This is a genomic window from Rhizobium sp. 862_C5_N1_2, from assembly GCF_051811205.1.
GTDB lineage: Bacteria > Pseudomonadota > Alphaproteobacteria > Rhizobiales > Rhizobiaceae > Rhizobium > Rhizobium leguminosarum.
In genome coordinates this window covers 3,376,442-3,580,000 of sequence record NZ_JBPWPT010000001.1, presented here as the reverse complement: position 1 = coordinate 3,580,000, position 203,559 = coordinate 3,376,442, and the positions used below count along the sequence as shown (strand labels likewise).

The following is a 203,559-nucleotide window of genomic DNA, read 5'->3' as shown; positions in this document are numbered from 1 at the left end:
GCATTAGACCCGAAACCGAGTGATCTAGCCATGAGCAGGTTGAAGGTTGGGTAACACCAACTGGAGGACCGAACCCGCATCTGTTGCAATAGATTGGGATGACTTGTGGCTAGGGGTGAAAGGCCAATCAAACTCGGAAATAGCTGGTTCTCCGCGAAATCTATTTAGGTAGAGCGTCGAGCGAATACCCCCGGGGGTAGAGCACTGGATGGGCTATGGGGACTCACCGTCTTACTGATCCTAACCAAACTCCGAATACCGGGGAGTACTACTCGGCAGACACACGGCGGGTGCTAACGTCCGTCGTGAAAAGGGCAACAACCCTAACCTCCAGCTAAGGTCCCCAAGTCATGGCTAAGTGGGAAAGGATGTGAGGATCCCAAAACAACCAGGATGTTGGCTTAGAAGCAGCCATCATTTAAAGAAAGCGTAACAGCTCACTGGTCTAAATAAGGGTCTTTGCGCCGAAAATGTAACGGGGCTGAAGCCATGCACCGAAGCTGAGGATTTGCGAGCAATCGCAAGTGGTAGCGGAGCGTTCCGTAAGCTGATGAAGGGAGACCCGTGAGGGCTCCTGGAGGTATCGGAAGTGCGAATGTTGACATGAGTAACGATAAAGAGGGTGAGAGACCCTCTCGCCGAAAGACCAAGGGTTCCTGCTTAAAGTTAATCTGAGCAGGGTTAGCCGGCCCCTAAGGCGAGGCAGAAATGCGTAGTCGATGGGAACCACGTTAATATTCGTGGGCCTGGTGGTAGTGACGGATTGCACAAGTTGTTCATTCTAATTGGATTGGATGGGCAGCGGAGCGGTTCCAGGAAATAGCTCCACCGTATAGACCGTACCCGAAACCGACACAGGTGGTCAGGTAGAGTATACCAAGGCGCTTGAGAGAACTATGTTGAAGGAACTCGGCAAATTGCACGCGTAACTTCGGAAGAAGCGTGACCCCATGCTAGGCAACTATTATGGGGTGGCACAGACCAGGGGGTAGCGACTGTTTATCAAAAACACAGGGCTCTGCGAAGTCGCAAGACGACGTATAGGGTCTGACGCCTGCCCGGTGCTGGAAGGTTAAGAGGAGAGGTGCAAGCTTTGAATCGAAGCCCCAGTAAACGGCGGCCGTAACTATAACGGTCCTAAGGTAGCGAAATTCCTTGTCGGGTAAGTTCCGACCTGCACGAATGGCGTAACGACTTCCCCGCTGTCTCCAACATAGACTCAGTGAAATTGAATTCCCCGTGAAGATGCGGGGTTCCTGCGGTCAGACGGAAAGACCCCGTGCACCTTTACTATAGCTTTACACTGGCATTCGTGTCGGCATGTGTAGGATAGGTGGTAGGCTTTGAAGCGGGGACGCCAGTTTCCGTGGAGCCATCCTTGAAATACCACCCTTATCGTCATGGATGTCTAACCGCGGCCCGTTATCCGGGTCCGGGACAGTGTATGGTGGGTAGTTTGACTGGGGCGGTCGCCTCCGAAAGAGTAACGGAGGCGCGCGATGGTGGGCTCAGACCGGTCGGAAATCGGTCGTCGAGTGCAATGGCATAAGCCCGCCTGACTGCGAGACTGACAAGTCGAGCAGAGACGAAAGTCGGTCATAGTGATCCGGTGGTCCCGCGTGGAAGGGCCATCGCTCAACGGATAAAAGGTACGCCGGGGATAACAGGCTGATGACCCCCAAGAGTCCATATCGACGGGGTTGTTTGGCACCTCGATGTCGGCTCATCGCATCCTGGGGCTGGAGCAGGTCCCAAGGGTTTGGCTGTTCGCCAATTAAAGCGGTACGTGAGCTGGGTTCAGAACGTCGTGAGACAGTTCGGTCCCTATCTGCCGTGGGTGTAGGAATATTGACAGGATCTGTCCCTAGTACGAGAGGACCGGGATGGACATATCTCTGGTGGACCTGTTGTCCTGCCAAGGGCATAGCAGGGTAGCTATATATGGACGGGATAACCGCTGAAGGCATCTAAGCGGGAAACCCACCTGAAAACGAGTATTCCCTATCAGAGCCGTGGAAGACGACCACGTTGATAGGCCGGGTGTGGAAGTGCGGCAACGCATGAAGCTTACCGGTACTAATAGCTCGATCGGCTTGATCGTTCTCATTGACTATGCTCATCTCAAGGCGACCGCAAAGCGGTCGTCCGGATCGATGATGCAAGACCTTTGTCCTGACGCGCCAATGGCGCTGCGGACGGCCCGCGCTACCAAGCGCGACGGCCTCTGGCCTGTATGGGTGCCACAAGCATCCGCAGTCAGAAGAGGTTCCAAAGACGTGTTCAAAAAAAGAAAACAGGCTAATGCCTGCCAGCTTCTCAAAACATATAGTTGCGCTTTGCCGACCTGGTGGTTATGGCGGGGTGGCTGCACCCGTTCCCTTTCCGAACACGGCCGTGAAACGCCCCTGCGCCCATGGTACTTCGTCTTAAGACGCGGGAGAGTAGGTCGCTGCCAGGTCTGCAAAGCGCAACTAATCAATCTTCTCATCACCAAACAAACGGCCCAAAGCCGAAACAAAAGGGCCGCTCACAAAGCGGCCTTTCGTGTTATAATACACCAGCAAATCCCAGCGATTTGCTCATGGCGCGGGGTGGAGCAGCCCGTTCGGCCTGAAATCGATCCACTGGATCGATTCCTTCACGGCCTCACCTCGTCAGGCTACGCCTGACAGCGCTCCCGGGCTCAAACAGCTCGGAATACATTAACGCGGGGTGGAGCAGCCCGGTAGCTCGTCAGGCTCATAACCTGAAGGCCGCAGGTTCAAATCCTGCCCCCGCAACCAGATACACAAAGGCCCGCCTCGTGCGGGCTTTTGTGTATCTCGTAACGGGTCGAGGATTTAACGCCTCCTCAGGGGCCCGCCAAGAAGGCGAAGCCGACGCAGCGGGACAGAAACTTCAAATCCTGCCCCCGCAACCAATCCGTTCCTTCCAAAAATCAAAACGCTCCTCGTGGAGCAGCCCGCTCGGCGGGCAATCGATTCACTGGATCGATTGCTTATCCGCCTCGCCTCGGCAGGCTCATAACCTGAAGGGTCCGAAGGACGGTTCAAATCCTGCCCCCGCAACCAAAATCCCAAATATACGAACATTGACACACAAATGCCCGCCACTCCGGCGGGCTTTTTTGCGTCTAGCCTACGGTACATCTAGGACCCGCTTCGGGACAATCTAACAAATCCGGTCACTCACTCAAAACTCAAGACCAGCGTGCTCTCAAGGGCCCGCTTCTTCTACTCGCCCTGTCGCAAGTTGCGAAGTCTGTCGAAGAGGACGGCGAGCACGATTGCCCCACCGATAAAGCATCCTTGCCAGAATGCGTTGATGCCGAGCAGGCCAAGACTGTTGCGGATGACCTCGATAAGTGCAGCGCCGACCAGGGCTCCAAAGGCGGTGCCGACGCCGCCAGCCAGATTGGCGCCGCCGATAACCGCGGCGGCAATGACCTGAAGTTCCATTCCGGCGCCGATGTTTGTGGTGACGGCGCCGAGCCAGCCGGTTTGAATGATGCCGGCAACCCCCGCGGACAGGGCAGAAATCATATAGACGATGACCTTGATCCTCGGCACGGGAACGCCCGTCAGTGTCGCGGCGTGCTCATTGCCGCCGATGGCAAAGACATAGCGGCCGAACTTGGTCCAGCGCAGCACGAAACCGGTGATGAGTGCCAGCACGACCATGTAAAGCACTGGATTGGCGATGCCGAAAACCCAGGCGCCGCCACCCAGCGCCAGTAGCTTGTCGTGATCAGGTCCGAACTGGAAAACGACTGTGTTGTTGGACGCAACCATCGCAAGGCTGCGCGCAATCGACAACATGCCGAGCGTGACCACGAAAGGTGGGAAGCCGAGATAGGCAATCAATGCACCGTTGAAAGCTCCGACCAAAAGAGCAGTACCGATTGAGGCGGCGATGCCGACTTCAATGCTGTATCCCGCATGCATGACGACCGCCAGCACCATGCTGCACAGGCAAAGCACGGAGCCAACGGACAAATCGATGCCGCCGGTGATGATGACCAGCGTCATGCCTAGCGCGATAATGGCGACGAAAGTGACGTTGCGGGTGATGTTGTAGATGTTCTTCGCCGTTGCAAAGGAGTCCGTCGCCATCGACAGAAAAATGCAGGCGAGAATGACGGCAATCAGCACCCAGAATGTCTGGCCGCCCATGATCGTCGCAAGCCAGCTGCGTTGCTTCTGTCCGATCGTCTGGTCAAGTGTAATCGCCATCGTCGACCTTCTTCCTTCCTGTTGCAACGGATAGCATCGATCACACCTGTTCGATGGCGCCGGTGATCAGTCCCGTCACTTCCTCCGGCGAACTTGCCGCAATCTGCTTGTCGGCTACTTTTCTGCCTCGCCGCATCACGATCACGCGGTCGGCGACCGAAAAGACGTCGGGCATGCGGTGGCTGATCAGGACAACGACAATACCCCGGTCCCGCAATTGGCGGATCAGATTCAGAACTTCAGCCACCTGGCGCACGGAAATGGCTGCTGTCGGCTCGTCCATCAATACGATTTTCGCTTCAGACAGCATCGTGCGGCCGATCGCTACCGCTTGCCGCTGGCCACCCGACATTTGCTTGACGAGATCGCGGGCCCGCGTCTCGGATTTGAGCTCGCGAAATATCTCGCTGGCGCGCTTGTACATGCTCTTGTGGTCGAGGATGCGAAGAGGCCATACCCCGCGGCGCAATTCTCGGCCAAGGAACACGTTGGCTGCCGCCGTCAGATTGTTGCAGAGCGCCAAGTCCTGGTGAACGATCTCAATGCCATGCTGGCGCGCTTCCTTCGGCTGATGAAGCACGAGATCGGCGCCGTCGAGCCGCATGGTTCCATGGCTCGGTCGAAAGTTGCCGGCAATCATCTTCACCAGTGTGGACTTGCCAGCCCCGTTGTCGCCCATGAGGCCGACAACCTGACCCGCTTCGAGCGAAAACGAAACATCGTTGACTGCCTGGATGGCACCGAAATGTTTGGAAATATTGCTGAGCTCAAGAACCGCCACCAGCCTCCGCGCCTCCCAAAACCTGCGGGCTATCCATCGCTCCCAACCCTGCTTGTCTTCGACGCAAGGCTCCGGCGCGTTCGCCTTTCCAATATCCTCCCAGGAAAAACGATTGGGAGCATTTACGCAAAACCCTGCGACAGCGTCAACTCATTGTCCGGGCCATTGACCTTATTGTCGCAAAAATCTGTTTTGTCAGACAAATATCATTTGACGAGAGTGGCGCCCGGATATTAGCTATCAATGGGGGAGAAAGAGCATGCTAATCCTTGTTACCGGTGCGACGGGCAAGGTCGGGCGGCGCTTCATTGCTGGGCTGCTTGACGATCCGAGATTTTCCAAAGCCCGTGTTCGTGCGCTTTGTCATAATCGTTTGTACGAGGCGACCGACCGTGTCGACGTCATCCAGGGCTCGATCGCCGATCGCGATGTCGTGGCAGCGGCGCTGGATGCGGTTACCCATGTCGTGCATCTCGCCACATGCAAGGAAACGCCTGAAGACATCATGGATGTCACGGTCAAAGGTCTCTTTTGGCTGCTCGAGGAGTTCCGTACGAGCGTCACGGCACGCCAGTTCATCCTGATCGGCGGTGATGCGGGGGTGGGACATTTCCACCGTCGCCACGACGGCCCGATCACCGAGAACGCCCGCCATTCTGCCTATCCGGGAAGCTATGCGCTCTCCAAAGTCCTGGAAGAGGTCATGCTGGAGCAGTTTGGCATTCAGTACGGCCTCAATGGGTGTTGTCTGCGCGCGCCCTGGATCATGGAAAAGGACGATTTCAAGTATTCGCTGTCTTTTGGAGACGACGTCTTTGGCGGCCCAGACTGGAAGACGCTCGTTCCGGAGGACGCGGCGCGGCGTTATGCAGCGATGGGTACGGTGCCGCTGCTGCTCGATGCCGACGGGCGTCCGCTGAAACGCAATTTCGTGCATGTCGACGACCTCGTCTCGGCAATACTGGCAGCGATCGATAACCCCCGGGCAGAGCGGCAACTCTTCAATATCTGCATGGATCGACCAGTCGACTATGCTGAAGTCGCCGCCTATCTCCTGCGCACGCGCAATCTCGGCTCCATCGACATACCAAGCCGCTTCCATTCCAATTGGATGGACAACAGCAAAGCGAAATACCTGCTGGATTGGCGGCCAAACTACGATCTCGAAATGCTTATCGACTCAGCCTGGCAATACGAGCGTTCGAAGGAGGAGCCTCGCATCGTCTGGTATCCGGGTTGATTTCGTGTGGCGGGCACGCGGTGTCCGTCTGTTTCAAGGGAGGAAACTATGAGGAAGGCATTACTACTTACAGCCGCAGTCTTAGCACTCACCGCCGGGCAGGCCTTGGCCAAGAAGCAACTCGTCATCGTCGTCAAGGGCCTCGACAATCCGTTCTTCGAAGCAATCAATCAAGGTTGCCAGAAATGGAACAAAGAGAACCCCACGGCGGAATACGAGTGCTTCTACACCGGCCCGGCATCGACATCCGATGAAGCCGGCGAAGCGCAGATCGTTCAGGATATGTTGGGCAAGGCAGACACGGCTGCAATCGCAATATCGCCGTCAAATGCGAAGCTCATCGCCCAAACCCTCAAGACCGCCAATCCAACGGTTCCGGTGATGACGCTCGATGCCGATCTTGCCGCCGAGGATGCAGCCTTGCGCAAGACCTATCTTGGCACCGACAATTATCTGATGGGCGCCCGCATCGGGGAGTACATCAAGAAGGCCAAGCCGAAGGGTGGTAAGATCTGCACGATCGAAGGCAATCCGGGAGCAGACAATATTCTACGCCGCGCACAAGGGATGCGCGACACGCTCACTGGCCAGAAGGGCTTGACCGCGCTGAAAGGCGAGGGTGGTTGGACCGAGGTTGCCGGCTGCCCGGTGTTCACCAATGACAACGGTGCCGCGGGTGTTCAGGCAATGACCGATATTCTCGCGGCCAATCCCGACTTGGACGCATTCGGTATTATGGGTGGCTGGCCATTGTTCGGTGCGCCGCAACCATATCGCGACCTGTTCAAACCGATGGCCGAGAAGATCGCTAGCAATGATTTCGTCATTGGTGCGGCCGACACGATCGGCGACGAGGTTGCCATTGCGAAGGAAGGTCTGGTGACTGCGCTCGTCGGCCAGCGGCCATTCGAGATGGGCTACAAGGCACCTTCGGTGATGATGGATCTGATTGCCGGCAAGCCGGTCGAAGATCCAGTCTTCACCGGGCTCGATGAGTGCACGAAGGATACAGTCGATACCTGCATTCAAAAGTAGGTTCAACGTTTGGCGGCACTCGGTTCACAGGTGCCGCCGACTCTCCGCACGAGACGGATCGAAAGATCCGCAGGCTTGACGTGCCTTGGATTCCGCGCTTTTTGCGCAGGGTCAATCGCAGGCGACTTCCTCGTTATTACGATTGTTTTGATCATACGTGCAGACAGTCGAAAGAATGCTGAGGCAGTAGAAATAAATGCCTGACAAGAAATCGGGAAAGCCGACGGCTCCGGTCGAGGTGGCGGCGGTTGACCGCTCGGCCACCACAAGGCGCCCAAATGCTCCCCGCATGACTGGGGCGAGTGTGCATGTGTCCTTAGCGGGCGAGATCGGTCTGCGAATCGTGCGCGGCGATTATCCGCCGGGCACGATTCTGCCAAATGAAGCAAAATGGTCGGAAGTCTTTGACGTCAGCCGATCGGCGGTTCGCGAAGCTATCAAGATGTTGATGGCAAAGGGCCTGCTTTCCTCTCGTCCGAAAATCGGCAGCTGGGTGGAGCCCAAGGAACGTTGGAACCTGTTGGATAGAGATGTCTTGGGCTGGTATGCCGCATCTCCCGATCGGGAATCCTTTCTGAGGGCCGTGCAAGAACTCAGGCATATGATCGAACCGGAAGCGACTGCGCTTGCTGCGGAACGCCGAACCGAAGAGCAGATGAATGCGATCAGCCAGGCCCTGCATGACATGGATCAGGCGACATCGCTCCAGCAGCGAACGGAATCCGATGCGCGATTTCACATCGCGATCCTGCGCGCCTCCGGAAATGATCTGCTGGTGCCGCTCGGCGTATTGATCGAATCGGCGCTGAACCACCTCTTCGCCCATGTCACGCGGGAGGAAGACAACTTGCGATATGCGCTGAAGCTTCATGAAAATATTGAGAAAAGCATCCGATTGCAACGGCCGAACATGGCGCGCAACGCAGTCCGCAAGGTGCTGGCAAATACCGATCAAATCATAGCACGGTGGTCGCGATAGAAGTCTGCATCCAGCCCGGCTCAGGCTGCTAGGCCCGCGTGGTACCTTCGCCGACTCCGGATGTAACGCAAAGCGGATCCGCGCTTCGGAGGTCGTCTATAAATATTGAAATTACAGGCCTCCGTAGTTTCAGTCCGCCGCAACCAAATCCACAAAAGATGCGCTATCAAGCGGGTTTTTTGCGTCTAATGTCCGGTGATCGCCCGGGTTGAGTTCCCTGAGGCCGGTCTTTCTTCGAGATCGTTCCGCACCTCGGCAAGATTGCGCCAGGTCATCAGATCGAGAACTTCCATGGAGGCCACGATGCTGGCGATGAGGCCACGCACCTGCAACGCCCCCGGCTGATGGCGGGTGTCTCGCCGATCAGGCGTTTCTCGACAAGTTGGAGGACGATCGGAATGGGCATCCGTTTTGCATCCTCTTCGCGCCCGTTGCGGGCTCGGAATCGGCTTGCATCACGCCGGAGACCGGCTCTGGCAACATACCTCAAGGTTATTCCCTGAACCGCAACGTTAGGGATCTTTGCTTCTGCGCTGCAGGCGACCGATGAGGGGGAGGACAGCCGCGGTCGGCAAGAATGCGACAAGAGTGAGCAACTTGGCTGAAATGCCAGGGACAACGCGGCGACGGCCCGAGTTGAATCCTCTCCAGGCCCGCTCAGCGACATATTCAGCGTCCAACTTGGGCAATATCTTGAAGAGAGCCGCCCGGTTCGCGCCAGCCTTTTCGAGGAATTCGGTGGACACCGGTCCGGGCGCGACACATGTCACCGTAACGCCAAAGCGGCGCACTTCCTGATGGAGCGCGTCCGAAAAAGAGTGCACGAAACCCTTGCTTGCGTAGTACAACGCCATATACGGCCCGGGAAACAAACCCGCTATAGAGCCGAGATTGATCACGCCGCCACGTCCGCGCGCAAGCATTCCGGGCAGGAAGCGAAGGGTCAAGTCCGTCAGGGCGCGTATATTGAGATCGACGATCCCAAGCTGATCGTTGAGGGGGAGTAATGTTGCTGCGCCTCGCAGGCCATACCCGGCACTGTTGACCAGCACGCCGCAGACCAAATCATTGGCGGTTAGAAAAGCCTCAAGACGCTCGGACGCGTCGGCTGCAAGCAGATCCAGCTCCAGCGTGAAGGCCTCACCGCCGGCCTGCTGTACCTCGGCCGCCGCAGCGGTGAGGCCTTCAGGCGAGCGCGCGATGAGCACGACGACGTTGCGGTCGCGTGCGGCAACCTTTGCGATTGCTCGTCCAATGCCGCGGGAACCGCCAACCACGACGACAGCCGAACGGAACTCGTTGTGCGGGGTCACTTCGATGTTCCTACCGACGGCATGATGGTCGCGGCTCCCCTGTGGACGAGGCTATTTACTTCGTCGGTGACCTCGCCATTCAAGATCCTTTCGAATCGTTCCAATGCCCGTGCCACATTCGCTCCATCCATAACCCTGTGGTCGTAGTGAATGCGGACAGTAACCGATCCATCCTCGCCGATCGGGCCGTAGTTGAAAAGTGTGGTCAGCGGACTGAGAGGGTTGAGAGACTCCGCTCCGAGACCCGAATAGACAGACAGTTGGAAGGTGCCGAAATAGCGCGCTCGCTTCCGTCCTATATTGAGTCCGAGCCACATGAGCAGCCACCTCACAGGGGCAGGTGCGCGAGCAAGCTCCAGAGAGCGCCGAAACTCCTTGATCTCCAGAACCGGAAGTGACCTCGCTGAACGGATCAGCGTCTCCAGCTCGGGGATTGAGCGTTGCTCGGGACCTTTGATGGTGCTCAGCAGAACGACCCGTTCTCCGTCATGCTCGCGCTCATGGGCAATGGAGGCCACGCTGGCCGGATATTCATAGAGCTGTGGCCACGGAAACTTGATGTAAGCGCGCCGCAATTCAGGAATTTCTTGAGAGAGCAGAGCGTATCCCTTCAAGAAAAGCACCGTCCAGGACGGCCGGGCATCCGCTCCGTCTCTTGCATCCAGGAGGGGCCGAACGTTCATTTGCCGCTGGACCGTCACACGCGGCACCCCGATCGAGAATCTCATCAGATCTCCGACAAGGCGTCGCGATGCCGAGAGCTTGATCGTTCGGCCTCTCATCTTGCCACCTCTAATAAAGATAAGGGATGATGCGCTTGGTCTTCGCCATATACGCTTGATATTGCGGACCGAAAACTTCCAGCATCATACGTTCTTCCTTGTCCACCCTTAGGAAGAATAGAACGGTGAAACCGATCAGGCCCGCCATGCCTGCCACCCAGTTCGGCAGCAGAAACACTTGTGAAAGCCCCATCAAAAGGAACGACGTGTACATGGGGTGGCGGACAAGGGCGTACGGGCCAGCGCATATCAATTCGTGCTGCTGGCGGATCTCCAGCGTAATCGACCAGTTTCGTCCTAATTGCTTGTGGGTTCTTCGAAAGACCCACATCGCGGCGCAGAAGAGTATTGTCCCGATCACGACGGCCCACAAATGGGCGGTATAGTTGGCTGCCTCAGGGATGCCGGTCGCGACGTAAAATCCCGGCACGATCGCAAGTCCTGCGAGGGCTGCCGCAAGTCCGACCGCCTCCGAACCGGTACGGCGTTTACTGACGACCGGCACTCGCTTTGCGCGACGCTCAAATGGGTATCGAATGATGCACCAGGCAACAATTCCGAGAACCCAGACGCCCTCGCCGACGACGGCTGCTGATAAGTTCAAATCAAGTCACCAGAACCTTTCCATGATCTGCCTTCTTGGATGCCCCGGTAATCAACCTGTATTCATCTCCCGAAGGTTTGTAATGAACTGTTGCGGCCTTAGCCAAATGCTGGGCGCCTTATAACCCATGTGCCGTGCGATATCCGCCACAAAGGCATTGCAGTTGTATACCGATGCCTCCCAGAGACGAGAGGTTGCCTGCAGTTTGCGTATATACGCAACTGTGTCGTTATATTCATTATCACTCAGCATCACACGCCAGCTTGCTGATCTGTACTGCTCTTCCAGGTCACCATCCGTTGGTCCGGTCGAGGCCGGAACCGGTATGAAGTGGCCTATTACATACTGCGCGGCATCGGGAGAAGCTGGGGCAAGCCCTGCAACTTCGGGATTGATCATATTTCCGTTTTTATCCGCCTGCCCAAAAACGACGTAGGTGTGGCCGTAGGTCAGCGCATAGCGTGAGCGGAATTCGATGAAATGCCGATTTGATTTGTTTTCAGCCGTATTGGTTGGAGCTACGCCTCTGCCGTTGGATGTATAATGCGGTAAAGGCCTTTTGTCTTCTGTCTGGCATGACGATGCCACGAACGCCAACATAACAACTAGCGACACACCGCCTCTTCCAAGCGCCATCACTAAGCTCCATATGCAGGCCCTGACGAATGCGAGCCCGAAGTCAGCATATAAAAATGCCACTCTTGCGCTGTGAGTTACGAAGGAGCGCAGCTTGGCGGTTTATGTAAGAAGAGGAAGGGTCTATGTGACCCTTCCTAAGAATCAAACCCGATATGCTACTTGTAGACTGCTTCTGCCGGCGGTGGGGCCTTCCCCTTGCCTTTGCCAATCGACCCGCAAGCACTCAGATTGGCCACCGCAAACATCGCAACGATTACAATTAGAATTCTGCTCATCAGGAAGTCCTCTCCTCATCATGGAATAGCCTTTCAGGCTACACCTTAAAGTTTAGCGACAATCAGTACCCTGGATAGGGCAGACATGATGCAACATGCAACGAATCTACATTAGCAGATACATATTGCTATGGCCAACCCCGCGATTTCAAATGGTAAACACCATCAGATGACAACCACGCGCGTGCCTACGCGTGCACGGGAGTAGAGGTCGACGATGTTTGTGTTCGTCAGGCGAATACACCCATTCGAAACGGCACGGCCTATCGACCAGGGGGCATTCGTTCCGTGCAACCGGAACAGGGTATCTTCTCCGCCTTGGTAGAGGTAGAGGGCCGCTGCACCGAGAGGGTTGAGCGGTCCTCCCGGTATCCCATCGGCATACTTGGCCAGCCGGGGCTTGCGCTGAATCATGTCATTGGTGGGCTTCCACGAAGGCCACTCTGCCTTATAGCCGATGGTAGCCTCGCCCTTGAAACTCAGTCCTTCCTCACCGACGGCAACGCCATAGCGAGTCGCCAGTCCGTCTGCCTCCACGAAGTAAAGGTAGCGGCTCGCCGTATCGACGACGATAGTTCCGGGCGGTTCACTCCCCGTATACGCGACCTCCTGTCGTCGATAGCGGGGATCGGCATCCGGATCCCTCGCGAATCGGTAGCCCAGTGGCGGCCCATCGCCCGAAGTACATCCAGAAAGCATCAGAGCCAGGCTCCCCAGCACGAGCCCCCGGCGTGTAATATGCTGTTTGTCCATTTCCACCTGCCAAGTAACTCCGTCGATCCCGTTCATTCCAAATTAGCCCGTTCATTCCAAATTAGATTGCGACATCTTTTGATAAAGACACTCAACTCTGTGGAGGATGAGTTCGCAACACTGGCAACATCTCAAGCTGCGCAATACCATGCCCCTCTATTTTTCCGTGAAACCCCTTGCATCAATAATCGCGCCGATCGAATATTAGCATATCAACAAGGACAGAGACGATGAAGCTTTGCCTGGAAGGAAAAATCGCGATCGTAACGGGCGCAGGTTCCGGAATTGGTGCCGCCGTTTCCCGACACCTCGCTGAGGAGGGTGCCGAGGTTGTTGTCGCCGATATCAATGCTGACGCAGCACACACGATTGCCGCCGCAATCAGATCAGAGGGAGGCCGCGCCCGTGAATTTGTCGTCGATGTCAGTGACAGTGAAAGTGTGCAGAGACTTGTCGATTTTACCGTCGAGACATGTGGCGGCTTGAATCTGGCGGTCAATAATGCGGGAATCGATGGGATGCGCGCAGCGGTCGCAGACTATCCGCTCGATAATTGGCACAAGGTGATGAACGTCAATCTGAACGGCGTCTTCTATTGCATGAAGTCCGAAATTGGCGCGATGCTGAAGCTGGGCGGCGGTGCAATCGTGAATATGTCTTCCACTCTCGGGACCGTTGGATTACCCACCGCGGCGGCATACACCGCGGCCAAGCACGGGGTTGTTGGACTGACGAAAGTCGCAGCGATGGAGTATGCGAGATTGGGTATCCGCATAAATGCCGTCGGTCCCGGCTGGATCGAAACGCCACTTTTGTCAGAGCATCTTGAGGCGGCGAGTACGCGACGCATGGCATCGCTTCAACCAATGGGCAGGCGTGGAAAACCGGAAGAGGTCGCGACTCTTGTGTGTTTCCTCCTGTCCGAGCAGGCCAGCTTCATCACTGGGGTGCACTATTTGGTGGACGGGGCCTATACCGCTCACTGAAGAAAGGCCTTGAGAAGATGCGACGATGTCCAACCTGTCTCCATTTTGCCTGGTGGTGTGGCTGGCCGGGATAGCCCGTGTTTTACACGACATCGCGGTCCTCTCCGGTGATCCTGTCGGCTATCGCCATGTGGGGCCACGTTGGGGGTTCTCACGAACAGCAAGACCGGACATGACGGCCATCGCCACTAACGGGACGAGATGAAGGCGTAGATTGTGTTGGAGAGTTTGCGGCCGGCGTGATGGTGGATGACGGTGTGGAGCGCAACAGACTGAAGCCGAACACACTGTCGTCGTGGCGAACGATGGCGTGCTGTGGCAAATGCATGTACCGGTATCCGAATACGCCGTTCATCTCCGGCTCCGTCGGCAGGTGCGGAGCGCGAGCCGCCAGGGGCAACTTCCACCGGTCTCGTCGCTGCCTTCGGAAGCCGCGATCATCCGCTAGCGGAAGAAGAGCGAGTGGTCACAGGGCGCGAAAGGATAGGTGGAAATAATTGCCGTGCATTCCGTTGGTGACTTCAGCAGCTTCAAATCTCAGCGCAAATCAGGCCCCAGGCAACCAAGTTTCTCCTAGATGACCAAACGAGAGCCCCCTGACAAAGGGGGCGTGTGCCGGACCGTAGCTGAGATTGGAAATAGCGCGCAGCAACCGAATCGAAGTCGGAATACTCAGGATACGCGCTGCTTTCGCGAGGTTTTCGATCCAACCTCTTCCATCATGCAAACCTCTCGCTAATCTCGGCTCTTCAAAGAGAAGGCAAGCACGTAGTCGCCGATATCCTTCGAATAGGGTGCGCCGCCAACCGATATCAGGACATATTGCTTGCCTGTTTTCGGTGAGACATAGGTCATGGGCGTCGCGCTCGAGCCGACTGGCAGGGGATATTTCCAGAGCTCTGTACCGTCCTCGGCGTCATAGGCGCGGATATAATAATCCTGGAAGCCAGCGAAGAAGACGACGCCGCCCGCAGTCGCCGAAGTGCCGGCGTAGCTCGGCAGACCCATCGGCATAGGCAGCTTGGTTTTGATCTTGAACGGCCCGAGTTCTTCGGCGGTGCCGGCCGGAACCTGCCACGCGATCTTGCGGGTGCTCAGATCCACTGCGGTGACGGTACCGAAGGGCGGCTGCGTGCAGGGAACGCGGAGCCTCGATGTCCACATTTCGGTGGCCATTGCGTAAGGTGTGCCTCGTTGTGGTGCCGAGGGCCCGTGCGCCGTCGTGGTGAGGGCAAAGTCGACATACTCCTCGCGCGGAATGAGTGCGAAGAGACTGGGCACGCGGATATCGTTCATGAAGACCCGGTTGTTGGGCAGATCGACCGATACGCTTCCCCAATTGAGGCCGCCCAGATTTCCCGGCTGCTGGATCGCATACTGCGTGCCGATCGGGGTGAAATCGCCGTCGTAGCGCATCTTGCGGAATGCGATGCGGCATGCCAGCTGATCGAACATCGTCAGGCCCCAGGCCGTCTGCTCCGTCACGCGCTCCGCACCGATTGTCGGCATGCCGACGGAGTAGGGCTGTGTCGGGGAGAGTTTCTCTTCCGGCGCGCCACCTTCCTGCGAAACCGGCTTCTCCTCAACTTCGGCAAGCGGTGTGCCGGTCCGGCGGTCGAGGAGAAAAAGCTGCCCGCGTTTGGTGGTCTGCAGGAGAGCAGGCACGGTGGCGCCATTACCGTCAGGCAGGTTGATCAGGACCGGTTGGGCCGGCAGGTCATAGTCCCAGATATCGTGATGCACGGTCTGGAATTTCCATTTCTCGCGACCCGTCGTCACATCGAGCGCCACCAATGTCGCGTTGTACTGATCGGCGAAAGCAGGACGATTGACGCCGTAATAATCCGGCGTGGTATTGCCGAGCGGCGCATAGATGAGGCCGAGCTTGTCGTCGAATGCGGCCGTCGTCCACATGTTGGGCGTGGCCCGGGTATAAGTCTGGCCCTCCGGCGGCAGTTTGGTGATCTCAGGGTTGCCGAGATCCCACGCCCATTCGAGTTCGCCGGTGACCACGTTGAACGCGCGGATGACGCCCGAGGGTTCGCCGACTTCCTGATTGTCCGTGACCCAGCCTCCGACGACGATCAGGTTGCGGGCAATCAGCGGCGCCGATGTCTGGAAATAATAGCCTGTCTTGACTTCGCCCATGCCCTGGGAAAGCTGCACGGTGCCATTGTCTCCGAAGCCCTTGCAGGGAACGCCAGTCTTGCTGTCGATCTCCAGGAGACGGGCATCAATCGTCGTCTGCACCAAACGCTCGTGGCAAAGACCATCGGCGGATTGCGCTTCTTGCGGCATCTTGTAGTAACCGAGGCCGCGGCAGCGCTGCCAGTAAGGCGCCGTCGCCTTGGGGTCGAAGGTCCAGCGGGGTTTGCCTGTATCTGCATCGAGCGCTGCGATCACATCTGTCGGCGTGCAGGTGTAGACCGTATCGCCGATCTGCAGAGGCGTGTTCTGATCGGCGCCATCGCTTTTTCCGGTGCGATATGTCCAGGCAAGATCGAGCTTGGACACGTTGCCGCGGTTGATCTGATCGAATGGGGAATAACGGTCTCCTGCCGTAGTGCGGCCATAGGATGTCCAGTCGGAGGGAGCGTTGTCGCCCGTGGCGGGCTTGTAGGCGGTGATGTCGGCGGATGGGCGGATGACGCCGTGCGGTACGAAGCTGAGACCGAAACCCGCGACAAAGATGAGAGCGGTCACCAAGGCGCCGGCATAAAAGACCTTCCGGTTGGCGCTCGGGGAACGCGACGGCGCAAACAGAAGCGCAAAGCCTGCCAGCGCGATGGGGGACATCAAGCGGGCAAAAAGCGCCCAAAAATTAAGACCCGACTCCCATAACGCCCAGGGAAGGGTGAAGACGGCGACAAGCAGGACGATGAGGCTGCCGGATATCTTCCGGCGCCACAGCAGAAACGCGCCAACCACATAAGAAAGCCCAACGATCGCGTAATAGGGGGAGCCGCCGAGGCTTAGCAGCCAGGCGCCGCCTCCGATCAGCCCCAATCCGATAAAGGCGAGAACAAGACAAAATAGGGTAGCCAGAAATTTCATAGTCTCCTCATCCAATCCGCCGCCCGATCACCTGGATTCCAACTCCGACCGTCGCAGGGCACCTCGGGAAGCACAGGGGGCCATGGGTTGATGGTCAGAGATGCGTCTTCGGGAGAGGGGTGCTCTCTCGTTCAATTTTTACCTGATGTACCTGTGGTCACTGACACGCGGCCCCGATCCGGCAATGATGCCGCCGCTACTCTGCAGCAACGGCTTGCCATTCCAAATCGAGTCAATACTTCTGAAAGGGGCACAGATGTTTCTCGGCGAAAAGCTTGATCAAGCGAACGGGCGACCGACAGGATTCGATTATATGCGATTACTGTTAGCCTTTTCAGTGCTTTGGATACATACGGCCCGCGTTACGTACGGCGATGACCTGTTTCTCTGGGAGTCACCCTTCCGCCCTGTTATTAAGTCAGTGCTGCCCATGTTCTTTGTCCTGAGCGGGTTCCTGGTGGCTGGCAGTCTTGAACGATCGAAGACATTGATCTCCTTCCTCGGTAACCGATTTATCCGGATCTACCCTGCTCTTGCGGTTGAGGTATTGCTGGCTGCCTTTATACTCGGAGCGATCTATACAGAGTATGACCTGCGTGACTATTTCACCGATCCTCAGTTCTTTACATATCTGATGAATGTCACAGGGCACATTCACTTCAATCTTCCCGGGGTATTCCTGGATAATCCTGATGCCGCGATGGTGAACGGGCAGCTCTGGACGGTGCCCTTCGAGCTTGAGTGCTATGCGGTGATCGCCGTCCTCTTTGTGCTCGGTGTCGTCAGGCGGCGGGTGATTGCCCTTATCGCAACGCCGGCCTTGATCATAAGCTTCGGTATCGCAAGATATTGGAAACATGAAAGTGATTGGGCGAATATGCCGACGACTGCGTCAGGCAATCTGCTCATTTGTGCTTTTCTTGTGGGGGTGACCTTCTATCTCTACAAGGACAAGGTTCGTTGGGATGTTAGAATTTTCCTCGCCTCGGTGGCATTCATACTATGGGCCTATTGGTTCACCTCCTTTGGGGACTTCGTTGCGATTCCGGCCATAGGCTATGTCACAATCTTCCTTGGCCTCACCTCGCCCCGCAAGCTTGGCGTCCTGCGTGGAGCCGACTACTCCTACGGCGTCTTCCTCTATGGCTATCCGATCCAACAGGCATTCGTAGCGCTCGGGCCTTGGGCGCATAACTGGTGGCTGAACGGCATTGTCTGCAGCATCATTGCCACTTGCTTTGCCGCCTTCTCGTGGAGATTCATCGAAAAGCCAGCGCTGAAATTGAGGAAGCAAGTCACCTGGCTGGAAAACTTCAGGCTCCAACGCGGCGCAAAACGGCAACTGGCCGGCGCAGTCTCGAAATAGGCTTGTCTGTCGATACCGGACCCAAGGCTGGCAATTCCATCGCTGGCGCTTAACCGACTACAAGGTCAGCAGGGCTCGCCATCGCCGCGAGCCCTGTTTCGTTGTTGCCTGACCCATCACCACTGATGAACACCCGGTCCGTCATAGGGGCCGAGTTTTGCGTAGGCGGTTGCGCAACCCTGAGACCGTCAATGTCACATGCTTGCCGGGTAAGCGTGACCCCGACCGCGGCGAGCGCATATGCGCTGATCCTAGAGCCTTTCCTGGTCAGATTGCAGCATTCTGTTGGCTCAAACGGAGTCGGATGGTCGACCGGCCGGCGCGCGTCGTAGCCCAGCTCTACGGCCAAGCCGGCCGGTCGATCAGCCGGTCCGTTTCAGCCAACCCTCCCGCAGATTTGCCGGGCAAATCTGCAAGACTTTAGAATCGCCGGACGCACCTATTGCTTCGCATGGCGAAGCAGTGCGGCCGGTGGGCCGGGCATCTTTGCGCCAGGATCAGAGGCGATCGGCTCGAACGTACCAAGAGGTATGCCCTTCGCCAATCGTCTCTGCCCTGACGAAAACCTGCTCCGGCAGAATGCTGCAATCTGACCAGGAAAGGCTCTTGGCCTATGACTAAACTTATTTTTTCGGAAAAAATGAATGTTCAGTTCGGCAAGAGAATGCCGTAACCGCATCCCCGGCTTCTGTATAAGCCTTCGATGCCTAAATCTTTCCAGCCGCTATATCCATGAATTTCTTGGTTTTTGACGATGGAGTGGCCGTGGTGGATGAATAGTCGAATATTCTCCGGCGTGGCTCAGCCGAGTTATTGGGCGGGTGTTAGCAATATTTTAACCGTAATGGATAAAATACTTTGATCGGACTTCGTTCTGACTTTGGGTTTTGTCATGTCATTGAGGGCTGACGGTGGCTTGAAGGAGGTGTGAAGAGAGGAACGGAATAATGCTGAACAGCACGCTCATCGTGGTTGCCGTCTCCATCGCCGCCGGAGCGACCATTCGCGCTTGGGCCTTTGCAACCTTCGCATTTCTGGTGGTCGCGGCCTTGGGCGCCGTGACCCTGCTAAAAGGTTCCTCCTTGACGGAAGCGATCGTTTCTTGCCTCGAAGTGCTTGTGTTGATGGAGATATGCTATCTAGCGGGTCTATTCGCCTTCTCATTGTGGGGGCATCAAAAGCGCCGGAAAAAGAACTCCATCGCCGATCGCTCCCATGTCACAGGCAAGCGTCCTCATGGATGATGACTGAGGCGGCAGAATTCCCGGTGTTTGCGCTATGTCAGGATGTCTAAAGCGAGGCGCAATCTTTCAGATTTGTTCTTCACGCTTTAGATCTTTATTTCCAACGCATGTCGCTATCGCAAAACCGCTGCACGCTTTTGCGCGACATGCTTTAGGAGTCCACCCTGGGCAGTAGGGCCTGCCGGGACAGCAAGGCGGAGAGTGTTTTTGCCATGATCGCAAAATCCAGCGCGAGCGTCCATTTGGACAAATACTCGACGTCGAGGGAAACTCTATTCTGATAGCTGACGTCGTTGCGCCCGCTGGTCTGCCAAGGGCCAGTCAGGCCGGGGCGGACGGCCATGTAGGCGTAAGCATGTTCACCGTAACGCGACAGCTCTTCTTTGGTAATGGCGCGAGGCCCGACGAGGCTCATTTGACCCAGCAACACGTTGATCAATTGCGGAAGCTTGTCGAGGCTCGATCGTCTCAAAATACCGCCGACGACAGTGACCTGCGCTTTGGCCGTTGCGTCGGCTCTTATCGTACGAAACTCGAGGCAACCAAACTCTTTTCCCTTATAACCGAGCCGACGATGGGAATTGAATACAAGCCCCCAATCACTTAGCGTTATGATGACTGCCACCGACAGAAAGAGCGGCGACAGAAGGAATAAGACACTTGCCGCAATGATGATGTCCAATGCACGCTTCAGAATTCTGCTGATCCTATGGGATTGTGACGAATTAAATGGACGCCTTTCCTGTCGAGCCCTGGCGAAATCCCGCCAAGGTTTGGTTGGGTTGACGCCCTGATTTTTTCCCGCCATCCGCGTCTCCGTTAGACAAACCCCAGAAATCACAGCCAAAGCTTGTTTTAATGCAAGTTTGATGTCTGTGACCGAGGTCATAATCTTCAATAAATTCTTTATACTCTAAAGAAATTATTTTGACTATTTAAAATATTACCTTTGTTGTTGAAATATATAACGGAGGCGTCATTCAGATTTATTTTATATTCTTATATTGCTCTTGTAGTTGTTAACTTATTCTGCGGGTAAGCAATTGTCATAAATTGTATAAAAACCGTCGCGCAGCTTCAAGGAGTTTCTTGGGATAGAATTCAATATGAATTTTATTATATATAAATGTGAGGAGTCGTCATGATTATGTATAGTTTAAACACGAGATTTTTATTATATTACTGTTTGACTTTATAATTTAACGCATTACGAATGTCGCTCAAGACAGTAAATCAATTAGTCTGCGTGGAGTTACGCGTATGGACGGGGCGATTAGCATCAGAGACAACAGGACTAGAGGAGGCGCGGCGCCGATAGGCGAAGCGGTTACTTGTGGGCCTGTTGGTATTGTTTACGGCGGCCGGGCCGATTTGGATCACGACTTTCCGTTTTGCCGCTCAAGTATTCGAAAGTTTCGCCGCGGTGAGGTTATTGCCAGCGCCGGTGTCCTCATCGACATGTTCGCCCGCGTACAGCGCGGAATGGTGAGCGCAAGCACGCCGCTTGCCGATGGACGAGAGTTCATCGTCGAAATCATTCCTATAGGTGGCTTGATCGGCGAATTGGAGGTGCTGCGCAAGCAGTCTCTCAGCCTGGAATATCGAGCCTCCTCGGACTGCGAACTGCATTATTTCGACGGTCGGTTGCTGCGGGACTTGTGTGCGAACGATCCGCAATTTCAGGTGATGATCTTGTCGAAGGCACTGGCGCGCGTTTCCGAACTCGAGCTGCGGATCATTTCCAACGCCGGATCGAGTCTAAGGCAGAGACTGGCCCGGACGCTGCTGCGTCTTTCTGCCTTGTACAGAATGGATGCGCAGAATAGCGGCGACGAGTTGATCATCTCCCAACATGACCTGGCCGCGACGCTGCCGGCGTCGCGCGAGAAGGTCAACCAATGCCTGCGGCGTTTGCGCGAGAGCAAAGTGGTCGACGGGACACAGGGCAAAATCCGCATTCTCAATCGGAAGGCGCTGGAGGCTTACGCTGAGGGTGTGACGTCCCTCGCTTGAGACGTCGCGGTGATAAAAACAAAAGAGCAGAAAGCCTCAACAGAACCCGCCACCGGCGGGTTCTGTGTTTGAATGGCTGTGGGTGTTGATAGTCGGACGAAGCAGGGCTGAAAGACCAAATTGGCGTTTTTGCCCCCATATCTTAGTGACGTTTTGCCCAAACGGCCGCGCAATTTGCGCGACATGCTCTAGATTTCGCTCTCGGAAGCATTCCTCCAGTATTTCCACCCTTCACCCTGTATGAGCCCGTGATCGGACAGGTCCTTCCAGCTTCTGTAGGTGCCCGTATCGTCATAGACGAAGTCATCCATGTCCTTGCCCGAGGAGTATACGGTGTATTCCTCCGTATGTTGGGACAGGTGTGCCGCGTCGGCAACCTTGTGCACGAAGGTCGACAGGAACTTGAAATGCAGAAGGGCGCCGGATACGCCGAGCGCTCCGCGCATGTCGCCCAAATTCAGGGAGAGTGGCCAGACCTGGTGCGATGATTTGAGAAACAGACGTTCACCCTGGACATAGACGAGAGGTATCTTGTTAAGCGCGGGGCCGTCCCAGAGCCGGTCGTGGAAATAGACCCTCCCGCGAACGCCGCCCTTGATCCATATTGTCCCGTTGCGTTCGTCGAAATGCGCGACATATCCGGATCGGTCGAAGAGATTGCAGACCTCGAGCGGGTTGCGACCGGGTTCGCAGATGTTTTCAAGAACGGGATGCGGGCTGTACATGTCGATCATGACCGAGCGGAGGGAGTGGCCGCCCATGGAATCGATATAGGCGGTCAATTGATCAATCGGCCGGGTGTCGCAATGGGGATAGACCAGAAATTCATCTGCATCAACATACAGGACCCACTTCTCCCGGCAGTGCCGGTTGATGACTTCGTTGATCCAGTCGTTTCCGAATCTCGCCGCCTTGTAGGACCCATGAGCCGAAAGAAGAGAGACATCGTCGAAGCTGGACAGCAACTCAGCCGTGCCGTCGGTGGAGCCGTTATCGATGCAGATGAAGTGCTCGAAGCCGAGATTACGATAATACTGCAGGAAGAAGGCCAGCCGGTGCCCTTCGTCGCGGATGACGCAGATGACGACGTGGCGCGCCTGCTTGAGCCCGCTGCGCAGCAGGTCATAGCGAACCTGCCGAGCCTTGAGCGACCGGCGCAGGCGGGCTTTCACGTAATGCGAGATACTGGCGGCGGAAGCCCTATAACTCATATTCTGTCCTGAACATTATCCATTCCTGGAATGAATGGATGAATACTTGCGCTTCCGTCTGCAAATCCACGGCTCGACCGGCGACGCTGAGTTCAGTCACGCGGACATTCAGGTCGGACCAACCATACATCATCATACTGCGTAATCGCCAACCAGCAGGCTCTGGACCCGAGGATTGGATCCGTCTTTCTCAATTGCGTGTTCGATGCGTGCCCGTATCGACCTGTATTTATACAGCATCTTACGGTCGAAGCTTATTCCGCGATACAGCGAGTTGTAAATCGGATGTGCTTTGCGCAGGTCGACGTAGACCTGGCTTTCCTTATCGGTCCATGGAAAGAAGGTTCCGTGCCATGGCTTCGGATGCGCCATATAATGGACGATCGACAAGGAGGACATGTTCACCAGATGAAGGAACTGTTTGGGAAAGTTCCAGCGGTTCGATACGAGGATGAGCGCTGAACCGCAGACATAATTCAATGCGCCCTGATCATGTTTGCCCTCGCAGGCCTCGGGATTTTTAGCAAAAAGCTCAAGCGCCTCCTGCCCGATCCAGCCGTTGCGATGGAATTTCAGGACTCCCGCGTTGAAATAGTGGCTGCTGCTTCCAGTATCGAGGAAGTCATGGATCGCCGTATAATCTCGCGCCGCGAAAAACCGGCCCTCTGGCACCGTGGCGCTTTCGAACGCACCGAGATCGCTGACGATCTGGGTATCACCGTCGAGGTAGATGATCTGAGTATAATTGTCAGGCAGGATCTCGCAAAGGACCAGTTTGGCCATCGTGCTGACGCTGATGCGTCCCTGGAAATGCGAACTGTCGAGTTTGCCGAGCGAATCCTGCAGCGCTTCGGTCGCATCGATCAGTATGACACTGCTCCTTGCAAGCAAGGCCTTCAGCTCCCCGAAATTATCGAGATGTTCCGACAAGAGGACGCAGACATCGGTCGCGGGGCTTGCGAATTTGCGAGCCTGAAGCGCCGAGAGAATAGTCGGAAATGAATACTCGACATCCGTAACGTAGACGACGCACTGATTGTTCATGTCATCACCCTTCCGATTGTCCGCAATACAAATGAATCGGCATTGTCTTTCCAGTCGAGGGAACAGTTGTGAATTGCGCTGACGGGTCTGTCATATGAAGGCCCTGTTCGGTATATATAGCCGGCGTCCAGACCGGTGGAGCTGAATCGGTGTCTGGCTGCCGGCGGCTTTTGTGTGTTTCATTGTTGAGATATTCGCCATGAAGAGTGCCTTGCCTGTCACAGGGCTGTGTTTCGACTTCTTGTTTCGCGGTACGACGATTGCTGCCGGGACCCTTGTCGGAATGCGGAGGGAAGGGGGATTGTCATGCTGATCACCGCGCTCGTGGCAACCGTGATTTCGATCGCTGCCGGGGCTGCCATCCGGGCCTGGGCTTTCGCAATTTTTGCATTCCTCGTGGCAATCGGCTTCGGCAGCGTGGCTTTTGCCGACGGGTCTTCGGTGACCGTGGGCGCGCTCTCCGGTATCGCCATCCTCGCGCTCATGGAAATCGGCTATCTGGCAGGCGCGTTCCTGTCGGGGCTTTTGCGGCGTAGTGCCAGGCTGCGGGAAAACAATTCCGTCGCAGATAGCGTCGCGACCACCACTGAGCGCCCGCAAGGCTAATGTTGGCATAGAACCTGCAGCATATCCTTGTGCGGATGACCTTGCCGGAGCGCATTCGTCCGACCGGCCACTTTTACACGCGATCCTTGAAAGACGCGGCGCGGCCAGCCGAGGTCGACCCAGTGCCGACATGCCGATGGCTTGACGAGATCGCCATCCCGCGCGGTGGCTGAGCTTCACAGCGGGCCTCATCGTGTTGAAAACATCGGGGCTCTCGGCAGAGATGTCGATGTCTCCAGTGGGGTTCGGTTGGCAAGCGATCGGTTTGCGCGCCGTGGTGCGATATTGGTTGCCGCCAGGCAGCCGGCCGCCAGACCCGCCGTCGTGCTGAACAGCAAGCCGAGATCGGTACCGCTTCCCGATATCGCCGCCGAGGCGACCTGCGCGATGGATGCCATAACCGCAGCGTTTCCGATCGCGCGGATCTCCCGATCGCCTGACATATGCCGGCCGGAGGCTCTCACAAGGCTGTACAGGAAGGCGGCGAAGAGAAGAGTGCCGGTCAATCCGACATTGGAGAGCAATGCAGCGATGAAGCTCGAGGCTCGAACCGTGCCGAGCCCGGCGCCGAAGGTGGCTGTATCGACGAATGCGATCAATGCCAGCGTGTTCCAGGCAGTGCGCTCTTCGCCGGATTGCGATTGAAGCTTGTCCGACAAGGTGGTGTTCACCAGGCCGGCGATGGAATCCCACGCATCGGGGACAAGGCTTAGCGCGACGATCCCGCAGGGAATCAAGAATAGCGTGATCACCAGGAGTGTCACGTGCGGGGTCGCGGCCGGGCCGCTGATCAGTCGTTTCAAGCAATACAGTACGAACATGCAGACAACGAAGATGCCGGCGATATAGGCGGTTGTCGACGTGCAAAGGACGATCGTCGGGCCGATGAAAAGCGTTGCAAGTCCGGCCATACGGCTTTGGATGCGCTCCAGCCAGAGCATGAGCGTGAAGGAAAAATAGGCCAATGCGACCGCGCCATAAGTGCTTGCTTCCGGGAACGGACCGACGATGCGTTTGAAGCCGCTGATCGTCTCGGCCGTATGCATCGTATAATTCGCATTTCTGATGACATCGAGCAGGTAGGACTGGTCGGTCAGAAACGTTCCGATATCGATCAGCGCCAGGGCAAAACATACGATCGAGGCCACGATCAACTGCAGCGCGATGAAACGGGCATAGCCGAGCCTGGTAAGCCCCGAGACGACGGCAAAGCAGGCGAGGTCGCCAAGCAGATAGACGGACTGGCTGAGATTGGACGAACCCGGCGACAGGGGAGCGGCCACCGTCGACATCATGCCCGTGGCGTCTCGTGCAGAGGAGTAGACGAGGGTCGCCCCTGCAAAGATGCGGGGCAAAAAGAAAGACGATGCCACGGAAAACAGGATGTAGGCGGCAAACCAGAAACCGGGACCCGGATAGGCGATGCTGGCCAGCATGGCCTGTGTTTGAGCCGGGCGCAGCAGGGCGGCGGCCACGAGAAAAAGCACCAGAAGATGGCTCGGCTGGATGCTGCTGCCGCCGAGCGCGGGCAATTGGAGAGCCGCCGCCGCCCCCAGCAGCGTCGACAGGCAAAGGGTCGCAATCGCAAATCGCGCGCCGTTGACCATGCCGAGCAGGCCAAGCAGCAGAACGATGAAACCGATCGGTTCTATCGACATGCTTCAAATCCCGATCCGGACGGCGAGCGGCGGAGGCATCGGTTTTGCCGAAGACCGGCATCCGCCTTTCGGGGCGATGCTTGAGGCGCAAGCCGCCAGCTGTCGTCGATGGTCACAACCGCCCCCTAATTCGATCCCGTCTGGGATATCCAGCCGGGAGCCGCCTGATTATCGCCTGCCACCTTCGACAGCGGGACGGTCGAGGTTTGCTGCTGCGGCGCGGACTGCAACTGCAGCGGAGGCGACGGCGTCTGAAGGTCCGTATCGATGCCGATTTCGACGACATCATGCGGCCGCAAGGTGGTCGTCTCGTCCGCCTCGATGTTGCGATAAGTCCCGTCTTCGTTGCGACGCACGATCCTGTAGTTCTTTTGTGCTCTGCCAAGACCCGGCGTTTCCGTATTCATCTGAGCGAGCTGCGCGCTGTAGCCAGCCTGCTCGCCCAGAAGCTGGGCCACCTGGATGTCGATCGCCGCCCTGCCGATCGCGAGATTGACCTGGTTCAGCAGCTCCTGGTTTTCACTGTTCTGCCGATTGACGATATTGATCTTCGAACGATCGGCTTCGCTGAGCCCCTGGCGAGCCGTGGTCAGAGCGACTTCGAGATCGATCAGGGTGCCTTGTGCATCCGCGACCCCGCGGTCGACCGAGACCTGACGGGAATTGCTGACCAGGCCCTTGCTCACCAGGCTGTTGACATTATCCAGTTCCTTTTGCGCGAGGTCGATCTGCCGCTTCTGCGAATTGATCTTGGCCTCGAGCGACTGGACCTGCTGGCCGTAGAGACGGGTGAGGTCGCTCGCCGCATCGATCTGGCTTTCGACATCGACACGTCGCAGCCGCATCAGGTTCAATTCCTGCGCCTTCAGCTTGTCTACATCGGGCGTTCCGGCGAGCTCGGCAGGGATCTCGAAACTCTGTTCGCCGGCGATCTCGGCACGCAACCGCGCCTGACGCATCAGAAGATCGCGCCGGTTGAGAATGGCCGTTCGATAGGCTCCGGCAGCCTGGATCCGGTCGCGCTCGAAGACGGTATTCTCCTCGCGCTCCCGAAGGAAGCCGCCGGCGATGCTGACGGCCTTCATGACCGTCATATCGGCTTCAAAAGCATAACGCCCGGGGGTCTGCACTGTCCCGGTTACGAAGATCGGCGCATGCTGGGCAATTTCCACGGCGATGAACGGCTTTCCCGGCAGTTCCGCCTTTTCGGAGAGCGCAGTGGCGATCGCATCGGAAACCTGTTCCGTCGTCTTGCCAATCGCCTGCACCTGTCCGGCGATCGGGATCGCCAGATTGCCGGCATCATCGACTGTATATGTCCCGCCGAGTGCTTCCCAGCTGGCATACCGGGAATCCGAAGATCGCCATTCGACGACGCGCAGTCTCACCTGATCTTCCGGCACGAGGGTATAGTTTTCCGCATGGGCGACGCTCCAGCCGGTCACGCAGGAAAATACCAGCAAGGCAAGAGCGGCGGAGATGAGGCGATCGGACAAGGATGTGCGCTGCATTGTCTGCTATCTCCGTTTCGTTGCGATCGACGGCGAAGGCATCTCGCGCGGCGAGGGATTGCCGAATTCGAGAATGCGGGACGGCGAGGCGCGGCCGACAAGAAGATCGGACAGCGCCAGCAAATTGCCGTTCAAACGTCCCCAGCGGTCGATCAAGCGATCATTGAACAATAGGCCCCGCGTATTCGCCAGGATGTTACGGCCGATCTGCGCAACGGCACGGCCCTTCGACATCGTGCCCTTCCGGATCAGGTAGACAGGATTGGCAACCTGCGAATAGCCGAGTCTTCGGCCGGGCTGGCGCCCGGATCTGACGCCGAGATGCACCCCGCGGGCGCCTTCGACGCGTACGGACCTGCCGTAGCGGGCGATGGACCGGCTGAAATCGACATCCTCGAGCCAGCCGTAGAGCGGCAGTTGTTCATCAAAGGCCAGTGCGTGCTCGAGAATGGGTGAAAGGCGAACCGCCATATTGCATCCGTAGGCGTTATAGACTTCCGTCACCTGCTCGGCTCCTTCGGCCGCAGTTTCAAGAACCAGCAGGGCGTTTGACATGCTGAGGCCGCCGTCGAGGATGCCATCGGCCAGAACTTCACCGGTGGCGATTGCCACGTCGGGGTTTGCCGCAAAGACAGCCGCCATCCGCGACAGGAAGGTCGCGGCGGGAATGAAGTCGTCATCCAGGAAGATCAGAACATCCGTATCGGCGGCGGCGGCCTGGATGATCCTGTTGCGCTGAGAGGTCAGGCCGCGGCTGCCGACGATGACTTCAACATCGAGGCGCTCGGTGAGCCCGGCGGCGTCGTCGATCGTGGGCACGCAGACGATCAGCCGCTCGGGCTGGTCCGGCAGGGTGGTGAGATAATCGATCGTCTCCCGCAGTATCGAGGGGCGGCCTGCCGAAGCGATCCCCACAGCCATTCGCAACGGGCGGTTCGCGCGCTCAGCCATGGCTTCAGCGCGGCAAAGAACAGGCGCCGGCCCGATCCGGCCGTCCTGCCTGGTTGCTTCTGCCGAAGGCGAGGTCATGAGTGCATTCTTTCCGGTGCATGGTTGATGACTGCGCCGAGGATCTCCGCGCCGACATTGCGCAGGGTGTCGATGACGCGCAGGGTATCGTCGATCGAGGTGCGTCCGTGCGAGGTGACGACGAGGACACCGTCCAGCTCCGGTGCGATCGCATTGGCATCCGGCGAAGCAGAGAATGCGGAAATGTCGATGAATACGGCGTCGAACTCCTTTTTCAGGTCGGCGAAGCTCAACTGCGTGCGGCGGGAACTCAGGCGAATGGCCGGCGTCACTGCTTCGACCTTGCCGAGGGGGAGGAATTTCAGTGTCGAAGTGAGGGGCAATGCCGCCGTCTGGATCAGTTCGCCATTGTCGAGAACATCGACGAGGCCTGTGGAACTATGGGGCGCGATCGATTTGCTGAGTGACGACCTCTGCGCAGCCGCATCGATCAGCAGCGTGTGAGCCCCTGATCTCGACGACAGCACTGCAAGTTCGCATGCTATAGTCGAGGCTCCGCTGCCTGGATCAACGGCGACGATTCCAATGACGACCCGGCGTTTGCGTCGAAGACCGACGACCGTCGCGCTCAGTTCCGCCATGCCCGGAATAACAGGATAGGCGGCTATGCTGCTGCTGCCGGTACCGGCGGGGAGGAAACGCGCAGGGAGATGGGTCTTCCTCGATGTCGCCAGCAAAGTGACAAAGGGCAGCCCACTGGCTTCAGCGATCTGATGAGGGCGGATGATCCGGCGATCGCCGACGTGCCTTATCATGGCGAGTGCCAAGCCGACGCCAAGACCGACCGCCGCCGCAAAGGCGATGATGAGCGTGCTGCGCGGTCTGGCTTTCGAAAGAGGCAGCGTGGCCCGCGAGACGATCGTGGCATCGGACACCGGGTAGGTGATGCGCTGCCGGGCTTCCGTCAGCTGGTTCAAGGTATTTTCATAGAGGCTGCGGCGGGCATCCGTTGCGCTCTGCAGCTCCGCAAGCTTGAACTGATCGCGCGGGTTGCTCGTGAAGCTGGCCAGGGCGCTGGCAGCCTCGGCCAGTCCACGCTGCTGCTCGCTTACGAATCTTTCCAGCCATTCGCTATATTGCCGGGAAGCATTGGCCTTCATGGCGATATTCTTCTGGATATATTGCCTGGCGAGCATATCGGCGATGTCGACGGCCCTCTGAGGGGTCGACGCAGCCGCCGAGATCTCGATGATCGTCGAACTCCCGACCCGGCGTATTCCTATCATGTTCAGCAGCGTGGCGATCGCCCGATCCTGGATCCGCTCGTCCTCCGCGTGCGGTTGTGCTTCACGCGGCCCTGTGCCTGCCGCTTCCTGCGATTCCGTATCCGGTTCAGAAGAAATCCCCATCAACCAGTTCTTTGCCCTATCCTGCAGCGAAGGCGTCTGATCGACAAAGTCAGGATCGGTATCGAGACCAAGTGCCCTTACCGTTCCGCCGACGACATCGCTGGATCTGGCAATCTCCAGCTGTCCCTCTATGAACGCGTCTTCCGCGAAAGCCCTCTGTGCTTCAGAGCCGCTCACCTGTGGGACAATCACAAGTTGCGTGCTGGCAACGAAAGTCGGCTCGGCGGTCAGCACGTAGGTCCCGGCCATTGCGAGGAAGGCAAAAGTTGTCGCCAGAACCCACAGCCAGCGCATTCTGAGAAAGAAAAGCATATCCCGCAAGGTCAGCGGGGAGTTCCCGCCGGGAGCTGCGGCAGCCAGAGGTATCGGCGAAACGCCGCTGAAGATCGTGCTGGAGGTCATATCGTCCTAATCCAAAATGGCGAGATCACGGAGTAACCAGGTAGTGGCAGCTTGGAGGGGACGGAGGGAGTAGCATATCTTCCGATTTCGGGCATGCTCGGCAGCTCTCCCCTTGCATGCTCAGTACGAGCCACGTTGCGAAAACAGAGCGGGAATGGTCTTGGCAATGATGACGAAGTCCCGGCCGAGCGACCAGTTGTCGAGATAGTGAACGTCGAGGGAAACCCGGTACTCGTAACTGACATCGTTGCGCCCGCTGGTCTGCCAGTGACCGGTCAGGCCCGGGCGCACCGCCATGTAGGCCCATACATGCTCGCCGTAGCGCGGCAATTCCTCGGCGGTGATCGGCCGGGGGCCGACAAGGCTCATTTCGCCACGCACGATATTGATCAGTTGGGGCAGCTCGTCGATGCTCGACCGCCGCAGAATCTCGCCGACTGCCGTGATCCTCGGATCGTCCTTCAGCTTGCGTGTCGCTTCCCATTCGCTTCGCGCAATCGGGTTGTTTTGCAGCAATTCGGCAAGCTGAGCACTCGCATCGGTCTTCATCGTGCGAAACTTGAGGCATCCGAACGGTGCTCCGCCGACGCCGATGCGCGTATGGGAATAGAAGACCGGGCCGCGGTCGCTTATCTTCACGATCACCGCGACGATCAACAGAAGCGGGGAAAGCAGGATCAGTGCAATGATCGCGATGAGAAGGTCTATCGCGCGCTTCGACGATCTGCCTGCCGCACGAGGCCGGGACGAATGGAGATCGCCGCCTTTCGCGGACCGTCCGACACGCGACCAGGCCTCGAAACTATGTGCTTCCCATGTCATCAGTGGTCTCCAAAATATTCCGATTAAGAACCATTCAAAGTTTGCTGCGCCGCACTCTTGTTGTCTGTTACCAAGGTCATAATCCTTAATAAATTCTTTATGCTACTAAACGGCATTCGAGAATTCCGACTAGTCCTCGATGGCCTCTTTTCATTGCAAATGCCAATCTAACCTACTTCGAGGTGATAATCCGCAGGTATTCATTTATATTTTTGATATCCACATATCTATTATTGCTTATTTTTAACTCATGAAGACTTTTTAATAAGCACCTGTCTTCAATCGTACAATCTATCTTCGGTTCCGTCGAGATTTTGATTTCGATTGCTGATGTATTTTTGTTTTCAACTAAATGTAGACTTGATCTTTACGCTATCTCTCTGGGATGTTATTTGACACCCATATTAAGACAATATAGATGATGCAGTGCAGCATTTCCTATGGTTATTCGAGTACTCGGAGTTATGCTCATGGATGGGGCGACACACGCATCAGCTCGCAGGGCCGGCATCGGCAAGACGGCGATATCGGCTAACGGCAGCATTCATCTCAACAGCCGCATCGTCATCGACGACGAATTTCTTTCCTGCCGGTCGAGCGTCCGGCGTTTCCGGCGCGGCGAGGTCATCGCCGGGGCCGGCGTCCTCGTCGATACCTTCGCTCGTGTGCATTCGGGGGTGGTCAGCGCCAGCACGATGCTGCCCGACGGCAGGGAATTCATCGTCGAGATCATTCCGAAATCCGGCCTCATCGGCGAGCTCGAGGTTCTGCGCAGGCAGACGTTGAGTCTCGAATACCGAGCCGGTTCCAACTGCGAACTGCATTTCTTCGAAGGCCGGCTGCTGCGCGACATGTACGCCAGCGATCCCTGCTTTCGCGAAAAGGTCTTCTCCAGGGCGCTGGCGCGTATTTCAGAGCTCGAACTCCGGATCATTGCAAATGCGGCGTCGAGCCTGCAATCGAGGCTGGCCAGCACGCTGCTGCGGCTCTCCGCTGTTTACGGAAAAGATGCGGCAAACAGCGGGGACGAACTGATCATCTCGCAAAATGACCTGGCCGCAACGCTGCCGGCGTCTCGCGAGAAGGTCAATCAATGCCTGCGGCGCCTGCGGGAAAGCAAGATCATCGACGGGGGGCAGGGCAAGATCCGCATTCTCAACCGCAAGGCGTTGGAGGCCTGTGCCAACGGCGCGGTTTCGGTGAAGTGATGCGCCCATCGCTTCCCGGGGTTCTCCGATCTGCCACAAGCGTCGGCCGCTTTCCCGGCCCCGGCACGACAAAGATCGATCGCGTGGTCATCATCGACGACTATTCGGTGGCCAGAGGCGGTGCGACGGCGCTGGCGGTGCTGTCCGCCAAGCTTTTTCGGGGGCTCGACATCCCCGTGACCTATATTTGCGGGGATGACGCCGCCAATGCGGAGCTTGTCGCCCTCGGAGTCTCAATGGTCGGGCTGAACAGCCGCGACCTTCTCAGCGCCGAGCGTGCGAAGGCTTTCGTGACCGGCATTCACAATGGCGCCGCCGTTCGTATGGTCGCGAACTGGATTGCCGCAGAGGACACCGCCAATACCGTCTACCATGTCCATGGCTGGCACCAGATCCTGTCTCCCGCGATTTTCAAGGCGCTGGTACCGGTCGCCAGACGATGCGTGGTTCACGCGCATGATTTCTTCACGGCCTGCCCCAACGGCGCCTTCTTCGACTATCAGGCGCAGGAAATCTGCCTTCGACGCCCGCTCGGCGGAAGCTGCATTGCGACGGCCTGCGACAAGAGAAGTTATTCGCACAAATTGTGGCGGGTTGCCCGGGGCTCCAATATCCTCCGGCTGCTGAAGGATCAGGCCGATTTCGGCCGGATCATCCTTCTGCACGAGAAGATGGCCGGCTTTCTCGTCGGCGCCGGATATCGGCCCGAACGGCTGACGACGATCCGCAATCCCGTCGCTCCGCTATCCATCAAACGCATCGAAGCGGAGGCCAATGAGGAGTTCGTCTTCATCGGGCGGTTGGATGAGGAGAAGGGCATTGAGGACGCCGTGGCCGCCACGCGCAAAGCCGGCGTCAAGCTTTGCGTGATCGGGGACGGGCCGCTGATGCCGCTGGTCGCAGCTTCGGGAGATCACGTCAGGGCCGTGGGCTGGCAGTCGCATGCGGAGATCGGCCCGACCATCGGCAAGGCGCGCGCCCTGTTGATGCCGTCGCGCTATCCCGAGCCGTTCGGCCTCGTCGCTATCGAAGCCGCCAGGAGCGGTCTGCCCGTCATCATGTCGCGCAGCGCCTTTCTCGCCGAAGAAATGCAAAGAGCCGGCATGGCGCTTGCCTGCGATACGGCTGACGAAAGCGCCTTTGCCGATACTTTGACGAGATTTAGCCAAATGCCGGGGCATGAGGTCCGCGCCATGAGCGAGCGGGCTTTCCGGCTGTCGCCGGATCTCGCCTCGACACACGAGGAATGGCGCGACGCGCTTCTTGCCGAATACCAAAGCCTGATTTCGACGAATGCGGTTCCCGAGCTGACAGACGGTGTGGCGATACAAGGAGTATTGAGTTGACTCTTAAAGCAACAACCTCTCTTCCCGACGCGAGAGCATTTCTCGGCGATGCGCCGGTGATGGCGAAAAGACGTGTCACGGAGGCCGGAGGCGCGAGCGATACCAAGCAGCTTCGTGTCGCCATCGTGCATTATTGGCTGGTTTCGATGCGCGGCGGCGAGAAAGTCGTCGAAGAGCTGTGCCGCATGTTTCCGCAGGCCGACATCTTCACCCTCGTCTGCAACCGGGATCGCATCAGCGATTTTCTGAAGACGCGGAACATCCGCACGTCCTTCCTGCAGAAGATCCCCGGCGCGCAACGGCATTATACCAAGATGCTGCCGCTGATGCCCTTCGCGCTCGAGCAGTTCGATCTGCAGGACTACGATCTCGTGCTGTCGAGCGAATCCGGACCCGCCAAGGGCATCATCACGCGCGCCGACGCGCTGCATGTCTGCTACTGCCACTCGCCGATGCGCTATATCTGGGATCAGTTCCATGTCTACCGTCATGGCCTGCCCTGGGTGGGTCGCGCCTTGATGTCGATCACGGCACCCATGCTGCGCGCCTGGGACGTGACGACGTCCTCGCGGGTCGATGTGTTCGTCGCCAATTCCGATTATGTCGCAAGCCGCATCCGCCGCTTCTACGATCGGGAATCCATCGTTATCCATCCGCCCGTTGCGACTGACGATTTTGCGGTGGGGAAGGGAAAAGGCGAATTCTATCTCTATGCGGGACAGCTGACCACATACAAGCGGCCGGATATTGCCGTTCGCGCCTGCACCGAGGCCGGGCGGAAGCTGGTCGTGATCGGCGAGGGAGAGCAATTGGCTTATCTGAAGTCGATCGCCGGACCGACCGTTGAGTTTCTCGGCCATCAGCCCTTCAACGTTCTGCGCGACCACCTGTCGCGATGCCGCGCCCTGTTGTTTCCGGGCACGGAGGATTTCGGCATCCTTCCGGTGGAAGCCATGGCGTCAGGGCGGCCGGTCCTGGCTTTCGACGCCGGCGGCGCCAGAGAAACCGTTTCCTCGCCGCAGGTCGGGTTTCGCTTCGGGCAGCAGACCACGGAAGCTCTGTTGGAAACGATGGCGGCGTTCGAAGAGGTGGAGGACGATATCGATCCGCATGCAATCCGTGCGCACTCGCTGAAATTTTCTTCCGCCGTGTTCCGCGACCGTCTGTCCGGTCTCATTGAGCAACAACTGTCCACCCATGGCGACCGATCCGCCGACGTCTTCAGAAGACGGCCGGGCTGATGGGAAGGCCGGAGCTGCCTGTCTTGCCGCTGCGACCGAAACCGCCTCAATCCGCCGACGAGGAATAGAAGATAGATCATGTCAAGCGTATCTCAGAGGACGGCGACGGCGAGTATCTGGACCATCAGCGGAAAGTTCCTGGCGCGACTGCTCGATTTCGTCAGCCTCCTGATCCTCGCAAGGCTTTTGAGCCCAGCGGATTTCGGCCTGGTCGCCATCGCGACCTCGGTTCTGGTCATCGTCGAGACAATTTTGGACCTGCCGCTGACGCAGGCCCTGATGCGTCAGCCGTCGCCTTCGGACGATATGTTTGCCACGGCCCTTACCCTCAGCCTGCTTCGAGGCGTGGCCATCAGCACGCTGATGATGATCATCTCCTGGCCGATGGCTTTGATCTATGACGATTCCCGGCTTTTCTCTCTTGTCGCCGTGCTCTCCATCGCGCCTGCCATGCGCAGTGTGATCAGCCCGCGCATGGTTCTCTTCATGCAGCGGTTCGATTTCAAACGCGAGTTCGCACTCGATCTCATCACCAAGGGGTCGACGCTGCTATTCGGTGTCGGGGTGGCGGTCGCGACCGGCAGCTATTGGGGGTTGGCGATCGGCGCGGTTGCAGGCCCGACCGCCGCGGCGGTCACCTCCTATGTCTTTGCGCCGATGAGACCGAGGTTCAGCCTTTCCGAGTGGAAGCACTTTCAGGACATGATCAGTTGGAACACCGTCTCGCAGGTGCTGAGTTCGATCAACTGGCAACTGGACCGGCTGCTTTTGCCGCGCTTCACCGGCTTGTCGACGTTCGGCGCCTTCAGCGTCGCCGACAATATCGCCGGTATTCCGTACCAGACCTTCGTCGGGCCATTGTTGCGTCCGCTGATGGCGGCATTCTCGACCGTCGATGACCGTCGTAATCTGATCGCTGCCTATCTGAAGGCGACGAACGCGATCACCTTCGTGGCAGCGCCCATCCTCATCGCGCTCGCCCTGCTTGCCGAGCCGGCCGTGCGGATCATCGTCGGCGAGAAATGGGCATCTGCGGCGCCGATTCTGCAATGGCTGTGCATCGTCAGTTTGCTCGGTCTTCCCACGAACATGATGCCGCCATTGGCTATGGTCCTGAACAAAACCCGCTATCTTGCTCTCCGGATGTTTGCCGAGTTCGCTGTCAGGGTTCCGGTCACCATCCTGGGCATTGCCTATTTTCAGGTGGCAGGAGCACTGGGCGCGCGGATCGTGGCGGTGCTTGTCGCCTATGCCGCATCGCTCATCATCACGCGACGGCTGATCGGCGCGACGTTTGCCGCTCAGTTGCACGCCTTTTTACGGCCTCTGGCGGCAAGCTTGCCGATGATCGCTTTCCTGCTGTGGATCGAGCCGATGCTCTCCGCCATGCCTGCCGGCCTCAACCTTGTCGTCAGCCTGGCGCTTTGCGGCGGAGCGGCAGTGGCGATCTTCTGGGCCTTCGCGTTGCTGCTGTGGCAGATTCTGGGAAGGCCCGACGGCATCGAGACCATTGTCGTCCAAAGGCTCATGCCGCGACGAAACGGGGTTCTCACCTTTTGATCGAGACAAGTGTAGTCCAACGATTGGTTTGGCGTTTTCGGAGGAGCAGAATGCGTTACGGGATATCTTCTAAGGCTCTGGGTTTGCTCATCGTTCTCGGTCTGGGGGCGTTGCCCGGCCAGCCCAGCGTGGCTCAGCAACCACTCAATATCAATGCGTATCAGCTAACGTTCGAGGAGAGTTTCGACAGTCTCGACGTCTCTGCCTGGGGAGAGAGAAGCTCCCGCTGGATCGCCCATACGCCCTGGAACGGCGATTTCGGTGACGCCCGTTTCACCGATCCGGCCCCCGGCTTTCCGTTTACCACCGATCAAGGAATTCTGAAGATCGAAGCGCGCAAGGAGGCCGATGGAACCTGGCGCTCGGGCCTGTTGTCGTCGGTGAACCCGAAAGGCGAAGGATTCTCGCAGCAATTCGGTTATTTCGAAGCCCGGATGAAGCTGCCGCCGGGCAAGGGCGTCTGGCCAGCCTTCTGGCTCATCGGGCTCGACCGGTCGAAATACACCTCCGAGATCGACGTGCTGGAATATTATGGGCGCGCGCCCTACGAATTCAGCATGGGCTTCCATATCTGGCGTCAGAGCCAGGGCGGCCAGAACAGCACCGGTGGCCATTGGCAAACCGTCCAGGACGGAATTCTGAACAGCGAATATCACACCTACGGCGTCGATATCCAAGCTGACAAGACGAGCTTCTATCTCGACCGTCAGTTCATCTGGAGCTTCGACACGCCGAAGGAATTCCACATGCCGTTCTATCCGCTGGTGAACCTGGCACTCGGCTCGGGTTGGCCGATCGATGAAACGCCCAATCCTTCCATTCTGCTTGTCGACTATATTCACGTCTACCAGCGCAAGCCCACCGACGCGGCAAATTGAAAAGCCGGGGATAGCCGTTCCGTCGCTAACGGCCGCAGCTGAGGCCGGTTTGCGGGTCGAAGAGATGCATTGCTTCCTCGTCGAAAAAGAGGGTGAGCTTTTCGTTGTCGCGGATTGGCGTGCGTGGCGGCAGGCAGGCCATCAGGCGCTGATTTCCGGCAAGGGCGGTGACGACGAGTTCCGGGCCGGTCAGCTCTGCCACCTCAAGGATTGCCTCGATCGATGGGCCGGTGCCGTCTGTGCGAAGCGCCTCGGGACGAATGCCGAGGATAAGTTCCCGGCCATTGCCGGCCGTCTCGCGGAAGCGAGCGGGCAGGGGCAGGCTGGCATCGGAGCCTGAAAGCGCCAGGCGGCCGTCACGCACCGTTGCCTTCAGCAGGTTCATCGGCGGCGCGCCGACGAAGGTCGCGACATAGAGCGTTGCCGGATGGTTGTAGATCTCCTCCGGCGTGCCCAGCTGCTCGATGCGGCCGTCGCGCATGACGGCGATGCGGCTTGCAAGCGTCATTGCCTCGATCTGGTCATGGGTGACATAGACGACCGTGGTCTTCAGCATCTGATGCAGCCGCTTGATCTCGGTGCGCATCTCCATGCGCAGCTTGGCGTCAAGGTTGGAGAGCGGCTCGTCGAAGAGGAATACCTCAGGCTTGCGCACCAGCGCACGGCCGATCGCGACGCGCTGGCGCTGGCCGCCGGAAAGCTGGCTCGGCTTGCGGTCGAGGAGGTTTTCGATCTGCAGGAGCTTTGCGGCATCGCGCACGGCATTGTCGCGCTCCGGCGCCGGCACCTTGCGCATTTCCAGGCCGAAGCCGATGTTCCGGTGCACCGTCAGATTGGGATAGAGCGCGTAGGATTGAAAGACCATGGCGATATCGCGGTCCTTTGGATGCACGCTGAGCACCGAGCGGCCGCCGATCCTGACATCGCCGCTCGTGGCCTCGGCAAGGCCGGCGATGATGTTCAGCAGGGTGGATTTGCCGCAGCCGGAGGAGCCGAGCAGCACCAGGAACTCGCCGCTTTCCAACGAGATGTCGATACCTTTCAGCGTGTCGACATCGCCATAGGTCTTGCGGATGTTCTGAATTTCGAGCGCGCTCATCGCACAGGCTCCTCGGGAGATGACGGGCCGCCATAGTTGCGGGGAAGGGTGGATATGGCGCGCGAGGCGACTGCGGTTCCCGCCTGCAGGCAAGAAATTAGCGGCTCATCGCTTGCGAGCGCGGCGAGAAAGGCGGCGTTGAAGACATCGCCGGCGCCGATCGTATCGACGACCTCGACAACGGGTGCAGCCACCGAAACCAGCAGGCCGTCCGGCCCGATCGCGAGAGCGCCGTCCGGGCCGCGCTTGACGACGATGATCGCACCCTCCGGCAAATGCGACCTGATGTGACGAGCCGCCTCGACCGGATCGGCAATGTCGGCAAGTGTCGTCGATTCGACCTCGTTCAGCAGCGCGATGCCGCTGCGAGAGAGCCATGCGCGTGTCGCTGCGCAATTCTCGTCTGTCCAGCCGTCGAGCGGCCAGCCGGTATCGAGCGCGACGGTGATGCCATGGCTGTCGGCCCAGTCGAAGAAGGCGTCATAATCCGCTGTCAGGTCATCGGTCAGGAACGAGCCGCAGAGAAGGGCGTAGCCGCCCTGCAGCCTAGCGCCGTCGATGACCGCGAAGACATCTGCCAAGCTGAAGCGCGGCAGGTGGCCTTTTGTCGTGAAGAAGGTGCGCTCGCCGTCCGGGTGGGTGATGCCGACGGAGAGCGTCGTTTTCTCAGGACGTACCGGCCACTTGTCGGAACGGTGGCCGAAGGCTTCGCTCAGCCAGCGGCCAAACTGGTCACTGCCGATATTGGCGGCGATCTCGAATTCGACACCAAGCGCTTGCCAGGCGAGCGCGCTGTTGCCGGCGGCTCCGCCGACCCGTAACTCATCATGATCGACGATGATTTCCGTCCCGGCCTTTGGCCAGGGGGCGGCCGGTCCAAGGATCAGGTCGATGTTGACGTTGCCGATGACTGCAAGCGGCCGCATTCATTCGCTCCGGGTGATCTTGGTGGAGCGGACCGGCGTTCCGGCATTCTCCACGCGGGCGTCGGCAAAGGCGATCATCAGCCGCTGGGCGACCGGCAGCATGGCGAAGATCGCAGCAAGACCGGTTGCCCGGGCGAATCGGATCGTCACCGCGCCGGCGACCGACGCTTCGCCCGAGGCGTCGAAAAGGATGACGGGGGCGCCGGTCTCGACAGCGGATGTCGCCATTGCAGTCACCAGGCCGGCCGTCTCGTCGAAGCCGCGAAACAGCACGACACCGATCTCCGGCCCCAGCATCTCCATCGGTCCGTGGCGCAGCTGGCCGCCTTCGAGCGAGAAGCAGGGACGACGCGACAGTTCCGTCAATCCGAGCGCCAGCGCCTCGGCGATACCCTGCAGCCGGCGGCCTGACGTGACGATGGTCGCGACATTTTCGAGCGCGGTGAGCGCGGCGGCGATGTCATGGTCTTCCGGTGCCTTGAGGGCGGCAATCGCGGCGTCTGGATCTTCGCCGAGGGCAGCGAGGATTGCCAGATGCAGGGCGAAGGTCACCGTCAGGCTCCGGGTCGCGGCGAAGGCAAGCTCGGTGCCGCCGGCGCCAATGAGTGACGGGGCGGTTCTTGCGAGGAAGGAGTTGCCTTCGAGCGTCAGGCCGAAGGTCTCCTCGGTGCCGCCGGTTTCGTTAAACCATCGCAGAACCTCGGCGCTTTCGCCGGATTGCGAGGTGAGGAAGATCGTCCTGCCGGCGATCGGCAACGGCTGGCCGAGCTGCTCGGACAGCGGCAAGGCGAGGGCATCGATGCCGCATGCACGATAGAGCGGCTCGACGGCGCGGTTGACGGCATGCGAACCGCCCATGCCGATGAGCAGCAGCCTGCCGGTCTTCTTCAGCGAGGTGGCGGCCTTCGCCGCCATCGGCTGGGCCGCTTCATAGGAAGCGATCGCATCGGCATGTTGGCGGGCCATTTCGCGATCGATCGCGGCAAGCCCGGCCGGCCGGGTTCTTTCTGCTGTCATGTTCATCCCTTGACGCCGCCGCTGGTGAGCCCCGAAATCAGGGCGCGTTGCATGACGAGACCGATCAGCACCGGGGGCAGGGCGGCGAGCACGCCTGCCGTCGCGATCAGTCCATAATCGGAAACGCGGCCGCCGGCGAGATCGGCGATGGCGACGGTCAGCGTTTTGGCGCGCTGGTCCGAGGTGAAGAGCAGCGCATAGAAGAATTCATCCCAGGCAAGCAGGAAGGCAAAGAGGCTTGACGTCGCCATCACGGGGGCGGCGAGCGGCAGCGTGATGATCCGCAGCGTCTGGAACAGGCCGGCGCCGTCGATCATCGCGGCAGATTCGATCTCGCGCGGGATGGAATCGAAACCCGATTTCATCAGCCAGGTGGTAAAGGGCGCGAGAATTGTCAGATAGACGAGGGCGAGGCCGAAGACGTTGTTCAGCATGCCGAGATGGGAGAGGCCCATATAGAGCGGCACGGCGAGCGCGACCGGCGGCAACATGTAGGTGGCGATCACCATCGACAGCGACCAGCCGACCGAAGGTGTGCGCGACACAGCCCAGCCGGCCGGAATGGCGAGCGCGATGGCGGCGATCGTCGCCATGCCCGCCACTTCGATGCTGTTGCGCAGCGACGAGGTGAAGGCGGCGCCGGCGCTGTTTTCGATCGTCGAAAGCAGTACGCCGTAGCGAGAGAAATCCACCGTCTGCGGCCACCAGCGCAGCGGCTTTGCGGCAAGGTCGGCGGCCGGCGAGATGCTCATGATGAACAGCCACAGGATCGGCGCCAGGATGACGGCGGCAAGCAGCAGCGCACAGAGATGAATGAAAACAGAAAAGAGTGGGCTCTGGCGTTCCATCAGGCCGCACTCCCGGCGGTCTTGCGCACCAGAGCGGCGTAGCCGGCAGCAAGCAGCGTGACCAGCAGCGTGACGATCAATGCCAGTGATGCCCCCGAGCCTGCCCGCTGGAAGGAGAAGGCTTCCTGGTAGACCAGGATCGACAGCGTGCGCGTGCTGTTGGCCGGGCCACCGCGGGTCATGACCCAGATGATATCGAAGACCTTGAAGGCTTCGATCGTGCGCAGCACCAGGGCCACCATCAGCGGGCCGGCGAGATAGGGCAGGATGACGAAGCGGAAGCGGGCGAAAGCGCCGGCGCCGTCGACCAGCGAGGCGGCGGTGATGTCGCGCGGCACGGCCTGGAGTGCGGCCAGTGCGATCAGCGCCACCAGCGGAAAATTCTTCCAGCAGTCGGCGACGATGAGGGCCGCCAGCGCCGTGCCCGGTTCTCCGAGCCAGGAGCGGTAGGCCTCCAGCAGGCCGAGTTGGGTCAGCGCGGCGTTCAGTGCGCCGTATTCCGGATTGTAGATCAACCGCCAGAGCGTGGCGTTGACGACGGTCGGCAGTGCCCAGGGCAGGATCATCAGGGCGCGCAGCGCGGTGCGGCCGCGAAACTGCTGGTTCAGCAGCAGGGCAGCAAGCACGCCGATCACCATTTCGGCGGCGACCGAGACGATCGCGAACCATGCGGTGGTGATCAGGGTGCGCTGGAAATTCGAGCCTGAGATCATCTTCGCGTAATTGTCGATGCCGACGAAGTTTCCTTCCGTGCCGACGAGCTTGGCGTCGGTGAAGGAGAGGCCGACGGTATCGATCAGAGGCCAGCCGATGACTGATATCATGACCACGAGAAGCGGCAGCATCAAAAGCCACGCGCGGGTTGTCAGCCAAGTGCCCGACATCAAGGCGACCCTTCTTCATTCACAGGTTATCGAGATCGAACCGGGCGACGGCGGGCGCCGCCCGGGGTTTCGTGCTTTGCTCAGAGGCCGCTATTGTCGGCGGCTGACTTCAGCGCATCCTCGGGAGAGGACTGGCCGAGCAGCGATTCCTGGATCGCCTGCTGCAGCGCGGTCGAGAGCTCCTGATATTTCGGCGTCGTCGGACGCGGATACATGGCCGCAAGGCCGATCTTGGCGGCGGAGATTAGCTCTTCCTGGCCCTTGGTGACCGCCGGGTCCTCATAGGAGGACGCCCAGATCGGCAGGCTCAGCTTGGCATAGGCATTCTGCGTCGCCTGCGACGTCATGAAGGTGATGTATTTCCAGGCCTCATCCGGATGCTTGCTGGCCGAGGTGATGCCGAGGCCCATCGAGCCGTTGACGGCCGAAGCCTCGCTCTTGCCGGCAACACCCGGCGCCGGCACGACGCCAACCTTGCCTGCGACCTTGCTGTCTTTCGGATCGTTGGCCATGTTGTACATGTAGGTCCAGTTCAGCGCGAAGGCGGCATCGCCGTTTTCGAAGACCTTGCGGACGTCTTCTTCCAGGAATTCCTTGGAATTCGGATTGGTGAGGCCCGAGGAATAGCTGGAGACCATGTATTTCAACGCATCGAGGCCGCCGCCGGTCTGGAAGGCCGGCTTGCCGTCCTTCAGGAAATCGCCGCCAAAGGCGCTGACGAGCGTGGTGTAGTCGCAGATCGCGGCTTCGGCTTGCGACCAGCTCCAGGCGATCGGCGTGGCGAGCAGGCCCTTGTCCTTGATCGTCTTTGCCTGTTCGGTCAGTTCGTCCCAGGTCTTGGGCGGGGTCTTGATGCCGGCCTTTTCGAGGATTTCCTTGTTGTAGAACAGGTATTTGGTGTCGAGGATCCACGGCATGCCGTAATATTTGCTATCATATTGCACAGTGGTCCAGGCGCCCGGCAGCACGCCTTTCTTCATCTCGTCGGTGACGCGCGAGGAGACGTCGACCAGCACCTTGTTGGTGGCGTATTCGGCCGGCCAGATGACGTCGAAAAGGACGACGTCGTAGCCGCCGCCGGAACCTTGCGCCAGCACCGTCTTGTCGTGCAGGCCTTCATAGGGAACGAATTCGAGATTGACCTTGATGTCGGGGTTCGCCTTGGCGAAGGCGTCGGTCATGGCGCGGACATCGGCCTCGCTATAGGCGGCCTGCGCCATGAAAAGCGCGTTCAGCGTGGTTTCGGCGAAAGCGTGCGGCGCAAGGGATGCGCCGATCAAGGCCGCACCCAGAAGCGTCTTGTTAAAGGATTTCAGCATTGCAGCCTCCAGTTTTTGACATTTACGCATTGCCGAGGGCGGTCCTCCGCCATCGGTGTTCGAGAAGGCACGCGCGAAAACGTGCCGGTTTGTCGTCTCGGAGCGTCGTCGGAGCGCCTTGCGGGCTCCTGCGTTCCCTGGAACTCTCCGGTTCCTTATTAAGTCAAGTGTCTTGACTTATTACTTCTTCAACATTCTATTGGAGTCAAGAGGGAATTGCACATGAATGACAGCCGCCCGATCCGGGCCAAGAGCGGCACCAATCACGAAGGCACCAGCGCGCATAATCGGCGCGTGATGATCGATGCCCTGAGGATCAACGGTGCGCTTTCACGCGCTGATCTGGCGCGGGCGACGCGGCTGACCAAACAGACGGTGTCGAATATCATCGAGGAACTCGAGCGCGACGGTCTGGTCAGTTCGCAGGAGGCGGTGAGAAGGGGCAGGGGCCAGCCGTCGACACCCTACGGCCTGGTGCCCGAGGGCGCCTTTGCGATCGGCCTGCAGATCGACCGGCATGTGACGCGGGCGGTCGCCGTCGATCTTGTCGGCAGCGTTCTCGTGCGTGATGAGGCCAGCCTCCCACCAGGCGGTCCGTCGAACGGGACGAAGGTCATCCTCGATCTCGTCGCCAGCGTGCGGTCAAAACTTGCCGGGATCGTCCAGCAGTCGGAAAAGCGGCTGGTTGGTCTCGGCGCCGCCATGCCAGGGCCCTTCGGGGTCGCTGGCAGCGGCGACGATCCGTGGATGATGGAGACCTGGCAGAAATTTCCGTTGTTGGAAACGCTGACTGCCGGCACCGGGCTTGATGTCGGCCTGCAAAACGACGCGGCGGCGGCGGCGACCGCCGAGCGCATGGTGGGAGCCGCCCATGGCCTCGACCATGCCGTCTGCCTCTTCGTCGGTTATGGCATCGGCGCCGGCCTCATTCTGAACGGCGAGCTCTACCGCGGCACCAACGGCAATGCCGGCGAGATCGGCATGGCACTGTTGTTTGCCGACGGCAAATCGACGCCGCTCGAACATCGCGCTTCGCTCGCCTCGCTCTACCAGCATCTGTCGATCGATCCCGCCGATCCGGGCCTTTATGCACGGATCAACGATCTCGCCTTGAGGGGCGATCAAAGCATCCACGCCTGGGTCGAGGCGGCAGCAGTGGATCTGCGCTGGAGCATCCATCTCCTTGAGACGCTGTTCGATCCGCAGACGGTGATCCTCTGCGGCAGCGCGCCGGAAGCGTTGGTGAACAGGTTGATTGCGGCAATCGGCCCGTTGCTGCCCTCGATCGCCGAGCGTCGTGGCCGGACGCTGCCGCGCCTGCAGCCCGGCATGGCCGATCCTTGGTCGGTGGCGCTTGGTGCTGCCGCCGGACCGATCAGCCGTGCATTCGATCCCCGTTTTGCGGCGATCCTGAAGGATTCCCTTCAATCCTGAGGTCTAAATCCTGAGGTTGCACACCAGTGCAACGGCAAAAATGTCAGCGTTTTGCAAGTTTCGTTGCGGCGGAGCAGGCGAATAACGGCGCTTCGTCGTAATATAAATAAATATTAAATATCCCATAAGAATCCATTGTTTCGAATATATGTGTAATTTATTGACTACATGCTGAAGCAATCGGCGATATTTCTCTAAATATTTCCCCGATGTTGGCGAATAACGACTGTACGAAGGTTTTATGACAACTGGAGTTCGCTCATTTCATGTCATGTAATATTCATTGGCCGCGGCAATTTGAACCAGCTAATAGGGCGTGCACTGAAAGTGCGCGTCCCTTTTTACGTTCGAGGTTCTCATGCAAGCCAAGCTTCTCGGCGCCGTTGGCGCCCTTCTCGCTACAGCGTTTCTTGCTGGTCCCGCTGCCGCCGCCGATAAGACCAAGATTGACTTCTGGTTCGGTAATTCCGGTGACATTGCAAAGCGTGTCCAGGAGCAGTGCGATCGCTTCAACCAGTCGCAGGCCGACTACGAAGTCGTCTGCACCAGCCAGGGCAGCTACGACGCTTCCCTGCAGAACACCATCGCTGCCTTCCGCGCCGGCAAGCAGCCGACCATCGCCCAGGTCTCCGACGCCGGCACGCTCGACATCATGCTCTCCGGCGCCTACTACCCGGCCAACAAGCTGATGGCCGACATGGGCTACACGGTCGACTGGAACGACTATTTCTCCGGTATCTCCGGTTACTACGCGACCTCGAAGGGCGAGATGTACTCCTTCCCCTTCAACTCCTCGACCGCTCTGCTCTACTGGAACAAGGACGCCTTCGCCAAGATCGGCAAGGATCATGCTCCGGCAACCTGGAAGGAAGCAGGCGAAGACCTCAAGGCTCTGAAGGATGCAGGCTATGCTTGCCCGCTCGGCTTTGACATCTCCAACAACGAAGTCTGGCAGTATATCGAGCAGTTCGAAGCCGTAAACGGCGAAGCGATCGCCACGAAGAAGAACGGCTTTGAAGGTCTCGACGGCGAGCTGGTGTTCAACAAGAACCCGCTTCTCGTCAGCTACGTCAAGGACCTCAAGTCCTGGTACGACAACAAGCTTGCCGTCATCAAGAACAAGGCTGTCGGCCAGACCTTCGTCGAAGCTTTTGCCGCTGGCGATTGCCAGGTCATCCTGACCTCGGTCGGCGACCACGGCAATGTTGGCCGCACCGCCAAGCAGGGCATGAACTGGGGCGTTGCTATGCTCCCGACCTACGGCGACGCAACCCGCCACAGCTCTTATGTCGGCGGCGCTTCGCTCTGGGTTCTGAAGGGTCACTCGGACGCCGAATACAAGGCTGCCGCTGCCTTCTTCAACTTCATCGCAAAGCCGGAAGAAGCTCTTACCTGGTCGACCGTTACCGGCTACATCCCGGTTCGTAACTCCGGCTTCGAATATCTGAAGAAGCAGGGCTTCTACGACAAGGCTCCTTATGCCGGCCGCGAACTCGCCATTCAGAGCCTGACCGCTTCCCCGGCTGGCGACGCGGCTCCGCACGGCATCCGTCTCGGTGGCCTGCTGCAGGTCCGCACCGAAATCGCCAATGGTCTGCAGGCAATCTTCGTCAACAATGCCGATGTCCAGGCTTCGCTCGACGGCGCTGCCGAACGCGGCAATACGCTGCTGCGTCGCTTCCAGCAGACCTACAAGAACGTTCAGCTCCCCTGATCGCTTGATATGAGCCGCACCCGGCCCGCGTTTCGCGCGCCGGGTGCGTCTTTGTAAGTTCTAGTCGGCCGCGGATGCGAACTCCCCGCCCGCGCCTAAAGCGCGCCGCTCGCGCTTTAGATCATTATTTCGACGCATGTCGTTACCGCAAAACCGCTGCACACTTTTGCTCGACATGCTTTAAACCAAACCAGGACGAAAACGACCACTCATGGAAAAGCGCGTCACTTTCTCCTCAACGACGATCGGACTGCTCTTCGCATTTCCGATGCTGTTGCTGATCTTCGTCTTCTTCTATTGGCCGAGCGCACAGGCGCTCTATTGGGCGTTCACGCTCGAGCAGCCATGGGGCGGCGGCAATGCCTGGGTCGGTTTCGACAATTTTAGACAGCTGCTCACCGATCCGATCTATTGGGACTCGATCACCCGCAGCATGATCTTTGGCTTCAGCTCGACGGCCATTGCCATGGGGCTGGCGCTCATCCTGGCGCTTTTGACAGATCGTGAACTGCGCGGCCACAAGGTCTACCGGTCCGTCTTCATCTGGCCTTACGCAATTGCCGCTCCCGCTCTTGGCCTCGCCTTCCGCTTCATCCTGGCTCCGGAAGCCGGCCTTCTGTCGGTTATCAACCACGTCTGGCCCGGCCTCTGGAACCCCGCACTCGACGGCAAGGATGCGATGATCGCCGTCATCGTCGCCTTCTCCTGGAAATATATCGGCTACAACTTCATCTTCTTCCTCTCGGCGCTGCAAGGCATTCCGCGCTCGCTGATCGAGGCCGCCGCAATGGATGGTTCGGGGCCGATGCGCCGGATCTGGGATATCCAGCTGCCCCTGCTGACGCCGACGCTGTTCTTCCTGCTCGTCATCAACATCACCGAGAGTTTCCAGGATTCCTTCGGTATCGTCGACGTCATGACGCAGGGCGGCCCGGCGCGCGCCACCGAGCTCATGGTCTACAAGATCTATTTCGACGGCTTCAGAGGTCTCGACTATTCGGGCGCCGCAGCGCAATCCATCATCCTCATGGTGCTCGTCGTCCTTCTTACCATCTTCCAGTTCCGCTTCATCGAGCGGCGCGTGCACTACAAGTGAGGTCGCGGACATGATCGAACGCACGCCGATATTCAACTTCATCTGCTATACGCTTCTCGCGCTCGGCATGGTGATCGCGCTTCTGCCTTTCGCCATCGTCATCATCGCGTCGACGCTGGATCTGGAGACGGTCAATCGCGTGCCGCTGCCGCTCACTCCGGGCTCGCATTTCTGGGAAAACGCTGAGACGGCCTGGGTTCGCGCCGATCTCGGCAACAAGCTGTTCCACAGCATCATCTTCGCCGCAACGGTCGGCGCCGGCAAAGTCATGCTGTCTTCCATGGCAGCTTTCTCGATCGTCTACTTCCGCTTCCGTGGCCGGTACGTGATTTTCTGGATCATCTTCATCACGCTGATGCTGCCGCTGGAAGTCCGCATCGTGCCGACCTATTCGATTGCGGCCAACGCGCTGCAGCCTTTCCAGACGATCCTCGACTTTACCGGCATAAGCTGGCTCGTTGCACAGATCACCGGCTTCCAGATCAAGCTCGAGTGGGGCCTGCTGAATTCCTATCCCGGTCTCGTTCTGCCGCTGGTCGCGACCGCGACCGGCACCTTCCTTTACCGGCAGTTCTACCTGACGGTTCCCGACGAACTTGCTGAGGCCTCGAAGATGGACGGATCGGGCCCGGTCCGGTTCTTTTGGGATATTCTGCTGCCGCTTTCGCGGCCAAACATGATCGCGCTCTTCACCATCATGTTCGTCTGGGCCTGGAACCAGTATCTCTGGCCGCTGCTGATCACCACTGATCCGAAATTCGGCATCGCCGTGACGCAGCTCAAGACCCTCATCCCGTCCGAATTCGGTCTGCCCGACTGGAACGTCGCCATGGCCGGAACCCTGATCATCATGTCGCCGCCATTGATCCTCGTCATTTTGATGCAGCGCTGGTTCGTACGCGGCCTTATCTCCACCGAGAAGTGAAGGAGTATTCCCTTGGCACCGATCTCCATTCGTGGCGTGAAGAAAAACTACGGCAAGAATCCCGTCGTTCACGGCGTCGATCTCGACATCCAGTCCGGCGAGTTCATCGTCATCCTCGGCCCGTCCGGCTGCGGCAAGTCCACCCTGCTGCGCATGATCGCCGGCCTCGAGGAAATCACTGGTGGTGAAATCGCCATTGACGGCCGCGTCGTCAACCAGCTGGAACCGCGCGAGCGCGGCTGCGCCATGGTGTTCCAGAACTATGCGCTCTATCCGCATATGAGCGTTGCCGAGAATATCGGCTACGCATTGAAGGTGGCCGGCGTCTCGAAGGCGGAGCGGAGCCGGCGCATCGGCGAGGTCGCCAAGGCGCTCAGCCTCGAACCGTTCCTCGAACGCCGGCCGGCCGCTCTTTCCGGCGGTCAGCGCCAGCGCGTCGCCATGGGCCGCGCGATGATCCGCGAACCGAAGGTGTTTCTTTTCGACGAACCGCTGTCGAACCTCGACGCCAAGCTGCGCATCGCCATGCGCGCCGAAATCCGCCGCTTGCACCGTCGTCTCGGCGCCACTTCGATCTTCGTTACGCATGACCAGACCGAAGCGATGACGCTGGCCGACCGGCTGGTGGTGATGAACGGCGGCAGGGTGGAGCAGGTCGGCACGCCGGAAGAGGTCTATCATCATCCGGTCTCGCGCTTCGTCGCGGGCTTCGTCGGCACGCCGGCGATGAACCTGCTCGAGGGCACGATCAATGACGAGGGCGTCTTCGTCTACGATCAGAGCCGCAAGGTCGTACTGCCGCGCGAACGCGCTGCACCGCTGAAAGGCAAACGCGTCGTACTCGGCATGCGCGCCGAAGCCGCCCGGCTGGTGGCCCCGGATGCGTCCGGCGCCCTCACCGCAACGGCCGATTTCATCGAAGAGCTCGGCGCGAGCCGCGTCGTGCACGCCGATTTCGACGGGCTGCCCTTTGCGGTGGCGCTGACCGAGGCCGTGAAGGTGAAGTCGGGAGATCCGATCGGCATCGCGATCGATTACGACCAGATCCACCTCTATGCCGCCGATACCGGCCGGATCATCGAGAACCCTGTTATGAAAGGCGCAGGCGCCGTCCACGCCTAAAGCGGTCTGCGATGATCCTTGCAGAGCGTTCGGCGGCTGAGGATGTCAGCCGCTTGCTCGAACGTGAATTGCCTATCGGTGGATTGGGTCGATCCACGCGACGTCTTCCGGCTTTTCGACCGGCTCGATGTCGAGATTGACGACGACCGGTTCCTGGCCTGAGCGGACGAGCACGCATTCCAGCGTCTCGTCGCGGCTGGCGTTGATCTCCTGATGCGGCACAAAGGGCGGCACGTAGATGAAGTCGCCGGGGCCGGCCTCGGCAGTATATTCCAGATGCTCGCCCCAGCGCATGCGGGCCCTGCCCTTGACCACGTAGATGATGCTTTCGAGCTCGCCGTGATGATGGGCCCCGGTCTTGGCATTGGCATGGATCGTCACCGTTCCCGCCCAGATCTTCTCGGCGCCGGCGCGCGCATTGTTGATCGCCGTCGCGCGGTTCATGCCCGGCGTCTGCGCGGTGTTCGGATCGAGCGAATTGCCGGGAATGACCTTGACGCCATGTTCCCGCCAGTCGACATGATGCTGCTCGTGGTCGTCGCTCATGCCTTGCCTCCAGCTTCGATTTGGTCAGTCTAGGCCGGCGCCGGGCGGCGGCCAAGCGGATTTGCCGCTGGGCTGTCGCACAATATCTCGGCGCCCCGATAGCTTCTATGCACAAAGGAAAGAACGGACCCGATGAGCCACCTCCCGCAGATCGATTACGACACCGCTTCGGAAGAGGTTCGTGCGGCGCATGACGAGGAAATCAGGCTGCGCGGGCGGATGACCAACATGAAGCGCACGCTGCTGCATTCGCCGGCCGCCCATCGCATCTATGCCGAATGGTTCACGCTGCGCGCCGAACTCGACCCCGCGATCAACGACCGGGCGATCTGGATCTTCTCGCATGCGATCTCGAAGGCGGCGCAATCGAAGATCGCCATCACCTTCTTTCGCCGGGCGCTGATCAACAAGGGTTTCAATCCCGACGCGCTGGAGCTTTCCGACGAAGAGGCGCTGCTCGACGCCTTCGGCAAGGCGATCGTCGCCGATTCCAACGCCGTTCCCGCTGAACTCTGGGTAAAGCTGAAAGAGCGCTACGAGACCAAAGTGCTCGTCGATCTCGTCGCCTTCGCCGGCATCATGCTGGCCACCGCCGTCTTCAACAATGTCGTCGAGGTCGATTTCGATCCCGAGCTTGAAGCCTTCGCCGAAGGCGCCAGCTCAGCCTAACCGCAGAGCGATGCAATCGCGGCCTTGACTGCGCCCACACCGGGCCTGGTCGGCCGGTATTCCAAACCGACGGCGCCGTCATAGCCGTTGGCGAAGATCCAGCCGAGGCGCGGAGCAAGGTCGATGCCGCCGGAACCCGGTTCGTTGCGGCCTGGGTGATCGGCGACATGGACGTGGATGATACGGTCGAGGCGGCCGTTCAGCACCTCTTCGGTACGTTCGTCCATCACTGCGGAATGGTAGATGTCGTAGACGATGCCAATCTCGGGGCGGGCGACGTCATCGATGATATCGAGGCCTTCTCGGGTCGAATCGAGGAAGTAGCCGACATGGTCGATGCGGATATTGAGCGGCTCGACGCCGAGGCGGACACCGCTGCCTTTGAGGATATCGGCGCCGGCTCTCAGCGTTTCGGTGACTGCCCGGCGCTGTTCTTCGCGAGTCAAGCCCGGGAGATCGTCACCCGCCTGTGCGATCAGCACCGGCGCGCCAAGACGTTTCGCGACAGTGACGGATTCAGCCAGGCCTTTCAGCCAGGCCTGCCGGTTGGCGGCGTCGGTCAGCGCGATCATCGGTTCGGCGACGAGGCTGGTGACGGCAAGGCCGGTTTCCTTCAGCGCTGCCTCGATCGCGTCCAGATCCTTGTCGGTCCAGCGCCAGAATTCGATCGCCGTCAGCCCGGCCGCATGGGCGTGGCGGATGCGATCGGGAAAGCTGTCGCCTTCTTCGGCAAACAGCCACTCTATGCAGGCTGAATAACGTCGCATGAAAACTCCTCCCAAGTGTTGATGCAGGCATGCGACAGATCGGCGCCTGCCGCAAGAGGTGTTCAGGGCGCTTGACGCCGGGATTCATTGGCGGAACACTCAGCCCATCAGGCCGGAATCTCCGGCCGTTTGCGGAGGAAGACATGGATCTCGGATTGAAGGGAAAAACTGCCGTCATAACAGGTGCATCGGTCGGCATCGGGCTGGCGATCGCCGAGGGGCTGGCGGCTGAGGGCGCCAACCTCGTGCTGGCAGCGCGCGGCGGCGAACGGCTCGAGGCGGAAGCCGCCCGTATCGCCGAGACATACGGGGTCAGCGCCGCCGCTGTTGTCGCCGATGTGGCGACGGTTGCGGGAACCGAGGCGATCATAGCGGCGGCGGCCGAAAAAGGCGGCGCCGATATCCTCATCAACAATGCCGGCACCGGATCGAACGAGACGGTAATGGAGGCACCCGACGAGAAGTGGCAGACCTATTGGGACTTGCATGTGATGGCCGCCGTGCGGCTGGCGCGCGGCATCGCCCCGCAGATGAAGGAGCGCGGCGGCGGTGTGATCCTGCACAACGCCTCGATCTGTGCCGTTCAGCCGCTCTGGTACGAGCCGATCTACAATGTCAGCAAGTCGGCGCTGATGATGTTTTCGAAGACGCTCTCGACTGAACTCATCAAGGACAATATCCGTGTCAACTGCGTCAATGCCGGCCTGATCCTGACGCCCGACTGGATCAAGACCGCCAAACAATTGACGGCCGAAACCGGCGGGAACTGGGAAGGCTACCTGCAGAGCGTTGCCAATGAGCACGCCGCCTCCAAACGCTTCGGCACACCGCAGGAGCTGGCAAACGTCTTCGTCTTCCTGAGTTCGGAGCGCGCGAGCTATTGCATCGGCTCGACCTATTTCGTCGATGGCGGCATGCTGAAGACGATCTGACCGAGACTGCCGGCAGGGCGCGCGGCCGCCGGTCTTTCTCAGGGCTGCCGGGCGTTTCTGTGGACGTTGCCGATACAAGCTATAAATAATAGCTATTTTGTTGTATGTTCACGCTTTTGACGCTATTTGCCTGCTATTGGCAGGATAAATACTGCGATTTCTACAAGGCGACGACGATGCTGACGAAAAAGGGAAAATACGGGCTGAAGGCGCTGGTCGACCTGGCGCGGCTGGCGCCGGGCGAGACTGCCTTCATCAATGACATCGCCGCCCGCAACAATATCCCGAAGAAGTTTCTCGATACCATTCTGCTCGAACTGCGCAATGTCGGCATCCTGCGCTCGAAGAAGGGACCGGGCGGCGGCTATTCTTTGTCACGGCCGGCCTCCGAAATCCGCATCGGCCATGTCATCCGCACGCTCGACGGGCCGTTGGCGCCGATCCGCTGCGCCAGCCGTACGGCTTACGAGGCCTGCGACGACTGTGCCGATCCCGAGACCTGTCAGGTGCGGCGCTCGATGATCGATGTTCGTGACGCGATCGCCGCCATTCTCGACAATATGACCCTCGAGCAGTTCGTCGCCGACGGCGGCCGCATCGAAGGCGCCAAAGAACAATTCCCGATCTCCGCCGCCAGCTGATTAGGCGCCGCCGGCCTTCGATATATATTCGCCTGCGGTGTGCATCAACTTATCCCGCGGCAGCGATAGCGCGTGAATGCGGGCATTGCGCCAATGGCGGTCGAGATTGAGGCCGATGCCGGCCGAAGTTTCTCCTGCAAGTTCAAACAGCGCGTTTGCGGTGTCGAGCGCCGTTTCCCCGGCAAGGATTGCGGCGGCCGAGGCGGAAAAATGCGCGTCCGCCATCGCTGCCTCCATAGGATTGACCTGGGCAATGTCGAGTTTGCGGCCAGCCCGTTCCAAGGCTGCCGCCGTCGCTTCGATGCGGATGGCGCGCTCGCCGATTCGGGGGAGGATGGTCGCGCTGCGATCGCCAATCGCGGCCATCAGGTCGCTCCATGTGGCCCGCGCGATGCCCAGGCTGACGCCGGCCTTGAGCAGCAGGCCGAGCGAGATGCCGGTCGAATATCCAGAGGAGGGGGCAGGGGCAATCGCATCTGCATTGACGTGAAGCGTGCCGACGATCGCGGTCGCTGATCCATTGGTGCGCTGGCCGAAGCCGTCCCAATCGTCGACCACCTGCACGCCTTCATCATCGCGTGCGAGATAGAGCGTCACCGGGCGGCTGGGCGGGGCGGTGGCAGCAGCGGCGATCCAGTCGGCGAATAGAATACCGGGCGCCTGCCGCGTGCGCCCACTCAGGCGGTAGCCCGGACCTTCGGCGGTAAGCTCGGCCCCATCGGTGAAGGTGGCGGCCGAAAAGCGGTCGCCGAGCAGCACACGGGCAAACAGCGATGCCTTCAAATCCTCGGCAGCCTGGGTGCGGAGCGTTTCCAGTACGCAAAAGTGATTTTCCAGCGCCTCGCCGATCGAGGCATCGCCCTCGGCGATGATTGCAACGATTTCGGCGAGCAGGGCGTTCGACACGTCGAGCCCTTCATGGTCAGGCGGTACGGCGATTGCCGTCAGCCCGGACACCGACAGCGCATCAAGCTCGGCAAAGGGCAGGATGCGGTTGATATCGCGCTCGCTCGCCTGACGCCGGAATGAGGCGGCGAGATCGCGGGCCGTGGATATTGCCTCCTCTTCGCTTTCGATGCGATGCGCGGGAGGCCTCAGGCTCTCATGAAACTGCGATACCGTTCCCATCGGTCACTCTTTTCTCTATGGATATAGGAGTGAGGGATTGCCCCTCGAATGATAAGGCCGGTTTTTCTACAAAACCCGTGTGCTTTGAATTTTCTTACCAGCTTGATTGCCCTGTTCTCCACGCTACTTACGGTGAAGTGGGGCTTCCTTATTCGAGAAATATGATGAGCGACTCTCGTGCTCGCAACAGCGAGGTTTCGAAAATGGCGCGCCAGCCGAGACCGCGTCTGACGCTGGATATTGCCGGTATCCCAACCTATGCGATCGGCGATATTCACGGTCGCTACGATCTGCTTGTGAAAGCCGAGGCGGCGATCCTGCGCGATGGCGGGCAGTTGCCCGGGCGTAAGCTGATCGTCACGCTCGGCGACTATATCGACCGCGGCCCGGAATCGTCACAGGTCATCGACCATCTCATGGAGCCGCCGCCGGATGGATTCGACCGCATCTGCCTTGCCGGCAATCACGAAGTCGCCATGCTCGACTATATCGACGGCTGGATCTCCTATGACGATTGGATGCAGATGGGGTCAGCGGAGCTGCTCAAATCCTATGGCCTCGATCCGGAGCACCTGCCGCTGGTCTTCCCCACTGGCGCGAAGCTCGATGCCTTCATACGGCAGTCGCTGCCGCGTACGCATATCGATTTCATGCGGGCGATGCCTGTCCTGCTGGAAACCCCAAGCGTGATTTTCGTGCATGCCGGCATCAATCCGAAACTGCCGCTCGACAGGCAGACGGACGAGGATCTGGTCCTCATCCGCCAGCGGTTTCTCGAAAGCCGGGTGCCGCTACCAAAACTCGTCGTTCACGGCCACACGCCGAACGACGAACCCGATATACGGCCGAGGCGGCTCAATATCGATACGCGCGCCTACCGCAGCGGCAGACTGACCGTCGCCCGCTTGTGGCAGGGCAAGGTGCATCTGTTTTCGACCTGACTTCCGTTTCCTCAGCCGGGTGGGATCGTCTCAGACGACCCCTTCCTTGACCGGCTCTGTCTTCGCTGGCTCTACAGTGGCCGGCCGCTTGCGGCGCCAGCCGCGCAGCACGACGTAGAAGACTGGCGTCAGGAACAGGCCGAAGATCGTCACACCGAGCATGCCCGAAAAGACGGCGGTACCGAGCGACTGGCGCATTTCGGCGCCGGGGCCGGTGGCGATGGCAAGCGGCAGAACACCGAAGATGAAGGCGAATGCCGTCATCAGGATCGGGCGCAGGCGAAGATGGCTGGCCTCGATAGCCGCCTCCACCGGCGACTTGCCCTCGTCTTCCGCTTGCCTGGCGAATTCGACGATCAGAATGGCGTTCTTGGCCGCAAGGCCGATCAGAACGATCAGGCCGATCTGCGTCAGGACATTGTTGTCCATTCCCCTCAGAGAGACCCCGATCAATGCCGCGAGCACCGCAAGCGGGACGATGAGAATGATCGCCAAGGGCAGAACCCAGCTTTCATATTGTGCCGCCAGCGCCAGGAAGACGAAGACGACGGACAGGGCAAAGATATAAATGGCGGTGTTGCCGGTGTGGGTCTCCTGATAGGCGAGTTCCGTCCATTCGAAGGTGGTCCCCTGCGGCAGGATCTTCGCCGCCAGCGCTTCCATCTTGGCGATGGCATCACCGGTCGACGTGCCCGGCGTTGGATTGCCCTGAAGCGGCACCGAGACGTACATGTTGTAGCGCTGGACAAGCGCCGGGCCGCTGGCATCCTGGATGTCCATCAAGGTTCCAAGCGGAACCAGCGCGCCGGTCGCCGACCGGACCTTCAGGGCGAGGATGTCTTCCCGGTCCATGCGGTATTGCCGATCGGCCTGGGCGCGAACCTGGTAGACGCGGCCGAACGCATTGAAATCGTTCACATAGGCGACGCCGAGATTGATGGAAAGGGCGTTGAAGATATTGGGGATCGGCACATTCAGGAAACGCGCCTTGTCGCGGTCGATCGCCAGGAAATATTGCGGGCTTGCATCGGAGAATGTCGTAAAGACGCCGGTCAGCCCCTCGGTCGTTGCCGCCGCACCCATCATCTGCCGGGCGAGGCCGAGCACGCGCGTCATGTCGGCGTTCTCGAGATCGGAAATCTGCATCTTGAAGCCGCCGGAATTGCCGACGCCACGCACGGATGGCGGCGGGATGGCAATGATGAAGGCTTCCTGGATGCTTTGCAGCTTTCCGTAAAGCTCGCCGATGATCTTGTTGGCATTCTCCCCGCCTTCTTCACGTTCGGCAAAGGATTTGAACGGGACGAAGACGACGCCGGCATTCGAGGCATTGGTGAACGTCGCCCCGCTGAAGCCGGCAAATTGCACGGCATTGCCGACGCCGGGCACGGTGCGGGCGATATCGCCCACCTGTTTGACGACGGCATCGGTACGCGCGAGCGAGGCGCCGTCCGGTAGCTGTATGACGATGATGGCGTAACCCTGGTCCATGGTCGGGATAAAGCCCGCGGGAACTTTCGTGCCCATATACCAGGTCGCTCCGAGCAGGCAGGCGAAGGTGACCATCGCGGCTGTCAACCCAATCCAGCTGCTGACCAGATGCCGAACGGTCCATGAATAGCCGGAACTCAGCCGATCGAATCCATGGTTGAAGCCGTTTGCAAGCCCCCTTCCCACACGGGATGCGACATTCATGCGTTTGGTTTCATGGTCATGGGTTTTCAGCAATATGCCTGCGAGCGCGGGCGACAGTGTGAGCGAATTCAATGCGGAAATTGCAGTGGTGACGGAGATGGTGACCGCGAACTGCCGGTAGAACTGGCCAGAGATGCCTGGAATGAAGGCTGTCGGCACGAACACGGCGATCAGCACCAGCGAGATGGCGACGACGGCGGTTCCGACTTCGTCCATCGTGACGTGAGACGCCTGCTTCGGCGTCATGCCGCGTGCCAGATTGCGCTCGACGTTTTCCACCACCACGATCGCGTCATCGACTACGATACCGATCGCCAGTACGAGACCGAACAGGGTGAGCATGTTGAGCGAGAAGCCAAAGGCGAGCAGGACGGCGAAGGTGCCGATCAGCGATACCGGGATGGCAATGATCGGAATGATCGCGGTTCGCCAGGATTGCAGGAAGACAAGAACGACGATTGCCACCAGGATGGCCGCTTCTGCAATGGTTCTATAGACCTCGGTGATCGAATCCGAGATGAATTCGGTCGTGTCGTAGACGATACGATATTCCAGACCCGGCGGGAAATTCTGGGATATGTCCTTCATGAGCGTCTGGACTTGATGGGCCGTGTCCAGGGCGTTGGTTCCCGGCCGGGCGAAGATGCCGAGAGCAACTGCGGGATCGTTGTTGAGATAACTGTTGGTGACGTAATCCTGTGCGCCGAGTTCGATCCGGGCGACATCCTGCAACTGCACGAGCCGCCCCGATGTCGTCGATTTCACAATGACATATCGGAACTCGCGCACGTCGGAGAAGCGGCCATCCGTTCGCACCGTATATTCGAATGCATTCTTGCCGGTGACGGGTGGGGCACCGATCTTGCCGCCTGATACCTGGACGTTCTGATCTCTCAACGCGGAGACGACGTCATCGGATGTCATCCCGTAAGCGGAGAGCTTTTCCGGATCCAGCCAGATTCGCATCGAATACTGGCGCTCGCCAAAGATCTGCACGTCGCCGACGCCGTCAAGGCGCACGAGAACGTCGCGGATGCGGTTGCGGGCGTAGTTCGAGACGTAAAGCTGGTCATAGCGGTGCGATGGCGAAAGCAGGTGGACCACCATCATCAGATCCGGCGAGCTTTTGTCGGTGGTCACGCCAAGCCGCTGGACTTCCTCGGGAAGACGGGGAAGGGCGATGGAAACGCGGTTCTGGACGAGCACCTGGACCTTGTCCAGATCGGTGCCGAGCTTGAAGGTGATCGTCAGCGACATGGCGCCGTCAGCGCTGGAGTAAGAAGACATATAAAGCATGTCTTCGACGCCGTTGATCTGTTGTTCGAGCGGCGTCGAAACGGTATCGGCGATCGTCTGCGGGTCGGCACCCGGATAGGAGGTGCGCACGACGATGGTCGGCGGCGCTATCTCCGGATACTGCGATACCGGCAATTGCGTATAGGCAATGCCGCCGACGACGAGAAGAAGGATCGAGATCACGGCCGCAAAGATCGGCCGGTCCACGAAAAAATGAGCAAATCTCATTGTCCGCTCTCCGCGCCGGCGGTTTCGGGCGCAGTGTCCTGCCGCTCCTGCGGCAGTTCGGTCATCTGAGGCGTGATCTTTGCACCCGGCCGGGCGCGCATCAGGCCGTTGACGATGATCGTCTCGGTGCCGTCAAGGCCCTCGCGTATGACACGGTAGCCGTAGAGCCGCGGTCCGGGTCTCACCGGCTTGGTCGAAACCGTGCCGTCTGTCCCGACGATATAAACGACGCGCTCATTCTGGTCCGAGCCGATGGCCTCGTCGGGGACGAGGATGGCCTGGTAAGTGTTGGAGGCTTCGACCTGTATGCGACCGAAAAGGCCGGGCTGGAGGACGAGATCTGGGTTGGGGAAGCGGGCACGGAGACGAATGGTGCCACTCTCATTGTCGACCCGGTTCTCGGCGAAATCGAGCTTTCCCTTGAATGGTTTGGCACTGGGATCCGAGATCGTCACGGATACATCCAGTCCGCCGCCGCCCTGCTGGAGATCCTTGCCCAGTTTGCGCGCCGTGTCGGCGAAATTCAGCAGGCGGCGCTCATCGACGTCGAAATAGAAATCGATCGGGTCGAGCGAAACGATCGTCGTCAACACAGTCTGGTCGGTCTGCACGAGGTTGCCGGCCGAGATCAGCCGGCGGTCGATGCGGCCGCTGAGCGGCGCCTTGATCTCGGTATATTCCATGTCGAGAGAGGCGCGATCGGCTGCGGCCTGCGCGCCGCGGACATTGGCCTCGGCCGAATCGAATTCCCGGCGGCGATCATCCAGCGTCTGCGCCGACTGGCTGCCGCTCGCAGCAAGCGACTGCGCGCGTTTATATTGCGCATCGGCAAAGACCAGGGCCGATTGCGACGATTCGAGTGTCGCTTTTGCCTGATTGAGCGCGGTTACGAACGGCCGCTGATCGATAACGAAGAGCAGGTCGCCCTGCTTGACCAATGCGCCGTCCTGGAAATGGATTTCCTGCAGGTAACCACCGACGCGCGAGCGAACGGAGACTTCGTCGACCGGCTCGAAACGGCCGATGAACTCGTCGCTGTCGACGACATCGCGAACGACCGGCTTGGCGACGGTGACGGGCGGGGGCGGTGGGGCGCTCTGGGCCAGCGCGGGGAGAGGCATGAATGCGGCAATATAGCCAAGCACCACCATCTGTCGAAGCGCGTAAGTCATACCGGTCCTCCAATCTCGACGGCCGATTCACTGCCGCCAACCTCAAGATGAAGTGATGCTGTTCAGGTCTTGCTGCTTTGAACGAGGGCCTCTGCCCCCATGATTCCCCCGGCGTTCAATCCCTTGGAAAAGGAAGGCCGGCACGCAATGCACATCAGAAAAATCGTAACCCTATGGAATTGGACTATAAACGGCAGCGGCGAAAAATTGCAAATGCCAATTGGTAACGATTCCGCAATCCATCAAAACGTTACAGGGGGCATCAGCTCTCGACGATCTCGTCTCTGCCGGGTGGCAGAGCGGCGAGTTCGGCCCAGTCGAGCTCCTGAGAAATTCAAAGATATCGATCTCGTCGGCGCGGCGCATCGGACGGCGAAAGGGAGGAGCCACAGGATATGCTTGACCGGTCTGCGGCATTTTAGCCGCTGCCGTTGAATCTGCCGTCCATGCCCTTGTGCGACGCGCATGCTCAATATATCTACCGATATTATAAGTATGCTTATAAATAACGGCACAGGTTTTCATGAACGCCACTCCCACCCTCGGTTTCCTTCTCCACGACGTCGCACGGCTGCTGCGCAAGCGGTTCGAGCAGCGCGCGAAGTGCCTTGGGCTGACCCGGTCGCAATGGCAGACGCTTGCCTATCTCTCGAATAACGAAGGCATCCATCAAGGTGGCCTTGCCGAAATCCTCGAAGTCGAGCCGATCACGCTGGTGCGCATTCTCGACAAGCTCGCCGAACGCGGGCTGATCGAGCGCCGCCAGCACCCGACCGACCGACGCATCTGGCTTCTCTACATGCGCGACGAGGCGCACCCGCTGCTCGCCGAAATGCGCGAGCTCGGCGACACCACCCGTGCGGAAGCGTTGCAAGGCGTCTCGGCCGAGCAGCGCGAGCAGCTTTTCCACATCCTATCCGTAATGAAGACGAACCTGGTTCAGGCATGCCGGAGCCCGGTTGACGAGAATGAGACGAACGATGGCTGATCAATCCCCCCTCCGCGTCGTTGCCGACGCCAGTGCCAAGAACCCTGTCGAAGAAAACCAAGAGAAACAGCAGGAAACGGTAGCCGAAGCGCCTTCATCCAATTCAGCGCCGGCTGCCGCCGTGGCTGCGCCTGGCGGCAACAAGGTCCGCCGCCGGCGCAGTCTCACGCGGCCGATCCTGTTTGCCTTGCTGCCGGTGGCGCTCGTCGTCGGCGGTTATTATTACGTCAATGGCGGCCAGGTGATGTCGACGGACAACGCCTATATCCAGGCCGACATGGTCGGGCTTACCACCGATGTCTCGGGTATCGTCGACCAGATCAACGTGCATGAGAACGAGGCCGTCAAGGCGGGGCAGGTGCTCTTCAGCCTGCGGTCGGATTCTTTCAAGATTGCGCTCGATGGCGCCAAGGCGCAGCTCGGCGCGCAGCGCAACCAGATCATGAATCTCAAGGCCAGCTATCAGCAGTCGCTTGCCGAGATCACCCAGGCGCAAGCCGACCTGCCCTATTATCAGGATCAGTTTGACCGGCAGCAAAACCTCGTCAACAACGGCAGCGCGACGCAGTCGGCCTATGACGAAGCCAAGCACAATCTGGAAGCCGCGCAGCAGAAGGTTGCCGTCGCCAAGGCGGAAGCCGCAACGACACTCGCCCAGCTCGGCGGCAATGCCGACCAGCCGGTCGAGGAAAACCCGCTCTACCTGCAGGCCAAGTCGCAGGTCGACAATGCCCAGCGCGAACTCGACCACAGCGTCGTCAAGGCGCCATTCGACGGCATCGTCACCAATGTCAACGCGCTGCAGGTCGGTTCCTACCTGCAGGCTTCGCAGCAGGCCTTCTCACTTGTTGCCACCGACCATTTGTGGATCGCCGCCAGCCCGAAGGAAACTGAACTCACCTACGTCAAGCCCGGCCAGACGGCCGAGATCTATATCGACACCTATCCCGGCGTGACATGGAAGGGCAAGGTTGAGAGCATCAGCCCGGCCTCCGGCTCCAGCTTCTCGCTGCTGCCGGCGCAAAACACTACGGGCAACTGGGTGAAGGTCGTCCAGCGCATTCCGATGCGCGTCAGCATCGAGGACACCGAGGGCAAGCCGCCGCTGCGCGTCGGCATGAGCACGGTGGTCGATGTCGAGACCGGCCATGCCCGCGGCCTGCCTGATTTCGTCAACAAGCTTCTGGGTCGGCCTCAGGGCAAGGATCATGAGTAACGCTTCTGCTTCTCCGGCGACGCCGATTGCCAATCGCGGTGCGATCACGGCTTGCGTCATTCTCGCCGTCATCATGCAGGCGCTGGACACGACGATCGCCAACGTCGCGCTGCCCTATATCCAGGGCAGCGTGTCGGCCTCTGCCGACCAGATCAACTGGGTGCTGACTTCCTATATCGTCGCGGCGGCAATCATGACGCCGCCGTCGGGCTTCCTCGCCGCCAAGTTCGGCCGCAAACGCGTGCTGCTCGTCGCCATCGCCGGCTTCGTTGCGGCCTCCGTTCTCTGCGGCCTGGCGCAATCGCTGAACCAGATCGTCGCCTTCCGCCTGCTGCAGGGCCTGTTCGGGGCATCGCTGGTGCCGCTTTCCCAGGGCATCCTCCTCGACATCTATACGGTCGAGGAGCGCGGCTCGGCCATGGCCCTTTTCGGCGTCTCGGTCATGGTCGGGCCGGTGCTTGGGCCCGTCATCGGCGGCTGGCTGACCGACAATATCAGCTGGCGCTGGGTATTTTATATCAACGTGCCGATCGGCGCGCTCGCCTTCATGGGCATCGTCGTCTTCGTCACCGAGACCAAGAGGGATCTGCTCGCCAAACTGGACTGGTTCGGCTTCGGGATGATGAGCCTCGGTATTGCCGCGCTGCAGCTCTTTCTCGACCGCGGCGAGCAGCTCGACTGGTTCTCCTCGGGCGAGATCGTCGTCGAGGCGCTGATTTGCGCTGCCGCCTTCTATCTGCTGGTCGTGCATACGCTGACCGCGGAGAAATCCTTCGTGAACCCGAAGCTGTTCCTCGACCAGAACTTCTCGATCAGCATGATCTTCATCTTTGTGATCGGCATTACCTATCTCGCCTCACTGGCGCTGATGACGCCCTATCTGCAGACGCTGATGGGCTATCCCGTCATCACCGCCGGCATCGTCATGGGGCCGCGCGGGCTAGGCACCATGCTCTGCATGTTCATCGTCGGGCGGCTGGTCGGCAAGGTCGATACGCGCGCGTTGCTGGCGCTCGGCTTGGGGCTCACCGCATGGGCGATGTATGACATGACCGGCTGGACACCCGACGTCTCGCAATGGACGATCGTCTCGGTCGGCTTCATCCAGGGCGCCGGTCTCGGCTTTCTGTTCGTGCCGCTGACTACGATCGCTTTTTCCACGCTGCCCGCCCATATGCGCGGCGACGGCACCGGTCTCTACAACTTGTCGCGAAACATCGGCTCGGCGGTCGGCATCTCGATCGTCTCGGCGCTGATCGTCGAGAACACGCAGAGCAATCATGAATCGATCGCGGCCTATGTGACGCCGTTCAATCACGCTTTCAATGCGGTGGCTGCGCAGGGGCTCAGCCCGGTGACTGCGGCCGGCCGCGCCTCGCTCAACGAGGTCATCACGCTGCAAGCGACGATCATTGCCTATATGGACGATTTCAAGCTGCTGATGCTGATGTCGCTTGCAGTCATCCCGCTGGTGCTATTGCTACGCAAACCGAAGGCAGCACCTGCCGTCGACCACAGCGCCGTGATGGAATGAACTCCAGGCGTTGCCGCAATTCCGGACGGAAAACTGCGTCGCGCTTTTCGGCATCATGCTCTAGCGGAACGGCTTGCTGAGATAACGCGATCCCTGAATGCCGAAGCGCCATAGTGCTTCGGCATTTTTGGTGATGCCGATGCGTTTTCCCGAGACGATCGGCACCGGTGCGGACGGCGTGATCGCATAGGGCGGGCGATCGAGCAGCCTGTCATTGATCTCGATATCGATGCCGAGTGCCTGGCAGAGCTTGCCGGGACCACTGCAGAGCGACGTCAGCATATCGGTGCCGCGCCGCTCGATCATCACAGGGATTCCCGTTTCCGGCTCCAGGGCGCGGATGAGTGCAGCCGAACCCGGATGGCAGACGAAATTCAGGCACCAGTACATGCCGTAGATACGGTAAATATAGACGTTGCCCGGCTTGCCATACATGGCGCCGTTGCGCTTGGTCAGGCCGCGGAAGCTGTGCGAGGCCTCGTCATCGGGGAAATAAGCTTCGGTCTCGGTGATGCGTCCGCCGACGCCATCCACGGTCAGATGGCAGCCGAGCAGGTCACGAGAGACGGCGATCGCATCGCGCTCGAAAAATTTCCTGAGGCTTTCGCCGGTGAGCGTGCCGGCGCCGATTGCGCCTGATATCGTTCCACCATCGGTCATATCAGACGCAGATAACATTCAACGCGCTTATCGTCATCCCAAAACCGTTTCATGCGTTTGCGCGACAGGGATCAGCGGCCGGCATTCGGATCGCGCATCGGGATCGAGGATGATGTGACCGAGACCGGGTCGCTCGCCGGGAAGGAGTCTTCCAGACCCTCCTCCAGCTCTTCCTCGAGCAAAGCGGGGTCCTTGCCGCGCGCGCCGTCGCCATGGACAGGTTCGATCGCTGCGGCAAGCAGGGCCTTGGCACGCAAGACGGCATTTTCCGACGTCAGCTCAGGCGTGCTGCGCAGCGTCACGGCAATGCTGTCTTCGCCTTCGCCGCCGAATTCGACGACGAAGCCGTCTTCCGTCTGGTAGACGGTGATATCGTTGAGTGCCATGGCCGTTCTCCGTGGGCGCTCATATTAGCAAGGCGCATTTTAGTGAAGCGCGTTTTCGGAATTTTGTCGAGCGAAGACCTTTACCAGCCAGTCGATGAAGACGCGCACGCGCGGCGAAAGCTGGCGGTTACGGGGGTAGAGCAGGGAAACCGGCGTCGGGGTCAGCGGAAAATCCTGCAGCACGCGGACCAGCGTGCCCGCGGCAAGGTCCTTTTCGGCGTGATAGCGCGGAATCTGGATCATGCCGAGGCCCATCCTCGCCGCTGAAATATAGCTTTCGGCGGCGTTGACCGCGACGGTGGCGGGAATGGAGATGTCACGCACCGTGCCGTCGACGATGAATTCGAGCGGCAACAGGCTGCCGGTGCTGCTGGAGCGGAAGCCAACCATGCGATGGCCGTCAAGCCGGTCAGGGTGCTGCGGCAGGCCATGGGTGGCGATATATTCAGGAGAGGCGAGTGTCACCTCATCGAGCAAGGCAACGCGCCGGGCGACCATGTCGCTGTCTTGCGGCGTGCCGACGCGCAGCACGCAATCGATGCCTTCGCGCACCAGGTCGACCAGCCGGTCGCCCTCGCTCATGTAGAATTCGATCTCGGGATAGGTCTCTAGAAAAGACGGCAGGCTCGGCAGCACGAAATGCCGGGCGAGCGTGCCGTGCACATCGACGCGCAGCAGGCCCTTCGGCTTGGCGCCGGCGAAAGCGCCTTCGGCATCTTCGATATCGGCAAGGATCGACAGGCAGCGCTGGTAATAGGCTTCGCCGTCGAGCGTCGGGCTGACATGGCGTGTCGTGCGCTGGAGCAGACGCACGCCGAGGCGGGCTTCGAGCTGCTTTATCGCATCGGTGACGGTCGAGCGCGGCAGGCCGGTGTCTTCGGCGGCAAGCGTGAAGCTGCGGCGTTCCACGACGCGGCAAAACACGCGCATGGCATCAAATCTGTCCATCTTTTTGTTCGCGATTCCCGGATAGTGATGCCGAAGAATGCATGATTATCCGCATAATGAACAGGTGCATCTTCTCCTCATTGAAAACGCGCTGCGGCGCAGGATGAAGGAGAAGGACAATGGCTTCCAAAGAAAACGGCAAGGTGGCACTGGTCACCGGTGCTTCCCGCGGCATTGGAGCGGCAGTCGCCCGACGCCTCGCCAAGGACGGTTTCACCGTCGTCATCAACTATTCCGGCAATGCCGCTCCGGCCGAGGAATTGGTCCAGGAGATCGAGCAGGCCGGCGGCAAGGCGCTGACGGCGAAAGCCGATGTCAGCGACGCCGAAGCCGTCCGCCGCATGTTCGATGCCGCGGAAGCCGCTTTCGGCGGCGTCGACGTGCTTATCAACAATGCCGGCATCATGATGCTCTCTTCGCTTGCCGAGGCCGATGACGCCAATTTCGATCGGCAGATCGGCGTCAATCTGAAGGGCACCTTCAATACGCTGCGGGAAGCCGCCAAGCGGCTGCGTGACGGCGGCCGGGTCGTCAACTTCTCGACGTCGGTCGTCGGCCTGAAGCTCGAAACCTATGGCGTTTACGCTGCCACCAAGGCTGCCGTGGAAACATTGACGGCGATCATGGCCAAGGAGATGCGGGGCCGCAACATCACGGTCAACGCCATCGCACCTGGCCCTGTGGCCACCGACCTTTTCCTCAACGGCAAGTCGGACGAACTGATCGCCCGCATGGCGAAGATGAACCCGCTGGAACGCCTCGGCACACCGGAAGACATCGCCGCTGCGGTTGCCTTTCTTGCCGGTCCGGACGGCGGCTGGATCAACGGCCAGACGCTGCGCGCCAATGGCGGCGTGATCTGATGAAGGGCTGGCGGCTGTCTCGATGCCGCCGCCAACCTCAAGCTTCCACTTCAACCAACCCCAATCGAACCCAGAAGGAATAGGATCATGAGCAAGCAAGTCATCATCATCACCGGCGCTTCCAGCGGTTTCGGCGCTCTTACCGCCCGCGCCCTCGCGAAGGCCGGCCATACCGTCTATGCCGGCATGCGCGCCACGGAAGGCCGCAACGCTCCTGCCGTCGCCGATGCGGCTGAATTCGCCAGGGACAATAGCGTCGATCTGCGCTCGGTCGAACTCGATGTCGCCTCCGACGCCTCGGTTGTATCCGGTATCGCCAGGATTTTCGCCGATGAGGGCCGCCTCGATGTCATCATCCACAATGCCGGCCATATGTCCTTCGGCCCGGCCGAAGCCTTCACGCCGGAACAGTTCGCCGAGCTCTTCGACATCAACGTGCTTTCCACCCAGCGCGTCAACCGCGCGGCACTCCCCTATCTGCGCAAGCAGGGTACAGGCCTGCTGGTCTGGGTATCGTCGTCGAGCAGCCGCGGCGGCACGCCTCCCTACCTCTCGCCCTATTTCGCCGCCAAAGCGGCGATGGATTCACTTGCCGTCTCCTATGCCAGCGAGCTTACCCGCTGGGGCATCGAGACCTCGATCATCGTGCCCGGCGCCTTCACCAAGGGCACCAACCACTTCGCCCATTCCGGTTCGCCGGATGATACCGCCCGCGCCGCCGAATATAATGAAGGACCCTACAAGGGTGTGCCGGAACAGGCGCTGCAGGGCCTGGCAGCACTCGAACCTGTTGACGCCGATGCCGGCACGGTAGCCGTCGCCATCGTCGATGTCGTCGGCAAGCCGTTCGGTACGAGGCCGTTCCGCGTCCATATCGATCCATCCGAGGACGGCGCGGAGATCGTCAACGGCGTCGCCGACCGTGTCCGGGCGGAATTGTTCCGCCGCATCGGCCTCGGGGACCTGCTGAAGCCGGCTGCCAGGAATTGAAATCCCGCCCGCCGCTGGCGCGGGAACATGGGAGCCAACCCGTTATCGCAATTATGTGAACGTGATTGCGGAATTTTTCCTTACAATCCTGCGGGGAGTGCGTATATCTGTTTTATCGCGAGAGAGTGGAATTCCCTGCCGCTCTCTTCCGACCTCCAAAGCCTGCCGCGCCCTTGCTATGGTGCGACAGGCTTGATGTTCAAAGTTGTACATTGCGGCCCGTCGAAGGTTTCCCCTGCCTTCCGGGCCGTATTTGTCTTAACGCTCAGACGTCGTTCAATCTCGCCTCGACCAGAAGCTTCACCAGCCAGTCGACGAAGACGCGCACCTTGTTGCTGAGATGGCGGTTCGGGGGGTAGACGACGTAAAGCGGTAGCGGATCGCGACGCCAATCCGGAAGCACGCGGACGAGTTCGCCCCTTGCCATCGGCTCGCGCGCCATGAAGATCGGCACCTGCGCGATGCCGAGGCCCGTCAACGCAGCTGTCAGATAGGTGCGGCTATCGTTGACCGAGGCGATGTAACGCGGACTGGTTTCGATCACCTCGTTGTGCCGGCGAAATTCGAAGGGCAGTGTCCGGTTGTTCTGGGCGCGGAAATAGTTGACGGAGTAATGATCAGCCTCCAGATCCTCGGGCCGCTCGGGCATGCCGAATTTCTGGATGTAGCTCGGCGCAGCACAGGTGATCATCTCGACTTCGGAGACGCGCCGCGCAATCAGCGACTGGTCGGCCGGCGTGCCGGCCCGTAGCGCGCAATCGACATTTTCCGCAAGATAATCGACCGTGCGGTCGCCGACACCGAGGTCGATACGGATATCGGGATAACGCTGATAGAAATCGCAAAGAGCCGGAACGACGATCCAATCGGCGAAAGCGCCGGCCATCTCGACACGCAGCCGCCCGCTCGGCAGGCTCTGCGAATTGGAGAGGCTGCCATCAAGCTCTTCTAGTTCCGAAATAATCTGGGCGGCGCGTTCGTAATAAAGCGCACCGTCCGTGGTCACCATCACCCGGCGCGTGGTATGGTTCAAAAGCTTGGTGCGCAAATGCGCCTCCAGACCCTGGATGAGATTGGTCACCGTCGCCTTGGGCATGGCGAGCATGTCGGCGGCGCGGGTGAAATTGCCCGTCTCCACGACGCGAATGAAGACGCGCATTGCCGAGAGCTGATCCATCGGTTTCAAATCCGCAGTTTGCGTTGCACCATTGTTCGAAATCTGGAACAGTGTTATCGCGATATAGCTTCTTATTCCTTGGTTGGAATAACAATATCTTTTTTGTAGAAAATGCAAGCGGCAGGCGTTGTCTGCTTGTGGCCGATGCAAAAGAGACCGGAAGCATGACGGTGGAATGGAAAGATATGATGCTGGACAAGGTGGCCATCGGCCCCGTTTCCGCACGCATCTACCAGGGCGCCGATTACGGCAAGGGTCCGCCGATCGTGCTTTACCTGCATGGCGGCGCATTTCTGGACAGCGACAAGAATGTCGACCGGCCGGTAGCGATGAGTCTCGCCAAGGCCGGCGCGATCGTCGTTGCTGCCGATTACAGCAGCCTGTCCGGCAACATATTCCCGCAAGCGTTGGAAGTCTCCTTCTCCGTTTTCACCTATCTCGCCAACAAACGCGCCGGTCTTGGCGACCGCAAGTCGCTGCTTTTCGTCGCCGGCGAAGAAGCAGGCGGCAATGTTGCCGCCGGCGTGGCGCTGAAGGCGCGCGACCAGATGCCGGACGCGCTCGACGGCCAGGTCCTGATTTCGCCGCTGCTCGATCCCTTCATGGGCACGTCCTCGATCCGCAAGGCCGAAGCCATCGGCATGCGCCAACGCTGGACGGAGGGCTGGAGCCACTATCTGAGCGGCGGCGGTTGCCACCCTTATGCGGCGCCTTGCCTCTGTTCGCGTATTTCGGGCGTCGCGCCGGCGCTGATATTCACTGCGGAGGACGATCCTCTGCACGACGAGACAATTGGTTACGGTGCCCGCCTGAAACAGGCCGGCGTCGGTGTGCGTCAGCATGTCCTTCCCGCCGGGACGGGCTGGCCCTCGATTTATGGTGGGAAATCCGACGGAGCGCCGGACTGGCAGGAAAACGTCAGCCGCCATTTCGGAAGCTTCCTTCGGGACGTAAGCGTTCAACCGCAATTGCATTGAAGAAGACCTGATATTTCGGCGGCCTTGAGCCGCAAGGAGAGTACCGATGACGTCCAGAAAGAAGCGCTGGGCCCTTGTGGGCGCCGGCATAGGCCTTGTTGCGTCAGTTTCCGGCGCCGCATTGTTTTTCCAACTGCCGATGAGCACGACCGCCACGGCCGCCTCCGCCCCTGCACAGGCTCCCGCTGTGCCGGTGACGGTTGCCGTCGTTGCGGCGCGCGATGTGACGGCCTGGGAGAATTTCTCCGGCCGTCTGGAAGCGGTCGACCGTGTGCAGGTGCGTTCCCGTGTCGCCGGCGCCATCCTGTCGGTGGCTTTCCGCGAAGGGGCGTTGGTGAAGCAGGGCGACCTGCTCTTCACCATCGACCCGGCCCCCTACCAGGCGAGCGTGGCGCAGGCGCAAGGCCAGGTCGCTTCGGCCGAAGCCAAGGTCAGCCTGGCGCAGACCGAACTCGACCGCGGCCGCAGGCTTTCCGACAACCGCACCATCTCCCAGAGCGATCTCGATCAGCGCCAGAGTTCGCTGGCCGAGGCTCAGGCGGGGCTGCGTTCGGCGCAAGCTGCCCTGCAGTCGGCCCAGCTCGATCTCGATTATACTGAAGTGCGGGCTCCGGTTTCCGGCCGCATCGGCAAGATCGAGGTGACCGCCGGTAACCTCGTCGCGGCCGGTTCGACTTCGCCGGCGCTGACGACGCTCGTTTCTGTCGATCCGATCTATGCGAGCTTCAATGCCAGCGAAGAGATGGTGACGCGCGCGCTTGCCCAGCTTCCGCAGACGGATAGCGCCCTGCCTGCCGTCGAGCAGATTCCGGTCGAGGTCGGCACGCTGACCGACAGTGGCACGCCGATCAAGGGCAAGCTGCAACTGATCGACAACGAGGTCGATGCATCAAGCGGTACGATCGGCGTGCGCGCCGTCTTCGATAATCCGGGCGGGCGTCTCATCCCCGGCCAGTTCGTGCGGGTGCGCATGGGCCAGCCGAAGGCCGAGAACAAGATCGTCATCAGCGACCGTGCCGTCGGCACGGACCAGGACAAGAAGTTCGTCTTCGTCGTCGATGGTGAGAACAAGGTCGCCTATCGGCAGGTCCAGCTCGGCACGCTGGCTGACGGCCAGCGTGTAGTCGAAAGCGGCCTCAACGTCGGCGAAAAGATCGTCGTCAACGGTCTGCAGCGCATCCGTCCAGGTGCAGTCGTCGCACCTCAGATGGAAGAGAAGGTCGCGACCGCGCAGTAAAGACTTTGCCTTCCCCTCCGGGGGAAGGCCAATACCCGAAATGATATGACCCGCCGGCGGCTCCCAAACCGCCGGAGAGGGACGTTGCATCCATGTTCACCCCGGAGAGGGCTTTGATATGAACATCTCCAGATTCTTTGTCGACCGCCCGGTCTTTGCCGGCGTTCTTTCGGTCCTCATCCTGGTTGCCGGCCTGATCGGCCTGCGCGCGCTGCCGATTTCCGAATATCCGGAGGTCGTGCCGCCGTCGATCGTCGTGCGCGCCACCTATCCCGGCGCCAACCCGTCGGTCATCGCCGAAACGGTGGCAACGCCGCTCGAAGAGCAGATCAACGGCGTCGAAGGCATGCTCTACATGGCCAGCCAGGCGACATCGGACGGGGTGCTCAACGTCACCGTCACCTTCAAGCTCGGCACCGACCCTGACAAGGCACAGCAGCTCGTGCAGAACCGCGTTTCGCAGGCCGAACCGCGCCTGCCGGCGGAAGTCCGCGCGCTCGGCATCACGACAGTCAAGAGTTCACCCAACTTCATCATGGTGGTCAACCTCGTCTCCGACGGGGACAATCACGACATCACCTATCTTCGCAACTACGCGACCTTGAACGTCAAGGATCGTCTCGCCCGCATTGCAGGCGTCGGTCAGGTACAGGTCTTCGGCGCCGGCGACTATTCCATGCGTGTCTGGATCGACCCGCAGAAGGCCGCCGAGCACAATCTTGCCGCCAGCGACATCAGCAGCGCGATCAGCTCCCAGAACATTCAGGCCGCCGCCGGTATCATCGGCGCGTCGCCGAGCCAGCCGGGCGTGGATCTGCAGCTCAACGTGAATGCCCAGGGCCGCCTGCGCACGCCTGAGGAATTTGGCAACATCATCGTCAAGACGGGCGCCAGTGGCGAGATCACCCGCCTTCGCGATGTCGCCCGCATCGAGCTCGGTGCTGCGGACTACACCCTGCGTTCGCTGCTCGACGGCAAGCCGGCCGTCGCCGTTGCTGTCCTGCAGGCGCCGGGTTCGAACGCGATCGAGATCGCGGACAATGTGAATGCGACCATGGATCAGTTGCAGCTCGCCATGCCTGAGGGCGTCAAGTACGAGATCGTCTACGATACGACGAAATTCGTGCGCGCCTCGATCGAGAAGGTTATCGACACGCTGCTCGAGGCCATTGCGCTCGTCGTCCTCGTCGTCATCCTGTTCCTGCAGACGTGGCGCGCCTCGATCATCCCGCTGATCGCGGTTCCGGTGTCAATCATCGGCACCTTCGCAGTCATGTATGTCTTCGGCTTCTCGATCAACGCGCTCAGTCTGTTCGGCCTGGTGCTCGCGATCGGTATCGTCGTTGACGACGCGATCGTGGTGGTCGAAAACGTCGAGCGTAATATCGAACATGGCCTGTCGCCACGGGCTGCCACCTACAAGGCGATGAAGGAAGTCTCCGGTCCGATCGTCGCGATCGCGCTGGTCCTCGTCGCGGTCTTCGTGCCGCTCGCTTTCATCTCCGGCCTGTCGGGGCAGTTTTATCGCCAGTTCGCGCTGACGATCGCAATCTCGACCGTCATCTCGGCCTTCAACTCGCTCACCCTGTCTCCGGCGTTGGCAGCCCTTCTCCTGAAGGGCCATGATCAGCCGAAGGACTGGCTGACGCGGTTCATGGACGCCATCTTCGGTTGGTTCTTCCGCGGTTTCAACCGTGTCTTCGGCGCGGGCTCGAATGCCTACGGCAAGGGCGTGGGTGGTCTCTTGTCGCGCAAGAGCATTGTCATGGTGATCTATCTGGCACTGGTCGGTGCGACCTACAGTCTGTTCAGCTCGGTTCCCGGCGGCTTCGTGCCGTCGCAGGACAAGCAGTATCTGATCGGCTTCGCCCAGTTGCCGGATGCCGCAAGCCTCGACCGCACGGAAGACGTCATCAAGCGCATGACCGACATCGCGCTGGCGCAGCCGGGTGTTGCCAATGCGATCGCCTTTCCGGGCCTGTCGATCAACGGCTTCACCAACTCCTCGAATGCCGGCATCGTCTTTGTGACGCTGAAGGACTTCGAGGAGCGCAAGACGCCAGATCTCTCGGGCGGCGCAATCGCCATGGCGCTGAACCAGAAGTTCGGCGTCATCCAGGATGCCTTCATCGCCATGTTCCCGCCGCCGCCGGTCAATGGTCTCGGCACGACGGGCGGCTTCAAGCTGCAGATCGAGGATCGTGCGGGCCTCGGCAACCAGGCGCTCGACGAGGCAACCAAGGCAGTGCTTGCAAAGGCTTACCAGACGCCTGAACTCGCCGGGCTGTTCTCCAGCTTCCAGATCAACGTGCCGCAGCTCTATGCCGATCTCGACCGTGCCAAGGCCGAGCAGCTTGGGGTTTCCGTCACCGACGTCTTCCAGACGCTGCAGATCTACCTCGGTTCGCTCTATGTGAACGACTTCAACGCTTTCGGCCGCACCTACAGCGTCCGCGTGCAGGCCGATGCGAAATTCCGCGCCCAGCCGGAAGATATCGGCCAGTTGAAGGTCCGCTCGGCATCGGGTGAGATGATCCCGCTTTCGGCCCTCCTGAAGGTGGAGCCGAGCACCGGTCCGGAGCGTGCGAACCGCTACAACGGCTTCCTCGCTGCCGACATCAACGGCGGTCCGGCACCGGGCTTCTCGTCCGGCCAGGCGCAGGCGGCAATCGAGAAGATTCTTCACGAGACCTTGCCTGCCGGCATCGACTTCGAATGGACGGATCTGACCTATCAGCAAATTCTCGCCGGCAATTCGAGCATCGTGGTCTTCCCCCTGGCGCTGCTGCTGGTCTTCCTGGTGCTGGCCGCCCAGTATGAAAGCCTGACGCTGCCGCTTGCGATCATCATGATCGTGCCGATGGGCGTGCTGGCCGCGCTGACCGGCGTCTGGCTCACCGGTGGAGACAACAACATCTTCACTCAGATCGGTCTCGTGGTGCTTGTCGGTCTATCAGCGAAGAACGCGATCCTTATCGTGGAATTCGCCCGCGAACTGGAGTTCGAGGGAAGAACACCGCGGGAGGCCGCGATCGAGGCCAGCCGCCTTCGCCTTCGCCCGATCCTCATGACCTCGCTCGCCTTCATCATGGGTGTCGTGCCGCTCGTCGTCTCTACAGGCGCCGGCGCGGAGATGCGCGCGGCGATGGGTGTCGCGGTCTTCTCCGGCATGATCGGCGTGACCTTCTTCGGCATCTTCATGACGCCTGTCTTCTACGTGCTGCTGCGGCGGCTGACGGGCAACCGTCCGCTCGTCCAGCACAAGCCGGACGAACACAAGGAAGAAGAGGCGGAGGTCATCCGGCTCGCGGCGGAATAAACGGAATTCAACCTTCCTTTGTCGAGTAAATCGGGCGGGAACTTCGGTTCTCGCCCGTATCGTTTTCAGAGCATGATGCCGAATACTGTGCGCGGTTTTGGGACGACATCATCCGCATCTAAGGACACACCACAAAAATGCGTTACGTCCGTCAAAACGGTTTGCAACGGTGGGCGAGGGGACTATCAAAGACGGACAACAGTTGGGAGGACTGAATGACAGGTTCGAGAAAAGGTGATGAGGGCAGGCGGATCGCCTTTCTCGGCACCGGCCTGATGGGAGCGCCGATGGCTCGCCGGCTGCTCGGCGCGGGTTTTGCAGTCACCGTCTGGAATCGCGATCCCGGCAAGGCCGAGGCGCTTGCGGGAGATGGCGCGGTTCGCGCGGAAACACCGGCGGATGCCGTTGCAGGCGCCGATGTCGTCATCACCATGCTGACCAACGCCGAGGCGGTGAAGGGCGTGTTGTTCGACCGCGGAGCGGCCGATGCGATGACGCCTGGCGTTGCCGTCATCGACATGAGTTCGATTGCCCCGCATTTTGCCCGCGATCATTCGGCGAGGCTTGCCGACCGCAGCGTCGATCACGTCGATGCGCCGGTATCGGGCGGCGTCGTCGGGGCGGAGGCCGGTACGCTGGCGATTATGGCGGGCGGCGACGAAGGCGTGATCGACCGGCTTGCGGATGTCTTTGCCCCGATGGGGCGGGTGACCCGCGTCGGTCCAAGCGGGGCAGGCCAGCTTGCCAAGCTCGCCAACCAGCAGATCGTCGCGGTGACGATCGGCGCCGTCGCCGAAGCGATGATGCTGATCGAAGCGGGCGGCGGCTCGCCGGCGGCCTTCCGAGACGCCATTCGCGGCGGCTTTGCCGAGAGCCGTATCCTGGAGCTGCACGGCAAGCGCATGGTCGAACGGCAGTTTACTCCAGGCGGTTCGTCCAGCAATCAGCTGAAGGATCTGAACGCCGCCATGGAGGCGGCCAAGACCCTGTCGCTGACGCTGCCGCTGACGGCGGCGGTGCACGCCGAATTCAGCGAATTCGTCGCCAATGGCAATGGCGAAAAGGATCACAGCGCCCTGCTCCTCCATCTCGAAGAGAAGAATGCCCGGCCGGGAGGAAAGAAGTGACGGACAGCCATTCGCCGAAGCGGCGCCTGCGTTCGCAGGACTGGTTTGACAATCCCGATCATATCGACATGGCAGCGCTCTATCTCGAGCGCTTCATGAATTACGGCATCACGCCGGAAGAGCTGCGCTCCGGCAAGCCGATCATCGGGATTGCGCAGAGCGGCAGCGATCTCACGCCCTGCAACAGGGTGCATGTCGAGCTTGCCAAGCGCGTGCGCGACGGCATTCGCGATGCCGGCGGCATTCCGATCGAGTTTCCGACGCATCCGATCTTCGAGAACTGCAAGCGCCCCACGGCGGCACTGGACCGCAATCTAGCCTATCTCGGCCTCGTCGAAATCCTCTACGGTTATCCGCTCGACGGTGTCGTGCTGACCACCGGCTGCGACAAGACCACGCCTTCGGCGATCATGGCTGCTTCGACGGTCGATATTCCGGCGATCGTGCTCTCCGGTGGGCCGATGCTTGACGGCTGGCATGAGGGAGAGCTGGCGGGCTCCGGCACGGTGATCTGGCGGATGCGGCGGAAATATGCGGCAGGCGAGATCGATCGGGAAGAGTTTCTTCAGGCGGCGCTCGATTCTGCGCCTTCCGTCGGTCACTGCAATACGATGGGTACAGCTTCAACGATGAATGCGCTGGCCGAGGCGCTCGGCCTTTCGTTGACCGGCTGTGGCGCCATTCCGGCCGCTTACCGCGAACGCGGCCAGATGGCCTACCGTACCGGGCGGCGCGCCGTCGAAATCGTGTTCGAGGATCTGAAGCCGTCGGATATCCTGACGCGCGAGGCTTTCCTGAATGCGATCCGCACCAATTCGGCGATCGGCGGCTCGACCAACGCGCAGCCGCATCTGGCGGCGATGGCGAAGCACGCCGGCGTCGAACTCCATCCCGACGACTGGCAGGTGCATGGTTTCGATATCCCGCTGCTGGCCAATGTCCAGCCGGCCGGCGCCTATCTCGGCGAGCGCTTCCATCGCGCCGGCGGTACGCCGGCGATCATGTGGGAACTGCTGCAGGCCGGAAAGCTCGATGGCAACTGTCGTACGGTGACGGGCAGGACGATAGCCGAGAACCTACAGGGCAAGGAAGCGCGCGACCGCGAGGTCATCAAGCCGTTCGCTGAGCCGCTGAAGGAGCGGGCGGGCTTCCTCGTGCTCAAAGGCAATCTCTTCGATTTCGCGATCATGAAGATGAGTGTGGTCTCGGAGGATTTCCGCCGGCGATACCTTGAAGAACCCGGGCATGAGGGCGTCTTCAAGGGCAAAGCGGTGGTTTTCGACGGTTCCGAGGACTATCACAAGCGCATCAACGATCCCGAACTCGGCATCGACGAAAACACCATCCTCGTTATCCGGGGCGCCGGGCCGATCGGCTGGCCTGGTTCGGCTGAGGTCGTCAATATGCAGCCGCCGGATCATCTCCTGAAGCGCGGCATCCGCAGCCTGCCGACGATCGGCGACGGCCGCCAATCGGGCACGGCCGACAGTCCCTCGATCCTCAACGCCTCACCGGAAAGTGCCGCCGGCGGCGGCCTCGCCTGGCTTCGTAGCGGGGATATCATCCGCATCGACTTCAACCACGGGCGCTGCGACATGCTGGTCGATGACGCAGAGATCGAACGGCGCAAGAGCGACGGCATCCCGCCCGTGCCGGCGGATGCGACGCCGTGGCAGCAGATCTATCGCCGCTCGGTGACGCAATTGTCGGACGGCGCGGTGCTGGAGGGGGCGACGGAATTTCGTCGGATTGCGAAAAACCCGCCGCGGCACAATCATTGAACTTGAGTTGCTAAAGACTGCAAGCCCCTTGATCCAAAAGGGGAAGTCGTAACGAACAGTTCACCTAGTCACTAGTTCGGTCACTAGGACAAGGCATTCATTAATGCCGGCTTGAGACCATATTGCCGTTATACAAGCTTCTAAGGCTGGGACCGCGTTGCCAGAGAACAAAGCCACACGATCCGAACGAGAGTTTCAGGATCTTCTGCGTCGGCTCGAACTCGCTCTCGATGCATCCCAGATTGGTGTCTGGGAGCATAGCATCGAGCAGGACGGGATCTTGTGGGATGCGCAAATGCATCGTCTCTATGAGACCGGCGAGACGTATCGTCTTGTGCCGGCTTCGCTTTGGTCGAATGCCATCCATCCCGATGATCGTGACCGGGCCGAAAGCGACTTCGAGCAGGCAATCGCGACGCGCGGCGCCTATAACTCACAATTCCGTATCGTGCTGCCGAGCGGCGAAATCCGTCATTTGCGTTCGCGCGCGCATTTCTATGTCGATGCGGAAGGTCTGCCCTCCTTCATTGGCGCCGAATGGGATGTGACTGCCGACGTAATGCTCAACGCGGAACTGGCGCGGCAGAAGGTGGTGGCCGAGGCGAGGGCGCTGGCGCTTGAGGAAAGCAATGCCCGCATCGAGCATGTCGCCGATCACGACTATCTCACCGGCTTGCCGAACCGGCGCCTTCTCGACAAGCGGCTGGCGGAGCTGCCGGCCGACAAGAGCATCACGACGCTCGCGGTGCTGCATCTCGACCTCGACCAGTTCAAGCAGATCAACGACAGCCACGGTCATGCGGCAGGCGACGCAGTGCTCAGGGCAGCAGCCCTTCGAATCACCGCTGCCATTCCTGCAAATGGCATGGTCGCCCGCGTCGGCGGCGATGAATTCGTCATCGTGCTGGTCAATTTTACCGATCTCACTGAGCTGAGGCTGATCACCGAGGATGTCCAGCGACGGCTGCGGAAGAAAATCCGTTTCGGCCAGGAGATGCTGCAATCCGGCGCCTCGATCGGCGTTTCCTGGAGCGGCGATCGGCGGGCGCGCAACCTGCTGGCCGAATCCGACCTGGCGCTCTACCAGGCCAAGAAGCTCGGACGGAACCGCGTCGAATTTTTCACGCGGCAATTGCAGGAGGATCTGCGCTCCAAGCGTCGCCTCGCCGAAGAGCTGAAGCTCGGGCTGGAGCGCGGCGAGATCCTTCCCTATTATCAGGTGCAGCTCGACGCCCGGACGCGGGAAGTCATCGGCTTCGAGGCGTTGGCGCGCTGGAAACATCCCGAGAAGGGCGTGCTCGCCCCAGGGGTATTCCTGAAAATCGCCGACGAGCACGGACTTGCGGCGGAGATCGACGCGGCGATCCTCAAAAGCGCTCTCGAAGACCGGCTATTCTGGCTGTTGCGCGGCCTTGCGGTTCCGCGCATCGCTGTCAATATTTCCGCCTCGCGGCTTGCCGATCCGGCGTTGCTCGACAAGCTGAGGAAACTCGACATCCCGCCTGGCGTGATCGTCTTCGAACTGGTTGAGACGATTTTCCTCGACGACAGCGACGAAAAACTGCTCGATCATATCGGCGATATCAAACAGATGGGCATCGACATCGAGATCGACGACTTCGGATCGGGCCATGCCTCGCTCATCGGTCTCGTCAAGCTGCGGCCGAAGAGGCTGAAGATCGACCGGCAGCTCGTCACCGAGGTCGTCAACTCGGCCGAGCAGCGGCGCGTGGTGGGTTCGATCGTGGAAATCGCCAAGGCGCTTGATGTCGAGGTGATCGCCGAGGGCATCGAGACCGAGGCGCATGCCGTCGTGCTGGCGCAGCTCGGCTGCGACGGCCTGCAGGGTTATGCGTTCGGTTATCCCGCACCGGCGGCAGATACAGACCGTCTTTTCTCATCGATGGCGAGCGGGATCGAAAAGCAGAAGACCGCAATGGGCGGCTGAACGGTCGGTGATCCGTTCGCGGGCGACCGTGGTCGCCGCCGTTTTCAACGGCGCCTTTGCCACGTCGCGGAGGAGATTTCGGCCGAAATGCTTTCCTCGCCTTTCAACTTGGCAGGCGATATCTTTTCGGCGCGGCGTTTTATTTGCATCAGCAGGAAGATAATTGGCGCACAAGTAATTTTCTTGAGCTTGCAACGGCATTGTTTCATGGTAATTCGGAAACGAAGATTTCTGCATTGCATCGAAAAATGATTATACGCGTCGTCAAGTCCATGAGCGCGGCTCTCCATCATTCGCAGGTGCAATCGGGGAACTGGGACCTGACAATTGCTTTGCCTTTGCCGGGATGGACTTGCGGGACATTCAATCTAGGAAAGTCGCATGAATTCGGAATTTGCCGTTCGTTCGATGCGGCCCGGCGAACTGGAACTCGTGCTCGAATGGGCGCGTCAGGAGGGCTGGAACCCGGGCCTTGACGATTCGCTTGCGTTCCTCGAGGCTGATCCGTCAGGATTTTTCGTCGGCTCGATCGGTGAAGTCCCCGTCGGTTCGATCTCGGTCGTCAAATATGGCGAGAGTTTCGCCTTCCTGGGCCTCTACATCGTCCATCCTGATTTCCGCGGCAAGGGTTACGGCAAGGCGATCTGGGAGGCGGGCATCGCCAGCGCGGGACACCGCACGATCGGTCTCGACGGTGTCGCCGCACAGCAGGAAAACTACCGCAAGGCCGGCTTCGAACCCGCCTATTCCACCATTCGCTACGGCGGGGTCGCCAGCTCCCTGCCTGTCTCGACGCTTGTCGCGCAGTCGGTGCTGGATTCACGTCTCGAAGGCCTGCAGCGCTATGATTCGGCGATCTTTCCGCAGCCGCGGGATGCCTTCCTCACCTCCTGGTGCACCGGCCGTAAGGGCCGCCGTTCGGCGGTGGTGCGCAAGAGCGGTAAGATCCGCGGCTACGGCACGATCCGCCGCTGCTACGAGGGCTACAAGATCGGCCCGCTCTTTGCCAATGATGCCGATAGCGCCGCAGCGTTGCTTGCCGAATTGATCCCGGAGGCGAAGGGGGCCGCGGTCTTCATCGACATTCCCACGGCGAACCACGAGGCGGTCGCGCTTGCCGAAGGCCTCGGCCTTCAACCGGTGTTCGAGACGACGCGCATGTATCGCGGGCCGGCGCCGGCCATCCCGCTGAAGCACGTCTTCGGCGTGACAACGTTGGAACTCGGTTAGGCTCTAATCCATAGGTGAGGCGGGCACGGTCTGTGCCGACGCTTTCGGACGGCCCTTTTCGGCGATCGCGATGCCGCCCAAGGTCAGCACCAGCGCGATCACATGGAAGGACTGCAGCCTCTCCCCGATCAGGGCGACGGAGAGCAGCGTTCCGAACACCGGCACGAGATTGATGAAGAGGCCGGCCCGGTTGGCGCCGATTGCGACGACGCCTTTGATATAGAGGATCTGCGCGACCAGCGACGGGAAGATCGCCGTGTAGAGAGTGATGACCCAGCCGGCCTGGTCCGGCCACTGCGCAGCGCCGCGGCCGACCTCCCAGAGGAGCAGCGGCAGCGAGGTCAGCATCGCGCCGAGCGCCGGGACCGCCATCAGCGTGCGCCAGTCGAGCGGCGGCTTCCAGCGTAGGAAGATCGTGTAGACCGAATAGGCGGCAATGGCGATCAGCATCAGCCCGTCGCCGCGGTTGAGGCCTAGTTGCAGCAGCGTTGAGAGGTCACCATGCGCGGCGGTCAAAGCGACGCCGATCAGCGTCATGCCGAAGCCGAGACATTGCGCCAGCGAGATGCCGGTGCGGAAGAACATGAAATTCAGCAGGAAGATCAGCATCGGGATGCCGGCCTGCTCAATGGCGACGTTGATCGCCGTTGTATATTGCACGGCCGAGTAAAGCATGGCGTTGAAAAGGGTGTAGCCGATGACGCCGTAGAAGAGGAGCAGCGGCAGGTTCTTCCTGACCACCGGCCAGTCCTTCCGCAATTGCGGTATTGAAATCACAGCGATCACCGCCACGGCGAGGAACCAGCGCAGGAAGGTCAGCATCATCGGGCTGATATGCCCGAGCGCGAGTTTGCCGGCGACGGAGTTGCCGCCCCAGCAAAGGGTGGCGATAACGAGGCAGATATAGGCCGTGGCTTGCAATAGCGTTCTTCCCGTCTTTCCGCGATCGCCGTGCGGCGTTTTGTGAGGGGAAATAGCCTGTCGGCTGCTGATTTGTCACGTAAAAAGCCCAATCTACTGTGACAACAGGGTCGCTTTCCAAAAAACAAAGCTTTATAGATGCGCGGGTTTGAGCAGGTGCGCGGTTCCGCGCCGGTAACAGGAAGAGTTGGATGACGAACGTAGTCGTGGTCGGTTCGCAATGGGGTGACGAAGGCAAGGGCAAGATTGTCGACTGGCTTTCGGAGCGTGCAGATATTGTCGTGCGCTTTCAGGGCGGACACAATGCCGGCCACACGCTCGTCATCGACGGCACCAGCTACAAGCTCTCGCTGCTGCCGTCCGGCGTCGTGCGTCCCGGCAAGATGGCGGTGATCGGCAACGGCGTCGTCGTCGATCCGCATGCGCTGATCGCTGAGATCGAAAAGCTCGCCGGTCAGGGTGTGACGATCACGCCCGAAAATCTGCGTATCGCCGACAATGCGACGCTCATCCTGTCGCTGCACCGCGAGCTCGACGCGATGCGCGAGGATGCCGCATCGAACAGCGGCACCAAGATCGGCACGACGCGCCGCGGCATCGGCCCGGCCTATGAAGACAAGGTCGGGCGTCGCGCCATCCGCGTCATGGATCTTGCCGATCTCGATAGTCTTTCCGGCAAGGTCGACCGTATTCTGACGCATCACAACGCGCTTCGCCGCGGCCTCGGTGTCGCCGAAGTCAGCCACCAGGCGATCATGGACGAACTGACCTCGATCGCCGATCGGGTACTGCCTTTCCGTGATACGGTCTGGCTTTTCCTCGACAAGGAGCGTCGCAAGGGCTCCCGCATCCTCTTCGAAGGCGCGCAGGGCAGCCTGCTCGACATTGATCACGGCACCTATCCCTTCGTCACCTCATCGAACACGGTGGCCGGTCAGGCCGCCGCCGGTTCAGGCATGGGGCCCGGCTCGCTCGGCTATATCCTCGGCATCACCAAGGCCTATACGACACGCGTCGGCGAAGGCCCGTTCCCGACCGAGCTGAAGGACGCGATCGGTGAGTTCCTTGGCGAAAAAGGTCATGAGTTCGGCGTGGTGACCGGACGCAAGCGGCGCTGCGGCTGGTTCGACGCCGCACTTGTGCGCCAATCGATTGCCACCAATGGCATCACGGGCATCGCGCTCACCAAGCTCGACGTGCTCGACGGTCTCGAGGAATTGAAGATCTGCGTTGGCTATATGCTCGACGGCGAACAGATTGATCATCTTCCGGCAAGCCAGGGAGCGCAAGCTAGGGTCGAACCGATCTACATCACGCTGGAAGGCTGGAAGGAATCGACCGTCGGCGCCCGCAGTTGGGCGGATCTGCCGGCACAGGCGATCAAGTATGTTCGCCAGGTCGAAGAGCTGATCGGGGCGCCTGTCGCGCTCTTGTCCACCAGCCCGGAGCGGGATGATACGATACTTGTGACCGATCCGTTTGAGGATTAAGCTCACGGGTCACTGTGGAGGATGGTTCGGTAGGGTACCGGACTTCTTGAGAAAGTACTGATGGCGGATTTTATTGCAGTCATTCGGCGGGCCGTTGACGGCTTGGCTGAAAATACCCCCGAGATGCGGGTGAAAGTCTACGAACGTGCCCGCGGCGCAGTGCAGCGGCAGCTCGAGAATATGAAGCCGCGTCCGCCGGAAGCCATGCTGCAACGCCAGCTCGAAAAGCTCGAGGCCGCCATCCGCGAGGTGGAAGGCGAACACTCCGAGGCGCTGCCGCTTGATGAGCCGGTCGCCGCCGTCGCCGCGCTGGAATCCGCGGAAGAGCAAACGCTTCACGACGAAAGCGAACCGGCGCCTGCGCCGGAGACGGCTGTCGAGGAGCCGGTTGACGAAGCCTATCCGGAACCGCAGGCGGCCGAGGTCGCCGACGAGCCCGATCACGTGGAAGCCGCCGCGCCAGAGGACGCTGAGGAAGAGGTCGCTGCCGAGGAGCCCCTTTCCGCGGAAGAACCTGTTCCCGCCGAGACAGCGGTTTCGCCGGAGACATCCGGTCCCGCCGAGACATATTGGCATCCCTCGCATGAAGAGGAAGCGCCAGCCGAGGAATGGCATGCTAGCGAGGCGCGCGACGTCGCTGCCGAAGAGGTGTCGGCCGAACATGACGGCTGGGAGCCGCCTGCCGCGCATCGCAGCGAGCAAGCCGACGAAGACCGTGCCGACGAGCAGCATCCCCTGGAAGCCGACGAGATCGCGGCCGAGCCGGCGGCGGTGGACAACGAGGAGCCGGCGGCCGAGGAGGCTTACGAGCCCGTCGAGCCGTTGCCGCCGATCACCCGCGGCATAGACCATGCATCCAACCGGCTGGTGGAGCCGGTCGCCGATTTCGATCGTCAGCAGGAATTCGTCGAGCACAGCCGCGAGGAGCCGTTGCAGGCCGATGCTGCGGCGCATTTCGACCCGGTCTGGGCCGAGCCCGTTGCCCAAACGCCGGCTCCGCCGCCCAAGGATGCGGAGACCGAATGGGCGGAAGAGGAACTCAGGCAATATTCGCAGGCGGCGCCGGTCACCGCGGATGCCTCGGCGCGCGCCTTCGAAGAGGTGATATCGAGCCTCGAAAATGCGGCCCCCGCGGCCGTCATGCCGGCCGCCAAGGAAAGTTTCTCCTGGGAGACAGCCGCCTTCGACGATCTGCCGCCGATCGAGGCCGGCAGCAATAAAAAGGCGCCGGTTGCCTCTCATTTCGACGATGTCGATATCTTCGCGGAAGTGCACAACGGCAAGCCCGCGGCTGCTAGCGGCGCGCCGAGCGAAGACTGGCGCGAGGCGAAGGCGCTGCGCGGCTACGACCGCCGCGGCTCGGTCGCCGCTGATGACGATGACGCCAATCCGTCCATGGATATCGATCAGATCGTTGCCTCCAAGCTGCAGGGCAAGAGTTTCCGTATGGAGCCGAAGCGTCGCCGCTTCGGCATCGGTACCGTGATCACGCTCATCTTCGCACTCATCCTGATTGGTGGCGGCGCCTATGCCGGCTGGATGAACAGAGAGGCGCTGGTGGCGATGGTCGACGGGCTCGTCAGCTCGGCACCGTCGCAGGCGACCAAGAACGAGGCGGCAACACCGCCGGCTAGCTCGGCGACGCCTGCCCAGCCGGGCGCGGTGACGCCGGCCCAGCCGACCACACCAGGAGCGCAGAATACCCCAGCGACGCCGGCGCAGCCGAACCCGCAGGTAGCGTCAATGAACAATGACGGCGCTGCGGCCAATTCGAAATTCACCCAACGGCTGCTGACCGATGGGACCGAGGTCGACAGTGGACCGGCGACTGTGCCGGGAACACCGACTGCGGAAGGAAAATCGGTCGCCGAACAGAATGTCGCGGCAGCAGATACGCCGCCTGCCAGCGCGCAGGGCGATGTGGCACCCGCCGAAACGCCGACGCCAAACGGCCCGGTGGCATCGCCGCAACAGACCCCACCCGTCGGTTCGTCGGAAAAGATGTTCCTCTATGAGGAGCGCATCGGTCAGAGTTCGCCGACGGCGATCGAGGGATCGGTCGTCTGGAGCGTGCAGCACGAGGCCGGCCAGGATGGCCGGCAGGAGGCGACGGTACAGGGCAACGTCACCGTTCCCGAACGCAATCTTTCGGCTCTCGTCACCTTCAAGCGCAATTCCGATCCGTCGCTGCCGGCAAGCCATCTCGTCGAGATCGTATTCTCGGTGCCGCCGAATTTCGAAGGCGGCAGCATCGACAGCGTCCAGCGCATCTCGATGAAGCGCACGGAGCAGGACCGCGGCGACGCGCTGATCGCGGTTCCGGCCAAGATCACCGACGATTTCCATATGATCGCGCTCAACGATTACCCTGATGCGCGCAAGGCCAATCTCGACCTGATGTCGACCCGTAACTGGATCGATATTCCGATCACCTACCGCAACGGCCGCCGCGCGCTGCTGACGATGGAAAAGGGCGGTACGGGAACGGACGCCTTCAATACCGCGATCAAGGAATGGACCGCGCTCGGGGATGTGTCGACGAGCCAGTGAGGGTTTCTTCAGCAACGCCGCCGGACCTTTGGGGTAGCGCTGAGACTGCGGTAAAAAAGTGAATGAAAATGAAAAGGCGGGCCGCAAGGGACCCGCCTTCTTCAATTGTATCGCGCGGCAGGCTTATGCCGTGGCTTCGACGACGCGGACGGCCTTGGCGCGTTCCAGGGCTTCCTTGCGGACCGCGTCCTGCACCTTTTCGAAGGCGCGGACCTCGATCTGGCGCACGCGTTCGCGGCTGATGTCGAATTCGGTCGAAAGGTCTTCCAGGGTCACTGGATCCTCGGCGAGACGGCGAGCCTCGAAGATGCGGCGTTCGCGCTCGTTCAGCACGCTCATCGCTTTCGCCAGCATGCGCCGGCGGGTGTCGAGCTCATCCTGTTCGATCAGCACGTCTTCCTGGCTGTCATGGTCGTCCACCAGCCAATCCTGCCATTGGCCGCTGTCACCTTCGGCTGCCTTGATCGGTGCGTTCAGCGAGGCGTCGCCGGAGAGGCGGCGGTTCATCGAAATGACCTCCTCCTCCGAGACGTTCAGCTTGGTGGCAATTTCCGAGACGTGCTCCGGCTTCAGGTCGCCGTCATCGATTGCCTGGATGCGGCCCTTCAGCCGGCGCAGGTTGAAGAACAGCCGCTTCTGGTTGGCGGTCGTGCCCATCTTCACCAGCGACCACGAGCGCAGGATATATTCCTGGATCGAGGCCTTGATCCACCACATGGCATAGGTGGCGAGGCGGAAGCCGCGCTCGGCATCGAATTTCTTGACGGCCTGCATCAGGCCGACATTGCCCTCGGAGACGACTTCGCCGATCGGCAGGCCGTAGCCGCGATAACCCATTGCGATCTTCGCGACAAGGCGAAGATGGCTGGTAACGAGCTTGTGGGCGGCGTCCCGGTCACCATGCTCGGCATAACGCTTGGCGAGCATGTATTCCTGCTGCGGCTCCAGCATCGGGAACTTGCGGATTTCGTCGAGGTAACGATTGAGACCGGCTTCACCGGCGGTAATGGACGGCAAGGTATTTCGGGCCATAGTGCACCCTCCTAAAGTGAATTCCGGTTCCCGATGGAAACGCGTCCTCGCGTTAAAAAGGCAAACCGGGACGTGCGGCTCTCTCCGAGCCCGCACTAAGTCAATATACAGATAAGTGTGGCGAAACGGCGGTTCAAGGTGCCGCTCACGCAGCTGTGAGTTGGAAGGCCGGCATTCAGAGCCGCCTTTATCGCCGCAGCGCCTCGACCAATTCGACCATATCATCCGGCAGCGGCACCTCGAAATGCATGATTTCGCCGGTGCGGGGATGCTCGAATTGCAGCATGAAGGCATGCAGCGCCTGGCGGCCGAAACCGTTGACAACCTTGCGGATCTCTTCGGGCAGAAGATTGGCCTTGGTCTTGAAGCCGGCGCCGTAAACCGTATCGCCGAGCAGCGGATGGCCGATATGGGCCATGTGGACACGGATCTGGTGGGTGCGGCCGGTTTCGAGGCGGCACTCGACCAGCGAGGCGAACGCGGTCGCGTCCGGCTTCTCATGGAAGCGCTCGATCACCTGGTAATGCGTGATCGCCTCGTCGGCGTCCTGACTGTCAGGACGTTTGACGGCGCGGCGCGTGCGGTCGCCGGTGGCGCGGCCAAGCGGCGCGTCGACTGTGCCAGACAGCGTGCGGGGCCGGCCCCAGACGACTGCCTGGTAGGCCCGCTCCAGCGGCATGGTGCGGCCGTGGTCGGCAAATTGCAGCGAGAGGTGGCGATGGGCAATGTCGTTCTTGGCGACGACCATGACGCCTGTCGTGTCCTTGTCGAGGCGGTGGACGATGCCGGGGCGGCGCACACCGCCGATGCCGGAGAGCGTGTCGCTGCAATGGTGGATCAGCGCGTTGACCAGCGTCCCCGTCCAGTTGCCGGGGCCGGGATGGACGACGAGGCCGGAAGGCTTGGAAATGACGATGACGTCGTCGTCCTCATGGAGGATATCAAGCGGGATGTCCTCGCCCTGCGGCGTCGGGTCTTCCGGCTCGGGCAGCGTGATCTCGAAACTATCGCCGGTGCGCACCTTGCGTTGCGGGTCGGTGACGGGTTGGCCGCGCAGAAAAACCTGGCCATCCTTGATCAGCGTCTTGATGCGGCTGCGCGAAAATTCCTCGCCGACCTGCGCCGTCAGCCAGGCGTCGAGCCGGCCTTCGGCGCTTTCATCGGCGGTCAGGACTTTTCTATTGCCGGCGGCTTGTTTAAAGGGGTCGCTCAAGACGCTTCTTCTCCGACGTATTTTTTAGAACGGGACGCACAGATGACAGCAATCGAGCCAGACGACCAGGAAGAGAAGCCCCTTGATCCGGCGATGGAAAGTGTCCGGCGCAAGATGGTCCGCCTGCAGATCGTTTCCGGCGCCATCATGTTCGTGAGCCTTATGGCGGTCTTCGGCGCGGTTGTCTACAAGGCGATGCACAGCGAGCCGAAGGAGACGGCGTCCACTGTTGCCGCCTCCGGCGTGCCTTCGGATGCGCCGCTTGCGGCAACCGTTTCCCTGCCGCTTGGCTTCAAGGTGCAGTCCACATCGTTTTCGGCCGGGCAGATCCTGTTCTACGGCGAAACGGTCGAGGGCAAGAGCAAGGCGCTGGTCTACGATCTCAGGACCGGCCGCACCGTCGCCGACGTCACCGTCGCGGGCAATTGAGGCCGGCATGGCCGCCGTCCCGATCGACATCGACAGCGCCGACGATCCGCGCGTCGCCGAATTCCGCGATATTCGCGAGCGCGACCTGACCGGCCGAGAGAACCGCTTCATTGCCGAAGGCACCGTCGTGCTGCGCATGCTCGCCGAGGCACATGCGGCCGGCCGCGGCTTTATCGCCGAGAAGATCCTGCTGCTGCGCAACCGCGTCGAGGGCGTCCGGCCCATCCTGGAGCGGTTTCCGGCCGATGTGCCGGTCTATGTCGCCGGGGCTGATGTGCTCGACGGCGTCGTCGGTTTCCATCTGCATCGCGGCGTTCTCGCGCTCGGCCGGCGGGAGGATCGCGGGGAATCTGCCCTTCTCGACGCGCTGCCGGAGCAGGCGCTGGTGCTCGTCGGTTGCGGCATTTCCAATCACGACAATGCCGGCTCGATGTTTCGCAATGCGGCTGCCTTCCGGGCCGATGCGGTGCTGCTCGACGAAACCTCCTGTGATCCACTCTACCGCAAGGCGCTGCGTGTCTCGGTCGGTTCGGTGCTGGGCGTTGCGCACCGTCGCGGCGGCGAGGCGCTGGATGTGCTTCTGGCGCTTGCCGAACGGGACTTTGCCATCTGGACGCTTTCGCCGCACGGTAAGACCGATATCCGCGCCATTCCGGCCTCGACGCGTATGGCGCTCGTCGTCGGCACCGAAGGCGAGGGGTTGCCGGAGGCGCTGCTTGCGCGGTTCCAGAGCGCGCGCATTCCGCAGTCGGAGGAACTCGACAGCCTCAACGCCGCGACGGCAACGGGGATCGCACTGTTTTCCATGGCCTCGGCGATGGGCCGGATCTAACGCATGCCTTCTCAAATCGAAATCGATTTTCAGGGTTCTGCGCCAATTCAAAAATGATGGCGCGCCGCGCTAAGGCGTCAGCGCGCGCGATCGGCGATGATCGCGGCCGCCCTGTCGGCAAGGCTGACGCGATCGTTCGGATTCCTTTCCGCAGCATCCAACAGCAGTGTGCGGATCGGTGAGGAGGGACCTTCGTTAAGTGCGGTCAGCGCCACCATATTGGCGGCGATCGAGGCGATCTCCTCGCGGATCGCGCCATCGCGCCCGGTTGAGGCCTTTGCCTTTTCCAGCCGCTCGGCAAGGGCGGCACTGCGCGTGCGGACATCTTCGCCGATCTCAGACGTGACGACGGCGGTGTCGAGCGCGGATGCGACCGTGTCTTCGGCCGGCATTTCCGCCGGCAGGTCCGCCACCATCCCGGCAAGGCCGGCGTCGCGCAGCACCCGGTTGACCTTGCGGATTTCGGCGTTGGCGGCCTTCAACTGCTCCTTCAACTTGGTGATCTCCTGCTGGCGGCGCGCGACCAGGGTTTCCTTTTCGGTGGCGGAAGCGCTCTCGCGCGCGGCCTTATCCTCCAGACGGATTACCATATGCTGCTGCTGCGTCAGTTTCTGTTCGGCATCCTTGGCGCGCTTCTGCAGCAGGCTGACGTCCTGGCGCAGCGTGTCGCGTTCGTCGCGCAGCGCGTTGACACGGAATTTCAGGCTCTCCGCCTCGGTCTCGCGCGCGGCCAGGTCGATCCTCAGCCCATCGGCCTGTTCACCGAGCTTGCTCAGGCGCGTCCGCATCGTCGCCAGTTCGCTTTCCTTGTTGGCAGCGGACTGCTCGGCAATATGCAGGTTGGTCTTCAACTGGCTGATATAGTTCTCGTCCTTGCGCAGATGCGAGCGTTGGTCGGCTGCTTCGACATGCATCTCGCCGATCTGCGCCTGCAAATCGCCGATCTCGGCGGCGAGCCTGCCGGCGTCGACGGCGAGGGCGTCGTGGCGAAGCTGGAACGACAGGGATTTCTCGCGCTCACGCAGAAGGTCCTGGGTGGTGCGGGCATTTTCGGCGGCATAAAGCGCGCGCACCATGTCTTTCTGGGCGCGAACCTCTTGTGGGCTCAGCGGCATCGTCGCTTTCAGCCGGTTCTCTGTATACCAGACAATACGGCGGTGAACGGCCGGCGAGACCAGAAAGACGAGGAAGGCCGCGGTCAGGAAGCCCAATCCGAACAAAAGAGCATATTCGATCACGGCGCGGCCATCGGTAAGAAGGTTGATACGGGTCAGCCGCGATGATTAAGCAGGCATGACGCCCATGGCAAGGCCGCCGGTGGGGACGGCGGCAGATTCCGGCGGCTTTGCGGCCTCAGAAGGGGTTCCAGGTCGGCGCCTGGGTGATCTTGAGATAGCCGACGTTGACGCCGAGGCGGGCACCGACGCCGGTGCGGATCGGCACGACCAGCACATCGTTGTTCTTGAGCAGCGTCATGCCGAAGCCGGCGATGACATAGGCCGAGCCGCTGACGCCGCCGAAGCGGGCATAGATGCCGTTGATGGAGGGCAGGTCGTAGACCAGCATCATCACGCGCGAGCCCTGGCCGCCGTAATCGAGGCCGAGCGAGGGTCCCTGCCAGTAGAGATTATGTTCGCCAGCGTTCTTGGTGTTCAGCTGGCCTTCGCCATAGGTAAGGCCGGCGATGAAGGCGCCGCCGCCTTCTTGTCCGAGGATATAGCCGTTCGGCAGGCCGTATTTCTGGAAGGCACTCTCGACGACCTTGGCAAGTCCGCCGCTGGCGGAACCGAAGAAGGAGTGGCCGGCGTCAACGATTTCCTGCATCGTGTACTGGCCGTTGTCCTGGGCAGCGGCCGGTGCGGCAACCATCAGCGAGGAGAAGACGAGGGCCGAAAGCAACCTGCAGAAGCCGATGAATCGGTGCGGAAATCGAGGGCGCATTGTGTCATCCGTTCGTCGTTTGGCTAGGAGCGGGCAACCGCTCGCGGCGATTGGTGCATTTTGCGCCGATGATCTTAACAATCGGTTTACCAAATATGGTGTCATTATGGCATCGAGTACGATCGCAAACTTCGCGCAATTTTGATGAAGTATATTCCGGGCGCAATGAAATTGCCGCCCCTCAGGAGACGATGATGTCCAAGAACCCCAATCTCACCCTGTCCGGCCCGGATCTGGCCGCGCTTCTTTGCAGCCGCGTTTGCCACGATGTCATCTCGCCCGTCGGCGCGATCAATAACGGGCTGGAACTGCTGGACGAGGGCGGCGCCGATTCCGATGCGATGGACCTGATCCGCACCAGCGCCCTCAACGCGTCCGTCCGCCTGAAATTCGCACGCCTCGCCTTTGGTGCGTCGGGCTCCGTCGGCGCCTCGATCGACACGGGCGAGGCCGAACGCGCTGCCAAGGATTTTGCCGTCGCCGAGAAGAAGACCGAGGTGATCTGGAACGGACCGCGCGCCATCGTCGCCAAGAATCGTGTCAAGCTGCTGCTCAACCTCTTCCTCGTTGCCTATTCTGCCATTCCGCGCGGCGGTGTACTCGAGGTAACGCTCGAAAATCCCGAATTCGATGCCAGGTTCAAGCTCACGGCCAAAGGCAAACTGATGCGCTTGCCGCCGAAATTCGTCGAGATATCGACCGGCAACATCGAGGAGGCGATCGACGCCCATTCGATCCAGCCCTATTACACAGTACTTCTGGCGCAAGAGTGCGGAATGACGCTCGATCACAGCGCCAGCGCAGACGAACTGGTGTTCACGGCAGTGGCCGCGGTGGCCTGATTTCGGAGCGCGGACGCGTGTCGGCGCCCGTCCGGTAACGATTCGTTAGCCTGATGAACCTATTCTCCAGGGTTGTAAGAGGCCTCTTGCTGCGACGAATGCGGGGGCAAAGGAGCGGCCATGCAAAGGTTCATGATCACCGATAATTCGGACATCGTCCGCAAGGTCGGCAAGCGCATTCTCTCCGAACTCGATTTTCTCGTCAGCGAAGCCTCCAATGCCGGCGAGGCGCTGCAGCGCTGCCAGGCGGAGCTGCCGGAATATCTGATCGTCGATTCCGGCATGGAAGGCGCCCTCGATCTCATCGCCGCCATCCGCGCAATGGACGGCGGCAAAGAGGTCAAGATCTATTACTGCGTCGTCGAGGCGGATCTGAAGAAGCTGATGGCGGGCAAACGGGCCGGTGCGACCGACTTCCTGCTGAAGCCGTTCGATCGCAAGATCCTGACCGCGGTTTTCGGAAACCGCGCGATCGCCGCCTGACGCAGATCTTCCGCTCATATCGGTTGTCCCTCGAGCATCATGCCGAAAGTGCAAGTGCGTTCGGCCGTCGCCACGTCCTATTTTTTCTTAAACGAGACACGGAGGATCAGGCCTATCCAGCCTGAAATCTTCCGTCAGGGTGGCTTCTTATTTGCCCAGGGCAGAAACGAAAAATCCCGCCGGAAAGGCGGGATCTTCGTTTATCCGATAAGGGGGATCGGAAAAAATCAGGCGGTTTCTGCGTATTCGGCCCCATCCGGTTCGCGAAGAACGTAACCACGGCCCCAGACGGTCTCGATATAGTTGGCGCCGCCGGCAGCGTTGGCGAGCTTCTTGCGGAGCTTGCAGATGAAGACGTCGATGATCTTCAGTTCCGGCTCGTCCATGCCGCCGTAAAGGTGGTTCAGGAACATTTCCTTGGTGAGGGTGGTGCCCTTGCGGAGCGAAAGCAGCTCCAGCATCTGATATTCCTTGCCCGTCAGGTGGACGCGCTGGCCGCCGACTTCGACAGTCTTGGCGTCGAGGTTGACGATCAACTCGCCGGTCATGATGACCGACTGGGCATGGCCCTTGGAGCGGCGGACGATGGCGTGGATGCGAGCGACGAGCTCGTCCTTGTGGAACGGCTTGGTCATGTAGTCGTCGGCGCCGAAGCCGAGGCCACGAACCTTGTCTTCGATGCCGGCCATGCCCGACAGGATGAGGATCGGCGTCTTGACCTTGGACAACCGGAGAGTGCGAAGCACTTCATATCCGGACATGTCGGGCAGGTTCAGATCGAGAAGGATGATGTCATAATCATACAGCTTGCCCAGATCAACGCCTTCTTCACCGAGATCGGTGGTATAAACATTAAAACTCTCTGATTTCAGCATCAACTCGATGCTCTGCGCCGTCGCGCTGTCATCCTCGATTAGAAGTACCCGCATAATTATCCCCTTTACCGCCGCCGAAAGGTGGTCTGGCCCCCTACACGATACCGAACACGCTACGTGATTTGGAAGCTGCCACGAAATGGTTAACAAATTCTAATTCACTCTGGCAAGGAGTATCGAATTTATTAAATAATTTTTCCATTTCTCTGTTTTCCAATAGGAATCTCAAAAAGGCGTTCCTCAACTTTAACATTAGGAAACAGCGCTAAGTGATTCATCCGACTCGCCAATGAAAAGGTTCGAACTTCATGCCGTGGCATTTACCGACCCTTAAATCATAGGGCCTATCATTAACGATGCCCGTAAACGAAAGGTTACCAGCGGTAGGTATTTGTTAATATCGCAGGAAATTTTTTAGCAAACCGTGTCAAAGCGGCGCGCAGGGCGGTTTCAAGTTGAGCCGGGGTCTCGCATCACGGGAGTAATGCGTATGAAGTCGCGAGAAAGTCTCGTTCGCCTGAAGGAATTTCAGGTGAACGAAAAACGACGTCAGTTGCAGCAATTGCAAATGATGATGTCTGAATTCGAACGGATGACGAAGGATCTGGAGAGCCAGATCGTCGTCGAGGAAAAGAAGTCCGGTATTTCCGACCCGAATCACTTTGCTTATCCGACCTTCGCCAAGGCCGCGCGTCAGCGGGCCGATAACCTGCAGGTTTCGATCAAGGAACTGAAGACGCAGGAAGAGACGCTGGAAATGGCGCTCGAGGAGATGCAGGCGGAATATGCAAGGGCGACGGCGCTGGAAGAGCGTGACAGCGGCGCCCGAGCAAGGGCGTAAGAGAAAAACGGTGGGCGCCGGTTTCGGCGCCTGGGATCGCCGCTGAGAAGCCATGTATGACGGGCGCGCTGTCCGTCATACATGGCTTTTGGTGTTTTCGCCTCTCGGCGTCAGCGCCTCGGTGCAGCTCTCGCCGAAATCGAGGCTGTCACGCCGAAGGCGATTGAAGAGGCGACCTCCAACGCGGGTCACATCGAGCGTGATTCACGCGACGCGAGTCATGACTTTTTATGCGCCGCCCCAAACCTGCAGCCTGTCTTTGAGCGACGCGCAATAGAGCGCCGTGCGTCCTTTCGGACGCGCAAAGGACGCTCTAACTCTTTCAATCCGCGCATCGTGCTTTCTGACAACCGATTCCGATTTTCTGGCAGATGCGCTAGTTCACGACATCCTTCCATTCCGGATGGCGTTGCGCCTGCGCCTTGAAGAAGGGGCAAAGCGGGATGATCTTCCATCCGCCGGTGCGGGCTGCTTCCACGGCGTGGAGCGCCAATGCCTGGCCGACACCCTTGCCGCGCAACGCATCGGGAACGGCCGTGTGATCGATGATGACGAGCTTCGGCGATGTGCGCGAATAGGTCATCTCGGCCTCGTGCCCCTCCACCTCGGCCGCATACCGGCCGCCGGAGGCGCCTTCCTCGTTTCGAATGTTCATTGTCTTTCCTCGCAACGGATAGTGTCGTAGCGGACCGTGACATGGCGGCGCGGTCGTGCCAAGCCGTGGAGGCAAGACAGATACAAGACGGAGTGTTCATGCAAAATATCGGATCGATACGAGGTTCGGGGCAATGAAGGCGCTCTCAATGATTCGCCCCGTGCTTCTCGTGGCCGCGCCGTTCTTCCTGGCGCTCGGCCTCGTGTTACCGCTGGTCCATTTCGAGACGCTGTATTTCTTCGACGAGACGCCGTCCCTCATCGAAATCATCGTCTCGCTTTGGCAAGGCGGGGATGGCCTCCTGGCGGCGATCGTTGCACTGGTTTCGATCCTGCTCCCGTCTCTGAAGATTATCGGGATCGCCGCAGAAGCGACGGCCACCGGCGGTCAGGCCGGCAGCCTGTTCTATCGTCGTGTCGTACCGCATCTGTCCAAGTGGTCGATGATGGACGTGCTGCTGGTCGCGATCGTCATTGCGGCGGCGAAGACGACGGGGCTGGCGGATGCCTTCACGCAGCCAGGCCTCTGGTGCTATGCGGCCTCGTCAATGATTTCGGGCCTTCTTCATTCCCTGATGGGAGATGCGTCCGGCCCGAAATAGATGTCGTCGATGCTGGCGAGTGATCAGTGACGATATTGCTGAATGCGCGTGGTGCGCAGGCCGGCGAGACCGTGGCTGTTGATCGACGACTGCCAGGAGAGGAATTCTTCGACCGTGAGCGTATAACGCTCGCAGGCCTCTTCCAAGCTCAACAAGCCACCGCGAACAGCCGCGACAACCTCTGCCTTCCGGCGAATCACCCAGCGCCGCGTATTGGGCGGCGGAAGATCCGCGATCGTCAGGGGGCTGCCATCGGGGCCGATGACATATTTTACTCGGGGACGTATCATTTCGGTCATTGGACTCTCTACACAACGCAAGACCACGAACCCCACTCTAGCCTGCCACATTTAAAAATTGCCTAAACCCATCGTAAGACTTTGATAACAAATTTAGATGCCCTCGGGCCGCGGATTTGGGGGCGGCCGCCTGCCGCTACGTCAATTTGTAGCGCCTGCATGGGAGCCATGCGGAATAAAGATTAGCTGATTTCCCGGGATGATCTTCTAAGTGCTGCAACAAATGAATGAGCGCAAAACTTCGACTCCGCTCTTCCCGCTGCATTAGTCCAGTTTGCGCTTTTGACGCTTCGTGTCCTCGGGATGCGGGGCAGAAATCCGTCTCTGCTGATGCTCCGGCGCGAGCTTCTCGCCGCCGGCAGCGAGGCCGAGCCGATGCTGGCCTTACGAGGATACGAAGATGGAAAGACCTGAGCGCGCAGTCGACGACTGCGCTGAGGATGCTGCATTTTCGCCGTCGAAGGCCGTGGGCGCCGGGGCTTCGTTTAACGACGGCAAGGAACGGCTCGGGGAGATGGCGAAGCTTGCGGGCTTCGATTTTTATCTGCTTTCGGTTTTCCCGCGCGGCGACCGTACGGCTTTCATCGAAAACCGGCTGATCAGCAACTGGCCGCTAAGCCTGGTCGGCTTTTACGAGGCCGCCGATCTCTTCTATTGCAGCAGACTGGTGACCGCGATGAAGCGGACGATCGTGCCGATCTTCTGCAAAGAGGGGTCGTTTGCGGGCAGCGCCGCCAATCAGGAAAACCGTAGACTCAACACGCTCTTTCAGATGCACGGGCTGAAGAATACCTTCGCCTTCGCGCTTGCATGACGCTGACCTGAAACAATACATCTTCGCCTTCTCAGGCGACTGTCCTATGCCCACGCGGGAGCAGGCGATGGCGCTGCTTTACGGCTGCATGGAGCTTCTGGACAAGGTTTCGCGCAATGGCAACCCCGGAAACGGTCCGTCGGAGACGCTCACCCGGCGCGAAATCGAATGCCTGCGACGCCGCCTGATTCCTTAAATCGGAATCGACTTAAGGAATCAGGCGGCAATTCAAAGTGCTACAGCGTCCTTTGCGCGTCTAAAAAGACGCGCGGCGCTGTAGTCGGCGGCCGGCAAGAGCAGCGACGAGAGATCGCGATCATTCTCGATCTCTCGTCGCATACGGTGGCAGGTTATCTGAAGAGCGCGATGCGCAAACTCGATTCGGCCAACCGCATGCAGGCGGTCGCCAGAGCATTCCGGTGCCGGATGTTCTAAAGCGCGTGGCATCGCGCTTTAGGTCTTTGTTTTATGCATGTCGGTTTCGCAAAACCGCTGCACACTTTTCGGCGACATGCACAAGGCAGCCGGTCTCTTCTCACAAAGCTTAAAGCTTAAAAGCCTTTTCCGCGGGTCAGCTCCGACACGACGGTTCCGAAAATGATGCGCATGTCCATCACGATCGAAAAATTCCCGACGTAATAGAGATCGCTGGCGATGCGGGCGCGCGCCTTGGCCGGACGATCGGTCGGGCCGCGCAGGCCGCGCATCTGGGCAAGACCCGTCATGCCGGGGCGCATCGCATGGCGCTGATGGTATTCCGGTACGAGCTCTTCGTAGAGCATGCCGCCGGCGCGCATGCCGATTGCATGGCAACGCGGGCCGACGACCGACATGTGGCCCAGCAACACGTTCAGCAGCTGCGGCAACTCATCGACATTCGTGCGGCGCAGGATGGCGCCGATGCGAGTTATGCGCGGATCGTTCTTCACCGTCTGGGCAACACCGGAGACATCGCAGAGGTCGGTGCGCATGGAACGGAACTTGTAGACCTTGATGGCCTTGCAGTTCTTGCCCCAGCGGGTCTGCTTGAAGAGCACCGGTCCCGGGCTGTCGAGCTTGATCAGCAGGGCGACGAACAGAAGGAACGGGGCGAGGACGAGGAGGGCGCTCAACGACGAAAAAATGTCGAACGCCCGCTTCAGGACCAGATCCACCAACGGCGCCTGTGGCGCATCGCTATGGATAACAGGGGTCTGGATCTTCAGGCTCGGCTGCTGGCGGCGGCTCGGCCGGAAGGAGTCTGTCGAAATGCTGTTGTTTAGTTCCGTGATGCTCAAGGATCGTACTCTGTTGTCTTCGAGGGGGGCGCGGCGGCAATAGGCGATCAATGGTTAACCCTGTCACCAGGGCTGCACTCAGGTCTTGGTAACCCTACTAAAACGGAAAAATGCGACAATTGTGTAATGGTGTCCAGAGAAATATCGCATCGCAGCAAATCTTTCGCATGTGCGTTAAGTTGAGGCAAGCTCATGATATTTCGTTAAGAATTGGAATTTTGTCAAAGTTTCTAGGCCTTTGGCAGGGCTTCACAGGGGGGTGGCGACGTGCCGTTTCGACACGTGACCCAGGTCTCTTAAGCATATTTCTTAACGGAACACGGGGCGAAACTATTCTGATGAAGATATCGATCACTGTCGAAGCCGTGCCGAAATGTGACAAAATCAAGGCAGGATTGATGGCGCGCAGCGTCTTGAAAAGATGCAGGGCAACGAATTTGCGGCCCGAATCGCTCAGTGAGGCCCGATAACGCGAATCACTTCACAGCTCGAGAGGGGATCGTGGATGCGCTTTACGGAGGGACGCTTGCGCAGTTGAGGCGCGCATGCCCGAGGCCGGTCGCGGATTGTCGCGACAGGTCTGAGCTCATGGTTACGATGCAGAGAATCGCGCCGCTTGCCGGTATTCAACGATCTTAAGGATGGTCACGCCGGTTCGAGGACGCGTTTCCTGCCGCCCCAGGAGATGAAGTTCGGGTTGGCGAAGTCGAAATCGGCCGCCGTTCCCGTCTTGCCATAGGTCAGCGGCGTTCCGTCCAGCGTCACTGTCGAACCGCCAGCGGCGCGCAGCACCGCATCGCCGGCCGCGGTGTCCCATTCCATCGTGCGGGTGAAACGCGGGTAGACGTCGGCCTTGCCTTCGGCCAGCAGGCAGAATTTCAGCGAGGAGCCGATATTGGTGCATTTGAAGATCGCGTGGTCGGCGAGGAAGCTTCCGGTCTCCGGGCTGTTGTGGCGAAGGCTTGCAAGCGCCAGCCTGTCTTCAGGCTGTTCGCGCACAGTGATTGTGCTGCGTGCGCCAACCGTGAAATCGTCCGCGACGACAAGCCTTTCGGCGTGGCCGCGTTCTCCCGAGAAGGCAAGTCCGAGCGCTGGCGCGTAGACGATGCCCGCCACCGGGGCGCCGTTCTCGATATAGGCGATGTTGACGGTGAATTCCTGCCGTCCGTCGACGAACTCGCGGGTCCCGTCGAGAGGGTCGACAAGAAAGAAGCCACGGCCGGCAATGTCGGGCACTTTTCCGGCGGCGACCGATTCCTCCGCCACGACGGGTATTTCGGGATAATCTCTGGCGAGATGAGCGAGGATGATGCGTTCAGCCTCCTCGTCGGCGACCGTGACCGGACTGGCATCCGCCTTCATGGCGACGGGGAAGCCTTCGCGCAAGACCGTGATGATGGCCTTGCCGGCTTCGAGTGCCGCCTTTTCAAATGTCCTCAGCATTGTCCTTTTGCCGTTCGTCACGCGGCGAGCACCCCGTTTTCGCTCGTCCGCAAACCATCCCTATTACAACCAGATACTTAAGTTATATGGTGTTCCCCGTCATGCTCTGCATCCCTCAATACACAGCTTGATGATGCTACCATAAGTTTTCGGCCTTGTCAGACGAAGATGGGGCATTGTTCGTGAAATGGCATTCGTCAAAGAGGCTGCCTTAGGGTCTGAATTTGCTCCATCTTCCAATTCTGTGGAATAGCTTACGCAGCAAGCGGGGAGGAAATCGACGGCGATATCTCCGTATGGTTAAGCCAGTGGCAGTTTCTGGCTAAAAATAGGCCCTGCTCTGCCGTTTTTCTGTGGATTTTGGTTCAAAACGCGCCAGTTAGGCCTGTTCTGACAAGAATCTGTCGGAGTAAATCCTTTTTGTCTTCACATTTCCAACGAAACCGCTATGCATTCGGCCTATGAGGTTCTCTGAAACGGAGAACTGAAGAACCAAAAAGAGATGCAGCGTGTTTCGCTCGCATCCAGGGGAAAACGACATATGGAGTATTTCGTCCAGCAGCTCTTAAATGGGCTGACGCTCGGATCCATCTATGGCCTTGTGGCTATTGGCTATACGATGGTTTACGGCATTATCGGCATGATCAATTTCGCCCATGGCGACATTTTCATGCTCGGTGGTTTCGCCGCTCTTATCGTCTTCCTCGTCCTCACATCCATCTTCGCAGGTCTCCCGGTGGCAGTTCTGCTGCTGGCGATGCTTGTCGTCGCGATGTTGATGACGAGCTTGTGGAACTGGACGATTGAGCGCGTCGCATACCGTCCCCTGCGCGGTTCCTTCCGCCTGGCGCCGCTGATTACCGCGATCGGCATGTCGATCACGCTGTCCAATTTCATCCAGGTGACGCAGGGTCCACGCAACAAGCCGATTCCGCCGATGGTGAGCTCGGTCTACCAGTTCGGCAACATTTCGGTGTCGCTGAAGCAGATCATCATCATCGTGATCACGGCAGTGCTGCTCACGATCTTCTGGTACATCGTCAATCGTACCGCACTCGGCCGTGCCCAGCGCGCCACTGAGCAGGATCGCAAGATGGCAGCGCTGCTCGGCGTCAACGTCGACCAGACGATCTCGATCACTTTCGTTATGGGTGCGGCACTCGCAGCCGTCGCCGGCACGATGTACCTGATGTATTATGGCGTCGCCTCGTTTAACGACGGCTTCACGCCCGGTGTGAAGGCCTTCACGGCAGCCGTTCTCGGCGGTATCGGTTCGTTACCCGGCGCCGTCTTCGGCGGCCTCCTTATCGGCCTTATCGAGTCGCTGTGGTCGGCATACTTCACCATCGCCTATAAGGACGTCGCGACCTTTGCGATCCTGGCTTTCGTGTTGATCTTCAAGCCGACCGGCATCCTCGGGCGGCCGGAAGTCGAGAAGGTATAACGTCATGGCAAACATCGAAAATTCTGCAGGCAAGCCCGATGCCGGACTTGTCCGCAAAGGCCTTACCGAAGCTCTTTTCGCCGCCGTCCTGTCGTTCGGCATGTTCGTTCTCTATGTCGGCCTCAAGACCGACCAGAACATCAGCAACGAGCTGATCATTGTCCAGCGCTGGGGCCTGCTTGCGATCTTCGTCGCGGTCGCCGCCATCGGCCGCTTCGCCACGGTGGTTTTCCTGCGGCCGCATCTCGATAGCCGCAAGCTGGCAAAGTCGAGACAGGGCGAACTCGACATCTCAATCGAGAAGAGCTTCTTCCACCGGCATTTCCTGAAGATCGCGCTGATCGCGCTGCTGCTTTATCCCATGGTGGTGGTGGCGTTCAAAGGCCCTCAGGGCTCGCTGACATATGTCGACAATTTCGGCATCCAGATCCTGATCTATGTAATGCTCGCCTGGGGGCTGAACATCGTCGTCGGCCTCGCCGGCCTGCTCGACCTCGGTTATGTCGCCTTCTATGCTGTTGGCGCTTATTCCTACGCGCTGCTTTCGAGCTATTTCGGCCTGTCCTTCTGGGTGCTGCTGCCGCTTTCGGGCATCTTCGCGGCACTCTGGGGCGTCATTCTCGGCTTCCCGGTGCTGCGCCTGCGCGGCGATTACCTGGCCATCGTGACGCTTGCCTTCGGTGAAATCATTCGTCTCGTCCTCATCAACTGGACTGAAGTGACGAAGGGCACTTTCGGTATCTCGAGCATCCCGAAGGCAACACTCTTCGGCATTCCCTTCGATGCGACGGCCGGCGGCTTTGCCAAGCTCTTTCACCTGCCGATCTCCTCGGCCTATTACAAGATCTTCCTCTTTTACCTGATCCTGGCGCTCTGCATGCTGACGGCCTATGTCACCATCCGGCTGCGCCGCATGCCGATCGGACGCGCCTGGGAAGCCTTGCGCGAAGACGAGATCGCCTGCCGTTCGCTCGGCATCAACACGGTCACGACCAAGCTCACCGCCTTTGCGACGGGCGCGATGTTTGCCGGTTTCGCCGGCTCGTTCTTCGCCGCCCGCCAGGGCTTCGTCTCGCCGGAATCCTTCGTCTTCCTGGAATCGGCCGTCATTCTCGCTATCGTCGTTCTCGGCGGCATGGGTTCGTTGACCGGCATCGCGATTGCCGCCATCGTCATGGTCGGCGGCACCGAGTTGTTGCGCAGCATGGACTTCCTAAAACTCATCTTTGGACCCGATTTTACGCCGGAACTCTACCGCATGTTGATCTTCGGCCTCGCCATGGTCGTCGTCATGCTGTTCAAGCCGCGCGGCTTCGTCGGCTCGCGTGAGCCGACAGCCTTCCTCAGAGAGCGCAAGGCGATATCCGGAAGCTTCATCAAGGAGGGCCATGGTTGATGAGCCCCGTAACGAATACGATGTCTGATGACACTCTTCTCAAGGTCGAACACCTGTCGATGAAGTTCGGCGGCCTGATGGCCATCAACGACTTCTCCTTTGAAGCCAAGCGCGGCGATATCACCGCGCTGATCGGGCCGAACGGCGCCGGCAAGACCACCGTCTTCAACTGCATCACCGGCTTCTACAAGCCGACGATGGGCATGATCACGTTCAACCAGAAGAGCGGCAAGCAATACCTGCTGGAGCGCCTTCCGGACTTTCGCATCACCAGGGAAGCCAAGGTCGCACGTACCTTCCAGAACATCCGGCTGTTCTCCGGCCTGACCGTTCTAGAAAACCTGCTGGTTGCCCAGCACAACAAGCTGATGAAGGCATCGGGTTATACGATCCTCGGCCTCATCGGTGTCGGCCCCTATAAGCGGGAAGCGGCCGGGGCGATCGAGCTTGCCCGTTTCTGGCTTGAGAAGGCCGACCTGATCGACCGCGCCGACGACCCCGCCGGCGACCTGCCCTACGGCGCCCAGCGGCGTCTCGAAATTGCCCGCGCCATGTGCACTGGCCCCGAGCTGCTTTGCCTGGATGAACCGGCTGCCGGCCTCAACCCCCGGGAATCGGCAACGCTCAACGCGCTGCTGAAGAGCATTCGCGCCGAAACAGGAACGTCGATCCTGCTGATCGAGCACGACATGTCGGTGGTCATGGAAATCTCCGACCACGTCGTCGTCCTCGAATATGGTCAGAAGATTTCCGATGGCACGCCGGATCATGTGAAGAACGATCCGAGGGTTATCGCGGCCTATCTCGGTGTCGAGGATGAAGAAGTGGAAGAGGTGATCGCAGCCGTCGAGCAGCTCGAAGGAGGCGCAAACTGATGGGCGATGAAGTAATGACCGGTCAACCGCTCCTTCAGGTCAACAGCGTCGAAACCTATTACGGCAATATCCGGGCGCTGGCCGGCGTCGATGTCCACGTCAACAAGGGCGAGATCGTCAGCCTGATCGGCGCCAATGGCGCCGGCAAGTCGACACTGATGATGACGATCTGCGGCAGCCCGCAGGCCCGCACCGGTTCGGTGGTCTTCGAGGGCCGCGACATCACCCGCATGCCGACGCATGAAATTGCCCGTCTACGCATTGCACAGTCGCCAGAAGGCCGCCGCATCTTCCCGCGCATGACGGTTCTGGAAAATCTTCAGATGGGCGCAGGCCTCGACAATCTGAAACACTTCGCCGAAGACGTCGAGAAGATCTTCACGCTCTTCCCGCGTCTCAAGGAACGTCACGCCCAGCGCGGCGGAACACTTTCGGGCGGTGAGCAGCAGATGCTGTCGATCGGCCGCGCGCTGATGGCGCGCCCGAAGTTGCTGCTTCTCGACGAACCCTCGCTCGGTCTTGCGCCGCTGATCGTCAAGGGCATCTTCGAGGCGATCAAGAAGCTCAACGAGGCGGAGGGGCTGACCGTTTTCCTCGTCGAGCAGAACGCGTTCGCCGCCCTCAGGCTTTCTCACCGCGCCTACGTGATGGTGAACGGCAAGGTGACGATGAGCGGCTCCGGCAAGGAGCTTCTTGCCAATCCCGAGGTCCGCGCCGCCTATCTCGAAGGCGGAAGACACTAGGTCGAAAGGAGAGTTTGACATGCAGGGACTTTTCTTCGAAGCGGATGTCGGCCCCCTTGTGGCGATCCGTGTCATCGTCTTGCTCTTAGGCTTCTGGACGGCCTGGCGCGCCGGCAAAGCGGTTGCCGAGGGCTGGAGCGACTATCCGCTGGTCATCGTCTATACATTTCTGCTCGCCTGGGCGATGCAGTTCCTGCATCATGCCCTGTTCAATGGGCCAATGCTTAGCACCTTCTACTATATCCTCGATTTCGTGACGCTGCTGGTCTTCTCCACGGCCGGCTTCCGCCACCGCCGCACCAATCAGATGGTTAACAACTATTACTGGCTGTACGAAAAGACTTCCGCGTTTTCGTGGAAGGACAAACATTGACAGTCCGTTGAAACTAGGCATGAATTGCCTTCCGAGTGGAACAGCTTTCCTGGCGCAGTCAATGGTGGGTAGTGCGCTGGGCCTTGGACCGGAACCCGCCCAAAAATTGGGAGTAATAATATGAAGAAGTCTCTTCTGTCGGCAGTGGCTCTGACGGCGATGCTCGCCTTCAGCGGCAACGCGTGGGCCGACGTTCTCATCGCTGTCGCTGGTCCGCTGACTGGTCCGAACGCCGCGTTCGGCGCTCAGCTCCAGAAGGGTGCTGAACAGGCGGCCGCCGACATCAACGCTGCTGGCGGCATTAACGGCGAGCAGATCAAGATCGAACTCGGCGACGACGTCTCCGACCCGAAGCAGGGCATTTCGGTTGCCAACAAGTTCGCTGCTGACGGCGTCAAGTTTGTCATCGGCCACTTCAACTCGGGCGTTTCGATTCCGGCTTCGGAAGTCTATGCCGAAAACGGCATCCTCGAAATCACCCCGGCCGCGACGAACCCGACCTTCACGGAACGGGGCCTCTGGAACACGTTCCGCACCTGCGGCCGTGATGACCAGCAGGGTGCCATCGCCGGCAAGTATCTTGCCGATCACTTCAAGGACGCCAAGATCGCTGTCGTTCACGACAAGACCCCCTACGGTCAGGGCCTTGCCGACGAAACCAAGAAGGCTATGAACGCCGCCGGCGTGACGGAAGTCATCTACGAAGGCATCAATGTCGGCGACAAGGACTTCTCGGCCCTCATCGCCAAGATGAAGGAAGCCGGCGTCTCGATCATCTATTGGGGTGGTCTGCACACCGAAGCCGGTCTCATCATCCGCCAGGCGGCTGACCAGGGCCTGAAGGCGACGCTGGTTTCGGGCGACGGTATCGTTTCGAACGAACTGGCCTCGATCGCTGGCGACGCCGTCGCCGGTACGCTGAACACCTTCGGCCCCGATCCGACGGCGAACCCTGCGAACAAGGAACTCGTCGAAAAGTTCAAGGCCGCTGGTTTCAATCCGGAAGCCTACACGCTCTATTCCTACGCTGCGATGCAGACGATTGCCGGGGCCGCCAAGGCTGCCGGCTCGCTGGATCCTGAGGCCGTTGCCAAGGCCATGAAGGAAAAGGGCCCGTTCCCGACTGTTCTCGGCGACATTTCGTTCGATGAAAAGGGCGATCCGAAGATCCCCGGCTACATCATGTACGAATGGAAGAAGGGTCCGGACGGCAAGTACAGCTACTTCCCGCAGGGCATGTAAGCTTCGCTCCCCTTTATGGGACATGATTATCGAAGCCCGGTTCCGACCGGGCTTCTTTCTTTTTGCGGACGTTTCAATTTTCGCCTGGCTGGTCTAACTCTTGGCATCGTTTTGAAGCGTTGAGTGGAACCGTCATGTCCAAACCCCGCATTCTCGTCACCCGGCGCTGGCCAGCCACGGTGGAAGCCGTCCTTGCCGAACGTTTCGACGTGACGTTCAATCCTGGTGATATTCCGCTCGGTGAAAACGAGCTAAGGCTGGCGCTCTCGACTTATGATGCCGTATTGCCGACGGTTTCCGATCGGTTGCCCGCCGCTGTCTTCGACGGCGTGCCTGTTGTCACCAAGATCCTTGGCAATTTCGGCGTCGGCTACAATCACATCGATATATCCGCTGCCAGGGAGAGAGGCATTGCGGTCACAAACACGCCGGGCGTGCTGACCGACTGCACGGCCGATATCGCCATGTTGCTGCTGCTCTCAGTTGCCCGGCGCGGCGGTGAGGGCGAGCGGCAGGTACGCGCTGGTGCATGGAAGGGCTGGTGCCCGACGCATATGGTCGGCGCCAAGGTGACCGGGAAGACGGTCGGCATCATCGGTTTCGGCCGAATCGGCAAGGCCTTCGCGCAACGCTGCCATTTCGGCTTCGGCATGGATGTGGTGTTCTTCAACCGTTCGCCGGTCGATCCACCGGAGGCGGCGCGTTACGGCGCGCGGCAGCTGCCGACGATTGAGTCCGTGCTGGCGGTGGCTGATTTCGTCTCGCTGCATTGCCCCGGTGGAGCAGAGAACCGACACCTGATAAATGCGGCACGGCTTACGGCGATGAAGCCGGGCGCCTTTCTCATCAATACGGCGCGTGGCGACGTGGTGGATGAGGCGGCGCTGATTGCAGCGCTCAAGGCGGGCACGATCCGCGGCGCCGGGCTTGACGTCTACGAGGCGGAACCTGGTGTCCCGGAGGCGCTGCGGCGGATGGAGAACGTCATGGTGCTGCCGCATCTCGGCAGCGCCACGGAAGAGACGCGGACCGCCATGGGCATGAAGGTGGTCGACAACGTGACGGCGTTTTTCGAGGGCAGGGATGTGCCGGATCGGGTGGTTTAGCGACCAGCCGCCAACGCCATCTCACATCTCGTGCAGCACATGCGTGGCCTTCACGGCGGCTGATGCGCGGTTCTCGACGCCGAGCTTCACATAAATCTGTTCGAGGTGCTTGTTCACCGTTCGCGCCGACAGTCCCAATATTTCGCCGATGTCACGGTTGGCCTTGCCCTTGGCAATCCAGAGCAGCACTTCGGATTCGCGCTGGGTGAGCGAAAAGCGCTGGCGCAGCACTGCGTCGTCGCTGCGCTGATTGGCGGCAGTGAGGCGAAAAAGATATTCGTCAGGGCCGATCGCGCCGAGGAAGGCGAGCTGCAGCGCCGCTTGGCCGGCATGGGCAACGGAGATGATGCCGTCGCGCACCGCGGCGACGCGGTCGCGCATCCAGCCGGCGATATGGTGGACGACGATTTCCATGCCGTCGTCGCTGCCCATGGCCGCATTGACCAGCCGCGTGGCTTGCGGCGTTGACCAGTGGATGGCACCGTCGCCCTTGACAGCCAGCAGATGGCGGCCGGCCGCGTCCAGCGCGATGCGGGCGCTTTGGGCCGAGCGAGCGTTGCGCAGATGGACACGGATGCGGGCGCGCAGTTCATCGATGTTGATTGGCTTGCTGAGATAATCGACGCCGCCGGATTCCAGCGCGTGCACGACATGCTCGGTCTCGGTCAGGCCGGTCATGAAGATGACAGGCACCTGCGCCACCGCGGCATTCGCCTTCAGCCGACGGCAGGTCTCGAAGCCGTCCATGGCGGGCATCACCGCGTCAAGCAGGATGATATCGGGCGTGATGCGCTCGACGATACCAAGTGCGGCCGTGCCCGACGTGGCGATCAGCACCGAGAAGCCGGATTGTTCGAGTGCGTCGGTCAAGAAGCCGAGTGCTTCGGCCGAGTCGTCGACGAGCAGAACGATGTCGCGGGGGAGGGCCGGCTCAGGCAATGGGTTCCACCTTTTCGTCGAAGTCGTGCAGGAAGGTCATGAAGCCGGCGAGATCGAAGGCGGCGACATAGGCGCGAAGTTCCTCTGTGAATGGCTGATTTGCCTCCACCTTGGCAAGGTCGGAAAGCTTGGCTTCGATACCTCTGATATAGCCGATCTCGCCGAGCCGCAGCAATTCCTGGATATGGGCAGCACCTGGGCTCAGCATCGGCGCTTCGATCTTAACAGGAACGGCTGGCGCGGCATCGGCAAAGATCCATTTCAGGCCAAGATGCAGGGCGAGCTTGTCGCGCAGCTGGCGGATGTCGACCGGTTTGCCGATCGCATCGTTATGGCTGTCGTCACTGTCGCTGAGAACCGCTGCATCACCAATATTGGCCGAAAGCATCAGCACTGGCGCCGTCTGACCGGCCTCGCGCAGACGCGAGACGAGCTGCCAGCCGTTCATGCCGGGCATCAGGATATCGACAAGGAAGAGGTCCGGTATGATGCCCTCGATCAGCGTCAGGCATTCGCCGCCGCCTGCCGCCGTCAGCACGATGAAATCGAGCGGCGCCAGGATTTCGCGCATCATCTCGCGGTGGTCCTCGTTATCGTCGACGACCACGACCGTGCGGCGCGGGCCGTCGTAACCGACAATGCGCTTTTCTTGCGGTGCGGCGGCCACGGCGCGCATGACGCCGGACAGCATCAGCCGGACCCGGAAGGTCGAGCCTTCGTCCTTCACGCTCGAGACCGAAATCTCGCCGCCGAGCGTGTTGGTCAGAAGCCGGGTGATGGTGAGGCCGAGGCCAAGCCCCGGCATTGGCCGCACGCTTTCGGCCTCGCCGCGCTGGAAGGGTTCGTAGATGCGGGTCAGGTCTTTCTCCGTGATGCCGCGGCCGGTGTCAGTGACGGTGAAGGTCGCGACTTGGCTGCGATAGCCGACATCGAAGGTGACGCTGCCTTCGTCGGTGAACTTGATGGCATTGGAGAGCAGGTTGACCAGGATCTGGCGCAGGCGTTTTTCGTCGGTACGGACGAACTGCGGCAAGGCCGGCGAGCGCTCATGGATGAAGGTGAGCCCCTTTGCCTGCGCCTGCGGGCGGAACATATCGACGATCTGGTCGAGGAAATCCTGGATGTTGATCTCGTTGGAATAGACCTGCAGGCGGCCGGCCTCGATCTTGGAAATATCGAGCAGGCCGTCGATCAGCCCGGAGAGGTGTTCGGCGCTGCGGCGAATGACCTTGATCGAGGATTGGCGCGGCGCCGGGATGGTCTCGTCGCGTTCGAGGATCTGGGCGTAGCCGAGTACGGCGTTCAGCGGCGTGCGCAGCTCATGGCTGAGCCCGACGACGTAGCGGCTCTTGGCGCGGTTGGCGGCCTCGGCCGTCTCCTTGGCGTTCTGCAGGGCGGCGTCGGTCTTCTTGTGGGCGGCGATTTCCTTGAGCAGCAGCGTGTTCTGGCGCGAGGATTCCTCCTCGGCAACGACGCGGCTGTCATGGGCGAGCACATAGAACCAGCAGACAACGCCTGAGATTACCGAGAAGACGAAGAAGACGATGAAGATGGTGCGGTTGACGACTTCGGCGGTCGCGGGTGAGGCGGAGGCGACCTGATGGGCGATCATCGCCAGGATCGCGCCGATGGCCGTCAATGCGAGCACGACGGCGATGCCGTAGCGGCCGAGGCGCGTCGTCAGCTTCCCCAGAATGGTTTCCGGCAGCAGCGCCTTGGCGACGGTGCCGACCTGCGCGTTGAAACGGGCGGCGGGCTTGCACATATCGTGGCAGCGGCTGTCGAGCGAACAGCAGAGCGAGCAGATCGGCGCGGCGTAGGCCGGGCACCAGGCCATGTCCTCCGGCTCGAACGGGTGTTCGCAGACCGAGCAGGTAATGCTCGTCAGGTTCTTCCAGCTCTGGCGCGGCTTGCGGGCGAGGTAGAACTTGCCCTTCGTCGCCCAGGCGATGACAGGCGAGGCGATTAGGGCGATGACGAGGGTGATGTAGGGGGCGAGCGAGGCGGCGATGTCGCCGAAGGCACCGAAATGGGCGATCAGCGACACCGTCGCCGACAGCGTCATGGCGCCGAGGCCGACCGGGTTGATGTCGTAGAGGTGGGCGCGCTTGAACTCGATGCCGGGGGGAGCAAGGCCCAGCGGCTTGTTGATGAAGAGATCGGCGGAGATCGTGCAGAGCCAGGCCATTGCGATGATCGAGAAGATGCCGAGCGTCTCCTCCAGCAGCCGGTAAATGCCGAGTTCCATCAAAAGCAGGGCGATTGCGACGTTGAAGACCAACCAGATGACGCGGCCGGGATGGCTGTGGGTCAGCCGCGAGAAGAAGTTCGACCAGGCGAGGGAGCCTGCATAGGCATTCATCACGTTGATCTTCAGCTGCGAGACGACGACGAAGGCAGCCATCAACAGCAGCGCCGCATTGTGCCAGGGGACCATGTAGCCGAAGGCGGTCAGATACATCTGCGCCGGGTCGGCGGCGCGATCGAGGGGCACACCCGAGGTGAAGGTCAGCACGACCAGGAATGAACCGGCAAGCAGCTTCGGGGCGCCGATGATGACCCAGCCGGGCCCGGCGAGAAAGATCGCCAGGCGATGGCGCCACTTGCGCTGTGGATCCGGCGGCAGGAAGCGCAGGAAGTCGGCCTGTTCGCCGATCTGCGACATCAGCGCCAGGATGACGGCAGAAGCAGCGCCGAACTCCACCAGATCGAATTCGGCGACGGTGCCGGGCGGACCGGAGGCATGGCGGATGCCGGCAAAGGCGCGCCAGAGATCGAATTTTTCCCAGTCCAGCAAGGCGATGAAGATGAAGGGTAGGATATTCAGCACGATCCAGAAGGGCTGGGTCATCAGCTGAAACTTGCTGATCAGCCGCACGCCGTGCGTCACCAGCGGGATCACCATGACGGCGCTGATGATGTAGCCGATCCAGAGCGGGATCCCGAGGGTAAGCTCCAGCGCCCCCGACATGATCGAAGCCTCGATCGCAAACAGCATGAAGGTGAAGCTTGCATAGATCAGCGAGGTGATGGTCGAGCCGATATAGCCGAAGCCCGCGCCACGCGTCAGAAGATCGATGTCGACACCGTGGCGGATGGCGTAGCGGCTGATCGGCAGGCCGATCGCCAGCATGGCGACCGAGGCGACGATAATGGCGTAAAAGGCGTTGGTGGTGCCGTAGGAGAGAGTGATCGCGCCGCCGATTGCCTCCAGCGCCAGGAAGGAGATCGCGCCGATCGCCGTCTGCGAGATGCGCTGCGAGGAGAAATGGCGAGCGCTCTTTGCGGTGAAGCGCAACGCGTAATCTTCCAGCGTCTGGTTGGCGACCCAGCGATTGTATTCGCGTCTCACCGGAATGATGCGTTGGCGCGCTGCCATGTCTTCCTTTCCGGCATTCCGGTTGGGCTCATCGTCTCTCTGGCAGTTTTGGCGGGATGGTTGGGAAAGGCAAGAGGCGGGCACCGACTGGTTCACAGAATGGCAATATATTTGCAATTGATCCGTCACGTAAGAGCTCTAACTCTCCCGGCGTTCGTTCAACCATTTCGGGTATCACCATGTCTGTTTTAAGCCTCTGCCGCCTGAGCACCGCCCTCGTCTGCCTTCTTTCGATCGTGCCATCGCTTGCCAGCGCCGAGCAGGCCACGGCGGCCAAAGTTCCTTATGTGGAGGCCGGAAACACCAACAAGCGTGGTGACGCCTGCTTCTCGACGGCAGACACCAACGCCGCCGTTCACCTTCTCTCCGGCTTCCTTGAAATCTGGACGCCGCGCACGCCTTTCGTCGATGCGGGTGTCGAGGCCCCGGCCAAGGACAATTGCCCGGCTGTCGCCAAGACGGATTGGGACGGTATTCCCGCCAGCAAGACCGACGGCCATATCGTCAACCAGGCCGTCCATGATGCGAACATCGCCTATGTCGTCAATGCGACGCGGGCGCGGACGGCCGATCAAGCGGTGGCCGCCTATCTCGACGATCGGCGCGGCAAGAATGCCAGCATTGTCGATGGTCTCGGTCCGCTGACGGATGCCTGGAAGGCCGGTTCGAAGCAGACCACCACGATCACCGCGGTGGCGGCCGACGCGACGACGGTCAAATATGACGACAAGGGCAACAATCGCGGCGCCGGCAGCAAGCCGGACGCGGAAAACAAGACCGATGCCAACCCCGACATGGGCCTTGCAATCGACTTCATCAACGCCGCAAGCGGTGACGGTTCGACGGAACCGGCCAAGCGCTATTTCAAATATGGCCGTCCCTACCGCTGGAGCCAGGACGTATCGGTCGTCCCGACGCTGGAGCCCGCCAAGAGCGGCAAGCCGGTCGAGGACGGCGGTTTCCCCAGCGGGCATACGGCGGAAGCCTGGCGGGATGCGCTCGCCATGGCCTATCTCGTGCCGCAGCGCTTTCAGGAAATGATCACACGCGCCAGCGAACTGGGTGAAGACCGCATCCTTGCCGGCATGCATTCTCCTCTCGACGTGATGGGCGGCCGGATGCTCGGCACCGCTACGGTCGTCTACAATCTGAACAAGGCCGACAATGCGGCGCTGAAGAGCGATGCTTACGCCCAAGCGCAGGCATGGCTTATCGCCAAGTCAGGCGTTGCGGATGCAGGTGCGCTCGAGGTCGCTGCCCACGCGGCACCGCTTGCCGCAGACCGTTTCGCCGATCATGACGCCAACCGAGCCTACGTGCTGCAGCGCTTGAGCTACGGCCTGCCGACGATCCATGCGACCGATCAGCCGGCGCGGGTGCCGCAGGGCGCTGAAGCGCTTCTCGAAACGCGTCTGCCCTATCTGGACGGCGAGCAGCGCCGCGACGTGCTGAAGACGACGGAGATCGCCTCCGGCTACCCGCTCCTCGACGATGTGGAAGGTTACGGCCGTCTCAACCTGTTTGCCGCCGCCGACGGTTACGCTGCGTTCGAACAGGACGTGACCGTGACGATGGACGCGGCAAAGGGCGGGTTCAATTCGATCGACACCTGGCGGAACCACATTACCGGCAAGGGCAGGTTGGTGAAGCGCGGCAACGGCATCCTCGGGCTTTCAGGCGCCAACAGCTATGCCGGCGGCACCGTGCTGGAAGAGGGCGCGCTGGTGGCCTTGTCGCCGTCGGCCTTCGGTCGTGGCGAGCTGACGGTCAATGGCGGCTCGCTCGTTCTGGCGGCCGACAAGCCTTTGACCGTGAGCGGTGACTATCAGCAACTCGCCAATGCCACGGCGAAGTCGGCGCTCGGCGAAAACGGCGCGGGCACGCTGGTTGTCGAAGGCAAGGCAGTGCTGGCCGGCGACCTCGACGTGACGATTGCCGATGGCTATGCCCCAACGCCCGGAACGAAGATCGAAATCCTGAAGGCGAGTGCCGTGACTGGCACCTTCGGCAAGGTCACGGTTTCCGGCCACAAGGCGAGCCTCTCTTACGGCCCGACATCAGTCACTTTGACGATCGACGGATAAATTCTGGTATCGAGACAGGGCATCTCCCGCTGCGGGGATGCCCTTCCTTCCCTGGTCTGCCTGTTTGACCCCCACGCCTACGTCATTTTGCGTATGTGTTTTTGCGCTGCAGCGCCCGATAGTCCCTTAAGCAACAGTTAATCTCCGTTTCCGGCCTGTTGCGGAACAAGAAGAGGGGCTCAACCAGATGAATCTCAGAACTACTATTACGGGCGCTGCACTCGGCGCCGTCATGGCGGCCTCGGCTGCCTTCAGCGGCGCGGTTGCCGCCGACGACACGATCAAGGTCGGCATTCTGCACTCGCTTTCCGGCACCATGGCCATCTCCGAGACCACGCTCAAGGACGCCATGCTGATGCTCATCGACGAGCAGAACAAGAAGGGCGGCCTTCTCGGCAAGAAGCTTGAGGCCGTCGTCGTCGACCCGGCTTCCGACTGGCCGCTGTTTGCCGAAAAGGCTCGTGAGTTGATCCAGAAGGACAAGGTTGCGGCCGTCTTCGGTTGTTGGACGTCCTCGTCGCGCAAGTCCGTTCTGCCGGTTTTCGAAGAGACCAATTCGATCCTCTTCTACCCGGTCCAGTATGAAGGCGAAGAGTCCTCGCGCAACATCTTCTACACCGGTGCTGCTCCGAACCAGCAGGCCATTCCTGCTGTCGACTACCTGATGGAAAAAGAGGGCGTCAAGCGCTTCGTTCTCGAAGGTACGGACTACGTTTATCCGCGCACGACCAACAAGATTCTCGAGGCATATCTGATTTCGAAGGGTATTCCGAAAGAAGATATCATGACCAACTACACGCCGTTCGGCTTCTCCGACTGGCAGACCGAAGTTTCCAAGATCAAGGAATTCGGTTCGGCCGGCAAGAAGACCGCCGTCGTCTCGACGATCAACGGCGATGCCAACGTACCCTTCTACAAGGAACTGGGGAATAAGGGCATCAAGGCAACTGACATTCCCGTCGTCGCCTTCTCGGTCGGCGAAGAAGAGCTTGCCGGTCTCGACACCAAGCCGCTCGTCGGCCATCTCGCTGCCTGGAACTACTTCGAGTCGGTCGAAAGCCCTGCCAACAAGAAGTTCATCAAGGACTGGCACGCTTTCACCAAGAACGACAAGCGCGTGACGAACGACCCGATGGAAGCCGCCTATATCGGTTTCAACGCATGGGTTAAGGCCGTCCAGGCTGCCGGCACGACCGACACCGACAAGGTTCTCGACACCATCATCGGCGTCAGCGTTCCGAACCTCTCCGGCGGTTATGCGACCGTCATGCCGAACCACCACATCACCAAACCAGTGCTGATCGGTGAAATCCAGGCCGACGGCCAGTTCGAAATCGTCCAGCAGACACCTGCCGTCGTCGGTGACGAATGGTCAGATTACCTGCCTGATTCCAAGGACCTGATCTCCGATTGGCGCAAGCCGATGTCCTGCGGCAACTTCAACGTTGCTACGGGCAAGTGCGGTGGCAAGGGTTCCTGAGTACGGCCCCGATCCAATGATTGCCTGAAGGCTTCCGTCCGGGTTTGATCCCGGGCGGAAGCTCCGTCCCAGCGATTGCGCCGCGAGGCCAACACTATCAAGGGCGAGAAAGCCGATGTATCGCGCCATAAAGATTTTCCTCATCACGGTTTGCCTGACATTTTCGGGCCTGACATTTTCGGGCGTGATAACCTCGAGCGAAGCCCAGGCTCAGGACGATATCCATGTGCTCATCGACGCGCTCGGCGTCGGCGACTTCCCGGAACGCGAAGCGGCCATCAAAGCGCTGGTCGCCTCCAAGGACCAGCATGTCAGCCAGATCCTGCAGCAGTTGAGCGACGGCCTTCTCTACGTCAATTCTGATGGCGGCCCGGTTCTTCTCCAGGGCGGTACCGATGACGAACCGACCTATTCCGATCCGATCACCGGCGAACCCGCTGCAGATGTCGATCCGGATCTGATGACGAAGGTCAAGATCAACAACGCGCTTCGCGGCGTCATCAGCGCCGCCACCAGCCAACTGACGCTGATGAGCCCGGACCGTTCCGCGCGGCTTGCCGCGGCGCAAGGCCTCCTGAAAGATGCCGACCCCGCCAATCTCGACCTGCTGAACTCGGCGCTGGCGGCCGAAAAGGACGCAGAGATCAAGAATACGATGGAAGCGGCGCGCGCAGTGCTGCTGCTCAAGACGGATGCGAGCGTCGAAGACAAGAAGGCTGCGATCGATACGATCGCGGCGCGCGGCAATCGCGATGCGCTGACCATCCTCACGACCACACTTGAAACAGCGCCTGAAGATCTGAAGCCGGCGATCCAGGCGGATATCAGTTCCATCAATCGCAGCCTGGCGCTGTGGGATATCGTCCAGAACATCTGGTACGGATTGTCTCTCGGCTCGGTACTGCTGCTTGCCGCGATCGGCCTTGCCATCACCTTCGGCGTCATGGGCGTCATCAACATGGCGCATGGCGAAATGGTGATGATCGGTGCCTATACGACCTATGTCGTGCAGGAATACATAACCTCCGCCTTTCCTGAGCTTGCCGATTATTCGCTGGCCTTTGCTGTGCCTGCGGCCTTCGTCTTTACCGGCTTCGTCGGTCTGTTGATCGAGCGCGCCGTTATCCGCTATCTCTACGGTCGGCCACTCGAAACGCTGCTCGCCACCTGGGGTGTGTCGCTGATCCTGCAGCAGGCGGTGCGCAGCATTTTCGGCCCGACCAACCGCGAGGTCCGCAATCCGACCTGGATGTCCGGCGTCTTCGATCTCGGCGGGCTCTCCATCACCTGGAACCGACTGTGGATCATCGTCTTTTCGATGGTGGTCTTTGTGGCGCTGCTCCTGCTGCTCAAGCGGTCCGCCTTCGGCCTGCAGATGCGCGCCGTTACGCAGAACCGCCGCATGGCATCGTCGATGGGCATCCGCACCGGTTGGGTCGATGCCTTCACCTTCGCGCTCGGCTCGGGCATTGCCGGCATCGCCGGCGTGGCGCTCAGCCAGATTGACAACGTCTCGCCAAACCTCGGTCAATCCTACATCATCGACAGCTTCATGGTCGTCGTCTTCGGCGGTGTCGGCAATCTCTGGGGTACGCTGGTCGGTGCACTCTCGCTCGGCGTCGTCAACAAGTTCCTCGAGCCCTTTGCCGGCGCCGTTCTCGGCAAGATCCTGGTGCTCGTCCTCATCATTCTCTTCATCCAGAAGCGTCCCCGCGGGCTCTTCGCACTCAAAGGAAGGGCGGTGGAAGCATGATTACGGCCTTCCTTCTCCGATCACTCGATCGCAAGATCGTCATTGCCATCGCCCTCCTGCTTCTGGTCGCGGTCCTCGTGCCGGTCCTGAACCTGATGACGGGACCGACCAATCCGCTGCACGTGCCGACTTATATCATGTCGCTGTTCGGCAAGTATCTGACCTATGCGCTGCTGGCGCTGGCGCTCGACCTCGTCTGGGGCTTCTGCGGCATCCTCTCCCTCGGCCACGGTGCCTTCTTTGCGCTCGGCGGCTATGTGATGGGCATGTATCTGATGCGCCAGATCGGCACGCGCGGCAGCTACGGAGATCCTGTTCTGCCCGACTTCATGGTGTTCCTGAACTGGAAGGATCTGCCTTGGTTCTGGTACGGCTTCAACCATTTCTGGTTTGCGGCGCTGATGGTGCTCGTCGTACCCGGTCTGCTCGCCTTCGTCTTCGGCTGGTTTGCCTTCCGCTCACGCGTCAACGGCGTCTATCTCTCGATCATCACCCAGGCGATGACCTACGCGCTGCTGCTGGCCTTCTTCCGCAACGACATGGGCTTCGGCGGCAATAACGGCCTTACTGATTTCAAGGACATTATCGGTTTCAACGTACAGGCTGACGGCACGCGTGCGGCCCTCTTTGCCGCAACCGCGATTTTCCTCGCTCTATCGCTGATGATCGCCTCGGCGATCGTACGCTCGAAGTTCGGCAAGGTGCTGGTCGGCGTGCGCGATGCCGAAAGCCGCACGCGCTTCCTCGGCTACCGCGTTGAGCATTTCAAGCTCTTCACCTTCGTCGTCTCGGCGATGATGGCAGGCATTGCCGGCGCGCTCTACGTGCCGCAGGTGGGCATCATCAATCCAGGCGAATTCGCCCCTGCCAATTCGATCGAAGTCGTCATCTGGACCGCAGTCGGCGGGCGGGCGACGCTGATCGGGCCGATCATCGGCGCGATCCTCGTCAACGGCGGCAAGACGATCTTCACCGGCCTCTTCCCGGAGTTCTGGCTGTTTGCACTCGGCGGTCTCTTCGTCGCCGTCACGCTGTTCCTGCCGAAGGGCGTCGTCGGCACGATTGCGCAATATCTCGGCAAGCGGAAGCTTGTCTCCAAGGCGGCCCCGCCGGCGGCCGAGGAAGACGGTATCGAGCCGAAAATCCAGGCAGCGGAGTGAGCGCCATGATTCCCGACGTCAAACCCAATAGCGTGCTTTATCTCAACGGCGTTTCGGTTTCCTTCGACGGCTTCAAGGCGCTGAATTCGCTGTCGATCGTCATCGAGCCCGGTGAACTTCGCGCCATCATCGGCCCTAACGGCGCCGGCAAGACGACGATGATGGATATCATCACCGGCAAGACCCGGCCCGATGAGGGTGAGGTGTTCTTCAACGGTACGATTGATCTCACCAAGAAGGATGAAGCCGATATCGCTCAGCTCGGCATCGGCCGCAAGTTTCAGAAGCCGACAGTCTTCGAAAGCCATACGGTGTGGGACAATCTGGAGCTGGCGCTGAACCGACGTCGTGGTGTGTTCTCGACGCTGTTCTACCGGCTTTCGGGCGAGGACAAGGCACGCATCGAGGAAATCCTCGACACGGTGCGGCTGACGCACCGCCGCGACGAATTCGCCGCCAATCTCTCGCACGGGCAGAAGCAGTGGCTGGAGATCGGCATGTTGTTGGCGCAGGAGCCGAAGCTTCTGCTCGTCGACGAACCGGTGGCCGGCATGACCGATGCGGAGACTGCAGAAACCGCAATCCTGCTCAAGGATATCGCCAAGACCCGGTCGGTCGTCGTCGTCGAGCACGACATGGGCTTCATCCGCGATCTCGGCGTCAAGGTGACCTGCCTCGCGGAAGGCTCGGTGCTGGCGGAAGGGTCGATCGATTTCGTCAGCTCCGATCCGAAGGTGATCGAGAACTATCTGGGGCGGTGAGGGATGATGGGTCCATTGAATGTTGGGGAGGGGTCTATTGCGGACCCACAAAGATTCAGGAGACGGCATCATGCTGACAGTTGAAAACGCAAACCTGCATTATGGCGCCGCTCAGGCGCTGCGCGGCATCTCGATCAAGGCCGAGATGGGCAAGATCACCTGCGTGCTGGGGCGTAACGGCGTGGGGAAGAGTTCTCTTCTGCGCGCCGTTACCGGCCAGCATCCGCTGTCGGCGGGCACGGTCACCTTCAACGACACCAGGCTCAACGGCTTGCCGCCCTTTGCCCGCGCCAAGCAGGGTATCGGTTATGTGCCGCAGGGGCGCGAAATCTTCCCGCTGCTCACCGTCAAGGAAAACCTCGAAACCGGCTTTGCCCCGCTTGGCCGCCGCGACCGCAACATCCCCGATGATATCTTCAGTCTCTTCCCGGTGCTGAAGTCGATGTTGTCACGTCGCGGCGGCGATCTTTCCGGCGGGCAGCAGCAGCAGTTGGCGATTGGGCGCGCCATGGTGACGCGGCCTAGGATTCTCGTGCTCGACGAACCGACCGAGGGCATTCAGCCCTCGATTATCAAGGACATCGGCCGGGCGATCCGCTACTTGCGTGACTCCACCGGCATGGCGATCCTTCTCGTCGAACAATATCTGGATTTCTGTCGAGAGCTCGCCGACTACGTCTACATCATGGATCGCGGCGAGATCGTCCATGAAGGGCTTGCCGAAACGCTGGATACACCGGAGGCCCGCCGCCATCTGACTGTCTGACCGGCAAATGCCGCATTTTGCAGCAAGGGACACGGAGCCTGGAAAATCTTCCTCTGCCTCTGCTGGTCTGCTCCAGACGGCATAGGAATTGCTTGCTTTCCGTCATCCGCGCGATTGAATGAAAACGGTGGCGCGACCGAAAGGGACGATATGACGACCGTGGCGGCGAGTACGAGACCGCAGAGAGCGGAAGGGCGCGGGCATCTGGCGGCGAAGCTGTTCGATGGCCGCACGCGCATTCGTGAACTCTATCAGGAAGGGGCGGCGAAGATCCGCCTGCCGGATACCTTCGATGCCTCGATGGAAGCAGTCATCATCAACACAGCAGGCGGACTGACGGGCGGCGACCGGATGGACTGGAGCGTTGATGCCGGCGCCGGCACGCGCATCGACGTTACCACCCAGGCTTGCGAGAAGATCTACAAGGCATCGGCCGGTACCGCCGAGGTGACGACCAGCATCAAGGTTGGAGCTCAAGCCCGTGTCGACTGGCTGCCGCAGGAAACGATCCTCTTCGACCGAGCAGCGCTTTCCCGCCGCTTGGATGTCGATCTTGACGAAGACTCCGAATTTCTGGCCGTCGAAGCCGTGCTGCTCGGCCGCAAGGCAATGGGTGAGACGGTGGAGACCGGGTTGTTTCGCGACCGCTGGCGCATCCGCCGCTCGGGGCGGTTGATCCATGCCGAAGAACTGAGGTTGTCCGACGGCGTAGCGGCCCTTGCCGCGCGCCAGGCCGTGCTCGGCGGGCAGGTGGCGTTTGCGACGCTGCTTTATGCCGGGCCGCTTTCGGAAGCCTATCTTGGCAAAGTCCGGCCGCTCGTCGAAGGATCGATGGGCGGTGCAAGCGCCTGGGACGGCAAGCTCGTTGTTCGCCTTGCAGCAGCCGACGGCTTCTCACTCAGAAAAATCCTGATCCCGGTCATTTCCGCCTTGCGAAATGGTGCGCCTGTGCCGAAAGTCTGGAATCTATGAATCTAGAGCATGATGCCGAAAAGTGTGAGCGGTTTTCGGGCGACGTCATACTCTAACTCTTTAATGTAGAACAGGATCATCCTGTTCCAGGCATGAAGCAGATGGGCAAGCAATGAACCTCACTCCGAGAGAAAAAGACAAGCTGTTGATATCAATGGCGGCGATGGTGGCACGCCGGCGGCTGGAGCGCGGCGTCAAGCTGAACTATCCCGAAGCGATCGCGTTGATCAGCGATTTCGTCGTCGAAGGCGCTCGCGACGGTCGCCCGGTTGCCGAGCTGATGGAAGCCGGCGCCCATGTGATCGGCCGCTCCCAGGTGATGGAGGGTGTTGCCGAGATGATCCACGACGTGCAGGTGGAGGCGACGTTCCCGGATGGAACCAAGCTCGTCACCGTGCACGAGCCGATCCGGTGAGGAGATAGGAATGCTCGAGCTCAGGCCCAATTGCGAATGCTGCGACAAAGATCTGCTGCCTGATAGCACTGAGGCACGGATCTGCACCTATGAATGCACTTTCTGCGCGGATTGCGTGGACGGTGTGTTGAAGGGTGTCTGCCCGAACTGCGGCGGTAATCTCGTCGCGAGACCTATTCGGCCGGCGGCCATGCTTGCTAAAAATCCGGCTTCGAGGAAGCGTGTGCTGAAGGCCGAGGGCTGTGCGCCCAAGGCGGCTTAAGGAGGACGAGATGATTCCAGGTGAGATCATTGCCGCAAGCGGCGACATCGAACTGAATGCCGGCGCGCAGACGGTGACGCTGGAGGTTTCCAATACAGGCGACCGACCGGTGCAGGTCGGCAGCCACTATCATTTCGCCGAGACCAATGCCGGGCTTTCCTTCGATCGCGCGGCGGCGCATGGCAAGCGGCTCGATATTCCGGCGGGAACGGCCGTGCGCTTCGAGCCGGGGCAAACGCGCTCGGTGACGCTGATCCCACTTTCCGGCAAGCGCGAGGTCTATGGCTTCCGTCAGCTGGTGATGGGTAAGCTTTAAGAACAATAGGCTGGAGGAATGCATGCGTTTGAATGTCTGCCTCGTCGGGGCGGCGATGCTGCTGACGGCAGGTGCTGCCTCCGCTCAGGATATCGATTGCAACAATCCCAAGACGCAATCGGACATGACTGGCTGCGAGGCGGCGCGCCATGAGGCCGCCGACAAGGCGCTCAATGCGCAATACAAGAAGACCCGGGCCGCCATGGTGTCGATCGACAAGGATCTCGACGGCGATATGAAGGGCGCAGAGCAGGCGCTGGTCAAGGCGCAGCGCGCCTGGATCGATTATCGGGACGCCGAATGCGACGCCTTCGGCTTTCAGGCCCGCGGCGGCACGATGGAGCCGATGCTGGTCGCCGGATGTCTCGCCAACATCACGGACAAACGTACAAAAGAGCTGAAAGAGCTCGAAGACACGATGAGCAATTAAGGTGATCAGGAAGATCATGATCGTCGGCAATGGTGAGATCGCGGAGGCAGAGGCAGGCATCATCGATGCCGCCGATTTCGTCGTCCGCTTCAACGATTGCCGCTCCTATGTCACCGGCGGCCGGCGCACGGATGCCGTCGCAGTCTGCAATACCGGCCGGCCGGCGAAGGCGATGCTCGGTTCGCTTGAGTGGCGCGCTCATCCCGGCGTCGTTTCGGCTCGCGAAATCTGGAGCGTGCGCGACCCGGAAAAATTCGCGGCGATGCGGGCGCCGCTTGCCGTCTCGCATCCGGAACTCGACGATTTCTGCGACGACTACACCGATGAGTTCAGCGCCTTCTGCGTCGACACCGACAAGGCGCACATCGTCATCGGCAAATCGGTTCACGAGGCCGTCGATGCCTCGCTTTCGGCCCTTGCTCCGGCGCCCTATGTCGTGCCGAGCAGTGGCATGATCGTCATTGCCGAGGTTTTGAACACATATGCCGAGGCCGAGGTGGTACTTGCCGGCTTCGGTCACGCCGGCTGGGAATGGCACCCATTTGCGGCCGAACGACAGCTTGTCGATAGTTATATTGCCGCCGGCCGCCTCACACGGCTTGGCGGAGAAACACCTGTTTCTTCCTCCCAAGGAGCCTGATGGATGCCCTATAAGATCTCGCGCGCCGCCTATGCCGGCATGTTCGGACCGACCACCGGCGACAAGGTGCGCCTTGCCGATACGGAGCTTTTTATCGAGATCGAGAAGGATTTCACCACCTATGGCGAGGAGGTGAAGTTCGGCGGCGGCAAGGTGATCCGCGACGGCATGGGCCAGAGCCAGGTGACGCGGGCGGATGGCGCGGTCGACACGGTCATCACCAATGCGGTGATCGTTGATCATTCGGGCATCTACAAAGCCGATATCGGGCTCAAGGACGGGCGCATCGTTGCGATCGGCAAGGCGGGCAATCCCGACATGCAGCCTGGCGTCAATATCATCGTCGGCCCGGGCACGGAGGCGATCGCCGCCGAAGGCAAAATTATCACCGCCGGCGGGATGGACAGCCATATCCATTTCATCGCGCCGCAGCAGATCGAGGAAGCGCTGATGAGCGGCATGACCTGCATGCTCGGCGGCGGCACGGGACCGGCGCACGGCACGCTTGCCACCACCTGCACGCCCGGTCCCTGGCATCTCGCGCGCATGATCGAGGCGGCCGACGCCTTTCCGATGAACCTTGCCTTTGCCGGCAAGGGCAATGCCTCGCTGCCGGGGGCGCTGACCGAAATGGTGCTGGCCGGCGCCACCTCGCTGAAACTGCACGAGGATTGGGGCACGACGCCAGGCGCCATCGACTGCTGCCTGTCGGTTGCCGACGAATACGACGTGCAGGTGATGATCCACACGGATACGCTGAACGAAAGCGGTTTCGTCGAGGATACGATCGGCGCCATCAAGGGCCGCACCATCCATGCCTTCCACACGGAAGGGGCGGGCGGCGGCCACGCGCCTGACATCATCAAGATCTGCGGCCAGCCAAACGTCATTCCGTCGTCGACCAATCCAACACGGCCCTATACGGTCAATACGATCGCCGAGCATCTCGACATGCTGATGGTCTGCCACCATCTGTCGCCGTCGATTCCCGAAGACATCGCCTTTGCCGAAAGCCGCATCCGCAAGGAAACAATCGCTGCCGAAGATATTCTGCACGATATCGGCGCCTTCTCGATCATTTCGTCCGACAGCCAGGCGATGGGCCGCGTCGGCGAAGTGGCGATCCGCACCTGGCAGACGGCCGACAAGATGAAGCGTCAGCGCGGCCGGCTGAAGGAGGAGAAGGGTGACAACGACAATTTCCGCGTCCGCCGCTATATCGCCAAATACACGATCAACCCGGCGATCGCCCATGGCCTCAGCCGTGAGATCGGCTCGGTCGAAGTCGGCAAACGTGCCGACCTCGTGCTGTGGAATCCGGCCTTCTTCGGCGTGAAGCCCGACATGGTGCTGCTCGGGGGCTCGATCGCGGCCGCGCCGATGGGTGATCCAAACGCTTCGATCCCGACGCCGCAACCGGTGCACTACCGGCCGATGTTTGCCTCCTACGGCAAGAGCCTCACCAATTCCTCCGTCACCTTCGTCAGCCAGGCGTCGCTCGATGCCGGCCTGAAGGGCCGGCTCGGCGTCGCCAAGGAACTGGTCGCGGTGAAGAATACACGCGGCGGCATCTCCAAGGCATCGATGATCCACAACGACCTTACACCCGAGATCGAGGTCGATCCGGAAACCTATGAGGTCAGGGCGAACGGGGAATTGCTGACTTGCGAGCCGGCGACGGTGCTGCCGATGGCGCAGCGCTATTTCCTGTTCTAGACCCACGTCCGATGTGCAACGGGCGGTTCCGATGAGGACAGGTATCCGCTGGTTGTTGCGGATCGTATTCCTGCTTGTGCTTTTGGTGGCCCGCGGAACCTTCATTCCCCGGCCGCTGATTGCGCCGGTCAAGGCGTCGTCCGTCGCAGTGACACATCGGATTCTTCTGCTGTCGGGACCAATCCATACCGATATTGCCATTCCGCTCGACGAGGAGACGCGGGCTGCCTTTTCCTTCCTCGGTAATACCGATTTTCCGCTCGTCCATCCGAATGCGGAGTGGCTCATTATCGGCTGGGGCGGTCGTGCTTTCTATCTGGAAACGCCCACATGGGCGGAACTGAAAGCACTGCCGGTGCTGCGCGCGCTGACGATCGACCGTTCAGTGCTGCATGTGGACCTTGCCGGTCATATCACCGAGCCGCAGTCCAACGTCGCGGCATTCAATGTCAGTGACGATCAATTGATGCGGCTGCGCGACTTTATCTCGGACAGTTTCGTGCGCGACGCGGGCGCGGTCGTGCCGATCCCGGATGCGGGCTACGGCGAGATCGACCGGTTCTTCGAGGCCAAGGGATACTTCAATGCGCTCTTCGGCTGCAATACCTGGACTGCCGCTGCCCTCCGCTCGGCCGGGCTTCGAACCGGCTTATGGAACCCGTTTCCACAAGCATTGCGATTGTCTGTTGCTGTCTACAATTGAAGCAACCGTCGGGCCATCCCGCTCTTAAAGTGAATTGTGAACAGCACTCTCCATCCGGTTGTAAAAATCGGTGAAAAAATCGCTGTTTTCCCCAGCTAAACCATTCTGGAACAACGGCACCGCACAATTTGATAAATCCTTTTAATATCAATAGTTTAACTGTATTTCGATAGTGTTCGATTCAGGGATTGGAAAGCTGCATCCATTGCTAGAAAAATTCTGTCCACCGAATCGTCCAAAGTGGCTCGAATTTTAACGAGTTGATTAAGAACCCCGCAGCAATTGGGCTCTTATCAATGCCTTGAAACGCCGGGCAAGAAGGTTGATTCTCATGAGAAACTGGATTTCGCTGCAGGCCGATTTTGGCGATCTTCAATACCGCAGGAACGTCTATGTCTTCGCCCTGAAGATGAGCTTTCTTGCCGTCATTCTCTCCGGCGTCATTATTGCGCTGACGATGCCGTCGCTTGATCTTCTCGGACTTTTGCCGGTGACGCTCGCACACGCAATTGGCTTCAGCGCGATCTTTTCCTGGCTGATCGGCGGCACGGTTTCCGGCATGCTGTCGCTGTTTGCCGGCTTTGCCATGCGCGATCTTGCGCTCTCGCGGGCGGAATTCGAAAAGCTGAGCCGCACGGATACGCTTTCGGGACTGCTCAACCGGCGTGCCTTTACTGAGGCGCTCGATAACGTCGATAGCAACGCGTCGCTGGTGATTTTCGATGTCGACCGTTTCAAGGCGATCAACGACCGCTTTGGCCACGGTTGCGGCGATGCCGTCATCATCGCAGTTTCGGCCATGCTGACATCCGCCTTCGATGAGATGTCCGTCGTCGCACGCCTGGGTGGCGAGGAGTTCGGCGTCATTGTCTCCGGCGAACCTCTTGAGGCGCGGATTGAGCGGATCGAGGGTGTCCGGGCTCGGATTGCTAGCGGCGCCATCAAGGCCGAGGGGCACGAGATCCGCATCACCGTTTCCGGCGGTGTTGCCGATCTCGTCGCCGGGCGTAACAAGCAGGCGGTCTATGCCTCCGCCGACCGGGCGCTCTATCTCGCCAAGGCGCTCGGGCGCAATCGCGTCGTACACGAACGGGAAGGCCTTCATCACGCCTGGCACGGGCTCGTCGATAACGGCGTTGATGGCGAGAACAGAGGCCCGGAGAGCGACAATGTGATGCAGGCTTACGGAATATAAAAGCCCAAGCCGGACGAAAGGCCATTGGTGCTTGCATCGGGAAGAGCTATTTTGCATGGTCGTCCTCTCAGCAAAACGGACATGTCATGCAGCGCGTCACCTCCTATCTTCCCGCCGGAACCCCTTCCTCCCACCCGATCGCCCAGGTCAAGCTGCCGCATGATCTGCGCCATCTGCGCCGCAAGCTGCTGCATCTGGAAAATGGCGAGATGGTCATGCTCGATCTCAAGGATCCGGTGCTTTTCGCCAATGGCGACCTGCTGGTGCGCGACGACGGCGAACTGATCGAGATCCTCGCCGCCGACGAGAAACTTTTCGAAATCCGCGGTCGCGACCGCACCCATCTGGTCGAGCTCGCCTGGCATCTCGGCAACCGGCATCTTGCCGCTCAGATCGAGGAAGACCGCATCGTCATCCTCCGCGATCATGTCATCCGCACCATGCTGCAGGGCCTCGGCGCCGTCGTCCTCGAGATCGACGAGCCGTTCCAGCCGGCGCGGGGCGCCTATCATTCTCAAGGCGGGCATTCGCATGGGCATGATCACGATCACAATCATGACCACGGGCATGACCACGGGCATGACCACGGGCATGATCATAGTCACAGCCATGACCATGATCACGAACATGGCTATGAGCATGAGCATGAGCACCGCCACGATCGCGGTCATGATCATGACCACAAGCACGACTGAGCCTTGATGACCAGGGATCGCGAGCTGCAGGCATTGCTGCGCCTGACGGCATGGCTGTCACCAGCCTTTCCGATCGGAGGCTTTGCCTATTCGGGCGGGCTGGAGCGGGCGGTGGCCGACGGGCTCGTTACGGATGCGGCCTCGCTTGCGGCCTGGATCGGCACGCTGGTCGGCAATGGTTCGGCCTGGAACGATGCGGTGCTTCTGGCCGAAAGCCATAGGCAACAGGCACAGCCCGCACGCCTTGCCGAAGTCGCTGCACTCGCCGAGGCGCTGGCCGGATCACGCGAGCGGCATCAGGAAACGATGCTGCTCGGCGAGGCTTTCCTCGCAGCGGCGCGGGCCTGGCCGGACGGGGTGTTCGAGCGGCTACCTGACAAGGTCGCTTATCCCATTGCGGTCGGGGCGGTTACAGGCGCCCATGGCATAATGCCCGAGAAGGCGCTCGCCGCCTTTCTGCATGCCTATGTCTCACAAGCGGTTTCATCCGGCATCCGCCTCGGTGTCGCCGGGCAAAGGGATGGCCTCGCCGTTCTTGCCGGTCTGGAAGACCATATCGCGGAGGTCGCCCGGCGGGCGGCAGCCTCGGCGCTTGACGATCTGGGTTCGGCGACGGTGCAGGCCGATATTGCCAGCCTGCGCCACGAGACGCAGGCGACGCGGCTGTTCCGTTCGTGATTGTCTGAAATTATCGCTGTGGCTGCGTCATTTGACGGTGGCGCCGGCGGGCGGCTTCGCTATCATCAAGGTTCGATTGGAGTAAGGCATATGAAATCAAGAAACGGACCTTTGCGTGTCGGCATCGGCGGGCCGGTCGGCTCGGGCAAGACGGCGCTGACCGAAAAGCTCTGCAAGGCGATGCGCGACGACTATTCTGTCGCCGTCGTCACCAACGATATCTACACGACAGAGGATGCCGAGGCGCTGGTGCGGATGCAGGCATTGCCTTCGGACCGCATCGTCGGTGTCGAAACGGGCGGCTGCCCGCATACAGCCATTCGCGAGGATGCGACGATCAATTTGCAGGCGATCGCCGGCCTGAACCAGCGGATTCCCGATCTCGACGTCGTCTTCATCGAATCCGGCGGCGACAATCTGGCGGCGACCTTTTCGCCCGATCTTGCCGATATCACCATCTATGTCATTTCCGTTTGCCAGGGCGAGGAAATCCCGCGCAAGGGCGGGCCTGGTATCACCCGGTCGGACCTGCTCGTCATCAACAAGAAGGATCTGGCGCCTTATGTCGGCGCCGATCTCGAGGTGATGGACCGGGATGCGACGCGCATGCGCGCTTCGCGCCCCTTCGTCTTCTCCGACATGAAGCGCGGCGACGGTGTCAGCTCGATCGTCAGCTTCCTCAGGGAGCAGGGCGGTCTCTAGATCCAGATTTTAGGCCGGATCAAAGTCGAAGAATTAGAGGATGATATCGTCCGAAAACCGCTCACACTTTTCGGCATCATGCTCTGACGGTTAGATCCGTCGGAGCAGGTTGACGTCGCTGATGGCGATCGCCCGGCCGCGCACCGTGACACCTTTCGTCTTCAGCGTCGAGAAGGCGCGCGAGAGCGCCTCCGGTGCGAGGCCAAGCTTGCGGGCGAGCAGGTTTTTCGGAAAGGGCAGCCGCAGCGAAGCGGCCGCACCGTTCTCGGCGCAGTGGGTCAGCAGATAATGCGCCACGCGCTGCGGCGCGGTCTGCATGCGGTCGCTTGCCAGGCATTCCATCATCGAGATCAGATGCAGTGACAGGCTGCGCGTGATCGCCTTGCCGATCCGCGGCCGCTCCTCCAGCAACAGCCGAACCTTTGCGATATCAAAGCACGCCAGCACGGTATGATCCATTGCTTGCGCGCCGTAGTGATAGGTTTCGTCGGCGTGGATCAGGCATTCCGCGAAGCTGTCGCCGGGCTCGCAGATGCGGATATCGGCCTGCCTGCCATCGCCGTTGCGACGATAGAGCCTGACATAACCGCTCAGCACGCAATAGAAATAGGCCGCCTTGTCGGCCTCCTCGATGAGAACGTCATGCGGGTCGCAGAGGCGAACGGTGGCGCAGGCGCGCAGGGCTTCAGCCTCGTTGTGGTCGAGCCCGGCCATGAGGGCGGCCTTGGCGAGCACAGCGGCCTCTTGGCCGTTGAATGTCAGCGTCCTGTTCATCTCCCGGTCTCCTGATATGGCCGGTCTTTCCAATTCCATGTGCATGCCGGGCAAAATACGGGAAGGAGATGGCGGTGGATTTGATTTCGGTCAATCGCCAGAAGTGAACAGCAAAAACGAAACGGGCCGGGAGATCGCTCCCGGCCCGTTCATTTCCTGGGCTTTGCCTATTCCGCCGCGAAGGGCGGCAGGCGCAGCACGTTGGTGTCGTTGCCCTTGGCGCTCTTGCGCTTGCCTTCCGGCTTTTCGATTGCGGTCAGACGCTCCTCCAGCGAGTCGATTTCGCTGCGGTTCTCGCGGGTGACGCGGGTGAGATCCTCGCGCGACAGCGGCAGCGCCTCCTCGTCCTTCCTGCCGACCAGGCGGCCGAAAGCCCAGCCGAGCAGGCGGGACAGGTCGTCCATGATCAGGAAGAAGGAGGGCACGACGACGAGCGAGAGTACGGTCGAAACGATGATGCCGCCGATCACTGCAATTGCCATCGGCGCGCGGAACGAGCCGCCTTCGCCGACACCAAGCGCGGAAGGCAGCATGCCCGCCGACATGGCGATCGAGGTCATGATGATCGGCCGGGCGCGCTTGCGGCCGGCTTCGACCATGGCCTCGACACGAGGCATGCCCTGATGGCGCATCTCGATCGCGAAATCGACCAGCAGGATGGCGTTCTTGGTGACGACACCCATCAGCATGAGGATGCCAATCATGACAGGCATCGACAGCGGATTGCTGGTGAGGATCAGGCCGGCTGCGACGCCGCCAATGGCGAGCGGCAGTGAGAACAGGATGGTGAAGGGCTGGATCACGTCCTTGAAGAGCAGGATCAGCACCGTCAGCACCAGCAGCAGGCCCATCAACATGGCGTTGACGAAACTCTGCTGCATCTCGGTCTGCACCTTGGTGTCGCCGCTTTCGGCAAGGTGCACCGTGGCCGGGATATTGGCGTCGTTGACGATCTGACGGAAGCGGGCCGAAGCCGTGTCGAGTGCTACGCCCTGCGGCAGGTCGGAGCCGATCGAGACGACGCGGTTGCGGTTGTTACGCTTGATCGAGCTTACGCCTTCCGAATAGTCGATATTGGCGACGCTCGCGAGCGGAACGGTGCCGCCGCTGGCGGTCTGGATCTTCAATGTCCGGATGGCCGCGAGATCGCGACGCATGTCGAGTGCGGCCTGAACGCGGATCGGGATCTGGCGATCGTCGAGCGAGATCTTGGCAAGGGCGGCATCGACATCGCCGATGGTGGCGACGCGGATCGTCTCGGAGATCTGCTGCGGCGTAATGCCGAGGCGGGCAGCCTCATCCATGCGAGGGTGAACCTGCAGCTCCGGACGGGGCAGGGAGCCGTCGGCGCTGACATTGGCAAGCAGCGGATCGGCGCGCAGCTTGGATTCCAGAATGCCTACGGCGTCGTTCAGGTCCTTGTCGTTCTTGGAAAGGAAGTTGAAGGAGAGGTCGCGTTCGCCGCGGTCATTGAGCTTCAGGATCCGGACGTCGGGGATATCGCGCAGCTTGGCGAAGACTTCCTTTTCGATATCCCATTGCGGGCGTTCACGGCCGTGGACCTCCACCTTCGGCAGTTTCGGGCCAATGACGGGGATATGGCCGAGCACGTCGTTGACCATCTTCTTGACCAGCGATTGGTCGAGCTTGTCGAGTGCCAGCGTGATGGTCGCACGGCGCAGTTCGAGATCACCCTTCGGCGACGCGCCGCCGAGGACGAAGACGCTTTCGACGCCGTTGATGTCCTTGACCCTGTCATAGATCGCATCCGTCGTCTTCTCGGTGTCGTCAAGGCGCGCATTGGGCGGCAACTCGACGGAGAGAACGATGCGTGAGGCGTCTTCCGGCGGCAGGAAGCTGCCGGGAACCTGCATCAGCAACAAAACGGAGCCGACCAGGAAGGCGAACGCGACAATCAGCGTCGCATACCGCGTGTACCAGCGTCCAGTCGTGCCACGTATGAGACGCGTGTATCCCCGCATCAGCAGGCCGTCATTGTCGTGATGGTCTTCCATGCCGTCTTCGGCGCGCATCAGATAGGCGGCCATCATCGGGGTGATCAGTCGCGCAACCATCAGCGAGAAGAAGACGGAGAAGGCGACGGTCAGACCGAACTGGATGAAGTACTGGCCCGGAATGCCCGGCATGAAGGAAACAGGCACGAAAACGGCGATGATGGTGAAGGTGGTGGCGATGACGGCAAGGCCGATTTCGTCAGCCGCCTCGATCGCCGCTCGATAGGGCGTTTTGCCCATCTTGATGTGGCGGGCAATGTTTTCGATTTCGACGATCGCATCGTCGACAAGGATACCGGTGGCCAGCGTCAGAGCGAGGAAGCTGACGAGGTTCAGTGAGAAGCCCATCATGTCCATGACCCAGAAGGTTGGGATCGCAGACAGCGGAAGGGCGATTGCAGAGATCAGGGTCGCACGCCAGTTCCTGAGGAACAGGAGGACGACGATGACGGCGAGCAGCGCACCTTCAAGGAGCGTATGAATGGCGGCTTCATAGTTGCCGTAGGTGAAATAGACCGAATCGTCGATCAGTTCGATCTTCACATTGGGGTTTTCGGCCCGCACCTTGTCGAGGTTCTGCGCCACGGTTTCGGCGACGCTGACCTCACTGGCGCCCTTGGAGCGGAAAACGCCGAAGGTAACGACCGGCGTATCGTTGAAGCGCGAGAAGGATTTCGGCTCCTCATAGGTGTCCTTGATGACGCCGAGATCGGACAGTTTGACGAAACGGCCGTTCGGCAGGCCGATCGTCGTGTTGGCGAGGTCGGCGACGTTGCGGGCGTCGCCGAGAACACGGATCGCCTGTTCGCTGCCCGCCACCTGGCCACGGCCTGAGCCGAGGTCGATGTTGGTGCCGCGCAGCTGCTGGTTCACGCTCGCAGCGGTGATGCCGTAGGCATTGAGCTTGTCAGGGGTGAGTTCGATGCGTACTTCGCGCTCTGCACCGCCGTAACGGTCGACACGGCCGATGCCGGCCTGGCCCTGCAGTGAACGCTTGATTGTATCGTCGACGAACCAGGAAAGTTCTTCCAGCGACATGGCAGGCGAGGAAACGGCGAAGGTCTGGATCGCCTGTCCCTCGACATCGACCTTGGAGACGATCGGTGCTTCGGCCGTCGCCGGCAGATCGCTGCGGATGCGGTCGATCGCATCCTTGGTGTCCTGTACGGCCTGTTCGGTCGGCACTTCCATCCGGAACATGACGTTGGTTTGCGAGCTGCCGTCGGTCACCGTCGACTGGATTTCGTCGATACCGGTGATGGAGGCGACCGCGTCTTCGATCTCCTTCGTCACCTGCATTTCGAGTTCAGCCGGCGAAGCGCCGCTCTGCGTCACGCTGATCGAGACGAGCGGCACGTCGATATTTGGAAAACGCGTGATCGGCAGCGAATTAAAGGACTGCATGCCGATGAACACCAGCAGGCAGAAGGCCAGCAGCGGCGCAATGGGATTTCGAATGGACCAGGCTGAAAAATTCATCGGATGGTCTCTTTAGTTGGAAGCCGGGAGCTGTTCACGCACCGGCGTGATGTGGTCGCCGTCGCGGACGTAAGCGCCCGCCTTGGCCACGACCTCGTCGCCGGTCTTCAATCCATTGATGACCTCGACATAGGCGCCGTCCTGGATGCCGGTCTCGATCTTGGCGAATTTCACCACGCCGTCCTCGACTTTGCGGGCAGAGGAACCTTCGTTGCCGGTGAGTACCGCGGTCAGGGGAAGCGCTACGCCTTCAGTCTCGCGCACGATGATCTCGGCGCTGCCATACATGCCGGAACGCGCCTTGCTGTCATCATCGATGGAGATATGGACGAGGCCAAGGCGGGTAACCGGATCGACAGTGGGCGAAACCAGGCGCACGGCGCCGGAAAGCTTGTCGCGGCTACCGGAAAGCGAAATCGTTGCCTTTTGGCCGGCCATGATCCTGACAACATCGCTTTCGGCGACCTCAGCGACAAGCTCGATATCGCCGTCCCGGATGATGGTGAACAGCGGATCGCCATTGCCGGCGGCAATGGCGCCGACCTTGGCGTTCTTTGCCGAGACCGTGCCGGCGACCGGCGTCTTCACATCGGTGCGCGCCAGCTTCAAATCTGCATCGGCGATCTGGCTGTCGAAGACCTTGAGATCCGCTTCGGAGACCTCGATCGCCTGTTCGGCGGAGACGACGCGGGCATTGGCTGCGGCGGCAGTCGCATCGGCCTGTTCGACCTGGGCGGTGGAAACGGTGCCCTTCTTGCCCATTTCCTGGGCGCGGGCCTGCTGCTGCCTTGCCTGTTCGGCATTGGCCTGCGCCTCGATGAGCTGGGCGCGCAGCTGGGCGAGGCTTGCCTCGCCCTTGGCCTTCGTCGCCATCATCTGGCTCTTTTCCAAGACCAGTGCGTCATCGTTGAGCGTCGCCAGCGTGCTTTCCGCCTGAACCTTGTCGCCGACGTCGGCTTTCAGCGTGCGAATCGAGAGGCCTTCGACCTGCGGCTGGATATAGACTTCCTCGACGGGCTTGACCGTTCCGGTGCCGATGACACGGTCGACGAGGGTGCGGTTCACCGCCGTGGTGACGACGATCGCCGGCAGGTTCTGCTGCGGTTTTGCGACCGGCGCTTCCTGCGATAATGCGGTGGATGCAGCAAGTACCGCTGCAAAAAGAGTAAAGGCGCCTAGAATTCCATTCGGCTTGCGTGCCATGCGTCTTCGTCCAATCTTATGATAAGGTTGGCCGAACTCGAGCGTCTGCCACTCAGCGCGCGATCAGGCCACTGCCCTTCCTGCATTCTCAGAGGTATCCGCCGATCCTTTGCCGTCTTCATCCCTCGTCGGCAAATTCGGCTTGTAGGTGGTATCGATTTGCTCGATCTACAAGTCCGGCAGAAAACAATTCCCCATTAGGCGATAATAATTACCATTCTGACGTCAATCAATCACCGCAAGGTTATGTCAACATTACGAAGATTGATCGCGCCTCTATCTCTAAGACGTTTGACGCCCGATAAATGCGACAGTTGCAAGGGATTTTTTTCGGTTGCTGGCTGCTGATGATTTAGGCCGACCGGCCTCAAATCTGAATCACCATCCAAATCAAATAAATAGAGCACGATGTCGTCCGAAACCCGCGTACACTTTTCGGCATCATGCTTTAGCGCATGTCGCGCAAAACTGTGCAGCGGTTTTGCGATATCGACATGCGTAAAAACAAAGACCTAAAGCGCAACAAGCGAAATTGAAAGATCGCGACGCGCTTTAGAAAAAGATAAAACGCGCGGGAAAACTCCCCGCGCGTTTCGCTTAGCATCTTGCCGAAACTACTTGGAAGCGGCGTCGGTGATGTCGTGCGTCCAGGCGCCTGATGGCTCCTTGCTGATGATCTTCTGGTCGAGCAGCGCCTTTGCCGTGCGGGCATAGAGCGCCTCATCCAGCTTGCCGGAGCTGTCGCCGACCAGCTTGGCGACTTCACCCATCATGCGCTTCTGATGGTTGTCGTCCTGGCCGCCATTGTCCATGACGATCTCGGCGGCTTCGTCGGGATTCTCGGTGGCATATTTCCAGCCCTTCATCGAAGCGCGGACGAACTTGACCATCTTCTCCTTGAAGGCCGGGTCCTTCAGCTTGTCTTCCATGGCATAGAGGCCGTCTTCAAGAAGGTCGTTGCCCATTTCAGTGTAATTGAAGACCGTCAGTTCTTCCGGCTTGAAGCCGGCATCGATCGCCTGCCAGTATTCGTTATAGGTCATGACGGAGATGCAGTCGGCCTGCTTTTGGACAAGCGGCTGCACATCGAAGCTCTGCTTCAGCACGGTGACGCCGTTCGGACCGCCTTCTGTGGATAGGCCGAGCTTGTTCATCCAGGCGAAGAAGGGATACTCGTTGCCGAAGAACCAGACGCCGAGCGTGTGGCCCTTGAAGTCGGCTTCGGTCTTGATCGGGCCGTCCTTGCGGCAGACCATTTCCAGGCCAGCCTTCTGGTAGGGCTGGGCGATGTTGACGAGCGGAACGCCCTTTTCGCGGGCAACCAGGGCGCCGCCCATCCAGTCGACGATGACATCGGCGCCGCCGCCGGCGATCACCTGCTCGGGGGCGATATCGGGGCCGCCTGGCTTGATGTCGACGTCGAGGCCTTCTTCCTTATAGAAGCCCTTGTCCTTTGCGACGTAGTAACCGCCGAACTGGCTCTGCGTGACCCATTTCAGCTGCAGCACCACCTTGTCGGCGGCCATGGCATGGGCCGATGCAAGCGACATCGCGCTCGCCATCATTGCAACCATCAACTTTCTCATTTTCTTATCCTTACCCTCTGAAGTTATGCCCGGACCCGTTTCTGGAGTCCGTGCGCGCCTAGCCACCACGGATAGACGGATGCCAGAACGTCACCGCCCGTTCGGTCAGGGCGATGATGCCATAGAAGATCGAGCCGGCCAGCGCCGCGACGGCGATTTCCGCCCAGACCATGTCGACATTCATGCGGCCGATCTCGGTGGAGATGCGGAAGCCCATGCCGACGATCGGCGTTCCGAAGAATTCCGCAACGATGGCACCAATCAGCGCCAGCGTCGAGTTGATCTTCAGTGCGTTGAAAATGAAGGGCATTGCCGCTGGAAGCCTGAGCTTCAGCAGCGTCTGCCAATAGCCTGAGGCATAGGTGCGCATCAGGTCGCGCTCCATGCTGCCGGAGGCGGCAAGGCCGGCGACGGTATTCACCAGCATCGGGAAGAAGGTCATGATGATGACGACGGCGGCCTTCGACGGCCAGTCGAAGCCGAACCACATGACCATGACAGGGGCGACGCCGATGATCGGCAGGGCCGAAACCATGTTGCCGATCGGCAGAAGGCCGCGGCGCAAGAAGGCGATGCGGTCGGCGAGCACCGCGACGACGAAGCCACTGAGGCAGCCGACGATATAACCGATCAGCACCGCCTTGAAGATCGTCTGCCTGACGTCCGCGCCGAGGATCGGCAGCGACGCCATGAACCGCGCGCCGATGGCGCTCGGTGGCGGCAGCAGGATGAAGGGAACGCCGGCGCCACGCGTGACCGCCTCCCAGAGAATGAGGATCCAGGCGCCGAAGATCGCCGGGATCAGCAGCTGCAGTGTCGACTTGCCGAAAGTGGTGACGGGCTGCAGTTTCGACAGCTCGGTGACGCATCGCCAGGCAAGCAGCCAGCAGGCGAAGAGCAGCAGGAAGAAAGCCCGCGTCCCTGCGCCCTCGTTGCCGGAAAGAGCGGAAAGCAGCATCCAGGCGGCGCCATGCGCGCCGATAAACAGCACGGTGGCTCGATAGGCCGGCGGTTGCGGCGCTAGGGACAGCAGGGCAGCCGCGATGACGACGATGAAGATGAGGCTTGCCGTGCCGTCGGTGAGGGGTCGCGTCGCGCCCTCGGCCAGGAGCGGCAGGGCCGTCAGTGCCCCGATGCAGAGGAGGAGAGCAACCACGCCTTGCCAGGAGAAGGTCAGATGTCTCATGCCGGCCTCCCGCCCATGGCGCGATCGACGATTTTCGCCGCAACGCCGACAATCGCAACCAGGATGCCGGCCAGCAGCGATCCGGCGACAAGCGCCGCCCAGATATCGATGGTCTGGCTGTAATAGGAGCCGGCGAGCAGCTTCGAGCCGATGCCGGCGACAGCACCCGTCGGCAACTCCCCGACGATGGCGCCGACGAGGCTGGCGGCGATCGCAACCTTCATCGAGGTGAAGAGGAAAGGGATCGACGCGGGAACGCGCAGCTTCCAGAAGGTCTGCATCGGGCTGGCATAGTAGGTGCGCATCAGGTCGAGATGCATGATCTCGGGCGAACGCAGACCCTTCACCATGCCGACGGCGACCGGAAAGAAGGAGAGGTAGGTGGAGATCAGCGCCTTCGAGACGAGGCGGGAGGCGTCGGAATCGAGATTGAGGAGATGTGCAACGGCATTGTCGCCGGTCAGCACGTTATAAGAGATGATGACGATCATCGGCGCGATGGCGAGGATCGGTATGGTCTGGCTCGCCACCAGCCAGGGCATCAGCGAGCGGTCCATGGCGCGGTTATGGACGATCAATACGGCGAGAAGGATGCCGAGCAGCATGCCGAAGCCGAAGCCGAGCAGAGTGGAGGAGAGCGTTACCCAGCTGTGATAGACGAGGCTGCGGTTGCTCGAAAGGCTGCGCAGGAAGGTGTTCTCGTAGACGTTCTGCGCCACCTGATGCGGCGCCGGCAGGATCGGCTTCGGCTGGGCGAGCGTCTTGCCGATGAATTCGAGGGTCGAAGGTGTGGCGCCGGCGCGGCCGTCCATGTCGCGCTGGAACGGCGCGTTCATGAGGATGGCGGCGACATACCAGATGACGACGAGCGCCAGCAGGATGGTGGTGACGGGGACGATCTTGTCCTTGAGGGTGTCGGCTTTCATGGGATTCGCTCCCATGTGGTGTTGAGCCTGCAGAGCCCGGAAATCAAACCCCTATTCCTCATGCGTGCCCCGTCCTCAGCCCTTCGCGGACGCGGTGGGCAATCTCCAGGAACTCGGGAGTTTCGCGGATGTCGAGCGGGCGCTCGGCCGGCAGGGTCGAGTCGATGATATCGGTCACGCGGCCCGGGCGCGGAGACATCACCACGATCTTGGTCGAGAGATACACCGCCTCGGGAATGGAATGAGTGACGAAGCAGATTGTCTTGTTGGTGCGGGTCCAGAGTTTCAGCAGCTCTTCGTTCAGATGGTCGCGCACGATCTCGTCCAGGGCGCCGAAGGGCTCGTCCATCAACAGCAGGTCGGCGTCGAAGGCGAGCGCGCGGGCGATCGAGGCGCGCTGCTGCATGCCGCCGGAAAGCTGCCAGGGGAATTTCTTCTCGAAGCCCGAAAGACTGACGAGATCGAGCGCTTCGGCGACGCGCCTCATCCGGTCGGCGCTGGAATAGCCCATGATCTCCAGCGGCAGGGCGATGTTGTTTTCGATGGTGCGCCAGGGATAGAGCGCCGGCGCCTGGAAGACATAGCCATAGGCACGGGCCTTGCGGGCTTCCTCCGGCGTCATGCCATTGATCGAGATCTCGCCCGACGTGCTCTTTTCGAGATCGGCGATGACACGCAGGAAAGTGGTCTTGCCGCAGCCCGATGGACCGATGAAAGAAACGAAATCGCCCTTGCGGACGTCGAGATTGACATTGCTCAGTGCACGCACCGGGCCGTCATTCGCCTGGTAGGTGAGACAGAGATCCTTGGCGGATACGACGGAGGGTGCTTGCATCAATGCGACCAGTCTTGTTTTCCCCGCGGGAGCGCGGTTTGCATGTTATCATTACCGCCGGTTTTATCGACGACACACTCCATGGAGGATGAGGATGGACGCGACATCAAAGCCCACCTGCCACATCGTTCGCCCCAATCATGCCTATGACGGCAAGCAGGGGCTCAGCTATTTCGCAGGCATCGCCGCCGAGACGGTCGGCGCCAAGGGTATCTGCATGCACCTTCTGACGATCCCGCCTGGCGTGCGCGCCAAGGCGCATCTGCACGAGGCGCACGAGACGGCGATCTACATGCTCTCCGGCGAGGCCCATACCTGGTACGGAGACGAACTTGAGCATCACGTCATCGTCCATGCCGGCGAACTTTTCTATATCCCGGCCGGTGTGCCGCACCTGCCGGCGAACCTCAGCAGCACGCCGTGCACGGCGATCATCGCGCGCACCGATCCGAACGAGCAGGAAAGCGTCGTGCTTCTGCCGGAGTTGGACGCTTTGGTGCCGGCGTGAGGTCATTGGCATAGAGGAAGCGGTCTCCGATTGATGGCCGTATCGTCATGCGCCATCGTCATACGCCGCTTGCCGGAATCCCGCTGCGAGTCACCTTGCGCGGCGCGGTGATGTCCTTCCACTGGGAAAGCGCCTTGCTGACAGCCGTGACCGGCTCGCGCCTGACGAATTCGCCGTGGCCCTCGCGGGTCTTGATCGCGCCTTCCTCGATCGCCACGACGCCGCGTGTCAGCGTGTAGCGGGGCAGGCCGGTTACTTCCTTGCCTTCGAAGACGTTGTAGTCGATCGCCGACTGCTGGGCCTTGGACGAAATGGTCTTGGAACGTTGCGGGTCCCAGACGACGATGTCGGCATCGGCGCCGACAAGGATCGCGCCCTTCTTCGGATAGATGTTGAGAATCTTGGCGATGTTGGTCGAGGTGACGGCGACGAATTCGTTCATCGTCAGCCGGCCGGTGTTGACGCCATGCGTCCAGAGCATCGGCATGCGGTCTTCGAGGCCGCCGGTGCCGTTCGGGATCTTGGTGAAATCGCCGACGCCGAAGCGCTTCTGCGCCGTGGTGAAGGCGCAATGGTCGGTGGCGACCACCTGCAGCGACCCGGAGGCAAGGCCTGCCCAAAGCGAGTCCTGATGCTGCTTGTTGCGGAAGGGTGGCGACATCACCCGGCGGGCCGCATGATCCCAGTCGGGATTGGAATATTCGCTCTCGTCGAGCGTCAGGTGCTGGATCAGCGGTTCGCCATAGACACGCATGCCTTTGGCGCGGGCGCGGCGGATCGCCTCGTGTGCCTGTTCGCAGGAGGTGTGGACGATATAGACCGGGCAACCGGCCATATCGGCGATCATGATGGCGCGGTTGGTGGCTTCGCCTTCCACCTCGGCCGGGCGGGAATAGGCATGCGCCTCGGGGCCGTTATTGCCCTCGGCGAGCAGCTTTGCCGACATCGAGGCGACGACGTCGCCGTTTTCGGCGTGCACCAGCGGCAGAGCGCCGAGTTCGGCGCAGCGCTGGAAGGAGGCGAACATCTCGTCATCGTCTACCATCAGCGCGCCCTTGTAGGCCATGAAGTGCTTGAAGGTGTTGATGCCCTTGTCGCGGACGATGGTCTCCATCTCCTTGAAGACCTGCTCGCTCCACCAGGTGACCGCCATGTGGAAGGAATAATCGCAATTGGCGCGGGTCGATTTGTTGTCCCACATGGTCAGCGCCTCGAGCAGCGACTGGCCGGGGGCGGGCAGGGCGAAATCGACCACCATCGTCGTGCCGCCGGAAAGGGCGGCGCGCGTGCCGCTTTCGAAATCGTCGGAGGAATAGGTGCCCATGAAGGGCATTTCGAGATGGGTGTGCGGATCGATGCCGCCCGGCATGACGTAACAGCCGGTCGCATCCAGCGTCTCGTCGCCCGAGAGGTCCGGACCAATCCCGATGATCTTGCCGCCGTCGATTTTCACGTCAGCCTTGTAAGTGAGGTCGGCAGTGACGATGGTGCCATTTTTGATGACTGTGGTCATGATTATTCCCCGTTCTTGTCTGCACATTCGGCTGGCGAATAGAAGCCGGGCAGTTCTGAGCTGACCTCGATCCGGCCCTGCAAGGCCGCTAGAATCGTTTCGAGTACTGAGCGGCGTTCGCGCGAGATTTCCCGATTCCAGAAGCGCAGGACGGAATAGCCATTCACATTGAGCCATTCGGTTCGGCGTTGATCGGAGGCGCTATCGGCATGCTGGAAGCCGTCGACTTCGACGATCAATTGTTTTTCACGACAGAGGAAATCGACTATAAATGGGCCGAGGGGAACTTGCCTCGCAAACGTATAGCCGTTCAAGCGGCGGGCGCGCAGGTCGCTCCAGAGGTGGTATTCCTCTTCAGTTTCGTTGCGGCGAAGAGTTCTCGCCTGGTCGGTCTTGTTGGTGCGATGCTTCCGGATATCCTGCTTGATAATTTTCGTTGCGCCCGGGGCCCCCTCATCCGCCCTTCGGGCACCTTCTCCCCGAGGGGAGAAGGGGGAGACCGCGACGTCTACCGATCCCTTCTCCCCAGCGGGGAGAAGGTGGCCCGAAGGGTCGGATGAGGGGGCTCCGGGCGCTACATAAGCCATCACACGACGATCTCCGCCGTTTCCACCACCGCATGGAACAGCACATCGGCTCCGGCCGTCGCCCATTCCTTGGAGATTTCCTCCGCCTCGTTGTGCGAGAGCCCGCCGACGCAGGGGCACATGACCATCGTCGCAGGGGCCACCTTGGCGGCCCAGCAGGCGTCGTGGCCGGCGCCGGAGATGATGTTCATGTGGCTATAGCCGAGCCGCTCGGCGGCTTCGCGCACCGACGTGACCAGTTTCGGATCGAAGGTGATCGGCTCGAAGTGGCCGATCGCTTCGATGGAACAGCCGACACCGAGCGCATCGGTGATCTCAGGCGCCTTCGCCTCGATCTTTGCCCGCATGCGATCAAGCTTCTCCTTGTCAGGCGAGCGGATGTCGACGGTGAAGACCACTTTGCCGGGCAGCACGTTGCGCGAATTCGGCGAGAAGAATACCTGTCCAACGCCGCCGACGGCGCCTGGCTGTTCGCCCATCGCCACGTCCTGGACCATTTCCAGAATGCGGGCCATGGCGAGACCGGCATTGACGCGCAGGTTCATCGGTGTCGAACCGGTATGGGCTTCCTTGCCGGTCAGCGTGAATTCCAGCCACCAGAGGCCCTGGCAATGGGTGACGACGCCGATCTGCTTTTCCTCGGCTTCGAGAATCGGCCCCTGCTCGATGTGATATTCGAAATAGGCGTGCATCTTGCGGGCGCCCACTTCTTCATCGCCGACCCAGCCGATGCGCTTCAGTTCGTCGCCGAACAGATTGCCGTCGGGGTCCCTGCGGTTATAGGCAAAGTCCAGGCTGTGCACCCCGGCGAAAACGCCTGACGCCAGCATGGCAGGGGCAAAACGCGCGCCTTCCTCATTCGTCCAGTTGGTAACGACGATCGGATGTTTGGTCTTGATGCCGAGATCGTTCATGGTGCGGACGACTTCGAGGGCCGCAAGTACGCCGAGCACACCGTCATATTTGCCGCCGGTCGGCTGGGTGTCGAGATGCGAACCGACATAGACGGGCAGGGCATCGGGATCGGTGCCCGGGCGGGTGGCGAACATCGTGCCCATGCGGTCGATACCCATGGTCAAACCGGCATCGTCACACCATTTTTTGAAAAGGCTGCGGCCCTGCGCATCGGCATCCGTCAGCGTCTGGCGATTGTTGCCGCCAGCGATGCCGGGGCCGATCTTCGCCATGTCCATGAGACTGTCCCAGAGACGGTCGCCATTGACGCGCATGTTCTCGCCTGGTGCTGCCACCATTCTTTATGCCCTCACCTGTTTGCGGCAGTCATGCAAAGAGGCATGCCCGCCTGTTCCCGTGGTCCTTTCCTGCGCCCCCTTATTGGTTTTGTCGAGCGCCGGAAAATCGCCAGTTGCCTTTGTTTTGCATCTGACGGATAATTTGACCGATTGGTAAACATTACAACTTCCACCGCCGGGCTCAAGACGAAAATCACGAAAATTGCTGATAAAAATGCGGGCAGTTGCTCAAGGACGCGGCGAGGGTCGTCCCCAACCCAAATTTGAGCGAAGAAGTTGAATTTCAAGGGGAAACGACAGCCTGTGACCATACCGAGAGCAGCGAAAACCCTGAGGCGGACGCGAATCCAGGAGGAGAAGGAAGAGCAGATCCTGGAAGCGGCGCTCGACGTGTTTTCGGCAAGCGGCTTCCGCGGCTCGACCATCGACCAGATCGCCGAAGTGGCCGGCATGTCGAAACCCAACCTGCTCTATTACTTCCGGACCAAGGAAGCCATGCACCGGGCGCTGATCGACCGGGTGCTCTACACCTGGCTGGAGCCGTTACGGGCCTTCGACGCCGAGGGCAATCCCGAAGCGGAAATCCGTAGCTACATCCGTCGCAAGCTGGAAATGGCGCGCGACTTTCCGCGCGAAAGCCGGCTCTTCGCCAATGAGGTGCTGCAGGGCGCGCCGCATATCGAGGACGAGCTGAAGGGGCCGCTGAAGGAGTTGGTCGATGAGAAAGCCGAGGTCATCCGCGCCTGGGCGAAAGCCGGCAAGATCGTCAAATGCGATCCCTACCACCTGATCTTCTCCATCTGGTCGACGACGCAGCATTACGCCGATTTCGACGTCCAGGTGCGTGCCGTGCTGGGGCAGGAACATTCCGGCGAAGGGCGTTTCGAGGATGCGGCGCGGTTTCTGGAACAGCTCTTCATCGGCGGGCTGCGACCGGATCCCCTTGGCGGCTGAGAGTTTTACCCTCTCCTCGGAAGCGGCACCCGGGCAAGAATATCCGTCACGCCTTCCATCGTATAAGGCTTCTGTAGCACAGGCGCGTCCGAGTGGCTGTTTGCCTGGGCGATGCCTTCCCCATACCCCGTGGCAAAAACGAAGGGCACGCCATCGGCTGCCAGCCGGTCGGCAATCCCGAAACTCGTCTCATCGCCAAGATTGACATCGAGAAGCGCCAGATCGAAGGACTGGCCGGCGAGAATTTCCATCGCCTCGGTGACGCTTGGTGCCGTTGCTACGTCGGCGCCCAGGCGGCGCAGGATGTCTTCGCCATCCATGGCGATGATCAGATTATTTTCCACCAGTAGCACGTTCAGGCCGGAGAGCGGCTGATCGTCGGGAATCGTCTTGCGTCCGGTCGCTCCGACCGGAAGCGGATTTGACCGTTCGCTCGTCGGGCCGACGACATGTCGCGCCGGAATAGAGAAATCGGCCTCGAGCCCATCCTCGACGTAGCGGACCTCCGCCTTGCCGCCAAGGTCATAGGGGATCGAGCGGCGGATGATGGTCGAACCGAAGCCATGACGTTTGGGTTCGACGACGGGCGGGCCATCCTTTTCGCGCCAGCCAAAGATTACCCTCGTCGTCGCGATGCCAGCGGAGTTGGACCGTGCCGCTGCCGGTACCGGAAAGGCTGCCATATTTGGCGCTGTTGGTCATCAGCTCATGGAAGACAAGGGCGGCGGTGGAAAAAGCCTGCGGTTCCAGCAGCACGTCCTCGCCGCCCATCTGAATGCGTTGCGCATTTTTCCCCAGATAGGCGGCGGTCTCTGCCAGCAGCAATTGCCGGAGCGAAGCGGGCGCCCAATGATCGCGGGTGATCTGGTCATGGGCGCGGGCGAGCGACTGGATGCGGCCCTCGAGCTGGCGAATGTAATCGCCAAGGCTGACCGACGTTGCCTGCGACTGCCGAATGATGCCGGTGATGAGGCTCAATATGTTGCGGACGCGGTGGTTCAGCTCGGCGATCAGCAATTCCTGACGCTCGTTTGCCGTCTGGCGCGCCATGCTGACCTCGTCGGTGAGGCGCAACACCACCTCGATCAATGTGACGCGGATGGTTTCGGCGACACGGCGCTCTGCTTCCGTGAAGGGGAGGGAGCGGCCACGCACCAGTTCCGACCAGGCCTCGAAACTCTTGCGCGGTGTCAGCCGCGGGCCATTGGGCCCGTATTCCACCGGCTTGTGCGGGTCGCCGCCCCAGCGAACGGTGCGCACCAATTCCTGACGGAAAAGCACGACATAATCGCGCGGCGATCGTGAGATCGGGATGGCGAGCATGCCTGCCACCGCATCGTCGACCTCAAGATCCGGATAGGTTTCCGCGAGCCTGTCCACGGCGTAGATGCGGCCGGCGGCGTTGCGGTTGAGGTGTCGGACGAGGGCTGCGAAACTTCTCTCATCCGGCCCGATGCCGGCAAGTGCCAGCCGGCCGTTGATCCAGACGCCGATCCCGTCGGCAGGAATGGCGTCGGCGAGCGCCTCGATCAGCCAAGCCGGATCGTCGAGCAGGCTGGCATTGTCTGCGACGGAGGTGAGAAGCCGGTCGGCGATGCGGCGCGCCTTGGTCTCGTAATCGAGAGCCAGTCGCCGTTCGCGGCTTTCAAGGCGCGAGGCAAACATCTGGCCGAAGAGTTCGGCGGTGGAGCGGCTTTGGGCCGAAGGCAGACGTGGACCGTAGTGATGGCAGGCAAATAGCCCCCAAAGCTTCCCGTCGACGACGATCGATATGGAAAGCGAGGCGCCAACGCCCATATTTTTCAGATATTCGATATGGATCGGCGAGACTGAACGCAAGACCGACATGGAGAGGTCGAGCGGCTGGCCGTGCTCGTCGAGCGGCGGCAGGATAGGGACCGCGATGGCGTCGACATCGGCAATGATGCGGAACAGGTTGCGCAGATAAAGCGCGCGCGCCTGTATCGGAATGTCGGAAGCCGGATAGTGCAGCCCGAGGAACGATCCGATGCCGGCCCGGGCGGCTTCCGCCACCACTTCGCCGGAACCGCTTTCGTCGAAACGGTAGACCATGACCCGATCGAAGCCGGTGAGCGCCCGCGCCTGTCTTGCGCCTTCGCGGAAGAAAGCTTCCAGTGTTTTTGTGTGATCGAGGCGGGACATCATGCTGCGCATGGAGAGCGACGCAGCGTCGTGCCGGTCTTCCTGGCAGCGCTCGCCTTCGATGATGACCTGACCTTCGTTCAGATGCACGGCAAGGTCGAACCTGTTTTGATCGGGCGTCAGAGCAATGCCGAAAATACGCTCGACGACGTCGGAACCGCGCAGCGTGGTAAGTTTGTTGCGGATTGCGTGGAGTGCTTCGGGGCTGATCAGAGAGATAACGGGACGGCCGAGCGCATTGGCCTCTGTCACTCCGAGAAACTCCGCCAGATTTGCGGAGGCGCGGATGACAATCCAGTCTGAGGATACCGCCAAGAGAAAGCCGAAGGGCTGGACCGAGCCGAGCTGGTGGATCGGCTCACGGTCGCAATTGGTGAGATCGACGGGTTCCTGCGTGCCGCTCATGGGACGGCTTCCAGTTCGACTTGCCCCGCTTTGAGGAAGAGATCGAAGACATCGCGGGCTGCGGCGACGGCAGCACCGGGATCGTCCACCTTGCTCGCGTCAAGACGATCCATGAAAAGCCGCATGGCGCCCTTCGGCCCTTGCGGGCTCAAGTAGCTGCTGGGCAAGTGGTCAGGCACGGCCTTGGCGAGCAGCGCGCCGCCGAGCTTGGAGCCCTCAAGGACATAGGCGGCACCCCAGACTGCCGCTTCGCAGCGCAATGCCGGTCGCGGAAGCGGTACGGGCAATCGATCATCGAGTTCCCTTATATCGGCGGCCAGCAGATGCGCGCGTCTTCGTTCCGGCCAGTCCGGCAGCAGGCTGTTGATTCCGGCTTCCTCAAGCGCATGTTCGACTGATGGTACGACCCGGGCATGCGCGCGCAGGAACGCTTTGTAATCCTGGGTGCGTGAGAGGTTGAAACTGCCGAAGAGGGTGTCGACCGCGGCGTGGCAATCTGCAGTTTGTGCGCGGAGGGCGCTGCGAAGTGACATGCTGACGTTTTTCCGAGTGATATGGCCGCCGCCCAAAAGGGACGACGAACTAGTGGATATACTGCGGCATCGCGTTATTTCCAGAGAAACGCCTAGGAATAACATGGGTTTCTCGCCGCTCGCAGACGCGCGGCGAGCGCTTCAGCCCATCATTGCCGGCAGTCCCGCGGCGAGCGTATCAATCGCGAGCCGCACCTTCGGCAGCATCACCGGGGAGCGCAGCCAAACGGCATGGGCATCGAAGACATTGGCCGGTTCATGCTTCAACACCTGAATGAGCCGGCCCGCCAGCACCTCCTCGCGGACCAGCCAGCAGGGCAGCCAGGCAAGACCGCGCCCGGCGACGGCCGCATCGGAAATCGAAGCGAGGTCGTCGAGCCGCAGTCGCGCCTTTGGCGCCAGCCGCCGCCCGGGATCGGCTGCAGTCGGAAAGATCCAACCCTTGTCATCGTCGCCCCGCCTGTAGACGATGCCTTCATGCTGGGGAATATCGAAGACTGTCCGCGGTGCGCCATGTTTTTCCAGATAGGCGGGCGATGCGCAGACGGTCATGCGCTGGCGGGCGATCGCCCGGGCCATCAGATCCGGATTGTCCTTCAGCGGTCCGTTGCGGATCACAAGATCGAAGCCGTCCTCGAGCAGGTCGACGATGCGGTCGTTGAAGGAAAGGTCGAGTTCGAGGTTCGGATGTTCATCGAGCAGGCGTGCGAGAATCGGCGAGATGCAATGGCGGCCGAAGAGCACGGGCATCGAGATGCGCAATCGGCCGCGCACATCGCGCCGGCCGGATTCCAACATGGCTTCGCCCAGGCGGATTTCCTCGACCGCCCGCAGGCAGCGCTCGTAGAAGAAGCGGCCTTCCTCGGTCAGGCTCTGCATGCGCGTCGTACGGTTGAAAAGCCGCACGCCGAGACGCTGTTCCAGCCGTGCGATGGTCTTGCCGACGGCCGAACGCGTGAGATGAAGCCGCTCGGCAGCAGCCGAAAAGCCACCTGCCTCGACGGCTTCGACAAAGATCGAGATACCCTTCAACTGTTCCATTTGTTTCCTTTTTGGAACCATTCTGGAGAGTTAATATCGCAACTGGTGCGAAATATTCAACGATATGGTTTCGGCTCCCTGCAATGGACAAGGAGCAAGACAATGCAGACAACACGGCAATGGCAGATCGACACGATCGGACCGGAGCGCCAGGTGACGATCGGCGAGCGGAGGCTCGAGCCGATTTCGGGAAACAAAGTTCTGGTCCGGACGGAAGCCGTCTCGCTCAATTTCCGCGACCGGCTGGTGCTGGAGAGCGGCATGGGGTTGCCGCTGCAATTTCCCTTCGTACCAGCTTCCGATATGGCGGGGGTCGTCGAGGCGGTCGGACCCGAAGTCAGCCGTTTCAAGCCGGGCGACCGGGTCATTTCGACGTTTTCGCCCGACTGGATCGACGGACGCGGGTTGGGCGATGCGCGCACGCCACCCTACAAGACACGCGGCGGCTTCTATCCTGGCGTGCTCTCGCAATATACCGTGCTGTCGGAGGAATGGTATTCACGCGCGCCTGAGACGCTCGATGCGGCGCAGGCAAGCACCTTGCCCTGCGCCGGGCTGACTGCCTGGTTCGCACTGATCGAAGGCGGCGGTCTGAAGGCCGGCGACAAGGTGCTGGTGCAAGGCACCGGCGGCGTGGCGCTCTTCGGTCTGCAGATCGCCAAGGCGCACGGCGCGGAGGTCTTCATCACATCAGGCAGCGCCGAGAAGCTCGGGCGCGCCGCTGCCCTCGGCGCAGATCACGTGATCAACCGCCATGAGGGCGACTGGGTTGAGCAACTCTATCAGTTGACCGGCGGCTATGGCGCCGATCACGTGCTTGAGATCGTCGGCGGCCCGCATCTCGGCCAGGCGCTGAAGGCGGTGGCGATCAATGGCCGTATTTCCGTTATCGGCGTGCTCGAGGGGTTCGAGGTTTCCGGCCCAGCCGGCCCGCTGCTGCTCAAGGCGCCTGTTGTCCAGGGCATTTCTGTCGGCCATCGCCGTGCGCTCGAAGACCTGGTGCGGGCAATCGACCAGACCGGGCTGAAGCCCGTGATCGACAAGCGCTATGCCTTCGACGAATTCCCTGAGGCGCTCGATCATCTCTATCGCGGGCCTTTCGGCAAGGTGGTCGTCGAGTTCTGACGGTCGCGATTTGCCCTTCTGCCTGCTGCATAAAATTATGCAGCAATTCAAAGTGCTACAGCGCCGCGCGTCTGAAAAGACACGCGGCGCTGTAGGCGGAGAAGGGAGGCTGATCAGGCGGCAGCGGGGACGCCCTCTTCGAAGGCGAAGCCTTCATCGGCCCAGCCGGTCATGCCGCCGATCATCAGTTTCACCGACAGGCCGAGGCGGGAGAGGCGAAGTGCGGCTTTATCCGCGCCGTTGCAATGCGGGCCGGCGCAATAGACGACGAAAAGCGTGTCGGAGGGCCAGGCCGACATGCGGTGCGCAGTCATCTTGCCATGCGGCAGGTTGAGGGCGCCGGGAACGTGGGACTGTGCAAAGAGCGTCGGCGAGCGCGCGTCGAGCAGAACGAAATCGACCTTGCCCGACGCAAAGGCGGCGTGGACATCGGAGCAATCGGTCTCGAAGGCAAGCTTGGCTCCAAAATGGGCGGCGGCGATTTCAGCGGCGGCGGCGGGGATTTCTGCGACAGGGCTTGGCATTGCGATTTCCTCTTGGGTTCGAATTGCCGCCTGGTATCGCCGATGCTAAAGCTTTGCGAAATTGGCCATCATGACTGACAGCGTAAAGATCATGCCAAACTCATCGCCACAGCAGACGAAAGGACCGCTGGTCGCAGCGCTTGCCTATGACGGGCTCTGCACCTTCGAATTCGGCATCGCCTACGAGGTCTTCGGCCTGCCGCGCCCGGAGATGGGTGAGGATTGGTATCGCTTCTCCGTCTGCGCCATCGAGCCGGGGCCGCTTCGCGCTGCGGGAGGACTGACGGTCGCGGTCGACAAGGGCCTGGAGGTGCTCGATGAGGCGGACCTGATCGTCGTGCCCGGCTGGCGGGCAATCGATGCGCCGGTACCGGCACCACTCGGCGCAGCGCTCAGGGCAGCGCATCAGCGCGGCGCGCGCATCATGTCGCTCTGCTCGGGCGTTGCGGTTCTTGCCGGATCGGGGCTGCTTGCCAACCGCAGGGCGACGACACATTGGCGCTATGTCGCCTCGATCGCCGCACGTTATCCCGACATCAGGCTTGATGCCGACGTTCTCTACATGGATGAAGGCAGCCTGCTGACGGCGGCGGGCAGTGCGGCCGGCATCGATCTTTGCCTGCATGTGGTGCGCGGCGATTTCGGTTCGGAGGCTGCAAACAGCGTGGCAAGACGGCTCGTCGTGCCGCCGCACCGCGAAGGCGGACAGGCGCAGTTCATTCACGCGCCGGTTCCCGAGGAGCGCGAGGGCATCCGCTTGGGGCCGCTGATCGAATGGATGCGCGAAAGCCTGTCCGAGGACCAGCCGATCAGCCTGCTTGCCAAAAGAGCCGGCATGAGCATGCGCACCTTCCAGCGGCGCTTCGAAGCGACAACGGGTGTCAGCGTCGGCGAATGGCTGCTCACGGAGCGGCTGCGGCATGCCCGCGATCTGCTGGAGAGGGAGCTTGCCGTTTCGCTCGACGATATCGCCGCCGCCAGCGGCTTCAGAACACTGGCGACGATGCGCCATCATTTCCGCAGGCGTCTGGGGACGAGTCCCAATGCCTATCGGAAGTCATTCGGCGGGTAGACTGGCCTGACGCTTTCGAACGTTGCCGGCAAAATTGCAACGCCGCGGATCGATCTTTTCCGCGGCGTTGCAGATCCTTACTCCGCCGCCTGGTGCGCCATCGGGTTGTTCGGGTGCGTCGTCCAGTTGGCGTAGTTGGGGTCGACGACGCGGCCGGTGCGCTTGTCGAGAGTGCCGGCGGGAAGCTGTTCCATGGTGATGCAGTTCTCGACCGGACAGACGCTGACGCAGAGATTGCAGCCGACGCATTCCTCGTCCATCACCTCGAAATGACGCGCGCCATCGACGAAGTTGGTGATCGCCTGGTGCGAGGTATCCTCGCAGGCGATGTAGCAGCGGCCGCATTTGATGCAGGCGTCCTGGTCGATCTTCGCCTTGGCGATGTAGTTGAGGTTCAGATACTGCCAGTCGGTGACGTTGGGGACGGCGCGCCCGGTAATGTCGTCGAGGCTGCGATGGCCTTTTTCGTCCATCCAGTCGGAGAGGCCAGTGATCATCTCCTGGACGATCTTGAAGCCGTAGGTCATCGCCGCCGTGCAGACCTGAACGTTGCCGGCCCCGAGTACGAGGAATTCGGCCGCGTCCCGCCATGTGGTGATGCCGCCGATGCCCGAGATCGGCAGGCCGTAGGTTTCGGGATCACGGGCGATCTCGGCCACCATGTTGAGCGCGATCGGCTTTACCGCCGGGCCGCAATAACCACCATGGCTGCCCTTGCCGCCGACCGTCGGGTTGGGGGCGAAGTTGTCGAGATCGACGGAGACGATCGAATTGATCGTGTTGATCAGCGACACGGCATCGGTGCCGCCGGCCTTGGCGGCGCGGGCGGGACGGCGGACATCGGTGATGTTGGGCGTCAGCTTGGTGATGACGGGCATGCGGGTGTACTGCTTGCACCAGCGCACGACCATCTCGATATATTCCGGCACCTGGCCGACCGCCGACCCCATGCCGCGCTCCGACATGCCGTGCGGACAGCCGAAATTGAGCTCGATGCCGTCGGCGCCGGTCTCTTCGACCAAGGGTAGGATCGCCTTCCAGGCCTGCTCCTCGCAAGGCACCATGATCGAGGCGATCAGTGCCCGGTCCGGCCAGTTCATCTTCACCTGCTTCATTTCGCGAAGGTTGGTGTAGAGGTCGCGGTCGGTGATGAGCTCGATATTGTTCAGACCGAGTAGGCGGCGGTCGGCGCCCCAGATCGCGCCGTAGCGCGGGCCGTTGACGTTGACGACGGGCGGGCCTTCCTCGCCCAGCGTCTTCCAGACCACGCCGCCCCAGCCGGCCTTGAAGGCGCGCTCGACATTGTAGGCCTTGTCGGTCGGCGGCGCAGACGCCAGCCAGAACGGGTTCGGGGAATTAATACCGACGAAATTATTGCGGAGATCAGCCATTGTTCATTCTCCCCTTCAAGCAACCGCGACAGCCGGAGCGGCTGCTGCGGACAGGGCACGATGGATGGATTCAGCCGCGTCGCGACCGTGGGCGACGGCGGAAACCGTGAGATCTTCACCGCCGAAGACGCAGTCGCCGCCCGCCCAGACGCGGTCGAGCGAGGTATGGCCGTCGCCATCGACGGCGATGCGGCCGGATTCCATGCGCAACGAACCGAGTCCAGAGGCGTCAAAGGTCTGACCGATCGCCTTGAAGATCTGGTCGGCGGCAATGACACCGGTTTCGCCGGTGCCGACCAGGCGGCCTTCGAGAATCCTCGTATATTCCACCTCGATGGCGGCGACTTTGCCGTCCTGTGACAGGATCGATTTCGGCGCCAGCCAGTGGCGGATGATGACACCCTTAGAGCTAGCCAGATCCTGCTCGAATTCGGAGGCGTTCATGTGTTCCTTGCCACGGCGGTAACAGATCGTCACCTCCTCGGCACCGAGCAGCTTTGCCTGCACGGCGGCGTCGATCGCCGTCATGCCGCCGCCAAGGACGACGACGCGGCGGCCGACGGCGATTTCGCTCTTGTTTTCGGCCTGACGGAGAGCCGCGATGAAATCGACGGCGTCGTCGACGCCTGCGAGGTTCTCGCCCTCGATGCGCAGCGCGTTGACGCCGGCAAGGCCGATACCGAGGAAGACGCCATCATATTGCGCTTCCAGATCGGAAAGCGAGAAATCGCGGCCGAGACGCTGCCCATGCCGGACCTCGATGCCGCCGATCGAGAGGACGTAATCGACTTCCTTCTGGGCGAAGTCGTCGACGGTCTTGTAAGTGGCGATGCCGTATTCGTTGAGGCCGCCGGATTTTTCCCTGGCATCATAGATAGTGACGGAATGGCCCTTGACGGCCAGGCGATGGGCGGCGGCAAGGCCGGCTGGGCCTGCGCCGACAACGGCGATCGTCTTTCCGGTCGGTTCGGCCCGGGCATAGAACTGCTTGCCGGCCTGCATGGCGGCATCGGTCGCATAACGCTGCAGGCGACCGATCTCGACGGGCCGCTCCTCGGCCGTGTTGCGCACACAGGCCTGTTCGCAGAGTTCTTCGGTGGGACAGACGCGGGCGCACATGCCGCCGAGGATGTTCTGGTCGAAGATCGTCTTTGCCGAGCCGATCGGATTGCCGGTCGAAATCTGGCGGATGAAAAGCGGAATGTCGATCGAGGTGGGACAGGCCGTCATGCACGGCGCGTCATAACAGAAATAACAGCGGTCGGCGGCGACCAGCGCCTCGTGATTGTCGAGGCGCGGATGAAGATCGGAAAAATTAGCCTCATACTCGGCGGGCGAAAGCCGGCCGGCATGAATCCCCGTTTCCAGTCGTTCCATTGAAGTTCCCTCATTATTGGTAAACGGCCTGTGAGGGAAGCGTAACTCAGGTTTAAAAATTTATCAAACGGTAAAATATTGACGATTTTCTCTTGCCGTCACGCCAGTAATCCGCTGTTTTTGCTGGGAGAATTTGTTCGGTCTGCATCGGTGAAATGGCTGAGCGCGCGCCGAGGGAAGGGCATCCGAAAAAAGATTCAAAAAAGTCGAATTTTTTTCGGATGGCAGGGAACCAAAGTTTGATGTCGTCGTTATTGCGATATCCGGATGGTGATCGCATCGACCCAACATGCGCGCCCCCAACCCACTATCCGGACGTACTCACGGTCCCCTCCCGGTGAGTGAAGACAGCCGGTGCGCCGCCCTCGCACCGGCTGTTTTTCGTTCTCGATTGTCTCCAGGGCTTTCACACTCGCTTGAAGATCTCGAATTCGGTTTCCGGAATGGTCAGACGATATTCAATGCGGCCGGGAACGAGGTTCAACTCCGCTTTGCCATTGACCGACGATGGCACGACACGCTCCAGCACGGTGCGGCCGAAGCTGTTGTCGCTGAATTCGTGGACTTCCGACTGATCGTGCAGAACTTCCGCCCAGGCGACTTCGATTGCCTTCCTGTCGTTGATCATGGCTTCGCGGCAATTCAGCGTGATGGAGGCGGCGCCGCCTGATATCGCGCCAAAGGAGGCGGAGTTGACGATGAGTTCGTGGAGGGCGAGTCCGAGATGCACGGCGGCATTCGGTGTCAGGTGAGCGTTGATGCCATAGATCGGCATGGAGCCGGCCGTCTCCGGCCAATAGGGGGCGAACTGCTTTTCGGCGAGTTCGAAGAGGTAGGCGCCGCGCCAGCTGGAATCCGTGATCAGGTCCTGCGAGTTGGAAAGTGATTGCAGCCGCCCGCGGAATTTGAGGAGGAAGCTGTCGAGAGAGAGCGTGTTGCGCGCCGTCTGCGTGGCAATGCCCTGGATGATGGCGAGAAGGTTTTTCGAGCGATGAGAGAGTTCGCGCAGCAGTGATTTCAGAACTTTTTCGCGATGCCGGCTTTCGGTGACTTCAGTCATGACGGACAGAAGTCCATGTGCGCCGCGTTCGCCGGTGCGCTGGATCTTCAGTTCATACGTGCGCCTTTCGCCGTCGACGTCGATCTCAACTTCGGCATTGTTGGGGATGCCGGTTTCCAGCACCTTGTGTTTCAGCGCGGTCAGATATCGCCCATGGGAGTCGCCGAAAAGGGCGGCGTCGCTGCCGCCGGGCATAAAGAGCGCTGCGAAATGCGGCGGCAGATTTTCGGCGTAGAAGATCGACAGCCGGGCGTCTTGGCAGAGGATCGAAATCCCGGCGCTGCCGAGCGCGCGTTCCATCATTGCGGCTTTGCCTTCGAAGGTGAAAGGCATGCCGGACAATGGTTCAGTCGTATTCACGCGGCCGCCTTTCCTTGTGACATCTTGAACGTCGCTGAAGGGAGCGCCCTTACAGACACCGCCTGCCAACTTTAGAACAAAGCGCTGCAAAAAACCGTTAAAGCCACCGGAGCGTCCCGGTAGCACCGGAACGCCTGCTTTGGCGATTTGGTTCCGAAGGCCGGAAAATTGCGTCTCAGGCGGCTACTCTGGTCGATTCATTGAAGAAAAGCGCTTGGCTGATCAGTGCCTTGACCATGTCGGGATTGAAGGGCTTGGTGACAAGGAAAGTCGGTTCCGGGCGCTCGCCGGTCAGAAGCCGTTCCGGGAAAGCTGTGATGAAGATCACCGGCACGCTCGACGTCTTGAGGATGTCGTTGACTGCGTCGATACCGGAGCTGCCGTCGGCAAGCTGGATGTCGGCCAGCACCATGCTCGGCTTGGTCTTGTTGTAGAGCGCCACGGCCTCGGCATGCGTACGGGCAATGCCGGTGACGCGATGGCCGAGGCTCTCGACCATCTGCTCGATATCCATGGCGATCAGCGGTTCGTCCTCGATGATCATGATATCGGTTGCGACCTGACGGGAAATCTCCTGCGACGCCACGTCGAGCAGATGCATGACATCCTGTTCTTCGGTTTCCAGGATTTCGGCGATTTCAGCGACGCGGAAATTCTCTACGGAGGCGAGCAGGAAGGCCTGACGGGCGCGCGGCGAAACCTTGGCAAGGTTTAGCGTGGCGCGTTGCTCCCAGGCATAGGGCGAGGTCGGCTCTGGAATCTGGACTGCGGTGGAACCAAACAGTTGCGTGAACAGTTTGTAGAGTGCGACCCGGTCATTCGCCGTATCCGGGAAAATCGACAGATCGGCGATGATGGCTTCGAGAACGGCGGCGACGTAAGCGTCGCCCGAAGTCTGAGTGCCGGTAAGGGCGCGGGAATAGCGGCGCAGATAAGGAAGGTGCGGCGCAATCCGAGTAGAAAGTGTCATTCATGGCTCCTGCATACAGGCCGGCATTGGCTTCAATGAGCGGTTAACGCCGCCTTGGTAAAAAAGTTCCGGAATGGCAGGAACTTTTTTCGTCGCGCCGCATTATTCCAGCCGACGAAGAAAGGGCGTAGCGTTTTGACCCATGCAGCGGCAAATACCAGCGACATCGACAATCGAACGTTCGATGTCGATGGTTGAAATTGTGATTGATCCCATCCACGCCCCGCGAACAGACAACCGGCGAGAAGACGAATTGATGACTACACGCAAGAAAGAAGCAGCCGATCAGCGAAAGCTGGAGCTGCGGGCAAGCGACATCTTGGACCCGAACAATCAGATCGGCGTCAGGCTGAGGTCGCTTTATGCGGCCGCACAGGATGAGGCGATCCCCGATCGTTTTCTCGACCTTCTCGAAAAGCTCGACCATGCTGAAATGATGGCTTCTGCCAAGATGGCCGAATAGGATCGCCCGCATGGAAGATAAATCGCAACCCAGCTTCAAGCGGGAATTGCTGGCGGCACTCCCAAGTCTTCGCGCTTTCGCAATCTCGCTCATCGGGCGGCACGACCGTGCCGACGATCTCGTCCAGGACACCATCATGAAAGCCTGGGCCAAACAGGATCATTTCGAGATGGGCACCAATATGAAGGCCTGGCTCTTTACGATCCTGCGCAACGAACTCTACAGCCAGATGCGCAAGAGCGGCCGCGAAGTGCAGGACAGCGACGGGCTGTTCACTGAATCGATGGCGATGCACCCCTCGCAATATGGCGCTCTCGATCTGCAGGACTTCAAGAAGGCGCTCGACCAGCTGCCGCCGGATCAACGCGAGGCGATCATCCTCGTCGGCGCCTCGGGTTTTTCCTACGAGGAGGCGGCCGAAATCTGTGGCTGTGCCGTGGGCACCATCAAGAGCCGCGTCAACCGGGCCCGCCAGCGGCTGCAGGAGTTGCTGCAGATATCTGGCGAGGCTGATTTTGGCCCCGACGCCACCTCGGCGCCGCTAACGTCGAAGGCCTTCGCGTTCTGACAACAGTTATATTTGGGAGGAAAGCCGGTCGCCCCTCGGGGCGCCGGCTTTTTTGTTTTGGGAGAAGGGCGCGTATCCAAGTCGTGGATAGCTGTTCAAGGCAACTACCTCACGCTCCCTCATTCCTGTGACACGCACAGGATGAGGGAGCGTGAGATGGCGTCCTTGCCTAATTTTCCGCTCGTATGTGAGGGGGAAAGTGTTCACTCTCTCCATTTTCGTAGCGAGTACGCATAGAGCGAGTCCCTCAATCAATCGTCGCGCTTCGAGCCCACCAGATTGGCTGCGACGATTGCTGCCAGAACACCGGCGGTCAGGAGCGGCTGGGCGCGGATCAGGCCGAGCCCGACCGTTGCCAGCGATTCCACCGCAGCACGGCGTTCACGGGCGCGGCGTGCTTCCCGGGTGTTGATGATCGACATCGCGACCAGGGCGATGATGGCGATCAGCAGCGCGCAGGCGGCCAGGAAGAGGGCAGCCCCGACTGGGCCGTAGATGCCGGCGAGCCAGATGGCGCCGGCGGTGACGGCCAGCGCGTAGGCGGTGAGAAGGAAGAGCACGGCAAGCGCAATGAAGATGCCATTGCGCTTGGCGCGCGCAACGGTCCGGTGCACGCTTGCGCCCGTCAGCAGGCTGAGGATCGAAAACAGCATCGCGCTTCCTCAGCGCCGGGCGAGGAAGGCGATGGCAAGGCCGAAAGCGGCTGCGGCGCCGATGGTTGCCAGCGGATGCTTGCGTACGGTATCGCGCATTTCCGTCGCGCCGCGCTCATAGCCGTGCTGCAATTCGCGCAGCAGATCCTCGCTGCGGCCAAGCAGTTCTTCGTAACCGGCGCCGGCCTGGCTGCGGATTTTCTCGCCTTGGTGGCGCGAGCTCTTGCCGACGAGGCGCGTCAGTTCTGCGAGTTCGTCGCGCAGCGCCTCGATCTGCTCCTCGATGCCGGATTCCAGATTGTGGAAGGTGCCGTTGCGGCGGCTGCGGGCGGACTGGAAGATAGAATAGCTCATGGCTGTCTCCATTGGCTGGGGCGCGCGCAAGCCCGCCTGTTTCGCACGAGGGTCACCACCGTCCGTTGCATGAATGATATCGCCCGGCATTGACCCAGATCATGCCGAAAACGTGCCGGACGATCAAAAGTTCCGCCGGAGCAGTGCTCAGGGGCGGGAAACGGCACTGTGGGCGAGCACGAAGGGCGTGCCGTCGGCCGGCACCTGGTTGATGCGCAGCGCGCAACCGAACACCGAGAGCATCGTTTCGTCCGTCAGCACTTCAACGATGCTGCCGGCGGCCGCGAGCCGGCCGGATTTCATCAGCACGATGCGGTCGGCAAAGAGCGCCGTCAGATTGAGATCGTGCATGACGGCGATGACACCGCCGCCGCGTTCGCAGAAATTGCGCGCGCGCGTCATGATGGCCAGCTGGTGGCTGATGTCGAGGCTCGAGACCGGTTCGTCGAGCAGCAGCCAGCAGGGCTTGCCGTCGACGACGGGCTCGGCGATCTGGCAGAGCACGCGGGCAAGCTGCACACGCTGCTGCTCGCCACCGGAGAGCTCCTGATAGAAGCGGCCTTCGAAGCCGGTCAAGTCGACGGAGGCTAGTGCTGCGGCGGCCGTCTGCTCGGCCTTGTCGGGATGCAGGTTGAGGCCTGATGTCGGGCCCATGCGGACGATCTCGCGTACGGTAAAGGGAAAGGAGATGGTGCTCGCCTGCGGCAGCACACCACGAATGGCGGCAAGCTGCCAGGGTTTCAGCCCCTTCACCTCGTCGCCGCCGATGCGCACCGAGCCGCTATAGGCAAGTTCGCCGGAGATGGCTTTCATCGTCGTCGTCTTGCCGGAGCCGTTCGGCCCGGCAATCGCCGTCAGTTCGCCGGCCTTTGCCGTGAAGGCGACGTCGCTGATGATGGTCTTGCCGGAAAGGCGCACGGAGACGCCGGAAACTTCGATCATCTAAATGTCACTCACGGGGTCACTCACCGGGGTCACTCACAGGGCAAGGCGCGAACGCTGCCTCAGCAGGATCCATAGGAAGAACGGGCCGCCGACCGCCGCGGTGATGATGCCGATCGGCAGCTCGGCCGGGGCAACCAGGGTGCGCGCCAGGACATCCGCGAAGATCAGCAGAGAGCCGCCGAGCAGTGCTGCGGCCGGCAGCAGGAAACGATGGTCGGGGCCGATCGCCATACGCAGGATATGCGGCACGACGATCCCGACGAAACCGATACCGCCGCTGACGGCGACGGACGCGCCGGTCGCCGCGGCGACGCCGACGATCGCGACATTCTTCAGCCGCTGCACCGGCACGCCCATATGAAAGGCGGCCGCCTCGCCGAGCGTGATGGCATTGAGGCCGCGGGCCATGAAGGGCAGGGCGGTGAAGGACAAGAGGATGATCGGGCTGGCGGCAGCGATCTTCGTCCATGTGGCGCCGGCAAGCGAGCCCATGCTCCAGAAGGTCAAGTCGCGCAGCTGCTGGTCGTTGGCCATGTAGATCAGCAAGCCTGTTACGGCGAGGGCGAGCGCACCGAGCGCGATGCCGGCAAGCAGCATTGTCGCCACCGAGGTCTGGCCATGACGGGTGGCGATCCTGTAGAGCAGTAGCGTCGTGACGAGGCCGCCGCCGAAGGCGGCCGCCGGCAGAGCGTAGATGCCGAGAAGAGCCTGGAGCGGAGCTGCAAGGCCGCCGCCGAGCACGATCATGGCGACCGCGCCGAGGCTTGCGCCGGAGGAGACTCCGACCAGGCCGGGATCGGCCAGCGGATTGCGGAACAGGCCCTGCATCACCGTGCCGGAGACGGCCAGCGAGGCGCCGATCAGGAAGCCGAGGATCGCCCTGGGCAGGCGGATATCGAAGATGATGATCCGGTCACGCGTGCTGAGCGCCGTCTCAGAGCCGGCCATGTTGCTGATGACGTCAAGGATCGAGGCATCCGAGGCGCCTGTCGTCACGGAAAACAGCATCGAAAAGACCGAGCCGGCGACGAGCAGCGCGATCGCCAGCAAGGCGAGCCGCGTCCTGTCGCCCGCCTGCCTGATTTCGCCGATGTCCGCCATCGGGAATGGTCGCCTTCGTTCCGTCATGGCTTGCGGCAGGGCCATGATCAGCCCCCGTAGATCGCCGTGTTGAGCTCCCGCGCGGCGGCTGCGGTGCGCGGGCCGAAGCCGAGCAGGTAGACGCCGTCCATTCGGATGATCGCTTTTTTCTCGCCAGCCGGCGTCAGCGCGATCGCCGGCTGAGCCAGCAGATCCTCGTTCTTGGTACCGGCGCCATCGCCGCGGTTCATCATCAGGATGATGTCGGGCTTGGCTTCGATGATCGCCTCGTCCGTCAGCGGCTTATAGCCCGGGAATGCGCCGACGGCGTTGATGGCGCCGGCGAGCTTGACGATCCCATCGGCGGCCGTGCCGGTGCCCGATGCCATGATCCGGCCGTTCTGGGCGCTGAGGATGAAGAGAACGCGCTTGCGCTCGGTCTCCGGGCGCTTTTCCGCATCGGCGATCGCCGCATCGAGATCGGCCGCGACCTTTTCTTCAAGTGCCTTCGCCTTGTCGGGCACGCCAAGCAGCGTGCCGACACGGTCGATCTTGGCGATGATACCGTCGCGGGTAAAGGCGCTCGGCACGGTTTCGAAGGGCACGCTGGCATTCTTCAGCACGGTCAGCGCCTCCTGCGGGCCTGAACCTTCGACGGCGATGATCGCCGTCGGGTTCATGGCGAGGATGCCTTCCGGCGAGAGCGCGCGCATGTAACCGACGTTGGGCAGCTTCAACGCCGCCTCCGGATACATGCTCGTCATGTCGCGGGCAATCAGCCGGCTTTCTTCGCCGAGCGCATAGACGATCTCGGTGATGTCGCCGCCGACCGAAACCAGGCGCGAGGTGTCGAGCTTCTTTTCTTCAGCGTGGGCGGCGCGGACGAAGGCGAAGCCTTCGATTGGGCGCGCCGTCGAGATCAGTGGCAGCGCCATGACGGCCGCCGTCAGGGCCAGTTCCCAAGGGCGGATCCGGCGCAGATTGTTACGCATCGTCATCGTTGCGATCCTTATGCGGCCACGCTTGCTGCCCGCGGCAGGCTTTCCATGATCTCGCGCCACGCGGCGCGTTCGTCGGAACCTTCCTGCCGCTTGCCGAAGAACTGGATGATCATCTCGCCTTCTGCGTTGTAAGCCTCCAGCGAGGTGACGTGTCCATCCGTGGTCGGCTTGCGCACGGCCCAGGTCTCGGCGATGTGATCTTGGCGCAGATGCAGGTGGAAAGTCGGGTCCATGATATTGATCCACGGGCCCATCGACTGCACGTTGAAGATCGGGCCGGAATGGATCTGGACGATGCCGTCATTGGCGACAAAGCACATGATCGGCAGGCCAGATTTCACAGAGGCATGCATCATGTCTGCCGTTGCGCTGTTGTCGAGCCTCCAGGCATAGTCGTCGCCGACAGTGCGCACCGCCGCCTGGCGGCCGATCTTCAGGCGCTTCAGCATGCCGAAGAACTGATGCGTATCGGTGAGCTTGCTCCAGTTGTCGCGCAGTTCGTCGCGGCTGACGTCGGTGGTCTCATCGGCGGCGTTCGAGGTTTCAGCCTCGACAAATTCCTGCGATTGGTCTTCCAGCTTCAACTCGGCGACGATCGCGTGATAGGCCTCGACATTCGAGCTCGGGCGCAGGTGCACCTTGTGCACGGCGTTGCCTGTTTTGTCGAAATATTGCAGGCTGAGGCGCTCCTGGTCGCCATCCTTCTTGGATACGGCGAAACCATGCTCCCAGCGGCTCGGGAAGATGCGCAGGTCGATATTCTCGCCGAGAACGATCGCGGCCTGCGCACCGCTCTTGATGTTTTCGAAGACACCGATCTTCTCGTGCACGGCACTTTCGTTGCGCGACAGCGCCATCACTTCGCCGAGGCCGGCCACGCGTTCGAGAAGCTTCAGTGCGCTGCCATCGATGCGGGTCACGCTGATGCCGGTTTCGGCGGCGACGAGGGCTGCCTCGGAAATCTTCAGCTGCGCGGCGATATCGCGCTCGCGCATTTTCGGATTCTCGGCGCGAAACGCACGGATTTCGGCTGGCGCCGGTCTTGTCTGTTCGGTCATGTCCTACCCTACTTATTGAGAATGAGCTTGCCCTGACGGGTGATCTTCAGGCGATAGACCAAGCCGTCGTGTCTAATCATGATCTCGTTCGTGCCGCGGAAGAGATCCGCGCTTTCGACGATCCGGTGCTGCGCCGCAGGCTCGCTCTGCAGCGGCACGTGCTTAAAGTTATCTGGCTTTTCAACCATCATTTCAGTTGGCAATTCCGTGAGACCGGTGATCAGGGTCCCCGGTTGTGATGACAATTATCTTGACTTTCTTACTCATAGTTTTTTAAAGACGCAATAGGAGACTAATATAGTCAAGTTTTTGAGATTGCTGATATGAAGCCGCCTGGCGGCGGTTCGCGACAATGGCGGAGAAGATTGATGACGGTTAGGTTTGCGGCTGTTGCAGCCGGCATGGTGATGGCGGTTTCAAGCGTATGCCAGGCGCAGGATGCGGCAACCGCCAAGCTGGATGTCGAACTCAACGCTTTGGCGCCGTCGCAAAAGGGCTGCATGATGACCTTCGTCGCCGAGAACAATCTTCAGGCGCCGATCAACAAGATCTCCTTCGAGCTCGCTTTCTTCAACGACAAGAATGCCGTCGACCGCATCACCGTGCTCGATTTCCGCGATCTGCCGCAGGGCAAGAAGCGCGTGCGCCAGTTCGATATGCCGAATGTGAAGTGCGAAACGGTCACGCGCATCATCATCAACGACACGCCGGTCTGCGACGGCCCGGCGACGGGCGAATGCATGAAGGGTCTCGTCACCCGTTCACAGATTTCCGTTCCCTTCGAGGGCTAAGAATACGCCGGGAATGAATCCCGGCGGGCATGGTCAGACTGTCCGAGGCATACAAATGGCAATTTCAGCGAAGTCCAGATCGAGACAGGTGCTCATCGCGGAGCCGGACGCTGACAGTCTGAACGACAATAACATGCATCCCGGCCACGAGCTTTCCGACCTGCGCAATGTGCAGCGGCAGCCGGCCGGCGAGGCTGTGGTCCACTATGCGCGTTTCGCGCAGATACCCTCCTTTCCCGATCATCCGGAAGCCGAGCCGATAGCCTCCGTTCCTGCGCCGCCGATGGATGCGGCGGTGGAAAAGCAGGAGGACGAGAAGAAGCCGGTGCGGCGACGGATGGCGCTGACTTGTATTGGTTCGTTCTTTTTTCATGCAGGTCTGGTGGTTGCTCTTAGCGTGTTCATGCCGACGCCGCCGAACGAAGCGATTGAAGATGCTGGTGAGGCTGTCAGCGTCGTCGTGTATGGCGACTCTGACGTTGACCAGACATCGGCCGGCGATCCAGAGTTAGAGCGCCAGCCCGAGCAAGTTGCCTCGGAGGAGGTTGAGCCGGATACAGTTCAATCGGAGGAGGCCACCGAACTAGATGCCACGACCGTGCCGCCGGAGCAGGCCCAGCCGGTCGAAACTGAAACGATGGAGACCGTTCAGTCGGTGCAGGAAGTTACGCGGGTTTCCCCTGAGGCCGTTGTTGCCGCCGAGCCAGAGGTGCTTGTCTCCGAGAGCCCTGCAGAATCTTTCGTCGCTCAGCCGATGGCAACGGCTGTGCCCGAACAGCCCACGCCTGATATTGCGCAGGCAACAGTACCGGAAGAAGTAGTGCCAACGGCTGTCCAGCCCACCGCAGTTCCGCCGGAAGAAGTAAAGCCTGTCGAGACTGTCGAAGTGTCGCCGGAACCTGAAGACAAGCCGGTGCCAAAACCGAAGCCGAAGGCTGAAAAAACGAAACCGGTTGAAAAGAAACAGTCTCAGAAGAGGGCCAAGCCTGCTGGTGGGGAAGAGGGCTCAGATCGTGAGGACTCGACGAGGGGCGTGGTCAACGGCCAGGACGGGCCGCAAACTGACGGCTCGTCAACTACGACAGGCGGAACTGATGGTATGGGAAGTGCTGCCGTAGCCAACTACCCTGGTAAGATACAGAAGCGGATCCGTCGTGCTGTTCGCGTGCCTGATGAATACAAAAACAAGAGCGACGGTATGACGGTAAGGATTCAATTGACGATTAACGGAACAGGCAGGGTAGCGTCGGTTTCTGTTGCTCGCAGTTCGGGTATTGCAGAGTTGGATAAAGCTGTTCTGGATGGTGTGCGGCGCGCGGCGCCGTTTCCGCCGCTACCCTCGGAGTGGGGTAAGCCTAGCTGGACTTTCACCCAGGAAGTTCAGGTCACTAGATAATATGATAAAAATAATCAACTTTATACTTTACTCTAAAAATCAAGTTTAATAAGGTCCGCTCGCACACGCAGGAATCGTGTGACGATCAACGAGCGAACGGGTGGTATATGGCTCGCAAGGGCAAGAAGGGTTCGAACCGGGAGGTCCGCGACAGCGCGGGCGAGGACGCCGGTCAGGCATCCCTTGGGCGATCCAAACTGGATGGCCGCAGTTTCCTCTATGTCGGCGGCCGTGACTGCCAGGTGGCGCATCTTCGCCAGATCTGCAGCAATTTCGGCGCCGAGCTCATTCATCACGACGGCGGCTTACGCGAAGCGGTTTCGCGCATCGATACCGTCCTTCCCTCGGTCGACTGCGTGTTCTGCCCGATCGACTGTATCAGCCACGATGCCTGCCTGCGCGTGAAGACCGGCTGCAAGAAGTTCGGCAAGGCCTTCATCCCGCTTCGCAACGGCAGCAAGTCCAGCCTGGAGCGTGCGCTGCAGACGATGAACGAACGAGACAATTCCCGATGAACGACCAGCGCCCCGACGGCTTCACCATGATCGGCCTGCACAAGCTTGCCGCGCAGACAGGCGAGGGCCTCGTGCCCGAACTCTACGAGCTTTTCCAGCAGCATGCCGAACGCCAGCAGATCTACCAGAATGTGATGTTCTTTCCGACCTGGGAAGCGCGCATGCCCGGAGAGGCGGCAACAAGACCGCTTGGCCCGGCGGCGGCAAACGGCGATAATGTTCTCGCCTTTCCCTCGCGTGCGGCAAGGGCGGGCAAGAGGAAGGCGTAAGGAGATTTCATGTATATCGCAATGAACCGCTTCAAGGTTGCAACCGGGAGCGAAGGCGATTTCGAGACGGTCTGGCGCAATCGCGATTCCAGCCTGCCCGAGGTGCCCGGTTTCGTCGAATTCCGCCTGCTGCGCGGCAAGGTCAACGACGAGGAAGGCTACACGCTCTATTCCTCGCACACGGTCTGGAAAAGCGAGGCGGATTTTCAGAACTGGACGAAGTCCGAGAGCTTTCGTGCAGCGCACCGCAATGCCGGCGATCACAAGGCGATCTACAAGGGACCGCCAGTCTTCGAAGGCTTCAACGTCGTCGACGGCATATGAACGAAGGGCCGGATCGCATCGAGGTTCTGCCGGTCCTGCCGTCGCTGGATATCGATGAGACGCTTGCCTTCTACCGCGATGCGCTCGGCTTTACCGAGATCGTCTATCGGGCGGCGGACTATCTCGTCCTGCGGCGCGACGACATGGAGCTGCATTTCTGGCGGACGCAGGATGCCACGCTTTGCCAGAACAGCTCCGTCTATCTCCGAGGCGGCGGCATCGGCGCCCTCCACGCGGAATATCGCGAAAAAGGCGTCGAGCGCCTGAGCAATATGGAGGTGCGGCCATGGAACATGGAGGAGTTCTACATCCATGATCCGCACGGCAATCTGCTGCGCTTCGGCCGTGTGCCGCAGCCGCGTGACTAGAGCAACTCCAGCAAAAGTGCGCAGCGGTTTTGGGTCCGGATTGCGAGAAAACAAAACATAGAGAAATTCCCTCGCTCGGGGAAAAACGGAAATGCTCTATGCCTTGGCGCGGAAGACAGCGCCTGCCGCAACGGCCAGCCAGCCGAGCATCATCGCCCAGCCGCCGGTCGGCGCGGCATAGGGGAAGAGGCCGGAGCCGGTAAAGCGCAGGGTGACGAGATCGCCCGCAAAAAGCAGCGTTCCGACAATCAACAGGAAACCGGCCAGCCAGGCGGTTCTGAGCCTGGTGTTGCCGAGAGCCAATGCCAGCAGGGCAGGGGCGTGGGCAAGGCACATGGCAGATGCGGATGCCGCAAGATTGGCCTCGCCGCCGCCATGGGCAGCAAGGGCGGCAAGCGCCACGCCGGCTACGCCGAACAGGCCGGCAAAGAGATAGAGCACCGGTTCCAGACGCGCGTTCAAGCTCATGGTTGTTCCTTGTGGTCAGGCGCCCTGTTCTGCATATGGTAGGCGAGTCGTTCCACCGGCGCCCAGATGAGATCGCGCAGCGCTTGGCTTGCGATCGTCTCGTCCAGGGCGCGGCGGAAGCAGAGCAGCCATTCGTCGCGTTCGACAGGGCCGATCTCGGCGACGAAATGGCGGCTGCGCAGGCGCGGATGGCCGCGCTTATCGGTATAGAGCGGCGGGCCGCCGAGATAACCGCTCATATATTCGTAGAATTTCTCTTCACTGCCGGTAAGGCTCGGCGGATGCACGGCGCGCACGTTTCTCGCCTCCGGCAGCGTGTCCATCAGCTCATAGAAGCGGTGCGTCAGCGCCTGTACGACAGGATCGCCGCCGACCGCCTGATAGAGTGTGGTGACCTTCTCCGTCACGAAACCATCCCATGCCATCCTAATCCCCAGGCCCTTCATGCACCGGGCGGAAAATGATCGCAACTGTCATCAAGGTGCCGCGGCATTTCGCGCATAATGCAGGCACGGCAGGGGTTGTGGCCGATTCTCCTTGACAAAACCGTCCGGACGGTATCTTTTAATTTGCATGTCGAACGCTCATCATCGCAAGAAGCAGCCCGTCCTCGTGCGCCAGCAGTTGCTGGAGGTCGCCGCGCGCCTTGCCGCGAATGAAGGCATGGCCGCCGTCACGCTCGATGCGGTTTCCGCCGCGTCCAGCGTCAGCAAGGGCGGGCTGCTGCATCACTTCCCGACGAAGAATGCGCTGCTCGACGCCTTGTTCGAGAGCCTGCTCGAAAAGTTCGATGCCGATATAGAGGAACTGATGCGCGGCGATCCGCTGCCGCAGGGCCGCTTCACCCGCGCCTATCTCAGGGCGGTATCCGGTCTCAAGGATCGTCCCGACGATTCCAGGAATTGGACGCAGGTGACGATCGCGCTTCTTGCCGAACCCCGGTTGCGTCTTCGCTGGCGCCAATGGGTACAGGCGCGGTCGGAGGAATATATCGGCACCGATTCCTCCCTCGACGCACAAGTCGTGCGTTTCGCCGCCGACGGACTTTGGTTCGCAGATACGTTGGAAAGCCATGATATCAACGGCGTTCTGAGGCGGGATCTCATCGATCGCCTTGTCGAACTGACCGGCAAGTAATTCGAAAGGGATTCGCCATGAGCCAGGCCGCCGTCTACGGGCTGCTGTTTGCAGCCATCGTGCTCGAAGTCATTGGCACGACCGCGCTGCAGCTATCGCAGCAGTTCACCCGCATCGGGCCGACGGCACTCGTCGTCGCCTGTTATGCGGCTGCCTTCTATTGCCTGTCGCTGACGCTGAAAAGTATCCCCGTCGGTATCGCCTATGCGATTTGGAGCGCTTTGGGAATCGTGCTGATTTCCTCGGTCGGTCTGGTTTTCTTCAAGCAGCGCCTCGACCTGCCGGCAGTCGTGGGACTCGGGCTGATCATATCGGGCGTTGTGGTCGTCAATCTATTCTCGAAATCCGTTTCGCATTGATATTGCTGTGATATTTGCAGGCCGTTTCTCCGCCTCAGGCCGGTAAATTTTCCCCTTTGTCAAAATACTGACAAAGGTCTATGTGTTCTTTGGACGTGGAGGAGACGAGGCGCAGCCAGCGCCATTTTCCAAAGCGCTTTGAATCCTGCCTTCCCGCCTATCGATACTTCCAGGTTCTACAGGAGCACATCATGGCCATTCGCACCGTCGTCTGGGGAGAGAATATCCACGAGAATACCAATGCCATCGTCCGGGATATTTATCCCGAAGGCATGCACACGACGATCGCCAACGCGTTGAATACCGATTCCGATATCTCGGCGACGACAGCGACGCTGCAGGAGCCGGAACACGGCCTCAGCGAAGCCCGCCTTGCCGAAACCGACGTGCTGACCTGGTGGGGCCACAAGGATCACGGCGCGGTCTCCGACGTCGTCGTCGAGCGTGTTGCCAAGCGCGTCTGGGAAGGCATGGGCCTGCTCGTGCTGCATTCGGGGCATTTCTCCAAGATCTTCAAGCGGCTGATGGGTACGCCCTGCGCGCTGAAATGGCGCGAGGCGGGTGAACGCGAGCGTCTGTGGACAATCAATCAGCGCCATCCGATCGCAGCAGGCATCGGCGAGCATTTCGAGCTCGAGAACGAAGAAATGTACGGCGAGCAGTTCTCGGTGCCGGAGCCGCTCGAAACGGTGTTCATCTCCTGGTTCCAGGGCGGCGAAGTGTTCCGCTCGGGCCTGACCTGGCGCCGTGGCGCCGGCAATATCTTCTATTTCCGCCCCGGTCACGAGACCTATCCGACTTATCACGACGTCAATGTCCAGAAGGTGCTGATCAACGGCGTGAAGTGGGCCTATAACCCTGAGGGGGCGTTGACTGGTATCACCGACGCTCCAAATGTCCCGGTAGAAAAAGCACTGGAGCCGATCGTCGAACGCGGCCCGAAACTGCACCAGGCCGGCGAAGCCGGTTACCGCTGAGGAGCATCCATGCGACTACTCGTTCTTGGCACCGGGGTGATGGCGAAAAACCAGCTCGCCCGCTTCCCCCTTATCGACGGCGTGACTGTGGTCGGTGCCGTCGACACCGATCCCGAGCGGCTTTCGGCCTTCGCCGACAAGTTCAACATCGAAAAGCGGTTTCTTTCACTGGAGGAGGCGATCGCCTGGGGTGAATTCGATGCGGCGACGAACGTGACGCCCGACCGCATCCATCACCCGACGACGATGGCTCTGATTGCCGCCGGCAAGCACGTCTTCTGCGAAAAACCGCTGGCGGAGAACTATGCGAAGGCGCTGGAGATGACGGAGGCGGCCGAAAAAGCCGGCGTCATCAACATGGTCAACCTGACTTATCGAAACGTCGCGCCGCTACAGCGCGCCCGTGAGATGGTGCTCGCCGGCGAGCTCGGCACGATCAGGCACGTGGAAGCCTCCTATCTCCAGAGTTGGCTCGTGTCGCGCGCCTGGGGCGACTGGCGCACAGAATCGACCTGGCTGTGGCGGCTTTCCACCGGCCATGGCTCGAACGGCGTGCTCGGCGATGTCGGCATCCATATCCTCGATTTCGCCGCCTATGGTGCGGCGACCGACATCGACCACGTCTTTGCGCGGCTGAAGACCTTTAACAAGGCGCCGGGCGGCCAGATCGGCGAATATCTGCTGGATGCCAATGACAGCTTCACCATGTCTGTCGATTTCGCCAATGGTGCACTCGGCGTCATCCATGCCAGCCGTTGGGCGACAGGGCATCTGAACGAGTTGAAGCTGCGGATTTATGGCGAAAGGGGCAGCCTTGAGGTCATCCATCGTCCCAGCGGTTCCGAGCTGCATGGCTGCCTCGGCGAGGATGTCGAAACCGCCACCTGGACGAAGATCGAGGTTGAACCGGTGGCGACCAACTACGAGCGTTTTGCCGAGGCCGTGGCAAGCGGCATCCAGCCGGATCCGAACTTCCGCCACGCCGCCAACCTGCAGAAGGTGCTCGATCTTGCGATGGTGACCGAGCGCGAGCGGCGCGAGCTGAAGGTCTGATCCTGTCCGCTGGATAGGCCGCCGTTCATCCGACGGCAGCTTATCCAGCGCATCGGCGCGTTGATCCGCTTTTCGTTTGCGAGATTTTGACGCTATGCTTCTGCATGGGCAGCTCGACGCTTTCCTTTGGTCCGTTCCTTTACGATCCCGTGACAGGAAGCCTGTGGCGGGAAGGGAAGTCCATTGCGACGGGACCACGGCCGGCAGCTCTGCTCGGTTTGCTGCTGGAGGCTGAGGGCTGCGTCGTCACCAAGGCGGATCTGATGGAGCGGGCCTGGCCGGGGCTTGCCGTGGAGGAAGGCAACCTCACGGTTCAGATTGCCACGCTCAGAAAGCTTCTCGGCGCAAGACCCGATGGCACGGAGTGGATCGTCACAGTTCCCAGGGTCGGTTATCGCCTGCCGTGCCGGGACGATGCCGGGATGGCGCCCGTGGCGCCGCAGCCGCCTTCCGTCGCGGTTCTTCCCTTCGTCAATCTCGGTGGCGATGTCGACCAGGATTATTTTGCCGATGGCGTGGTGACGGAGATCATCACCGCCCTTGCGCGCTTCCGCTCCTTTTCGGTCGTCTCGCGCCATTCCGCCTTTATTTACAAGGGACGCAGCATCGATGTGCGACAGCTGGCGGCGGAGCTCGGAGTACGCTACGTGCTCGAAGGCAGCATCCGGCGGGAAGGCGGGCAGGTGCGTATCAATGTGCAGCTGGTCGACGGCGTGACCGCGACCAATCTCTGGGCCGATCATTTTGAAGACGGCATCAGCCACATCTTCGCCTTCCAGGACCATATCACCGAACGCGTCGCCTCGATCGTTGAGCCGGCGATCGAGATCGCCGAAATCCAGAGGTCACGACGTGACCGGCCGAACAGTCCGGCAGTTTACGATCTCTATCTGCGTGCGCTTGCCGCGATCATCGACGAGTCGATCGAAAGTAATGCCGCCGCCTATGCCTTGCTGCAGGAAGCGCTCGCCATGGAGCCGGAAAATGCGATGCTGCTTTCCCATGCCGCATGGGCGCTCGAACATCGCATTACCATGGGTTGGCCGCGGCTCGGGACGGACGATAAGGCGGAATGCATCAGCCTTGCCCGTCGCGGGCTTCAGCATTCGGCCGGCGATCCCCGCGTGATGGCCCATTGCGGCATGGCATTGCTGCAGACGGGCAAGGATTACGAAGGTGGCATGGCCGTCCTGGAGGCCGCCGCTGCCGCCAATCCCAACGATCTTCTGGTCGCGGCCTGCTCCGGCATTGCGGCCTTGCACTGCGGCGATATCGAACATGCGCTCGAGAGACTGCATCGCGCCGTGAAATTGGGACCCCGCGATCCGGATGCGCGTTTTTCGCTGACGGGCATTGCCATGGCCGAAATCTTTCGCGGCAATTACGAGGCGGCAATTTCATACGCCTCTCGTTCGCTGGCGCTCAATGCCCATTTCGACCCGACCTACTGGATGTTGATCGCCGCACATGCGAATCTCGGCAATATGGAGCAGGCGCGCCAGTTCCTCCATGCGCTCGAGGCGATGGCACCTGATGTGACGCTGGAAGGCATTCTGGCGGGTCAGCCGGCCAAGGATCCGCTGCGTTTTGCGCCGGTTCTGGAAGGACTGGCGCGCGCCGGGATGCGGCCGCGGCTATAGGCTTTTGCAAGTTTTTGCAGCTTTTAGTCGGACTTTAAAGACCCAGCCCCGTCGCTTCGGCCACGCTGATCCCATCAATCAGGATGGAGGATCGGCTCATGCTTTCCAGCATGCATATTCTGTCGCTCAAACAGGGCAAGCTTTACGGCGACCGAATTCCGATAGAGGCGCTGCCACAGGGGTTTGGAGCCTTTCCTAGGAAAGGCTCCAAGTTGCCACGGCACCTTGTCGTTCTGTTCTCGCTGATCGGCAGGTGGCGCAAGCGCACGAAAAAAGGCCCCGCCGAAGCGGGGCCGGAAGTTGCCGAGCCGCAACAGGCGGCTTCGGTTGCCTGATTATTCTATGACCTGCACCACACGGTGGCTGCGGGGTTCGACAATCACGCGTTGATTGTTGATGACCGTGTAGGCATATTTCGGATTGTCAGGCACCGGCGTCACGACGACGTCTGCCGGAAGCGGCTTGCCAACGACGATCGGTTCCTGGACTACCACGGAGGCGGTCGGGGCCGGCTGCTGCTGGACATAGGTAACGACCTCGCGCGGCGGCGGATCGACAACGGCACCGGCGACACCACCGGCCACGCCGCCAATGGCAGCACCCACGGGGCCGCCGACGATTGCGCCGGTGATGGCACCACCGGCTGCACCGGTCACGGCTCCATCAGCGAGCGCATTGGTTGCAAGTGACGACAGCGCAAGGGCGCTGGAGACAAGTAGGACCTTGTACATTTTGCTTCTCCTTTGCTGGGGTTGCGTTTGGGTAACGACCACGCCAATCCGAGGTTCCAGCAGGAGAGAGTCACGCTTTGGAAGGCCGGTTCACATTATGTGAGGCGGCTGAAGCCGGGGTTGGGAGGCGTTATTCCAGCCGCCGGCGGAAGAGCCAGGCGGCGGCGCTGAGCGTAACGGTGGCGATCAGCGCCAGCGGGATCGTCTGGTTCACCACCTCGCTCAGCGGAATATCCTTGAGGAAGACGCCTTTGACGATCACCAGGAAATAGCGCAGCGGGTTGATCAGGGTCACCGGCTGCAACCACCCCGGCATGTTCTCGATCGGCGTCGCAAAGCCTGAGAGCAGCATGGCCGGAACCATGAAAAGGAAGGCGCCGAGGATCGCTTGCTGTTGCGTCATCGACAGTGCCGAGATGAAGAGGCCAAGGCCGGCGACCGAGCCGAGATAGAAGATCGCGCTGCCGTAAAGCAGGAAGAGCGAGCCGCGCAGCGGCACTTCGAAGAGGAAGACTGCGGCCAGGATATAGACGGTGATGTGGAAGAGGCCGATCATCATCGGCGGGATCAGCTTGCCGATCAGGATCTCGTGGATGCGCAGCGGCGAGACCATCAGCTGGTCGAAGGTGCCGAGTTCGCGTTCGCGGGCGATCGACAGCGCGGTGACGATCAGGCCGATCAGCAGCGCGATGCTGGCGATCAGGTTCGGCACCATGAACCATTGGTAGGTGAGGTTCGGATTGAACCAGTTGCGCGGCACGGTCGACACGATATCGGCGCCGGCGCGTTTGCCGGCCGGGGTCTCGGCAGCGAGCGCTGCACCGATCTGCGAGAGATAGCCCGCGACGATCTGCGAGGCGTTGGAGCGGCGGCCATCAAGCACCATCTGCAGGTCGGCCGGCGCTCCCGCCTCGATATTGCGCGAAAAGTCAGGGCCGATCTCGACGGCGGCAATGGCCGTCTGGTTGTCGATCGCCACGCGGACCTCCGCTTGGCTGGAGGCGATCTCGATCTTCCGGAAAGTCGGCGAGCCATCGATGCGCTCGATCAGTTCCTGGCCCCAGTGGCCGCTGTCGCGGTTGAGGATCAGGACGTCGACATTGCGGACCTCGAGCGTCGCCGCATAGGAGAAAACGAGAAGCTGGACGATCGGCGGGCCGATCAGGATGGCGCGGCCCTTGGGATCGCGCAGGACGGCAAGCAATTCCTTGACGATCAGGGCGTAAAGCCTTGTCCACATCTCAGCCGATCCTTTTTCTGGTGCTGCGGGCGGCAAGCATGAACATGATGGCGCCGATCGTCAGCATGACCGATATCGCCTGCAGGAACATCGGCCAGATGTCGCCGGCGAGGAACACCGTCTGCAGGCTGGGGATCAGGTAACGCGCCGGCACGATGAAGGTGATCCACTGGATCACCACCGGCATGGAATTGATCTCGAAGAGGAAGCCAGACAGCAGGAAGGCCGGGAGGAAGGCCGAGATCAGCGCCAGCTGCGAGGCTAGGAACTGGTTCTTCGTTGCTGTCGAGATCAACAGGCCCTGGCCGAGTGCCGGGATCAGGAAGGCGGCCGACAGTGCGTAAAGGGCGGCGACGGAGCCGCGGAACGGCACGCCGAAGAGGAAGACCGCAAGCAGCACGCAGAGCGTCATCGAGGTGAGGCCGAGCAGGAAATAGGGCAGGATCTTGCCTGCGAGCAGCTCGACCGCCGTCACCGGCGTCGCCATCATCGCCTCCATTGTGCCGCGCTCCCATTCGCGAGCGACGACGAGCGAGGTCAGGAGCGTGCCGACCAGCGTCATGACGATTGCGATCGAGCCCGGCACGAGGAAATTGCGGCTGGTCAGTTCGGGATTGAACCAGAAGCGTTGCTCGACCGAGATGGCAGGACTCTGCACGGCGACGTCCGCCTGCCTCTGCCGCTCCCAGTTGGCGACGGCGCCCTGGGCATAATTCTGCACGAAATTCGCGGTGTTCGGATCGGAGCCGTCGACGATCACCTGGATACCGGGGCGGTTGCCGGCGGTGTAGCGCGTGGTGAAGTCGGCCGGAATGACGACGATGCCGCGCACCTTGCCGAGCACGAGGTCTTCCTCGAACAGACGCCGGTCGCGTCCCATGGCGACATCAAAATAGCGCGAGGCCTGGAAACTGGCCGACAGATCCTGTGTCAGCGGCGTCATCTCCTCGGTCACGAGGCCGATGCGCGTGCGGGTGGTATCGAGCGAGACGCCGTAGCCGAAAAGAAAGAGCAGGATCAGCGGCAGCACGAAGGCGATGAGGATGCTGCTCGGATCGCGGATCGCCTGGAAGCTTTCCTTGCGCACCAGAGCTGAAAGACGCCGAAGCCTGCCGGAAGAGGCGCTCATGCGGCATCCTCCGCTTCCGATTGCTGGACGAGGGCGATGAAGGCATCCTCCATCGTCGGGTCCGGCTGCTCCTTGGTCGCGACCCGGGCCTTCAACTCATCGGGCGAGCCGAGCGCAATCGAGCGGCCGCGGTAGATCAGCGAGATGCGGTCGCAATATTCCGCCTCGTCCATGAAATGGGTGGTGACGAGCACGGTGACGCCCTTTTCGACCAGCGCATTGATATGCGTCCAGAATTCCCGCCGGGTAATCGGGTCGACGCCGGAGGTCGGCTCGTCGAGAAAAAGCGCGCGCGGCTCGTGCATGACGGCGCAGGCAAGCGCCAACCGCTGCTTCAGACCCAGCGGCAGGTCCTTGGCCGGTTGGCCGATATGGCGGTCGAAATCGAAGATGCCGGCCATGAGATCGATGCGCTCGCGCCGGTGTTTTCCGCGAAGCCCATAGACACCAGAGAAGAATTCGAGGTTCTGCATGACTGTGAGATCGCCGTAGAGCGAGAATTTCTGCGCCATATAGCCGAGCTGGTTGCGGGCTTCGGCGGCATCGCGGCGAAGATCGAAACCAGCAACACGGCCTTCGCCGCCGGTCGGCTTCAGCAGGCCACAGAGCATCTTGAAGGTGGTGGACTTGCCGGCGCCGTTCGGACCGAGCAGGCCGAAGATCTCGCCACGGCGGATATCGAAGCTGATGTCATCGGCAGCGGTGAAATCACCGAAGCGCTTGGTCAGTCCCTTGGCCTCGATCACCGGCCGATCGCCATCATCCTTCACTGGCTCCTGCGCCTCTGCCAGCCGCGAGCGGCCGCCGGGACCGCCGCCCAGCATGTCGATGAAGGCATCCTCGAAACGCGGCGTGGCAGGGGCGAGCGTCGCGCCATCGCCGGCCGAACCGATATCCGGTTTCTTATCCTTGGCGGCGACGAGGCGGATCGCCTCGCCCTGGATCACGCCGTCGATGACGCCATCGGCCTGCAGGAGTTCGGCAAGCACCTGCCGGCGGCGGCCGCTGACATCGGATACCCTGAAGACCCGGTCCTTGACGCGCTCGGTCATCTCCATCGGTTTTCCCGAAAAGAGCAGCTTGCCCTGGTTCAAAAGCAGCACGTGATCGCAGGCTTCCGCCTCATCCAGATAGGCGGTCGACCAAAGCACGCCGATGCCCTCTTTCGTCAGGTTCTCAACCATCTTCCAGAGGTCGCGGCGCGAGATCGGGTCGACGCCGACGCCCGGCTCGTCGAGCAGCAGCAGGCGCGGCTTTTTCAGAAGCGCGCAGGCAAGGCCGAGCTTTTGCTTCATGCCGCCGGAAAGTTTTCCAGCCAGCCTGCCGGTGAAACGCTTGAGATCGGTGAAGGTGAGCAGTTCGTCGAAGGCGCTGGCGCGTTCGCTCTTCGGCAGGCCGCGCAGATCGGCATAGAGATCGAGGTTTTCCTGCACCGACAGGTCCTCATAGAGGCCGAAGCGCTGCGGCATGTAGCCGATCGCCGCCTGGATGCCGGCGGCATTCTTCCTGGTGTCAAAGCCGAGAACCTCCATCGTTCCCATGTCGGGCAACATCAGACCGGTCATCAGGCGGATCAGCGTTGTCTTGCCGGCGCCATCAGGGCCGACGAGGCCGGTGATTGCGCCGCCGCCGATCGCGCCGGAGACGGCGTCAAGGGCGGCCGGCGCGGTGCCGAAGCGCTTGGTGACGCCGTCGATCCGGACGAGCGGCTTGTCGTCCCGGCCGGTCTCGGCGGCGCTCATTGTCCGCCCGCTGTCGGCGTGGGAAAGCGCACGGTGATCGGCATGCCTTGGCGCAGATCTGGGCCGGGCTTGTCGATGACGATCCTCAGGCGATAGACGAGGTCGGTCCGAAGCTCCGGCGTCTCCACCGATTTCGGGGTGAACTCGGCGACCGGCGAGATGAAGCCGATCGTGCCTTCATAGGGCTTGTCAGGCGACGTATCGGAGGCGACAGAAACCTTCATGCCGGGATGGATGCGGCCGAGATCAGGCTCGGCGACATAGCTGCGCACCCAGACAGGTTCGGTCAGAGACAACACGAAGACCGTGTCCGCCGGCGAGACGATCGCGCCATTTTCCCGCACGCGCGAGAGGATGACGCCGTCGTTCGGGGCGCGCAGCTCGGTATCATCGAGCGAAGTGCGGGCGGAGGCGAGTGTTGCCTGAGCCGCCTTCAACTGGGCGTCGGCGGCGGCGATATCCTCAACACGGGAGCCTTCCAGCAGCAGTTTCAGTGCTTCGTTGGCGGAATCGGAGCGTGCGGCGGCCATCGCCCTTGCGGCAGTCGCCTGGTCGAGGCTCGCCTCGGAGATTGTGCCCTGCGGGCGCAACTGGCGGGCGCGGTCATAGGCGAGGTTGGCATTGCGGAGATCGGCGAGACTTTCGTCATAGGCGGCGCGCGCTTGGGCGATCTCGGTCGGCCGCGGACCGGCCTTCAGCTTGTCGAGCGTCGCCTGAAGGGCTGCGGCATTCGCCTCGCCCGAGCGGACCGCGAATTCATAAGGAGCTGCATCGAGCTTTGCGAGAACGTCTCCGCTCTTGATGACGTCGCCTTCGTCGGCGTGGAGTTCGGCGAGGCGGCCGCTGACACGGAAGCCGAGCGAGACCTGACGGATATCGACATTGCCGTAAAGGACGAATTCGCGGCTGGCCTCTGGCAACCAGCCGAGCTTTTGGGGCAGGGCGTACCACCAGGCGGCGGCCCCTGCCGCAACGAGAAGAAGGATGGCGATGGGAAGGATGCGTTTCATGCTGCACTTCCATTCAGCGGGCCGATGGCATCGACCAGCTCTGCGGCCAGGCCGCGCACGGTTTCCACCTGTTCGGGGCCGACGCCATCCCACTCCATCTGGGCGAGCACGGCTGCATGGGCAACGCGAAAGACGAGGATGCTGCCGAGAAGGGTGAAGGTGCGCAGGCGCACATGTTCCGAGGCGGGATCCTCATGAAGGATGGCGCCGATCAGCCGCCGGCCCATCTCAATCATCGGCCGCATGAGGCCCTGATAGACCCGTGTGAAGGCTTCCGTCGGTTCCATCTGCTCGCGGATCAGGAAGCGCGCCCAGGATTCGGATTCCCTGCCGACGAACAGCGTCACCATGGTCTGCAAAATCTCGGTCAGGAAATGGCGGGCCTCAGCTTCACCAAGCGGTTTGCCCGCAGCATCGAGCGCCAGCAGATGCGCGCCGACGCGCGCCCTCATGTCACCGACATGCGTATTGATCCGCATCATCAGATATTCGGCCGTGGCGATGTAGAGGCCTTCCTTGCTGCCGAAGTAATAGGGGATGGCCTGCAGGTTGACGCCGGCCGCTTCCGTGAGCTGGCGCGTCGAGGCGCCGTCGAAGCCATAGCGGCCGAAGACGTCGAGGGCAGCGGACAGCATCTTCTGGCGTGCGATCTCGGCGCGGGCGGAGGCCGGTGGCTGGTTGTCCTGTTCTTGGGTCATGACAATTTTATAACATTGACAGGAAAATAAGTCAATCGATTGATATATTTTTTGGGCGGCTGTTATCCCTGATGCCTTCGCTGATGCGAAGGCAAGAACCAGAAGAAGGCATCCGCTATCCGGATGTCTTCAATTCGATGGGCGCAATGCTTGGGTGGCGATCAGAGGCCTAGGAAGTAATCTCGGCTCGACGGAGCCTTGGCAGGGGCAAACCAACGCCCCTGCCAGCTTGCCTTGGCGTTGAGGAAGCCACCCGATTCCGCCTTGGGCGGCCGGCCCGTGGCAATCAACGACTGGCGCAATTCCTCCTGCAGCTTGGCGCGCAGGACATAGTGGTCATAGACGTCGAGAATGTGGATCGCATAGGCGACGGCAAGCGACTGGTTGCCGCGGACGATCAGCAGGTTCTCGTCGTTCTGGTAGGAGGCCTTGTAACCCAAGTTGTGGCTGCCGGTGATGACAGTGCAATTGTCAGGATGGAGCGGGTCGATGACGACGATCTTGTCGTGGATGATCGCGTGGCCGGCGCTCAGCAATTCGGGACGAAGATCGCCGAACTGGGCGGAGATGGCCGCTGCGCGCACCATGACGACACGGCCGGTATCGCCGCCCGGCCACCAGATCGCCCGCTGCGGCAGGTCCCTGACCTCGCCATCCGGCTGATGGACATAGGTTGTGGGTTCACCGGGTTTTGCCGGCGGCAGTGCTGCCGGATTGCTGATCGCGCCCTGGACGAGCAGGTCCGGCCGCTTGACGGCAAGCTCCGCTGCCTGGCCGATGACGTTCTGTTCGCCGCGCACACCAGGATAGAAGGTGAGGAACAGGATGGCGCTGTCGGCATGCTCCATCAGCGAATAGACGCGGCTGAGATCGACGGGTGTCGGTGAAGTCTTGTTCTTGCTCGGCGCCTTGGTGTTGGGTGAAAACAGGATTTCGACGGTGGTCTTTCCGTCCTTCAGCGTCACCGGCCCGGTCGGCGCGGCATTCGCCAAGCGCAGGGCGGGGCCCTGCACGCCCTTGCTCGGGGCAAAGCCCTCGGCGGTCTCACCATGGTTGGAAACGGTCAGCGGAACGCCCACAGGTTGCGGATCGTCCCGCAGAAGCTTCCAATAGGCGAGGAAACGGGCGGCGACATTCTTGTCCTCGATCAGGATGACGTTGTTCGACTGGGTGCAGAGGCCGGTTTCGGTCCAGTTGGTGCTGCCGGTCATCACGGCTCGCGCGACGCCACCCTCGACATAGACGGCGAACTTGTTGTGGCCGATATGGCTGTTGTTGTTGAAGAGGCGATCCTGCATGCGCTCTGCCGCGGGAGCAGCGGCATGGAGGCCGATGCGTGCATCATGGTTGCCGGTATCCCAGACGACCGGTTTCCTCGGCAGCGGGTCGCCCTTCTTGTTGAGATCGGTCGAGCCCGAGGTGGAAAGGATCACATGCGCCTTGCCGGCCTTGACCAGTGCCGTCAGCCGCTCGATCAGTTCGGGATCGTGCAGCTCGTAGAGCGCGAGATAGAGCTCGCCGTTGCCCGTCTCGGCGCGGTCGATCAGCATCGTCAGGAAGCTCAGCACATCGGCGGTCAGGAACAGGCGGATTGGATCGCCCTTTTTCGGGATGTGGGCCTTCAGCGTCTTCAGCAGGCCTTCGGTAATGCGCATCGCCGGGCCGGGGGCAATATTCTGCGGCTTGACACCCTGGACCTTTTCCAGCTGGCGCAGCAGGTTCTGCGTCGAAAGGATGCCGTTGGTATAGGTCGCCTTGATGGCGCCGCCGCCCGGGAAATCATGGGTGACGTCGATGCTCTCGGTCTTGAAGGGTTCGTCCAGCAAAAAGAGTGGCCGTGGCGGCCCCACATAACGCGGCTTGCCGTTTTCGTCGCGATAGGGGGCGGTGTCGGAGGCGGGAACCGGTTTCCGGCCGGGGCCTGCAAGGCCGACCGGCGTAATTTCATAGTGAATCCTGAAATCGATCGGCCGAACGGTCGCCTCGTCGCGGGAGCGGCGCAGCGTCAGGTCGCGCCATTGATATTGCTGGATCGGCCAGACCGAACTGTCCTGCTCCAGCCAGTCTGGATTCGACTGGTCGGTAAAAGCGATCCAGGTCGGCAGGATGCGCCGGGCTCCGGCCTCCGGCCCGGTCTCGTGTACGCGGGTGATCATGAAGCCGAGGCAATCGGCAATCGGGCCGTCAGCCATCCAGGCGAGGTAGGCGACCTCGCCGTTGCACCATGCGCCTGCCTTGGTAATCCTTCCCATGCCTGCCTCCCGCCCGTTGTTTGCTCAGACCACGATTGCATCCGCCATGACGATGAAGATCGCATGCGCCTGCCATGCCACCCGTTGCCGGGGCAATTGGCTCTGCAGGCATGCGCACCCCAGATCTCGAGTGAACCAACTCTATCGTCGGTTGAGTCCATTTCAACACATATAGGCTAACGATACTAAAGTAACGTGACATCGCTCATGGCGGGACGCGTGCCTGATTGGGATCGAGATGCGCGGTTCAGCGTCTATCGGATCTGGCGATCTCAGCTGTTCCGGAAAGAAGGCAAAGAGGCCCGTGGAGAACGGACCTCTCAGGGTTCTCGGGGTGGGAAGAGGAACCAAGCCTCGGGGTCGGCTGCTAACAGGTAGCGATACAATATCGCTAATTTTCACGACACTAATGTGTCTGGCGCCTGCCGGCTGCGAAATAAAGAAGTGCCACTTTTTGTGATTCCTGTGGCTATGTTTTGACACAAAACTGCCTTGCTCTTTCCGTATCGCCGGTTCGATGCGTATTCAGATTTATATCATCGCGCTGCTGCTCAGCGCCATCATGTGGTCGATCTCGTTCGATGCGGCGCGAGAATCCTATCATGCCGCGCAAAGCGCAGGATTGATGCCGAACCTGCACCTCAACAAGAAGCTGGATCGCATTCTGTAGACTGCGATGCAGCGTCCAGGTCATCAACACGTTTTCTGATGTTGCGTTGTTGGCCTGCAGGCCAGCAGACATTTTTCCTTGTGCGTCCCGAGCCCTTCCGGACAGAAAGTCAAATTTCGTAAAATTTGACCGATCCGCTTAAAAGCCCTGAAAATACTGATGTGTAGAGTGGCCTCATGAAAGCGACCGAGGCGTGGACAGACGCATCGATCGTTTGGAGCCGGGCAAACCGAAAGCCCGCCGATCAGCAAACGGGGACTTCGACATGCACAGAACTCTTGCCGCCATCGCCTTGACTCTGACCATCGCCGCCGCTGCCGAGCCGGCCTTCGCCATCGGTCCAGCCAGCCTTGCCCGCGATCTGATGTACACCTCCGCCATCGGCCATTCACCCGAGGTTCCGTTGACGACACGCGCCGGTTTCGTGCGCCCTGGCGTTCCTTTCGTCCTGCGCAGCCCCGCGACCGTCGAGGGCGAGGGCTCCCGGCTCAAGACCTATTCGCAGAGCCTCACCGTTGTCGTCGGTTACGTGTTTTCGACGGCGGTCGAGGCCGTGCAGGCAGTTGCGTTTCTTCGCTGACACTTAGCCAGAACTTAGGCCGATCCGACCTACGATCGTCCGCACCTAGAGCAATTTCAGCAAAAGTGCGCAGCGGTTGCGTGAAAACAGAGAGATAGAGCATTTCCGTGATTCGAAGAAAAACGGAAATGCTCTAGGTGTCGAGCTCACCGCGCACGTCGAGATACCAGTCGACGAAGGCCTTGACGCCGACCTCCAAGGTCGTATCGGGCTTGTAGCCCGTCAGTGCGACGAGCAGATCGGGGGCGGCGAAGGTACGCGGCACATCACCCTTTTGCATCGCCAGCATCTTGCGGATGGCAGGACGGCCGAGCGCCTTTTCTACCGTTTCGACGAAATCCATCAGGCTGACCGGCTGGCCTCCGCCAATATTGACGACGCGAAAGGGCGCCTGGCGCGAAAGCGTTTCGACAGCCGCGTCGTCGAGACGGTTTTCCTCACTCGGGCCGATTGCCGACAGTCTGACGATCGCTTCAATAAGATCGTCGATATAGGTGAAGTCACGGCTCATCTTGCCTTCGCCGTAGATCTCGATCGGTTGGCCTTCAAGCATGTTCTTGGTGAATTTGAACAGCGCCATGTCGGGCCGGCCCCACGGACCATACACGGTGAAGAAACGAAATGCCGTAGTTGGAATCTTGTGAAGATGGGCATAGCTATGCGCCATCAGCTCCATCGATTTCTTGGTCGCAGCATAGATGGTCAGCGGCTCGTCGGCGCGATCGGTCTCGCGAAAGGGGACGGTCGCATTGGCGCCATAGATCGATGATGTCGAGGCCAGCATCAGATGGCGGATTTCGACGCGCCGCGCGATTTCCATGATGTTCCACGAGCCTTCGACGTTCGAACGAAGATAGGCCTCTGGATTTTCCAGGCTGTAGCGCACGCCGGCCTGTGCGGCGAGGTGGATCAGAATGTCGGGCTTGGCTTCCAGAACGGCCGCTTCCAGGGCTGGGCGGTCCTCGAGCATCGCGATGACGGGTTTGAAGGTCGGAAACTGGGAGAGTGCCGCATGGCGCATCTCCTTGAGCTTGACGTTGTAATAGGGAGTGAGGCCATCGAAGCCTGTGACGTCATGCCCTTCTTGCAGCAGGCGCCTGGCCAGATGAAAACCGATAAAGCCGGCAGTCCCTGTAATGAAGTAGCGCATTCCCACCTTTTCTCGGCTCCCTGCCGGCGGCAAAGAGCCGATTCCGTATCAAGTGACCCCACTTACAAGATAAAAAGAGGCCGAGTCGATAGGTCTTTGAAAGAGAAGGTCACAGCGCTGTCTCTACTGTCGGCGGCCTGTCGGCCGCTGCCTTGCCGGATGAGGGCGAGACCATCGATATCGTCTGCCGATCAGCCGCGGCTCTCGGCCGCTATGCTGCATTGCAACATGATTGCTTGCATGTTATGGCCGGCCGGTCGTCTGGAAGCAGGTCAGGATCGATGAGAGATATAATTTATTGGATTCTCTGCGCGTTTCTGACCGTTGCCATCGCGATCGTGTCGTTACGCTATGTCACGAACTTCTGGCTTCTGTCCTTCGTCTACAGCTTTCAGGTTCACCTCGGCGTCGTGTTCGTCGCCGCCAGTCTCGTCGTTCTGGGCATCAAAAGGCAGATTTACGGCTTTATCCTTCTGCTTGCCTCGCTTTTTCTCGCCGCTCACGGCGTCATCATGCTGGGCGAGTTCTCGCAGGACGACAGAGCGATGAAAAAGCCGCCACTTTTTCGTCTGATGTCGTTCAACATCGCGATCGATAACTGGAAAAACTCGACTGAAATCACCGACATGGTGATCGCGTCGAATGCCGATGTCGTCAATCTGCTCGAAGCCAAGCCGCTGACGTTCCACCTGCAGCAATTGTTCAAGGCCTATCCCTACCATATCGGTTGCGATGCCGGGAAGGATACATGCGATACGCTGGTGCTCTCCAAACGCCCGTTCGTCAGCCGGCAGGTCGCAAGTATGGGCAGTCTGCGAAAAAACAGGCTTGTTATAGCAAGCGTCGATTTCGGCGGCGAGACTATCAATCTGGTTTCAGCGCACCTGACCAAACCATATTTCGACGATTTCCAGATGGCTGAATTGGAAGATCTCGCCAAAGCGCTCGGCTCGATCGACGGCCCTCTGGTGCTGTCAGGTGATTTCAACTCCTCGGCGATCGCCCCGAGCATCCAAGCTTTCCTGCGTGAGCAGAAGCTGAAAACGATCACGCCAGAACCGGCAACATGGCCGATCGGCGCCGGCGCGCTCGGGATCGCCATCGACCACATATTTGCGCGCGCGCCGCTTCATCTGACATCGCTGAAACGTCTCAATGATAATCTCGGCTCGAACCATTCGGGCCTGGTCGCCGACTTCGTTCTCGACAAGGACGGCGAAACTTCACCGGCAAAATGACTTTGCCTGGGCAAGGAAATCTTGCCGAGCCTACAAATCAGAATCTGGTTCGGCCGCCTTTTTTGTCGATCATCTGAAACGTCTTGCCGTCGGTCTTCACGTTGACGCAATCGGTCTTCTTGCTCGGGAACAGGACGCACACTTGGCCATTGGTTATCTTGTAGCCATTCTTATTGCCGTCGCGATATTCGTAGCCGTTCTTGCCTTCTTTCAATTCGGATGTACCGGGCAGGTGCTGGCGAATTTCCGACTCGCTTGCGGTTCGCATGCTTGCCGTTTCGGCAAACGCCATTCCCGGCACCATGATTGCAAGAAATCCGGCGAGGACGGGCAAGGTACGCATCAGGGGGATATCTCCGGTCATGTCTGTCGGTACATCCATTCTACGAGAACCCCAAGAGGAAATTCAACAGTGAGGATGGTTGCGCCGGAAAAGGCCCGACCATCGCTCCGGCTGCGATTTTACGTTCTTCCGAACTCATCGACGATGCGGATGATGTCGTCCTCGCCGAGATAGGAGCCCGTCTGAACCTCGATGAGCTCGAGAAGAATCTTGCCGGGGTTGGCGAGGCGGTGGACTTCTCCAAGCGGAATATAGACGCTTTCGTTCTCGCGCAGCATCCGCACGGTCTCGCCGACCGTCACCTCAGCCGTTCCCTTGACGACGACCCAGTGTTCGGAGCGATGGTGGTGTTTTTGAAGCGACAGCTTCTTGCCCGGCGTGACGAAGATGCGCTTCACCTGGAAACGATCGCCGTTGAAGATGGAGGTATAGCCGCCCCAAGGGCGATAGGATGTCGGATGGGTTTCGGCGAATTTCGCCGTGGCGGACGTAGAGGCCAGCATCTTGACCAATTGGCCGACATTCTGGCTGTCTTTGAGCGGTCCGACATAGACGGCGTCTTCGCTGGCGATGACGGCGACATCATCCATGCCCTGGACGGCAAGATGAACGCCATGGGTCATGACGAGCGAGTTGCGGGTATTGACGACGGTGGTGTTGGCGGCGGCGACGTTGCCGTTTTCGTCGCGTGCGCCTGATTTCCAGACGGCATCCCAGCTACCCATGTCCGACCATTTGAACGGCGAGGGGACGATTGCGGCCTTGGACGTTTTTTCCATGATCGCATAGTCGATGGAGATATCGGGGCTCTTGGCGAAATGGTCGGCGTCGAGGCGGGTGAAATCGAGGTCGCGGCTTGCTTTCGAAACGGCCTTGCTGGCCGCCTTCAGCACATCGGGCGCATATTCCTGGAGTTCGGCGATGAGTTCCGGCACCGGGAACATGAAGATGCCTGAGTTCCAGTAGAAGCCGCCGTCGGCGAGCATCTGCTCGGCCTTCTCAAGTGCCGGCTTTTCGACAAACCGCTTGACCTTGTGTGCACCGTTTTCGAGGGCATCGCCGATCTCGATATAGCCGTAACCCGTCGCCGGCTCCGTCGGGGTGATGCCGAAGGTTACGAGCTTGCCGTCGGCAGCGGCATCGCGGGCGATGCGGATGCAATCGAAATAGCTCTTGTCGGCAAGGATCTCGTGATCCGAGGCGAGCATCTGGATGATGGTGTGCTTGCCGAACAGGTCGGCGGCAAGCGTTGCCGCGGCGGCCACCGCTGCGGCTGTGTTGCGGGCGACCGGTTCGAGCAGGATCGCTGCGAGCGGGATGGCGCGCTCGCGAGCCTGTTCGGCGACTAGGAAGCGGAATTCCTCATTGGTGACGACGATCGGGGCTTCATAGAGTTCGGGATCGGAAACGCGTTCGAGAGTTTCCTGAAACAACGTCTTGTCGCCGACAAACTGGATGAATTGTTTCGGTGCGGTGGCACGGGAAAGCGGCCAGAGCCGCGTGCCTTTGCCGCCGGCCATGATCACTGGAATGATTTTCTGCGTCATAGGCGGGTTCCTTGAAATAAACGGCTTGTTCGTCGCATGTTGCCGGGCGCCTGCCCAGTCTCCTATTCGATTGAGCCCTGCATTCAGCAGGTCCCGGGCTGCAGCTTCGCTGCCGGCCTCCGTGTAGCAGCGCATTTCCGGCGCATTGCCGGACGGGCGGAAATGAATGATCCCGCCATCCCTTAGCGTCACGCGAAGTCCGTCGATGTCGGATTTTGTCGCTACCTCGCCGATCGGCTGCAGGAAAGCCGAGAGATTTTCTTCCGAAGCGCGCAGATGCGCCATCAGCGCGGCACTCGTCTCCAACGGAAAATTCTCCAGCCGATCGGCCGCGGCAAAGGGCAGGTGATAGGACGCGGCAACGGCAGAAAGCGGCTGCCTGCGAATGGCAGCGAGCGAGAGGATCGCGAGCATCGGGATAAAACAATCGCGCGTCGGCAGGGCTCGCACGGCTCTGTCGTTGATGTCGAATGGGGTTGCAGTCAGCAGCCCGCCATTGGCTTCAAAGCCCATGACATGATCTTCGCCGGCCGCTACGGCCTCTTCCATGCCAGCGATGACGAAGGGCGAGCCGACGCGGGTGCGCCTGACGGCGAAAGAGCCCGCGGCCTCGATGCCCGAATTGGAGGTAACCGGTGTCACCACCGTGCCGGCGCCGAGGAAATTGGCTGCCACAAGACCGAGTAGGTCACCGCGCAGCGGTGTGCCGGTTTCGTCTGCGACCAGCGGGCGGTCGCCGTCGCCATCAGTCGAGACGATCGCATCGAACCTGTGCTCGGACACCCAGCGCTTCATCAGCGTGATCGTCTCGTCAGAAACGGCTTCGGTGTCGACGGGAATGAAGCTCTCCGAACGCCCGAGAGCGGTGATCTCGGCGCCGTAATGGGCGAGAACGTCAACCAGCAGGTCGCGGGCGACGGTGCTGTGCTGGTAGACGCCAATCTTCAGGCCGGACAGCGCGCCTTGCGGAAGCAGGGCGGCATTGCGTTCGAAAAAGAGCTGCCGACAGATCGCTTCATGCTCCTCCGTCCCGGCCGGCGCCTGAACCACCGCTTCGCCGGTCCGCTCGATCTCTGTCGCCAATGCGGTAATTGCCGCCTCGTCCGATTTGTCGATCTCGCCATCCGGGCGATAAAACTTGATGCCGTTGCGGTCGGCCGGAATATGCGAGCCCGTAATCATCAGGCATGCGGCGTTGCTCTCGAGACCATAGAGGGCGAGTGCGGGTGTCGGTACATTGCCGCAGTCGAATATCCGGAAGCCGAGCGCAGCGAGTGCATCGGCGCAATTTCCCGAGATTTCAGGGCTAGAATCGCGAAAATCGCGGCCGATCAGAATGGCATCGCCAGCTTTGGCCCTACCAGTTCCGATCAGATATTTGCCGAACGCTGTGGCATAAAGGGCGGAGGCATGTCCCTTTAGATCCACTGAAAGTCCGCGAAGGCCGCTCGTGCCGAATTTCATAGGAAGACATGACTCCGATTTCACAATCAAGGTTCTACTCAGGCCGCCTGCCGGCGTAAATACCGAAGCCATCATATAGTTAAACACGGAGGACGGTGCCTCGGACAGCCTCTCGCAATCCTCGCTCACCGAATTCTCAAGGTGTAAACCTATCGCCGAGCCGGCAGGCATTGCAGCGTAGATCGATTTTGTTAGAACCGTGTGTCCGTTGTTTCGTCCTATGCGAAGGATTTTCCTAGATGAGCGATACATCCGTCAGTCTCGAGGAGAGCTGGAAGGCTGCGCTGGAGGGGGAGTTTTCAAGCCCCTACATGCAACAGCTCAAATCCTTCCTCATCGCGCAGAAGCAGGTCGGCAAGCGGATATTCCCCAAGGGCAGCGAATATTTCCGCGCTCTTGATCTGACGCCAATCTCCAACGTCAAGGCCGTCATCCTCGGCCAGGATCCCTATCATGGACTCGGGCAAGCCCATGGGCTGTGCTTCAGTGTCCGGCCGGGCGTGCGCATACCGCCCTCCCTCGTCAATATCTACAAGGAAATGGAGACGGATCTCGGCATAGCACCGGCACGTCACGGTTTTCTCGAACATTGGGCAAGACAGGGCGTGCTTCTGCTGAACAGCGTGCTGACCGTCGAGGAAGGGCAGGCGGCTGCCCATCAGGGCAAGGGGTGGGAACGCTTCACCGACGCCGTCATCCGCAAGGTCAACGATGAATGCGAATCCGTCGTCTTCATGCTCTGGGGCTCCTATGCTCAGCGCAAGGCCGCCTTCGTCGATACGACGCGCCATCTTGTGCTCAGGGCGCCGCATCCCTCGCCGCTTTCGGCCCATAACGGCTTTTTCGGCTGCGGGCATTTTTCGAAGGCGAATGCCTTCCTGCAATCGCGCGGGCGCGCGCCGATCGACTGGCAATTGCCGGCCAATCCCCATGATGCTTAAAGCGCGTCGCAATCGTTCAGATTCGCTCCTCGCGCTTTAGCTCTTTGTTTTTGCGCATGTCGTTATCGCATAAACCGCTGCACAGTTTTGCGTGACATGCTTTAGATGTGAACGCGAGTCGGTGTTCGTTCACTAAAAGAAGACAATGCGTTTTGGTCTGCGGGTCTGTTCTGTGGGCGCTTCAGCGCGCATCTTAGCCTCATCGAAAGCCCGCAACGGCGGGCATGAAAGGGGTTTCACATGCTCGATCAGATCAAGGGTCTGCACCACGTCACGTCGATGGCGGAGGACGCCCGCACCAACAACCAGTTTTTCACCAATGCGCTCGGCCTGCGCCGCGTCAAGAAGACGGTGAACTTCGACGCGCCTGATGTCTATCACCTCTATTATGGTGACGAGACCGGTGCGCCCGGCACGGTCATGACCTATTTCCCGTTCCCGAAGATGGCGCAGGGCCGTCCCGGTGCCGGCGAAGTCGGCACGACGGTGTTTTCTGTTCCGCAGGGCTCGATCGGCTTCTGGAGCGATCGGTTTGCCATGCTTGGTGTCGGCGGCCTGAAGGCCGAGGAAAGTTTCGGCGAAAAGCGGCTGAACTTCTCCGGGCCCGATGGCGACGGCTTTGCGCTCGTCGAGGTCAAGGATGACGCCCGTCAGGCCTGGACACATGGCGGCATCAGCGAGGACCATGCCATTCGCGGCTTCCACTCCGTCGCCATGCGGCTGAGGGACGAGGGCGCCACGGCCGAACTGCTGAAGTTCATGGGCTATGAAGTTGCCGAGGAAAGGGACGGCGTCAAGCGGCTGATCATGCCCTCCGGCAATGGGGCGCATCGCATCGATCTCGAGACGATGCCGAACATTGCCCGCGCGCTTCCCGGCGCCGGCTCGGTCCACCATGTCGCCTTTGCCGTCGAAAACCGCGAGAAGCAGCTCGAAGTGCGCAAGGCGCTGATGGACACCGGCTATCAGGTCACGCCGGTGATCGACCGCGATTATTTCTGGGCGATCTATTTCCGCACGCCGGGCGGCGTGCTGTTCGAGGTCGCGACCAATGAGCCCGGCTTCGACCGTGACGAGGATACGGCCCATCTCGGCGAAGCACTGAAATTGCCGCAGCAACACGCCCATCTTCGCGCGCTGCTCGAACAGCACCTGCAGCCGCTCGAAGCATAGGGAGAGGCGATATGACCGAAACTGGATATGTGCACCGGCTGCATGCCGGCGCACCTGATAAACCCATCCTGCTGCTACTGCACGGCACCGGTGGCGACGAGAACCAGTTTTTCGACTTCGGTCGGCGCCTGCTGCCCGAAGCGACGATTCTCTCGCCGCGCGGCGACGTTTCTGAACATGGCGCGGCGCGGTTCTTCCGCCGCACCGGGGAGGGGGTCTACGACATGGCCGACCTTTCCCGGGCGACGGAGAAGATGGCGGCCTACGTCAAGGCATTCGCGGACGAGTACCAGGCTTCCGATATTCTCGGCCTGGGTTTTTCGAATGGCGCAAACATTCTTGCCAATGTGCTGATCGAGAAGGGTATCTTCGATGCCGCGGTTCTGATGCACCCGCTCATTCCGTTTCAACCCGAAGCCCAGTCGACGCTGGCGGGAAGAAAGGTGCTGATGACGGCCGGGCAGCGAGACCCGATCGCGCCTGTTTCCATGACCGAGGCGCTGTCCGAACATCTGAAAAACCGAGGGGCGGAGGTCAGAACGGTCTGGCATCCCGGCGGTCACGAGATTGCGCCGCTCGAGATCGATGCGGTTCGCGATTTCCTCGGCGGTTATTGACGCGTGCACCGCCGCTCGGCGGGAAAACGATTGCGGGACCGGGAATGCCGGTCCCGCATCTTTGCTGGAACAAGGATCCTATCGTCGTGATCGATAGGATATTAGGGGCGAGGAGGATATTTGCCCCTGATTGCCTTCATGTAGAAATTTCCCGGTGATTCCGCCATCGTCAACCCGACGACGACGCCCTTGGGAACGCCTTCATATTCTCGCCTCTGACCATTGGTCAGATAGACCCGTAGATGCCGGCTGTCTTCGTCGTAGGTGATCGCCTCGATAAGTTTCGAATCAACCGCAGTTTCCACTTTGCACCCCGCAGTTTTGGATCTGAGATTCCTGATCAAGAAATGTCATTCACACTCGCAACGCGCCATCATTATGCTGCGCCGCGGGGGCGTCAAGCATGATCTTCTTTAACGTTTATTTTTTCCTGATGGCTCTCGTTATAGTTGATTTTTACAGCTTTTTCGGACGCCTTGCCTGTGGATATCCGATACCTGCGCCTCCTCCATTTGGGGAATATTGGCCGATAAAGTCGCGAGAAACGCAATAATCGCCGGTTTAACGCCGGATTAACCATCATATAGCAAATTATAGCGTAATATTAACCGCAGCACCCTCCCAAGTATGAATGATTACAAATGGCCGTTTCTCGCGACAGTCGGCTTACTTTCGTTGGCGAGTTGCGTGAGCGGCCCTGACCACCTGGTCGTTCGGACCACCCTGCCGATTTTCAATGGCGGACGGCTGCGCGCGAATGTGGAGATTACGAGATCCGATTCGAAGATGCAGTATCTCGCGTGGCAGCAAAGCGTTCTGACAGCCATCGAAGAGGTCGAGAAGGCATTGTCGTCCGTTCACCGCGACACACAAACCGTTCAGGCGCAGCGCGCTCAGGTGAAGACCACGCAGGAGACTCTTGCGCTTTCAATCGGGAGCTACAAGGATGGACAATCATCCTTGCTTGATGTGCTGGATGCGCAGCGTTCGGTGGCGACCGGCCAGGCGAACGTGGCGCAAGCGGCGCAGCAAATGGCGAAGAACTATGTCGCCACCAATGTGGTGGTTCCGGTTACAACTTCGGTGGGGCCGCGATCAGGCCAACTTCTTATGGAATACTGAGCCTCATGCCGTTGCAGCGATGGATAAGAGATGGATTATTTCAGACAACCCACCATTCGGTCGGGTCTCATAAATGGGTTACATGTTTAACTATCTAGGGCCGTGGCGACAACAGATACCGATACTGGCTGGCAACCGCAAAGGACGCGCTCGGTTGACGTTTGCCGAAGGCGAATTCGCTGCGGTCTACGCGATGAGCGATGTTCACGGATGTTATAATGAGCTCGTCAAGGCGCAACGCCGCATCGAGGAGGATGCCGCGCGCATTCCGGGACCGAAACTCATCGTCATGCTCGGCGATTATGTCGATCGCGGGCCTGATTCGAGCGCGGTGCTGGAGTTCCTGAGCAAGACCCCGCCGCCGGGATTTCAACGTTTCGTCCTGTGCGGCAATCACGACGCGGAGCTGGTGAAGCTCTATCGCAAACCGGCGCGCATTCTCGAATGGCTCGGCTTTGCCGGACCGGAGACGCTGCACTCATACGGTATCGATATCGAGCATCTGCTGCAGTCGGCGGCTGGAAACGAAACAATTGCCCGCGTCATTCGCAACATGATACCCGAACGACATATCCAATTCCTGGAATCGCTGCCGATCATGCTGCGGATAGGAAGGGTTCTCTTTGTTCATGCGGGCATCAAGCCGGGCATCGACCTCAAAAAGCAGAAAGACAGCGACCTCATGTGGATCCGTCAGCCCTTCCTGGATGAAGGACCGCAGCTTCCTGTCCTCGTGATCCACGGGCATACCCCGGCGCGAACCCCGACATTCGGGCCGCAACGGATCGGTATCGACACTGCGGTTTCGGCGACGGGCCGGCTGACCGTGCTGACGATAAAGGGAACACGGGTCGGGATCCTCTAGCGACCTGCTTCCCAAAAATCGGAATCGAATTTCGGGGCAGGATGCGAGGATTGAAAGAGTTAGAGCGTCCTTTGCGCGTCTGAAAGACGACGGTGCTGTCAAACCAAACGCCGCGGATTGTGTTCCGCGGCGTCAGGAAGATCAGATGTTCAGCAGGCTATTTCAGGTGTTGGTCACATCGTGATAGAGATTGGTGCCGATGCCAGTATAGGTAAAGCCGTACTTGCGGACCTCGTCGCTGCGGTAGATATTGCGCAGATCGACCAGGATCGGAGCGCGCATCGACTGCTTCAGGCGGTTGAAATCGAGCGCGCGGAACTGGTTCCACTCGGTGACGATGACAAGCGCATCCGCACCAGCAGCTGCTTCGTAGGGTCCGCTTGCATATTCGATGTTCTCGATCACCTTGCGGGCGTTTTCCATGCCCTCGGGATCGTAGCCGACCACTTGCGCGCCGTTGTCCTGCAGGGTCTGGATGACTGCGATTGCCGGGCTGTCGCGCATGTCATCGGTGTTCGGCTTGAAAGTCAGCCCGAGGATTGCGATCTTCTTGCCGCGAATGTCTCCGCCGACGGCCGAAATGACTTTGCGTCCCATCGCCCGCTTGCGGTTGTCATTGATCGAGATCGTCGTCTCGATGAGACGCATCGGCGCATCGTAATCCTGCGCCGTCTTGGCAAGAGCTAGCGTATCTTTGGGGAAGCACGAGCCGCCGTAACCCGGCCCGGCATGCAGGAACTTGGAGCCGATACGGCCATCGAGACCGATCCCGCGCGAAACGTCCTGAACGTTTGCGTCGACCCGTTCGCAGAGATCGGCGATCTCGTTGATGAAGGTGATCTTCATCGCGAGAAAAGCATTGGCCGCATATTTGATCAGTTCCGAGGTGCGGCGGGTGGTGAAGACCAGGGGTGCCTGGTTGAGGTAAAGCGGGCGATAGACCTCGGTCATGGTTTCGCGTGCCCGGTCGTCGTTCAGCCCGACGACGATACGGTCAGGACGCTTGAAATCCTCGATGGCGGCGCCTTCGCGCAGGAATTCGGGATTGGAGACGACGGCGACATCCGCCGTGGGATTGGTTTCGCGCATGATGCGCTCGACTTCGTCTCCCGTGCCGACCGGCACCGTCGACTTGGTGACGATAACAGTGAAGCCTTCCACATAGGTGGCAATCTCGCGCGCAGCGGCGTAGACATAGGAGAGATCCGCATGGCCGTCGCCGCGCCTGGAGGGCGTGCCGACTGCGATGAACACGACGTCAGCACTGCGGACACTTTCGCCGACATCCGTCGAAAATGACAGCCGGCCGGTGCTGGTGTTTTCAGCGACCAATTGCTCCAGACCCGGCTCGTAGATCGGAATGCGGCCTTCGCGAAGCGCTTCGATCTTACTCAGATCCTTGTCGACGCAGATGACGTCGTGGCCGAAATCCGCAAAGCAAACGCCTGAAACGAGGCCGACATAGCCTGATCCAATCATCGTGATGCGCATATTTCCCTCAAATCATTAGAGTAGAACGTCATGCTGCGTCGCAGCATGAGTTCGTCATAGTTAATCTGGACGAAAAGACAATACCGAAGATCGCCTGAAACCCACATCGGAAATCGAACTCCGGGCACCGCAGCTTGCCGCACGCTGCCCCGTCGATAGCCAAAACATAGGTTTGTGTGGGCGATATGACAAGTCGAGCGGCTCGTCAGAGCAGGCTCGACTTCAATCCGGAAACAGGATCAATCTGTCTATGTCGCTGCCTCGGCTGTTATAGCCGGTACCAGACATAGGGGTCTGTTCCCGATTGGATCTTGTCCCAGCGCAGATCGGTATCGCGCCAGTTCTTGATGCTGCTTTTCCTGTTGTCGAGGACGAGATCGCCCCTGTCGGTTCTGACGACGAGGACCGCATGTCCTTCACCGGAGGGCGTATATGCCGTCGCGATCCGCAACGCGCGCGACGACCAGCCCATCGCTATCAGCCGGCTGCGTTTGGTCAATGCGAAATCTTCGCAGTCGCCGCTGCGCACATTCACCTTCCAGACGTCGCCGTTCAGTTCGCTGCTGGAGTCGTTGCGTCCGATCATCGTCCGATTGACCGTGCTGTTCACATTTTTCAGCTGCAGCATCTGCTCGTCAGTGAGCGCAACGACCGAGAGCCCATTGTTGTCACGGCATTCCGCCGGATTCTGGGCGCAGAACAATACCTGGGCGAAGGGTGGGATGATCTTGCCTTTTTCGGAGATATAGCTGACCGCCGAACTACCGTTCAGGCCGCGGGCGAAACCTGCGGGACCGGCGGCAAATGCCGAGCAGGCATTGCCTGCTGTAAAGGCCAGCGCCAGAAGTGTAACGAATGTTTTCTTCATCTGTTAAATCCCCGTTCAGGGCAACCGATTGAGATCAGGCTTGCCTTTTTTCTCGGTCAATGGCATGGCGATCTGATGATCTGCCAAGTATTGGGCGCAGAATATCTGTCCCGTTTCTGCTGCTTAGAAGGAGCATAGCCGGGCCTTGTCTCGATTGGCTTAAACCTATCGCGACAATTTTAAACGATGTGGAATTCTGTTACACTTTAGCACGCAGGTGCTTGATGTTCAACTTATGTTTGTACGAGTAAATTAAACTCTTCGGTTGTAATGGCTTTGGTCGCTGCCTACTCTGGTAAATTAATTCACATGTTCTCCCACCTCATTAATAGGCGGGTCTTGCGAGAGGTTTTGCTTTTCGCCTTCATCGGCCTCGTTATATTGACGCTCATACCGTTCGGGAGTGTTACACCCCTGGCTTTCGCCTTCGCGGCGATCGGAATGTTTGCTCTCGCCATTATCTCGGGACTGTTGTTCGGAGAGCCGAGACAGAGCAGATGGGTGTTCGGCATCGCTCTGTTTCTATTGATCGTTTTGACAGGATGGACGTTTATTCAGACGATCGAACTGCCTTCGCGGTGGCTGGCAAATCCCGCTTGGGATGCCGCGCGTCACCTAGCGGGTGTCAATTACGCAGCGATCTCCGTCGAACCGGCCGACACGTTCGCGTCGATCCTCTGGGTCGCTCTGCCTTTCGTCACGTTCCTGACCGGGCTCCTCTTATGCAATACCGATCAGCGCGCGAGGAAAGTGCTTGCCGGCCTCGGGCTTTCGGCGGGCATCATCGCTACTTTCGGCCTGCTGCAGTTTTTGCTGTTTCCCAACATCCTGATCGTCGTCGAGAAACACGCCTACCTCGACAGCCTGACCGCGGTCTTCGTCAACCGTAATACCGCAGCGACATTCCTCGGGCTTGGAACGCTGCTCATGCTAACCCTGGTCAGGGACGTTGCCCGTGCCTGTTCGAACTATCCGCCCGGCGAGCCGGGCCGAAACGCGCTTCTCTTGAGATCGTGGATCTATATCCTGCTCTTATGCGCATGCTTCACCGCGCTGATGCTGAGCCGCTCTCGCGCCGGGATATTTGCGACCTTTGTTGCCGCTCTCATCTATTTTCCATGGCTTGTCATCAATTGGAACGGCTCGAGGCGTCATTTGAGACCGGCGCCAAGATGGCGTTCGATGCTGAAGCTCCTCTCGGCGATTGCTTTCATCGTAGTGTTACTGACGATGTTTGCAGGCCAGGCGATTTTGCGCGCGCAAGAGCGGCGGCTCGAGGATGATGATCGTTTCTGCATCCTGCCGGGCATATGGCGTGCCATATCGGATCATTGGTGGACGGGGACGGGGCTCGGAACTTTTCGGACGGTGTTTTCTGCCTACCGCGATCCGGCCTGCGGAATTTTCGGGATCTTCGACCGTGCGCACAATTTCTATCTCGAAGGATTTCTGGGCCTCGGAATAATGTTCCCGATTGCGGCGGTCCTTACCTTCTCGGTGCTTGCCAGGGTGTTCTGGCGCGGGTTCGCCCAAAGACGGCGTCTGAGGCCCTATGTCCTTCTTGGCCTGGCGGCGACGGTTTTGGTCGCCCTTCATGCGGCGGTCGATTTTTCGCTGCAGATACCGGGATTTGCGGTGTTTTACGCCGCCTTCCTCAGTGCGGTTGTCTCGATAAGTCTCGGGCGCAGCAACGGAGAGTTGGGCATGGCATAAGAGCAGCCATTAACCACTTAAAGTTTAAATGGATGGATTTTAATAAGATTTTCGGAAAAGATCGATTGTGCAGGTGCGAACAGTTGACTCTGAAACCCAAGAAATTTTATAGCGGGTGCAGCCTTCGGATTGTTGCGACGCCAGAAAAGTCGGACCGAAGTCGTTTTTCGCTTCCTAAAGGGCTCGCCGTTGCCAGCCTGCCACAGTTAGGGGAATGTTAATCGGCTTTCAGTGTTATTGATCGGGGATCGTCTTGTATTTTGTCAGATTGCGGAGCAGTAGCTTCAGGGGCGTCAACACAGGGTATTCTATGGGTTGTTCTCGTATCGGTAGTACACGCGTCGCCATTGTTGTAGCGCTAACGACTATATTGGCAAGCTGCACATCGTTGCCAAGATCTGGTCCTGATCACAAAGATGTTGATCGGGATGCAGCAGTGAAAGTGACAACGAAGGAGCGTCGCGTCGGTATCGATTACGCCCTGATTGATCTCAGCAAGAACGTTCTGCCGTATTTTTCCGCTCCCCAGCCGACCTCCTTCAAGGGGTTTGGCGGTGGTCGAGGCGGGGCGCCTGAAATTCCGCTCGGTTACGGGGATGTCGTTGAGGTCGCCATCTTCGAAGCTCAGTCCGGCGGTCTTTTCATTCCGTCCGATGCCGGTAGCCGACCGGGTAATTACATCTCTTTGCCGAGCCAGACGATCGATAGAAACGGGACGATCACAATTCCCTATGCGGGTCGGGTTCCGGCTGCCGGTCGCCTCAAGGAGACCGTGGAACAGGACGTCGAGGATCGCCTGGCGAGCCGGGCGATCGAGCCGCAGGTGGTTATTACGACGACGACAAGTCGCTCCAGTCAGGTTGCCGTGCTCGGGGATGTCAACAATCCCCAGCGCGTCGAGATCAGCCCGGCCGGTGAGCGTGTTCTCGATGTCATTTCCGCTGCGGGCGGTTTGACGACCAACAATATCGAAACGAATGTGACGCTGCAGCGCCGCGGCAAGACGGCTACCGTCGCCTACAATACGCTCTTAAAGAACCCGGCCGAAAATATCTACGTCGCACCGGATGATACGATCTCGATCGATCATGAGCGCCGTACCTATCTTATGCTCGGCGCCGCAGGCACAAGTGGCCGCTTCGATTTCGAAGAATCCGACCTGACCCTTGGAGAGGCAATCGCCAAGGCGGGCGGCCTGCGCGATGATCGCGCTGATCCGGCTCAGGTCCTGCTCTATCGCCTTGTCCCCAAGAAAACGGTTGCAGCGATGCACGTGGACGCGACGAGATTTACGGGTGAAACGGTTCCGGTGATCATCCGCGCGAATCTTCGCGATCCGGCAACCCTGTTTGCTGTTCAGCAATTCAAGATGGAAGACAAGGATATTATCTATATTTCCAATTCGGACTCTGTTGAATTGGTCAAGTTCCTTGACATCGTAAACTCGGTATCGTCCACTGTTTCCGGTGTGGCCGACGATGCGAATGATACCCGTAACGCGGTAAACGATCTTGGAAATTGATTGAAATAGGCGGGCCGTCATCGATCTCGAATGATCAATGACGGCGGCCTATATAGCGGATTTGATGAAGGACTATGGTTATGGCAAGGTCTGGTGTTTATCGTAAGCTTGCGTATAGCGGAATTGTCGTCGCGATGTTTACCGGCATGAATTCAAGCGCTTTCGCGGCAGCTTGCGTGAGGCTTTCAAATCTGACTTCCATCGATATCAGTGGATTTACGGCCAACCCCGCCGTTCTGCTTGATATGTCCGATCCGCTGGTTTTGTCATCGAGCGTCCGCGCGCTGGTTGGGAGCAGCAATGAGGCGCTGTCGCCGGTGATCGAGCAGGCCAGGAAAGCCGATGTCGCGCAGATGGCTGCTATCGGTTCCGGTCTTGGGCGGGCTGCAAACAGCTGCCAGGTAACGGATCCGCTATTCAAGCTGGCCATTGAAAAAGCCGTCGCCGAGGCGGCGAGCGCGGATCCGAATCTTGCGCCGCTCCTTGCCGCCTTTGCGAAGGTTCTCGCCGAAGGCGGAACGGCGGCGCTCGGCCCGGGTGGAAGTGCTGCAGCCGCCGCATCCGGCATCGGCAATAATGGGTCGATTGGCCGGACGGGGCCGGGAGCGGACGACGGTACGCCTTTTGAGGGCAGCGAGACAACCGCCGGTACGCTGAAGGTTTCGAATGCTGGGGCAGGGCAATCGTCTGACTCGGCGGAATCGACTAGTGTTAGTATCCCGGTCATATAATAGCTGGAATTGCCCTTAGATCTTAGCGCTTGACGCATTTGTTGGAGATCGAAATTGCTATCGCCAGATAAACTTACGCCACGTATCGACCCCTCCCGCGATACGGGAAACGAAGCTGACTTCATCGATTTCGACAAGCTCATCGCAATCGCCCGCCGACAGTGGCGGATGGTTGCGGCGTGCGGTTTCGCCTTCGCCATTCTGGGCATTGTGTATGTCCTGACCTCGGTGCCCGTCTACACCGCCGACACAAGCGTGCTGATCGACCGCAGCGATAGCCAGGTGATCAACCAGCTGGCGGCTTTCGGCCAGATGGACGATGACGAAGGTACTGTCCTCAGTCAGGTCGAGCTTTTGAAGTCCGACACCATCGCCTATGCCGTCGTCGACAAGCTGAAACTCGTCGACAATGCGGAGTTCATGGGACCGAAAAGCTCGCTTTTTTCTGTCTCAACGCTGAAATCCTTCGTGAATTTTCGGTCGTGGTTTGCCGATGACGCAGCCGTCGCACCCGATCCGGAAATGAGGCGGCGGAGTGCTGCGGAGACTGTTGCAGGCAACATCGATGTCGAACGCGTTGGCAAATCCTATGTTCTCGATGTCAGCTTTACCTCGCAGTCACCGGATCTAGCGCGTGATATCGCAGCTGCCATCGCCGACGTCTATCTGGTTGACAAGCTCAATTCGAAATACGAGGCGACACGTCGGGCCGGCGAGTGGCTACAGGAGCGTATCGAAGAGCTCCGGCAGCAGGCGCTGGACACTGACCTCGCCGTGCAAAAATTCCGCAGCGAGCATGGACTTGTCGAGGCTGGATCCGGTACGCTGATTAGCGATCAGCAGCTTTCCGAGATCAATACCCAATTGATCAATGCGCAGGCCGAGACTGCGAAGGCCGAGGCAAAATATGCGCGCGTCAAGTCGATCATCGACGCTAAGCAGACCGATGCGATCGTCACCGATGTGCTCGACAGCTCCATTTCGAACGACCTGCGCAAGAAGTATCTGGAGGCTTCCAAGCTCGAAACTGAAATTGAGGCGCGGCTCGGTCCCGATCACGTCCAGGCGGTTCGGCTTCGTGCGGAAATGGAAGAATATAAGAGGCTCATGTTCGATGAGTTGAACCGTATCGCCGAGAGCTACCAAAGCGAGCTGCAGGTCGCGAAATCGCGGGAAAACTCTTTGCGCGACAGCGTTACACAGGCGACGGGCGTAGCCGCAATGGCTGGCGAAACCCAGGTGCAGCTTCGCGAACTCGAGCGCACGCGCGATACCTATAAGAATCTCTATCAGAGCTTCTTGACGCGTTATCAGGAAGCAATTCAACAGCAGAGCTTTCCGATCACCGCTGCGCGAATCATCACGACGGCGGAGACGCCGACGAAGCCGAGCGCTCCGAAGAGAGCTCTCGTCGTTGCTTTCGCGATGTTCATGGGATGTGCATTTGGAAGTGGTATAGCGGCCTTCCGCGAATTCCGGGATCGGTTCTTCCGCACCGGCGATGATGTCCGGGACGTGCTTGATGTCGAGTCTCTCGGTGTCATGCCGCTGATTGAAAATAACGTCGACGATCCGACGCTCGTTGATCCCAGCAATCCACGAAGCATCGCCAGGGGCGGGAAGACCACGACCTATGTCGAGGAGCATCCGCTCTCGGCATTTGCCGAGACGCTTCGAAGCGCCAAGATTGCCATCGACCTCAGTGCTGCCGATCAGCGCTGCAAGGTCATCGGCGTCGTGTCGAGCTTGCCCGGCGAAGGGAAGTCGACGACCTCCATCAATTTTGCCAAACTCCTGGCAATGCAGGGTGCGCGTTGCCTACTTATCGACGGCGACATGCGCAATCCTGGTGCCACCCGGGCGATCGGCCGCCATGCCGAGGCCGGGTTGCTCGAGGCGATCGTCGACAGCCGTCCGCTCAAGGATTTGATCCTTCTCGATCCCAAAACAAAACTCGCATTTTTGCCGACGGTGGCACGGTATCGTGTTCCGCATTCGTCGGAGTTGCTTGCGTCACGCGGCATGGATCAGCTTCTTCAAACGGCGCGTCAAAGCTTCGATTATATTATCGTCGACCTGCCGCCCTTGGCGCCGGTTGTGGATGCGCGCGCAATCAATTCGAAGCTCGATGCGGTCGTTTTCGTTATCGAGTGGGGAAAGACATCGCGCAAGGTCGTGCAGTCGACACTGCTGTCCGAACCGGAACTCTATGCGAAATGCGTCGGTACTATATTGACCAAGGTCGACCCGTCGCAGATGAAACTTTACCGGACATTCGGTTCGAGCGAGTATTATTATAAGCGTTATTCGCGATACTATACCGAAAGCTGATGTTCCGAGGTCAGTTCGTTTCGGTTACCAGGATCGCTTTCATTATCGTCACCCTCGTCTTTTTGGTGCTGGCCGGTCGAGAGCTATACGCTTCGATAAGAACGGCCAGCATCTCGATCGTCGCCGAAAGGATCGAGCGTGGAGAGACAGTCGCGGACGATGTCGTGGCCAAATACGCGTCGCGTAGTGTCGACGTTGTTGACGGTCATTATTGCCGATCCGACATTGTGGCTGCTGGCGTAACCCTCGTTCTGGCGCAACTCGATCGGCAGAATGTCAATGTCAACTACGACACCTGGGCCGCTGCGGCGTCGAGTGCGCGCCAGTATCTGCGGTATGCGCTTTCGTGCATGCCGACGAACAGTAATTTTTGGCTTCGCCTTGCGGCCGTGCAGTCGATAATTGCGGAGGAGCCGGCTGCGGTTGCAGTAATGATGAAGCGTTCGGTTGTGCTTGCGCCCTACGACCAGGTGATGATCCTGACGCGGTTTTACTTCTGGAACGATTTTACGGATGCAACACTTGCGGCGGCAAGGAACGCGCTCGACAGCGATCTTACGACGATGCTGAAACTGGGCGATCGTTGCAGGGTGAATGCCACGATAAAAGAGATCAGCCCACAGCTTCGTCCAATCTTCGATCAAGCCTGGACGAGCGTTGGAGATTCTGCGACGGCGCGGTTCCGGCAGCGTTGCAGCAAGTAAATCAACAAAGCAGGCTTTTGGACAGTTCCAAGCTCAACGGCACCGGACTGCATATAATTCGTGCTGTTCCGGGGTGGTCGTTCCGAACATTGCTGAAAGCTCGAAGCGGTGTAAATGGTTGCCGACTGCTCATTCTCGTGACGCGGCTCGACTTGTAAAACGCCCGCCATCTGCGCGGCGGGCGTTGCTTTTTAGTTGGTTATTGAATGATCAGACGTCTGCGTCCGCGCCAGTGATGTTGAGTGTCAGAACGCCGACATCGGTGTGGCCTTCGCCGTCGGAGATCTTGTAGAACTGGATAGTTTCCGTGACGTGATCGCCCGGAGCAACATCTACTGCCAGATCATAGGTGAATGTTCCATCCGCTTTGACATGGAACGTGCCATACGTGCCGGCGACGTCGGTCGTTGCGCTTGGATCGCCGTTTACGGCCGTGTTGGCGAACTGTCGGAGGAAGAGATGACCATTGTCGCCGGCAATGTCGTTGTCCAAGGCGTTGCCGCCGATGGCGTCGCCCTCGGTGAAGCTATAGTGATCGTCGACCGCGATCGGCTTGACCTGGGTTACGCCCTGGATGTTCAGGGTGAACAGGCCGACATCGGTATGACCGCTGCCGTCGGAGATTTTGTACGAAACCTTCTCCTGGAGCAATTCACCATTGGTGAAGTTGACCTTGGCAGCATCGCTTAGCACATAGGTGTAGCTGCCATCGGGCTTGACGAAGAAGGTGCCGTAGTCGCCCTGGATTTCGGTGATCTGGCTGTTGCCGCTCTTGGCGCCAACGCTCGCGCCGTCGAAGGCGCGCAGGAAAAGGTGTCCGTTATCGGATGAATCGTTGGAAAGCAGATTTCCTGAAATGGCGTCTGTTTCCAGGAATGTTGCACTATCGTCGGTTGCGTGAACAGCCATCAGTTCTCTCCTTGAATAGTTCTTTGATAGGTCAATTCTGACCTTTAGCGAGCTGCCCGATTAAGGATATCTTAATACAGAGAGTCAAGGGCGTAATTAACAGCAAGTGAACATTTTCTGGTGTATTGTACAATAATGACACACATGCAACTCGCATAAGACAATGAAGTGCCTGACGTTTGTTGCGTTAATAATAGGTGAAATTGTCGAATGACAGATACGAATTTAAATTTCTTCAGAAGGAAAGAATGTTTATTCAGCGGCAATTTATAAGAATACGTTGAGGATCTGATGTTCAGATGAGATGTTGATATAATCACTACGGGCTATGGCGTGATATCGCGGTTTTGTTTCGTTGACCGCTCTATCTCATGCTTTTCGACGAAGTAACTGATGTCGTTCTCTTGTAACATATGTTTATCAAGTAATGTTTCTCTCGAGGCGCATTTTTTACAAATTAAGATGCGTGTTCTAGGAGATAATCTTATTGCCAATGCCGATATCAGGTAACTTTTTCATAATTGTGCAGTGCAACTTTTTTTGCAATGCGAAATATTTGAGAAATGAAGATATTTTGCAGCGGACGTAAGAATTATCGCGAGATAGAACGCATTTTAGTGTTCCATTTTAGGAGGCAGAGAGAGGTCCGCAGGTAGAAGGTTTTCCAGTATCTTTGGGAGATCATGGTGTGACCGTCTACTATGTAAATTCGGCAACGGGATCCAATCAGAACAGTGGAGTGAGCGAGCAGGCGGCTTTCGCGACGCTTTCCGCTGTCGAGGCGCTCAAGCTCAACCCGGGCGATAGCGTGCTCCTGGCTGCCGGAAGCGTGTTCAACGAACAATTCGATTTGAAATACTCCGGCAGCGTTGCCGCTCCGATCACGATTGGCAGCTACGGTGTTGGCGATGCGCCGGTCATTCACAGCAGCAATGACGGCATCCACGGTTCCAAGGCTTCGAACATCGTCATTGAGAACATCAAGATCGCCGATACCGGCGCCAACGCGATATATGCAGGGAATGTGTCGAACTGGACGGTTCGCAACGTCGAGGTGACAAATACAGGCCTTGCTGGAAAGCCCGGCTCGATCAGCTTCCAAAGCAGCCAGAACATCACGATTGAGAACAGCAAGCTGACCGGGGTGCATGCCGATGGCATTTGGATGGACAAGGTCAACGGTGTCACCCTCGTCAACAATACCGTCACCAACAGCCAGGGTGCAGCGGCAGACGCTATCCAGCTCAATGATAGCAGCAATATTCTGGTCAAGGACAATCATCTGGAGCAGACGGAGACCAATAGCGCCAAGGGTGTCCTCGTGTTGGTCAGGGCTGTAAACGCCGTGGTCGATGGCAACACGCTCATCGGCGGTGGCTTTGGGTTGAGTGCCCAGGCGGGCACGAATATCGCCATCCACGACAACGACATCTCGGGATACGGCGGCTATAGCTGGTCCTACGGTATTGGCCTTGGCGATCAGGGAGATGCGAAGAACTATGACATCAGCGGAAATTATGTGCATGGTGGCGTTTATGGCGTCCTGGTTAGCGCAGCGGGCTATCCAAACTATGTTCGTGAGAACATCGATATCCATGACAATGTCTTTGACGGCCTGTCCTCGTCAGCGCTGAAGGTTGACAGGTCCGCATCGGGTTCTTTTCATGACAATATCATCGACAGCCTGGTATCGACGCTGACGATGCCGCCCGCAATTGCTGCTCAGAACACGTTCTCCATCGGCGAGAACAAAACGTTCGAACAAGCGCAGGCCGAGCTTGACAGCGCCGCTGGCAGCACGAGCAGCAATACGTCATCGAACAATGAGCAGACGCCTACCGTACCAGTCGTCGAGCAGCATGTGGAAGTACCAGCGCTGCCGCAAACAATTACCCCGGCTCCCGCAACAGAAACGCATACCGCGACGGTAGCCGCAGCCGTCGTTCCCAAGATCGTCGCCGTCCATGACAATCTGAAGATCTCGAGTGACACCGGCAGCGCCTATCACGGCAATCTCCTCGAAAACGACAGTGCCTCCAACGGGACTGTGCTGCTCCGCCGCTTCGGTGACGGTGCGGTGGACAAGCATGGGCTGACGCTGACCGGGAAATACGGCGTCATCCACGTCGACAGCGATGGCGACTATACCTATACGGTCGATGCAGCCAAACTCGCCGGCATTAGCGGTAACGTCAGCGAATCCTTCCAGTACAAGATCTCCGACGGTGCTTCACACATCGATACGGACTCATTGAGCGTCTCCATCAACGTGGATGCATTTCATGGCTCACATCTGCTGGTCTGAGTCAGACGGGACGGGTCGCGGGGCCGCCTTGCCAGCCGTTTTATCTCGACATTAAAGCTCGATGATGAGTGCTCGCCGGCGGTCGAGTCGGGGAATGATCGCTGACCTAATATTTCAGCCGTTCATCTTCAGAGTAAAATATGGACTGAATATATAGTTAATGCCCGAGTAAACATCGTGTTTAAGCACGCGACACGGCTATCCCTTTGGCCCGTTATTGGGCGGTTTGCGATTTTCACTTGCTTGGGCCGGTATATTTAGCGTAGCGTCAAGTTAGAACCCCTGAAATCGCGCGCGCTATAAATTGGAATTTCTTGGCCATTTTTCGGTGGGATTCATATAATAGGTGTGAGCTTGCAAGCGGAAGATCGGCACCGGTGCCGACAAGCCAGATGCGGCTGTGTTATTGATCGGGCTTGATGGACCCGTAGCTGCAGTGCGCTGGCATGTATGCCTGTGGGTTATGCGGTAAGAGAGGGATTACTTCGTGTTTCAGAGTTCAACAGCGGATGCGAGCGAGCCATCCAAAGCCTTGAGGAAATGCAAGGGGGGGCTTGTTTTCATTGGAATAGCAAGTGCGCTTATCAATATCCTCTATCTTACAAGTTCATTTTTTATGCTTGAGGTGTATGACCGGGTCATCCCCAGCAAAAGCATACCCTCGCTGGCTGCCCTGGCAATACTTGCGTTGATGCTTTACGCCTTTCAAGGAGCGTTCGAGGTTCTGCGAAGCAGGATGCTCGTGCGTGTTGCCGGTTCACTTGACGAGATGGTGAACGGACGTGTGTTCCGGGCGCTTATCAAGGCTCCGCTGAAGGTCAAAATCGGCGGCGACGGGCTTCAGCCGTTGCGCGACTTCGACCAGATCAGAACCTTCCTGTCCGGTATGGGCCCGACAGCGATGTTCGATCTGCCGTGGTTGCCGTTCTATATCGTGATCTGTTTCCTCTTTCATCCGGCGATCGGATATATCGCGATCGGTGGATCGCTGGTTCTCGCCATCCTGACGTTCATGACCAATCAGGGAACGCGGACGCTATCAAAAAAGCAGTCTGACTCCGCAAATATGCGGAATGCCTTCGCGCAGACCTCGATTCGCAACTCCGAGGTCATTCACGCCATGGGCATGGCAGGCACGATGGCCGAAATCTGGGACCGCAAGAACAGTGAATACCGGACGATCACTCGGCAGGCATCGGATGTCGGCAACGGATATGCGACCTTGTCGAAGATTTTCCGTATTGCTCTGCAATCGGGGACGCTTGCGACCGGCGCAATCCTGGTCATTCAAGGGCAGGCCTCTTCGGGAATTATCATCGCGGGCTCGATATTGACCTCGCGCGCCCTGGCGCCTGTCGAAGCAGCGATCGGAAATTGGCGTGGCTTCGTTTCTGCTCAGCAGAGCTGGGCGCGGCTTTCGAGCCTGCTGAAAACCATTCCTGAGATTCCAGCCCCGCTTGCGCTCGCGGCTCCTACCAAGCAAGTCACTGTTGAGGGCCTGGCGAGCGGA

Annotated in this window: 183 protein-coding genes, 1 tRNA gene, 2 rRNA genes and 4 pseudogenes (2 of these 190 only partly in view); 104 read left to right on the top strand and 86 right to left on the bottom strand. The window is 60.2% G+C overall.

The annotated features are described in order from the left end of the window. From ACD590_RS17905 to ACD590_RS17895, 3 genes are all read left to right on the top strand, one after another. Positions 1–2,101: ribosomal RNA gene (locus ACD590_RS17905) — 23S ribosomal RNA — on the top strand (it extends 779 nt beyond the left edge of the window). Positions 2,102–2,343: 242 nt separating this feature from the next. Continuing rightward, a 5S ribosomal RNA gene (gene rrf, locus ACD590_RS17900) occupies positions 2,344–2,458 on the top strand. Between the two features lie 248 nt (positions 2,459–2,706). After that, positions 2,707–2,783 (top strand) — tRNA-Met (locus ACD590_RS17895). Positions 2,784–3,233: 450 nt separating this feature from the next. Here ACD590_RS17895 and ACD590_RS17890 read toward each other — a convergent pair. Beyond that, positions 3,234–4,232 carry an ABC transporter permease gene (locus ACD590_RS17890; RefSeq protein ID WP_018446950.1) on the bottom strand — a complete coding sequence of 333 codons (999 nt, stop codon included), beginning with the start codon at positions 4,230–4,232 and terminating at the stop codon, positions 3,234–3,236. A 40-nt stretch (positions 4,233–4,272) separates the two neighbouring features. Beyond that, positions 4,273–5,013 carry an ATP-binding cassette domain-containing protein gene (locus ACD590_RS17885; protein ID WP_018243386.1) on the bottom strand — a complete coding sequence of 247 codons (741 nt, stop codon included), beginning with the start codon at positions 5,011–5,013 and terminating at the stop codon, positions 4,273–4,275. 259 nt (positions 5,014–5,272) lie between these two features. Between ACD590_RS17885 and ACD590_RS17880 the strand changes: the two genes are divergently transcribed. The 3 genes from ACD590_RS17880 to ACD590_RS17870 all read left to right on the top strand — a co-directional run bounded on the left by ACD590_RS17880 (position 5,273) and on the right by ACD590_RS17870 (position 8,267). Next, positions 5,273–6,253 (top strand): NAD-dependent epimerase/dehydratase family protein, encoded by a 981-nt coding sequence (locus ACD590_RS17880; protein WP_130717684.1) that lies wholly within the window; start codon positions 5,273–5,275, stop codon positions 6,251–6,253. A 48-nt stretch (positions 6,254–6,301) separates the two neighbouring features. After that, complete coding sequence (locus ACD590_RS17875; protein ID WP_018243384.1) at positions 6,302–7,288, top strand: substrate-binding domain-containing protein; 987 nt, start codon at positions 6,302–6,304, stop codon at positions 7,286–7,288. Positions 7,289–7,484: 196 nt separating this feature from the next. Then, the gene (locus ACD590_RS17870; protein WP_018243383.1) at positions 7,485–8,267 is read left to right on the top strand and encodes a FadR/GntR family transcriptional regulator; all 783 of its coding nucleotides are present in this window, start codon (positions 7,485–7,487) and stop codon (positions 8,265–8,267) included. Positions 8,268–8,779: 512 nt separating this feature from the next. Here the strand turns inward: ACD590_RS17870 and ACD590_RS17865 are convergent. The 6 genes from ACD590_RS17865 to ACD590_RS17840 all read right to left on the bottom strand — a co-directional run bounded on the left by ACD590_RS17865 (position 8,780) and on the right by ACD590_RS17840 (position 12,633). Next, the gene (locus tag ACD590_RS17865; protein WP_018243382.1) at positions 8,780–9,580 is read right to left on the bottom strand and encodes an SDR family NAD(P)-dependent oxidoreductase; all 801 of its coding nucleotides are present in this window, start codon (positions 9,578–9,580) and stop codon (positions 8,780–8,782) included. Beyond that, on the bottom strand, positions 9,577–10,362 hold the full coding sequence (locus ACD590_RS17860; RefSeq protein ID WP_018243381.1) for a hypothetical protein: 786 nt from the start codon (positions 10,360–10,362) through the stop codon (positions 9,577–9,579). Before ACD590_RS17860 ends, ACD590_RS17865 begins: the two co-directional genes overlap by 4 nt. Positions 10,363–10,372: 10 nt before the next feature. After that, positions 10,373–10,966: a protein-S-isoprenylcysteine O-methyltransferase gene (locus ACD590_RS17855; protein WP_018243380.1), complete on the bottom strand. Its 594-nt coding sequence runs from the start codon at positions 10,964–10,966 to the stop codon at positions 10,373–10,375. 51 nt (positions 10,967–11,017) lie between these two features. Continuing rightward, complete coding sequence (locus tag ACD590_RS17850) at positions 11,018–11,602, bottom strand: hypothetical protein (RefSeq protein WP_028733235.1); 585 nt, start codon at positions 11,600–11,602, stop codon at positions 11,018–11,020. 158 nt (positions 11,603–11,760) lie between these two features. Further along, positions 11,761–11,880: a hypothetical protein gene (locus ACD590_RS17845; RefSeq protein ID WP_018243378.1), complete on the bottom strand. Its 120-nt coding sequence runs from the start codon at positions 11,878–11,880 to the stop codon at positions 11,761–11,763. Positions 11,881–12,045: 165 nt separating this feature from the next. Further along, positions 12,046–12,633 carry a L,D-transpeptidase gene (locus tag ACD590_RS17840; RefSeq protein WP_026188513.1) on the bottom strand — a complete coding sequence of 196 codons (588 nt, stop codon included), beginning with the start codon at positions 12,631–12,633 and terminating at the stop codon, positions 12,046–12,048. Between the two features lie 230 nt (positions 12,634–12,863). Between ACD590_RS17840 and ACD590_RS17835 the strand changes: the two genes are divergently transcribed. Then, positions 12,864–13,619, top strand: coding sequence for an SDR family NAD(P)-dependent oxidoreductase (locus ACD590_RS17835; RefSeq protein ID WP_018243376.1), 756 nt, complete (start codon positions 12,864–12,866; stop codon positions 13,617–13,619). Positions 13,620–14,354: 735 nt separating this feature from the next. On the opposite strand, the gene ACD590_RS17830 is transcribed toward ACD590_RS17835, so the two are convergent. Beyond that, positions 14,355–16,673 carry a membrane-bound PQQ-dependent dehydrogenase, glucose/quinate/shikimate family gene (locus ACD590_RS17830; protein WP_439003117.1) on the bottom strand — a complete coding sequence of 773 codons (2,319 nt, stop codon included), beginning with the start codon at positions 16,671–16,673 and terminating at the stop codon, positions 14,355–14,357. A gap of 145 nt (positions 16,674–16,818) precedes the next feature. On the opposite strand from ACD590_RS17830, the gene ACD590_RS17825 reads away from it, so the two are divergent. Both ACD590_RS17825 and ACD590_RS17820 read left to right on the top strand, forming a co-directional pair. Continuing rightward, the gene (locus ACD590_RS17825; RefSeq protein ID WP_026188512.1) at positions 16,819–18,039 is read left to right on the top strand and encodes an acyltransferase family protein; all 1,221 of its coding nucleotides are present in this window, start codon (positions 16,819–16,821) and stop codon (positions 18,037–18,039) included. Positions 18,040–18,986: 947 nt separating this feature from the next. Further along, positions 18,987–19,283, top strand: a complete 297-nt coding sequence (locus tag ACD590_RS17820) for a hypothetical protein (RefSeq protein ID WP_439003116.1) — start codon at positions 18,987–18,989, stop codon at positions 19,281–19,283. 151 nt (positions 19,284–19,434) lie between these two features. On the opposite strand, the gene ACD590_RS17815 is transcribed toward ACD590_RS17820, so the two are convergent. Continuing rightward, the gene (locus ACD590_RS17815; protein ID WP_439003556.1) at positions 19,435–20,091 is read right to left on the bottom strand and encodes a sugar transferase; all 657 of its coding nucleotides are present in this window, start codon (positions 20,089–20,091) and stop codon (positions 19,435–19,437) included. 452 nt (positions 20,092–20,543) lie between these two features. On the opposite strand from ACD590_RS17815, the gene ACD590_RS17810 reads away from it, so the two are divergent. Next, positions 20,544–21,296 (top strand): Crp/Fnr family transcriptional regulator, encoded by a 753-nt coding sequence (locus ACD590_RS17810; RefSeq protein ID WP_439003115.1) that lies wholly within the window; start codon positions 20,544–20,546, stop codon positions 21,294–21,296. 188 nt (positions 21,297–21,484) lie between these two features. Here the strand turns inward: ACD590_RS17810 and ACD590_RS17805 are convergent, their stop codons facing one another. Both ACD590_RS17805 and ACD590_RS17800 read right to left on the bottom strand, forming a co-directional pair. Next, positions 21,485–22,507 (bottom strand): glycosyltransferase family 2 protein, encoded by a 1,023-nt coding sequence (locus ACD590_RS17805; protein WP_018446939.1) that lies wholly within the window; start codon positions 22,505–22,507, stop codon positions 21,485–21,487. 132 nt (positions 22,508–22,639) lie between these two features. Beyond that, positions 22,640–23,551 (bottom strand): glycosyltransferase family 8 protein, encoded by a 912-nt coding sequence (locus tag ACD590_RS17800; protein ID WP_018243369.1) that lies wholly within the window; start codon positions 23,549–23,551, stop codon positions 22,640–22,642. A gap of 306 nt (positions 23,552–23,857) precedes the next feature. Here ACD590_RS17800 and ACD590_RS17795 point away from each other — a divergent pair, with 306 nt between their 5' ends. Next, positions 23,858–24,157: a hypothetical protein gene (locus tag ACD590_RS17795; protein WP_026188511.1), complete on the top strand. Its 300-nt coding sequence runs from the start codon at positions 23,858–23,860 to the stop codon at positions 24,155–24,157. Positions 24,158–24,345: 188 nt separating this feature from the next. On the opposite strand, the gene ACD590_RS17790 is transcribed toward ACD590_RS17795, so the two are convergent. From ACD590_RS17790 to ACD590_RS17770, 5 genes are all read right to left on the bottom strand, one after another. Continuing rightward, entirely contained in the window at positions 24,346–25,815 is a 1,470-nt protein-coding gene (locus ACD590_RS17790) for a hypothetical protein (protein ID WP_018446936.1), read from the bottom strand. A gap of 125 nt (positions 25,816–25,940) precedes the next feature. After that, positions 25,941–27,326 (bottom strand): polysaccharide biosynthesis/export family protein, encoded by a 1,386-nt coding sequence (locus ACD590_RS17785; RefSeq protein WP_247264522.1) that lies wholly within the window; start codon positions 27,324–27,326, stop codon positions 25,941–25,943. A gap of 6 nt (positions 27,327–27,332) precedes the next feature. Beyond that, positions 27,333–28,355, bottom strand: a complete 1,023-nt coding sequence (locus ACD590_RS17780) for a glycosyltransferase family 2 protein (protein ID WP_183619322.1) — start codon at positions 28,353–28,355, stop codon at positions 27,333–27,335. Beyond that, on the bottom strand, positions 28,352–30,106 hold the full coding sequence (locus ACD590_RS17775; protein WP_439003114.1) for a GumC family protein: 1,755 nt from the start codon (positions 30,104–30,106) through the stop codon (positions 28,352–28,354). Before ACD590_RS17775 ends, ACD590_RS17780 begins: the two co-directional genes overlap by 4 nt. A 120-nt stretch (positions 30,107–30,226) precedes the next feature. After that, positions 30,227–30,928 carry a sugar transferase gene (locus tag ACD590_RS17770; protein ID WP_439003113.1) on the bottom strand — a complete coding sequence of 234 codons (702 nt, stop codon included), beginning with the start codon at positions 30,926–30,928 and terminating at the stop codon, positions 30,227–30,229. Between the two features lie 470 nt (positions 30,929–31,398). Between ACD590_RS17770 and ACD590_RS17765 the strand changes: the two genes are divergently transcribed. From ACD590_RS17765 to ACD590_RS17745, 5 genes are all read left to right on the top strand, one after another. Continuing rightward, positions 31,399–32,136, top strand: a complete 738-nt coding sequence (locus ACD590_RS17765) for a Crp/Fnr family transcriptional regulator (RefSeq protein ID WP_018446931.1) — start codon at positions 31,399–31,401, stop codon at positions 32,134–32,136. Next, a complete protein-coding gene (locus tag ACD590_RS17760) occupies positions 32,133–33,482 on the top strand; it encodes a glycosyltransferase family 4 protein (RefSeq protein WP_439003112.1) in 1,350 nt (449 codons plus the stop codon). Before ACD590_RS17765 ends, ACD590_RS17760 begins: the two co-directional genes overlap by 4 nt. Next, complete coding sequence (locus ACD590_RS17755) at positions 33,479–34,723, top strand: glycosyltransferase family 4 protein (RefSeq protein WP_047619003.1); 1,245 nt, start codon at positions 33,479–33,481, stop codon at positions 34,721–34,723. Before ACD590_RS17760 ends, ACD590_RS17755 begins: the two co-directional genes overlap by 4 nt. A gap of 78 nt (positions 34,724–34,801) precedes the next feature. Beyond that, complete coding sequence (locus ACD590_RS17750; protein WP_439003111.1) at positions 34,802–36,283, top strand: lipopolysaccharide biosynthesis protein; 1,482 nt, start codon at positions 34,802–34,804, stop codon at positions 36,281–36,283. A gap of 50 nt (positions 36,284–36,333) precedes the next feature. Next, complete coding sequence (locus tag ACD590_RS17745) at positions 36,334–37,161, top strand: glycoside hydrolase family 16 protein (protein WP_026188509.1); 828 nt, start codon at positions 36,334–36,336, stop codon at positions 37,159–37,161. A gap of 25 nt (positions 37,162–37,186) precedes the next feature. On the opposite strand, the gene ACD590_RS17740 is transcribed toward ACD590_RS17745, so the two are convergent. From ACD590_RS17740 to ACD590_RS17715, 6 genes are all read right to left on the bottom strand, one after another. Next, positions 37,187–38,260: an ABC transporter ATP-binding protein gene (locus ACD590_RS17740; protein ID WP_065276079.1), complete on the bottom strand. Its 1,074-nt coding sequence runs from the start codon at positions 38,258–38,260 to the stop codon at positions 37,187–37,189. Next, positions 38,257–39,186 carry a PfkB family carbohydrate kinase gene (locus ACD590_RS17735; RefSeq protein WP_439003110.1) on the bottom strand — a complete coding sequence of 310 codons (930 nt, stop codon included), beginning with the start codon at positions 39,184–39,186 and terminating at the stop codon, positions 38,257–38,259. The genes ACD590_RS17740 and ACD590_RS17735 overlap by 4 nt, the downstream gene beginning before the upstream one ends. Then, on the bottom strand, positions 39,187–40,209 hold the full coding sequence (locus tag ACD590_RS17730) for an SIS domain-containing protein (protein ID WP_115157172.1): 1,023 nt from the start codon (positions 40,207–40,209) through the stop codon (positions 39,187–39,189). Next, entirely contained in the window at positions 40,206–41,051 is an 846-nt protein-coding gene (locus tag ACD590_RS17725) for a carbohydrate ABC transporter permease (protein ID WP_012758755.1), read from the bottom strand. The genes ACD590_RS17730 and ACD590_RS17725 overlap by 4 nt, the downstream gene beginning before the upstream one ends. Continuing rightward, the gene (locus ACD590_RS17720) at positions 41,051–41,935 is read right to left on the bottom strand and encodes a carbohydrate ABC transporter permease (RefSeq protein ID WP_018073658.1); all 885 of its coding nucleotides are present in this window, start codon (positions 41,933–41,935) and stop codon (positions 41,051–41,053) included. Before ACD590_RS17720 ends, ACD590_RS17725 begins: the two co-directional genes overlap by 1 nt. 80 nt (positions 41,936–42,015) lie before the next feature. Beyond that, positions 42,016–43,254: an extracellular solute-binding protein gene (locus ACD590_RS17715; protein WP_018243352.1), complete on the bottom strand. Its 1,239-nt coding sequence runs from the start codon at positions 43,252–43,254 to the stop codon at positions 42,016–42,018. Between the two features lie 222 nt (positions 43,255–43,476). On the opposite strand from ACD590_RS17715, the gene ACD590_RS17710 reads away from it, so the two are divergent. The 5 genes from ACD590_RS17710 to ACD590_RS17690 all read left to right on the top strand — a co-directional run bounded on the left by ACD590_RS17710 (position 43,477) and on the right by ACD590_RS17690 (position 49,545). Further along, positions 43,477–44,688, top strand: coding sequence for an ROK family transcriptional regulator (locus tag ACD590_RS17710; protein ID WP_439003109.1), 1,212 nt, complete (start codon positions 43,477–43,479; stop codon positions 44,686–44,688). A 358-nt stretch (positions 44,689–45,046) separates the two neighbouring features. Next, a complete protein-coding gene (locus ACD590_RS17705; protein WP_065276082.1) occupies positions 45,047–46,402 on the top strand; it encodes an extracellular solute-binding protein in 1,356 nt (451 codons plus the stop codon). A gap of 211 nt (positions 46,403–46,613) precedes the next feature. Continuing rightward, complete coding sequence (locus tag ACD590_RS17700; RefSeq protein WP_018446921.1) at positions 46,614–47,498, top strand: carbohydrate ABC transporter permease; 885 nt, start codon at positions 46,614–46,616, stop codon at positions 47,496–47,498. 10 nt (positions 47,499–47,508) lie between these two features. After that, positions 47,509–48,423 (top strand): ABC transporter permease subunit, encoded by a 915-nt coding sequence (locus ACD590_RS17695; protein WP_018446920.1) that lies wholly within the window; start codon positions 47,509–47,511, stop codon positions 48,421–48,423. Positions 48,424–48,435: 12 nt separating this feature from the next. Beyond that, complete coding sequence (locus ACD590_RS17690) at positions 48,436–49,545, top strand: sn-glycerol-3-phosphate import ATP-binding protein UgpC (RefSeq protein WP_439003108.1); 1,110 nt, start codon at positions 48,436–48,438, stop codon at positions 49,543–49,545. 72 nt (positions 49,546–49,617) lie between these two features. Here the strand turns inward: ACD590_RS17690 and ACD590_RS17685 are convergent, their stop codons facing one another. Then, the gene (locus ACD590_RS17685) at positions 49,618–50,091 is read right to left on the bottom strand and encodes a cupin domain-containing protein (protein ID WP_334544938.1); all 474 of its coding nucleotides are present in this window, start codon (positions 50,089–50,091) and stop codon (positions 49,618–49,620) included. A gap of 132 nt (positions 50,092–50,223) precedes the next feature. On the opposite strand from ACD590_RS17685, the gene ACD590_RS17680 reads away from it, so the two are divergent. Continuing rightward, complete coding sequence (locus ACD590_RS17680) at positions 50,224–50,760, top strand: hypothetical protein (protein WP_222284086.1); 537 nt, start codon at positions 50,224–50,226, stop codon at positions 50,758–50,760. Here ACD590_RS17680 and ACD590_RS17675 read toward each other — a convergent pair. Then, the gene (locus tag ACD590_RS17675) at positions 50,757–51,527 is read right to left on the bottom strand and encodes a TIM barrel protein (protein ID WP_439003107.1); all 771 of its coding nucleotides are present in this window, start codon (positions 51,525–51,527) and stop codon (positions 50,757–50,759) included. The two genes, ACD590_RS17680 and ACD590_RS17675, sit on opposite strands and share 4 nt — an antisense overlap. Positions 51,528–51,670: 143 nt before the next feature. Between ACD590_RS17675 and ACD590_RS17670 the strand changes: the two genes are divergently transcribed. Together ACD590_RS17670 and ACD590_RS17665 are read left to right on the top strand one after the other, a co-directional pair. Next, positions 51,671–52,459 carry an SDR family NAD(P)-dependent oxidoreductase gene (locus ACD590_RS17670; protein ID WP_018446915.1) on the top strand — a complete coding sequence of 263 codons (789 nt, stop codon included), beginning with the start codon at positions 51,671–51,673 and terminating at the stop codon, positions 52,457–52,459. A 176-nt stretch (positions 52,460–52,635) separates the two neighbouring features. After that, on the top strand, positions 52,636–53,100 hold the full coding sequence (locus ACD590_RS17665) for an RrF2 family transcriptional regulator (protein ID WP_439003555.1): 465 nt from the start codon (positions 52,636–52,638) through the stop codon (positions 53,098–53,100). Here the strand turns inward: ACD590_RS17665 and ACD590_RS17660 are convergent, their stop codons facing one another. Next, positions 53,101–54,228, bottom strand: coding sequence for a monooxygenase (locus tag ACD590_RS17660; protein ID WP_439003106.1), 1,128 nt, complete (start codon positions 54,226–54,228; stop codon positions 53,101–53,103). It abuts the gene before it with no gap. 164 nt (positions 54,229–54,392) lie between these two features. On the opposite strand from ACD590_RS17660, the gene ACD590_RS17655 reads away from it, so the two are divergent. Next, a complete protein-coding gene (locus ACD590_RS17655; protein WP_018446912.1) occupies positions 54,393–55,169 on the top strand; it encodes a metallophosphoesterase family protein in 777 nt (258 codons plus the stop codon). 30 nt (positions 55,170–55,199) lie between these two features. On the opposite strand, the gene ACD590_RS17650 is transcribed toward ACD590_RS17655, so the two are convergent. Further along, entirely contained in the window at positions 55,200–58,388 is a 3,189-nt protein-coding gene (locus ACD590_RS17650; RefSeq protein WP_018446911.1) for an efflux RND transporter permease subunit, read from the bottom strand. After that, on the bottom strand, positions 58,385–59,560 hold the full coding sequence (locus ACD590_RS17645; protein WP_130758913.1) for an efflux RND transporter periplasmic adaptor subunit: 1,176 nt from the start codon (positions 59,558–59,560) through the stop codon (positions 58,385–58,387). Before ACD590_RS17645 ends, ACD590_RS17650 begins: the two co-directional genes overlap by 4 nt. Before the next feature lie 523 nt (positions 59,561–60,083). Here ACD590_RS17645 and ACD590_RS17640 point away from each other — a divergent pair. The 3 genes from ACD590_RS17640 to ACD590_RS17630 are packed head-to-tail and all read left to right on the top strand — an operon-like array spanning position 60,084 to position 63,298. Continuing rightward, on the top strand, positions 60,084–60,548 hold the full coding sequence (locus ACD590_RS17640; RefSeq protein WP_003542422.1) for a MarR family winged helix-turn-helix transcriptional regulator: 465 nt from the start codon (positions 60,084–60,086) through the stop codon (positions 60,546–60,548). Further along, positions 60,541–61,764, top strand: coding sequence for an HlyD family secretion protein (locus tag ACD590_RS17635; protein ID WP_018243337.1), 1,224 nt, complete (start codon positions 60,541–60,543; stop codon positions 61,762–61,764). Before ACD590_RS17640 ends, ACD590_RS17635 begins: the two co-directional genes overlap by 8 nt. Next, positions 61,757–63,298 (top strand): DHA2 family efflux MFS transporter permease subunit, encoded by a 1,542-nt coding sequence (locus ACD590_RS17630; protein WP_018243336.1) that lies wholly within the window; start codon positions 61,757–61,759, stop codon positions 63,296–63,298. The genes ACD590_RS17635 and ACD590_RS17630 overlap by 8 nt, the downstream gene beginning before the upstream one ends. A gap of 60 nt (positions 63,299–63,358) precedes the next feature. Here the strand turns inward: ACD590_RS17630 and ACD590_RS17625 are convergent, their stop codons facing one another. The 3 genes from ACD590_RS17625 to ACD590_RS17615 are packed head-to-tail and all read right to left on the bottom strand — an operon-like array spanning position 63,359 to position 65,292. Beyond that, positions 63,359–63,976 (bottom strand): DNA-3-methyladenine glycosylase, encoded by a 618-nt coding sequence (locus tag ACD590_RS17625; RefSeq protein WP_439003105.1) that lies wholly within the window; start codon positions 63,974–63,976, stop codon positions 63,359–63,361. Between the two features lie 53 nt (positions 63,977–64,029). Beyond that, complete coding sequence (locus ACD590_RS17620; RefSeq protein ID WP_018243334.1) at positions 64,030–64,344, bottom strand: hypothetical protein; 315 nt, start codon at positions 64,342–64,344, stop codon at positions 64,030–64,032. Between the two features lie 39 nt (positions 64,345–64,383). Continuing rightward, complete coding sequence (locus tag ACD590_RS17615; protein ID WP_018243333.1) at positions 64,384–65,292, bottom strand: LysR family transcriptional regulator; 909 nt, start codon at positions 65,290–65,292, stop codon at positions 64,384–64,386. 119 nt (positions 65,293–65,411) lie between these two features. Here ACD590_RS17615 and ACD590_RS17610 point away from each other — a divergent pair, with 119 nt between their 5' ends. After that, the gene (locus ACD590_RS17610) at positions 65,412–66,155 is read left to right on the top strand and encodes an SDR family oxidoreductase (RefSeq protein ID WP_018243332.1); all 744 of its coding nucleotides are present in this window, start codon (positions 65,412–65,414) and stop codon (positions 66,153–66,155) included. An 87-nt stretch (positions 66,156–66,242) separates the two neighbouring features. Further along, a complete protein-coding gene (locus ACD590_RS17605; RefSeq protein WP_113542486.1) occupies positions 66,243–67,145 on the top strand; it encodes an SDR family oxidoreductase in 903 nt (300 codons plus the stop codon). A 265-nt stretch (positions 67,146–67,410) separates the two neighbouring features. On the opposite strand, the gene ACD590_RS17600 is transcribed toward ACD590_RS17605, so the two are convergent. Beyond that, positions 67,411–68,322: a LysR substrate-binding domain-containing protein gene (locus ACD590_RS17600; protein ID WP_439020939.1), complete on the bottom strand. Its 912-nt coding sequence runs from the start codon at positions 68,320–68,322 to the stop codon at positions 67,411–67,413. A gap of 164 nt (positions 68,323–68,486) precedes the next feature. Here ACD590_RS17600 and ACD590_RS17595 point away from each other — a divergent pair, with 164 nt between their 5' ends. From ACD590_RS17595 to ACD590_RS17565, 7 genes are all read left to right on the top strand, one after another. Next, on the top strand, positions 68,487–69,299 hold the full coding sequence (locus ACD590_RS17595; RefSeq protein WP_026188507.1) for an alpha/beta hydrolase fold domain-containing protein: 813 nt from the start codon (positions 68,487–68,489) through the stop codon (positions 69,297–69,299). A 46-nt stretch (positions 69,300–69,345) separates the two neighbouring features. Then, on the top strand, positions 69,346–70,536 hold the full coding sequence (locus ACD590_RS17590) for an efflux RND transporter periplasmic adaptor subunit (protein WP_439003104.1): 1,191 nt from the start codon (positions 69,346–69,348) through the stop codon (positions 70,534–70,536). A 118-nt stretch (positions 70,537–70,654) separates the two neighbouring features. Next, positions 70,655–73,855: an efflux RND transporter permease subunit gene (locus ACD590_RS17585; RefSeq protein ID WP_018446903.1), complete on the top strand. Its 3,201-nt coding sequence runs from the start codon at positions 70,655–70,657 to the stop codon at positions 73,853–73,855. Between the two features lie 215 nt (positions 73,856–74,070). Then, a complete protein-coding gene (locus ACD590_RS17580) occupies positions 74,071–74,982 on the top strand; it encodes an NAD(P)-dependent oxidoreductase (protein ID WP_439003103.1) in 912 nt (303 codons plus the stop codon). Continuing rightward, positions 74,979–76,763, top strand: a complete 1,785-nt coding sequence (locus tag ACD590_RS17575; protein ID WP_439020938.1) for an IlvD/Edd family dehydratase — start codon at positions 74,979–74,981, stop codon at positions 76,761–76,763. The genes ACD590_RS17580 and ACD590_RS17575 overlap by 4 nt, the downstream gene beginning before the upstream one ends. A 130-nt stretch (positions 76,764–76,893) precedes the next feature. Next, complete coding sequence (locus ACD590_RS17570) at positions 76,894–78,711, top strand: putative bifunctional diguanylate cyclase/phosphodiesterase (RefSeq protein ID WP_247264538.1); 1,818 nt, start codon at positions 76,894–76,896, stop codon at positions 78,709–78,711. 381 nt (positions 78,712–79,092) lie between these two features. Then, positions 79,093–79,941, top strand: coding sequence for a GNAT family N-acetyltransferase (locus ACD590_RS17565; protein ID WP_439003101.1), 849 nt, complete (start codon positions 79,093–79,095; stop codon positions 79,939–79,941). A gap of 3 nt (positions 79,942–79,944) precedes the next feature. On the opposite strand, the gene ACD590_RS17560 is transcribed toward ACD590_RS17565, so the two are convergent. Next, a complete protein-coding gene (locus ACD590_RS17560) occupies positions 79,945–80,862 on the bottom strand; it encodes a DMT family transporter (protein WP_439003100.1) in 918 nt (305 codons plus the stop codon). A 191-nt stretch (positions 80,863–81,053) separates the two neighbouring features. On the opposite strand from ACD590_RS17560, the gene ACD590_RS17555 reads away from it, so the two are divergent. Next, positions 81,054–82,352 (top strand): adenylosuccinate synthase, encoded by a 1,299-nt coding sequence (locus tag ACD590_RS17555; RefSeq protein WP_018243320.1) that lies wholly within the window; start codon positions 81,054–81,056, stop codon positions 82,350–82,352. 60 nt (positions 82,353–82,412) lie between these two features. Further along, positions 82,413–84,902 (top strand): hypothetical protein, encoded by a 2,490-nt coding sequence (locus tag ACD590_RS17550; RefSeq protein ID WP_439003099.1) that lies wholly within the window; start codon positions 82,413–82,415, stop codon positions 84,900–84,902. A 123-nt stretch (positions 84,903–85,025) separates the two neighbouring features. Here ACD590_RS17550 and rpoH read toward each other — a convergent pair whose 3' ends face one another. Further along, a complete protein-coding gene (gene rpoH, locus ACD590_RS17545; protein WP_018243318.1) occupies positions 85,026–85,934 on the bottom strand; it encodes an RNA polymerase sigma factor RpoH in 909 nt (302 codons plus the stop codon). A gap of 187 nt (positions 85,935–86,121) precedes the next feature. After that, positions 86,122–87,147, bottom strand: coding sequence for an RluA family pseudouridine synthase (locus ACD590_RS17540; protein ID WP_018446896.1), 1,026 nt, complete (start codon positions 87,145–87,147; stop codon positions 86,122–86,124). Positions 87,148–87,189: 42 nt separating this feature from the next. Between ACD590_RS17540 and ACD590_RS17535 the strand changes: the two genes are divergently transcribed. Further along, on the top strand, positions 87,190–87,576 hold the full coding sequence (locus ACD590_RS17535; RefSeq protein WP_018243316.1) for a hypothetical protein: 387 nt from the start codon (positions 87,190–87,192) through the stop codon (positions 87,574–87,576). Between the two features lie 7 nt (positions 87,577–87,583). Further along, entirely contained in the window at positions 87,584–88,408 is an 825-nt protein-coding gene (locus ACD590_RS17530; RefSeq protein ID WP_439003098.1) for a TrmH family RNA methyltransferase, read from the top strand. 77 nt (positions 88,409–88,485) lie between these two features. Here ACD590_RS17530 and ACD590_RS17525 read toward each other — a convergent pair whose 3' ends face one another. Together ACD590_RS17525 and ACD590_RS17520 are read right to left on the bottom strand one after the other, a co-directional pair. After that, complete coding sequence (locus tag ACD590_RS17525) at positions 88,486–89,646, bottom strand: hypothetical protein (protein ID WP_439003097.1); 1,161 nt, start codon at positions 89,644–89,646, stop codon at positions 88,486–88,488. Between the two features lie 115 nt (positions 89,647–89,761). Further along, the gene (locus tag ACD590_RS17520) at positions 89,762–90,349 is read right to left on the bottom strand and encodes a DUF1134 domain-containing protein (protein ID WP_028733268.1); all 588 of its coding nucleotides are present in this window, start codon (positions 90,347–90,349) and stop codon (positions 89,762–89,764) included. Between the two features lie 194 nt (positions 90,350–90,543). Between ACD590_RS17520 and chpT the strand changes: the two genes are divergently transcribed. Both chpT and ACD590_RS17510 read left to right on the top strand, forming a co-directional pair. After that, positions 90,544–91,191 (top strand): histidine phosphotransferase ChpT, encoded by a 648-nt coding sequence (chpT, locus tag ACD590_RS17515; protein WP_112904771.1) that lies wholly within the window; start codon positions 90,544–90,546, stop codon positions 91,189–91,191. A gap of 120 nt (positions 91,192–91,311) precedes the next feature. Continuing rightward, positions 91,312–91,674, top strand: a complete 363-nt coding sequence (locus ACD590_RS17510) for a response regulator (RefSeq protein ID WP_010069020.1) — start codon at positions 91,312–91,314, stop codon at positions 91,672–91,674. 227 nt (positions 91,675–91,901) lie between these two features. Here ACD590_RS17510 and ctrA read toward each other — a convergent pair whose 3' ends face one another. Beyond that, positions 91,902–92,603, bottom strand: coding sequence for a response regulator transcription factor CtrA (gene ctrA / locus ACD590_RS17505; RefSeq protein ID WP_003542362.1), 702 nt, complete (start codon positions 92,601–92,603; stop codon positions 91,902–91,904). 436 nt (positions 92,604–93,039) lie between these two features. Between ctrA and ACD590_RS17500 the strand changes: the two genes are divergently transcribed. Further along, positions 93,040–93,390 (top strand): hypothetical protein, encoded by a 351-nt coding sequence (locus tag ACD590_RS17500; RefSeq protein WP_007630691.1) that lies wholly within the window; start codon positions 93,040–93,042, stop codon positions 93,388–93,390. 376 nt (positions 93,391–93,766) lie between these two features. Here the strand turns inward: ACD590_RS17500 and ACD590_RS17495 are convergent, their stop codons facing one another. Beyond that, on the bottom strand, positions 93,767–94,045 hold the full coding sequence (locus ACD590_RS17495) for a GNAT family N-acetyltransferase (RefSeq protein WP_018446890.1): 279 nt from the start codon (positions 94,043–94,045) through the stop codon (positions 93,767–93,769). 55 nt (positions 94,046–94,100) lie between these two features. Here ACD590_RS17495 and ACD590_RS17490 point away from each other — a divergent pair, with 55 nt between their 5' ends. Further along, the gene (locus ACD590_RS17490; RefSeq protein WP_439003096.1) at positions 94,101–94,646 is read left to right on the top strand and encodes a paraquat-inducible protein A; all 546 of its coding nucleotides are present in this window, start codon (positions 94,101–94,103) and stop codon (positions 94,644–94,646) included. Between the two features lie 23 nt (positions 94,647–94,669). On the opposite strand, the gene sciP is transcribed toward ACD590_RS17490, so the two are convergent. Next, positions 94,670–94,945 carry a CtrA inhibitor SciP gene (gene sciP, locus ACD590_RS17485; RefSeq protein ID WP_007533628.1) on the bottom strand — a complete coding sequence of 92 codons (276 nt, stop codon included), beginning with the start codon at positions 94,943–94,945 and terminating at the stop codon, positions 94,670–94,672. Positions 94,946–95,345: 400 nt separating this feature from the next. Between sciP and ACD590_RS17480 the strand changes: the two are divergent. Beyond that, positions 95,346–96,194, top strand: a pseudogene (locus ACD590_RS17480) (LuxR C-terminal-related transcriptional regulator). A gap of 116 nt (positions 96,195–96,310) precedes the next feature. Here the strand turns inward: ACD590_RS17480 and ACD590_RS17475 are convergent. Further along, positions 96,311–97,036 carry a sugar transferase gene (locus ACD590_RS17475; RefSeq protein WP_018243308.1) on the bottom strand — a complete coding sequence of 242 codons (726 nt, stop codon included), beginning with the start codon at positions 97,034–97,036 and terminating at the stop codon, positions 96,311–96,313. A gap of 645 nt (positions 97,037–97,681) precedes the next feature. Beyond that, positions 97,682–98,479: a 3'(2'),5'-bisphosphate nucleotidase CysQ gene (cysQ, locus tag ACD590_RS17470; RefSeq protein ID WP_028733272.1), complete on the bottom strand. Its 798-nt coding sequence runs from the start codon at positions 98,477–98,479 to the stop codon at positions 97,682–97,684. A gap of 541 nt (positions 98,480–99,020) precedes the next feature. On the opposite strand from cysQ, the gene ACD590_RS17465 reads away from it, so the two are divergent. From ACD590_RS17465 to ACD590_RS17435, 7 genes are all read left to right on the top strand, one after another. Next, positions 99,021–99,923 (top strand): branched-chain amino acid ABC transporter permease, encoded by a 903-nt coding sequence (locus tag ACD590_RS17465; RefSeq protein ID WP_017965841.1) that lies wholly within the window; start codon positions 99,021–99,023, stop codon positions 99,921–99,923. Between the two features lie 4 nt (positions 99,924–99,927). After that, positions 99,928–101,319, top strand: coding sequence for a high-affinity branched-chain amino acid ABC transporter permease LivM (livM, locus tag ACD590_RS17460; protein ID WP_439003095.1), 1,392 nt, complete (start codon positions 99,928–99,930; stop codon positions 101,317–101,319). Further along, entirely contained in the window at positions 101,319–102,194 is an 876-nt protein-coding gene (locus ACD590_RS17455) for an ABC transporter ATP-binding protein (RefSeq protein ID WP_018446887.1), read from the top strand. Before livM ends, ACD590_RS17455 begins: the two co-directional genes overlap by 1 nt. Beyond that, on the top strand, positions 102,194–102,937 hold the full coding sequence (locus ACD590_RS17450; RefSeq protein ID WP_018243304.1) for an ABC transporter ATP-binding protein: 744 nt from the start codon (positions 102,194–102,196) through the stop codon (positions 102,935–102,937). The genes ACD590_RS17455 and ACD590_RS17450 overlap by 1 nt, the downstream gene beginning before the upstream one ends. A gap of 19 nt (positions 102,938–102,956) precedes the next feature. After that, positions 102,957–103,310 (top strand): DUF6867 family protein, encoded by a 354-nt coding sequence (locus tag ACD590_RS17445; RefSeq protein WP_018243303.1) that lies wholly within the window; start codon positions 102,957–102,959, stop codon positions 103,308–103,310. Between the two features lie 120 nt (positions 103,311–103,430). After that, on the top strand, positions 103,431–104,552 hold the full coding sequence (locus tag ACD590_RS17440) for a branched-chain amino acid ABC transporter substrate-binding protein (RefSeq protein WP_018243302.1): 1,122 nt from the start codon (positions 103,431–103,433) through the stop codon (positions 104,550–104,552). A gap of 134 nt (positions 104,553–104,686) precedes the next feature. Further along, complete coding sequence (locus ACD590_RS17435) at positions 104,687–105,658, top strand: 2-hydroxyacid dehydrogenase (RefSeq protein WP_439003094.1); 972 nt, start codon at positions 104,687–104,689, stop codon at positions 105,656–105,658. A gap of 21 nt (positions 105,659–105,679) precedes the next feature. On the opposite strand, the gene ACD590_RS17430 is transcribed toward ACD590_RS17435, so the two are convergent. Then, positions 105,680–106,597, bottom strand: a complete 918-nt coding sequence (locus ACD590_RS17430; protein ID WP_028733275.1) for a response regulator transcription factor — start codon at positions 106,595–106,597, stop codon at positions 105,680–105,682. After that, positions 106,590–109,976 (bottom strand): hybrid sensor histidine kinase/response regulator, encoded by a 3,387-nt coding sequence (locus tag ACD590_RS17425; RefSeq protein WP_018243299.1) that lies wholly within the window; start codon positions 109,974–109,976, stop codon positions 106,590–106,592. Before ACD590_RS17425 ends, ACD590_RS17430 begins: the two co-directional genes overlap by 8 nt. A 179-nt stretch (positions 109,977–110,155) precedes the next feature. Here ACD590_RS17425 and ACD590_RS17420 point away from each other — a divergent pair, with 179 nt between their 5' ends. The 18 genes from ACD590_RS17420 (at position 110,156) to ureG (ending at position 126,704) form a co-directional block, all read left to right on the top strand. Further along, positions 110,156–112,060 (top strand): phosphatase PAP2 family protein, encoded by a 1,905-nt coding sequence (locus ACD590_RS17420; protein ID WP_439003093.1) that lies wholly within the window; start codon positions 110,156–110,158, stop codon positions 112,058–112,060. A gap of 187 nt (positions 112,061–112,247) precedes the next feature. After that, complete coding sequence (gene urtA / locus ACD590_RS17415; RefSeq protein WP_026230747.1) at positions 112,248–113,540, top strand: urea ABC transporter substrate-binding protein; 1,293 nt, start codon at positions 112,248–112,250, stop codon at positions 113,538–113,540. A gap of 115 nt (positions 113,541–113,655) precedes the next feature. Then, the gene (gene urtB, locus ACD590_RS17410) at positions 113,656–115,293 is read left to right on the top strand and encodes an urea ABC transporter permease subunit UrtB (protein WP_113542499.1); all 1,638 of its coding nucleotides are present in this window, start codon (positions 113,656–113,658) and stop codon (positions 115,291–115,293) included. Further along, on the top strand, positions 115,290–116,453 hold the full coding sequence (gene urtC, locus ACD590_RS17405) for an urea ABC transporter permease subunit UrtC (protein ID WP_439003092.1): 1,164 nt from the start codon (positions 115,290–115,292) through the stop codon (positions 116,451–116,453). The genes urtB and urtC overlap by 4 nt, the downstream gene beginning before the upstream one ends. A 5-nt stretch (positions 116,454–116,458) precedes the next feature. Then, the gene (gene urtD / locus ACD590_RS17400) at positions 116,459–117,214 is read left to right on the top strand and encodes an urea ABC transporter ATP-binding protein UrtD (protein WP_018446880.1); all 756 of its coding nucleotides are present in this window, start codon (positions 116,459–116,461) and stop codon (positions 117,212–117,214) included. Positions 117,215–117,284: 70 nt separating this feature from the next. Continuing rightward, positions 117,285–117,980, top strand: a complete 696-nt coding sequence (gene urtE / locus ACD590_RS17395; RefSeq protein WP_003581844.1) for an urea ABC transporter ATP-binding subunit UrtE — start codon at positions 117,285–117,287, stop codon at positions 117,978–117,980. A 150-nt stretch (positions 117,981–118,130) separates the two neighbouring features. Then, the gene (locus tag ACD590_RS17390; RefSeq protein ID WP_047619088.1) at positions 118,131–118,952 is read left to right on the top strand and encodes an urease accessory protein UreD; all 822 of its coding nucleotides are present in this window, start codon (positions 118,131–118,133) and stop codon (positions 118,950–118,952) included. A gap of 112 nt (positions 118,953–119,064) precedes the next feature. Further along, positions 119,065–119,367 (top strand): urease subunit gamma, encoded by a 303-nt coding sequence (locus ACD590_RS17385; RefSeq protein WP_018243290.1) that lies wholly within the window; start codon positions 119,065–119,067, stop codon positions 119,365–119,367. Between the two features lie 10 nt (positions 119,368–119,377). Continuing rightward, positions 119,378–119,629 carry a DUF1272 domain-containing protein gene (locus tag ACD590_RS17380; protein WP_018446878.1) on the top strand — a complete coding sequence of 84 codons (252 nt, stop codon included), beginning with the start codon at positions 119,378–119,380 and terminating at the stop codon, positions 119,627–119,629. Between the two features lie 10 nt (positions 119,630–119,639). Beyond that, positions 119,640–119,945, top strand: a complete 306-nt coding sequence (locus tag ACD590_RS17375; protein ID WP_018243288.1) for an urease subunit beta — start codon at positions 119,640–119,642, stop codon at positions 119,943–119,945. Between the two features lie 22 nt (positions 119,946–119,967). Further along, positions 119,968–120,375, top strand: coding sequence for a lysozyme inhibitor LprI family protein (locus tag ACD590_RS17370; RefSeq protein WP_018446877.1), 408 nt, complete (start codon positions 119,968–119,970; stop codon positions 120,373–120,375). Between the two features lie 16 nt (positions 120,376–120,391). After that, positions 120,392–121,015 (top strand): Urease operon accessory protein, encoded by a 624-nt coding sequence (locus tag ACD590_RS17365; protein WP_439020958.1) that lies wholly within the window; start codon positions 120,392–120,394, stop codon positions 121,013–121,015. Positions 121,016–121,018: 3 nt separating this feature from the next. Further along, positions 121,019–122,731 (top strand): urease subunit alpha, encoded by a 1,713-nt coding sequence (ureC, locus tag ACD590_RS17360; RefSeq protein ID WP_018243285.1) that lies wholly within the window; start codon positions 121,019–121,021, stop codon positions 122,729–122,731. A 31-nt stretch (positions 122,732–122,762) separates the two neighbouring features. Continuing rightward, positions 122,763–123,434, top strand: coding sequence for a TIGR02117 family protein (locus ACD590_RS17355; protein ID WP_439003091.1), 672 nt, complete (start codon positions 122,763–122,765; stop codon positions 123,432–123,434). 331 nt (positions 123,435–123,765) lie between these two features. Further along, positions 123,766–124,629, top strand: coding sequence for a GGDEF domain-containing protein (locus ACD590_RS17350; protein WP_112904753.1), 864 nt, complete (start codon positions 123,766–123,768; stop codon positions 124,627–124,629). A gap of 86 nt (positions 124,630–124,715) precedes the next feature. Next, a complete protein-coding gene (ureE, locus tag ACD590_RS17345; RefSeq protein ID WP_113542502.1) occupies positions 124,716–125,324 on the top strand; it encodes an urease accessory protein UreE in 609 nt (202 codons plus the stop codon). A 6-nt stretch (positions 125,325–125,330) separates the two neighbouring features. Further along, positions 125,331–126,002, top strand: a complete 672-nt coding sequence (locus ACD590_RS17340; RefSeq protein ID WP_018243281.1) for an urease accessory protein UreF — start codon at positions 125,331–125,333, stop codon at positions 126,000–126,002. A gap of 90 nt (positions 126,003–126,092) precedes the next feature. Beyond that, the gene (gene ureG / locus ACD590_RS17335; protein ID WP_003590582.1) at positions 126,093–126,704 is read left to right on the top strand and encodes an urease accessory protein UreG; all 612 of its coding nucleotides are present in this window, start codon (positions 126,093–126,095) and stop codon (positions 126,702–126,704) included. A gap of 90 nt (positions 126,705–126,794) precedes the next feature. Here ureG and ACD590_RS17330 read toward each other — a convergent pair whose 3' ends face one another. From ACD590_RS17330 to ACD590_RS17300, 7 genes are all read right to left on the bottom strand, one after another. Continuing rightward, the gene (locus ACD590_RS17330) at positions 126,795–127,478 is read right to left on the bottom strand and encodes a Crp/Fnr family transcriptional regulator (protein WP_427147967.1); all 684 of its coding nucleotides are present in this window, start codon (positions 127,476–127,478) and stop codon (positions 126,795–126,797) included. A gap of 167 nt (positions 127,479–127,645) precedes the next feature. Then, entirely contained in the window at positions 127,646–130,972 is a 3,327-nt protein-coding gene (locus ACD590_RS17325; protein ID WP_439003090.1) for an efflux RND transporter permease subunit, read from the bottom strand. Positions 130,973–130,984: 12 nt separating this feature from the next. After that, positions 130,985–132,175: an efflux RND transporter periplasmic adaptor subunit gene (locus ACD590_RS17320; RefSeq protein WP_439003089.1), complete on the bottom strand. Its 1,191-nt coding sequence runs from the start codon at positions 132,173–132,175 to the stop codon at positions 130,985–130,987. A 614-nt stretch (positions 132,176–132,789) separates the two neighbouring features. After that, entirely contained in the window at positions 132,790–133,761 is a 972-nt protein-coding gene (locus ACD590_RS17315; protein WP_018243277.1) for an ABC transporter substrate-binding protein, read from the bottom strand. A 58-nt stretch (positions 133,762–133,819) separates the two neighbouring features. Then, positions 133,820–134,947, bottom strand: a complete 1,128-nt coding sequence (locus tag ACD590_RS17310) for an ABC transporter permease (RefSeq protein ID WP_439003088.1) — start codon at positions 134,945–134,947, stop codon at positions 133,820–133,822. After that, positions 134,944–135,873: an ABC transporter permease gene (locus ACD590_RS17305; RefSeq protein ID WP_018243275.1), complete on the bottom strand. Its 930-nt coding sequence runs from the start codon at positions 135,871–135,873 to the stop codon at positions 134,944–134,946. Before ACD590_RS17305 ends, ACD590_RS17310 begins: the two co-directional genes overlap by 4 nt. A gap of 58 nt (positions 135,874–135,931) precedes the next feature. After that, entirely contained in the window at positions 135,932–136,708 is a 777-nt protein-coding gene (locus ACD590_RS17300) for an ABC transporter ATP-binding protein (RefSeq protein WP_047618896.1), read from the bottom strand. 94 nt (positions 136,709–136,802) lie between these two features. On the opposite strand from ACD590_RS17300, the gene ACD590_RS17295 reads away from it, so the two are divergent. After that, entirely contained in the window at positions 136,803–137,216 is a 414-nt protein-coding gene (locus ACD590_RS17295; RefSeq protein ID WP_018243273.1) for a cupin domain-containing protein, read from the top strand. Between the two features lie 58 nt (positions 137,217–137,274). On the opposite strand, the gene hydA is transcribed toward ACD590_RS17295, so the two are convergent. Genes hydA through ACD590_RS17280 form a run of 3 tightly spaced genes read right to left on the bottom strand, consistent with a single transcriptional unit; the run spans position 137,275 to position 140,569 of the window. After that, a complete protein-coding gene (hydA, locus tag ACD590_RS17290; protein ID WP_283185501.1) occupies positions 137,275–138,729 on the bottom strand; it encodes a dihydropyrimidinase in 1,455 nt (484 codons plus the stop codon). A gap of 2 nt (positions 138,730–138,731) precedes the next feature. Beyond that, positions 138,732–139,316 carry an endonuclease domain-containing protein gene (locus tag ACD590_RS17285; RefSeq protein WP_283185500.1) on the bottom strand — a complete coding sequence of 195 codons (585 nt, stop codon included), beginning with the start codon at positions 139,314–139,316 and terminating at the stop codon, positions 138,732–138,734. After that, positions 139,316–140,569, bottom strand: coding sequence for a Zn-dependent hydrolase (locus ACD590_RS17280; protein ID WP_130652931.1), 1,254 nt, complete (start codon positions 140,567–140,569; stop codon positions 139,316–139,318). The genes ACD590_RS17285 and ACD590_RS17280 overlap by 1 nt, the downstream gene beginning before the upstream one ends. A gap of 276 nt (positions 140,570–140,845) precedes the next feature. Here ACD590_RS17280 and ACD590_RS17275 point away from each other — a divergent pair, with 276 nt between their 5' ends. Beyond that, on the top strand, positions 140,846–141,523 hold the full coding sequence (locus ACD590_RS17275) for a TetR family transcriptional regulator C-terminal domain-containing protein (protein WP_018243269.1): 678 nt from the start codon (positions 140,846–140,848) through the stop codon (positions 141,521–141,523). Between the two features lie 5 nt (positions 141,524–141,528). Here ACD590_RS17275 and ACD590_RS17270 read toward each other — a convergent pair. From ACD590_RS17270 to ACD590_RS17260, 3 genes and pseudogenes are all read right to left on the bottom strand, one after another. Beyond that, positions 141,529–144,091, bottom strand: a pseudogene (locus tag ACD590_RS17270) (HWE histidine kinase domain-containing protein). Next, the gene (locus ACD590_RS17265; protein ID WP_026188502.1) at positions 144,088–144,624 is read right to left on the bottom strand and encodes a biliverdin-producing heme oxygenase; all 537 of its coding nucleotides are present in this window, start codon (positions 144,622–144,624) and stop codon (positions 144,088–144,090) included. Before ACD590_RS17265 ends, ACD590_RS17270 begins: the two are co-directional and overlap by 4 nt. A gap of 141 nt (positions 144,625–144,765) precedes the next feature. After that, positions 144,766–145,665, bottom strand: coding sequence for a LysR family transcriptional regulator (locus ACD590_RS17260; RefSeq protein ID WP_439003086.1), 900 nt, complete (start codon positions 145,663–145,665; stop codon positions 144,766–144,768). Between the two features lie 102 nt (positions 145,666–145,767). On the opposite strand from ACD590_RS17260, the gene ACD590_RS17255 reads away from it, so the two are divergent. Continuing rightward, positions 145,768–146,790 (top strand): zinc-dependent alcohol dehydrogenase family protein, encoded by a 1,023-nt coding sequence (locus ACD590_RS17255; protein WP_439003085.1) that lies wholly within the window; start codon positions 145,768–145,770, stop codon positions 146,788–146,790. A gap of 113 nt (positions 146,791–146,903) precedes the next feature. On the opposite strand, the gene ACD590_RS17250 is transcribed toward ACD590_RS17255, so the two are convergent. Then, positions 146,904–147,314, bottom strand: a complete 411-nt coding sequence (locus ACD590_RS17250; protein ID WP_018243264.1) for a rhodanese-like domain-containing protein — start codon at positions 147,312–147,314, stop codon at positions 146,904–146,906. Between the two features lie 70 nt (positions 147,315–147,384). Between ACD590_RS17250 and ftrA the strand changes: the two genes are divergently transcribed. Continuing rightward, positions 147,385–148,386 carry a transcriptional regulator FtrA gene (gene ftrA, locus ACD590_RS17245; RefSeq protein ID WP_439003084.1) on the top strand — a complete coding sequence of 334 codons (1,002 nt, stop codon included), beginning with the start codon at positions 147,385–147,387 and terminating at the stop codon, positions 148,384–148,386. A gap of 77 nt (positions 148,387–148,463) precedes the next feature. Here the strand turns inward: ftrA and preA are convergent, their stop codons facing one another. The 4 genes from preA to ACD590_RS17225 form a co-directional block, all read right to left on the bottom strand. Beyond that, positions 148,464–149,777 carry an NAD-dependent dihydropyrimidine dehydrogenase subunit PreA gene (preA, locus tag ACD590_RS17240; RefSeq protein ID WP_439003083.1) on the bottom strand — a complete coding sequence of 438 codons (1,314 nt, stop codon included), beginning with the start codon at positions 149,775–149,777 and terminating at the stop codon, positions 148,464–148,466. Between the two features lie 15 nt (positions 149,778–149,792). Beyond that, positions 149,793–151,154, bottom strand: coding sequence for an NAD(P)-dependent oxidoreductase (locus tag ACD590_RS17235; RefSeq protein WP_018243261.1), 1,362 nt, complete (start codon positions 151,152–151,154; stop codon positions 149,793–149,795). Positions 151,155–151,560: 406 nt separating this feature from the next. Further along, entirely contained in the window at positions 151,561–152,556 is a 996-nt protein-coding gene (locus ACD590_RS17230; RefSeq protein ID WP_439003553.1) for a sensor histidine kinase, read from the bottom strand. Between the two features lie 193 nt (positions 152,557–152,749). Continuing rightward, positions 152,750–153,544, bottom strand: a complete 795-nt coding sequence (locus ACD590_RS17225; RefSeq protein ID WP_018243259.1) for a response regulator — start codon at positions 153,542–153,544, stop codon at positions 152,750–152,752. A gap of 256 nt (positions 153,545–153,800) precedes the next feature. Here ACD590_RS17225 and ACD590_RS17220 point away from each other — a divergent pair, with 256 nt between their 5' ends. Both ACD590_RS17220 and ACD590_RS17215 read left to right on the top strand, forming a co-directional pair. Next, positions 153,801–154,007, top strand: a complete 207-nt coding sequence (locus ACD590_RS17220) for a NepR family anti-sigma factor (protein ID WP_024319398.1) — start codon at positions 153,801–153,803, stop codon at positions 154,005–154,007. A gap of 10 nt (positions 154,008–154,017) precedes the next feature. Continuing rightward, positions 154,018–154,575 (top strand): RNA polymerase sigma factor, encoded by a 558-nt coding sequence (locus ACD590_RS17215; protein WP_003542247.1) that lies wholly within the window; start codon positions 154,018–154,020, stop codon positions 154,573–154,575. A gap of 251 nt (positions 154,576–154,826) precedes the next feature. Here the strand turns inward: ACD590_RS17215 and ACD590_RS17210 are convergent, their stop codons facing one another. The 7 genes from ACD590_RS17210 to hemP all read right to left on the bottom strand — a co-directional run bounded on the left by ACD590_RS17210 (position 154,827) and on the right by hemP (position 159,857). After that, positions 154,827–155,228 (bottom strand): hypothetical protein, encoded by a 402-nt coding sequence (locus tag ACD590_RS17210; RefSeq protein ID WP_047618870.1) that lies wholly within the window; start codon positions 155,226–155,228, stop codon positions 154,827–154,829. A gap of 9 nt (positions 155,229–155,237) precedes the next feature. Further along, a complete protein-coding gene (locus ACD590_RS17205) occupies positions 155,238–155,582 on the bottom strand; it encodes a DUF883 family protein (RefSeq protein WP_018243255.1) in 345 nt (114 codons plus the stop codon). 147 nt (positions 155,583–155,729) lie between these two features. Continuing rightward, the gene (locus ACD590_RS17200) at positions 155,730–156,524 is read right to left on the bottom strand and encodes a heme ABC transporter ATP-binding protein (protein ID WP_439003082.1); all 795 of its coding nucleotides are present in this window, start codon (positions 156,522–156,524) and stop codon (positions 155,730–155,732) included. Between the two features lie 36 nt (positions 156,525–156,560). After that, positions 156,561–157,673: a FecCD family ABC transporter permease gene (locus ACD590_RS17195; protein ID WP_439003081.1), complete on the bottom strand. Its 1,113-nt coding sequence runs from the start codon at positions 157,671–157,673 to the stop codon at positions 156,561–156,563. A gap of 2 nt (positions 157,674–157,675) precedes the next feature. Beyond that, positions 157,676–158,605: a heme/hemin ABC transporter substrate-binding protein gene (locus ACD590_RS17190; RefSeq protein WP_439003080.1), complete on the bottom strand. Its 930-nt coding sequence runs from the start codon at positions 158,603–158,605 to the stop codon at positions 157,676–157,678. Between the two features lie 11 nt (positions 158,606–158,616). After that, positions 158,617–159,666, bottom strand: coding sequence for a hemin-degrading factor (locus ACD590_RS17185; protein ID WP_439003079.1), 1,050 nt, complete (start codon positions 159,664–159,666; stop codon positions 158,617–158,619). Between the two features lie 8 nt (positions 159,667–159,674). Next, positions 159,675–159,857: a hemin uptake protein HemP gene (gene hemP / locus ACD590_RS17180; RefSeq protein WP_012758649.1), complete on the bottom strand. Its 183-nt coding sequence runs from the start codon at positions 159,855–159,857 to the stop codon at positions 159,675–159,677. Positions 159,858–160,034: 177 nt separating this feature from the next. Between hemP and ACD590_RS17175 the strand changes: the two genes are divergently transcribed. From ACD590_RS17175 to ACD590_RS17150, 6 genes are all read left to right on the top strand, one after another. Next, positions 160,035–160,457, top strand: coding sequence for a hypothetical protein (locus ACD590_RS17175; RefSeq protein ID WP_047619083.1), 423 nt, complete (start codon positions 160,035–160,037; stop codon positions 160,455–160,457). Positions 160,458–160,512: 55 nt separating this feature from the next. Next, positions 160,513–161,853 (top strand): TonB family protein, encoded by a 1,341-nt coding sequence (locus tag ACD590_RS17170; protein ID WP_439003078.1) that lies wholly within the window; start codon positions 160,513–160,515, stop codon positions 161,851–161,853. 107 nt (positions 161,854–161,960) lie between these two features. Beyond that, complete coding sequence (locus tag ACD590_RS17165) at positions 161,961–162,368, top strand: DUF2325 domain-containing protein (protein ID WP_018243248.1); 408 nt, start codon at positions 161,961–161,963, stop codon at positions 162,366–162,368. Beyond that, the gene (locus ACD590_RS17160) at positions 162,365–162,637 is read left to right on the top strand and encodes a hypothetical protein (RefSeq protein ID WP_028733298.1); all 273 of its coding nucleotides are present in this window, start codon (positions 162,365–162,367) and stop codon (positions 162,635–162,637) included. The genes ACD590_RS17165 and ACD590_RS17160 overlap by 4 nt, the downstream gene beginning before the upstream one ends. Before the next feature lie 9 nt (positions 162,638–162,646). Beyond that, on the top strand, positions 162,647–162,961 hold the full coding sequence (locus ACD590_RS17155; RefSeq protein ID WP_017994942.1) for an antibiotic biosynthesis monooxygenase family protein: 315 nt from the start codon (positions 162,647–162,649) through the stop codon (positions 162,959–162,961). Then, positions 162,958–163,329 (top strand): bleomycin resistance protein, encoded by a 372-nt coding sequence (locus tag ACD590_RS17150; RefSeq protein WP_222284053.1) that lies wholly within the window; start codon positions 162,958–162,960, stop codon positions 163,327–163,329. The genes ACD590_RS17155 and ACD590_RS17150 overlap by 4 nt, the downstream gene beginning before the upstream one ends. Before the next feature lie 96 nt (positions 163,330–163,425). Here ACD590_RS17150 and ACD590_RS17145 read toward each other — a convergent pair whose 3' ends face one another. After that, positions 163,426–163,797, bottom strand: coding sequence for a DUF423 domain-containing protein (locus tag ACD590_RS17145; protein ID WP_439003077.1), 372 nt, complete (start codon positions 163,795–163,797; stop codon positions 163,426–163,428). Beyond that, positions 163,794–164,204, bottom strand: a complete 411-nt coding sequence (locus ACD590_RS17140; RefSeq protein ID WP_439003552.1) for a group II truncated hemoglobin — start codon at positions 164,202–164,204, stop codon at positions 163,794–163,796. Before ACD590_RS17140 ends, ACD590_RS17145 begins: the two co-directional genes overlap by 4 nt. 166 nt (positions 164,205–164,370) lie before the next feature. Between ACD590_RS17140 and ACD590_RS17135 the strand changes: the two genes are divergently transcribed. From ACD590_RS17135 to ACD590_RS17110, 6 genes are all read left to right on the top strand, one after another. Next, complete coding sequence (locus ACD590_RS17135) at positions 164,371–164,934, top strand: TetR/AcrR family transcriptional regulator (RefSeq protein ID WP_130652917.1); 564 nt, start codon at positions 164,371–164,373, stop codon at positions 164,932–164,934. A gap of 17 nt (positions 164,935–164,951) precedes the next feature. Then, complete coding sequence (locus ACD590_RS17130) at positions 164,952–165,293, top strand: SMR family transporter (RefSeq protein WP_018243243.1); 342 nt, start codon at positions 164,952–164,954, stop codon at positions 165,291–165,293. A 191-nt stretch (positions 165,294–165,484) separates the two neighbouring features. Then, positions 165,485–166,270: a ThuA domain-containing protein gene (locus tag ACD590_RS17125; RefSeq protein ID WP_018243242.1), complete on the top strand. Its 786-nt coding sequence runs from the start codon at positions 165,485–165,487 to the stop codon at positions 166,268–166,270. Between the two features lie 9 nt (positions 166,271–166,279). Further along, a complete protein-coding gene (locus ACD590_RS17120) occupies positions 166,280–167,323 on the top strand; it encodes a Gfo/Idh/MocA family protein (RefSeq protein ID WP_018073767.1) in 1,044 nt (347 codons plus the stop codon). Between the two features lie 104 nt (positions 167,324–167,427). Then, positions 167,428–168,963 carry a winged helix-turn-helix domain-containing tetratricopeptide repeat protein gene (locus ACD590_RS17115; RefSeq protein WP_439020937.1) on the top strand — a complete coding sequence of 512 codons (1,536 nt, stop codon included), beginning with the start codon at positions 167,428–167,430 and terminating at the stop codon, positions 168,961–168,963. A 98-nt stretch (positions 168,964–169,061) separates the two neighbouring features. Continuing rightward, positions 169,062–169,298 (top strand): hypothetical protein, encoded by a 237-nt coding sequence (locus ACD590_RS17110; RefSeq protein ID WP_018243240.1) that lies wholly within the window; start codon positions 169,062–169,064, stop codon positions 169,296–169,298. Here the strand turns inward: ACD590_RS17110 and ACD590_RS17105 are convergent, their stop codons facing one another. The 7 genes from ACD590_RS17105 to ACD590_RS17075 all read right to left on the bottom strand — a co-directional run bounded on the left by ACD590_RS17105 (position 169,299) and on the right by ACD590_RS17075 (position 177,765). After that, positions 169,299–169,694, bottom strand: a complete 396-nt coding sequence (locus tag ACD590_RS17105) for a DUF1236 domain-containing protein (RefSeq protein ID WP_018243239.1) — start codon at positions 169,692–169,694, stop codon at positions 169,299–169,301. A 130-nt stretch (positions 169,695–169,824) separates the two neighbouring features. Next, positions 169,825–170,934 carry an ABC transporter permease gene (locus ACD590_RS17100; protein WP_018243238.1) on the bottom strand — a complete coding sequence of 370 codons (1,110 nt, stop codon included), beginning with the start codon at positions 170,932–170,934 and terminating at the stop codon, positions 169,825–169,827. Between the two features lies 1 nt (position 170,935). Continuing rightward, positions 170,936–172,063, bottom strand: a complete 1,128-nt coding sequence (locus ACD590_RS17095; protein ID WP_439003075.1) for an ABC transporter permease — start codon at positions 172,061–172,063, stop codon at positions 170,936–170,938. Then, entirely contained in the window at positions 172,060–173,805 is a 1,746-nt protein-coding gene (locus ACD590_RS17090) for an ATP-binding cassette domain-containing protein (protein ID WP_113542518.1), read from the bottom strand. The genes ACD590_RS17095 and ACD590_RS17090 overlap by 4 nt, the downstream gene beginning before the upstream one ends. Beyond that, positions 173,802–174,815 (bottom strand): secretion protein HlyD, encoded by a 1,014-nt coding sequence (hlyD, locus tag ACD590_RS17085; protein ID WP_247264419.1) that lies wholly within the window; start codon positions 174,813–174,815, stop codon positions 173,802–173,804. The genes ACD590_RS17090 and hlyD overlap by 4 nt, the downstream gene beginning before the upstream one ends. Continuing rightward, a complete protein-coding gene (locus tag ACD590_RS17080) occupies positions 174,812–175,513 on the bottom strand; it encodes a CerR family C-terminal domain-containing protein (protein WP_247264420.1) in 702 nt (233 codons plus the stop codon). The genes hlyD and ACD590_RS17080 overlap by 4 nt, the downstream gene beginning before the upstream one ends. 161 nt (positions 175,514–175,674) lie before the next feature. Further along, positions 175,675–177,765 carry a phospholipase D-like domain-containing protein gene (locus tag ACD590_RS17075; RefSeq protein WP_439003074.1) on the bottom strand — a complete coding sequence of 697 codons (2,091 nt, stop codon included), beginning with the start codon at positions 177,763–177,765 and terminating at the stop codon, positions 175,675–175,677. A 517-nt stretch (positions 177,766–178,282) separates the two neighbouring features. Here ACD590_RS17075 and ACD590_RS17070 point away from each other — a divergent pair. Beyond that, entirely contained in the window at positions 178,283–178,435 is a 153-nt protein-coding gene (locus tag ACD590_RS17070) for a hypothetical protein (protein ID WP_018243232.1), read from the top strand. A 265-nt stretch (positions 178,436–178,700) separates the two neighbouring features. Next, on the top strand, positions 178,701–179,015 hold the full coding sequence (locus ACD590_RS17065) for a hypothetical protein (RefSeq protein WP_028733309.1): 315 nt from the start codon (positions 178,701–178,703) through the stop codon (positions 179,013–179,015). A 133-nt stretch (positions 179,016–179,148) separates the two neighbouring features. On the opposite strand, the gene ACD590_RS17060 is transcribed toward ACD590_RS17065, so the two are convergent. After that, positions 179,149–180,165: an NAD-dependent epimerase/dehydratase family protein gene (locus ACD590_RS17060; RefSeq protein WP_113542522.1), complete on the bottom strand. Its 1,017-nt coding sequence runs from the start codon at positions 180,163–180,165 to the stop codon at positions 179,149–179,151. A 281-nt stretch (positions 180,166–180,446) separates the two neighbouring features. Here ACD590_RS17060 and ACD590_RS17055 point away from each other — a divergent pair, with 281 nt between their 5' ends. Next, positions 180,447–181,403 carry an endonuclease/exonuclease/phosphatase family protein gene (locus ACD590_RS17055; protein WP_247264422.1) on the top strand — a complete coding sequence of 319 codons (957 nt, stop codon included), beginning with the start codon at positions 180,447–180,449 and terminating at the stop codon, positions 181,401–181,403. 37 nt (positions 181,404–181,440) lie between these two features. Here the strand turns inward: ACD590_RS17055 and ACD590_RS17050 are convergent, their stop codons facing one another. The 3 genes and pseudogenes from ACD590_RS17050 to ACD590_RS17040 form a co-directional block, all read right to left on the bottom strand. Beyond that, positions 181,441–181,746, bottom strand: a complete 306-nt coding sequence (locus ACD590_RS17050) for a hypothetical protein (protein ID WP_026188498.1) — start codon at positions 181,744–181,746, stop codon at positions 181,441–181,443. A 119-nt stretch (positions 181,747–181,865) separates the two neighbouring features. Continuing rightward, positions 181,866–183,293, bottom strand: coding sequence for a mannose-1-phosphate guanylyltransferase/mannose-6-phosphate isomerase (locus tag ACD590_RS17045; RefSeq protein WP_018245172.1), 1,428 nt, complete (start codon positions 183,291–183,293; stop codon positions 181,866–181,868). A gap of 42 nt (positions 183,294–183,335) precedes the next feature. Beyond that, positions 183,336–184,757 (bottom strand): annotated as a pseudogene (locus ACD590_RS17040) (phosphomannomutase); the annotation flags it as partial. 239 nt (positions 184,758–184,996) lie between these two features. On the opposite strand from ACD590_RS17040, the gene ung reads away from it, so the two are divergent. The 3 genes from ung to ACD590_RS17025 all read left to right on the top strand — a co-directional run bounded on the left by ung (position 184,997) and on the right by ACD590_RS17025 (position 187,488). Continuing rightward, the gene (gene ung, locus ACD590_RS17035) at positions 184,997–185,698 is read left to right on the top strand and encodes a uracil-DNA glycosylase (RefSeq protein WP_018243227.1); all 702 of its coding nucleotides are present in this window, start codon (positions 184,997–184,999) and stop codon (positions 185,696–185,698) included. Positions 185,699–185,938: 240 nt separating this feature from the next. Then, positions 185,939–186,871, top strand: coding sequence for a VOC family protein (locus tag ACD590_RS17030; RefSeq protein ID WP_247264424.1), 933 nt, complete (start codon positions 185,939–185,941; stop codon positions 186,869–186,871). Between the two features lie 11 nt (positions 186,872–186,882). Further along, positions 186,883–187,488 carry an alpha/beta hydrolase gene (locus tag ACD590_RS17025; RefSeq protein WP_018243225.1) on the top strand — a complete coding sequence of 202 codons (606 nt, stop codon included), beginning with the start codon at positions 186,883–186,885 and terminating at the stop codon, positions 187,486–187,488. Positions 187,489–187,589: 101 nt separating this feature from the next. On the opposite strand, the gene ACD590_RS17020 is transcribed toward ACD590_RS17025, so the two are convergent. Continuing rightward, positions 187,590–187,832 (bottom strand): KTSC domain-containing protein, encoded by a 243-nt coding sequence (locus ACD590_RS17020; RefSeq protein ID WP_012758625.1) that lies wholly within the window; start codon positions 187,830–187,832, stop codon positions 187,590–187,592. Between the two features lie 353 nt (positions 187,833–188,185). Between ACD590_RS17020 and ACD590_RS17015 the strand changes: the two are divergent. Both ACD590_RS17015 and ACD590_RS17010 read left to right on the top strand, forming a co-directional pair. Then, positions 188,186–188,610 (top strand): annotated as a pseudogene (locus ACD590_RS17015) (TolC family protein); the annotation flags it as partial. 73 nt (positions 188,611–188,683) lie between these two features. Further along, entirely contained in the window at positions 188,684–189,475 is a 792-nt protein-coding gene (locus ACD590_RS17010) for a metallophosphoesterase family protein (protein WP_018243224.1), read from the top strand. A gap of 162 nt (positions 189,476–189,637) precedes the next feature. Here the strand turns inward: ACD590_RS17010 and ACD590_RS17005 are convergent, their stop codons facing one another. Continuing rightward, the gene (locus ACD590_RS17005) at positions 189,638–190,966 is read right to left on the bottom strand and encodes a UDP-glucose dehydrogenase family protein (RefSeq protein WP_113544224.1); all 1,329 of its coding nucleotides are present in this window, start codon (positions 190,964–190,966) and stop codon (positions 189,638–189,640) included. 268 nt (positions 190,967–191,234) lie between these two features. Continuing rightward, positions 191,235–191,834, bottom strand: a complete 600-nt coding sequence (locus ACD590_RS17000) for a transglutaminase-like cysteine peptidase (protein ID WP_018446822.1) — start codon at positions 191,832–191,834, stop codon at positions 191,235–191,237. Between the two features lie 309 nt (positions 191,835–192,143). Here ACD590_RS17000 and ACD590_RS16995 point away from each other — a divergent pair, with 309 nt between their 5' ends. From ACD590_RS16995 to ACD590_RS16975, 5 genes are all read left to right on the top strand, one after another. Next, complete coding sequence (locus ACD590_RS16995) at positions 192,144–193,547, top strand: O-antigen ligase family protein (RefSeq protein WP_439003072.1); 1,404 nt, start codon at positions 192,144–192,146, stop codon at positions 193,545–193,547. A gap of 310 nt (positions 193,548–193,857) precedes the next feature. Further along, the gene (locus ACD590_RS16990) at positions 193,858–195,069 is read left to right on the top strand and encodes a polysaccharide biosynthesis/export family protein (RefSeq protein ID WP_130653560.1); all 1,212 of its coding nucleotides are present in this window, start codon (positions 193,858–193,860) and stop codon (positions 195,067–195,069) included. Positions 195,070–195,143: 74 nt separating this feature from the next. After that, entirely contained in the window at positions 195,144–195,800 is a 657-nt protein-coding gene (locus ACD590_RS16985; protein ID WP_247264426.1) for a sugar transporter, read from the top strand. A gap of 54 nt (positions 195,801–195,854) precedes the next feature. After that, positions 195,855–198,131, top strand: coding sequence for a polysaccharide biosynthesis tyrosine autokinase (locus tag ACD590_RS16980; RefSeq protein WP_047618818.1), 2,277 nt, complete (start codon positions 195,855–195,857; stop codon positions 198,129–198,131). Beyond that, on the top strand, positions 198,131–198,835 hold the full coding sequence (locus ACD590_RS16975) for a hypothetical protein (protein ID WP_247264427.1): 705 nt from the start codon (positions 198,131–198,133) through the stop codon (positions 198,833–198,835). Before ACD590_RS16980 ends, ACD590_RS16975 begins: the two co-directional genes overlap by 1 nt. Before the next feature lie 210 nt (positions 198,836–199,045). Here ACD590_RS16975 and ACD590_RS16970 read toward each other — a convergent pair whose 3' ends face one another. Next, positions 199,046–199,744, bottom strand: coding sequence for an Ig-like domain-containing protein (locus ACD590_RS16970; RefSeq protein WP_047618813.1), 699 nt, complete (start codon positions 199,742–199,744; stop codon positions 199,046–199,048). A gap of 688 nt (positions 199,745–200,432) precedes the next feature. On the opposite strand from ACD590_RS16970, the gene ACD590_RS16965 reads away from it, so the two are divergent. Together ACD590_RS16965 and ACD590_RS16960 are read left to right on the top strand one after the other, a co-directional pair. Continuing rightward, entirely contained in the window at positions 200,433–202,049 is a 1,617-nt protein-coding gene (locus ACD590_RS16965) for a right-handed parallel beta-helix repeat-containing protein (protein WP_327209369.1), read from the top strand. A 487-nt stretch (positions 202,050–202,536) separates the two neighbouring features. Beyond that, a protein-coding gene (locus ACD590_RS16960) for a type I secretion system permease/ATPase (protein WP_018243214.1) crosses the window boundary here: on the top strand, positions 202,537–203,559 show its 5' portion. The gene runs 744 nt beyond the window's last position; only the first 1,023 of its 1,767 coding nucleotides appear in the window; its start codon is at positions 202,537–202,539; the stop codon falls past the right edge of the window.

Coding starts and splice junctions, on each gene's coding strand:
- ACD590_RS17890 (WP_018446950.1), bottom strand. CDS start 4,232: ATGGCGATTACACTTGACCAGACGATCGGACAGAAGCAACGCAGCTGG.
- ACD590_RS17880 (WP_130717684.1), top strand. CDS start 5,273: ATGCTAATCCTTGTTACCGGTGCGACGGGCAAGGTCGGGCGGCGCTTC.
- ACD590_RS17875 (WP_018243384.1), top strand. CDS start 6,302: ATGAGGAAGGCATTACTACTTACAGCCGCAGTCTTAGCACTCACCGCC.
- ACD590_RS17870 (WP_018243383.1), top strand. CDS start 7,485: ATGCCTGACAAGAAATCGGGAAAGCCGACGGCTCCGGTCGAGGTGGCG.
- ACD590_RS17860 (WP_018243381.1), bottom strand. CDS start 10,362: ATGAGAGGCCGAACGATCAAGCTCTCGGCATCGCGACGCCTTGTCGGA.
- ACD590_RS17850 (WP_028733235.1), bottom strand. CDS start 11,602: ATGGCGCTTGGAAGAGGCGGTGTGTCGCTAGTTGTTATGTTGGCGTTC.
- ACD590_RS17845 (WP_018243378.1), bottom strand. CDS start 11,880: ATGAGCAGAATTCTAATTGTAATCGTTGCGATGTTTGCGGTGGCCAAT.
- ACD590_RS17840 (WP_026188513.1), bottom strand. CDS start 12,633: ATGGACAAACAGCATATTACACGCCGGGGGCTCGTGCTGGGGAGCCTG.
- ACD590_RS17835 (WP_018243376.1), top strand. CDS start 12,864: ATGAAGCTTTGCCTGGAAGGAAAAATCGCGATCGTAACGGGCGCAGGT.
- ACD590_RS17830 (WP_439003117.1), bottom strand. CDS start 16,673: ATGAAATTTCTGGCTACCCTATTTTGTCTTGTTCTCGCCTTTATCGGA.
- ACD590_RS17825 (WP_026188512.1), top strand. CDS start 16,819: ATGTACCTGTGGTCACTGACACGCGGCCCCGATCCGGCAATGATGCCG.
- ACD590_RS17820 (WP_439003116.1), top strand. CDS start 18,987: ATGCTGAACAGCACGCTCATCGTGGTTGCCGTCTCCATCGCCGCCGGA.
- ACD590_RS17815 (WP_439003556.1), bottom strand. CDS start 20,091: ATGGCGGGAAAAAATCAGGGCGTCAACCCAACCAAACCTTGGCGGGAT.
- ACD590_RS17810 (WP_439003115.1), top strand. CDS start 20,544: ATGGACGGGGCGATTAGCATCAGAGACAACAGGACTAGAGGAGGCGCG.
- ACD590_RS17805 (WP_018446939.1), bottom strand. CDS start 22,507: ATGAGTTATAGGGCTTCCGCCGCCAGTATCTCGCATTACGTGAAAGCC.
- ACD590_RS17800 (WP_018243369.1), bottom strand. CDS start 23,551: ATGAACAATCAGTGCGTCGTCTACGTTACGGATGTCGAGTATTCATTT.
- ACD590_RS17795 (WP_026188511.1), top strand. CDS start 23,858: ATGCTGATCACCGCGCTCGTGGCAACCGTGATTTCGATCGCTGCCGGG.
- ACD590_RS17790 (WP_018446936.1), bottom strand. CDS start 25,815: ATGTCGATAGAACCGATCGGTTTCATCGTTCTGCTGCTTGGCCTGCTC.
- ACD590_RS17785 (WP_247264522.1), bottom strand. CDS start 27,326: ATGCAGCGCACATCCTTGTCCGATCGCCTCATCTCCGCCGCTCTTGCC.
- ACD590_RS17780 (WP_183619322.1), bottom strand. CDS start 28,355: ATGACCTCGCCTTCGGCAGAAGCAACCAGGCAGGACGGCCGGATCGGG.
- ACD590_RS17775 (WP_439003114.1), bottom strand. CDS start 30,106: ATGACCTCCAGCACGATCTTCAGCGGCGTTTCGCCGATACCTCTGGCT.
- ACD590_RS17770 (WP_439003113.1), bottom strand. CDS start 30,928: ATGACATGGGAAGCACATAGTTTCGAGGCCTGGTCGCGTGTCGGACGG.
- ACD590_RS17765 (WP_018446931.1), top strand. CDS start 31,399: ATGGATGGGGCGACACACGCATCAGCTCGCAGGGCCGGCATCGGCAAG.
- ACD590_RS17750 (WP_439003111.1), top strand. CDS start 34,802: ATGTCAAGCGTATCTCAGAGGACGGCGACGGCGAGTATCTGGACCATC.
- ACD590_RS17745 (WP_026188509.1), top strand. CDS start 36,334: ATGCGTTACGGGATATCTTCTAAGGCTCTGGGTTTGCTCATCGTTCTC.
- ACD590_RS17740 (WP_065276079.1), bottom strand. CDS start 38,260: ATGAGCGCGCTCGAAATTCAGAACATCCGCAAGACCTATGGCGATGTC.
- ACD590_RS17735 (WP_439003110.1), bottom strand. CDS start 39,186: ATGCGGCCGCTTGCAGTCATCGGCAACGTCAACATCGACCTGATCCTT.
- ACD590_RS17730 (WP_115157172.1), bottom strand. CDS start 40,209: ATGAACATGACAGCAGAAAGAACCCGGCCGGCCGGGCTTGCCGCGATC.
- ACD590_RS17725 (WP_012758755.1), bottom strand. CDS start 41,051: ATGGAACGCCAGAGCCCACTCTTTTCTGTTTTCATTCATCTCTGTGCG.
- ACD590_RS17720 (WP_018073658.1), bottom strand. CDS start 41,935: ATGTCGGGCACTTGGCTGACAACCCGCGCGTGGCTTTTGATGCTGCCG.
- ACD590_RS17715 (WP_018243352.1), bottom strand. CDS start 43,254: ATGCTGAAATCCTTTAACAAGACGCTTCTGGGTGCGGCCTTGATCGGC.
- ACD590_RS17710 (WP_439003109.1), top strand. CDS start 43,477: ATGAATGACAGCCGCCCGATCCGGGCCAAGAGCGGCACCAATCACGAA.
- ACD590_RS17705 (WP_065276082.1), top strand. CDS start 45,047: ATGCAAGCCAAGCTTCTCGGCGCCGTTGGCGCCCTTCTCGCTACAGCG.
- ACD590_RS17700 (WP_018446921.1), top strand. CDS start 46,614: ATGGAAAAGCGCGTCACTTTCTCCTCAACGACGATCGGACTGCTCTTC.
- ACD590_RS17695 (WP_018446920.1), top strand. CDS start 47,509: ATGATCGAACGCACGCCGATATTCAACTTCATCTGCTATACGCTTCTC.
- ACD590_RS17685 (WP_334544938.1), bottom strand. CDS start 50,091: ATGAGCGACGACCACGAGCAGCATCATGTCGACTGGCGGGAACATGGC.
- ACD590_RS17680 (WP_222284086.1), top strand. CDS start 50,224: ATGAGCCACCTCCCGCAGATCGATTACGACACCGCTTCGGAAGAGGTT.
- ACD590_RS17675 (WP_439003107.1), bottom strand. CDS start 51,527: ATGCGACGTTATTCAGCCTGCATAGAGTGGCTGTTTGCCGAAGAAGGC.
- ACD590_RS17670 (WP_018446915.1), top strand. CDS start 51,671: ATGGATCTCGGATTGAAGGGAAAAACTGCCGTCATAACAGGTGCATCG.
- ACD590_RS17665 (WP_439003555.1), top strand. CDS start 52,636: ATGCTGACGAAAAAGGGAAAATACGGGCTGAAGGCGCTGGTCGACCTG.
- ACD590_RS17660 (WP_439003106.1), bottom strand. CDS start 54,228: ATGGGAACGGTATCGCAGTTTCATGAGAGCCTGAGGCCTCCCGCGCAT.
- ACD590_RS17655 (WP_018446912.1), top strand. CDS start 54,393: ATGAGCGACTCTCGTGCTCGCAACAGCGAGGTTTCGAAAATGGCGCGC.
- ACD590_RS17650 (WP_018446911.1), bottom strand. CDS start 58,388: ATGAGATTTGCTCATTTTTTCGTGGACCGGCCGATCTTTGCGGCCGTG.
- ACD590_RS17645 (WP_130758913.1), bottom strand. CDS start 59,560: ATGACTTACGCGCTTCGACAGATGGTGGTGCTTGGCTATATTGCCGCA.
- ACD590_RS17640 (WP_003542422.1), top strand. CDS start 60,084: ATGAACGCCACTCCCACCCTCGGTTTCCTTCTCCACGACGTCGCACGG.
- ACD590_RS17635 (WP_018243337.1), top strand. CDS start 60,541: ATGGCTGATCAATCCCCCCTCCGCGTCGTTGCCGACGCCAGTGCCAAG.
- ACD590_RS17630 (WP_018243336.1), top strand. CDS start 61,757: ATGAGTAACGCTTCTGCTTCTCCGGCGACGCCGATTGCCAATCGCGGT.
- ACD590_RS17625 (WP_439003105.1), bottom strand. CDS start 63,976: ATGTTATCTGCGTCTGATATGACCGATGGTGGAACGATATCAGGCGCA.
- ACD590_RS17620 (WP_018243334.1), bottom strand. CDS start 64,344: ATGGCACTCAACGATATCACCGTCTACCAGACGGAAGACGGCTTCGTC.
- ACD590_RS17615 (WP_018243333.1), bottom strand. CDS start 65,292: ATGGACAGATTTGATGCCATGCGCGTGTTTTGCCGCGTCGTGGAACGC.
- ACD590_RS17610 (WP_018243332.1), top strand. CDS start 65,412: ATGGCTTCCAAAGAAAACGGCAAGGTGGCACTGGTCACCGGTGCTTCC.
- ACD590_RS17605 (WP_113542486.1), top strand. CDS start 66,243: ATGAGCAAGCAAGTCATCATCATCACCGGCGCTTCCAGCGGTTTCGGC.
- ACD590_RS17600 (WP_439020939.1), bottom strand. CDS start 68,322: ATGGATCAGCTCTCGGCAATGCGCGTCTTCATTCGCGTCGTGGAGACG.
- ACD590_RS17595 (WP_026188507.1), top strand. CDS start 68,487: ATGACGGTGGAATGGAAAGATATGATGCTGGACAAGGTGGCCATCGGC.
- ACD590_RS17590 (WP_439003104.1), top strand. CDS start 69,346: ATGACGTCCAGAAAGAAGCGCTGGGCCCTTGTGGGCGCCGGCATAGGC.
- ACD590_RS17585 (WP_018446903.1), top strand. CDS start 70,655: ATGAACATCTCCAGATTCTTTGTCGACCGCCCGGTCTTTGCCGGCGTT.
- ACD590_RS17580 (WP_439003103.1), top strand. CDS start 74,071: ATGACAGGTTCGAGAAAAGGTGATGAGGGCAGGCGGATCGCCTTTCTC.
- ACD590_RS17565 (WP_439003101.1), top strand. CDS start 79,093: ATGAATTCGGAATTTGCCGTTCGTTCGATGCGGCCCGGCGAACTGGAA.
- ACD590_RS17555 (WP_018243320.1), top strand. CDS start 81,054: ATGACGAACGTAGTCGTGGTCGGTTCGCAATGGGGTGACGAAGGCAAG.
- ACD590_RS17550 (WP_439003099.1), top strand. CDS start 82,413: ATGGCGGATTTTATTGCAGTCATTCGGCGGGCCGTTGACGGCTTGGCT.
- rpoH (WP_018243318.1), bottom strand. CDS start 85,934: ATGGCCCGAAATACCTTGCCGTCCATTACCGCCGGTGAAGCCGGTCTC.
- ACD590_RS17535 (WP_018243316.1), top strand. CDS start 87,190: ATGACAGCAATCGAGCCAGACGACCAGGAAGAGAAGCCCCTTGATCCG.
- ACD590_RS17530 (WP_439003098.1), top strand. CDS start 87,584: ATGGCCGCCGTCCCGATCGACATCGACAGCGCCGACGATCCGCGCGTC.
- ACD590_RS17520 (WP_028733268.1), bottom strand. CDS start 90,349: ATGCGCCCTCGATTTCCGCACCGATTCATCGGCTTCTGCAGGTTGCTT.
- chpT (WP_112904771.1), top strand. CDS start 90,544: ATGTCCAAGAACCCCAATCTCACCCTGTCCGGCCCGGATCTGGCCGCG.
- ACD590_RS17510 (WP_010069020.1), top strand. CDS start 91,312: ATGCAAAGGTTCATGATCACCGATAATTCGGACATCGTCCGCAAGGTC.
- ctrA (WP_003542362.1), bottom strand. CDS start 92,603: ATGCGGGTACTTCTAATCGAGGATGACAGCGCGACGGCGCAGAGCATC.
- ACD590_RS17500 (WP_007630691.1), top strand. CDS start 93,040: ATGAAGTCGCGAGAAAGTCTCGTTCGCCTGAAGGAATTTCAGGTGAAC.
- ACD590_RS17495 (WP_018446890.1), bottom strand. CDS start 94,045: ATGAACATTCGAAACGAGGAAGGCGCCTCCGGCGGCCGGTATGCGGCC.
- sciP (WP_007533628.1), bottom strand. CDS start 94,945: ATGACCGAAATGATACGTCCCCGAGTAAAATATGTCATCGGCCCCGAT.
- cysQ (WP_028733272.1), bottom strand. CDS start 98,479: ATGCTGAGGACATTTGAAAAGGCGGCACTCGAAGCCGGCAAGGCCATC.
- ACD590_RS17465 (WP_017965841.1), top strand. CDS start 99,021: ATGGAGTATTTCGTCCAGCAGCTCTTAAATGGGCTGACGCTCGGATCC.
- livM (WP_439003095.1), top strand. CDS start 99,928: ATGGCAAACATCGAAAATTCTGCAGGCAAGCCCGATGCCGGACTTGTC.
- ACD590_RS17455 (WP_018446887.1), top strand. CDS start 101,319: ATGAGCCCCGTAACGAATACGATGTCTGATGACACTCTTCTCAAGGTC.
- ACD590_RS17450 (WP_018243304.1), top strand. CDS start 102,194: ATGGGCGATGAAGTAATGACCGGTCAACCGCTCCTTCAGGTCAACAGC.
- ACD590_RS17445 (WP_018243303.1), top strand. CDS start 102,957: ATGCAGGGACTTTTCTTCGAAGCGGATGTCGGCCCCCTTGTGGCGATC.
- ACD590_RS17440 (WP_018243302.1), top strand. CDS start 103,431: ATGAAGAAGTCTCTTCTGTCGGCAGTGGCTCTGACGGCGATGCTCGCC.
- ACD590_RS17435 (WP_439003094.1), top strand. CDS start 104,687: ATGTCCAAACCCCGCATTCTCGTCACCCGGCGCTGGCCAGCCACGGTG.
- ACD590_RS17425 (WP_018243299.1), bottom strand. CDS start 109,976: ATGGCAGCGCGCCAACGCATCATTCCGGTGAGACGCGAATACAATCGC.
- ACD590_RS17420 (WP_439003093.1), top strand. CDS start 110,156: ATGTCTGTTTTAAGCCTCTGCCGCCTGAGCACCGCCCTCGTCTGCCTT.
- urtA (WP_026230747.1), top strand. CDS start 112,248: ATGAATCTCAGAACTACTATTACGGGCGCTGCACTCGGCGCCGTCATG.
- urtB (WP_113542499.1), top strand. CDS start 113,656: ATGTATCGCGCCATAAAGATTTTCCTCATCACGGTTTGCCTGACATTT.
- urtC (WP_439003092.1), top strand. CDS start 115,290: ATGATTACGGCCTTCCTTCTCCGATCACTCGATCGCAAGATCGTCATT.
- urtD (WP_018446880.1), top strand. CDS start 116,459: ATGATTCCCGACGTCAAACCCAATAGCGTGCTTTATCTCAACGGCGTT.
- urtE (WP_003581844.1), top strand. CDS start 117,285: ATGCTGACAGTTGAAAACGCAAACCTGCATTATGGCGCCGCTCAGGCG.
- ACD590_RS17390 (WP_047619088.1), top strand. CDS start 118,131: ATGACGACCGTGGCGGCGAGTACGAGACCGCAGAGAGCGGAAGGGCGC.
- ACD590_RS17385 (WP_018243290.1), top strand. CDS start 119,065: ATGAACCTCACTCCGAGAGAAAAAGACAAGCTGTTGATATCAATGGCG.
- ACD590_RS17380 (WP_018446878.1), top strand. CDS start 119,378: ATGCTCGAGCTCAGGCCCAATTGCGAATGCTGCGACAAAGATCTGCTG.
- ACD590_RS17375 (WP_018243288.1), top strand. CDS start 119,640: ATGATTCCAGGTGAGATCATTGCCGCAAGCGGCGACATCGAACTGAAT.
- ACD590_RS17370 (WP_018446877.1), top strand. CDS start 119,968: ATGCGTTTGAATGTCTGCCTCGTCGGGGCGGCGATGCTGCTGACGGCA.
- ACD590_RS17365 (WP_439020958.1), top strand. CDS start 120,392: ATGATCGTCGGCAATGGTGAGATCGCGGAGGCAGAGGCAGGCATCATC.
- ureC (WP_018243285.1), top strand. CDS start 121,019: ATGCCCTATAAGATCTCGCGCGCCGCCTATGCCGGCATGTTCGGACCG.
- ACD590_RS17355 (WP_439003091.1), top strand. CDS start 122,763: ATGAGGACAGGTATCCGCTGGTTGTTGCGGATCGTATTCCTGCTTGTG.
- ACD590_RS17350 (WP_112904753.1), top strand. CDS start 123,766: ATGAGAAACTGGATTTCGCTGCAGGCCGATTTTGGCGATCTTCAATAC.
- ureE (WP_113542502.1), top strand. CDS start 124,716: ATGCAGCGCGTCACCTCCTATCTTCCCGCCGGAACCCCTTCCTCCCAC.
- ACD590_RS17340 (WP_018243281.1), top strand. CDS start 125,331: ATGACCAGGGATCGCGAGCTGCAGGCATTGCTGCGCCTGACGGCATGG.
- ureG (WP_003590582.1), top strand. CDS start 126,093: ATGAAATCAAGAAACGGACCTTTGCGTGTCGGCATCGGCGGGCCGGTC.
- ACD590_RS17330 (WP_427147967.1), bottom strand. CDS start 127,478: ATGAACAGGACGCTGACATTCAACGGCCAAGAGGCCGCTGTGCTCGCC.
- ACD590_RS17325 (WP_439003090.1), bottom strand. CDS start 130,972: ATGAATTTTTCAGCCTGGTCCATTCGAAATCCCATTGCGCCGCTGCTG.
- ACD590_RS17320 (WP_439003089.1), bottom strand. CDS start 132,175: ATGGCACGCAAGCCGAATGGAATTCTAGGCGCCTTTACTCTTTTTGCA.
- ACD590_RS17315 (WP_018243277.1), bottom strand. CDS start 133,761: ATGAGAAAGTTGATGGTTGCAATGATGGCGAGCGCGATGTCGCTTGCA.
- ACD590_RS17310 (WP_439003088.1), bottom strand. CDS start 134,947: ATGAGACATCTGACCTTCTCCTGGCAAGGCGTGGTTGCTCTCCTCCTC.
- ACD590_RS17305 (WP_018243275.1), bottom strand. CDS start 135,873: ATGAAAGCCGACACCCTCAAGGACAAGATCGTCCCCGTCACCACCATC.
- ACD590_RS17300 (WP_047618896.1), bottom strand. CDS start 136,708: ATGCAAGCACCCTCCGTCGTATCCGCCAAGGATCTCTGTCTCACCTAC.
- ACD590_RS17295 (WP_018243273.1), top strand. CDS start 136,803: ATGGACGCGACATCAAAGCCCACCTGCCACATCGTTCGCCCCAATCAT.
- hydA (WP_283185501.1), bottom strand. CDS start 138,729: ATGACCACAGTCATCAAAAATGGCACCATCGTCACTGCCGACCTCACT.
- ACD590_RS17285 (WP_283185500.1), bottom strand. CDS start 139,316: ATGGCTTATGTAGCGCCCGGAGCCCCCTCATCCGACCCTTCGGGCCAC.
- ACD590_RS17280 (WP_130652931.1), bottom strand. CDS start 140,569: ATGGTGGCAGCACCAGGCGAGAACATGCGCGTCAATGGCGACCGTCTC.
- ACD590_RS17265 (WP_026188502.1), bottom strand. CDS start 144,624: ATGTCACTTCGCAGCGCCCTCCGCGCACAAACTGCAGATTGCCACGCC.
- ACD590_RS17260 (WP_439003086.1), bottom strand. CDS start 145,665: ATGGAACAGTTGAAGGGTATCTCGATCTTTGTCGAAGCCGTCGAGGCA.
- ACD590_RS17255 (WP_439003085.1), top strand. CDS start 145,768: ATGCAGACAACACGGCAATGGCAGATCGACACGATCGGACCGGAGCGC.
- ACD590_RS17250 (WP_018243264.1), bottom strand. CDS start 147,314: ATGCCAAGCCCTGTCGCAGAAATCCCCGCCGCCGCCGCTGAAATCGCC.
- ftrA (WP_439003084.1), top strand. CDS start 147,385: ATGACTGACAGCGTAAAGATCATGCCAAACTCATCGCCACAGCAGACG.
- preA (WP_439003083.1), bottom strand. CDS start 149,777: ATGGCTGATCTCCGCAATAATTTCGTCGGTATTAATTCCCCGAACCCG.
- ACD590_RS17235 (WP_018243261.1), bottom strand. CDS start 151,154: ATGGAACGACTGGAAACGGGGATTCATGCCGGCCGGCTTTCGCCCGCC.
- ACD590_RS17225 (WP_018243259.1), bottom strand. CDS start 153,544: ATGACACTTTCTACTCGGATTGCGCCGCACCTTCCTTATCTGCGCCGC.
- ACD590_RS17220 (WP_024319398.1), top strand. CDS start 153,801: ATGACTACACGCAAGAAAGAAGCAGCCGATCAGCGAAAGCTGGAGCTG.
- ACD590_RS17215 (WP_003542247.1), top strand. CDS start 154,018: ATGGAAGATAAATCGCAACCCAGCTTCAAGCGGGAATTGCTGGCGGCA.
- ACD590_RS17210 (WP_047618870.1), bottom strand. CDS start 155,228: ATGCTGTTTTCGATCCTCAGCCTGCTGACGGGCGCAAGCGTGCACCGG.
- ACD590_RS17205 (WP_018243255.1), bottom strand. CDS start 155,582: ATGAGCTATTCTATCTTCCAGTCCGCCCGCAGCCGCCGCAACGGCACC.
- ACD590_RS17200 (WP_439003082.1), bottom strand. CDS start 156,524: ATGATCGAAGTTTCCGGCGTCTCCGTGCGCCTTTCCGGCAAGACCATC.
- ACD590_RS17195 (WP_439003081.1), bottom strand. CDS start 157,673: ATGGCCCTGCCGCAAGCCATGACGGAACGAAGGCGACCATTCCCGATG.
- ACD590_RS17190 (WP_439003080.1), bottom strand. CDS start 158,605: ATGACGATGCGTAACAATCTGCGCCGGATCCGCCCTTGGGAACTGGCC.
- ACD590_RS17185 (WP_439003079.1), bottom strand. CDS start 159,666: ATGACCGAACAGACAAGACCGGCGCCAGCCGAAATCCGTGCGTTTCGC.
- hemP (WP_012758649.1), bottom strand. CDS start 159,857: ATGATGGTTGAAAAGCCAGATAACTTTAAGCACGTGCCGCTGCAGAGC.
- ACD590_RS17175 (WP_047619083.1), top strand. CDS start 160,035: ATGACGGTTAGGTTTGCGGCTGTTGCAGCCGGCATGGTGATGGCGGTT.
- ACD590_RS17170 (WP_439003078.1), top strand. CDS start 160,513: ATGGCAATTTCAGCGAAGTCCAGATCGAGACAGGTGCTCATCGCGGAG.
- ACD590_RS17165 (WP_018243248.1), top strand. CDS start 161,961: ATGGCTCGCAAGGGCAAGAAGGGTTCGAACCGGGAGGTCCGCGACAGC.
- ACD590_RS17160 (WP_028733298.1), top strand. CDS start 162,365: ATGAACGACCAGCGCCCCGACGGCTTCACCATGATCGGCCTGCACAAG.
- ACD590_RS17155 (WP_017994942.1), top strand. CDS start 162,647: ATGTATATCGCAATGAACCGCTTCAAGGTTGCAACCGGGAGCGAAGGC.
- ACD590_RS17150 (WP_222284053.1), top strand. CDS start 162,958: ATGAACGAAGGGCCGGATCGCATCGAGGTTCTGCCGGTCCTGCCGTCG.
- ACD590_RS17145 (WP_439003077.1), bottom strand. CDS start 163,797: ATGAGCTTGAACGCGCGTCTGGAACCGGTGCTCTATCTCTTTGCCGGC.
- ACD590_RS17135 (WP_130652917.1), top strand. CDS start 164,371: ATGTCGAACGCTCATCATCGCAAGAAGCAGCCCGTCCTCGTGCGCCAG.
- ACD590_RS17130 (WP_018243243.1), top strand. CDS start 164,952: ATGAGCCAGGCCGCCGTCTACGGGCTGCTGTTTGCAGCCATCGTGCTC.
- ACD590_RS17125 (WP_018243242.1), top strand. CDS start 165,485: ATGGCCATTCGCACCGTCGTCTGGGGAGAGAATATCCACGAGAATACC.
- ACD590_RS17120 (WP_018073767.1), top strand. CDS start 166,280: ATGCGACTACTCGTTCTTGGCACCGGGGTGATGGCGAAAAACCAGCTC.
- ACD590_RS17115 (WP_439020937.1), top strand. CDS start 167,428: ATGGGCAGCTCGACGCTTTCCTTTGGTCCGTTCCTTTACGATCCCGTG.
- ACD590_RS17110 (WP_018243240.1), top strand. CDS start 169,062: ATGCTTTCCAGCATGCATATTCTGTCGCTCAAACAGGGCAAGCTTTAC.
- ACD590_RS17105 (WP_018243239.1), bottom strand. CDS start 169,694: ATGTACAAGGTCCTACTTGTCTCCAGCGCCCTTGCGCTGTCGTCACTT.
- ACD590_RS17100 (WP_018243238.1), bottom strand. CDS start 170,934: ATGTGGACAAGGCTTTACGCCCTGATCGTCAAGGAATTGCTTGCCGTC.
- ACD590_RS17095 (WP_439003075.1), bottom strand. CDS start 172,063: ATGAGCGCCTCTTCCGGCAGGCTTCGGCGTCTTTCAGCTCTGGTGCGC.
- ACD590_RS17090 (WP_113542518.1), bottom strand. CDS start 173,805: ATGAGCGCCGCCGAGACCGGCCGGGACGACAAGCCGCTCGTCCGGATC.
- hlyD (WP_247264419.1), bottom strand. CDS start 174,815: ATGAAACGCATCCTTCCCATCGCCATCCTTCTTCTCGTTGCGGCAGGG.
- ACD590_RS17080 (WP_247264420.1), bottom strand. CDS start 175,513: ATGACCCAAGAACAGGACAACCAGCCACCGGCCTCCGCCCGCGCCGAG.
- ACD590_RS17075 (WP_439003074.1), bottom strand. CDS start 177,765: ATGGGAAGGATTACCAAGGCAGGCGCATGGTGCAACGGCGAGGTCGCC.
- ACD590_RS17070 (WP_018243232.1), top strand. CDS start 178,283: ATGCGTATTCAGATTTATATCATCGCGCTGCTGCTCAGCGCCATCATG.
- ACD590_RS17065 (WP_028733309.1), top strand. CDS start 178,701: ATGCACAGAACTCTTGCCGCCATCGCCTTGACTCTGACCATCGCCGCC.
- ACD590_RS17060 (WP_113542522.1), bottom strand. CDS start 180,165: ATGCGCTACTTCATTACAGGGACTGCCGGCTTTATCGGTTTTCATCTG.
- ACD590_RS17055 (WP_247264422.1), top strand. CDS start 180,447: ATGAGAGATATAATTTATTGGATTCTCTGCGCGTTTCTGACCGTTGCC.
- ACD590_RS17050 (WP_026188498.1), bottom strand. CDS start 181,746: ATGCGTACCTTGCCCGTCCTCGCCGGATTTCTTGCAATCATGGTGCCG.
- ACD590_RS17045 (WP_018245172.1), bottom strand. CDS start 183,293: ATGACGCAGAAAATCATTCCAGTGATCATGGCCGGCGGCAAAGGCACG.
- ung (WP_018243227.1), top strand. CDS start 184,997: ATGAGCGATACATCCGTCAGTCTCGAGGAGAGCTGGAAGGCTGCGCTG.
- ACD590_RS17030 (WP_247264424.1), top strand. CDS start 185,939: ATGCTCGATCAGATCAAGGGTCTGCACCACGTCACGTCGATGGCGGAG.
- ACD590_RS17025 (WP_018243225.1), top strand. CDS start 186,883: ATGACCGAAACTGGATATGTGCACCGGCTGCATGCCGGCGCACCTGAT.
- ACD590_RS17010 (WP_018243224.1), top strand. CDS start 188,684: ATGGGTTACATGTTTAACTATCTAGGGCCGTGGCGACAACAGATACCG.
- ACD590_RS17005 (WP_113544224.1), bottom strand. CDS start 190,966: ATGCGCATCACGATGATTGGATCAGGCTATGTCGGCCTCGTTTCAGGC.
- ACD590_RS17000 (WP_018446822.1), bottom strand. CDS start 191,834: ATGAAGAAAACATTCGTTACACTTCTGGCGCTGGCCTTTACAGCAGGC.
- ACD590_RS16995 (WP_439003072.1), top strand. CDS start 192,144: ATGTTCTCCCACCTCATTAATAGGCGGGTCTTGCGAGAGGTTTTGCTT.
- ACD590_RS16990 (WP_130653560.1), top strand. CDS start 193,858: ATGGGTTGTTCTCGTATCGGTAGTACACGCGTCGCCATTGTTGTAGCG.
- ACD590_RS16985 (WP_247264426.1), top strand. CDS start 195,144: ATGGTTATGGCAAGGTCTGGTGTTTATCGTAAGCTTGCGTATAGCGGA.
- ACD590_RS16975 (WP_247264427.1), top strand. CDS start 198,131: ATGTTCCGAGGTCAGTTCGTTTCGGTTACCAGGATCGCTTTCATTATC.
- ACD590_RS16970 (WP_047618813.1), bottom strand. CDS start 199,744: ATGGCTGTTCACGCAACCGACGATAGTGCAACATTCCTGGAAACAGAC.